At 59.6% G+C, this 230,686-nt stretch carries 192 protein-coding genes, 4 tRNA genes and 4 pseudogenes (2 of these 200 cut by a window edge); 78 read left to right on the top strand and 122 right to left on the bottom strand.

What is annotated here, in order from left to right; translation table 11 throughout:
- The 20 genes and pseudogenes from CRN80_RS15510 to CRN80_RS15420 form a co-directional block, all read right to left on the bottom strand.
- Positions 1–4,923 carry the 5' portion of a filamentous hemagglutinin N-terminal domain-containing protein gene (locus CRN80_RS15510; RefSeq protein ID WP_256588474.1) on the bottom strand. Its footprint begins 5,427 nt before the window's first position, so only the first 4,923 of its 10,350 coding nucleotides appear in the window; it begins with the start codon at positions 4,921–4,923; the stop codon falls past the left edge of the window.
- A 30-nt stretch (positions 4,924–4,953) separates the two neighbouring features.
- Positions 4,954–6,675: a ShlB/FhaC/HecB family hemolysin secretion/activation protein gene (locus tag CRN80_RS15505; RefSeq protein WP_098950506.1), complete on the bottom strand. Its 1,722-nt coding sequence runs from the start codon at positions 6,673–6,675 to the stop codon at positions 4,954–4,956.
- Between the two features lie 400 nt (positions 6,676–7,075).
- A tRNA-Lys gene (locus CRN80_RS15500) sits at positions 7,076–7,151 on the bottom strand.
- A 123-nt stretch (positions 7,152–7,274) separates the two neighbouring features.
- Positions 7,275–7,922, bottom strand: a complete 648-nt coding sequence (gene queE, locus CRN80_RS15495; protein ID WP_005790893.1) for a 7-carboxy-7-deazaguanine synthase QueE — start codon at positions 7,920–7,922, stop codon at positions 7,275–7,277.
- Positions 7,923–8,086: 164 nt separating this feature from the next.
- Positions 8,087–8,917, bottom strand: coding sequence for a tol-pal system protein YbgF (gene ybgF, locus CRN80_RS15490; RefSeq protein ID WP_032895511.1), 831 nt, complete (start codon positions 8,915–8,917; stop codon positions 8,087–8,089).
- A 6-nt stretch (positions 8,918–8,923) separates the two neighbouring features.
- On the bottom strand, positions 8,924–9,424 hold the full coding sequence (gene pal, locus CRN80_RS15485; protein ID WP_003193861.1) for a peptidoglycan-associated lipoprotein Pal: 501 nt from the start codon (positions 9,422–9,424) through the stop codon (positions 8,924–8,926).
- 55 nt (positions 9,425–9,479) lie between these two features.
- Positions 9,480–10,760 (bottom strand): Tol-Pal system beta propeller repeat protein TolB, encoded by a 1,281-nt coding sequence (tolB, locus tag CRN80_RS15480; protein ID WP_032874245.1) that lies wholly within the window; start codon positions 10,758–10,760, stop codon positions 9,480–9,482.
- A gap of 17 nt (positions 10,761–10,777) precedes the next feature.
- On the bottom strand, positions 10,778–11,851 hold the full coding sequence (gene tolA / locus CRN80_RS15475; protein ID WP_003193863.1) for a cell envelope integrity protein TolA: 1,074 nt from the start codon (positions 11,849–11,851) through the stop codon (positions 10,778–10,780).
- Positions 11,851–12,303, bottom strand: a complete 453-nt coding sequence (gene tolR / locus CRN80_RS15470; protein ID WP_161793227.1) for a protein TolR — start codon at positions 12,301–12,303, stop codon at positions 11,851–11,853. Before tolR ends, tolA begins: the two co-directional genes overlap by 1 nt.
- A 23-nt stretch (positions 12,304–12,326) precedes the next feature.
- On the bottom strand, positions 12,327–13,022 hold the full coding sequence (gene tolQ / locus CRN80_RS15465; RefSeq protein ID WP_003193865.1) for a protein TolQ: 696 nt from the start codon (positions 13,020–13,022) through the stop codon (positions 12,327–12,329).
- A 1-nt stretch (position 13,023) separates the two neighbouring features.
- Positions 13,024–13,479, bottom strand: coding sequence for a tol-pal system-associated acyl-CoA thioesterase (ybgC, locus tag CRN80_RS15460; protein WP_003193866.1), 456 nt, complete (start codon positions 13,477–13,479; stop codon positions 13,024–13,026).
- A gap of 238 nt (positions 13,480–13,717) precedes the next feature.
- A complete protein-coding gene (gene ruvB / locus CRN80_RS15455) occupies positions 13,718–14,776 on the bottom strand; it encodes a Holliday junction branch migration DNA helicase RuvB (protein WP_003193867.1) in 1,059 nt (352 codons plus the stop codon).
- The gene (gene ruvA, locus CRN80_RS15450) at positions 14,777–15,388 is read right to left on the bottom strand and encodes a Holliday junction branch migration protein RuvA (RefSeq protein WP_003193868.1); all 612 of its coding nucleotides are present in this window, start codon (positions 15,386–15,388) and stop codon (positions 14,777–14,779) included. It lies immediately after the preceding gene.
- A 70-nt stretch (positions 15,389–15,458) separates the two neighbouring features.
- Positions 15,459–15,983 carry a crossover junction endodeoxyribonuclease RuvC gene (ruvC, locus tag CRN80_RS15445; protein WP_019821257.1) on the bottom strand — a complete coding sequence of 175 codons (525 nt, stop codon included), beginning with the start codon at positions 15,981–15,983 and terminating at the stop codon, positions 15,459–15,461.
- Positions 15,984–16,029: 46 nt separating this feature from the next.
- Positions 16,030–16,146, bottom strand: a pseudogene (locus CRN80_RS31685) (outer membrane lipoprotein carrier protein LolA); the annotation flags it as partial.
- Positions 16,143–16,889: a YebC/PmpR family DNA-binding transcriptional regulator gene (locus CRN80_RS15440; RefSeq protein WP_003193870.1), complete on the bottom strand. Its 747-nt coding sequence runs from the start codon at positions 16,887–16,889 to the stop codon at positions 16,143–16,145. The gene CRN80_RS15440 and the pseudogene CRN80_RS31685, both read right to left, overlap by 4 nt.
- Before the next feature lie 305 nt (positions 16,890–17,194).
- Positions 17,195–18,970, bottom strand: coding sequence for an aspartate--tRNA ligase (gene aspS, locus CRN80_RS15435; RefSeq protein WP_032895509.1), 1,776 nt, complete (start codon positions 18,968–18,970; stop codon positions 17,195–17,197).
- 108 nt (positions 18,971–19,078) lie between these two features.
- Entirely contained in the window at positions 19,079–19,300 is a 222-nt protein-coding gene (locus CRN80_RS15430) for an FmdB family zinc ribbon protein (RefSeq protein WP_003193872.1), read from the bottom strand.
- 162 nt (positions 19,301–19,462) lie between these two features.
- On the bottom strand, positions 19,463–19,816 hold the full coding sequence (locus CRN80_RS15425; protein WP_032895508.1) for a ribbon-helix-helix domain-containing protein: 354 nt from the start codon (positions 19,814–19,816) through the stop codon (positions 19,463–19,465).
- A gap of 181 nt (positions 19,817–19,997) precedes the next feature.
- The gene (locus CRN80_RS15420; protein ID WP_003193874.1) at positions 19,998–20,471 is read right to left on the bottom strand and encodes a Dps family protein; all 474 of its coding nucleotides are present in this window, start codon (positions 20,469–20,471) and stop codon (positions 19,998–20,000) included.
- A 427-nt stretch (positions 20,472–20,898) separates the two neighbouring features.
- On the opposite strand from CRN80_RS15420, the gene CRN80_RS31980 reads away from it, so the two are divergent.
- Positions 20,899–21,501, top strand: coding sequence for a cold-shock protein (locus CRN80_RS31980; protein ID WP_003193875.1), 603 nt, complete (start codon positions 20,899–20,901; stop codon positions 21,499–21,501).
- Positions 21,502–21,573: 72 nt separating this feature from the next.
- Here CRN80_RS31980 and CRN80_RS15410 read toward each other — a convergent pair whose 3' ends face one another.
- Positions 21,574–21,780 (bottom strand): SlyX family protein, encoded by a 207-nt coding sequence (locus CRN80_RS15410; protein ID WP_003193876.1) that lies wholly within the window; start codon positions 21,778–21,780, stop codon positions 21,574–21,576.
- Between the two features lie 3 nt (positions 21,781–21,783).
- Positions 21,784–22,209: an HIT domain-containing protein gene (locus CRN80_RS15405; RefSeq protein ID WP_098950505.1), complete on the bottom strand. Its 426-nt coding sequence runs from the start codon at positions 22,207–22,209 to the stop codon at positions 21,784–21,786.
- 740 nt (positions 22,210–22,949) lie between these two features.
- On the opposite strand from CRN80_RS15405, the gene CRN80_RS15395 reads away from it, so the two are divergent.
- On the top strand, positions 22,950–24,248 hold the full coding sequence (locus tag CRN80_RS15395; RefSeq protein ID WP_044267846.1) for an OprD family porin: 1,299 nt from the start codon (positions 22,950–22,952) through the stop codon (positions 24,246–24,248).
- Between the two features lie 181 nt (positions 24,249–24,429).
- On the opposite strand, the gene CRN80_RS15390 is transcribed toward CRN80_RS15395, so the two are convergent.
- Positions 24,430–25,272, bottom strand: a complete 843-nt coding sequence (locus tag CRN80_RS15390) for a mechanosensitive ion channel family protein (RefSeq protein WP_032895503.1) — start codon at positions 25,270–25,272, stop codon at positions 24,430–24,432.
- Positions 25,273–25,408: 136 nt separating this feature from the next.
- Positions 25,409–25,894 (bottom strand): YajQ family cyclic di-GMP-binding protein, encoded by a 486-nt coding sequence (locus CRN80_RS15385; protein ID WP_003193880.1) that lies wholly within the window; start codon positions 25,892–25,894, stop codon positions 25,409–25,411.
- Between the two features lie 123 nt (positions 25,895–26,017).
- On the opposite strand from CRN80_RS15385, the gene CRN80_RS15380 reads away from it, so the two are divergent.
- The 3 genes from CRN80_RS15380 to CRN80_RS15370 are packed head-to-tail and all read left to right on the top strand — an operon-like array spanning position 26,018 to position 29,599.
- Complete coding sequence (locus CRN80_RS15380) at positions 26,018–26,935, top strand: putative 2-dehydropantoate 2-reductase (protein WP_098950503.1); 918 nt, start codon at positions 26,018–26,020, stop codon at positions 26,933–26,935.
- A gap of 46 nt (positions 26,936–26,981) precedes the next feature.
- Positions 26,982–29,018 carry an ATP-binding protein gene (locus CRN80_RS15375; RefSeq protein ID WP_032895499.1) on the top strand — a complete coding sequence of 679 codons (2,037 nt, stop codon included), beginning with the start codon at positions 26,982–26,984 and terminating at the stop codon, positions 29,016–29,018.
- A 2-nt stretch (positions 29,019–29,020) separates the two neighbouring features.
- Positions 29,021–29,599, top strand: coding sequence for a cob(I)yrinic acid a,c-diamide adenosyltransferase (locus CRN80_RS15370; RefSeq protein WP_032895497.1), 579 nt, complete (start codon positions 29,021–29,023; stop codon positions 29,597–29,599).
- A 59-nt stretch (positions 29,600–29,658) separates the two neighbouring features.
- Here the strand turns inward: CRN80_RS15370 and CRN80_RS15365 are convergent, their stop codons facing one another.
- The 3 genes from CRN80_RS15365 to secA form a co-directional block, all read right to left on the bottom strand.
- On the bottom strand, positions 29,659–30,603 hold the full coding sequence (locus tag CRN80_RS15365) for a Nudix family hydrolase (protein WP_098950502.1): 945 nt from the start codon (positions 30,601–30,603) through the stop codon (positions 29,659–29,661).
- 143 nt (positions 30,604–30,746) lie between these two features.
- The gene (gene argJ / locus CRN80_RS15360; protein WP_032895495.1) at positions 30,747–31,964 is read right to left on the bottom strand and encodes a bifunctional glutamate N-acetyltransferase/amino-acid acetyltransferase ArgJ; all 1,218 of its coding nucleotides are present in this window, start codon (positions 31,962–31,964) and stop codon (positions 30,747–30,749) included.
- 124 nt (positions 31,965–32,088) lie between these two features.
- Positions 32,089–34,824, bottom strand: coding sequence for a preprotein translocase subunit SecA (gene secA / locus CRN80_RS15355; RefSeq protein ID WP_098950501.1), 2,736 nt, complete (start codon positions 34,822–34,824; stop codon positions 32,089–32,091).
- 306 nt (positions 34,825–35,130) lie between these two features.
- On the opposite strand from secA, the gene CRN80_RS15350 reads away from it, so the two are divergent.
- Complete coding sequence (locus CRN80_RS15350; protein WP_098950500.1) at positions 35,131–35,586, top strand: DUF721 domain-containing protein; 456 nt, start codon at positions 35,131–35,133, stop codon at positions 35,584–35,586.
- Between the two features lie 4 nt (positions 35,587–35,590).
- Here CRN80_RS15350 and CRN80_RS15345 read toward each other — a convergent pair whose 3' ends face one another.
- Entirely contained in the window at positions 35,591–37,069 is a 1,479-nt protein-coding gene (locus CRN80_RS15345; protein ID WP_098950499.1) for a helicase HerA-like domain-containing protein, read from the bottom strand.
- A 205-nt stretch (positions 37,070–37,274) separates the two neighbouring features.
- Between CRN80_RS15345 and CRN80_RS32135 the strand changes: the two are divergent.
- The 5 genes and pseudogenes from CRN80_RS32135 to CRN80_RS15325 all read left to right on the top strand — a co-directional run.
- Positions 37,275–38,258 (top strand): annotated as a pseudogene (locus CRN80_RS32135) (cache and HAMP domain-containing protein); the annotation flags it as partial.
- A gap of 141 nt (positions 38,259–38,399) precedes the next feature.
- The gene (locus CRN80_RS32130; RefSeq protein ID WP_370694806.1) at positions 38,400–39,164 is read left to right on the top strand and encodes a methyl-accepting chemotaxis protein; all 765 of its coding nucleotides are present in this window, start codon (positions 38,400–38,402) and stop codon (positions 39,162–39,164) included.
- A gap of 207 nt (positions 39,165–39,371) precedes the next feature.
- A complete protein-coding gene (locus CRN80_RS15335) occupies positions 39,372–40,493 on the top strand; it encodes a glycosyltransferase family 1 protein (RefSeq protein WP_098950497.1) in 1,122 nt (373 codons plus the stop codon).
- A complete protein-coding gene (locus CRN80_RS15330) occupies positions 40,486–41,238 on the top strand; it encodes a DUF2334 domain-containing protein (RefSeq protein WP_098950496.1) in 753 nt (250 codons plus the stop codon). The genes CRN80_RS15335 and CRN80_RS15330 overlap by 8 nt, the downstream gene beginning before the upstream one ends.
- Positions 41,226–42,335 (top strand): lysylphosphatidylglycerol synthase transmembrane domain-containing protein, encoded by a 1,110-nt coding sequence (locus CRN80_RS15325; protein WP_098950495.1) that lies wholly within the window; start codon positions 41,226–41,228, stop codon positions 42,333–42,335. The genes CRN80_RS15330 and CRN80_RS15325 overlap by 13 nt, the downstream gene beginning before the upstream one ends.
- 124 nt (positions 42,336–42,459) lie before the next feature.
- On the opposite strand, the gene purU is transcribed toward CRN80_RS15325, so the two are convergent.
- Positions 42,460–43,308, bottom strand: coding sequence for a formyltetrahydrofolate deformylase (gene purU, locus CRN80_RS15320; RefSeq protein ID WP_098950494.1), 849 nt, complete (start codon positions 43,306–43,308; stop codon positions 42,460–42,462).
- A 351-nt stretch (positions 43,309–43,659) separates the two neighbouring features.
- Between purU and mvaT the strand changes: the two genes are divergently transcribed.
- Positions 43,660–44,034, top strand: a complete 375-nt coding sequence (gene mvaT, locus CRN80_RS15315; protein ID WP_019821235.1) for a histone-like nucleoid-structuring protein MvaT — start codon at positions 43,660–43,662, stop codon at positions 44,032–44,034.
- Between the two features lie 90 nt (positions 44,035–44,124).
- Here the strand turns inward: mvaT and sbcB are convergent, their stop codons facing one another.
- On the bottom strand, positions 44,125–45,552 hold the full coding sequence (sbcB, locus tag CRN80_RS15310; RefSeq protein WP_032895484.1) for an exodeoxyribonuclease I: 1,428 nt from the start codon (positions 45,550–45,552) through the stop codon (positions 44,125–44,127).
- A 166-nt stretch (positions 45,553–45,718) separates the two neighbouring features.
- Between sbcB and CRN80_RS15305 the strand changes: the two genes are divergently transcribed.
- From CRN80_RS15305 to CRN80_RS15280, 6 genes are read left to right on the top strand one after another with little or no spacing between them, the layout of a single operon-like run.
- On the top strand, positions 45,719–46,411 hold the full coding sequence (locus CRN80_RS15305) for an RDD family protein (RefSeq protein ID WP_032895482.1): 693 nt from the start codon (positions 45,719–45,721) through the stop codon (positions 46,409–46,411).
- A complete protein-coding gene (locus tag CRN80_RS15300) occupies positions 46,408–47,388 on the top strand; it encodes a stage II sporulation protein M (RefSeq protein WP_032895481.1) in 981 nt (326 codons plus the stop codon). Before CRN80_RS15305 ends, CRN80_RS15300 begins: the two co-directional genes overlap by 4 nt.
- A complete protein-coding gene (locus CRN80_RS15295) occupies positions 47,375–48,904 on the top strand; it encodes a DUF4129 domain-containing protein (RefSeq protein WP_098950493.1) in 1,530 nt (509 codons plus the stop codon). Before CRN80_RS15300 ends, CRN80_RS15295 begins: the two co-directional genes overlap by 14 nt.
- Entirely contained in the window at positions 48,901–50,058 is a 1,158-nt protein-coding gene (locus CRN80_RS15290) for a DUF4350 domain-containing protein (protein WP_098950492.1), read from the top strand. The genes CRN80_RS15295 and CRN80_RS15290 overlap by 4 nt, the downstream gene beginning before the upstream one ends.
- Positions 50,055–51,050, top strand: coding sequence for a MoxR family ATPase (locus CRN80_RS15285; protein WP_032895478.1), 996 nt, complete (start codon positions 50,055–50,057; stop codon positions 51,048–51,050). Before CRN80_RS15290 ends, CRN80_RS15285 begins: the two co-directional genes overlap by 4 nt.
- Before the next feature lie 7 nt (positions 51,051–51,057).
- The gene (locus CRN80_RS15280; protein WP_098950491.1) at positions 51,058–52,389 is read left to right on the top strand and encodes a DUF58 domain-containing protein; all 1,332 of its coding nucleotides are present in this window, start codon (positions 51,058–51,060) and stop codon (positions 52,387–52,389) included.
- 52 nt (positions 52,390–52,441) lie between these two features.
- Here the strand turns inward: CRN80_RS15280 and CRN80_RS15275 are convergent, their stop codons facing one another.
- Positions 52,442–52,801: a PilZ domain-containing protein gene (locus CRN80_RS15275; RefSeq protein WP_098950490.1), complete on the bottom strand. Its 360-nt coding sequence runs from the start codon at positions 52,799–52,801 to the stop codon at positions 52,442–52,444.
- A 222-nt stretch (positions 52,802–53,023) separates the two neighbouring features.
- A complete protein-coding gene (locus tag CRN80_RS15270; protein ID WP_098950489.1) occupies positions 53,024–53,398 on the bottom strand; it encodes a tol-pal system YbgF family protein in 375 nt (124 codons plus the stop codon).
- A gap of 173 nt (positions 53,399–53,571) precedes the next feature.
- Between CRN80_RS15270 and pyk the strand changes: the two genes are divergently transcribed.
- Positions 53,572–55,023 (top strand): pyruvate kinase, encoded by a 1,452-nt coding sequence (gene pyk, locus CRN80_RS15265; RefSeq protein WP_003193904.1) that lies wholly within the window; start codon positions 53,572–53,574, stop codon positions 55,021–55,023.
- A gap of 580 nt (positions 55,024–55,603) precedes the next feature.
- On the opposite strand, the gene CRN80_RS15255 is transcribed toward pyk, so the two are convergent.
- Positions 55,604–56,545 (bottom strand): iron-sulfur-binding ferredoxin reductase, encoded by a 942-nt coding sequence (locus CRN80_RS15255; protein ID WP_098950488.1) that lies wholly within the window; start codon positions 56,543–56,545, stop codon positions 55,604–55,606.
- A 304-nt stretch (positions 56,546–56,849) separates the two neighbouring features.
- Between CRN80_RS15255 and CRN80_RS15250 the strand changes: the two genes are divergently transcribed.
- The 4 genes from CRN80_RS15250 to CRN80_RS15235 all read left to right on the top strand — a co-directional run bounded on the left by CRN80_RS15250 (position 56,850) and on the right by CRN80_RS15235 (position 63,750).
- A complete protein-coding gene (locus tag CRN80_RS15250; protein ID WP_003193907.1) occupies positions 56,850–58,373 on the top strand; it encodes a fumarate hydratase in 1,524 nt (507 codons plus the stop codon).
- 670 nt (positions 58,374–59,043) lie between these two features.
- Entirely contained in the window at positions 59,044–60,810 is a 1,767-nt protein-coding gene (locus CRN80_RS15245) for an ATP-binding protein (protein WP_098950487.1), read from the top strand.
- Entirely contained in the window at positions 60,804–62,129 is a 1,326-nt protein-coding gene (locus tag CRN80_RS15240; protein WP_032895470.1) for a sigma-54 dependent transcriptional regulator, read from the top strand. Before CRN80_RS15245 ends, CRN80_RS15240 begins: the two co-directional genes overlap by 7 nt.
- Positions 62,130–62,430: 301 nt before the next feature.
- The gene (locus tag CRN80_RS15235; RefSeq protein ID WP_032895468.1) at positions 62,431–63,750 is read left to right on the top strand and encodes an MFS transporter; all 1,320 of its coding nucleotides are present in this window, start codon (positions 62,431–62,433) and stop codon (positions 63,748–63,750) included.
- Positions 63,751–63,851: 101 nt separating this feature from the next.
- Here the strand turns inward: CRN80_RS15235 and CRN80_RS15230 are convergent, their stop codons facing one another.
- Complete coding sequence (locus CRN80_RS15230; protein ID WP_098950486.1) at positions 63,852–64,607, bottom strand: hypothetical protein; 756 nt, start codon at positions 64,605–64,607, stop codon at positions 63,852–63,854.
- A 176-nt stretch (positions 64,608–64,783) separates the two neighbouring features.
- Here CRN80_RS15230 and CRN80_RS15225 point away from each other — a divergent pair, with 176 nt between their 5' ends.
- Complete coding sequence (locus CRN80_RS15225) at positions 64,784–65,416, top strand: flavin reductase family protein (protein WP_098950485.1); 633 nt, start codon at positions 64,784–64,786, stop codon at positions 65,414–65,416.
- A 125-nt stretch (positions 65,417–65,541) separates the two neighbouring features.
- On the opposite strand, the gene CRN80_RS15220 is transcribed toward CRN80_RS15225, so the two are convergent.
- On the bottom strand, positions 65,542–65,787 hold the full coding sequence (locus CRN80_RS15220) for a hypothetical protein (protein ID WP_098950484.1): 246 nt from the start codon (positions 65,785–65,787) through the stop codon (positions 65,542–65,544).
- A gap of 41 nt (positions 65,788–65,828) precedes the next feature.
- Positions 65,829–66,170 carry an antibiotic biosynthesis monooxygenase family protein gene (locus tag CRN80_RS15215; protein WP_032895463.1) on the bottom strand — a complete coding sequence of 114 codons (342 nt, stop codon included), beginning with the start codon at positions 66,168–66,170 and terminating at the stop codon, positions 65,829–65,831.
- A 327-nt stretch (positions 66,171–66,497) separates the two neighbouring features.
- Here CRN80_RS15215 and CRN80_RS15210 point away from each other — a divergent pair, with 327 nt between their 5' ends.
- Positions 66,498–67,427, top strand: a complete 930-nt coding sequence (locus CRN80_RS15210; RefSeq protein WP_032895462.1) for an AraC family transcriptional regulator — start codon at positions 66,498–66,500, stop codon at positions 67,425–67,427.
- 562 nt (positions 67,428–67,989) lie between these two features.
- Here CRN80_RS15210 and CRN80_RS15200 read toward each other — a convergent pair.
- From CRN80_RS15200 to edd, 4 genes are all read right to left on the bottom strand, one after another.
- Complete coding sequence (locus CRN80_RS15200) at positions 67,990–69,459, bottom strand: ATP-binding protein (RefSeq protein WP_056789187.1); 1,470 nt, start codon at positions 69,457–69,459, stop codon at positions 67,990–67,992.
- Complete coding sequence (locus CRN80_RS15195; protein WP_003193918.1) at positions 69,449–70,183, bottom strand: response regulator; 735 nt, start codon at positions 70,181–70,183, stop codon at positions 69,449–69,451. The genes CRN80_RS15200 and CRN80_RS15195 overlap by 11 nt, the downstream gene beginning before the upstream one ends.
- 138 nt (positions 70,184–70,321) lie before the next feature.
- Entirely contained in the window at positions 70,322–71,278 is a 957-nt protein-coding gene (locus tag CRN80_RS15190; RefSeq protein ID WP_098950483.1) for a glucokinase, read from the bottom strand.
- Positions 71,275–73,101, bottom strand: coding sequence for a phosphogluconate dehydratase (gene edd / locus CRN80_RS15185; RefSeq protein ID WP_014719752.1), 1,827 nt, complete (start codon positions 73,099–73,101; stop codon positions 71,275–71,277). Before edd ends, CRN80_RS15190 begins: the two co-directional genes overlap by 4 nt.
- Positions 73,102–73,322: 221 nt before the next feature.
- Between edd and gap the strand changes: the two genes are divergently transcribed.
- The 8 genes and pseudogenes from gap (at position 73,323) to CRN80_RS32120 (ending at position 82,323) form a co-directional block, all read left to right on the top strand.
- Positions 73,323–74,324 (top strand): type I glyceraldehyde-3-phosphate dehydrogenase, encoded by a 1,002-nt coding sequence (gap, locus tag CRN80_RS15180; protein ID WP_098950482.1) that lies wholly within the window; start codon positions 73,323–73,325, stop codon positions 74,322–74,324.
- Between the two features lie 223 nt (positions 74,325–74,547).
- Positions 74,548–75,066: an RNA polymerase sigma factor gene (locus CRN80_RS15170; RefSeq protein WP_003193922.1), complete on the top strand. Its 519-nt coding sequence runs from the start codon at positions 74,548–74,550 to the stop codon at positions 75,064–75,066.
- Between the two features lie 74 nt (positions 75,067–75,140).
- The gene (locus CRN80_RS15165) at positions 75,141–76,109 is read left to right on the top strand and encodes a FecR domain-containing protein (protein ID WP_098950480.1); all 969 of its coding nucleotides are present in this window, start codon (positions 75,141–75,143) and stop codon (positions 76,107–76,109) included.
- 115 nt (positions 76,110–76,224) lie between these two features.
- Positions 76,225–78,789, top strand: coding sequence for a TonB-dependent receptor (locus tag CRN80_RS15160; protein WP_098950479.1), 2,565 nt, complete (start codon positions 76,225–76,227; stop codon positions 78,787–78,789).
- Positions 78,790–78,927: 138 nt separating this feature from the next.
- On the top strand, positions 78,928–79,536 hold the full coding sequence (locus CRN80_RS15155) for a biliverdin-producing heme oxygenase (protein WP_098950478.1): 609 nt from the start codon (positions 78,928–78,930) through the stop codon (positions 79,534–79,536).
- Positions 79,537–79,644: 108 nt separating this feature from the next.
- Complete coding sequence (locus CRN80_RS15150; protein WP_098950477.1) at positions 79,645–80,046, top strand: YbaN family protein; 402 nt, start codon at positions 79,645–79,647, stop codon at positions 80,044–80,046.
- Between the two features lie 51 nt (positions 80,047–80,097).
- Positions 80,098–81,417: pseudogene (locus tag CRN80_RS32125) on the top strand (cache domain-containing protein); the annotation flags it as partial.
- Between the two features lie 150 nt (positions 81,418–81,567).
- A complete protein-coding gene (locus CRN80_RS32120; RefSeq protein WP_370706227.1) occupies positions 81,568–82,323 on the top strand; it encodes a methyl-accepting chemotaxis protein in 756 nt (251 codons plus the stop codon).
- Between the two features lie 144 nt (positions 82,324–82,467).
- Here the strand turns inward: CRN80_RS32120 and CRN80_RS15140 are convergent, their stop codons facing one another.
- A complete protein-coding gene (locus CRN80_RS15140) occupies positions 82,468–83,031 on the bottom strand; it encodes an NAD(P)H nitroreductase (RefSeq protein ID WP_003193928.1) in 564 nt (187 codons plus the stop codon).
- Positions 83,032–83,171: 140 nt separating this feature from the next.
- On the opposite strand from CRN80_RS15140, the gene CRN80_RS15135 reads away from it, so the two are divergent.
- From CRN80_RS15135 to CRN80_RS15125, 3 genes are read left to right on the top strand one after another with little or no spacing between them, the layout of a single operon-like run.
- Entirely contained in the window at positions 83,172–84,611 is a 1,440-nt protein-coding gene (locus tag CRN80_RS15135) for a di-heme oxidoredictase family protein (protein WP_098950475.1), read from the top strand.
- A 31-nt stretch (positions 84,612–84,642) separates the two neighbouring features.
- The gene (locus CRN80_RS15130; protein ID WP_003193930.1) at positions 84,643–85,707 is read left to right on the top strand and encodes an imelysin family protein; all 1,065 of its coding nucleotides are present in this window, start codon (positions 84,643–84,645) and stop codon (positions 85,705–85,707) included.
- 2 nt (positions 85,708–85,709) lie between these two features.
- Positions 85,710–86,807 (top strand): DUF1513 domain-containing protein, encoded by a 1,098-nt coding sequence (locus CRN80_RS15125; protein ID WP_032897789.1) that lies wholly within the window; start codon positions 85,710–85,712, stop codon positions 86,805–86,807.
- A 205-nt stretch (positions 86,808–87,012) separates the two neighbouring features.
- Here CRN80_RS15125 and CRN80_RS15120 read toward each other — a convergent pair whose 3' ends face one another.
- The 5 genes from CRN80_RS15120 to colR all read right to left on the bottom strand — a co-directional run bounded on the left by CRN80_RS15120 (position 87,013) and on the right by colR (position 90,783).
- Complete coding sequence (locus tag CRN80_RS15120; RefSeq protein WP_003193932.1) at positions 87,013–87,240, bottom strand: hypothetical protein; 228 nt, start codon at positions 87,238–87,240, stop codon at positions 87,013–87,015.
- Entirely contained in the window at positions 87,237–87,956 is a 720-nt protein-coding gene (locus CRN80_RS15115) for a lipopolysaccharide kinase InaA family protein (protein ID WP_003193933.1), read from the bottom strand. The genes CRN80_RS15120 and CRN80_RS15115 overlap by 4 nt, the downstream gene beginning before the upstream one ends.
- A 4-nt stretch (positions 87,957–87,960) precedes the next feature.
- The gene (locus CRN80_RS15110) at positions 87,961–88,641 is read right to left on the bottom strand and encodes a class I SAM-dependent methyltransferase (protein WP_098950474.1); all 681 of its coding nucleotides are present in this window, start codon (positions 88,639–88,641) and stop codon (positions 87,961–87,963) included.
- A 188-nt stretch (positions 88,642–88,829) separates the two neighbouring features.
- A complete protein-coding gene (locus tag CRN80_RS15105) occupies positions 88,830–90,110 on the bottom strand; it encodes a HAMP domain-containing sensor histidine kinase (RefSeq protein WP_003193935.1) in 1,281 nt (426 codons plus the stop codon).
- Entirely contained in the window at positions 90,100–90,783 is a 684-nt protein-coding gene (gene colR, locus CRN80_RS15100; RefSeq protein WP_003193936.1) for a two-component system response regulator ColR, read from the bottom strand. The genes CRN80_RS15105 and colR overlap by 11 nt, the downstream gene beginning before the upstream one ends.
- A gap of 201 nt (positions 90,784–90,984) precedes the next feature.
- On the opposite strand from colR, the gene CRN80_RS15095 reads away from it, so the two are divergent.
- The 3 genes from CRN80_RS15095 (at position 90,985) to CRN80_RS15085 (ending at position 95,538) form a co-directional block, all read left to right on the top strand.
- Positions 90,985–92,934, top strand: a complete 1,950-nt coding sequence (locus tag CRN80_RS15095) for an LTA synthase family protein (RefSeq protein WP_098950473.1) — start codon at positions 90,985–90,987, stop codon at positions 92,932–92,934.
- A 49-nt stretch (positions 92,935–92,983) separates the two neighbouring features.
- Positions 92,984–93,697 carry a phosphatase PAP2 family protein gene (locus tag CRN80_RS15090; protein WP_034134540.1) on the top strand — a complete coding sequence of 238 codons (714 nt, stop codon included), beginning with the start codon at positions 92,984–92,986 and terminating at the stop codon, positions 93,695–93,697.
- Between the two features lie 539 nt (positions 93,698–94,236).
- Positions 94,237–95,538: an IS4 family transposase gene (locus CRN80_RS15085; RefSeq protein ID WP_098952559.1), complete on the top strand. Its 1,302-nt coding sequence runs from the start codon at positions 94,237–94,239 to the stop codon at positions 95,536–95,538.
- A 268-nt stretch (positions 95,539–95,806) separates the two neighbouring features.
- Here CRN80_RS15085 and groL read toward each other — a convergent pair whose 3' ends face one another.
- From groL to CRN80_RS15060, 5 genes are all read right to left on the bottom strand, one after another.
- Positions 95,807–97,450, bottom strand: coding sequence for a chaperonin GroEL (gene groL / locus CRN80_RS15080; RefSeq protein WP_032895444.1), 1,644 nt, complete (start codon positions 97,448–97,450; stop codon positions 95,807–95,809).
- Positions 97,451–97,500: 50 nt separating this feature from the next.
- Complete coding sequence (locus tag CRN80_RS15075; RefSeq protein WP_003193940.1) at positions 97,501–97,794, bottom strand: co-chaperone GroES; 294 nt, start codon at positions 97,792–97,794, stop codon at positions 97,501–97,503.
- A gap of 247 nt (positions 97,795–98,041) precedes the next feature.
- The gene (locus tag CRN80_RS15070; protein WP_034128625.1) at positions 98,042–98,518 is read right to left on the bottom strand and encodes an FxsA family protein; all 477 of its coding nucleotides are present in this window, start codon (positions 98,516–98,518) and stop codon (positions 98,042–98,044) included.
- Between the two features lie 66 nt (positions 98,519–98,584).
- On the bottom strand, positions 98,585–99,316 hold the full coding sequence (locus CRN80_RS15065) for a HugZ family protein (protein ID WP_032895442.1): 732 nt from the start codon (positions 99,314–99,316) through the stop codon (positions 98,585–98,587).
- A gap of 102 nt (positions 99,317–99,418) precedes the next feature.
- Entirely contained in the window at positions 99,419–100,426 is a 1,008-nt protein-coding gene (locus CRN80_RS15060; RefSeq protein ID WP_098950472.1) for a DUF481 domain-containing protein, read from the bottom strand.
- Positions 100,427–100,570: 144 nt separating this feature from the next.
- Here CRN80_RS15060 and CRN80_RS15055 point away from each other — a divergent pair, with 144 nt between their 5' ends.
- From CRN80_RS15055 to CRN80_RS15040, 4 genes are all read left to right on the top strand, one after another.
- Entirely contained in the window at positions 100,571–100,933 is a 363-nt protein-coding gene (locus CRN80_RS15055) for an MGMT family protein (RefSeq protein ID WP_032895440.1), read from the top strand.
- A gap of 43 nt (positions 100,934–100,976) precedes the next feature.
- Positions 100,977–102,518: an AmpG family muropeptide MFS transporter gene (locus CRN80_RS15050; protein ID WP_032895439.1), complete on the top strand. Its 1,542-nt coding sequence runs from the start codon at positions 100,977–100,979 to the stop codon at positions 102,516–102,518.
- A gap of 214 nt (positions 102,519–102,732) precedes the next feature.
- A complete protein-coding gene (locus tag CRN80_RS15045; RefSeq protein WP_032895438.1) occupies positions 102,733–104,448 on the top strand; it encodes a proline--tRNA ligase in 1,716 nt (571 codons plus the stop codon).
- Between the two features lie 20 nt (positions 104,449–104,468).
- Positions 104,469–105,422 carry a hypothetical protein gene (locus CRN80_RS15040; protein WP_056789139.1) on the top strand — a complete coding sequence of 318 codons (954 nt, stop codon included), beginning with the start codon at positions 104,469–104,471 and terminating at the stop codon, positions 105,420–105,422.
- Between the two features lie 472 nt (positions 105,423–105,894).
- Here CRN80_RS15040 and dinB read toward each other — a convergent pair whose 3' ends face one another.
- Positions 105,895–106,953 carry a DNA polymerase IV gene (gene dinB / locus CRN80_RS15035; RefSeq protein WP_098950470.1) on the bottom strand — a complete coding sequence of 353 codons (1,059 nt, stop codon included), beginning with the start codon at positions 106,951–106,953 and terminating at the stop codon, positions 105,895–105,897.
- A gap of 278 nt (positions 106,954–107,231) precedes the next feature.
- Between dinB and CRN80_RS15030 the strand changes: the two genes are divergently transcribed.
- From CRN80_RS15030 to CRN80_RS15015, 4 genes are all read left to right on the top strand, one after another.
- Positions 107,232–107,308: transfer RNA gene (locus CRN80_RS15030), tRNA-Met, on the top strand.
- Positions 107,309–107,474: 166 nt separating this feature from the next.
- A tRNA-Met gene (locus CRN80_RS15025) sits at positions 107,475–107,551 on the top strand.
- Positions 107,552–107,831: 280 nt separating this feature from the next.
- Positions 107,832–110,474, top strand: coding sequence for a bifunctional lysylphosphatidylglycerol flippase/synthetase MprF (mprF, locus tag CRN80_RS15020; protein ID WP_098950469.1), 2,643 nt, complete (start codon positions 107,832–107,834; stop codon positions 110,472–110,474).
- Positions 110,474–111,754 carry a virulence factor family protein gene (locus CRN80_RS15015; RefSeq protein ID WP_098950468.1) on the top strand — a complete coding sequence of 427 codons (1,281 nt, stop codon included), beginning with the start codon at positions 110,474–110,476 and terminating at the stop codon, positions 111,752–111,754. The genes mprF and CRN80_RS15015 overlap by 1 nt, the downstream gene beginning before the upstream one ends.
- A gap of 135 nt (positions 111,755–111,889) precedes the next feature.
- On the opposite strand, the gene recJ is transcribed toward CRN80_RS15015, so the two are convergent.
- Both recJ and CRN80_RS15005 read right to left on the bottom strand, forming a co-directional pair.
- Entirely contained in the window at positions 111,890–113,599 is a 1,710-nt protein-coding gene (gene recJ / locus CRN80_RS15010; protein ID WP_098950467.1) for a single-stranded-DNA-specific exonuclease RecJ, read from the bottom strand.
- A gap of 146 nt (positions 113,600–113,745) precedes the next feature.
- Positions 113,746–114,288, bottom strand: coding sequence for a YaeQ family protein (locus tag CRN80_RS15005; protein WP_003193952.1), 543 nt, complete (start codon positions 114,286–114,288; stop codon positions 113,746–113,748).
- A gap of 137 nt (positions 114,289–114,425) precedes the next feature.
- Between CRN80_RS15005 and CRN80_RS15000 the strand changes: the two genes are divergently transcribed.
- Positions 114,426–115,625, top strand: a complete 1,200-nt coding sequence (locus CRN80_RS15000) for a CaiB/BaiF CoA-transferase family protein (RefSeq protein WP_032895435.1) — start codon at positions 114,426–114,428, stop codon at positions 115,623–115,625.
- A 170-nt stretch (positions 115,626–115,795) separates the two neighbouring features.
- On the opposite strand, the gene CRN80_RS14995 is transcribed toward CRN80_RS15000, so the two are convergent.
- Positions 115,796–116,080, bottom strand: a complete 285-nt coding sequence (locus tag CRN80_RS14995) for a DUF3509 domain-containing protein (protein WP_020301357.1) — start codon at positions 116,078–116,080, stop codon at positions 115,796–115,798.
- 207 nt (positions 116,081–116,287) lie between these two features.
- Here CRN80_RS14995 and CRN80_RS14990 point away from each other — a divergent pair, with 207 nt between their 5' ends.
- On the top strand, positions 116,288–116,950 hold the full coding sequence (locus tag CRN80_RS14990; protein ID WP_047711699.1) for a response regulator transcription factor: 663 nt from the start codon (positions 116,288–116,290) through the stop codon (positions 116,948–116,950).
- Here CRN80_RS14990 and CRN80_RS14985 read toward each other — a convergent pair.
- The 6 genes from CRN80_RS14985 to xerD all read right to left on the bottom strand — a co-directional run bounded on the left by CRN80_RS14985 (position 116,919) and on the right by xerD (position 127,409).
- A complete protein-coding gene (locus CRN80_RS14985; protein WP_032895433.1) occupies positions 116,919–118,163 on the bottom strand; it encodes an EAL domain-containing protein in 1,245 nt (414 codons plus the stop codon). The genes CRN80_RS14990 and CRN80_RS14985 overlap by 32 nt on opposite strands.
- A 797-nt stretch (positions 118,164–118,960) precedes the next feature.
- Entirely contained in the window at positions 118,961–122,533 is a 3,573-nt protein-coding gene (locus CRN80_RS14975) for an ATP-binding protein (protein WP_098952620.1), read from the bottom strand.
- 189 nt (positions 122,534–122,722) lie between these two features.
- Positions 122,723–124,132 (bottom strand): threonine synthase, encoded by a 1,410-nt coding sequence (gene thrC, locus CRN80_RS14970; RefSeq protein WP_098950466.1) that lies wholly within the window; start codon positions 124,130–124,132, stop codon positions 122,723–122,725.
- A gap of 67 nt (positions 124,133–124,199) precedes the next feature.
- Complete coding sequence (locus tag CRN80_RS14965) at positions 124,200–125,504, bottom strand: homoserine dehydrogenase (protein ID WP_098950465.1); 1,305 nt, start codon at positions 125,502–125,504, stop codon at positions 124,200–124,202.
- Between the two features lie 128 nt (positions 125,505–125,632).
- Positions 125,633–126,364 carry a thioredoxin fold domain-containing protein gene (locus CRN80_RS14960; RefSeq protein ID WP_003193960.1) on the bottom strand — a complete coding sequence of 244 codons (732 nt, stop codon included), beginning with the start codon at positions 126,362–126,364 and terminating at the stop codon, positions 125,633–125,635.
- A 148-nt stretch (positions 126,365–126,512) separates the two neighbouring features.
- The gene (gene xerD / locus CRN80_RS14955) at positions 126,513–127,409 is read right to left on the bottom strand and encodes a site-specific tyrosine recombinase XerD (protein WP_098950464.1); all 897 of its coding nucleotides are present in this window, start codon (positions 127,407–127,409) and stop codon (positions 126,513–126,515) included.
- Between the two features lie 107 nt (positions 127,410–127,516).
- On the opposite strand from xerD, the gene CRN80_RS14950 reads away from it, so the two are divergent.
- A complete protein-coding gene (locus tag CRN80_RS14950; RefSeq protein WP_032895429.1) occupies positions 127,517–129,325 on the top strand; it encodes a sodium:proton antiporter in 1,809 nt (602 codons plus the stop codon).
- Here the strand turns inward: CRN80_RS14950 and CRN80_RS14945 are convergent, their stop codons facing one another.
- From CRN80_RS14945 to ffh, 6 genes are all read right to left on the bottom strand, one after another.
- Positions 129,326–129,739 carry an acyl-CoA thioesterase gene (locus tag CRN80_RS14945; protein ID WP_003193963.1) on the bottom strand — a complete coding sequence of 138 codons (414 nt, stop codon included), beginning with the start codon at positions 129,737–129,739 and terminating at the stop codon, positions 129,326–129,328.
- 82 nt (positions 129,740–129,821) lie between these two features.
- Complete coding sequence (gene rplS, locus CRN80_RS14940) at positions 129,822–130,172, bottom strand: 50S ribosomal protein L19 (RefSeq protein WP_003175895.1); 351 nt, start codon at positions 130,170–130,172, stop codon at positions 129,822–129,824.
- 45 nt (positions 130,173–130,217) lie between these two features.
- The gene (trmD, locus tag CRN80_RS14935) at positions 130,218–130,991 is read right to left on the bottom strand and encodes a tRNA (guanosine(37)-N1)-methyltransferase TrmD (RefSeq protein WP_153475158.1); all 774 of its coding nucleotides are present in this window, start codon (positions 130,989–130,991) and stop codon (positions 130,218–130,220) included.
- Positions 130,973–131,509: a ribosome maturation factor RimM gene (gene rimM, locus CRN80_RS14930; protein WP_003175898.1), complete on the bottom strand. Its 537-nt coding sequence runs from the start codon at positions 131,507–131,509 to the stop codon at positions 130,973–130,975. Before rimM ends, trmD begins: the two co-directional genes overlap by 19 nt.
- A gap of 5 nt (positions 131,510–131,514) precedes the next feature.
- Positions 131,515–131,766 carry a 30S ribosomal protein S16 gene (gene rpsP / locus CRN80_RS14925; protein WP_003175899.1) on the bottom strand — a complete coding sequence of 84 codons (252 nt, stop codon included), beginning with the start codon at positions 131,764–131,766 and terminating at the stop codon, positions 131,515–131,517.
- Between the two features lie 251 nt (positions 131,767–132,017).
- Positions 132,018–133,394 carry a signal recognition particle protein gene (gene ffh, locus CRN80_RS14920; protein WP_003193965.1) on the bottom strand — a complete coding sequence of 459 codons (1,377 nt, stop codon included), beginning with the start codon at positions 133,392–133,394 and terminating at the stop codon, positions 132,018–132,020.
- 232 nt (positions 133,395–133,626) lie between these two features.
- Between ffh and CRN80_RS14915 the strand changes: the two genes are divergently transcribed.
- From CRN80_RS14915 to CRN80_RS14905, 3 genes are all read left to right on the top strand, one after another.
- Positions 133,627–134,439: an inner membrane protein YpjD gene (locus CRN80_RS14915; protein ID WP_003193966.1), complete on the top strand. Its 813-nt coding sequence runs from the start codon at positions 133,627–133,629 to the stop codon at positions 134,437–134,439.
- Positions 134,440–134,451: 12 nt separating this feature from the next.
- Positions 134,452–135,690 (top strand): transporter associated domain-containing protein, encoded by a 1,239-nt coding sequence (locus CRN80_RS14910; protein WP_098950463.1) that lies wholly within the window; start codon positions 134,452–134,454, stop codon positions 135,688–135,690.
- A 371-nt stretch (positions 135,691–136,061) separates the two neighbouring features.
- Positions 136,062–137,372: an MFS transporter gene (locus CRN80_RS14905; protein WP_032895427.1), complete on the top strand. Its 1,311-nt coding sequence runs from the start codon at positions 136,062–136,064 to the stop codon at positions 137,370–137,372.
- 121 nt (positions 137,373–137,493) lie between these two features.
- Here CRN80_RS14905 and purT read toward each other — a convergent pair whose 3' ends face one another.
- From purT to CRN80_RS14875, 5 genes are all read right to left on the bottom strand, one after another.
- On the bottom strand, positions 137,494–138,675 hold the full coding sequence (gene purT / locus CRN80_RS14900) for a formate-dependent phosphoribosylglycinamide formyltransferase (protein ID WP_017139720.1): 1,182 nt from the start codon (positions 138,673–138,675) through the stop codon (positions 137,494–137,496).
- A gap of 70 nt (positions 138,676–138,745) precedes the next feature.
- A complete protein-coding gene (locus CRN80_RS14895; protein ID WP_003193971.1) occupies positions 138,746–139,213 on the bottom strand; it encodes a preQ0 transporter in 468 nt (155 codons plus the stop codon).
- Positions 139,214–139,335: 122 nt separating this feature from the next.
- Positions 139,336–139,551 carry a DUF1289 domain-containing protein gene (locus tag CRN80_RS14885; protein WP_003193973.1) on the bottom strand — a complete coding sequence of 72 codons (216 nt, stop codon included), beginning with the start codon at positions 139,549–139,551 and terminating at the stop codon, positions 139,336–139,338.
- Entirely contained in the window at positions 139,548–140,072 is a 525-nt protein-coding gene (locus tag CRN80_RS14880) for a gamma carbonic anhydrase family protein (RefSeq protein WP_032895426.1), read from the bottom strand. The genes CRN80_RS14885 and CRN80_RS14880 overlap by 4 nt, the downstream gene beginning before the upstream one ends.
- Positions 140,073–140,108: 36 nt before the next feature.
- Positions 140,109–140,711 carry a CoA pyrophosphatase gene (locus CRN80_RS14875; RefSeq protein WP_098950462.1) on the bottom strand — a complete coding sequence of 201 codons (603 nt, stop codon included), beginning with the start codon at positions 140,709–140,711 and terminating at the stop codon, positions 140,109–140,111.
- A gap of 147 nt (positions 140,712–140,858) precedes the next feature.
- Here CRN80_RS14875 and CRN80_RS14870 point away from each other — a divergent pair, with 147 nt between their 5' ends.
- The 7 genes from CRN80_RS14870 (at position 140,859) to nagE (ending at position 149,353) form a co-directional block, all read left to right on the top strand.
- Positions 140,859–141,407 (top strand): NUDIX hydrolase, encoded by a 549-nt coding sequence (locus tag CRN80_RS14870; protein WP_003193976.1) that lies wholly within the window; start codon positions 140,859–140,861, stop codon positions 141,405–141,407.
- Between the two features lie 36 nt (positions 141,408–141,443).
- Positions 141,444–141,947 carry a murein L,D-transpeptidase family protein gene (locus tag CRN80_RS14865; RefSeq protein WP_098950461.1) on the top strand — a complete coding sequence of 168 codons (504 nt, stop codon included), beginning with the start codon at positions 141,444–141,446 and terminating at the stop codon, positions 141,945–141,947.
- Positions 141,948–142,209: 262 nt separating this feature from the next.
- The gene (locus tag CRN80_RS14860; RefSeq protein ID WP_032895423.1) at positions 142,210–142,956 is read left to right on the top strand and encodes a GntR family transcriptional regulator; all 747 of its coding nucleotides are present in this window, start codon (positions 142,210–142,212) and stop codon (positions 142,954–142,956) included.
- 22 nt (positions 142,957–142,978) lie between these two features.
- Positions 142,979–144,085, top strand: coding sequence for an N-acetylglucosamine-6-phosphate deacetylase (gene nagA / locus CRN80_RS14855; RefSeq protein WP_044272409.1), 1,107 nt, complete (start codon positions 142,979–142,981; stop codon positions 144,083–144,085).
- Positions 144,066–145,088 (top strand): SIS domain-containing protein, encoded by a 1,023-nt coding sequence (locus tag CRN80_RS14850; protein ID WP_098950460.1) that lies wholly within the window; start codon positions 144,066–144,068, stop codon positions 145,086–145,088. The genes nagA and CRN80_RS14850 overlap by 20 nt, the downstream gene beginning before the upstream one ends.
- Before the next feature lie 30 nt (positions 145,089–145,118).
- Positions 145,119–147,629, top strand: coding sequence for a phosphoenolpyruvate--protein phosphotransferase (gene ptsP, locus CRN80_RS14845; RefSeq protein WP_098950459.1), 2,511 nt, complete (start codon positions 145,119–145,121; stop codon positions 147,627–147,629).
- Between the two features lie 26 nt (positions 147,630–147,655).
- Positions 147,656–149,353, top strand: a complete 1,698-nt coding sequence (gene nagE / locus CRN80_RS14840) for an N-acetylglucosamine-specific PTS transporter subunit IIBC (RefSeq protein WP_098950458.1) — start codon at positions 147,656–147,658, stop codon at positions 149,351–149,353.
- Positions 149,354–149,425: 72 nt separating this feature from the next.
- Here the strand turns inward: nagE and CRN80_RS14835 are convergent, their stop codons facing one another.
- The 5 genes from CRN80_RS14835 to purL all read right to left on the bottom strand — a co-directional run bounded on the left by CRN80_RS14835 (position 149,426) and on the right by purL (position 156,198).
- The gene (locus CRN80_RS14835; protein ID WP_032895418.1) at positions 149,426–149,710 is read right to left on the bottom strand and encodes a hypothetical protein; all 285 of its coding nucleotides are present in this window, start codon (positions 149,708–149,710) and stop codon (positions 149,426–149,428) included.
- A gap of 277 nt (positions 149,711–149,987) precedes the next feature.
- Positions 149,988–150,251, bottom strand: coding sequence for a DUF6124 family protein (locus CRN80_RS14830; RefSeq protein ID WP_032895417.1), 264 nt, complete (start codon positions 150,249–150,251; stop codon positions 149,988–149,990).
- A 1,017-nt stretch (positions 150,252–151,268) separates the two neighbouring features.
- On the bottom strand, positions 151,269–151,715 hold the full coding sequence (locus CRN80_RS14815) for a hypothetical protein (protein ID WP_098950456.1): 447 nt from the start codon (positions 151,713–151,715) through the stop codon (positions 151,269–151,271).
- A 270-nt stretch (positions 151,716–151,985) separates the two neighbouring features.
- Complete coding sequence (locus tag CRN80_RS14810) at positions 151,986–152,297, bottom strand: NGG1p interacting factor 3 protein, NIF3 (RefSeq protein WP_044268045.1); 312 nt, start codon at positions 152,295–152,297, stop codon at positions 151,986–151,988.
- A gap of 4 nt (positions 152,298–152,301) precedes the next feature.
- Positions 152,302–156,198, bottom strand: a complete 3,897-nt coding sequence (gene purL, locus CRN80_RS14805) for a phosphoribosylformylglycinamidine synthase (protein ID WP_098950455.1) — start codon at positions 156,196–156,198, stop codon at positions 152,302–152,304.
- Between the two features lie 286 nt (positions 156,199–156,484).
- Here purL and mltF point away from each other — a divergent pair, with 286 nt between their 5' ends.
- Entirely contained in the window at positions 156,485–157,945 is a 1,461-nt protein-coding gene (gene mltF, locus CRN80_RS14800; RefSeq protein WP_098950454.1) for a membrane-bound lytic murein transglycosylase MltF, read from the top strand.
- Positions 157,946–158,081: 136 nt separating this feature from the next.
- Here the strand turns inward: mltF and CRN80_RS14795 are convergent, their stop codons facing one another.
- From CRN80_RS14795 to treP, 5 genes are all read right to left on the bottom strand, one after another.
- Positions 158,082–158,360 (bottom strand): PTS transporter subunit EIIB, encoded by a 279-nt coding sequence (locus CRN80_RS14795; RefSeq protein ID WP_098950453.1) that lies wholly within the window; start codon positions 158,358–158,360, stop codon positions 158,082–158,084.
- Between the two features lie 2 nt (positions 158,361–158,362).
- A complete protein-coding gene (gene ptsP / locus CRN80_RS14790) occupies positions 158,363–160,897 on the bottom strand; it encodes a phosphoenolpyruvate--protein phosphotransferase (RefSeq protein WP_098950452.1) in 2,535 nt (844 codons plus the stop codon).
- Positions 160,898–160,946: 49 nt separating this feature from the next.
- Positions 160,947–162,167 carry a carbohydrate porin gene (locus tag CRN80_RS14785; protein WP_098950451.1) on the bottom strand — a complete coding sequence of 407 codons (1,221 nt, stop codon included), beginning with the start codon at positions 162,165–162,167 and terminating at the stop codon, positions 160,947–160,949.
- A 166-nt stretch (positions 162,168–162,333) separates the two neighbouring features.
- Entirely contained in the window at positions 162,334–163,980 is a 1,647-nt protein-coding gene (gene treC / locus CRN80_RS14780) for an alpha,alpha-phosphotrehalase (RefSeq protein ID WP_098950450.1), read from the bottom strand.
- A gap of 122 nt (positions 163,981–164,102) precedes the next feature.
- A complete protein-coding gene (gene treP, locus CRN80_RS14775) occupies positions 164,103–165,545 on the bottom strand; it encodes a PTS system trehalose-specific EIIBC component (protein WP_014719803.1) in 1,443 nt (480 codons plus the stop codon).
- 254 nt (positions 165,546–165,799) lie between these two features.
- Here treP and treR point away from each other — a divergent pair, with 254 nt between their 5' ends.
- Positions 165,800–166,504 (top strand): trehalose operon repressor, encoded by a 705-nt coding sequence (gene treR, locus CRN80_RS14770; protein WP_098950449.1) that lies wholly within the window; start codon positions 165,800–165,802, stop codon positions 166,502–166,504.
- A gap of 39 nt (positions 166,505–166,543) precedes the next feature.
- Here the strand turns inward: treR and CRN80_RS14765 are convergent, their stop codons facing one another.
- Complete coding sequence (locus CRN80_RS14765; protein ID WP_098950448.1) at positions 166,544–166,843, bottom strand: hypothetical protein; 300 nt, start codon at positions 166,841–166,843, stop codon at positions 166,544–166,546.
- A gap of 47 nt (positions 166,844–166,890) precedes the next feature.
- On the bottom strand, positions 166,891–167,745 hold the full coding sequence (locus tag CRN80_RS14760) for a hypothetical protein (RefSeq protein WP_138183524.1): 855 nt from the start codon (positions 167,743–167,745) through the stop codon (positions 166,891–166,893).
- A gap of 15 nt (positions 167,746–167,760) precedes the next feature.
- On the opposite strand from CRN80_RS14760, the gene CRN80_RS14755 reads away from it, so the two are divergent.
- Complete coding sequence (locus tag CRN80_RS14755; protein WP_098950446.1) at positions 167,761–168,531, top strand: APH(3')-II family aminoglycoside O-phosphotransferase; 771 nt, start codon at positions 167,761–167,763, stop codon at positions 168,529–168,531.
- A 208-nt stretch (positions 168,532–168,739) separates the two neighbouring features.
- Here CRN80_RS14755 and CRN80_RS14750 read toward each other — a convergent pair whose 3' ends face one another.
- The 4 genes from CRN80_RS14750 to CRN80_RS14735 form a co-directional block, all read right to left on the bottom strand.
- Positions 168,740–169,645: a LysR family transcriptional regulator gene (locus tag CRN80_RS14750; protein WP_098950445.1), complete on the bottom strand. Its 906-nt coding sequence runs from the start codon at positions 169,643–169,645 to the stop codon at positions 168,740–168,742.
- Positions 169,646–169,796: 151 nt separating this feature from the next.
- Positions 169,797–170,570: an SDR family oxidoreductase gene (locus CRN80_RS14745; protein ID WP_098950444.1), complete on the bottom strand. Its 774-nt coding sequence runs from the start codon at positions 170,568–170,570 to the stop codon at positions 169,797–169,799.
- Between the two features lie 115 nt (positions 170,571–170,685).
- Complete coding sequence (locus tag CRN80_RS14740; protein WP_098950443.1) at positions 170,686–172,140, bottom strand: TrkH family potassium uptake protein; 1,455 nt, start codon at positions 172,138–172,140, stop codon at positions 170,686–170,688.
- 525 nt (positions 172,141–172,665) lie between these two features.
- A complete protein-coding gene (locus CRN80_RS14735) occupies positions 172,666–173,127 on the bottom strand; it encodes a hypothetical protein (RefSeq protein ID WP_098950442.1) in 462 nt (153 codons plus the stop codon).
- Positions 173,128–173,275: 148 nt separating this feature from the next.
- Between CRN80_RS14735 and CRN80_RS30645 the strand changes: the two genes are divergently transcribed.
- Genes CRN80_RS30645 through CRN80_RS14715 form a run of 3 tightly spaced genes read left to right on the top strand, consistent with a single transcriptional unit; the run spans position 173,276 to position 178,287 of the window.
- A complete protein-coding gene (locus tag CRN80_RS30645; RefSeq protein ID WP_138183523.1) occupies positions 173,276–176,611 on the top strand; it encodes a hypothetical protein in 3,336 nt (1,111 codons plus the stop codon).
- Complete coding sequence (locus tag CRN80_RS14720) at positions 176,604–177,080, top strand: response regulator (protein ID WP_098950439.1); 477 nt, start codon at positions 176,604–176,606, stop codon at positions 177,078–177,080. The genes CRN80_RS30645 and CRN80_RS14720 overlap by 8 nt, the downstream gene beginning before the upstream one ends.
- Complete coding sequence (locus tag CRN80_RS14715; RefSeq protein ID WP_098950438.1) at positions 177,070–178,287, top strand: hypothetical protein; 1,218 nt, start codon at positions 177,070–177,072, stop codon at positions 178,285–178,287. The genes CRN80_RS14720 and CRN80_RS14715 overlap by 11 nt, the downstream gene beginning before the upstream one ends.
- 518 nt (positions 178,288–178,805) lie before the next feature.
- Here CRN80_RS14715 and CRN80_RS14710 read toward each other — a convergent pair.
- The 5 genes and pseudogenes from CRN80_RS14710 to CRN80_RS14690 all read right to left on the bottom strand — a co-directional run bounded on the left by CRN80_RS14710 (position 178,806) and on the right by CRN80_RS14690 (position 184,144).
- Positions 178,806–179,176 (bottom strand): annotated as a pseudogene (locus CRN80_RS14710) (CopG family transcriptional regulator).
- Between the two features lie 168 nt (positions 179,177–179,344).
- Complete coding sequence (guaA, locus tag CRN80_RS14705; protein WP_003193997.1) at positions 179,345–180,922, bottom strand: glutamine-hydrolyzing GMP synthase; 1,578 nt, start codon at positions 180,920–180,922, stop codon at positions 179,345–179,347.
- An 80-nt stretch (positions 180,923–181,002) separates the two neighbouring features.
- Positions 181,003–182,472 carry an IMP dehydrogenase gene (gene guaB, locus CRN80_RS14700; protein WP_003193998.1) on the bottom strand — a complete coding sequence of 490 codons (1,470 nt, stop codon included), beginning with the start codon at positions 182,470–182,472 and terminating at the stop codon, positions 181,003–181,005.
- Positions 182,473–182,690: 218 nt separating this feature from the next.
- Positions 182,691–183,239 (bottom strand): hypothetical protein, encoded by a 549-nt coding sequence (locus CRN80_RS14695; protein ID WP_032895403.1) that lies wholly within the window; start codon positions 183,237–183,239, stop codon positions 182,691–182,693.
- A 137-nt stretch (positions 183,240–183,376) separates the two neighbouring features.
- Positions 183,377–184,144, bottom strand: a complete 768-nt coding sequence (locus tag CRN80_RS14690) for a sulfite exporter TauE/SafE family protein (RefSeq protein WP_098950437.1) — start codon at positions 184,142–184,144, stop codon at positions 183,377–183,379.
- 101 nt (positions 184,145–184,245) lie between these two features.
- Between CRN80_RS14690 and CRN80_RS14685 the strand changes: the two genes are divergently transcribed.
- From CRN80_RS14685 to leuA, 6 genes are all read left to right on the top strand, one after another.
- Entirely contained in the window at positions 184,246–185,136 is an 891-nt protein-coding gene (locus tag CRN80_RS14685) for a LysR family transcriptional regulator (RefSeq protein ID WP_098950436.1), read from the top strand.
- A 10-nt stretch (positions 185,137–185,146) separates the two neighbouring features.
- Complete coding sequence (gene xseA, locus CRN80_RS14680; protein ID WP_044268078.1) at positions 185,147–186,526, top strand: exodeoxyribonuclease VII large subunit; 1,380 nt, start codon at positions 185,147–185,149, stop codon at positions 186,524–186,526.
- A gap of 3 nt (positions 186,527–186,529) precedes the next feature.
- Positions 186,530–187,351: a M23 family metallopeptidase gene (locus tag CRN80_RS14675; RefSeq protein ID WP_098950435.1), complete on the top strand. Its 822-nt coding sequence runs from the start codon at positions 186,530–186,532 to the stop codon at positions 187,349–187,351.
- A gap of 141 nt (positions 187,352–187,492) precedes the next feature.
- The gene (locus tag CRN80_RS14670) at positions 187,493–191,608 is read left to right on the top strand and encodes a membrane-targeted effector domain-containing toxin (RefSeq protein ID WP_098950434.1); all 4,116 of its coding nucleotides are present in this window, start codon (positions 187,493–187,495) and stop codon (positions 191,606–191,608) included.
- A 410-nt stretch (positions 191,609–192,018) separates the two neighbouring features.
- Positions 192,019–195,993, top strand: coding sequence for a membrane-targeted effector domain-containing toxin (locus tag CRN80_RS14665; RefSeq protein ID WP_256588867.1), 3,975 nt, complete (start codon positions 192,019–192,021; stop codon positions 195,991–195,993).
- A 365-nt stretch (positions 195,994–196,358) separates the two neighbouring features.
- On the top strand, positions 196,359–198,038 hold the full coding sequence (gene leuA, locus CRN80_RS14655; protein WP_014719812.1) for a 2-isopropylmalate synthase: 1,680 nt from the start codon (positions 196,359–196,361) through the stop codon (positions 198,036–198,038).
- Positions 198,039–198,199: 161 nt separating this feature from the next.
- Here leuA and CRN80_RS14650 read toward each other — a convergent pair whose 3' ends face one another.
- From CRN80_RS14650 to trmJ, 21 genes are all read right to left on the bottom strand, one after another.
- The gene (locus tag CRN80_RS14650) at positions 198,200–198,991 is read right to left on the bottom strand and encodes an amidohydrolase (protein ID WP_098952618.1); all 792 of its coding nucleotides are present in this window, start codon (positions 198,989–198,991) and stop codon (positions 198,200–198,202) included.
- Positions 198,979–200,127: a pyridoxal phosphate-dependent aminotransferase gene (locus CRN80_RS14645; protein WP_044268085.1), complete on the bottom strand. Its 1,149-nt coding sequence runs from the start codon at positions 200,125–200,127 to the stop codon at positions 198,979–198,981. Before CRN80_RS14645 ends, CRN80_RS14650 begins: the two co-directional genes overlap by 13 nt.
- A 134-nt stretch (positions 200,128–200,261) precedes the next feature.
- Positions 200,262–201,731 carry a ribosome biogenesis GTPase Der gene (der, locus tag CRN80_RS14640; RefSeq protein ID WP_003194008.1) on the bottom strand — a complete coding sequence of 490 codons (1,470 nt, stop codon included), beginning with the start codon at positions 201,729–201,731 and terminating at the stop codon, positions 200,262–200,264.
- Positions 201,732–201,991: 260 nt separating this feature from the next.
- Complete coding sequence (gene bamB / locus CRN80_RS14630) at positions 201,992–203,143, bottom strand: outer membrane protein assembly factor BamB (RefSeq protein WP_032895394.1); 1,152 nt, start codon at positions 203,141–203,143, stop codon at positions 201,992–201,994.
- A complete protein-coding gene (locus CRN80_RS14625; protein WP_032895393.1) occupies positions 203,136–203,777 on the bottom strand; it encodes a YfgM family protein in 642 nt (213 codons plus the stop codon). Before CRN80_RS14625 ends, bamB begins: the two co-directional genes overlap by 8 nt.
- A 41-nt stretch (positions 203,778–203,818) precedes the next feature.
- Positions 203,819–205,108, bottom strand: a complete 1,290-nt coding sequence (gene hisS, locus CRN80_RS14620; protein ID WP_032895392.1) for a histidine--tRNA ligase — start codon at positions 205,106–205,108, stop codon at positions 203,819–203,821.
- 23 nt (positions 205,109–205,131) lie between these two features.
- Entirely contained in the window at positions 205,132–206,241 is a 1,110-nt protein-coding gene (gene ispG / locus CRN80_RS14615) for a flavodoxin-dependent (E)-4-hydroxy-3-methylbut-2-enyl-diphosphate synthase (RefSeq protein ID WP_003175952.1), read from the bottom strand.
- Between the two features lie 2 nt (positions 206,242–206,243).
- Complete coding sequence (locus CRN80_RS14610; RefSeq protein WP_098950432.1) at positions 206,244–207,254, bottom strand: RodZ family helix-turn-helix domain-containing protein; 1,011 nt, start codon at positions 207,252–207,254, stop codon at positions 206,244–206,246.
- On the bottom strand, positions 207,254–208,012 hold the full coding sequence (gene pilW / locus CRN80_RS14605) for a type IV pilus biogenesis/stability protein PilW (RefSeq protein ID WP_032895390.1): 759 nt from the start codon (positions 208,010–208,012) through the stop codon (positions 207,254–207,256). Before pilW ends, CRN80_RS14610 begins: the two co-directional genes overlap by 1 nt.
- Positions 208,013–208,024: 12 nt before the next feature.
- Positions 208,025–209,173 (bottom strand): 23S rRNA (adenine(2503)-C(2))-methyltransferase RlmN, encoded by a 1,149-nt coding sequence (gene rlmN / locus CRN80_RS14600; RefSeq protein ID WP_003194014.1) that lies wholly within the window; start codon positions 209,171–209,173, stop codon positions 208,025–208,027.
- Between the two features lie 29 nt (positions 209,174–209,202).
- Complete coding sequence (gene ndk / locus CRN80_RS14595) at positions 209,203–209,628, bottom strand: nucleoside-diphosphate kinase (protein WP_003175956.1); 426 nt, start codon at positions 209,626–209,628, stop codon at positions 209,203–209,205.
- A 91-nt stretch (positions 209,629–209,719) separates the two neighbouring features.
- Entirely contained in the window at positions 209,720–209,920 is a 201-nt protein-coding gene (iscX, locus tag CRN80_RS14590; protein ID WP_003194015.1) for a Fe-S cluster assembly protein IscX, read from the bottom strand.
- A gap of 14 nt (positions 209,921–209,934) precedes the next feature.
- Positions 209,935–210,276 carry an ISC system 2Fe-2S type ferredoxin gene (gene fdx, locus CRN80_RS14585; RefSeq protein ID WP_032895388.1) on the bottom strand — a complete coding sequence of 114 codons (342 nt, stop codon included), beginning with the start codon at positions 210,274–210,276 and terminating at the stop codon, positions 209,935–209,937.
- Positions 210,277–210,279: 3 nt separating this feature from the next.
- On the bottom strand, positions 210,280–212,142 hold the full coding sequence (gene hscA / locus CRN80_RS14580; protein ID WP_032895387.1) for a Fe-S protein assembly chaperone HscA: 1,863 nt from the start codon (positions 212,140–212,142) through the stop codon (positions 210,280–210,282).
- Between the two features lie 51 nt (positions 212,143–212,193).
- Positions 212,194–212,715, bottom strand: coding sequence for a co-chaperone HscB (gene hscB / locus CRN80_RS14575; protein ID WP_065892372.1), 522 nt, complete (start codon positions 212,713–212,715; stop codon positions 212,194–212,196).
- 8 nt (positions 212,716–212,723) lie between these two features.
- Positions 212,724–213,047 (bottom strand): iron-sulfur cluster assembly protein IscA, encoded by a 324-nt coding sequence (iscA, locus tag CRN80_RS14570; protein ID WP_003175963.1) that lies wholly within the window; start codon positions 213,045–213,047, stop codon positions 212,724–212,726.
- A 28-nt stretch (positions 213,048–213,075) separates the two neighbouring features.
- A complete protein-coding gene (gene iscU, locus CRN80_RS14565; protein ID WP_003175965.1) occupies positions 213,076–213,462 on the bottom strand; it encodes a Fe-S cluster assembly scaffold IscU in 387 nt (128 codons plus the stop codon).
- 99 nt (positions 213,463–213,561) lie between these two features.
- Positions 213,562–214,776, bottom strand: a complete 1,215-nt coding sequence (locus tag CRN80_RS14560; protein WP_003194019.1) for an IscS subfamily cysteine desulfurase — start codon at positions 214,774–214,776, stop codon at positions 213,562–213,564.
- Between the two features lie 50 nt (positions 214,777–214,826).
- On the bottom strand, positions 214,827–215,318 hold the full coding sequence (gene iscR, locus CRN80_RS14555) for a Fe-S cluster assembly transcriptional regulator IscR (RefSeq protein ID WP_003194020.1): 492 nt from the start codon (positions 215,316–215,318) through the stop codon (positions 214,827–214,829).
- 287 nt (positions 215,319–215,605) lie between these two features.
- A complete protein-coding gene (gene cysE / locus CRN80_RS14550; protein ID WP_032895385.1) occupies positions 215,606–216,391 on the bottom strand; it encodes a serine O-acetyltransferase in 786 nt (261 codons plus the stop codon).
- Between the two features lie 2 nt (positions 216,392–216,393).
- Positions 216,394–217,164 carry a tRNA (cytosine(32)/uridine(32)-2'-O)-methyltransferase TrmJ gene (gene trmJ, locus CRN80_RS14545; RefSeq protein ID WP_014719824.1) on the bottom strand — a complete coding sequence of 257 codons (771 nt, stop codon included), beginning with the start codon at positions 217,162–217,164 and terminating at the stop codon, positions 216,394–216,396.
- Positions 217,165–217,309: 145 nt separating this feature from the next.
- Between trmJ and suhB the strand changes: the two genes are divergently transcribed.
- Positions 217,310–218,125 (top strand): inositol-phosphate phosphatase, encoded by an 816-nt coding sequence (gene suhB / locus CRN80_RS14540; RefSeq protein WP_005791195.1) that lies wholly within the window; start codon positions 217,310–217,312, stop codon positions 218,123–218,125.
- Positions 218,126–218,332: 207 nt separating this feature from the next.
- Here the strand turns inward: suhB and CRN80_RS14535 are convergent, their stop codons facing one another.
- From CRN80_RS14535 to queA, 6 genes are all read right to left on the bottom strand, one after another.
- Positions 218,333–218,875 (bottom strand): glycine zipper 2TM domain-containing protein, encoded by a 543-nt coding sequence (locus CRN80_RS14535; RefSeq protein ID WP_003194023.1) that lies wholly within the window; start codon positions 218,873–218,875, stop codon positions 218,333–218,335.
- Positions 218,876–218,998: 123 nt separating this feature from the next.
- Positions 218,999–219,913, bottom strand: coding sequence for a protein translocase subunit SecF (gene secF / locus CRN80_RS14530; RefSeq protein ID WP_032895384.1), 915 nt, complete (start codon positions 219,911–219,913; stop codon positions 218,999–219,001).
- Between the two features lie 9 nt (positions 219,914–219,922).
- The gene (gene secD / locus CRN80_RS14525; RefSeq protein ID WP_003194025.1) at positions 219,923–221,791 is read right to left on the bottom strand and encodes a protein translocase subunit SecD; all 1,869 of its coding nucleotides are present in this window, start codon (positions 221,789–221,791) and stop codon (positions 219,923–219,925) included.
- A 62-nt stretch (positions 221,792–221,853) separates the two neighbouring features.
- Entirely contained in the window at positions 221,854–222,192 is a 339-nt protein-coding gene (yajC, locus tag CRN80_RS14520; protein WP_098950431.1) for a preprotein translocase subunit YajC, read from the bottom strand.
- 43 nt (positions 222,193–222,235) lie between these two features.
- Entirely contained in the window at positions 222,236–223,351 is a 1,116-nt protein-coding gene (gene tgt, locus CRN80_RS14515) for a tRNA guanosine(34) transglycosylase Tgt (protein WP_169918585.1), read from the bottom strand.
- Positions 223,352–223,356: 5 nt separating this feature from the next.
- Positions 223,357–224,406 carry a tRNA preQ1(34) S-adenosylmethionine ribosyltransferase-isomerase QueA gene (gene queA / locus CRN80_RS14510; RefSeq protein WP_098950429.1) on the bottom strand — a complete coding sequence of 350 codons (1,050 nt, stop codon included), beginning with the start codon at positions 224,404–224,406 and terminating at the stop codon, positions 223,357–223,359.
- Between the two features lie 108 nt (positions 224,407–224,514).
- Here queA and CRN80_RS14505 point away from each other — a divergent pair.
- The 5 genes from CRN80_RS14505 (at position 224,515) to CRN80_RS14480 (ending at position 229,273) form a co-directional block, all read left to right on the top strand.
- Positions 224,515–224,599 (top strand) — tRNA-Leu (locus CRN80_RS14505).
- 174 nt (positions 224,600–224,773) lie between these two features.
- Entirely contained in the window at positions 224,774–225,988 is a 1,215-nt protein-coding gene (locus CRN80_RS14500; RefSeq protein WP_098950428.1) for a tyrosine-type recombinase/integrase, read from the top strand.
- 4 nt (positions 225,989–225,992) lie between these two features.
- Positions 225,993–226,847 (top strand): hypothetical protein, encoded by an 855-nt coding sequence (locus tag CRN80_RS14495; RefSeq protein ID WP_098950427.1) that lies wholly within the window; start codon positions 225,993–225,995, stop codon positions 226,845–226,847.
- 98 nt (positions 226,848–226,945) lie between these two features.
- Positions 226,946–227,215: an AlpA family phage regulatory protein gene (locus CRN80_RS14490; protein WP_371861807.1), complete on the top strand. Its 270-nt coding sequence runs from the start codon at positions 226,946–226,948 to the stop codon at positions 227,213–227,215.
- Positions 227,216–227,860: 645 nt separating this feature from the next.
- Complete coding sequence (locus tag CRN80_RS14480) at positions 227,861–229,273, top strand: replication endonuclease (RefSeq protein WP_178081021.1); 1,413 nt, start codon at positions 227,861–227,863, stop codon at positions 229,271–229,273.
- A 100-nt stretch (positions 229,274–229,373) separates the two neighbouring features.
- Here CRN80_RS14480 and mobV read toward each other — a convergent pair whose 3' ends face one another.
- Positions 229,374–230,393: a MobV family relaxase gene (mobV, locus tag CRN80_RS14475; protein ID WP_098950424.1), complete on the bottom strand. Its 1,020-nt coding sequence runs from the start codon at positions 230,391–230,393 to the stop codon at positions 229,374–229,376.
- A protein-coding gene (locus CRN80_RS14470; protein WP_098950423.1) for a hypothetical protein crosses the window boundary here: on the bottom strand, positions 230,390–230,686 show its 3' portion. It continues 180 nt past the right edge of the window; the window shows 297 of its 477 coding nt (coding positions 181–477); its start codon lies off the right edge, out of view; the stop codon is at positions 230,390–230,392. Before CRN80_RS14470 ends, mobV begins: the two co-directional genes overlap by 4 nt.

The following is a 230,686-nucleotide window of genomic DNA, read 5'->3' as shown; positions in this document are numbered from 1 at the left end:
GCCAAGGGCCGACAGATGCCCCAGTTGGTTGAGCAGCCCGCCTTTGGCTTCGATGTTCAACGACTGCGCCTGGGTGATGCCGCTGCCGTTGTTGAACAGCCCAGTGACCAGCTTGATCCAGCCTTTGCTGCTGTTGAGAATGCCACCTGCGGTATTGGCGACGCTGGCCGTTTCCAGGTCCAGGTTGCCACTGAGGCTGTCGACACGGCCGCCCTGGTTATTCAGGGCACCACTGAGGCGCAGGCGGTTATCGGTCTGGCTTTGCAGCGTGCCTTGATAGTTGGTGAGGGTGCGGGCGGTAAGGTCGAGCTTGCCCTTCTGGCTGAACATCAGGCCGTCTTGCTGGTTGTGAACGTCACCGGCCAACAGCTTGATCACCAGGTCTTTCTGGCTGGCGAGTGTACCTTTGGCGCTGTTATCCAGGTCGCCCTTGGCGAGGGTCAGGTCAAGGCGGTCCTGGCTGACCAGTTGACCACCACGGTTGTCCAGGCTGGCGGCGTTCAGCAACAGGGCTGCGCCACTGGTCAGGCGGGCGTTGTTGGCGTTGATCAGCGCACCACTGAGGGTGCCTTCCAAGGTGCCCTGGCTGATCAGTTGACCGCCGCTGTTGTCCAGGCTTTCACCGAGCAGTGAGAGGCTGGCAGCGTTGATCCGACCACCACGGTTGAGCATGTGGCTCTGAGCGTTATTGAAGTCCAAGTGCTGGGCTGCGGAGATCAAGCCGTTGTTGCTGTTTTCCAAGCGGCCGGCCACGTTGAGGCTGACATCAGCCTGGCCGGAGATGATCCCTTGATCATTGTTCAGGCTGCCCGCGATGAGGGTTTGTTTGCCCTGGCTGACCAGAGCACCCGCTGCGTGGTTATCCAATACACCTGTGAGGTCGGTGTGCAGGGTGCCGCTCTTGCTCGACAACGTGCCTTCGGCGCTGTTGTCGAGGCTATTGCCGACCACCGTCAGACCGTTCCAGCCGGAGATCAAGCCCTTGTTGGCGTTGACCACAGCATCTGCTTCAAGGCGCAATTGATCGGCACTGAGGATGACTCCACGATCGCCGTTATCGATGCGTTTGGCGGCCACGGTGAACGCCGTCTGGCTGGAGATTTCGCCTTGTTCGCGGTTGGTCAGGTTGGCCAGGCGCGCGAACGTCAGTGGGCCTCTGGCGCTGATCAAGCCTGCGCTGTTATCGAGGTTCCCGCCTTGCAGGTCGAGGGTTACGGCGCGCTCGCCGATCAAGCGGCCCTGGCGCTGGATCAGCTGTTGGACGATGAGCGTCAAATCACCTTTGGCTGAGATTTCACCGTCCTGGCTTGAGTCGACTGTTTGCCCGGTCAGGGTCAGGTCCGCCTGGCTATTGATCAACCCGGCAGTGTTATCGAGGTTGGCAGTGGTCAGGTTCAGCGCCTGTTGGCTGCCGATCACACCCGTGCGGTTATCCACATTGGCGGCAGTGACTGTCTGGCTACCGTCGCTGACGATTCGTCCGCCTTGGTGGTTATCCAGCGCGCCGGTGTTGAGGGCCTGGTGCGTGCCCGCCGAGAGGCGGCCCTTGTCGCTGTTGTCCAACGAGCCTGCGTTAGTGGTCAAGGCTGTAGCAGCGGAAATCAGCCCTTGGTTATGGTTGTCCAGTGCGCCGGTGACCTTCAGGTCCAGCGCGCCCTGGCTGGCGAGTGCGCCACCGGCCTGGTTGTCCAGGCTTTCGGCTGCCACTTGCAGAACGCTCTTGGCGGACAGTACACCTTCCACGCTGTTATCCAGCGCTTTGGCAATACGTACCTGCAGGCTGTCGCCACTGATGACTTTGCCGCCGCGGTTATTCAGCGCATCGGCCATCAGCAGGAATGACTGGGTGCTGGAGATTTCACCGCCCTGGCTGTTGTCGACGCTGCCCAGGTTGTTCAGTAGCAGTTGACCCGGTGTTGCGATCAGGCCGTGGTCACGGTTGATCAGTTGCCCATGGTTCAAGTCCAGTTCGATGCCGGTATTGCTGACCAACTCACCACGGTCATGTTGGTCCAGCCCATTCAGGGTTGCCTTGACCGTGGACTTAGCGAAGATCGAGCCTTGTTGGCTGTTGTCCAGTTGCCCCGCGTTAAGGGTGATCCCGGCATCACTGCTGATGCTGCCACGCTGGCTGTTGTCCAGGCCGGCACTGCGTACATCAACCTGTTGCTTGGCGCTGATCACGCCGCCTTGACTGTTGTTCAGCGCAGCGCTCACCAACGTGGCCGTGCCATCGGCCAGCAGTTTGCCGGCCTGATTGTTCAGTAGGCCTTGCGTGGTGATCGACAACGCATTGGCTGCGGACAGAATGCCGCCCTGGCTGTTGTCCAGGGTGCCAGCCTTGACGGTCAGCCCGCCCTCGCTGAGCAGCGTGCCCTGCCCTTGGTTGAGCAAGGCGCCGGTCAGGGTGATATTCAGGTCTTTTTGGCTGGTAACGCGGCCACCTTGGCTGTTGTCCAGTTGGGCGCCGCTCAGCACGAGACTCTCACGCCCCGCCAGCAAGCCTTTGCTCTGGTTGAGCAGGCGTTGCACCGTGAGGGTCAGGCCGCTGTCGCCAATGACTTTGCCGGTGCTGTTGTTCAGTTGGTCGGCAACCACCAGCACCTTGGCCTGGCTGGAGATCTCGCCCTGCTGGTTAAGGATGGTCTGGCTGCGCAGGTCCACGCCGTGGGTGGCCGCGACAAGGCCGCCGTTGCGGTTGTCCAGCGAAGTGCCGCGCAGTGTCAGGGCACCGTCGCTGACGAGTTCGCCCGCTTGTTGATTGAGCACACCGACCGTTGCCTGCAAGTCGCCCTTGGCGCTGATACGACCGGCGCCGTTTTCGAGCCGGGTGGCGTTGAGGGTCAACGCACCATCGCTGCTCAATTTGCCGCCGTTGCTGTTGTTCAACTGATTCAGTTGCACCTGCGCAGTGGCCTTGGTGCTGATCACCCCCGCGTGGCTGTTATCCAGATCGCCGCCGGTGAGGGTCAGCGCATCGTCAGCAATCACCAAGCCGCCTTGGTTGATCAGGTTGTCGCTGCGCAGCGTCATTGTGGCTTTGCTGGATACCAGCCCGCCCTGGCTGTTGTTCAATTGCCCAGCGGTTATTTGCCGAGCGCCCTGGCTGGCCAGGTTGCCTTCATTGCGATTGTCCAGCAGCCCGGCGACGGTCAGGTTCATCAGGCCTTGGCTGGCAATGGAGCCTTTATCGCGGTTATCCAGGTTGGCCGCCTGTACCGTCAGCAGGCTGGTGGCGGAAAAAATCCCCAAGCGGTTATCGATGGCACCGCTGGCGGTCACGTTGAGGTTGCTGCCCAGCAACTTGCCGGAGCGGTTATCCAGGGTCGTGGCGGCCACGGTGGTCTGGTTGGCGGAGATTTCACCCGCTTGGTTGCTCAGTTGCCCAGCGGTTACATGGGCTTGCGCCTGGCTGGCGACCAGGCCGTTATCGTTAGTCAGTTGGCCTGCGTTGAGCGTCAGGCTTTTCAGGCCGATCACGCGACCGCTCTGGTTATCCAGCGCAGCGGTTGCCGTAACGTCGGTGCTGTTTTCGCTGTGCAGCAAACCGTTGGTGCGGTTATCCAGCCCGGTAGCCGTGACCTTGAGCGAGTCCGTACCCAGTACACGACCGCCACGGTTGTCGAGTTGGCCGGCGTTAACCACGGCGCTCATGCCGCTCAATGTGCCGCCTTGATTGTTCAAGGTTTGGCTGGCCGTGGCGGTAAGGGTTCGGCTGGCAACCACGCTGGCGCTATTGCTCAGGTTAGCGGCGGCAAGGCTGACATCGCCGCTGGCGTTGCGGCTTTCATCGGCGTTGACCCCGGCTTCGATGATGCCGCTGTTGACCAGCGCCCCACCGCTGGTCACGGTGATGCTGTCGCGGGCCGCCAGGCTTTTCTGGTTGTTCAGGCCTGCCGTAGTTTGTACATCGACTCGCGTGCCGGCATACACCGCACCCGCAGCGTCCAATTGACCGGCCTTGATCACCACCGCTTCGCTGGCTTTGGCATTGGCCAAACTCAGTCGTCCATTGGCATCGAGCTGAATATCACCCCCACTGGCCATTAACGTACCGTCGAGCTTCACGCCCACCCCGGCCTCGGTGCCCACCAGTTTGATCGCCCCGGCATACATCCCACCCAACGCCGTCGAGTCAATCGCCAGCTCCGGCTTGGCACTGCCGTCATCGGTGCGGGCAGTGGCTTGCAGGCTTTTAGCATCGACGTCATTACGACCGGCAACCACGCTCAAGTTGCGCGCATTGATCTGCGCATTGATCTTGGCCGAGCGAGTGATGATTTCGAAGCGGTCGACGTTGTCGGCATTCAAGCCCTGGCCGTCGATGGTCACGGCGCCGCCATCGACCTGGTAACGCTGCAGTTGGCCGCTTGCATCGAGTATCGGTTTACCGGTGGTCAGGGTGACATTGGGGGTGTTGATGAAGCCGCAGCCGCTGCAGGTGATGCCGTAGGGGTTGGCGACGATGACCTTGGCCGACTGGCCCGCCACTTCGGTGTAGCCGCGCAGTTGGCTGGGGCTGCCGCCGTTGACTTCGTTGAGGATGATATTGGCGGCGCGGCCTTGCAGGTTCGGGTTGCCGAGGATGATGCCGCCCAGTTGCGTCGATTGAGTGCGTTCGGTGGCGTTGTTGAGGATTACGCCGTTGGCACCGACGTTGTAGTCCTTGAACTGGTTGTGGGACAAGCCACTGCCATTGGGAGCGGCGATGTTCACCACCGGCACGCCATTGCCCGCCGCGCCCACGGTGGTGCCGGGGGCGCTGACCACGATGCCTTCGGCCTGGGCCAGCAGCGGTTGCCAGAACAGGGCGTTGGCCAGGATCAGTGCCAGGCCACGTTTGGGCAGGCCGAGGAACGCGTCACGGCTTTTCAGGGCAGCAGAAGGCTGGCGAACCAGGAAGGCAAATTGGCGAACATCCATTTCAAATTCTCGTTGCAACTGGGCGTTGAATTACAGGAAGAAATCCAGGCGGAAGTAGATCGGTGCTTCGCGCTCAAGCAGCGCGGCCGGTCGTTCCAGCGAGTGGGCAAAGGTCACGCTGGTGCTCACGTGTTGGCCGCGGGCGAACAGCTCAAGGGAGTTGCTTGAGACGCGACCGTGCACTTCGCCGTTGTAGCGGCCGTTGCGGATCACGCCCTGGTCGTAACCGACGCTGGCGCCGTATTCGCCAAACACCGGGCGCAGCCAGCCGAGGGTCACCGGGCGGCTCCAGCGCAGGTCGTTGCGCCAGTAGCCGCCGCTGTCGCCGGTCAGTTGCTGGTCCTTGTAGCCGCGTATCGACGCCGAGCCACCTAGGCTCATGCGCTGTGGGCTTAACAGCACGTCTTCACTGCGTTGGCCGGTGGCCAGGCTGGTAAAACTGAACGACTCGCCCCACAGCGTGAAGGGTTGCAGGTAGCTGACGGTGGCGGTGTATTTGCGGTAGCGGGAATTGGCCAATCGATTGCCGTTCTGATCGCGCTCATGTTGCGCCTGGGCATCGAGCAAACCGATGCCGTCCTGCATACCGAGGTCAACGTTGACAAACGCACTGCCAACTCGCCGACCGTGGTTGATGCCCCACTGCAACTCGCTGAGCCGATTGCTGCTGACGGCCAGGCGGCTGTCTTCGATGTAGTTGTTGGTGCGCAGGTGGGACAGGCCGACGTTGAGCGAGGTTTTGCTCAGGGCGTCGCGGTGGATCACCCGTTCAGCGCGCAGTTGGTGGTTTTCACTGTCGCCGGTTTGCTTGAAGTCAAAACCATCGCCTTGGGCAACCGAACGGTAGTCGCTCTGATTGTAGCTGTAGCTGAAGTTCCACCAGCCCCAGGGCACGTTGTAGTAGAGCATCGCGTTCTTGGAGGTTTTCTGGTGGTCGCTGATGGCGTCGTGGCCGCCGCGCAGAATCAGCTGATCGGCCACACCCAGCGGGCTGTCCCATTCAAAGCCGGTGCCCCACTGCTGTTCGCCGGTGCTTTTCTGGCCATCGTTGTTGCGCGACAGGCTGGCGCGCCAGGGCTTCTGCGGGTTGTTTTTGACCAGCACCGAACTGCCGCCCACGGCATCGCCTGGGTTCAGTTCCATTTGGGCTTGGTTGGATGGCAAGCGGTTGAGCTGGTCGACGGCCTGTTCGATTTCTCGCAGGTTCAATATCTCACCGCTTTTGCCGGGGAAGGCCATGGCCAGCTCGCGGTCCGACAGTTTGCTGTTGTCGGCGCCCTTCAAGCCTTCGAGTTTGCCTTCCACCACCAGCACTTGCAGATGCCCCTTGGACATATCTTGCTGGGGCAAGTAAGCGCGGCTGGTGACCAGGCCTTTGTCGATGTAGAAGTCGGTGAGGTCTTTGAGCAAGGCGTTGAGTTGTGAAACGCCCAGGCATTGATTGGTGTACGGCTTGAGCAGACGCTCGCGCTGAGTGACAGGCAGGTGCTCGGCACCTTGCAGTTCAATGGTCTGGATCGGGAAGCAACGGCTGTCCACCGGGGCCGCCGGCGCTTCGGGCCTGGCCTCTTTGCCGGGCAGCTCTTTGAGCTGTTCCAGGCGCCGCTGCTGATCTTCCAACAGGCGGTTTTGCCGCTCGCGGATCAGGTCCTGATCACCCGGGAGGGTTGCCGCCATCACGCTGTGGGAAACGAGGCAGGCAAGCAGGGCAATACTCAGTGAATACCGAGTCCGTGGCAGTTGGGAAGACATGTTCGATCCATCGAATTTACGAAGGGTGGCAAACTAACATCGTCCGCCCCTCACGCCAATAAACCGACTGCACTTTAGGAAATGTCTTATAAAATTCGTAAGCAGCTGACACATAAGAAAAAACAACCAAACAGGAAAGAATTTCGTTTGGAGTTCTGAGCTGGTTTCCGACCAGCGGTATCAGGTTTGATACACATGAGGGCGCATACGAACGACCGGACTCTTCGGTCAGCACCGGTCCGCATATGAATATTTGAATTTAAGGAATGCTTTTTGAACGGCGACAGAATCTGAGCAAGGGATGACTCAGCGTCGACTCGGACCTGCCAAATGACAGGCAAAAAAAAACCCGGAAATCCTCACTTACGTGGGCCTTCCGGATTTTCTAAACCGCCAAAAATGGTGGGTCGTGTGGGATTCGAACCTACGACCAATTGGTTAAAAGCCAACTGCTCTACCAACTGAGCTAACGACCCGCTGTGTGGTGGCGCGTATAATACTGATTTCTAAGGATTATTCAACACCTTATTTTAAATAAATCAGAAAAAACGCATTTGAACGGTAATTCGGTGGGTAGAACGCGTCTCGCAGCCGCCTGATCAGCGCCCCGGTTCGTCGTTCCACAGGTACTTGTGCAGCTGCAATTGCAGGCGCACCGGCAGGTTGTCCGCCACTACCCAGTCCGCCAGCTCCCGGGCGTTCAGGTCGTGATGGCTGGGCGAGAACAGCACCTCGCCCGCCCGACGCTCCAGGCCATACTGGATCAGCTTGGAGGTGGCCCAGTCGTAATCGTCGCGAGAACAGATGACGAACTTGACCTGATCGTTGGCCGTCAGCAAGTCGATGTTCTCGTAGCGGTTGCGGTGAGCTTCCTTGGAGTCGGGAGTCTTGAGGTCGACCACCCGGCTGACGCGCGGGTCGACTGCAGAGATGTCCAGGGCGCCACTGGTTTCCAGTGAGACCTCGTAGCCGGCGTCACACAGTTGCTTGAGCAATGGGATGGCGTTGGGTTGCGCCAAGGGCTCGCCGCCCGTCACGCAGACGTAGCGCGGCCGGTAGCCGGCAACCTGTTCCAGGATGTCGTCGAGGGTGCGCACGGTGCCGCCACTGAAGGCGTAGGCGCTGTCACAGTATTGGCAGCGCAATGGGCAGCCGGTCAACCGTACAAAGACAGTAGGCAGGCCAGCAGTGCGCGTTTCACCCTGCAACGAGTAAAAGACTTCGGTAATACGTAATGTGTCTTGCATAGTCGCCACGGGCGTAACAGCTAAACAGGCTGTCCGCCTCCGTCAGGCACTTCAAGGGATTGCGCCAACGCGTCAATCCCAGGAAGCGTGTTTCATAAAAGGGCGTGGATTCTAACGAAAAAACCCGCGACAAGCGCGGGTTTCTTCTAAACGGGCTGCATCGCTTACAAGCGTTGCAGGTCCCGTTGGGCCAACTGAGCCGCGGAGGTACCCGGGTACTGGGCAACCACCTGCTGCAGAATGCCTTTGACCTTGTCGGTATGACCCAGGCGGCGTTCTACGTCAGCGAGTTTGTACAGCGAATCCGGAACCTTGGCGTGCTTGGGGTACAGCTGGCTGACCTTGGCAAAAGCCTGGCCCGCCGCTTGCAAATCACCCTTTGCCAGGTTGACCTCACCCAACCAGTACTGGGCATTGCCAGCGTATTGGCTGTTAGGGTATTTGCGCAGGAAAGCGGTAAAAGCCTGGCTGGCTTTATCGAAGTCCTTGGCCTTGATCAGGTCGAAGGCTGCATCGTAATACAGTTTTTCCTTCGCAGGATCACCCGGCTCGCTGCTGGCAGCAGGGGCAGCAGCAGCGACCCCCGCTGCGGCGCCACCGGCAGCGGCACTGGGTGCGCCACCGGCAGAAGAATTATCAGGAGTAGCGGCAGGTGCAACACCGGCTCCAATACGACGATCAAGATCCTGGTATCGCTCCAGGCCTTCTTGCTTCAGCTGACGCACTTCATTTTGCAGAACTTCAATGGTGCCTTGTTGCTGCGCCAATTGATCCTGCATGCGTTGCAGCTGGTTGAACAGCTCGCCCTGTGCCGAGGGAGCGGACGTAGCCGCTCCCCCCGCATAGGCGCCGTTCGTGCCATAACCTGCTGGCGGATAACTGCTCCCGCTATTGTTATAGCCTGAGTTGCTATCCGTTACAGGAACCGCAGCCCACACCGCAAGCGGTGCGAAGCTGAGAGCCAATACAGTTAGAGCACGACGGCACGTTCGCATGACGAATTACTTACGCAGTTCGACGCGACGGTTCTGAGCCCACGACTGTTCGTCGTTGCCAGTTGCAACTGGACGCTCTTTACCGTAGGAAACCAGTTCCAGTTGGCCTGGAGCAACACCTTGCAGTACCAGGTAGCGCTGAACGGCTTTCGCACGACGCTCGCCCAGAGCCATGTTGTACTCACGAGTACCACGGGCGTCAGTGTTACCTTCCAGAACAACGCGAGCGCCGTTAGCTTTCAGGTCCTTGGCGTGAACGTCCAGAGCGCGCATGGCTTCTGGCTTCAGGTCCGAACTGTCGTATTCGAAGTAGAAAGTGGTGATAGCGCGCAGAGCAGCTTCTTCGCTCAGGGAGCCGTCGACCGCACCAGTGTTGGCGCCGTAACCAGCGTTTGGATCAACAGCTGCGCCTTCACCGGCATTGTCGCCGCCTTTAGAGGAGCAACCAACGGCTACGGACAGAGCCAGAGCCAGAGCAGCAAACTTACCAAACTTCAGCATTTCCATCGTGAAACTCCTAATGAACCCCAGTGTGTTAAGTACTTCTTTTTGTAGCGCCGCGTCAGTTCAGGTAAGGGGACCAGGATGGTTCTCTGACTTCGCCTTGTGCGGTAGGAAGTGGGAGCCTTACGCGTCCATTGATGGACACGAGCATCAAGACTCCCCGGCCCTGCTGGCGGGTGGCGTAGATTACCATGGTGCCGTTGGGCGCAACAGTGGCTGACTCATCAAGGTTGGTATCTGTAAGGATTTTTACGGTTCCGCGCTGCAAATCCTGGGCCGCAACCCGGAAATTAGTGAAACCATCCTGACGGTGAATCATCACCAACGTCTTTTCATCGGCCGAAAGCTTGGGGTTGGCGTTGTAGTTACCAATAAAGGTCACACGTTCCGCACCGCCGCCGTTCACATTTGCCTTGTAGACCTGAGGCTTGCCGCCACGGTCGGAGGTGAAGTAGATGGTCGAACCATCCTTACCCCAGAACGGTTCGGTGTTGATGCCCGGGCCGCTGGTTACACGCGAGAGCTGACGCGAGGCCATGTTCATCACGTAGATATCCGGGTTGCCGTCCTTGGACAGCACGAAAGCCAGGCGCGAACCGTCCGGCGACCAGGCTGGCGCACCGTTGAGGCCTTCGAAGTTGGTGATCTGCTCACGACGGCCAGTGTCGATGTGCTGCACAAAAATGCGCGGGCGACGCTGTTCGAACGATACGTAGGCAATACGCTTGCCGTCTGGCGCAAAACGCGGCGACAGGATTGGCTCACGGGACTGCAGCAAGGTCACTGCACGTGCACCGTCGTAGTCCGAACGCTGCAGGGTGTAGCGGGTGTTGTCTACAGAGAAACGCTCAGCCGTGACATACAGCAGGCGCGTCGAGAACGCCCCTTTGATACCGGTGAGTTTTTCAAACGACTGGTCCGAGATGTAGTGGGCCATGTCGCGCAATTGCTCGGCGGTACCCGATACGCTGCCGGTCAGAACCTGCTGCTCGGTGGCCACGTTGAACAACGTGTACTGGATCTGCAGGCGACCACCGGCCGGCGTGATGCTGCCGACCATCAGGTACTGGGCACCCACCGCCTTCCAGTCACGGAAGATGACTTCGCTGGCCTGGGTTGGCTGGCTGATCATGTTGCCTTTTGGAATCGGCGCGTAGTAACCGGAGTTACGCAGGTCGTCGCTGACGATCTGGGCCATGTCGTCCGGCAGCACGCTGCCGCCCTGCCAACCGAACGGCACGACTGCAATCGGGGTGGCCCGATCACTGCCGCTGGTTACCAGGATGTTCTTTTCATCCGCCGCCGCTATCCCTGCCATACAGCAAATAACGACAAGCATTCCTCGAAGAAGGTTTCTCACAAGGCTAGATCCTCAGGTGTGAATGTCATCTTGAATGAACGATAGGGAGCGAAGTCACTTGGTTTCATTCCCTGCATCTCGGTCAACCGGCCAATATTCTTGACCGCGGCAACCGCCGAACTGTCGAACGAACCGTCACCACTGGACTTGGCCACGCTGACCGAAGTCACCGTACCGTCCGGCAACATGCCGATCTGCAGCACTACTGTCATGCCTTTACGTGCCGAAGGTGGACGTGTCCAACCTTCCGCTGCCCGCGCCCGAATCAGGTCATCGAAACTGCCCGCGACTTCATCGCCACGTTCATCGGCCAAGGCTTGCTGACGCTGCGGCGTGTCGGAAAGCAAATCTGCCAGGGCCTGGGCCTTTTTCTCTTCGGCGGATTTGCGTGCTGCTTCCTGGGCCTTTTTCTTGGAGGCGTCGGCGGCAGCTTTCTTCTTCGCTTCGTCGGCGACTTTCTTCTTCGCCTCGTCTGCTTCAGCTTTTTTCTTGGCGTCTTCGGCGGCTTTCTTCTTCGCGTCTTCGACGATCTTTTTCTTGGCTTCTTCAGCGGCCTTTTTCTTGGCCTCTTCTTCGGCAGCCTTCTTGGCTTCTTCTTCCGATTTTTTCTTGGCTATATCAGCCAATTGTTTCTCTTCGGCCTTTTTCGCTTCGGCAGCTTTCTCGGCTTTCTTGGCTTCATCAGCCTTTTTCGCCTCGTCGGCCTTCTTGGCTTCGTCAGCCTTTTTCGATTCCTCGGCCTTTTGAGCCGCCTCTTCTTTCTTTTGTTCCGCAGCAGCCTTCACCGCTTCCTGCTCGACCTTCTTCTGTTCCATCTGCTCGACTTCAGTCTGGCGCGCGGCCGACTTCTGGGCCTCACCCGCAATCTTCTGATTGGTCTGGGTGGTGGCCTGGCTTTTCGATTTCAGCTGATACAGGGTCGCCTGCACGATCGGCTTGGCTGGCGGCAAATCCGGAGTCATGGCAAAGCTGACAAACAGCATGCCGAACACCAGGACGTGCAGGGCAATTGCCCACACGCCAGGCCAGAAGTAGCTTTCCGAGGCGGACGGCTCTCGCTGTTGCTGCATCAGGGCGCCTCGGTAATCAAGCCAACGTTACCGACGCCGGCCTTCTGCAGCCCGCCCATGGCACCCATGACGGAGCCGTAGTCGACCGATTTGTCGCCCCGGATAAACACCTGGGTGTGCTTGCCGCCTTCGTTGCCGGAGCGAATGATCTTGGTCACCGCATCGGTCATGGCCGGCAAGGTCAGGGCCTTGTCCTGCTGCTTTTGCGTGTCGACTTCGCTGCCAAGGTTCCAGTAATAGGTCTTGTCAGCCTTGATCGAAATGGTCAGGACCTGAGTGTTGTTGTCCTGCGGCAAGGCTTCACTGGAAACCTTGGGCAGATCAACCTTCACGCCCTGGTTGAGCATCGGCGCGGTCACCATGAAGATCACCAGCAGTACCAGCATCACGTCGATGTAGGGCACTACGTTCATCTCGGCGACCGGCTTGCGCTTTTTGCGAGCTCGAGCGATTAAAGCCATTGGGAATTACCTGCTTATTCTTCGCTGGTGTGCACTTTACGGTGCAGGATCGCCTGGAATTCATCGGCGAAGGTGTAGTAACGGCCGATCAAGGTTTCGCTGGTGGCGGCAAAACGGTTGTAGGCGATTACTGCGGGAATAGCGGCGAACAGGCCGATCGCGGTGGCGATCAGGGCTTCGGCAATACCCGGGGCCACGGTGGCCAGCGTGGCTTGCTGCGCCTGGGCCAGGCCGCGGAAGGAGTTCATGATGCCCCATACGGTACCGAACAGGCCGATGTACGGGCTGACGGAACCCACGGTGGCGAGGAACGGCAGGCCCTGTTCAAGTTTCTCTTCTTCGCGGGAGATGGCAACGCGCATGGCACGGGCCACGCCTTCCATCACCGCTTCCGGGTCTACACCAGGCTGCTGGCGCAGACGGGAGAATTCCTTGAAGCCGGCACGGAAGATCTGCTCGACGCCCGAGTCCGGGTCCGGGTTGCTGCCGGCCTGGCGGTACAGCTTGGACAGGTCGATACCCGACCAGAAGCGCTCTTCAAAGCTCTCCAGGGCACGTCGACCGGCACGCAGCATGTTGCTGCGCTGAAAAATCATGACCCAAGAGGTAACCGATGCGGCTACCAGGGTCAGCATGACCAGTTGAACCACGACACTGGCATTGCTGACCAGGCTCCACATGGAGGAATGGTCGACGACGGTAGGTTCCACGCTAAATCTCCTGCTTTGATTGTTGACCCGCGCCGCTCACGGCGGCAAAGGCCGCACGTAGAGTTTCGGGAATGGCCCGAGGTTTCAAGCTGTTGGTGCGCACACACGCCACCAGGAACTGCCCCTCACAGAGCAGCGTTGCATCCGTGGCCCGCCTGACCTGCTGTTTGAAACGCAGGCTGGCACGGTTCAATTCGATGACTTCGGCACTGACCAGCAATTCGTCGTCCAGTCGCGCCGGTGCGTGGTAACGCGCCTCGCTGGAATGCACGACGAATAACAGGTCCTCGCCTACCAGCTCGGACTGGGCAAAACCCAACTCCCGCAGCCGCTCGGTTCGAGCCCGTTCCATGAATTTCAGGTAATTGACGTAATAAACGATGCCGCCGGCATCGGTGTCCTCGTAATAAACGCGACAGCGATGTGCGAACGACTGATCCCCGTTTTGCGCGCGCATACTCTAGTGCTTACTCCTCAGGTTGCCAATTGGCTGGGCAACTGTTTTTTCATTCCTGAACGCTTTCAAATGACGACGCCAGACACTGGGACAGCACAAAGCTCGGATAAATCACCCCACATGACAAATACCCTGTAGGAGCGAGCTCGCTCGCGAAGAACCTGAGCGCGCCACGTATAACCAGACATACCGCATTATCGTTGGCGTTTTTCGCGAGCAAGCTCGCTCCTACAATTTTTTAATCGTCTACTGCATCGAGGAATTCGTCTACCACGGGCATCTCTCCCAATCGTGACGGAATGTTTAGCCCAAAGTGCAGGTAAGCATGACGCGTCACCACCCTGCCCCGCGGGGTTCGCATGATGTAGCCCTGCTGGATCAGGTAGGGCTCCAGCACATCCTCAATGGTATGGCGTTCTTCACTGATGGCTGCGGCCAGGCTGTCCACGCCGACCGGGCCACCGTCGAATTTCTCGATCATGGTCAAAAGTAGGCGCCGATCCTGGTGATCAAAACCATGCTCGTCCACGTCCAGCAGGTTCAACGCCAGGTCCGCCACCGCCTTGGTGATGTGGCCCTTGGCACGCACTTCGGCAAAATCGCGCACGCGGCGCAGCAAGCGGTTGGCGATGCGTGGCGTACCGCGGGCGCGCCGGGCGATTTCAAAGGCGCCTTCCGGGTCCAGGGGCAGGCCAAGGATACTCGCTGACCGGCTGACAATGGTCGCCAGATCGGCGGTGCTATAGAACTCTAGACGTTGAACAATGCCGAAACGGTCTCGCAGCGGGTTGGTCAACATGCCTGCGCGGGTGGTCGCGCCCACCAGGGTGAATGGCGGCAGGTCGAGCTTGATCGAGCGGGCCGCCGGGCCTTCGCCGATCATGATGTCGAGCTGAAAGTCTTCCATGGCCGGGTACAGCACTTCCTCGACAATCGGCGACAACCGATGGATTTCGTCGATAAACAGCACGTCATGGGGTTCAAGGTTGGTCAGCAGCGCCGCCAGGTCACCCGGCCGTTCCAGCACCGGGCCGGAGGTGGACTTGATCGACACGCCCATCTCCTGGGCGATGATATTGGCCAGGGTGGTCTTGCCCAACCCCGGCGGGCCGAAGATCAGGGTGTGGTCCAGGGACTCACTGCGCCCGCGCGCGGCCTGTATAAACAGCTCCATCTGCTCGCGCACGGTGGGCTGGCCGATGTATTCGGCCAGGCTCAGGGGGCGGATGGCCCGGTCCTGGACTTCTTCACGGTCACGCGGGCCGGTGGCCGCGATCAGACGATCGGCTTCAATCACTTAAATCATTCCCTTCAGGGCACGGCGAATCATGTCTTCAGCGCTCAGGTTCTTGTCCTTGATGGCCGATACGGCCTTGCTGGCTTCCTGGGGCTTGTAGCCCAGGGAGATCAGCGCATTGACCGCATCGCTTTCCGCACTGGCAACCTGGGCCGCCGGCATGTCCGGCTGGTTCGGTACCAGGGCGAACATGCTCGGTACCACCTCCCAGGCTTTGAAGCGGTCCTTGAGCTCGACCAACAAGCGCTCGGCGGTCTTCTTGCCCACCCCCGGCACCTTGGTCAGGGCCGAGGTGTCCTGGGCGGATACGGCACGCACCAATTCATCCACTTCCAGGCTCGACATCAAGGCCAGGGCCAATTTGGGCCCCACGCCATTGAGGCGAATCAGCTCGCGGAAGAAATCGCGGTCGCGCTTGCCGATAAAACCATAGAGTAGTTGCGCGTCTTCGCGCACCACTAAATGGGTGTGCAAGGTTATCGGCTCGCCGACCGACGGCAGGCGATACAGGGTGGTCATGGGCACTTCCAGCTCATAACCCAACCCATTCACATCCAGAATCAGGTGCGGCGGCTGTTTCTCAGCCAGGGTGCCGCGCAAGCGTCCAATCACGGTTCAGATCCTTAAAGCTTGGGGGTCAGTGCAAGGCCTGACCGCAAAAATAACGATTGCGCTGATGCTATCAGAGACGCAGGCGCCCGCCACGACTACGTGCTGCGCCCAAGCCATGAGGCAGCAGGCTGGAGCGGGTATGGGCATGGCAAATGGCGATGGCCAGGGCGTCCGAGGCGTCGATCTGCGGCTTGGACGTGAGCTTGAGCATATGCATGACCATCATCTGCACCTGCTCCTTGTTGGCGCCACCGGTGCCGACCACGGCCTGCTTGACCTGGGTCGCGGTGTATTCAGCGATCTCCATGCCCTCCTCGGCACCCGCCACGATGGCGGCGCCACGGGCTTGGCCGAGCTTCAGCGCCGAGTCGGCATTCTTGGCCATAAACACTTTTTCGATGCCCATGGTGACCGGGCCGTAGGTCTGGATGACTTCACGCACGCCGCGATAAACGATCTGCAGCCGCTCGGCCAGCTCGCCGGCACCGGTGCGGATGCAACCCGAGGCGACATACACACAGCCGCGTGGGGTTTGCTGCACCACGCCAAAACCGGTGATGCGCGAACCGGGGTCGATACCTAGGATTAAAGTCATAACGCCTGCGGGTTTATCAGTTGAGGCGTCAGAAGCGACGCTATTCCACTGTAGGAGCGAGCTTGCTCGCGAAAAACTCGATAGCGACGCGGGGTGTCAGATACCCAGCGTTATCGTTAACGACCTTCGCGAGCAAGCTCGCTCCTACAATGGTGGGTGTCAGGTGAGTTGTTCGGCTACCGACTCCGGGATGTCGGCATTCGAATACACATTCTGCACATCATCCAGATCTTCAAGCATGTCCAACAGCTTCAGCACCTTTTGCGCACCGTCCAGGTCCAGTTCGGCACTGGTGGTCGGCAGCATCACGATTTCCGCGTCGGTGCCGTTGAAACCAGCGGCTTCCAGGGCGTTACGCACGGCGTAGAAGCTGGCAAACGAGGTGAACACATCGATGGAGCCGTCTTCGTTGGTCACGACGTCATCGGCATCCGCTTCCATCGCGGCTTCCATCAGCGCGTCTTCATCGGTGCCGGGTGCGAAGGTGATCTGCCCCTTGCGCTCGAACAGGTAGGCTACCGAGCCATCCGTGCCGAGGTTGCCACCGCACTTGCTGAACGCATGGCGCACGGCTGCCGCGGTACGGTTGCGGTTGTCGGTCATGCACTCAACCATCACCGCCACGCCGCCCGGGCCGTAGCCTTCGTAGGTCAGCTCGACCATGTCGTCGGTATCGGCTGCGCCAGCACCACGGGCCACGGCACGGTCAATGATGTCGCGGCTCATGTTCGCGCCCAGGGCCTTGTCCAGCGCCAGGCGCAGACGCGGGTTGGAGCCCGGGTCACCGCCACCCTGGCGGGCTGCGACGGTCAGTTCGCGAATCCACTTGGTGAAGATCTTGCCTTTCTTGGCATCCTGACGCTCTTTGCGGTGCTTGATGTTCGCCCACTTGGAATGGCCAGCCATAACACAACTCCGAAATTCTCTAAAAAACTTATCAATCCCGCCCTTCCGGCGTAATGCCGTTCAGTTAAGCGCATATCGCCCTCTGTAGGAGCGAGCTTGCTCGCGAAAAACGTCAACGATAACGCGTGCTTCCTGATAGAACACGGCGCTTGTGAGTTTTTCGCGAGCAAGCTCGCTCCTACAGAAAGCCTTAACTGAACGGCATTACGCCCCAGGCGAGATTTCCCTCTTTTAAACGCAAAGGCGCATCCGAAGATGCGCCTTTTTGACTGCCTACCACTTTATCGCGCTTTCACGCAGCAGCCTTACTCAGCCTTCGGCGTCTCGCGCAGACGGATGTGCAGCTCGCGCAAGGCCTTGGCATCCACCACACCCGGCGCCTGGGTCATGACGTCCGCAGCGCTCTGGGTTTTCGGGAAGGCGATCACTTCACGGATCGACTGGGCGCCGGTCATCAGCATTACCAGACGGTCCAGGCCGAACGCCAAGCCACCGTGCGGCGGCGCGCCGTATTTCAGGGCGTCGAGCAGGAAGCCGAATTTCTCTTCCTGTTCCGCTTCGTTGATGCCCAGCAGGCGGAAGACCGCTTGTTGCATCTCTTTGCGGTGGATACGGATCGAACCGCCACCCAGTTCAGTACCGTTGAGCACCATGTCGTAGGCACGGGACAGCGCGCCGGCCGGGTTGGCTTCCAGCTCCTGCGGGGAGCACTTCGGCGCGGTGAACGGGTGGTGCAAGGCGCTGAAGCTGCCGTCGTCGTTCTCTTCGAACATCGGGAAGTCCACAACCCACATCGGTGCCCATTCGCAGGTCAGCAGGTTCAGGTCGTGACCGAGCTTGATACGCAGCGCGCCCAGGGCTTCGCTGACGATCTTGGCCTTGTCGGCGCCGAAGAACACGATGTCGCCGTCAACCGCACCGACGCGATCAAGGATCGTGTTCAGGTTGGCTTCAGGGATGTTTTTCACGATCGGCGATTGCAGGCCGTCGACACCGTTGGCGCGCTCGTTGACCTTGATGTAGGCCAGGCCCTTGGCACCGTAGATGCCGACAAACTTGGTGTAGTCGTCGATCTGCTTGCGCGGCATGCTCGCGCCGCCAGGCACGCGCAGGGCGGCGATACGGCATTTAGGGTCGTTGGCCGGGCCGCTGAACACCTTGAAGTCAACGTCCTTGAGCTGGTCGGCCACGTCCACCAGTTCCAGCGGGTTACGCAGGTCTGGCTTGTCGGAACCGTAGCGGCGCATGGCTTCTTCGAAGGTCATGTGCGGGAATTCGCCGAACTCCAGGCCCAGCACTTCCTTGAACAGGTTGCGGATCATTTGTTCGGTCAGGCCCATGATCTCTGTTTCATCGAGGAAGCTGGTCTCGATGTCGATCTGGGTGAATTCCGGCTGGCGGTCAGCGCGCAGGTCTTCGTCGCGGAAGCACTTGGCGATCTGGTAGTAACGGTCGAAGCCGGCCACCATCAGCAGTTGCTTGAACAGCTGTGGCGATTGCGGCAAGGCGAAGAAGCTGCCGGCGTGGGTGCGGCTCGGTACCAGGTAGTCACGCGCGCCTTCCGGGGTGGCCCGGGTGAGGATCGGCGTTTCGACGTCCAGGAAGCCGTTTTCGTCGAGGAAGCGGCGGATGCTGGTGGTCATGCGCGAACGCAGGCGCAGCTTCTCGGCCATTTCCGGACGACGCAGGTCCAGGAAGCGGTAGCGCAGGCGGGTTTCTTCGCCCACATCGGAGTATTCGTTGAGTGGGAACGGCGGGGTTTCCGACTCGTTCAGCACTTCCAGCTCATAGCCCAGCACTTCGATGCCGCCGGACGCCATGTTCTTGTTCACGGCACCGGCCGGACGCAGGCGTACCTTGCCGGTGATCTTCACCACGTATTCGCTGCGCACGCGGTCGGCGGCGGCGAAACTCTCGGCGCGGTCCGGGTCGAACACCACCTGGGCCAGACCATCACGGTCACGGATATCGAGGAAGATCACCCCGCCGTGGTCGCGGCGACGGTGAACCCATCCGCAAAGGGTGATTTCCTGACCTTCCAGGGTCTCGTTCAGTTGGCCGCAATAGTGGCTGCGCATCATGGTCGTGGTTTCACTTCTCGTAATTCGAAATTCGGTGGCAGGCCTGCCTCGTCACCGTACAGTTAAGCAGGGGACGGATAATGCAGGAGCCTGCGCGTAGAGTTCAACTCAGTCTGCTTTGTCGCCGCCCGCCAGGTTCTTCTTGGCGCCGGTCTTGAAATCGGTCTCGTACCAGCCGCTGCCGCTCAGGCGGAAGCCCGGCATGGACAACATCTTCTTCAACTCAGGTGCCTGGCAGGCAGGGCAATCGACCAGCGGCGCGGCGCTGATCTTCTGAATGGCTTCCAACTGATGACCACAGGAAGCGCATTGATAGTCGTACATGGGCATGGAGATGTCTCGGCGATCAGATCGTTACAGCGCCACGCCCTGCCCTGTGCATAAAGCCCGGCATGCGCAGCAAAGCGCGGGATTATATCTGGTAAATCAACACAGCGCAGCCGGCTTTGTGCCCAGGGCCCGGCCCGCCGGGATGACGGGCCGACCATCGGACTACTGCGTGAGCGTATCCCCCGTCGTGAGGGCGCCCCGGCCTTTGAGCACGTGGACCACGCACACCACCCTCACCAGCCCACTGAAGTTCTTCACGCCTCCGTAACGCAAATGCACTTCCCGATCGACATAGGACAACAATGCACTGACCGAACAGGTATTGAGCCTGGCGATTTCCGTCAGGATGTTCCAATAGATCTGTTCAAGCCGCAAACAGGTAGAAAACCCATTGAGCCTGACCGACCGGGACAGTGGCTTGGCCAGTCCCATATCAAAACCCTTCGAAAAAGGGTCAACTTTTATCTTGTGAAAACCACAGGCTTCCATCACTCCCTTACCCACTCCACGTGACATACACCTGACACTCCATTGCCAAACAGCAGCCAACAGGTTTCTCCCATTGGACGATGGGCCTATAAAACAGCAGCCAGCGCAGAGCAGCCAGAAGACGGGGAGTAGTTAGTCGTAGGACAACGCCAGGAAGCGCAGGGAAACCAGCAGGCAGCGCCCAAAAGGCGCCGCCTGGGTTTAACCGTTACTGGTTTTCGAGCAGGGAGCGCAGCATCCACGCGGTTTTCTCGTGAACCTGCATACGCTGGGTCAAGAGGTCCGCCGTCGGCTCATCACTGACTTTGTCGAGCAATGGGAAGATGCCTCGCGCGGTACGTGTGACCGCTTCCTGGCCGGCCACCAACTGCTTGATCATCTCTTCGGCGCTCGGCACACCCTCTTCTTCCTTGATGGAAGACAGGCGCGCGTAAATCGAATAGGCACCCGGCGCCGGGAAGCCCAGGGCACGGATACGCTCGGCAATGGAGTCCACTGCCAGCGCCAGCTCGTTGTACTGCTCCTCGAACATCAGGTGCAGCGTGCGAAACATGGGGCCTGTGACGTTCCAATGGAAATTGTGGGTCTTCAGATACAGAACATAGGTATCGGAAAGCAGGCGGGAAAGTCCGTCGACGATGGATTTACGGTCTTCTTCACTGATACCAATATCGATTGCCATGTGTTTCCCCTTCAATTGACGAGCATTCATTGATCAGGTGCAGCTCCACTCTAGCAAGAGAGTGCGCCATGTGCAGCCCGACACACCCGAGCGACATGCGGCAAATCGCCCCGCACCGCCTACGGGATCTGACTTGGCAAGCCTGTTTACCTGTGGGAAGAGTCTCGGCATGCCAATGAAAAATCCCGCACCTGTCTAGGACAAGCGTTTGACGCAGAAATGCCCTGGCCGTGGCAACACCCCGAAATGCTTGATTTGAGTAGGCACAGCCTTTGCTGTTAAATAGACGCGGTGTGGCTGCCGTTTATTCCTGCGGCACGTCACATAGGCTGATACCCGCGCACGTGCTCAACGCCTCCCATTGTTCAGAAGCGAACCGTGCCAGTCAGCTCTTCCTTGTGATCCGTCTTAACGTGAGTTAACCAAAATGTTGAAAATCGTCCACCTGCTAACGGGCGTTGCAGCGTTGCTGCTGTCCTTTATTCCGAGCCTGCAGCCTGAAAGCCTGCCCTATCTGGAACAACACGACGCCCTGTACCTGGCCTTGTTCGGCCTTCTTAACCTGACGCTCGCACCGGTAATCCCTTACTGGAACAAAGGCACGCGTCATCAACTGCAAAACCTGGTCAGTGCGCTGCTGGTGCTGACTGTTGTCGTACAAACCCTCACCCTCCTGGCGCCCATGCCTGAAGTCGGGGGCCATCCGGCCATCCTGCTCAGCCTGGTGATTGCTGTGGTCGCCATCGTTCTTCACCTGGCCATCAGCTTCTACCGCTCGTCTCCAGCGGCCGCGTCGCAAAACTATGACATGACCAACCGGGATACCGGGACCGTCAAGTGGTTCAACACCTCCAAGGGCTTCGGCTTCATTTCCCGCGATTCGGGCGACGATATCTTCGTCCACTTCCGAGCCATTCGTGGCGAAGGCCATCGCGTCCTGGTCGAAGGCCAGCGCGTGGAGTTCTCGGTGATGAACCGTGACAAGGGCCTGCAAGCCGAAGACGTCATCGCTGCCCTGCCGCGTCGCTGATTCCTAGCCTTCGCAGCAAAAAAAACCGCGATCCAGCCTTGGCTGGGTCGCGGTTTTTTATTGCCTGCACATTCAATAGTGGGGCGGTGGCGCTTCTTCTTCGGATGACTCGAACTGCCCGCCCATCTCTTCCTGGCGCTTGAGCAGTGCAGTCATCTGCAATTGCAGGCGTTCGACGGCCCGCTGCTGGGCAACCAGGATGTCGTTGAGGGTTTCAATGGTGTCGTCCTGGAAGGCCAGGCGGCTTTCCAGGTCGGTGACGCGTTCTTGCAGGTCCATGGTTCAGTCCTGGGTGAAAATGAAGTCGGCAGGCAATAGCTCGCGCAATCGGCTGCGAATCGCGGCGATCTGCGCTTCGGTGTAGGGCCGGGCTGGATGCTTGCCCCACACCGGGGCTGGCCAGGCGGCGTCGTCGCGCTTGCGCACAATCACATGCACATGCAACTGGCTGACCACGTTACCCAGCGCGCCGATGTTCATCTTGTCGGCCGCCAGCCCCTCGTTAAGCAACTGCGCCAGGGCCGTCGTTTCTTGCCACAAGGTTTGTTGATCTGCGACATCCAGTTGAAACACTTCGCTGATACCGTCGATGCGTGGCACCAGAATGAACCAGGGGTAATTCGCGTCATTGGACAGCAGCAGGCGACAGAGCGGGAAGTCCCCAATGGCCAAGGTATCTTGTTGCAGGCGTTGATCTAAGGCGAACACGTGGCACTCCGTTCGGCAGGTCGGTAACAGGTGCCCAGCATACCTTCGAATGCCCAAGGCTTCACGGGCAATGCTGGCGGCCTTGAGGCAGTCCGGCAAAAAAATGCACCCTTTAGAGGCAGTAACCCATAGGAGCAACGCTAGGCCGGGCCTCAACGGGATGCACCAAAATGACCCACCTGTGCCTCAAAGGGATCTGCCGATTACCCACTGATAAGGGTCAACCGGTAACGTTTTACCCAGGTACAGGATTCAGGTACCACCGAACCGGGGTAACACCCTGGTGTCAAGCCCAACCCAAATGGCGTAAAACCCCCGTGCTTATGCGGTTTTTACAGGTTCATCACACTTTTCACGAAAAAATGACATTCGGTCAGCGGTTTGAGCACGCTTGTTGCATTCACCCCCATATCGTCGGCAACGGCACCCGTTTGGACACAGGTGTTTCGCGATAAAAACAGTGGCGTTTCAATGTGTATCAGGGAAGTGTTCAAACTTTGAAAGAAGTCTGAAAACAGCATTGAAGTTGTCAGCCTGGATACATTTCAGGCTGTGAATTTGCGACATGGATCTAGCGATTTACGACAGCCTCGTAAAGAAGCTGAAAGGATAGTTGAGTAAGTATCGTCAATAGGGTCTGCGTGAGATAACTTTGCGCCGACACAAAAAGAAAGAGCCGCCCAGATAAAAATACAGGTGGGACGGCAGTACTCTTCCTAAAACCAAAGGAGCAAATCACGATGCGCGTGATGAAGTGGAGCATGATCGCCCTGGCTGTTTCAGCAGGCACCTCGCAGTTCGCAATGGCGTCCGCCCAGGACGATTCCAAGGGCTTTGTTGAAGACAGTACGTTCAGCATCAATACTCGCGCGCTGTACTTCAGCCGTGACTTCCGTAATGAGCCAGGCGGCGGTTACAGCACCGTCAACGGCAAGCGTAAGAGCCGTGCTGAAGAAACCGGCCTGGGCTTCAATGCCCTGTACGAATCGGGCTTCACCCAGGGCACCATTGGTGTCGGTGTGGACGTGATCGGCCTGATGGGCCTCAAGCTCGACAGCGGCAAGGGCCGCGCCGGCACCGGCCTGTTCCCTACCGGGTCCGATGGTCGCTCGCAAGATGACTATTCCAAAGGCGGCGGCGCGGTCAAGTTCCGCATCTCCAATACGGTGCTGAAGGTGGGTGACCAATACACCACAGCTCCAGTGTTTGCCTCCGACGACAGCCGCTTGCTGCCAGAGCTGCCACAAGGTATCTCGATCACCAGCAACGAGATCAAGGGCCTGAAGCTTGAAGGCGGTCACTTCACTTCCAGCGTCGCGCAGAACCAGACCTACCACGACAGCCTGGGCCTGACCAAAACCGACTTTGTCGGTGGCGTGTATGCCTTCACTCCGGAATTCACCGGCAGCCTGTACTACGCGAAAACCGAAGATTACTTCCGCAAGTACTACAGCAACCTGAACTGGACCCACGCCCTGAGCGATGATCAGTCGTTCGCGCTGGACTTCAACATCTACGACACCAAGAGCGACGGCGCCGGCCTGCAACGCGCAGAGAAAGACGGCGTGACCAAGCTCGACAACCGCGCCTTCAGCTTGCAGGGCGCGTACACCATCGGCGCTCACACCTTCACCCTGGCAGCCCAGAAAGTCACCGGTGACGGCGACTACGGTTACGGCGTAGACGGCGGCGGCACTGTGTTCCTGGCCAACTCCATTGCCCGTTCCGACTTCAACGCCGAAGGCGAAAAGTCCTACCAGGCGCGTTATGACATCAACATGGCGACCTTCGGCATTCCGGGCCTGAGCTTCATGACCCGTTATGTCACCGGTAGCGGCGCCAACACGGGCACCACCAGCAACGGCAAAGAGTGGGAACGCGACATCGAGGCCAAGTACGTGATTCAGAGCGGCCCGGCGAAAGACCTGAGCTTGCGTCTGCGTCAAGCGACTTACCGTTCCGGTGATGGCGTGTACTATGGTTCGCCGTCGATCGATGAACTGCGTCTGATCGCCAACTACCCGCTGAACATCTTGTAATTGCTGGTTCAATTACAACGATGACTTGAGGCTTAGGCCTTAAATAAAAAGCCGCTCCTCTGTTCAACAGGGAGCGGCTTTTTTATTGCAGTTTTATTTCAACCGATAAAACAACTAGCAAGCTAAGTAACTAGTTTGTCAAAGCTGACCTTTCGGCCAAGTTTGATAGCGTCACGTCGTGTTATTTCGGCGCACTTTCCTGCATCACCCGAATAACCCGTTGCGGAAACGGAATATCAATCCCGGCCGCTTTCAAACGGTCACGCGCCAGTTCATTGAGCATAAACACCACGTCCCAATAATCCGGGGTGTTGGTCCAGCAACGCAGGGAGACGGTGATGGAACTGTCGCCCAAGGTCGATACCACCGCGACGGCGGCAGGGTCTTTCAGTACACGCGGGTCTTCAGCCAAAGCCAGCAGCACTTCACGGGCCTTCTGCAGGTCTGCCTCATAGTCCACACCCACGTCAAACACAACCTTGCGGGTCGGTTGGCGGTTGGTGTTGGTGATAAGGCCGTTGGACAGGCTGCCGTTGGGAATGATCACCGTCTTGTTGTCGCCGGTACGCAACACCGTGTGGAAGATCTGGATGCTGTCGACGGTACCCGAGGTGCCTTGGGCTTCGATCCAGTCACCGATGCGGAACGGGCGGAACAACAGAATCAGCACGCCGCCGGCAAAGTTCGCCAGGCTGCCTTGCAAGGCCAGGCCGATAGCCAGGGTAGCGGCACCGATCGCCGCCACGAACGAGGTGGTGGCCACACCGATCATCGAGGCCACGTTGACCACCAGCATGACTTTGAGCGCGATGTTGGCAAGGCTGGTGATGAAGTGTTGCAACGCCATGTCCGCGTTACGCATGGCCAGCAGGCGGCCCACGCGTTGCGTCAAGACATTGATCAGCCACCAGCCGATGGCCAGGGTGACCAACGCCAGCAATACGCGGCTGCCGTATTCCATGATCATGGGGATCCAAGACTGGGAGGTCTTGATCAGGTGATCCATTTCAGCGTTCAAATCCATCTACTTTCTCCTGTTGTGCGGCGATAAGGCTCGACTGACTGCCTGAAAACGCAATTGAGCCCCGAAGGGCTCAATTGTAGGCAATGATGCTGGGGCGTGGGACGCCAAAAGTGCCCACAGGTTCCCCAAAGTGCCATCAGTCGCGGAAGTTATTGAACTGCAGCGGCATATCAAACGTCTTGGCGCGCAGGGCCGCGATGGCCTCTTGCAGGTCGTCACGCTTCTTGCCAGTGACGCGAACCTGCTCGCCCTGGATGGCGGCCTGGACTTTAAGCTTGGCGTCCTTGATGTGCGCGACGATTTTCTTGGCCAGCTCTTTGTCGATGCCTTCCTTGAGCACGGCTTCCTGCTTCATCAGCTTGCCGGAAGCGTAGGCATCCTTGACTTCCAGGCACTGCACGTCGATCTTGCGCTTGACCAGGGCCAGCTTGAGGATCTCGATCATCGCTTCCAGCTGGAAATCGGCCTCAGCGGTCAGGTTGACGGTCAGTTCCTTTTCCTTGAATTCGAAGCTGCCCTTGCCTTTCAAGTCGTAGCGACGGTCCAGTTCCTTGACGGCGTTCTCGACGGCGTTGGTGACTTCGTGTTTGTCCAGTTCAGATACCACGTCGAACGAAGGCATGTGATTTCTCCAATATAAGGGGCGGGCTCAGTAGAGATGGAGCGCGCCCGAGCTAAAATGCCGGGGCATTATAGCGGTTCTTTCGCGCCGTTCACCGCTGGCGAGCTTATGGAGTACACACTGATGGCAACCCCCTGGCATATTCTTGGCGCCGGCAGCCTGGGCACCCTCTGGGCCGCACGGCTGGCGCGCGCGGGCGTGCCCGTGAGGCTGATCCTGCGCAATGAGGCGCGCCTGGCCGACTATCGAGCCGGCCAGGGTCTGACACTGATCGAGCACGGTGTGGAACAGACTTACCCGGTAGTCGGCGAAACACCTGACAGCCCGGAGCCGATTCATCGCCTGCTGGTGGCGTGCAAAGCCTACGATGCCCAAAGCGCCATTGCCCAGTTGCAACCTCGACTGGCGCCCGACGCCGAACTGGTCCTGCTGCAAAACGGCCTCGGCAGCCAGGACGCAGTGGCCGCACAAGTACCGTCGGCCCGTTGCATCTATGCCTCAAGCACCGAAGGCGCGTTTCGCGAAGGCGACTGGCGGGTGGTATTTGCCGGCCATGGTTTCACCTGGCTGGGGGATGCGAGCCACCCCACGCCACCGCTGTGGCTGGACGACCTGCAAGCAGCCGGCATTCCCCATGATTGGGCCAGCGATATTCTCACGCGCCTGTGGCGCAAGCTGGCGCTCAATTGCGCCATCAATCCCCTGACCGTGCTTTACCAGTGCCGCAACGGCGGCTTGCAAGCCCACGCGTGTGAAGTGGCGACCTTGTGCGCTGAACTGGCCGAGCTACTGGAATGCTGCGGTCAACCCGCCGCCGCACAGGACCTGCACAGCGAAGTACAGCGGGTGATCCAGGCCACGGCGACCAATTACTCGTCCATGCACCAGGACGTGGCCAACGCCCGACGTACCGAGATCAGCTACCTGTTGGGCTACGCCTGCCAGGCGGCCGCCCGCCATCAATTGGTGTTGCCGCATCTGCAACAGTTGCAAGCGCGCCTGGTCGAGCATTTGCGCGCACGCGGATTGGCCAGCGACTGAGGCACGCGCTACCCTGCCTACCTGTCTATCGCCTGGGAAAACCCTGATGCCACTGCGCCAGCGTCTTGAAAATCTACCGGTAGGGCAGAAACTGCTGGCGGCCCTGCTGGTGTTGTTGACCACCGTATTGCTGGTGGCCAATCTGACGTTTATCAGCGCTGCCTACTGGATCTCCCAGGAAAGCATGGCCCCCCAGGCCTTGCAGTCCATCGGTCGACTGGTGTCCAACCCCGCGCTCGCCGCCGAGGCCCTTGAGTCTCCGACCAAGGCCGAGGCGCTGCTCAATGAGCTGACCAGCTATTCACCGTTGCGCGCCGCCGCCCTGTACGACGGCGAAGGCAACCGCCTGGCGCAGATGCAGCACGGCGACCGCCTGCACCTGCCGGACCACTACCGGCATATCGAAGCGTGGCGCCTCACCGAATTTCGCAGCAACCAGGTCATCACCCTGCCCCGCGGCAACCAGCCTTCGGGGCATTTGTTGTTGGTGGCCAGCAGTGAGCTGCCAGTGGCGTTCTATACCGGCACACTGACCGCGAGCCTGGGCATCCTGATTTTCAGTGTGTTGCTGTGGCTGGTCATCGCCCGGCAGATCAAACGCCTGATCACACGGCCGATTCATGAACTGGAAGAACTGTCTCGCCAGGTGACCCGCGAGGAAAACTACGCGTTACGCGCCGGGCGTGGCAACCGTGATGAAATTGGCAGCCTGGCCGAAGCCTTCAACACCATGCTGTCGCGTATCGAAGCCCGTGAGCAGCAACTTAAACGTGCGCGCGACGATTCCCAGGCTGCGTATGACCAGGCCCAAGGTTTGGCCGAAGAAACCCGGCATACCAACCGCAAGCTGGAACTGGAAGTCCAGGTGCGCAGCAAGATCGAGAAAAAGCTCACGGGCTTCCAGAACTACCTGAACAGCATTATCGACTCGATGCCCTCGGCGCTGATCGCCCTGGACGAACAACTCTATGTCACCCAGTGGAACCAGGAAGCCACCGCCCTATCCGGCACGCGCCTGGACGAAGCCTTGAACCAGCCGGTATTCCTGGCCTTCCAGCCGCTCAAGCCGTACCTGCCACAGATCAAGGCCACCGTGGAGCAACACACGGTGGAGCGGATCGAGCGGGTCACCTGGATCAAGGACGACGAGCCCAAGCATTATGCGCTGACGTTCTACCCATTAATGGGCGGCGCCGGGCGCGGTGTGGTGATCCGAATCGACGACATCACCCAGCGCCTGTCCCTGGAAGAAATGATGGTGCAATCGGAAAAAATGCTCTCCGTGGGCGGCCTGGCGGCGGGTATGGCCCATGAGATCAACAACCCGCTGGGCGCGATCCTGCATAACGTGCAGAACATCCGTCGGCGCCTGTCCCCCGAGCTGCCCAAGAACCTGGAACTGGCCGAACAAGTGGGCATCGAGCTGGAGACAGTCAACCGTTACCTGCAAGGCCGCGAAGTCCCGCAACTGCTCGACGGCATCCAGCAGGCCGGCGCACGTGCCGCGAAAATCGTCACCCACATGCTCAGCTTCAGCCGCCGCAGCAATCGGCAGATGGCGCCCTGCGATTTGCCGGCGCTGATCGACCAGGCTGTGGAAATCGCTGGTAACGACTTCGACCTGACCATCGGTTTCGACTTCAAGGGCCAGGCGATTATCCGCCAGTTCGATCCGCAACTGGGCCCGGTGCCAGGCACTGCCAACGAGCTGGAGCAAGTGCTGCTCAACCTGTTGAAGAACGCCGCCCAGGCCATTCACCTGCGTGAAGACGACAGCGAGCCGGGGCGGATTATCCTGCGCACGCGCCTCAACCCGCCGTGGGCAGAAATCCAGGTAGAAGACAACGGCATCGGCATGAGCGAAAACGTGCGCAAGCGCACGTTCGAACCGTTCTTTACCACCAAGGAAATCGGCCAGGGCACCGGGCTAGGCCTGTCGGTGTCGTATTTCATCATCACCAACAACCACAAGGGCCAGATGGAAGTGCATTCCACCCTGGGCCAGGGCACCTGCTTTACCTTGCGCCTGCCCCTGGCCGGCAGCCAATTGCCCCCCACTGAACTTACCCAACTGGAGCACTGACCATGGGCTTTCGCCTGTCGAAGATCTACACCCGTACCGGCGACAAAGGCGAGACCGGCCTCGGCGACGGCCGCCGCGTGCCCAAGGACCATCCACGCGTGGAAGCTATTGGCGAGGTGGATACGCTGAACAGCCAGTTAGGCCTGCTGCTGGCCAACCTTGAAGAACAAAGCGGCAAGCACCCGGCGTTGAAGGATGTGATTGAAGTGCTCACCCCTTGCCAGCACCGTCTGTTTGACTTGGGCGGTGAACTGGCGATGCCGGTGTACAAGGCACTGAATGCAGCGGAAGTGGATCGACTGGAAGCAGCGATTGATCGCTGGAATGAGGAAGTCGGGCCGCTGGAAAATTTCATCTTGCCCGGCGGCTCAGCCCTGATTGCCCAGGCCCATGTGTGTCGCAGCCTGGCGCGCAGCGCAGAGCGCCGCTGTCAGCACCTGAATGCGGTGGAGCCGTTGGAGGGTGTGGGGTTGGCGTATATCAATCGGTTGTCGGATTTGCTGTTTGTGGCGGCCAGGGTGATTGCCAAGCGCCAAGGTGTTGCGGAAGTGTTGTGGCAGGCGGCGGCCAAGCCACACTGAGCAGATCGTGACGCAGAGCGTCACAGGAGGCGTTCCCACGCAAAGCGTGGGAACGAGTATCAGAGCTGCGGCCAGAACGCCCGAATACCTGCCACACCTTGCGCACCAGCCTCCCAAGCCTGCTCCCGCTGCGCCGGCCCAACCCCGCCCAACAGAAACACCGGCTTGCTGAACCCGGCGATCAACTGCTGCGCCTGCTCCCAGCCCAACGGCTGGGCATCCGGATGAGTCTGGGTCGGCTGCACCGGCGACAGGGTGACAAAGTCCACGTCCATCATTTCTGCCAGCGCCAGCTCTTCAGCGTTATGGCACGAGGCAGCCAGCCAACGGTCTTTGGGCAGCGGGCGGCCCTTGCTCGCGTATTTGCGCAACTGCGCCGAGGTCATGTGCCAGCCGGCAGCGGGGAAATCCCCCAGCCACTCGAACGGCCCCTTGAGCATCAACTGCGCCTTGCCCGCGCACAGGCCCACCGCATCCACCGCCAGGTCGCGGTATTTGGGGTCGTAACCGTTGGGGGCACGCAGTTGAACCAGCTTGATGCCACCGGCGATAGCCTTTTGGATACCGCGCAACAGCGTCGGGGTTTCCAGCTCGCCAGGGGTGATCAGGTACTCGGCGGGCAAGCGTGCCGCTGCGACAATCGGCGCATTCGCCGCCGGGAATTCATAGTTGACCAGGTCACGCGGTGCCACCCATTCCAGCGGCTGCCCTTCGGCGCCATGGGGCTCGCCAGTAAAGGCCGAGACTTCCCAGACATCCAGCAATACCTGTTTGTCCGGGTAGTCATGTTGCACCTTGATCAGCGGCCGCGCCGTGGTGACCTGGATGCCCAGCTCTTCCTGCAATTCACGGGACAAGGCGGTGGCAACCGACTCATCGGCCTCCACCTTGCCGCCGGGGAACTCCCAGAGGCCGCCTTGATGCTGGGTATCGGCACGGCGCGCCAGCAGGATCCTGCCATCGACACCGCGGATCACCGCTGCTGCTACATGCACTCGTTTCACGCCACTGCTTCCTCTCGTTATAGCCCTTTGTAGGAGCGAGCTTGCTCGCGAAGAACGTCAACGATAACGCGTGCATCCTGGATAAACGCGGTGGCCTTGAGTTTTTCGCGAGCAAGCTCGCTCCTACAGGGGGAGGGTCATTTTCAGGTACGGTATTCCGCGTTGATCTTCACGTACTCGTGGGACAGGTCGGTGGTCCAGATGGTTTCGCTGCACTCGCCGCGACCCAGCTCGATACGGATGGTGATTTCTTCCTGCTGCATCACCGCCGAGCCCTGGGCTTCGGTGTAGGTTTCGGCGCGGGCGCCACGGCTGGCGATGCACACGTCACCCAGGAACACGTCGATCTTGCTCACGTCCAGGTCCGGCACGCCAGCACGGCCGACAGCCGCGAGGATACGCCCCCAGTTCGGGTCCGATGCAAACAGCGCGGTCTTGATCAGCGGCGAGTGCGCCACGGTGTAGCCCACATCCAGGCATTCCTGATGGTTGCCGCCGCCGTTGACTTCAACCGTGACGAACTTGGTCGCGCCCTCGCCATCACGCACGATGGCCTGGGCCACGTCCATGCACACTTCGAACACCGCCTGCTTCAACGCCGCAAACAACGGGCCTTCGGTAGAGGTGATTTCCGGCAGGTTGGCCTGGCCGGTGGCGATCAGCATGCAGCAGTCGTTGGTGGAGGTATCACCGTCGATGGTGATGCGGTTGAACGACTTGTTGGCGCCGTCCAGCATCAGGCGTTGCAGCACATCGCGGGAGACTTTGGCGTCGGTGGCGATATAGCCGAGCATGGTGGCCATGTTCGGGCGAATCATGCCTGCGCCTTTGCTGATACCGGTAACGGTAATGGTCACGCCGTCATGCACGAACTGGCGGCTCGCGCCTTTTGGCAAGGTGTCGGTGGTCATGATGCCGGTGGCCGCAGCCGCCCAGTTATCCACAGACAGGTCATCAAGCGCGGCTTGCAGGGCGCCTTCGATTTTTTCCACCGGCAGCGGCTCACCGATCACACCGGTGGAGTACGGCAGCACCTGGCTGGCATCGACACCGGTCAACTGGGCCAGCTTGGCGCAGGTGCGCGCCGCCGCGACCAGGCCTGGCTCGCCGGTGCCGGCGTTGGCATTGCCGGTGTTGGTCAGCAGGTAACGGATAGAGCCGGCCACGCGCTGCTTGGCCAGAATCACCGGTGCGGCGCAGAAGGCGTTGAGGGTGAACACACCCGCCACGGTCGAGCCTTCAGCACAACGCATCACCACCACATCCTTGCGCCCCGGGCGCTTGATGCCGGCCGAAGCGATACCGAGTTCAAAACCGGCAACCGGGTGCAACGTGGGCAAAGGACCAAGACCAACAGCCATGAATGCGCTCCTTAAAAATAGGTGATGTCTGTGCCGTCGCTATCGACGGTGGGAATTAATGGCAAAACGCCGCGACGGCAAAGGCCGGTCGCGGCGCGGGGTGTTGCAGCGTCAGGCGAAAATCTTATTCGATCTGGCCGTGGCAGTGTTTGAATTTCTTGCCCGAACCGCAGTAGCACAGCTCGTTGCGACCCAGCTTCTGGTCATTGCGAACCGGGGTCTGGGCCAGTGCCACATCGACCTCTTCACCCAAGGCTTCAGGCTCATTCAGGCCCGGCGCTTCGTCGTGCTGGAACTGCATGCGCGCCGCCAGGGCCTCGGCTTCCTGACGCAGGCGTGCTTCTTCCTCGATCGGGTCTTCGCGACGCACCTGAACGTGGGACAGCACGCGGATCGAGTCGCGCTTGATCGAATCCAGCAATTCGGAGAACAGCGTGAACGACTCGCGCTTGTACTCCTGCTTCGGGTTCTTCTGGGCGTAGCCACGCAGGTGGATACCGTGGCGCAGGTGGTCCATGGTCGACAGGTGGTCTTTCCACAGGTCATCCAGCACGCGCAATACGATCTGTTTCTCGAAGGTGCGCAGTGCTTCGGCACTCGCTTGCTCTTCTTTCTCGTTGTACGCAGCCAGCAGCTCGGCCATCAGTTTTTCGCGCAGGGTTTCTTCGTACAGGTGGTCGTCTTCGTCCAGCCATTGCTGAACCGGCAAGTCCACACCGAAGTCGCTCTTCAATGCCGCTTCCAGGCCGGCAACATCCCACTGCTCAGGCAGCGATTGTGGCGGGATATGCGCGCTGACAGTGGCGTTGAGCACGTCCTGACGGAAATCAGCGATGGTCTCGCCAATGTTGTCGGCGGCCAGCAACGTGTTACGCATGTGATAAATCACTTTACGCTGTTCGTTGTTGACGTCGTCGAACTCGAGCAGTTGCTTACGAATGTCGAAGTTACGGCCTTCTACTTTGCGCTGGGCCTTCTCGATGGCGTTGGTCACCATGCGGTGCTCGATCGCTTCACCGGACTGCATGCCCAGGGCTTTCATGAAGTTCTTCACCCGGTCCGACGCGAAGATACGCATCAGGCTGTCTTCCAGCGACAGGTAGAAACGGCTGGAACCGGCGTCACCCTGGCGACCGGCACGGCCACGCAGCTGGTTGTCGATACGACGCGATTCGTGACGCTCGGACGCGATCACCTGCAAGCCACCGGATTCCAGCACCGCCTGGTGGCGCTTCTGCCAGTCGGCTTTGATCTGGGCGATCTGCTCAGGCGTCGGGTTGTCGAGCGAGGCCACTTCCACTTCCCAGTTGCCGCCCAACAGGATGTCGGTACCACGACCGGCCATGTTGGTGGCGATGGTCAGTGCGCCTGGGCGACCGGCCTGGGCGATGATCTCGGCTTCTTTTTCGTGGAACTTGGCGTTCAGTACCTTGTGCTCGATGCCTTCCTTGTTGAGCAGGTTGGACACGTGCTCGGAAGTCTCGATGGTGGCGGTACCCACCAGGATCGGGCGGCCCTTGGCCATGCCGTCCTTGATGTCATTGATGATCGCCGCGTATTTCTCTTCGGCGGTCAGGAACACCAGGTCGTTGTAGTCTTTACGCGCCAACGGCTTGTTCGGCGGAATGACCATCACGGCCAGGTTGTAGATCTGGTGGAATTCGAACGCTTCGGTGTCGGCCGTACCGGTCATGCCGGACAGCTTGTTGTACAGACGGAAGTAGTTCTGGAAGGTGGTGGACGCCAACGTCTGGCTTTCGGCCTGGATGTTGAGGTGTTCCTTGGCTTCGATGGCCTGGTGCAGGCCTTCGGACAGGCGACGACCGGGCATGGTACGACCAGTGTGTTCGTCGACCAGTACCACCTGGCCTTCCTGCACGATGTATTCGACGTTGCGGTGAAACAGCTTGTGGGCGCGCAGGCCGGCATACACGTGGGTCAACAGGCCCAGGTTGTGCGCCGAGTACAGGCTTTCACCTTCGGCCAGCTCGCCGATCTGGGTGAGCATTTCTTCGACAAACTGGTGACCGGCTTCGTTGAGCTCGACCTGGCGGGTCTTCTCGTCGATGGTGAAGTGACCTTCTTTGGTCACCACGCCTTCCACTTCCTCGATGTGCTGCTCAAGACGCGGGATCAACTTGTTGATCTCGGTGTACAGGCGCGAGCTGTCTTCGGCCTGGCCGGAGATGATCAGCGGGGTACGGGCTTCGTCGATGAGGATGGAGTCGACTTCGTCGATCACGGCAAAGTTGAGTTCGCGCTGGAATTTTTCATCCATGCTGAACGCCATGTTGTCGCGCAGGTAGTCGAAACCGAATTCGTTGTTGGTGCCGTAGGTGATGTCGCAGGCGTACGCAGCGCGCTTCTCTTCCGGCGGCTGGAACGGCGTTACCACGCCGACGGTCAGGCCGAGGAATTCATACAGCGGGCGCATCCAGTTGGCGTCCCGGCGAGCCAGGTAGTCGTTCACCGTCACAACGTGCACGCCCTTGCCGGACAGTGCGTTGAGGTAGACGCCCAGGGTTGCCACCAGGGTCTTGCCTTCACCGGTGCGCATTTCGGCAATCATGCCTTCATGCAAGGTCATGCCGCCGATCAACTGGACGTCGAAGTGGCGCATGCCCATGACGCGCTTACCGGCTTCACGGGCGACCGCGAAGGCTTCGGGCAGCAGCTTGTCGAGGGTTTCACCTTTGGCTATGCGGGCCTTGAACTCTTGGGTCTTGGCGCGCAATTGCTCGTCCGACAGAGCAACCATCTGCTCTTCGAAGGCATTGACCAGCTGCACCGTCTTGAGCATGCGTTTGACTTCGCGCTCATTCTTGCTTCCAAAAAGTTTCTTTAACAAAGGCGCAAACATATCGGCAGGTTCTTCCACACATAGGGATGGAGGGCGCACCGTGAGTGGCCCGAGCAGCCCTCACGGCCGCATTGCGAACGCGCATTCTACCCGGAATCGTGGGTGAGGAAAGTGGCGTTGTTCCCCGAGGCAGGCACGGCGCTGTGAGAGGGCTTGTTTAAAATAAGGGCTTTTGCGCGAACTTCAACCCATGGAGTGCAGAAGTTACTTATTGATTTGATGGGCAAAGCCCACCCGACGCAGAGCCTCGGGGTGTGCAGGCGCTTTCTGCTAAGATAGCCGCTCTGTTACCTAAGGTGTCTAAACATGGCATTTCGCCCTCTTACAGCCCGCGCTCCCGGCGTGTTGCTTCGCGAAGCCAAGCCGTTGAAAGCCATCTTTGGCCATGCCAGGCGCCTGGGCCATTTACAACGCCTGCTTGAAAGCCAGCTGCAACCGGCCGCACGTGAGCACTGTCACGTGGCGTCCTGGCGTGAAGGCAATCTGCTATTAATTGTCACCGATGGTCATTGGGCCACACGCTTGCGTTATCAGCAAAAACGCTTGCAGCGCCAGTTGATGGTGTTTGAAGAGTTCGCCGGTTTGACGCGCATTCAGTTCAAGGTGCAGCCGCCCACCGTGCCGCAAGGCGCGGTGGGGCATACCCTGGACCTGTCGGAAACGGCCGCCGAAACCCTTCAGGCCACCGCCGAAGGGATCAACGACCCGGGCTTGCGCGCCGCCCTGGAACGGCTGGCCGCTCATGCCCGGCCCAAAGCCTGAAGCGCTACTTGCGTTTGCTGCCGCCCAATAACGAACCGAGCAGACCCCGCACCAACTGGCGCCCCATCTGATTGGCGGCCTGCTGCATGGCTGATTTCAACGCCTTGCCCGCCGTGGTGCCCAGGAAGGCACCGGCCTTGTCGGTGAAGCTCGGCTCTTCGGCGGCCGGAGCGGCCTGCTCGGCAGCCCCAAGTTCCTTGCGCGCCATCAGCACTTCATAGGCAGACTCCCGATCCACCGGCTTGTCATAGCGCCCCAACAGCGGCGAACTGGCGATCAACGCTTTGCGTTCGGCTTCGGTGAGCGGCCCGATCCGCGATTGCGGGGGGGCAACCAATACGCGCTGGACGACTTCCGGCGTGCCCTTTTCCTGCAAGGTTCCCACCAATGCCTCACCGGTGCCCAACTCTGTAAGCACCGACAAGGTATCGAATGTCGGGTTGGGCCGGAAACCATCCGCCACTGCCCGCAGCGATTTCTGTTCTTTGGCGGTGAACGCACGCAAACCGTGCTGGATGCGCAGGCCCAGTTGCGCCAGTACCGTATCCGGCAGGTCGCCCGGCGATTGGGTGACGAAATACACGCCGACGCCTTTGGAACGGATCAGGCGCACCACTTGCTCCAGACGCTCCTGCAAGGCTTTTGGTGTATCGGCGAACAGCAAGTGCGCCTCATCGAAAAACAACGCCAGCAACGGTTTGTCGGCATCGCCGCGTTCCGGTAATTGTTCGAACAACTCTGCCAGCAGCCACAGCAGGAAGGTCGCGTAGACCTTCGGCGCTTCATGCACCAAGCGGCTGGCGTCCAGCAGGTGGATGCGCCCACGTCCATCGCTGGCGGGCTGCAAAATATCCTCCAGTTGCAGGGCCGGTTCGCCAAACAAGGCTTCGGCGCCCTGCTGCTCCAGCACCGCCAGGCGCCGCAACAAGGCCTGGCTGGAACCGGTGGTCATCAAGGCGGCGTCTTCGCCCAGCAGTTCCGGGTGATAGCGCAGGTGATTGAGCAGTGCCTTGAGGTCCTTGAGGTCCAGCAGCAACAGGCCTTCGCGGTCGGCCACCTTGAACGCCGCATAGAGCGCCGATTGCTGGCTGTCGGTGAGTTCCAACAGGCTGCCGAGCAACAGCGGGCCCATTTCACTGATGGTGGTGCGCAGTGGGTGACCGGATTGGCCGTGGATATCCCACAGGGTGACCGGGTACGCCTGGGCGGTGTAATTAAGGAAGGGCATACCAGCGATGCGCTCGGCCACTTTGCCCTGAGGGTTGGCGGCGGCGCCCAGGCCGCAGAGGTCGCCCTTGATGTCGGCAGCGAACACCGCCACACCCGCATCACTGAAGGCTTCTGCCAGGCGCTGCAAGGTGACGGTCTTGCCGGTGCCCGTGGCGCCAGCGATCAACCCATGACGGTTGGCCAGGCGCATGGACTGGGCGATGGGCTGGCCGTCAAGGCCGGCACCGATAAGCAGTTGTGTGGAGTCAGGCATTTCGTCACCTATGGTTAATCTTTAGTGCCGCGAGGTCGATATAGACGGATGTAAGCCCGACAAAGACTAAAAAACGGTCAGATAATTCCGATACGGACCAACGGAGCTATCACCAGAAATACCACACCTTTTTTGACGCTGCCATTTTGCGCCTCCCGCATAGGATGCGCCTCGGATATTAAGACCTTAGCGGACCCTTCAAGCCATGAACAAAAATCTGCGCTTCAGCCACAAGATCCTGCTTGCAGCCTCCCTTATCGTCATCGCCGCCTTTGCGTTGTTTACCCTCTACAACGACTACCTACAGCGCAACGCGATTCGTGACGACCTCAACAACTACCTGCACGAGATGGGCGACGTCACCGCCAGCAACATCCAGACCTGGCTCACCGGGCGTATCGCCCTGGTGGAAAACGCCGCACAGAACATCGCTATCAACCCTGAAAAAAGCGTGGTCGCCAGCCTGCTGGAGCAGAAAGCGCTGACCTCGTCATTCATGGCCACCTACGTCGGTGACAGCCAGGGCACATTCACCATCCGCCCTGACACCAAGATGCCCGACGGCTTCGACCCGCGTGTTCGCCCCTGGTACAAGGGCGCCCAGGCCAGTAATGGCTCGACCCTGACCGAGCCCTATATCGACGCGGCGACCGGCCAACTGATCATTTCTGTCGCTACGCCCAGCGCCAAGGGCGGCCAGAGCATCGGCGTGGTCGGCGGCGACCTGAGCCTGCAGACCTTGGTGGATAACATCGGCGCGCTGGATTTTGGCGGCATGGGCTATGCGTTCCTGGTCAGCGCTGACGGCAAAGTGCTGGTGCACCCGGATAAAGCCCTGGTGATGAAGACCCTGGCGGACGTTTATCCAAAAGACACGCCAAAGATCAGCGGTGACTTCAGCGAAGTGCAAGCCAACGGCAAGACCAATATCGTGACGTTCACACCGATCAAGGGTCTGCCCTCGGTGAACTGGTACCTGGTCGTTTCGGTGGATAAAGACAAGTCTTTCGCCATGCTCAGTGAGTTTCGCACCTCGGCGGTGATCGCCACGATCATTGCGGTGGTGATCATCATCGCCCTGCTCGGCATGCTCATCCGCGTCTTGCTGCAACCTTTGCACCTGATGACCCGCGCCATGCAGGACATTGCCGACGGTGAAGGCGACCTGACCCGCCGCCTGACCATCCAGAACAATGATGAATTCGGCACCCTGGGCAATGCGTTCAACCGCTTCGTGGAGCGCATTCATACCTCGATTCGCGAAGTGTCTTCCGCCACCGAGCACGTCAATGAAGTGGCCCTGCGGGTGGTCAGCGCCTCCAACTCGTCGATGGTCAACTCCGACGAACAGGCCAACCGCACCAACAGCGTCGCCGCCGCCATCAACCAACTGGGGGCCGCGGCCCAGGAGATCGCACGCAACGCCGCCCAAGCCTCCAGTCAGGCCAGCGATGCACGGCACCTGGCCGAGGACGGCCAGCAGGTGGTTGAACGCAATATCAAGGCGATGACGCAGTTATCCAGCATGATCAGCACCTCAAGTACCAATATCGAAGCACTTAACAGCAAAACGGTGAATATCGGCCAGATCCTTGAGGTGATCACCAGCATTTCCCAGCAAACCAACCTGCTGGCGCTCAACGCGGCGATCGAAGCGGCGCGCGCCGGGGAAGCCGGGCGTGGCTTTGCGGTGGTCGCCGATGAAGTGCGCAACCTGGCCCATCGCACTCAAGAGTCGGCGCAACAGGTGCAGACGATGATCGAAGAGCTGCAGGTGGGCGCCCGTGACTCGGTGACGACCATGAGCGAAAGCCAACGCCACAGCCTGGACAGCGTGGAAATCGCCAACCTGGCCGGCGAGCGCCTGAACAGCGTGACCCAGCGTATTGGTGAGATCGACGGCATGAACCAGTCGGTCGCCACCGCCACTGAAGAACAGACCTCGGTGGTGGAGTCGATCAATATGGACATCACCGAGATCAACACCCTCAACCAGGAAGGGGTGGAAAACCTGCAATCGACCCTGCGCGCCTGCTCGGACCTGGAACAACAGGCCTCGCGTTTGAAGCAGTTGGTGGGCAGCTTCCGGATCTAAAATTCACCTGTAGGAGCGAGCTTGCTCGCGAAAAACGTCAACGATAACGCGAGCTGCCTGAAGAAACGCGGCGTCTGTGAGTTTTTCGCGAGCAAGCTCGCTCCTACAGCGTGGGTTTGTCCGCTCCCGCCACCGTCATGCTGCGAATCTAAACCGAACATCTATCCTTACCTCAGGTCCATCTAGGGAGAGCAATGGATCGGAGGGATGTTCATCGTGCATATCGCTGACATAACCATGTTCTACGCCCCGGCCAGCGGTGGCGTACGCACTTACCTTGACGCCAAGCACCGGCGTCTGGCGCTCAAGCCGGGCATTCGCCACAGCCTGTTGATCCCCGGCGCACATTTGAGCGAACAGGACGGCATCTTCAAAGTACCGGCGCCCGCCCTGCCCTTCGGCAAAGGTTACCGTTTCCCCGTTCGCTTGGCGCCATGGCGAAATGTCCTGCACGATTTACAGCCCGACCTGATCGAAGTGGGCGATCCTTACCTGACCGCCTGGGCAGCCCTGGACGCACGGCGTCAGTTGGATGTGCCGGTCATCGGCTTCTACCACTCCGACCTGCCACTGCTGGTGAGCAACCGCATGGGGCCTTGGTTTACTCCCAATGTTGAAGCCTACGTACGCAAACTCTATGGGAATTTTGACCGGGTGCTCGCCCCCAGCCAGGTCATGGCCGACAAGCTCACCGGGCTTGGCGTCAGAAATGTCTTCGTACAACCCCTGGGCGTAGACCTGCAAACCTTCACCCCCGAGGTACGTGACCCCGGCCTGCGCGCCGAACTGGGGATTGGCGAAGACACTCGGCTATTGATCTTCGCCGGGCGCGGCTCCAAAGAGAAAAATCTGCCGGTGCTGCTCAACTGCATGAAGCGCCTGGGGGATGGCTACCACTTGCTGCTGGTGGGCTCCGGCATGCCCGCCAGCGTGCCAGACAATGTCACCGTCATTGATGGATTCCGGCCCGCCCAGCATGTTGCGCGGCTGATGGCCAGCGCCGATGCCTTGCTGCACGGTGGCGACCAGGAGACCTTCGGGCTGGTGATCCTGGAAGCCATGGCCTGCGGTATTCCGGTGGTCGCCGTGGCGGCCGGGGCCTTTACCGAGATTGTCGACGAGCGTTGTGGCCTGCTGTGCGCGCCGAACAACCCCAAGGCCATGGCCGATGCGGTGCGCGAGCTGTTCAGTACCGACAGCCGACGCCTGGGGGCCCAGGCTCGGCACCATGTCGAGCGGCATTATGCGTGGGATACGGTAGTCGACAGCCTGCTGGGGCATTACTACGCCGTGCTGGGCAGCCATGAACCGATGCTCGCCCATGGCTGAGCGCGCGCTGATGCTGGTACTGCACGACGTGGCACCGCACACCTGGGCCGACTACCGGCCCTTCGTCGAGGCCGTCGATGCATTGGGCAACGTGCCCATTACTTGGCTGGTAGTGCCGGACTTCCACCACCATGACGACCTGGCCGCCCACCGCGATTTTCGGCGCCTGCTCGATAGCCGTGTCGCCAAGGGCGATGAGCTCACCTTGCATGGTTATTACCATTGCGACGACCAACCTCGGCCGCGTACGCCAAAAGAATGGTTTATGCGACGCATCTATACCCACGAAGGCGAGTTTTATCAGTTGTCCGAGGCCGAGGCGTTGCGGCGGCTGACCGCCGGCATTGAGGTGTTCCAGCGCAATGGTTGGCCGCTGCATGGCTTTGTTGCGCCCGCCTGGTTGATGAGCGATGGCACCCGGAAGGCATTGCGCCAGTTGCCGCTGAGCTACACCAGCGACCCGCAACATTTTTATCGCTTGCCTGACTTCACGCCCATCGACGCTCCCGGCCTGGTGTGGAGTGCCCGCAGTGCCTGGCGCCGCGGGCTGTCCAAAATCCTCAGCGACCGCCGTGAACAGCGCTGGCAGACGGCCCCGCTGATCCGACTCGGATTGCACCCGGTGGACATGCGCCACAGGTTTTCCCGCGATTATTGGCTGCACACCCTGCAACGCCTGCTCATCGCGGGGCGCGTCCCCCAAACCAAGGCCGCCTGGCTGGCGACGCAGCCATGGGGCGACTGATCTGGCTGGTGTTGGCGCTCTTGGTGGCGCTGGTGATCCCATTGTGGCTGGGCGGCGGCGAAAGCATTGTGCGCCTGCGCCAGTTTCCGTTGCCCCAGTTGCTGGGGATGTTCGCCATGATCATCGGCTGCTGGCTGATCAACAGCCTGCGCATCCGCCTGTTGCTTGGCGAGCATCGCGCTCGGCTAGGGCCGCTTAAAAGCCTTGGCGTGGTGATATCCACCGAGTTCGCCATGTGCGCCACACCCGGCGGCAGCGGCGGGCCGTTGACCCTGATGGCACTGCTGGCACGTAACGGCGTGCGCCCTGCCCACGGCAGTGCGGTGTTCGCCATGGACCAATTGAGCGACTTGGTGTTTTTTCTCTGCGCACTGGTGGGGATCTTGCTGTATGCGCTGTTTCATAGCCTCAGCCCGCGCATGGAGTGGTTGCTGGGGCTCAGCGTCGTGTCGATGGTGGGTGGGGTGATCAGTGGCTGGGCAGTGGTGCATTTTCACCGGCGGCTGATTCGCCTGGCGGGTTTGGCACTCAAGGCCATGAAGGTCGGCGCTACCACCCGCCGACGCTGGGCGCGCCGGTTGCTGCGTTTTCTTGCGGCGTTCAGCGCCACCCTGAAGCTCCCCCGGAGTACCTTGCTTGGGGTCTTTGCGCTGACCAGCCTGCATTGGCTGCTGCGTTACAGCGTGCTGTACCTGGCGCTGCGCGGGTTGGGCGGTGAGGTGCAGTGGGCCTGGAGCTTTCTGATCCAGATGCTGTCGCTGACTGCCGGGCAGTTCAGCCTCGCGCCAGGCGGGGCCGGCGCAGCGGAGCTGACGTCCGCGGCACTGCTGGCGCCCATGGTGGGCACATCCACAGCGGCGGCGGCGATTCTGATCTGGCGCGCGGTGACCTATTACTTCTATTTGCTGGCCGGTGCGCCAGTGTTTCTATTGATGGTCGGCAAACCGCTGCTCAAGCGTCTTTTTCAGGGGCGGCAGGCGGCTCGTCCTGCGCCTGTATCTGTTCCCATAAACGCGCCGCGCCTGGAAAATCAGTTCCATCCTCGGCATCCAGCGCGTCCGGGTCGTAACGACTCAAACAGCCCTCGCCCAAGGTAGCAGGCGCCCGTGAGGTGGCTTTATCGAGCGGGTCGCTCATGGGAATCTCCTGAAACAGAAATAAAAAAAGGGCCTGGAGAGTTTTACCTCCAAGCCCCGGTGTCTTTCAATCAAAACCGCTGAGTCAGAAAACCACGGTCTTGTTGCCGTGCACCAACACGCGGTCTTCCAGGTGGTAGCGCAAGCCACGGGCCAACACCATTTTCTCGACGTCACGGCCGAAGCGCACCATGTCTTCAATACTGTCGCTGTGGCTGACGCGCACCACGTCTTGCTCGATGATCGGGCCGGCGTCCAGCTCTTCGGTCACGTAGTGGCAGGTTGCACCAATCAACTTCACGCCACGCAGGGAAGCCTGGTGATACGGCTTGGCACCGACAAAGGACGGCAAAAAGCTGTGGTGAATGTTGATCACTTTGCCCGCGTATTCGCGGCACAGCTGCGGCGGCAGGATTTGCATGTAGCGCGCCAGCACCACCACATCCGCGTCGTGCTGCTTGACCAGACGCGACACCTCGGCAAATGCCGGCTCCTTGTCCTGGGGGTTGACCGGCACATGGTAATAAGGGATGCCATGCCATTCGACCATGCTGCGCAGGTCGTCGTGGTTGGAGATCACGCAAGCAATCTCGCAATCGAGTTCGTCGCTGTGCCAGCGGTGCAGCAGGTCTGCCAGGCAATGGGATTCGCGGCTGGCCATCAGCACCACGCGTTTCTTCTGCTCTGTATCAGTGATGTGCCAGCTCATCGAAAACTCTTCGGCAATCGGCGCAAACGCCTCGCGGAAGGCTTCCAGGCCAAAGGGCAGCGTATCGGCACGGATTTCGTGACGCATGAAAAACCAACCACTGAGATCGTCCGAGTGATGGCTCGCCTCGGTGATCCAGCCATTATGGGAAGCCAGAAAGTTACTGACCTTGGCAACGATGCCAACCCGGTCCGGGCAAGCAATCACCAGCCGAAAAGTGCGCATTAGGGGGAAACTCCAGAACTTCACAAAGGCGGCTATTCTAGCGATTACGCAAAAAAACTGCAGTATTCCCTTGCACCTGATCTTGAGCCCTCGCCGTGGCAACACCCCTTAATCGTGTAAGGTTTTACCACCGCTATATGACGATACAAGGGCATGCTCAGGCCAGTAGCAAAAAATTAACGCGATTATCTTTGCGCATAACGCTTACTAATTAACTCATCGGCCAGGTTTTCTCACACACATTCAATGTCATTCACCTGAATAACGTCTTAAATGTTTACTTGATGAAATTGCCTGACTATTATTAGGCCACTCACCCTGTCAATCAGCGTTCTACATAAGGTAGTCCACATGTCACTGATCAACGAATACCGCGCCACCGAAGAAGCTATCAAAGAGCTGCAAGCCCGTTTGAAGAACCTGTCCGAAGACGACAAGCTGAAAACCGAGCTGGAATTTGAAGGCAAATTGCGCACCCTGATGGGTGAATACTCCAAATCCCTGCGTGACATCATCGCGCTGCTGGATCCAGAGTCGAAAGTTAAAGCACCGCGTGGCGCTGTGAAAACTACCGGCACCAAGCGTGCTCGCAAGGTCAAGCAGTACAAAAACCCGCACAACGGCGAAGTGATTGAAACCAAAGGTGGCAACCACAAAACTCTGAAAGAGTGGAAAGCCAAGTGGGGCGGTGACGTAGTTGAAGGTTGGGCAACCCTGCTGGGCTAAGCCCGGTCGGACGTTCACCCGATACGTCACACATGAAAAACGCCAGCTTGCTGGCGTTTTTTATTGTCGGAATATTCTGTAGTTATGCGCCTACAGATTCAGGCGCGCCGCTAAGGAATCTACATAGTCCTGCCATTGCGCCAGTACCTGACACTGAAACGATGTAGCACTAACCGCTAACTCCTCACGCGCCTGCTTAAACCCCAACAGGGTATTCGGCGCCCCCCACTGCGCATCCGACAAACGTTGCTGACAGAAAAGTTTCCAGCGTTGTTGCTCCTCATTGTTCAAGGTTTCAGGAAAGTTACGCGCCCGGTAGCGAAATAATAATTCCGGCAAACGATGATCATCGAACGGCCATTGCTGACGGGCCAATTGTGCAGGCTCCGCCATGCGAACTTGCTCACATAAACGACGGTCACGGTCACCAATAAAACCATCGTAGAGCTGCTGCTCCGGGTCCGCGTTCGGCGCAAAGTCTTCCTCGGCATAAATGGCCGCTAACTTGTCCCGCCAAACTTCCTGTGCGTCAGTTAGCCGCAGCGCCCGCGCAAGGCAAGCCTCCTTATCCAATTGCAGGCGCTCCAGGTCTTGCGGACGCAGCACCTTTAACGGCGCGACCACCGGGCAACGGTTGATATGCAGCAACTTGAGCGGAACCGGCAGCTCACCTTCGGCCAACTCATCGCGGCGCGTGTAAAGACGCTGGCGCAGGGTCGCCGCATCCAGGTCCAACAGCCCTTGTGGATCGAGCCCCAGGTCACAGACGATCAAGGCATTGCGATTGCGCGGGTGCCAGGCCAGGGGCAAGACCACGCCCAAGTAATGGCGCTCGGCAGAAAAACGCCCGGAGATATGCACCATCGGTTGCAGCAACCGCACCTGATCCATGACCCGTTGTTTGCTGCGCAGTTGAAACAACCACTCATATAACTTCGGTTGTTTCTCCCGGACCAACCGCGCCAGGGCGATGGTTGCACGCACATCCGACAACGCGTCATGGGCCTGGCCATGGTCGATGCCGTTGGCCTCGGTCAAGCGTTCGAGCTTGAGGGTCACGCGCCCTTCCTGCTCGGGCCAGTTGATGCCCTCCGGCCGCAGGGCGTAGGCGGTGCGCATCACATCGATCAAGTCCCAGCGGCTGTTGCCGCCCTGCCACTCGCGCGCATACGGGTCGAAAAAATTGCGGTACAGACTGTAGCGCGTCATTTCATCGTCAAATCGCAGGGTGTTGTAGCCGGCGCCGCAGGTACCTGGCGCGGCCAGCTCGGCGTGCACCCGAGTCATGAAATCGGCTTCGGCAAGGCCCTTCTCGGCGAGGATACCCGGCGTGATACCCGTGATCGCGCACGCTGCCGGATGAGGCAGGATATCGTCGCTGGGCTGGCAATAAAGATTGATCGGCGCACCGACCTCATTGAGCTCAAGGTCGGTGCGGATACCGGCTACCTGGAGCGGACGATCGTTGCGCGGGTTGATGCCGGTGGTTTCATAGTCGTACCAGAAAATCGAGGTCACGGGCTATTCCTGTGCTGAAGACCGACAAAGTCTAGGCGCTGCAAGGCGTTCGGGGCCAGCGATACCTTACTGTATAAATATCCAGAAAAACCTCGGGTGGTTGCTTCCATCCTCGACACTGCTAGCATCCGTGTTTCTAAGTCGCCTCGCACTGCCAAGGATCGCAATGCCATCAACGCCTTTGGATACCCACTATCAGATAGAAACGCCGGAGGGCATCGACCTGCCCCTGCGCCCTGCTGGCCTGCCCTCCCGGGCATTGGCCTTTGCATTCGACCTGGGCGTGCGCGGGATCATCATGGGTATCCTGCTGGTGCCGCTGGCGTTGCTCGGCAATGTGGGGGTCGGGCTGGGTTCGCTGCTGCTGTTCCTGGTGAGCTGGTGGTACATGGTGTTGTTCGAAGTGCTCAACCAGGGCTGCTCGCCGGGCAAGCAGGTCATGGGCCTGCGCGTGGTACAGGATGACGGCACGCCCATCGGCTGGTCGGCATCGCTGATCCGCAACCTGCTGCGTTTTGTCGACATGCTGCCCTTCGGTTATTTCCTCGGCGCGATCAGCTGCCTGCAGCATCCGCACTTCAAGCGGCTCGGCGACCTGGCGGCCGGTACGCTGGTGGTGTACCGCGAACTGCCGCTGGCACGCCCAAGCATCCCTCAAGCACCCGCCCTGCGCCTGCCCTTCGCCCTGGAGTTGAGCGAACAGCGGGCCATCCTCGGTTTCGCCGAACGCCAGGCCGAGCTCTCGGCCGAACGCGTGCATGAACTGGCCGCCATCCTCGCCGAGCCCCTGCAGGTGTCTGCGCCGCGTGCCGTGGAGCAACTCAACGGTGTAGCCCGTGGTTTGTTGGGGCCAACATGAAACAGAGCCTTTTTGAAAGCCGCCACCAGCACCAATGGCAAACCTTCGCCGAGCAGTTGACGCAACTGGAGCAAGGTAAAGCCGAGGCCGCCGACGTTGCCGACTTCCCGCATCAATATCGACGCCTGTGCCAACACCTGGCCCTGGCTCAGCAGCGGGGCTATAGCAGTTACCTGGTCGACCCGCTGCAACAGCTTGCACTACGTGGCCATCAACAACTGTATCGCCATCGCAGCCACCTGACGGCAAACATACTGGCGTTTCTTCTGGCCGGCTTCCCGCGCCTGGTACGCGAACAGTGGCGCTTTGTGCTGATCGCCGGCCTGCTGTTCTTTGGCAGCCTGGTGGGGATAGCCCTGCTGGTGTACCTGTTCCCGGACCTTGTCTACAGCATCATCAGCCCCCAGCAGGTGGCCGAGATGCAGGGCATGTACAACCCCGACGCCAGCCGCTTGGGCCGCGCGGCCGAACGTGCCGCCAGCGAAGACTGGATGATGTTTGGCTATTACGTGATGCACAACATCGGCATCGCCTTCCAGACCTTTGCCGCCGGCCTGTTGTTTGGCCTTGGCAGTGTGTTCTTCCTGATTTTCAACGGTCTGGTCATAGGTGCGGTCTCCGGGCACCTTACCGACATCGGCTATGGCCAGACCTTCTGGTCGTTTGTCATGGGTCACGGCGCATTCGAGTTGACCGCCATCACACTGGCCGGTGCCGCAGGCTTGCAACTGGGCTGGTCACTGGTCGCCCCCGGGCGCTTGGCGCGCAGCGAGGCCCTGCGCCTGGCCGCGCGCAAAAGCGTACGGATGCTCTGCGGTGTCATGGTGTTTCTGTTGATCGCAGCCTTTATCGAAGCCTACTGGTCCTCAACCACTGGCATTGAGCCCTGGATCAAATACGCAGTAGGCGTCGCGCTCTGGCTGCTGGTGGCCGCTTACCTGACCCTGGCCGGGCGGAGTCGCCATGCGCCTGACTGACGCCAGCGTGGTGATTCGCCCGCGCACTTCCTGGGAAGCCATGGACCTGGGTGTGCTGATGGCCAGGGAACACCGCGCCCTGCTGATGGGCAGCTGGGCGCTGGTGAGCCTGCCGGTATTCAGCCTGTTGACAGTGCTGCTCTGGAATTACCCGTCTTTGGCCATGTTCCTGTTCTGGTGGCTCAAGCCGGCCTTCGACCGCTTGCCGCTGTACATTCTGTCCAAGGCCCTGTTTGGTGAGCGCCCCAGCCTCAAACAGGCCGTTCGCCATTGGCCGCAGTTGCTCAAGGGGCAACTGTTCGCCAGCCTGACCTGGCGGCGGCTGAGCATGAGCCGCAGCTTCACCCTGCCCATCAGCCAACTGGAAGGCCTTGACGGTGACGCACGTCAACGGCGCCTTGGGGTGTTGCTGCAACGGAACGCTGGCGCCGCACGCTGGCTGACGACGATCGGCGTGCACCTGGAAATCGGCCTGTGGTTTGGCGCCATGGCCCTGTTCTATCTCTTCATCCCGCAACAGATCGAACTGGACTGGGACTGGCAACGGCTGATATTGGCGTCAGGCTCGGACGTGCTTTGGCTGGAGCACCTGGGCAATGCCTTCTATGCCCTGATCCTGGTGTTCTGGGAACCTATCTATGTCGCCTGTGGCTTCAGCCTGTACCTGAACCGCCGCACGGTGTTGGAGGCCTGGGACCTGGAACTGGTATTCCGTCGCCTGCGCCAGCGCCTGAGCAACGTCGCACCGCTGTTGTTGCTGGTCGTCGGCTTGGCTCTGCTACACGTCAGCCCACCCGCCATGGCAGATGAAGCCACAGCCCATAAGCCCCTCAGCACCCAGGCCGCCAGCCAATCCATCCAGGCATTGCTGGAAAAGCCCCCCTTCAAGAACCCGGAAACCGTCACACGCTATCGGTTTGGTGAAGAAAAAGCGCCGGTTAAAAACAAGGCCAAGGGCGACGGAAAATTACCTGGCTGGCTCCAGGCACTGCTCGACAACTTCAACAGCGACACTTTCAAATACGTCGCCAAAACCTTGGAAATACTGCTCTGGAGCCTTGTGATTGGCGGCCTGGCCCTGGTGTGCTGGCGTTACCGTGAATGGTTGCGCACCTTCGTCAGCCGCCTTGGGCCCACTCGCACGGCCGCTCCCTCGCCCGTTCCCGCTCAGTTGTTCGGGCTGGAGCTGGGCACCGAGACATTGCCCGAAGACATCGCCAGTACCGCCGAACAGCTATGGCCCACCCAGCCCCGGGAAGCCCTTGGCCTGCTGTATCGCGGGTTGCTCAGCCGGCTGTTGCATGAGTTCGACCTGCCACTGACAAGCGCCGATACCGAGGGGCAGGTGCTGGAGCGTGTTCATCATTTGCAACAACCGCAGTTACTGGCGTTCAGCGACGAACTGACACGCCACTGGCAAAACCTGGCCTATGGTCACCGTCTCCCGCCCTCTTCAGCCCAACAGAAATTGTGCAGCGACTGGCGCGCGCTCTTCAGTGACGGAGCGAGCCAATGAACCGGGCGTTATGGTGGGTAGCGCTGCTACTGGCGTGCCTGTTGGGTGCGGGCGGCCTATATGCCTGGCACAAGGCAATTCCCTACGACGAAGTGGTAGATCGCGGCCCATCGCCAGAGGCACGCGCCAACCCTTACCTGGCCGCCGAGCACTTTTTGCGCCAGCAAGGCGTGGTGGTGGCGCATGCCAATGGCCTTGAACGACTCGCCGAGCTGCCCGCCAAAGACCATAGCCTGTTGCTGCTGGGGGAGCGCAGCAACATGACACCGCGCCAGGTCGAACAACTATTGGGCTGGGCAAAAGCCGGCGGCCACCTGCTACTGGTCGCCGAGGCGTTATGGGATGAGGAAACCGGCACCAGCGGTGACCTGCTGCTTGATCGCCTTACTGTCCGCCAAACCTTGAGCGACACCTTCGACGAACCCGCACCACCGCGTAAAAAAACCAAGCCGGACCTGACCAAGCTCTATGTCGACAACGAAACGGCACCGGCGTATTTCAGTTTTGACACCGACTTCAACCTCACCGACCCCAAGCACCTGGCGCAGTTTTCCGCCAACAGCGCCAAGTCCAGCCACCTGATGCAACTTGAGCTGGGGCAAGGCCGCGTCACGGTGATCACCGACAGCGACCTGTGGAAAACCGCGGATATCGGCAAACATGATAACGCCTGGTTGCTGTGGTATCTGAACCAGGGCACTGACGTCACCTTGCTGTTCAACAGCGACACGGACGATCTGTTTACCCTGTTGCTCCGTAATTTCCCCCAGGCCCTCGTCGCCTTGGTTGCACTGCTTGCCCTGGGGTTGTGGCACGCAGGCATGCGTCAGGGCCCGATCCAGGCGCCGGCGCCCAAGGCCCGTCGCCAGCTGCAGGAACACTTGAAGGCCAGCGCGGATTTCCTGTTGCGCCGCAGTGGCCAGGGCACGTTGTTGAAAGCCTTGCAGAACGACATTCTGCGCGCAGCCCGGCGACGCCACCCCGGTTTCGAACACCTTGATGCGCCAGGGCAACGCCAAGTGCTGGAGCACCTTACGCGACAACCCCCTCATATCATCAGCCAGGCGTTAGAGCCCGTTGCGCTGAAGCGGCTTTCCAGCGCCGACTTCAGCCGACAGGTGGCGTGCCTGCAAACCCTCAGGAATGCCTTATGAGCGACTCTCCACGGGCCACCGCCCTGACCGCCGAGAACCTTCAGCATGCCAGCCAGCAGGCCCAGGCGCTGCGCGTGGAATTGCGCAAGGCCGTGATTGGCCAGGACGCGGTGATTGACGACGTGCTCACCGCCCTGATCGCAGGCGGCCACGTACTGCTGGAAGGCGTGCCTGGCCTGGGCAAGACCTTGCTGGTACGCGCCCTGGCCCGCTGCTTTGGCGGTGATTTCGCCCGTATCCAGTTCACCCCGGACCTGATGCCCAGCGATGTCACCGGCCACGCCGTGTACGACTTGCAGACCGAACAGTTCAAACTGCGCAAGGGGCCGTTATTCACCCACCTGCTGCTGGCCGACGAGATCAACCGGGCACCGGCCAAAACCCAAGCAGCACTCCTCGAAGCCATGCAGGAACGCCAAGTGACCCTTGAGGGTGAGGCATTACCCATCGGCCAACCCTTCATGGTACTGGCGACCCAGAACCCCATCGAGCAGGAAGGCACCTACCCACTGCCCGAGGCCGAGCTGGACCGGTTCATGCTCAAGGTGCGAATGGACTACCCAGATGCTCTACAAGAGCTGGATATGGTCCGCGAAGTGACACGCTCGTCCAAGGCCGACATGCTGGAGGTACAGCCGTTGCGTACGGTGCTGCAAGCCGAGGACGTAGTAACGATGCAGCAAATTGCCAGTGACCTGCCGTTGGATGAGCAGGTGCTCGACTACGCCGTGCGCCTGGCCCGTGCCACGCGCAGTTGGCCGGGGCTGGCCATCGGTGCCGGCCCCAGGGCCTCCATTGCCCTGGTACGCGGCGCCCGTGCCCGTGCGTTATTGCGCGGTGGCGAATTTGTCACCCCCGATGACATCAAGGGCTGCGCCCTGGCGGTACTGCGTCACCGGGTACGCATCGCACCAGAACTGGACATCGACGGCCTTGAAGTCGACCAGGTGCTCCAGCAGTTACTCGACCAGATTGCAGCACCAAGGCAATGACGCGGCCATGAAACCGACTCGTCTGCTGCTGACCTGGCTGGGCGTTCTGCTTGGCTTGAACATCTTGCTGGGCACCTCGGCAGCGTTGCAGTTGAAAGTGCCCGCCACCTTGCATTCCCTGGCCTGGGGCCTGCTGCTGGCCCTGTTGCTGCTGGCGATGCTGGATGCTGCACGCTTGCGTCGCCGCCCTTCGGCCCGCGTGTACAGGGCATTGCCCGGTAGCCTGGCGCTGGGGCGCTGGGAAGAAATACGTCTGTGCCTGGAGCACGACTACCCGCAACCACTGACCGCGCAGGTGTTCGATCACGTGCCCGATGGCCTGGCGGTGGAGAACCTGCCTCAATCCATTCAACTACGCCCCGGTGAACGTGCTGAGCTGGGCTATCGCGTGCGCCCCTTGCGGCGCGGGCACTTCCATTTCAGTCGCTGCGAGCTGCTGCTGCCCAGCCCATTGGGGCTGTGGTCGGCACGACGCTGGGTCGACACCCACGATGCCACCCGTGTTTACCCGGATTTCGCGCGCTTATACGGCGCGCAGTTGCGGGGTGTGGATAACTGGCTGAGCCAACTGGGCGTGCGCCAACATCAGCGGCGAGGGCTGGGCCTGGAGTTTCACCAACTGCGCGAGTTTCGTGAAGGCGACAGCCTGCGTCAGATCGACTGGAAAGCCACCGCCCGCCAACGAACGCCCATTGCCCGGGAATATCAGGATGAGCGCGACCAGCAAATCGTGTTCATGCTCGATTGCGGCCAGCACATGCGCAGCCAGGATGATGAGCTGTCCCATTTCGACCACGCCCTCAACGCCTGCCTGTTGCTCAGTTATGTCGCCTTGCGCCAGGGCGATGCCGTAGGGCTGTGCACGTTCGCCAGCGACCAGCCGCGCTACCTGAAGCCGGTCAAGGGTAGTGGCCAATTGAACCTGTTGCTCAATGCGGTCTACGACCTGCAGACCACGCGAAAAACCGCCGACTACCAGGCTGCCGCCAGCCAATTGCTGGCACGGCAAAAACGCCGGGCACTGGTGATCATCGTCACCAACCTGCGGGATGAGGAGGATGAAGCCTTGATGGCCGCCGTCCAGCGTATCGGTAGGCATCACCGCGTACTGGTGGCCAGTCTGAGGGAAGAGGTCCTCGACCAACTACGCCAGGCCCCTGTGCAAACATTGCCCGAAGCGCTGGCTTACTGCGGCACGGTCGATTACCTCAATACCCGCAACCAACGCCATGATCGCTTGAGTGCCCATGGGCTCTCGGTGCTGGATACCTTGCCATCGGCGCTGGGTGCCGGGCTCGTCACGCGCTATCTGGAGTGGAAAAAGGCCGGGGTATTCTGAGGATGACTGCGCAGGGCCATGGCCAGGAAACAGCCACGACCCCACGCATAATTCAGACAGAGGCCTGCAAAGGATAAAAGCTGAAGTACTGCAACAGCGCGTTGATCAGATGCCGGTACTCTTCGGGCGCCTCGAGCACGCTGAACCCCGAGTCGTAATGCTGCGGGGTGACATCTTCGTGGCTCCACAAGCAGGTTGCCGTGAGGTCAATCACCTTGAACTCGCCTTGCGCCGCCGGCACTTTCAAGCGCAGCTCGAAATCCACCTCGGTCATCATGGGTAACGAACTGATCAGCATCAGCCCGTTTTCAGACACATTTCCAAGAAAGCCGATTGGCTTGTCAGTAATACGATTGAACACCTGCAAAAAATACGGCAATTGATGCCGTTCGATCCGTCGTTCGGTAAACATGGTGAAGTCGCCATCCAATAGCCAAAAATCTGGCCGTGCCAGTGATTCGGAACAAGCAACCGCTTGCTCTCCCTGGATCTCGGTGTGACAACAGGTACCGCTTGTCACCAAACAGCTGCCGAATCCGGGCCTTGCATCCGTTCGAATGGGAAACTGCACAAACAGACATTCAAAGAATAGCGCAAGACTGGCGACCGGCCAGCTATGACGCGACAAATACCCTTACAGCGACGCAGGCCGTGGTTTTGCCAGGCCTGCAGCCGGCAGATGCCCCAATTGTTGCAAGGTATCGAGCCGCGCGCGGGCTCGATAGGCGTACTCGCTCGACGGGTAGTGGCCGATGATGAACTGATAGGTCTGTGCGGCATCGACAAACAGTTTCTGGCGCTCCAGGCACTGCCCGCGCAACATCGAAACCTCCGGTTGCACGTAGCGGCGGGTACGGCTCTCGCGATCGACCTGGGACAACTCCAGGGTGACACGCTGGCAATCACCCACCCCATAGGCGCGGTAAGCGTTGTTCAAATGGTGGTCCATCGACCAGCGGGTACAGCCGACAACACTGGCGGCCAGGGCAGCAACGAGCAAAATTCGCATGGGGTTCTCCTGTCTTGTGCAGTGTATCGACCCCTGGTCGAAAATCTTCAAGGCGTTTGCCCATTCAACCGCAGCCAAAACAAGCCAATCGTCGATAAGTAGTGCAAACGAACAATGACTACAACGAAAGAGCATAGTAGCCTTCCCCAGCGCTTGAACTCAGGAGTCCGTGCATGTCCGTCCGTCGTACCAAAATCGTCGCCACCCTTGGCCCGGCCAGTAACTCGCCGGAAGTCCTCGAACAGCTGATTCTGGCTGGTTTGGACGTAGCCCGTCTGAACTTCTCCCACGGCACCCCGGACGAGCACAAGGCTCGCGCCAAGCTGGTGCGTGACCTCGCCGCCAAGCATGGCCGCTTCGTTGCACTGTTGGGCGACCTGCAAGGCCCGAAAATCCGTATCGCCAAATTCACCAACAAGCGGATCGAGCTGAAGATTGGTGACAAATTCACCTTCTCCACCAGCCACCCGCTGACCGAAGGCACCCAGGACGTGGTGGGCATCGACTACCCGGACCTGGTCAAGGACTGCGGCGTCGGTGACGAACTGCTGCTGGACGACGGTCGTGTGGTGATGCGCGTCGACACTGCCACGCCAACCGAACTGAACTGCACCGTGATCATCGGCGGCCCGCTGTCCGACCACAAAGGCATCAACCGTCGCGGTGGTGGCCTGACGGCGCCGGCCCTGACTGAAAAAGACAAGGCCGACATCAAGCTCGCCGCCGAAATGGAAGTGGACTACCTCGCCGTGTCCTTCCCGCGCGACGCCGCCGACATGGAATACGCTCGTAAGCTGCGCGACGAAGCCGGCGGTACCGCCTGGCTGGTAGCGAAGATCGAACGTGCTGAAGCCGTGGCCGACGATGAAACCCTCGACGGCCTGATCAAGGCTTCCGATGCCGTGATGGTTGCCCGTGGCGACCTGGGCGTGGAAATCGGTGACGCCGAGCTGATCGGTATCCAGAAGAAGATCATCCTGCACGCACGCCGCCACAACAAAGCGGTGATCGTGGCGACCCAGATGATGGAGTCGATGATCCAGAACCCGATGCCGACCCGTGCCGAAGTGTCCGACGTGGCCAACGCCGTGCTCGACTACACCGACGCCGTGATGCTCTCGGCTGAAAGTGCTGCTGGCCCGTACCCGCTGGAGGCCGTGCAGGCCATGGCGCGTATCTGCGTCGGTGCCGAAAAGCACCCGACCAGCAAGACCTCCAGCCACCGCATTGGCAAGGTCTTCGAAAGCTGCGACCAGAGCATCGCCCTGGCTGCCATGTACACCGCCAACCACTTCCCGGGCGTGAAAGCGATCATCGCCTTGACCGAAAGTGGCTACACGCCGTTGATCATGTCGCGCATCCGTTCCTCGGTGCCGATCTACGCGTTCACCCCACACCGCGAAGCCCAGGCCCGCGCGGCCATGTTCCGTGGCGTGTACACCATCCCGTTCGACCCGGCGTCGCTGGCGCCGAACGAAGTCAGCCAGAAGGCGATCGACGAGCTGGTTAAACGCGGCGTCGTGGAAAAAGGCGACTGGGTCATCCTGACCAAGGGCGACAGCTACCACACCACCGGTGGCACCAATGGCATGAAGATCCTGCATGTAGGCGACCCACAGGTCTGAGTGACAGGCTGAAAAACAAAAGCCCCGCCATGTGAATGGCGGGGCTTTTTGCATTTCAATGCAGGCCAATGTGTAGAACTTCAGAGCCTCATCGCAGCATAGGTATCTACACAACCCTGCAGCACTCAACGCTAACCACGATTCGAAGCGAGCAGCTCTTGCTCTTGCTCTTGCTCTTGCTCTTGCTCTGCTTGTGATCTTGATCTCAGGCGCCCCGTTAAACCACGCTGGCCGGAATTCGACAGGGATTTGGGGGGTAAACCGGCAGGGATGCCGGTTTAGCCGCCCCGCGCCATGGATGGCGCGTGGCGGCGGCCACCCAAATCACTGGCGGATTGCGGGCACACCGAGCCTAAGCGAGGTGCCGAGTGGTGGGGCAAGAGCCCTTTTGGTTACTTTTGGGGCTCTTTTCCAAAAGTGACCCGCTGTCAGAGCGGAACCCTAAGTAGCCTTTACCGCAGGAATGGATATGTACACCGTTCAACTGTGTTGACTGTTAGGCCGCCATCGCAGGCAAGCCAGCTCCCACAGTAGTCCGTGCCTGGTCAGACAACTCGGTCTACTGTAGGGAGCAGGCTACTCATAAAGTGAAAGGGCGGGACAGAAATACATCCGCCAGCAGTTGATTACGCGGCAGTCCCGCCAGGAACAAGCGCTTGGAAAAAGCCTCGACGCTGGCCGGGTGCCCGCAGAGCAAGGCCAGGGTTTGGCGGGAAACAAGCCGCAATTGCGCCAATGCCGATTGCAACTGCGCTGTAGTCCATAGCTCCACGGTCAGGTTCCCATGCTGCGCGGCAAGCGCCGCCAGAGGTTCGGCCAGATAATGAGCCTCGGCCTCATGGGCCAGGTGAATCACGCGAATCTCGCCTTGATGATCCTGGCGCAGTGCCTCGCGCAACACGCCCCACAAGGGGCCCAGGCCGGTACCGGAAGCCAGCAGCCACAATGGCCGCGATTGCCAGTCAGGATCATAGTGCAGCGCTCCACCCCGCAGCTCGCCCAGGCGTAGAGGCTCACCGACCTTGAACTGTCGCGCGGCATCGCTGAATGCACCAGGCTGGCGGCACTCGATATGAAACTCCAGGTACGGCTCTTCCTGGGGCAAGCTCGCCAGGGAATAAGGGCGCGCCACTTGCCCCGCCCACAGCACCAGATGCTGCCCGGCGCTGTACCGCAGGGCACGTTCCGGTTGCAGGCGCAGGCGCAGTACCGTCGAACTCAGCCAATCGGCGCCCACCACCTGGCTGGGCACGCCATCGCGCTGGGGGTCAAACGCTTCGACCTTCAGATCCGCACTGACCCGGCACTGGCACGCCAGGCGCCAACCTTGCTGGCGCTGCGTCGGGCTCAGGGCTTCGGGCTGCTGGTCGTCAACCTCACCCTCGCAACGCACCAGGCACGCATGGCAACTGCCGGCCCGGCAACTGAAGGGCACGGCCACGCCGGCCTGATTCAAGGCATCCAGCAGGTTGCTGCCGGAGGTGACCGACCAGTGGCGTTCGCCGACGTACAGTTCAGGCATAACGCCGTTACCTCTATTAGGTAGGAGCGAGCTTGCTCGCGAAGAGCGCCAACGATAACGCGGACCACCTGATGAAACCCACCAGATTCACGTTTTTCGCGAGCAAGCTCGCTCCTACAGATAACCGGGCCGGGCATTCGTGACCATAGTCGGGTGTATCGGCCACCGTGCCGGGTTATACTGCCGCGCCTTTTTAGCGTCGCGCCTGCACCATTCTGGCGTGCCTTGGAAAGATGGCTTCAGCCGACCGATGCAACACTGACGCCATCTTTATTGAATGTTCCCTTATAGAGGAGCGCGACTCATGACCGTGATCAAGCAAGACGACCTGATTCAGAGCGTTGCCGACGCCCTGCAATTCATTTCCTACTACCACCCCGTTGACTTCATCCAGGCCATGCACGAAGCCTACCTGCGCGAAGAATCGCCGGCAGCCCGTGACTCCATCGCCCAGATCCTGATCAACTCGCGCATGTGTGCCACCGGCCATCGCCCGATCTGCCAGGACACCGGTATCGTCACCGTGTTCGTGCGCGTGGGTATGGACGTGCGTTGGGACGGCGCCACCATGGGCCTGGACGACATGATCAACGAAGGCGTGCGTCGCGCCTACAACCTGCCGGAAAACGTCCTGCGCGCCTCGATCCTCGCCGACCCGGCTGGCGCCCGCAAGAACACCAAGGACAACACCCCAGCGGTCATCCACTACTCCATCGTCCCGGGTAACACCGTGGAAGTGGACGTGGCGGCCAAGGGTGGCGGTTCCGAGAACAAGTCGAAAATGGCCATGCTCAACCCGTCCGACTCGATCGTCGACTGGGTGCTCAAGACCGTTCCGACCATGGGCGCCGGCTGGTGCCCACCGGGCATGCTCGGCATCGGCATCGGCGGCACCGCCGAGAAAGCCGCGGTAATGGCCAAGGAAGTGTTGATGGAGTCCATCGACATCCACGAGCTGAAAAAGCGCGGCCCGCAGAACCGTATCGAAGAAATGCGCCTGGAGCTGTTCGAGAAGGTCAACCAGTTGGGCATCGGCGCCCAGGGCCTGGGTGGCCTGACCACCGTGCTCGACGTGAAGATCATGGACTACCCGACCCACGCCGCTTCCCTGCCGGTGTGCATGATCCCCAACTGCGCCGCCACCCGTCACGCGCACTTCGTGCTCGACGGCTCGGGCCCGGCGTCGCTGGAAGCGCCACCGTTGGACGCCTACCCGGAAATCGTCTGGGAAGCCGGCCCATCGGCCCGTCGCGTCAACCTCGACACCCTGACCCCGGAAGAAGTGCAGAGCTGGAAGCCGGGCGAAACCGTACTGCTCAACGGCAAGATGCTCACCGGTCGCGACGCGGCGCACAAGCGCATGGTCGAGATGCTGAACAAGGGCGAAACCTTGCCGGTGGACCTCAAGGGTCGCTTCATCTACTACGTCGGCCCGGTTGATCCGGTGCGCGAAGAAGTGGTTGGCCCAGCGGGCCCGACCACCGCGACGCGGATGGACAAGTTCACCCGCCAGATCCTCGAGCAAACCGGCCTGTTGGGCATGATCGGCAAATCCGAACGCGGCCCGACCGCCATCGAAGCGATCAAGGACCACAAGGCCGTGTACCTGATGGCCGTGGGCGGCGCCGCTTACCTGGTGGCCCAAGCCATCAAGAAGTCGCGCGTGGTTGCCTTCGCCGAACTGGGCATGGAAGCCATCTACGAGTTCGACGTGAAGGACATGCCGGTCACCGTTGCCGTGGACAGCAAAGGTGAGTCCGTCCACATCACCGGTCCTGCCATCTGGCAGAAAAAGATCAGTGACAGCCTGGCGGTAGAAGTGCAGTAAGCACTTTCTCCACAAGCATAAAGGCGACTGCGGCCCCATGGCCCAGTCGCCTTTTTTATGCCCTACCCACGATGCGAAGCGAGCCGCTCTTGATCTTGATCTGCTTGTGATCTTGATCTCAGGCGCCCCGTTAAACCACGCTGGCCGGAATTCGACAGGGATTTGGGGGGTAAACCGGCAGGGATGCCGGTTTAGCCGCCCCGCGCCATGGATGGCGCGTGGCGGCGCCCCCCCAAATCACTGGCGAATTACGGGCACATCGAGCCTAGGCGAGGTGCCGAGTGGTGGGGCAAGAGCGTTTTGCTTACTTTTGACTGGGCCGGCATTCCGGCTTTTCAAAAGTGAGCCGCCGTCAGGGCGGAACCCTAAGCGGCCGTTAACGCAGCAATGGATATACACACAATCCAACTGTGTCGCCTGCCAGGCCGCCTTCGCGAGCAAGCCCGCACACATTGCGATCGTGGGGTGTCAGGTAGATAGATGTCGGCTGGCAGGCCGTCATCGCAGGCAAGCCAGCTCCCACAGTTGGATCGCGGGGTGTCAGGTAGATAGCCGTCGGCTGGCAGGCCGTCATCGCAGGCTTGCCAGCTCCCACACAAGCGCCTTGGTCACAAGATATGAGCCGCCCATGCTATGGTGCTCGCCCCTTACCGTGCCTGTTCATCATCGTATGATCGTGATCCCTCGCCCCCTGCGCCTGACCTTCTATTCCCTGTTGATCATCGCCGGTGCGGTGCTGGCCGCCGCCTTGGCCACGCGCCATGCCGAACGCCAGGCCTTGGTGGACGACGCCGCCCGTGCCAATCAGCAGCTCGCGCTGTACGCCAACTCGCTGCACACCCTGATCGAACGCTACCGTGCCCTGCCTGCCGTGCTGGCGCTGGACTCGGAAATGATCAGCGCCTTGAAGTGCCCGCTGGACACCGCCACGCAAGACCGGCTCAACCGCAAACTGGAGCGTATCAACGGCGCCGCGCAGTCTTCGACCCTGGAACTGATGGACCGCACCGGCCTGGCCGTGGCCGCCAGCAACTGGAACCTGCCCAGCAGCTATGTCGGCCACAACTACGCGTTCAGGCCGTATTTCAGCCAGACCCTGAGCCAGGGCACCGGGCGCTTTTATGCGGTGGGGGTGACCACGGGCATTCCGGGCTACTTTCTTTCCAGCGCGGTCGTGGATGAGCACGAGCAGTTCCTCGGCGCCATGGTGGTCAAGCTGGAGTTCCCCGAGCTGGAGCGCGAATGGGCCCAAGGCAATGACTTGCTGTTGGTCAGCGATGCGCGGGGCATCGTGTTTATCGCCAACCAGCCGGGCTGGCGTTATCGCAACCTGCGGCCGTTGTCCGAAAATGACCTGGCCGAACTCAAGGCCACCCGCCAATACGACAAAAAGCAACTGCAGCCACTGGACACCCAGCCCCTGCAACGCTTTGACGAAAACAGCCACTTGATCCGCGTCAACGGCCCCGAAGGCAACGCCAATTACATCTGGGAGTCGCTGCCGCTCAAGCGCGAAGGCTGGACCCTGCACCTGTTGCGCAAACCCCAGTTTGCCTTTGAAGACCAACGCAACGCGGGCCTTGCCGCTGCGGGTTCGTGGCTGGCACTGGTGTTTCTGGTGCTATTCCTCAGCCAGCGCTGGCGCCTGGCCCGCTTGCGCCAGCGCAGCCGTGAAGAACTGGAGCAATTGGTCGAGGAACGCACCCAGGCGTTGCGCACCGCCCAGGATGGCCTGGTGCAGTCCGCCAAGCTGGCGGCATTGGGGCAAATGTCCGCCGCCCTCGCCCATGAAATCAACCAGCCACTGACCGCCCAGCGCATGCAACTGGCGACGCTGCGGCTGTTGCTCGACCATGGTCGCGTGGACGATGCCTACAAGGCTCTCACGCCATTGGATGACATGCTCACGCGCATGGCCGCGCTCACCGGCCACCTCAAGACGTTCGCGCGCAAGAGTCCCAGCGGCCTGCGCGAAAAGCTGGACCTGGCGACGGTGGTCGACCAATCCCTGCACCTGCTCGATGCGCGCCTGCGTGACGAAGCCATCGGTGTGGTGCTGGACCTCACCCGCCCGGCCTGGGTACGCGGCGACGCGATCCGCCTCGAACAGGTGCTGATCAACCTGTTGCGCAACGCCCTCGATGCCATGGCCGACAAACCGCGCAAGCGCCTGGAAATCCGCCTGCACGCCGATCAGCAGCTGTGGCAGTTGAGCGTCTGCGACAGCGGCGGCGGGATTGCCGAAGAACATTTGAGCAGCGTGTTCGACCCGTTTTTCACCACCAAACCGGTGGGCGACGGGCTCGGCTTGGGGCTGGCGGTGTCCTACGCTATCGTGCATGAACTGGGCGGCCGCCTGAGTGCCGCCAACCGTGGCGATGGCGCGATCTTCACCTTGACCCTGCCTATCGCCATGGAGACGCCAGACCTATGTTGAACGCGGTGATTGTGGTCGATGACGAAGCCAGTATTCGCACGGCCGTCGAGCAATGGCTGAGCCTGTCGGGGTTTGACGTGCAGTTGTTCAGCCGCGCCGAAGAGTGCCTGGCGCAACTGCCCAAGGACTTTGCCGGGGTGATACTGAGTGACGTGCGCATGCCGGGGCTCAGCGGCCTTGAGCTGTTGGCCGAGGTGCAGCGCCGCGATGCCGATTTGCCAGTGATTTTGCTCACCGGCCATGGCGACGTGCCAATGGCCGTCGAAGCCATGCGCGACGGGGCCTACGACTTCCTGGAAAAACCCTTCAGCCCCGACGCCTTGCTCAACAGCCTGCGCCGGGCGCTGGACAAGCGCGGCCTGATCCTGGAAAACCGCCGCCTGCATCAACAGGCCGATCATCGCGCGCAGTTGGAATCCAGCCTGCTGGGCGTGTCCAAGGGACTGCAAAGTTTGCGCCGCCAAGTGCTGGACCTGGCGAGTTTACCGGTCAATGTGCTGATTCGTGGCGAGACCGGCAGCGGCAAAGAGCTGGTCGCCCGCTGCCTGCACGACTTCGGCCCTCGCGCCAAGAAGCCCTTCGTGGCCCTCAATTGCGCGGCGATCCCCGAGCAGTTGTTCGAAGCCGAACTGTTCGGACATGAAAGCGGCGCCTTTACCGGCGCCCAGGGCAAACGTATCGGCAAGCTGGAATATGCCCACGGCGGCACCTTGTTTCTGGATGAAATCGAAAGCATGCCCCTGGCCCAACAGGTGAAATTGCTGCGCGTATTGCAGGAACAGAAGCTGGAGCGGCTGGGCTCCAACCAGAGTATCCATGTGGACCTGCGCATCATCGCCGCCACCAAGCCCGACCTGCTGGAAGAGGCCCGCGCCGGGCGCTTTCGCGAAGACCTGGCCTATCGGCTCAACGTCGCCCAACTGCGCCTGCCGCCATTGCGCGAACGTCGCGAAGATATTCCGCTACTGTACGAGCATTTTGCGCAAAGCGCCGCCGAGCGTCTGGGCCGCCAGGTCGAGCCCTTGAGTGGGCCACAGCTGGGGCGCCTGCTCAGCCATGACTGGCCGGGCAATGTGCGCGAACTGGCCAACGTCGCCGAGCGCCAGGTGCTGGGGCTGGACGAGCCGGAACCGCAAGGGATCGAAGCCGGGCAGTCGTTGGCAGCGCAGCAGGAGGCGTTCGAGGCCCACTGCCTGAAGGCAGCGTTGACGCGTCACAAGGGCGATATCAAGGCGGTGCTGGCCGAACTGCAACTGCCGCGTCGTACCTTCAATGAGAAGATGCAGCGGCATGGGTTGGTGAGGGAGATGTTTCTCTGATCCCGCTTCTGATCGTTCCCACGCTCCGCGTGGAAACGCAGCCTAAGACGCTCTGCGTCGCTTTTTAAAGGCGCGACGCGGAGCGTCACCACAGGCGTTACCACGCAGAGCGTGGGAACGATCACTGCAGTCATAAGCGGATTTCCGCTCATCACCCCAAAACCATCAGCGATTTTTCGCTCAAAAAAATCCCGCAACCCTTCTATTCCGGGCCTTCCTCTACCTGGCACAGCTCCTGCTATAGCCCCAACAGGCTGCGCACGCGCCGCTCCATAAAAACAACTAGATGAAGGATCCTTCAATGGATAACTCCAACACCGTGCCTCTGGGATCGACGGCCGCAAAAGCGCAGGAGCGCACCACCTCCAGCCGCATCAAGTCGATTTTCAGCGGATCAGTCGGCAACATGGTCGAATGGTACGACTGGTACGTCTACGCCGCCTTCTCGCTGTATTTTGCCAAAGCCTTCTTCCCCAAAGGCGACACTACTGCCCAACTGCTCAACACCGCCGCGATCTTCGCCGTGGGCTTCCTGATGCGCCCGATCGGTGGCTGGCTGATGGGCCTGTACGCCGACAAAGTCGGGCGTAAAAAAGCCTTGATGGCCTCGGTGTACCTGATGTGCTTCGGCTCGCTGCTGATTGCCCTGAGCCCAGGCTATGAGGTCATTGGTATCGGTGCGCCGATCCTGCTGGTGTTTGCCCGCCTGCTGCAGGGCCTGTCGGTCGGCGGCGAATACGGCACCTCTGCCACTTACCTCAGTGAGATGGCCACCAAGGAACGTCGCGGTTTCTACTCCAGCTTCCAGTACGTGACCCTGATCTCCGGCCAGCTCATCGCACTGGCGGTGCTGATCGTGCTGCAACAGGTGCTCACCACCGAGCAGTTGTACGCCTGGGGCTGGCGCATCCCGTTCGCCATCGGCGCGCTGTGTGCCGTGGTCGCGCTGTACCTGCGTCGTGGCATGGAAGAAACCGAGTCGTTCACCAAGAAAGAAAAAGCCAAGGAAAGCGCAATGCGCACCTTGATGCGCCACCCCAAGGAACTGCTGACCGTGGTCGGCCTGACCATGGGCGGCACCCTGGCGTTCTACACCTACACCACCTACATGCAGAAATACCTGGTGAACACCGTCGGCATGAGCATCTCCGACTCCACCACCATCTCGGCGGCGACGCTGTTTCTGTTCATGTGCCTGCAACCGATCATCGGCGGGCTGTCGGATAAAATCGGCCGCCGCCCGATCCTGATCGCTTTCGGCGTGCTTGGCACCCTGTTCACCGTGCCGATCCTCACCACCCTGCACACCATCCAAAGCTGGTGGGGCGCGTTCTTCCTGATCATGGCAGCGCTGATCATCGTCAGCGGCTACACCTCGATCAACGCCGTGGTGAAGGCCGAGCTGTTCCCGACCGAAATCCGCGCCCTGGGCGTGGGCCTGCCGTATGCCCTGACTGTGTCGATCTTCGGCGGTACCGCTGAATACATCGCGCTGTGGTTCAAGAGCATCGGTATGGAGACCGGCTACTACTGGTACGTGACCGCGTGTATCGCGGTGTCGCTGATGGTTTACGTGACCATGAAGGACACGCGTAAACACTCGCGCATCACCACGGACTAAAAAATGTGGGAGCGGGCTTGCTCGCGAATGCGGAGTGTCAGTCGATAGGTTCATTGACTGGCACACCGCATTCGCGAGCAAGCCCGCTCCCACATTTAGTCTCAGGACAACTCTGCGGCCTCACTCCGTCCATAACGCCGCTGTGCATACGACGCGCCCGCAATCATCACCAGCAGCACCGCCGCCAACACCGCCGATGAACCGACGGTGCCAAAATCCAGGCCGCCCTTTTCATGGGGTTTGGTCAGGAAGTCCCCCAAGGTCGCGCCAAACGGCCGTGTCAGTACAAACGCCACCCAGAACAACAGCACCGACGAGATGCGGGTGAAGTATTTGAGCGCCACCACCGCGGCGATGGTCGAACCGATCAGCAATGCGCCACCGGCGAAGCCCAACCCCGAATCGTCCGCGAGAAAATCGCCCAATGCGGTGCCCAGGGTGTTGGAAAACAGGATCGCCATCCAGTAAAACAGCTCGCCCCGGAAGGTCTGCACCTTGTTTACGTTCAGCGAGTCACCACTGAGGTGCCACACCGCAAAGATGATCATCAAGATCACGATCAGGATCATCGACCCCGTGGCGTAGCCCAGCCCCAGCGTGCGGTCCATAAAGTCGGACATCGTGGTACCCGCGGTGCTGGTAGACAAAATCACGATCCAGTACAGCACCGGGTTGTAGGTTTTCGACCAGAGTTGCGTCACCAGGGTCACCAGGAACACGCTGATGAGGATCATGGAGCTGATGGCGTAACCAACGTTCAAGGTCATCGACAGCAAGTCCCCAGCGGTTTCGCCCAAGGTGGTTGCGCAGATTTTCATGACCCAGAACGCCAGGGTGATCTGAGGAAGTTTGTTCATGCAGTAAATGGCTCCAAGGCTCAGTCTTATAGGGGGTATTGACCTTGGGCGCAGACTGAAGGGAAAGCTGTGAAAAATAGGTGGCCTATGTATGAAAAATCCATGGGCACCGTGGAAATTCACTGCCATGAATTGCACTATGACGGTCTCTCAAACCGCGTAGCAGGAACCCGGCCATGCCCGACGATATCCACTTTTACGAACCCGCCAACGGCCACGGCCTGCCCCATGACCCGTTCAATGCCATCGTCGGCCCACGCCCGATTGGCTGGATCTCCTCCCACGACCGCGAAGGTCGCCTGAACCTGGCGCCCTACAGCTTCTTCAACGCCTTTAACTACATTCCGCCGATCATTGGGTTTTCCAGTGTCGGGCGCAAAGACAGCCTGAACAATATCGAACAGACCGGCGAATTCGTCTGGAACCTGGCCACCCGCCCGCTGGCCGAGCAGATGAACCAGAGCTGCGCGCCGGTATCGCCCGAGGTGAATGAATTCGAACTCTCCGGCTTAACGCCAGTGGCTTCGAAAATCGTCGGCGTACCACGGGTGGGCGAGAGCCCGGTGTCGTTCGAGTGCAAGGTGACGCAGATCATCCAACTGCAACGTGCCGACCAACAGTTGGTGCCAAGCTGGCTGGTGCTGGGCGAGGTGGTTGCGGTGCACATCGCCAAGTGGTTGCTCAAGGACGGGATCTACGACACCGCTGCTGCCGAGCCGATTTTGCGTGGGGGTGGCCCGGCGGATTATTTCCAGCTGGGGCCGGAAGCACTGTTCAAAATGCACAGACCAGGCGCCACCAAACCCTGACTGAAATGCAATCAAAACTGTGGGAGCTGGCTTGCCTGCGATGGCGCCGGGTCAGTCAACTCAGTAGTGACTGATACACCGCTATCGCAGGCAAGCCAGCTCCCACATTGGTTAGGTGTGCTGCCTCAGCGTTCAGCAATTGCCCAGCTCAGTTGGCCTTCTTCATCCACATCAATCAACCGTCCAAGCTGCTCAGTGGCGGCATCGTCAGCGTCGGAGGCCGTCTTGAACGTCTGCCCATCAAGGATCTTGTGAAACCTGGGTGCGCCCATGCCATCCAGTGCCTTGACGGCGACGGCGGCGCTGTAGCCACCTTCGCCCGGTACTACGGCGGAAACGGCTTCGTGGTGGGCAAATTGTTTACGTGCCATGTTGCAGGTCCTGGCCAATGGAAAGTCGGCCATTCTAACCGTTAACCGGCCAGTTGCAGGTACTCGCCGTAGGCCTGTACGGCCGATGCGTCGGTAAAGGTCTGGAAGTCCATGCTGCGCACGACCATGTCGTTCAGCAGCTCAGTGAAGATCATCAGGGCCGGAGAGCTGAAGTAGGCGCTCATGGCTTGCTCGCTGCTCCAGAACCCGGACACCAGCCACACATCGGGGTCGACCTGGGAGTGCTGCAACGAGAATTGCAGGCAACCCTGGGCCTGGCGACCCGGTTCAATCAAACTGCTCAAGCGTGCACCGAGTTCGGTGCTGCACCCGCTACGGGCACGGATAAAGGCCATATGGCTCGCGGGAATGGGGGTGGACATATTCGACTCTCCCGTTGAGAAGTGATGCTCGGCAAGCACAATGAGGGCGTGTTGCCACAGGATCAAAGATAACGGCGCGGGGGTGGGCGCGGTTAGTCAATTCCTGCAGGCTTATTGCACAATCCTGCGAGAAGCGTAGGGAGGACGTTCGGCCTCAGGATTTATTCCAGGCCCAGGCCCCATGTTTCAGGCAGATGACAGGCTGCGCACTTGCCTGATTCACGCTATCTCGCAGGATCAGGCAAGGATGCTGCAGAATCGACGTAACACTATTTGAAAAGCCGCCGCTAAGCTGAGCCCATCAAAGCCGCGTGTAGAGGACGCCCCATGCCGTCGCCCGAATCCAAGCCCGTTCCCCTCGATGCCGAGATGGAGAAACAACGCGCCGAGCTGGCCAGTATCGTGCACCGCCATACCTGGGAGGACGGTTCCTACGGCACGGCGATCACCTCGCTGTACCTGAACCGCCACAACGCGCCCCGGGATTTCATGCCCGTGCTGGTGGAACCCGCACTGTGCATCCTCGCCAGTGGCAGCAAGGAAGTGCGCCTGGCCGACGAGATCTTTGCCTACGACCCGCTCAACTACCTGGTGTTCTCGGTGGCGATGCCGGTGGCCGGCCGCATCATCGACGCCACCGCCGAGGACCCGAACCTCTCGGTGCGCATCAACATCGACCCGGCGCAGCTCACCGCGCTGATCGCAGAGGCCGGGCCAATGGGCGTGCCCTCACGCCCGACCTCGCGAGGCATGTACGTCGACCGCATCGATCACGCACTGCTCGATGCGGTGCTGCGCCTGACCCGCTTGCTGGACACGCCTAAAGACATCGCGATGCTCGCGCCGCTGATCAACCGTGAAATTCTTTACCGTTTGCTGCGTGGCCCACAGGGTTATCGCCTGTATGAAATTGCTGTGGCTAACAGCCAGAGCCATCGGGTGAGCCAGGCGATCAAATGGCTGAACGGCAACTATGAGCAGCCACTGCGTATCGACGACCTGGCCAAGGAGGTGAACCTGAGCGTCTCGACCTTGCACCATCGGTTCAAAGCGATCACGGCCATGAGCCCGCTGCAATACCAGAAGCAACTGCGCTTACAAGAAGCCCGGCGGCTGATGATTGCCGAAGGGCTGGAGGCCTCGGCGGCGGGGTATCGGGTGGGGTATGAAAGCCCGTCGCAGTTCAGCCGGGAGTACAGCCGGTTGTTCGGTGCGCCGCCGCTGCGCGACTTGGCCAGACTGCGTCAAAGCATCTGATGCACGCGTAGCAAAATGTGGGAGCTGGCTTGCCTGCGATGGCGGCCTGGCAGCCGACACTTATCTACCTGATGCCCCACGATCCAACTGTGTGCGGGCTTGCTCGCGAAGGCGGCCTGGCGGTCAACACGGTTGGATTGTGTGCATATCCATTGCTGCGGTAACGGCCACTTAGGGTTCCGCCCAGACGGCGGCTCACTTTTGAAAAGCCGGAATGCCGGCCCAGTCAAAAGTAAGCAAAACGCTCTTGCCCCACCACTCGGCACCTCGCTTGGGCTCGGTGTGCCCGTAATCCGACAGTGATTTGGGGGGCCGCCGCCACGCGCCATCCATGGCGCGGGGCGGCTAAACCGGCATCCCTGCCGGTTTACCCCCCAAATCCCTGTCGAATTCCGGCCAGCGTGGTTTAACGGGGCGCCTAAGATCAAAAGCAGATCAAGAGCAAGATCAAGAGCGGCTCGCTTCGCATCGTGGTTACCGGTGGCTGCGGCGAACTGCACAGTTGTGTAGATACCTATGGCTATCGCAGGCAAGCCAGCTCCCACAGTAGTCCTGCGTATATTCAGTCTAATCCGCGGGGAAGTTGCAAGGTGACGCGCAGGCCGCCTTCGCGCAGGTTCTGCAAACTCACTTCGCCCCCATGGCTGTGGGCAATGTTGCGCGCAATCCCCAACCCCAACCCGTAACCCTGCTGCTGGCCGGCCAAGCGAAAGTGCGGTTCAAACACTTGCTCCAGTCGCTGCTGCGGCACGCCTGGGCCTTCATCATCCACGTGCAGGATGAACTGCACGCCATCGTCCTCGATATGCAAATGCGCGTTCTGCCCGTACTTGAGCGCGTTGTCGATCAGGTTGCCGATGCAACGCTTGAGCGCCAGCGGCTTGCCTGGGTAGGCTGACAGCGCCGCGCCATCGAGGGTCACTCGGCCATTGCCATGGGGTGCCAGGTACGGCTCCACCAGGCATTCGAGGACGTGGTTGAGGTCGACCGGCTGGATGTTTTCGTGGATGTCGGTGTCTTTCACGCATTGCAGCGCGCCCTTGACCAACAACTCCAGCTCATCCAAGTCACGGCCGAATTTGTTTTGCAGGTTCTCGTCTTCCAGTAATTCCACGCGCAGGCGCAGGCGGGTAATGGGCGTGCGCAGGTCATGGGAAATCGCACTGAACAACTGGCTGCGCTCGGTCAGGTAACGGCTGATGCGTTCACGCATGGCATTGAATGCACGACCCACTTCCACCACTTCACTGCCGCCGCCTTCAGCCACAGGCTCCACATCGGCGCCCAGGGACATGTCCCGCGCCGCTCGCGCCAGGCGCTTGAGTGGCCGGCTTTGCCAGTGCACCAGCAGGCCGATGAACAACAGCAGAAAACCGCTGGTGAGCACGATAAACCACACCTGCTGGGACGGCAGGCCTTGTTCTTCCAGGCTGGTGTAGGGCTCGGGCAACAGCGAGGCGATGTACAGCCATTCGCCGGGCGCCAATTGGATCTGGGTGACCAGCACCGGCGGGTTCACCGGTTCCAGGGTCAGTGCGTAATGGGCCCAGGAGCGTGGCAGTTCGTCGAGCTTCAGGCCGGCATTGAAGATGCGCAGGTCTTCGGCGCTGACGAACTCCACCGAGATATGCACGTCGGCGCCCAGGGTCTGGCGCAGCACTTCATCCACCGCCACCAGTACCGCTTGCTTGCGCGGGGTTTCGGGCAGTATTTGCATGTCCAGCGGGCGATCGTTGAGGGTCACCACAAAACGCGTACCGCCCATGCTGCGCAACTGGTCCAGCACCAACGGGCGATAGGCCACCGGCAGCGACCGGAAGTAACTCACGCTGGCGGTCATTGAATGCGCGAGGCTGCGGGCGCTGGTGACCAGGCCCTCAAGCTGGGTGGCGCGCAATTGCGACACCCAGATCACGCTGGACAGCGCCTGGGCGAACAGCACCGCCAGCAAGGTCAGCAGTAACATGCGCCCCAGCAGCGAGCGGGGTACCGGCAAGCGGCGGCGGCGTTCGTTCAGCGGTTCAGTGGGCATTGCCGGCAACCACGCTGGCTGCCAGTTGATAGCCGCTGCCACGCACGGTGCGGATCAGCCGCGGTGGTTTCTCGGTGTCGCGCAGGCGCTGGCGCAGGCGGCTGACGGCCATGTCGACGATCCGGTCCAAGGGCATCAGGTCGCGGCCACGGGTGGCGTTGCCGATGGTGTCGCGGTCGAGGATCTGCTGCGGGTGGTCGAGAAACAACTTGAGCAAGGCAAAGTCGGCGCCGGAGAGGATCACCTCTTCACCGTCCACATGAAACAAGCGGTGGCTGATCATATCCAGGCGCCATTCATCGAACACCCACACATCGCCGCCACTGCTGCGCTCCTGGCCAAACTGGCAGCGGCGCAGCAGTGCCTTGATGCGCGCCTGCAGCTCGCGGGGGCTGAACGGCTTGCCGATATAGTCATCGGCGCCCAGCTCCAGGCCGATCACGCGGTCGGCTTCGTCGGAACTGGCGGTGAGCATGATGATCGGCACCTGCGCCTGGCGCGGGTGCTGGCGGATCCAGCGGCACAGGCTGAAGCCGTCTTCGTCTGGCAACATCACATCGAGGATGACCAGGTCGCACGGTGCCTCGTTCATGGCCTGGCGGAACCCCGCGCCGTCGGACACGCCACGGACTTGGAAGCCGGCGCGACTGAGGTAGGTTTGCAGCAATTCGCGGATTTCCTGGTCGTCGTCGACGAGGAGAATGGATTTACTGATTACGCTCACGGGGGCCTCCTTGTTGTTATGGCCTGGCTTAAATCATCGGGTGCCCTTTAGGCCGCCATCGCAGGCAAGCCAGCTCCCACACTTGGAATGCATTCCAGACGGTGGGAGCTGGCTTGCCTGCGATGGCGCCATTATGACCTATGCAAAGGCTTGCTCAAGCGCCACACCCGCCCCAGTCAGCCCGGAATACGGCGCCGTTACCAGCCACACCGGAATACCTTTGAAGTAGTCGCTCATGCAGCCTTTATCCGCAAAGCTTTTGGCGAAACCGCTGTTGATAAAGAAGTCGGCAAACCTCGGTATCACCCCGCCCACGATGTACACGCCACCGCGCCCACCGGTGGTCAAGACGTTATTGCCCGCCACCCGGCCCAGCCAGATGCTGAACTGGTCCAAAACTTCCATGGCCACGGGGTCACCGGCCAGGCCCGCCGCCGTGATGGCTTCGGGGGTGTCCAGCACCGGCTCATGCCCATCCACCGCACAGATCGCCCGGTACAGCCGCGGCAGGCCGCCACCGCTCAGCGCGGTTTCGGCGCTGACATGCCCGATCTCGCTGTAGATGTGTTGCCACAATTGGGTTTCCCGTGGGCTGCTCAGGGGCAGGTCGACATGCCCACCCTCCCCCGGCAGCGCTGCCCAGCGGCCTGCGCCGAGGTCCAGCAAGGTGCCGACGCCAAGGCCGGTGCCCGGGCCGATCACCACGGCCGGGCGCAAGGGCTCCGGCGTGCCTTCGCAGACCACGCGAAATTCGTCGGGTTTGAGCCGGGTCATGCCCAGGGCCATGGCCGAGAAATCGTTGACCAGCAACAGTTCATCCACCTGCAGGGCCTGGCAAAACGCGGTTTTGCTCAGGCGCCAGTGGTTGTTGGTGAACTTGAATTCATCGCCGCTCACCGGCCCGGCCACCGACAGGCACACCGCACCGATGTCGCCGATTTGCAGGCCTTCTTCTTTGAGATAGACCTTGATCGCCTCTTCAGGGCTGCCGTGATCCGCCGTGGCATGCACGCGGATCGAATGCAGTTCCTGATCCCGCCATAACGCAAAACGGGCGTTAGTCCCCCCGATATCACCGACCAGCGCAAGCTTCACTTAAGCGTCTCCAAGGCAGAGGTAAAGGCGCTGGCGCCCTGCTCTGCGGAGCTTGCGGCCAAGCGCATGAATGCAAACAACTCGCGACCGGCCCCCACGTTATTGCCCAACAGGCCCGTGGCAGGCGTGCGCGCTGCAAATACTTCGGCGTCCACCTTAAGCTCCAAGGTGCCGGTAACGCCATCCACACGGATGATATCGCCATCCTGGACCCGCGCCAGCGGCCCGCCGCTCTGGGCTTCGGGGTTGACGTGGATCGCGGCAGGGATCTTACCCGACGCGCCGGACATTCGCCCGTCTGTCACCAGTGCCACTTTGAAACCACGGTCCTGCAACACGCCCAGGAACGGCGTCATCTTATGCAATTCCGGCATGCCGTTGGAGCGCGGCCCCTGGAAGCGCATCACCGCAACGAAGTCTTTTTCCAGCAGGCCGGCCTTGAAGGCATCGGCCAGGTCCTGCTGGTCCTGGAACACCACCGCCGGCGCTTCGACCACCTGATGCTCCGGGGCTACCGCCGAAACCTTCATCACGCCACGGCCGAGGTTGCCTTCCATTACGCGCAAGCCGCCTTCCGGCGAGAACGCACGGGCCACGGGGCGCAGGATGGTTTCGTCGAGGCTTTCGATCGGGCCGTCGCGCCAGACCAGTTCGCCGTCGACCAGGAAAGGTTCCTGGATATAGCGGCTCAGGCCCTTGCCGGCCACGGTGTTGACGTCTTCGTGAAGCAGGCCGGCTTCGAGCAGTTCGCGGATCAGGAACGACATACCGCCCGCCGCCTGGAAGTGGTTGATGTCAGCCTTGCCGTTTGGATACACGTGGGACAGGGTCGGTACCACCTCGGAGAGGTCGGCCATGTCCTGCCAGGTCAGGATGATGCCTGCCGACATGGCGATGGCCGGCATGTGCAGGGTGTGGTTGGTGGAACCGCCGGTGGCGTTGAGCGCAACGATGGAGTTGACGATGGACTTCTCGTCGACAATCTCGCCAATGGGCGTGAAGTTGCCATTGGCCTTGGTCAAGCGCGTGACCTGGTGCGCGGCTTCGCGGGTCAACGCATCGCGCAGCGGCGTGTACGGGTTGACGAACGAAGCGCCGGGCAAGTGCAGGCCCATGACTTCCATCAGCAACTGGTTGGTGTTGGCGGTGCCGTAGAAGGTGCAGGTGCCGGGGCTGTGGTAGGACTTCATCTCCGATTCCAGCAGCTCTTCGCGGCTGGCCTTGCCTTCGGCGTAGCGCTGGCGCACATCGGCCTTCTGCTTGTTGGAGATACCCGACGGCATCGGCCCGCCCGGCACGAAGATCATCGGCAGGTGGCCGTAGCGCAGCGCACCCATCATCAGGCCAGGGACGATCTTGTCGCAGATGCCCAGCATCAGCGCGGCGTCGAACATGTTGTGGGACAGCGCTACCGCCGTGGACATGGCAATGACTTCACGGCTGAGCAGGCTCAGTTCCATGCCCGGCTCGCCCTGGGTCACGCCGTCGCACATGGCGGGGGTGCCGCCGGCAAACTGGCCGACCGAGCCGACTTCGCGCAGGGCCTTTTTGATTTGTTCGGGGAAATGCTCGTAGGGCTGATGCGCCGAGAGCATGTCGTTATAAGAAGAAACAATTGCCACGTTGGCGGCATTCATCATGCGCAGGCTGTTTTTGTCTTCGGTGCCGCAACCGGCCACACCGTGGGCGAAGTTGGCGCATTGCAGCTTGCCGCGCATCGGACCGTCGCTGGCTGCGCCGCGAATGAGCGCAAGGTAAGCCTCGCGGGTGGCGCGGCTGCGGGCGATAAGCCGTTCGGTGACCTCAAGAACGCGGGGATGCATGTATAGAACTCCAGGCTAACGGATGTGGCGACCTGAGAGTCTATGCTGATCAAACGCCCACGGCTCATGGGATGGCAGGGGGTCGTTTGGATCATCGGACCAGTTGATTCAGGTCACTCGTTGTAGATTGAACAAAATATTGCCACTAAAAAGGCTTGTTTTCTATTTTTATGCGAATAATCTTGTAATTCTTACAACAAATCGACGACAGGCACTTTCCGATGACTCTTCGAATCGCAATCAATGGTTTTGGCCGTATCGGCCGTAATGTCCTGCGCGCACTGTATACCCAAGGCTATCGCCAGGATTTGCAGATCGTCGCCATCAACGATTTGGGCGACAGCTCGATCAATGCCCACCTGCTCAAGTACGACACCGTACACGGCACTTTCGACGCAGAGGTTGCCCACGATCAGGAAAGCCTGACCGTCAATGGTGACCGGATTGCCGTGAGTGCCATTCGCAACCCCGCCGACCTGCCGTGGGCTGCGCACAAGATTGACGTGGTGTTCGAATGCACCGGCCTGTTCACCGACCGTGACAAGGCTGCCGCCCATATTAGCGCCGGCGCGCGCAAGGTGATCATTTCTGCCCCGGCCAAAGGCGCGGACGCCACTGTGGTCTACGGGGTAAACCATGACATTTTGCGTCAATCCCACCAGATCATTTCCAACGCGTCGTGCACCACCAACTGCCTGGCGCCGGTGGCCCAGGTACTGCATCGCGAGCTGGGCATCGAAAGCGGGCTGATGACCACCATCCACGCCTACACCAACGATCAGAACCTCACCGACGTGTACCACACCGACCCGTACCGCGCGCGTTCGGCCACCCAGAACATGATCCCGAGCAAGACCGGCGCCGCTGAAGCGGTGGGCCTGGTGCTGCCGGAACTGGCAGGCAAGCTGACCGGCATGGCGGTGCGTGTACCGGTGATCAACGTGTCCCTGGTGGACCTCACCGTGCAGCTGAAGAAAGAAGCCACGGCCGATGAGGTCAACGCCCTGCTCAAACACGCCAGCCAGCACTCCAAAATCCTCGGCTACAACACCCTGCCGCTGGTTTCCAGCGACTTCAACCATAACCCGCTGTCGTCGATCTTCGACGCCAATCACACCAAGGTCAGCGGCAAATTGCTCAAAGTGCTGGCTTGGTATGACAACGAGTGGGGCTTCTCCAACCGTATGCTGGATAACTGCGTGGCGCTGTGTAACGCCGAATAAGCCCCTCTTGAGGGAGCCGGGCGCGTGTGGGAGCGGGCTTGCTCGCGAAAGCGGTGGCTCAGTTGGCCTATTCGTTGACTGACACACCGCTTTCGCGAGCAAGCCCGCTCCCACACGGGTTTAGTGCACCTCCTTGCTCCTGCGCTGGCCCAGCGAAATAGCCACTTGCCATTTCAGTTGATGATAAGCATTATCATTCACTGCAAATCGGTCTGGTATCACTGTGAGCCAATCTCGCTTCAACCACGTCTTCCTCACCCAACGGGTGATCCTGCTACGAACTCTGCAACGCATGGTGCATAACCACAGCACTGCCGAGGACCTGTTGCAGGAAACCTACCTGCGCGTGACTCGGGCCCTGAGCGAGCGGCCAATCGACCACCTTGAACCCTTTGTCTACCAGACAGCCCGCAACCTGGCGCTGGATCATTTGCGCTCGCGCAGGATTCAGGCGCGTACCCTGCAGGAGGATGTGCCGCTGGATGTCCTGCAAAGCGTCGCCGCACCGGCGAGCACGCCGGAGGAAGCCACCCAGGCCGAGCAACTGCTGGAGCACCTGAGTGTCAGCCTTGGCCAGTTGAGTGCCCGCCAGCAGCGGATCTTCATCCTCAGCCGCCTGCACGGTTGCAGCTACCAGGAGATTGCCGATCAGTTGGGTGTGTCCTTGAGCACGGTGCAAAAGGAACTCAAATTGATCATGGCCATCTGTGTGGGTGTGGCCGAACGGCTGGATCAGCCTTAAGCTTCACCCGACAGAGGTGTCGATCCAAGCTGTAGGAAAAATGAATAGAACGTGGCGAAGACCCGAGGAACACCGTGACGGACCCGAATAAACTGCGCCCCCATGCGTTGGCTCATGAGGTGTTGCAAGACGCGACCATGGACCAAGCCCTCGATTGGCTGATCGCCTTGCAGTGCCCGCAACCTGGGCAGCAGGCCGCGTTCGACGCCTGGCTGGCCCAGGACCCGGCGCATGTCCACGCCTTCAGCAAGGCCCAGGCCGCCTGGGGTGACGCGCCGGTGCACAGCGCCGCCGTGGCCCTCGCCGCACCGCGTAAGCCCAGCGGTTGGCGCCGGATCAAACCGCACTGGAAACCCTTGGCCACCGCCGCCGTGTTACTGGTCGGCCTGTTCAGTTTCAGCAACCTGCCGGTGCGCTTGCAGGCCGACCATCTGACGGTGGTCGGCGAGCGCCAGCGCCTGCAGCTGGACGATGGCTCCAAGGTGCTGCTGAACACCAACTCGGCCTTTTCCAGCACCATCAAGGACCATCAGCGCATTGCCCGCCTGTACCAAGGCGAAGCGTTCTTTGAAATAGCGCCCACCCGTGGCCTGCCCCTGGAGATCGACGCCGGCCCGGTGCGCGCCAGCGTGCGTGATACCGCCTTTGCTGTGCGCTACCTCAATGGCGAAGCCCAGGTTCAAGTGCAGCGCGGCGATGTCGACCTGAGCAACACCTTCGACGATGCCCGTGTGCGCCTGAGCGCCGGTGAAAGCATCCGCATCGGCCCCAAGGGTTTCGGCCAACCGGCCAAGCTCGATCCCAGCAAGGACCTGGCCTGGGTACAGGGCCGACTGGTGTTCGAGAACTGCCCGATGAGCGAAGTGCTGGCTGAGTTGCGCCGTTATTACCCAGGCTGGATCGTCAACAACAACGAGCAGTTGGCCAGCGTTGCCGTCACCGGCAACTACCGCCTCGACCAACCCCTGGACGTGGTGCGCTCCCTGGCGCACATCACCTCGGCCAAGCTGTCGGAATACCCCGCGCTGGTGATCCTGAACTAAATGAGAATTATTTTTACTCGATGTTAACCGGCGATACGTCTCGTTATAGCCAATGCAACTGATTCCTATTTGGTTCGGTTCGCAACTATAAGATTCGTATCCCGGAGCGCTCTCGATGTCCTCTCGTTTCAACCGCCGGTCTGCTTCGCCCGTTTTGTCCTTGCTGACCGCTGCGATCCTGCTGGCTGGTACGCCCGTCATGAGCGCCACCGCCGCCGAACCTGCCGCTCGCAGCCATGCCAATTACACCTTCAGCATTGAACAGCAGCCGCTGGTGTCGGCGCTTAATGCCTTCACCGCCGTGACTGGTTGGCAAGTCGGCCTGCCGGCCGAACTGGGCCAGGGCGTGTCGTCCCCGGGCGTGCGCGGCCCGCTGCCGGCGGAAAAAGCCCTGGAGCGGCTGTTGGTGGGGACCAACCTGAGCTATCGCAAACTGGGTAATAACAGCATCGTGCTGGAAAAACGTAGCACCGGCAGCGCCCTCGCCCTGCAACAGGTGACCATCAGCGCCACCCGTAACGAACAGGATGTGAACAGCGTACCGAGCACCGTCAGCGTGCACGACCGCCAGGAACTGGACCGCCAGAACGTCAACAACATCCGTGAACTGGTGCGCTACGAACCCGGCGTCTCTGTCGGCGGCGCTGGTAGCCGCTCGGGTAATGCCGGCTACAACATTCGTGGTATCGACGGCGACCGCGTCCTCACCCAGGTGGATGGCGTCGAAGTGCCAGACAACTTCTTCAACGGCCCCTACGCCAAGACCCGCCGCAACTACGTCGACCCGGAAATCGTCAAACGCGTGGAGATCCTGCGCGGCCCGGCCTCGGCCCTTTACGGCAGCAGTGCCATCGGCGGCGCGGTGAGTTATTTCACCCTCGACCCGGACGACATCATCAAGCCAGGCCAGGACGTCGGCGCCCGCCTGAAGACCGGCTACAGCTCCGCCGACGAGAGCTGGCTGACCTCCGGCACCTTCGCCGGGCGTGTGCAGGACTTCGACGGTTTGCTGCACCTGAGCCAGCGCAATGGCCACGAAACCGAATCCCACGACGGCAATAACGCCACCGGCCTGGCCCGTACCGGCGCCAACCCGGAAGATGCGCGCACCACCAACGTGCTGGCCAAGCTGGGCTGGAACTATGGCGATGACAACCGTTTGGGCCTGACCTACGAGAAGTTCAAGGATGACCGCGACGTCAATCTGAAAAACGCAGTGGGCGGCCCGTTCATCGGTGGCCGGGGCATGAACCTGTACCGCGACCGTCGCGGTAACGACACCATCACCCGCGAGCGCTTCGGCCTGGAAAACACCTTCGCCCTGGAGTCGCCGATTGCCGACCGTATCAAGACCAGCCTCAACTACCAGATCGCCAAGACCGACCAGACCACCGCAGAAATCTACCAGGCCGGCCGTCGCGTGCTGCGCACCCGCGACACGCTTTACGAAGAAAAACAGTGGGTCTTCGACGCACAGCTGGACAAAGCATTCAGCCTCGGTGAAACCGAGCACCAGGTGACCTACGGCACCACCCTCAAGCAGCAGAAAGTCACCGGCTCACGCGAAGGCTCGGCCTCGTGCCTGGCCATTGGCGCCGGCTGCACCGCCATCGGCGGGCCCAGCCCGTCAGCCGGCGACAGCGTGAAGAAGGCCAGCGACTTCCCCGACCCGACCATCAACACCTACTCGCTGTTCGCCCAGGACCAGATCACCTGGGACAAATGGACCTTCCTGCCCGCCGTGCGTTATGACTACACCCGGCTCAAGCCCAAGCTGACCCAGGAGTTCCTCAACACCGTCAACCCGACCGGCGAGTATGCCGTCGACGGCAAGGACAAGACCTGGAACCGCGTCACACCCAAGTTCGGCCTCACCTACGCGCTGACCGACAACTACACCTGGTTCGGCCAATACGCTGAAGGTTTCCGCACGCCGTCTGCCAAAGCCCTGTACGGTCGGTTCGAAAACCTCAACATCGGCTACACCGTCGAACCCAACCCCGACCTCAAGCCGGAAACCAGCAAAGGCATCGAAACCGGGATTCGCGGCAAGTTCGACGAAGGCTCCTTCGATATTGCGGTGTACTACAACAAGTACCGTGACTTTATCGACGAAGACAACGCCGTGGTCGGCGGCACCGTGGAGCAGTTCCAGGCGGTCAACATCAAGCGTGCCACCATCAAGGGCGTGGAAGCCAAGGGCCGCCTGAACCTGGATACCTTCGGCGCGCCGAAGGGCCTGTATACCCAAGGCTCGGTTGCCTACACCTACGGTCGCAACGACGACAATGGCGAACCGCTGAACAGCGTCAACCCACTCAAGGGCGTGTTTGGCCTGGGCTACGACCAGGACACCTACGGTGGCCTGCTGAGCTGGACCTTGGTGAAAAAACAGGACCGCGTCGACAGCACGACCTTCCATGCGCCCGACGGCGGCACCGACGGCCCGTTCAAGACCCCGGGCTTCGGCATCCTCGACCTGACCGCCTACTACAAGGTGAGCAAAGACGTGACCGTCAACGGTGGCCTCTACAACCTCACCGACAAGAAGTACTGGAACTGGGATGACGTGCGCAGCTACGACAGCGTCGGCGAGGCCGGTGTGACCGGCCCGGCCAACCTTGACCGCCTGACCCAGCCCGGTCGCAACTTTGCGATCAACGTGATCTGGGACATCTGACCCATGCGCCTCACCTCGCCGCCCATGCATCTGCGGCGAGGTGAGGATTTTTTACTGTGCCGCGTCTTCTTGTTCGTCTAGTTGATAACAGCTCTCTTTAAGGGCACCCAGGCGCTTCTCTTCTCAAGGACTTTTTTCATGACCGCTTCTTCCACCGCAGAACGCCCAAGCCTGCGCTCCCAACGCCTGAACCAGATCACCAACGAGCCGCACACCAAGCTCGACGCATTGGTGAAGGCTCACGCGCCGTTCGAAACCCAGGCCAACTTCGCCCGCTTCGTGGTGGCCCAATACCTGTTCCAATCGGAACTGGTGGCCCTGTACAACGATGCCGAGCTGAACCAGATCATCCCTGACCTGGCCGCCCGCTGCCGCGCCGAAGCGGCCAAGCTCGACCTGGCAGACCTGGACACCGAAATCCCGGCCCCGGTTGCCGGCGCGGTGAACACCCCCAGCAAAGCCGAAGCTTTGGGCTGGCTGTTCGTCTCCGAAGGCTCCAAGCTGGGCGCTGCGTTCCTGATCAAGCGCGCCGTGGGCTTGGGCCTGAGTGAAACCTTCGGTGCGCGCCACCTGGGCGAGCCAGCCGGTGGTCGCGCCGAGGGCTGGAAGAGTTTCACCCGCACCCTCGACGGCCTGGAGTTCAGTGCCGAAGAAGAAGCTGCCGTGGAAAAAGGCGCGATTGATGCGTTTGTGCGCTTCACCGTGTTGCTGGAACAGGCGTACGCTAGCGCCCCGGAACTAGCATAAGTATTCCGGTAGACAGCGGTTCAATGTGGGAGCTGGCTTGCCTGCTCCCACAGTTGAGTGCATTTCATGGCTAACAATGTGTAAACCTTCCCACCAGAAAACTGCAGCATGACCGGCAAACCCCAATCCTCCTCGAAAATCGCCCAAGTCCTCTTTGGCCTGCTGGCCTACGTCAGCCTGGGGATCGGCTTGGTGGCGATTGTGATACCGGGGTTGCCCACCACCGAATTCATCCTGCTCGCCGCCTGGGCCGCCACCAAAAGCTCGCCGCGCCTCAGCGCGTGGCTGGAAAACCATCGCCTGTTCGGCCCGATCCTGTCCAACTGGCGCAATGGCAAGATTATCGCCCGCCGCGCCAAAGTCAGCGCCACCGTGAGCATGTTGCTGTGCGCCGTGTTGATGCTGGTGATGCTCGATCACGGCTGGCCGGTGTACCTGGCGATTGTCGGGATGAGCCTGGGCAACCTGTGGATCTGGTCCCGCCCCGAACAGCTGGCACGGCCCGTCTGAAGCTGCGCGTAGGCGTTTTCCTACCGCTCATCGCCTATTTCTCATGAATTGATGTGTGACGCCGATGTTTCAGGCATGACGCCGAAGGGACTTGGCGCGTTTGCGTGCATTCCAACAAGTCCATTCGTGAGTGAACCTATGTTCGACACCCTCTCCATCCGCTTGAAAATCGTGTTGCTGTCCGGCCTGTGTCTGCTGGGTGTGATTGCACTGGTGGTCGGCATCAATATCTACAACACCAACCAGAACGATCGACTGGTCAGTGATTCAAGCTCACGAATGCTCACCGCCAGCGTGGAGCAACTGCTGCAATCCAAAGCGGCCGAACAGGCCACGCAACTGCAGAAGACCTTCGGCGAAAACCTGCTGGTAATCACCGCCCTTGCCGACCAGATCAAAGACTTGCGTCAGTTGGGCACCCAGCGTTCCCTGGAAGCTGGAGCCCTGCGTGAAGAACTCAACCGCAGCGTCAAAACCGCGTTCGAGCGCAACACCAAGGTGCTGGGCATCTGGTTGTCGTTCGAACCCAACGGGCTGGATGGCAAGGACAGCGAATTCATCGACGACAAGGCGCGCGTCTCCAATGAAAAAGGCCGGTTTTCCAGCTATTGGAGCCGGGCTGGCGGCGAAGGCCAGAACACCATCATGGTCGAAGATGACCTGACCAAGACCACCCTCAACCTCAGCGGTACGCCCTACAACATCTGGTACACCTGCCCACGAGACACGCGCAGCACTTGCCTGCTGGACCCGTACGAAGACACGGTGGCCGGCAAACCGGTACTGATGACCACCATTTCCTTGCCGCTGATCGGCGACGGCAAAGTCATCGGTGTGATCGGCGTGGATATCGCCCTCACCGCCCTGCAAGCGACCACCGATGCGGCGCAAAAAGACCTGTTCAACGGTGCCGCCCACCTGGAGATTCTGTCCAGCACCGGCCTGATCGCCGCCTACAGCGGTGAACCAGGCAAAGTCGGCAAGAACCTGATCGACAGCATCGGCGCCGAAGGCAAGGAGATCGTGCAACTGCTGGCCAATGACCGGCCGGTTATCCGCGAACAGGAAGACACCATTCGTGCCGTGTACCCGCTCAAGCCGATTGCCGGTGCCAAATCCTGGGGCGTGGTGATCAAGCTGCCCAAAGCGGTGATGTTGGCCGACAACGAAAAACTCCAAGCCGTGCTCGACGAGGCCCAGGCCACGGGCACGCTCAAAGCCCTGCTGGTGGCCGCCGCCGCTGGCCTGCTGGGCTTGCTGCTGATCTGGCTGACCGCTACAGGCGTGACCCGCCCTATCAATAGCGTGGCCGCCATGCTCAAGGACATCGCCAGCGGTGACGGCGACCTCACCCAGCGCCTGGCCTATGCCAAGAAAGACGAACTGGGCGAGTTGGTGAATTGGTTCAACCGCTTCCTCGACAAGCTGCAGCCGACCATTGCGCAGATCAAGCAAAGCATCACCGAAGCCCGCGGGACGGCCGATCAGTCGTCCGCCATTGCGCGCCAGACCAGCGAAGGCATGCAAGTGCAGTTCCGTGAAATCGACCAGGTCGCCACCGCGTCGAACGAAATGAGCGCCACCGCCCACGACGTGGCCAACAGCGCCTCCAATGCCGCCAGCGCGGCACGCGGCGCCGACCAGTCGGCACGCGAGGGCATGTCGATCATCGAGCAGAGCACCCGCGATATCACCACCCTCGCCGACGAAGTCAGCAAAGCCGTGGGCGAAGTCGAAGCCCTGGCAGTCAACAGTGAGCAAATCGGTTCAGTGTTGGAGGTGATCCGCAGCATTGCCGAACAGACCAACCTGCTGGCGTTGAATGCGGCGATTGAAGCGGCACGCGCCGGGGAAAGCGGGCGTGGTTTTGCGGTGGTGGCCGACGAAGTCCGCAACCTGGCCAAACGCACCCAGGACTCGGTGGAAGAAATCCGCCTGGTGATCGAACGTATCCAGAGCGGCACCCGTGGCGTAGTGGCGACCATGCACTCCAGCCAGCATCAGGCCCAGAGCAATGCCGGGCAGATCCATCAAGCCGTGCAAGCCCTGGGCAAGATCAGCGACGCGGTCACGGTGATCAGCGACATGAACCTGCAAATCGCCAGCGCGGCCGAACAGCAGAGCGCGGTGGCCGAAGAGGTCAACCGCAACGTCTCGGCGATTCGTACCGTGACTGAAACCCTCACCGGCCAGGCTACCGAGTCAGCGGCGATCAGCAGCCAGCTCAATGCGCTGGCCAGCCAGCAAATGAAGTTGATGGATCAGTTCAGGGTCTGATTCGGTCCTGAAAACATTGCCCCCTGTAGGAGCGAGCTTGCTCGCGAAAAACGTCAACGATAACGCGTGCTTCCTGAATAAACGCGGCGTCTGTGAGTTCTTCGCGAGCAAGCTCGCTCCTACATAGAGCAGGACAGTGGTGAATTACCGGCCGGGCCAGGCCTGGACGAACGGCGTCAGGTCTTCCTTCGGCGCCGTACGCGGTGGGTTCTGCGGCGTGCCCAGGTACAGAAAGCCAATCACTTCTTCATTCGCCGCCAGCCCCAGGCCTTTGGCAACGTGAGCCGAGTAGGACAATTCGCCGGTACGCCACACCGCGCCAATACCCTGAGCATACGCCGCCAGCAGAATGCCGTGGGCCGCACAGGCGGCGGCCAGCAATTGCTCGGACTTGGGCACTTTGAAATGCTCTTGCAAGCGTGCAATCACCACCACCACCAGCGGCGCACGCAGCGGGCCGTTCTGGGCTTTGTCGATGGCGGCTTGCGGTGCGTCGGCGTCCTGCAGGCGGGCGGCTTCGGCCAACAGCGTGCCCATCTGCTCACGCGCTGCACCTTCCACGGTAAGGAAACGCCACGGGCGCAGTTGGCCGTGATCGGGCGCGCGCATGGCGGCGGCGAACAGCAGGTCGCGCTGCTCCTGGGTCGGTGCCGGGTCGAGCAAACGCGGCACGGAAACACGGTTGAGCAAAGCGTCGAGAGCCTGCATTGGCCACCTCCATAAAAAAATGTGCGGTCATTCTAACGGGAAAGAATCGGGATGCCACCAAACGATAATTGCTCTTATTCAATCTGCCCTGCCCTGTTAGACTTTGCGCCTTAATTTTCTGCCCTCGTCCAGGAATCTCGATGTTCCGTGCGCTTTTGTACCTGCCTGCAGCGTTGATGGCTTTAAGCCTGACTGCTTGCGATGACGCCCCTCGCTTCACGAAAGCAGAGCCGGGTGAATCGCGGGCCGGTGGCGCGGCGACGGTAAACAAGCGCGACCAGAACGCCTTTTCCCTGCCCTCGGCCAACCTGGCGCCCACGCGGCGCCTGGACTTCAGCGTCGGCAACAGTTTCTTTCGCAACCCGTGGGTGATTGCGCCGTCTACCACCACGGCGCGCGATGGCCTGGGCCCACTGTTCAATACCAACGCCTGCCAGAACTGCCATATCAAGGATGGCCGTGGCCACCCGCCACTGCCTGACGCGCCCAATGCCGTCTCGATGCTGGTGCGCCTGTCCATCCATCCCTCTATTGCAGAGCAGTCAGCCTACGCCAAGCTCATCGAACAGATTGGCGTAGTGCCCGAGCCGGTCTACGGCGGGCAACTCCAGGACATGGCCGTGCCCGGCGTCGCGCCGGAAGGCAAGGTGAGGGTCGACTACACACCGGTCAACGTCAGGTTCAAGGACGGCACGCTGGTCGAGTTGCGCAAGCCCGACCTGCAGATCACCCAACTCGGCTACGGCCCGATGCACCCCGACACGCGCTTCTCGGCGCGTATCGCCCCGCCGATGATTGGCCTGGGCCTGCTCGAAGCGATCAGCGATGCCGATATCCTGCGCAATACCAACCCCAAGACCGCCGACAAAGAGGCCATCGTCGGCCGTGCCAATTGGGTCTGGGATGACGCCCAGAACAAAACTGTCCTCGGGCGTTTTGGCTGGAAAGCCGGGCAGCCCAACCTCAATCAACAAAACGTTCACGCGTTTTCTGGTGATATGGGCCTCACCACGTCCCTGAGACCCTTCGATGACTGCACCGACGCCCAAGTGGCCTGCAAACAGGCGCCCAACGGCAATGGCCCCGAGGGTGAGCCGGAAGTCAGCGATAACATCCTGCGCCTGGTGCTGTTCTACACCCGCAACCTTGCTGTGCCCGCACGCCGAGACGTCAACACGCCGCAGGTACTGGCCGGCAAGAGCCTGTTCTATCAGGCCGGTTGCCAGGGCTGTCACAAGCCCAGCTTCACCACGGCCGCCAACGCCGCCGAACCTGAACTGGCCAACCAGGTGATCCGCCCTTACAGCGACCTGCTGCTGCACGATATGGGCGAAGGCCTGGCCGACAACCGTAGCGAATTCAAAGCCACCGGCCGCGACTGGCGCACCCCGCCGCTGTGGGGCATCGGCCTGACGCAAACCGTGAGTGGCCACACCCAGTTCCTGCATGACGGCCGCGCCCGCAACCTGCTTGAGGCCGTGCTGTGGCATGGCGGTGAAGCCCAAGCGGCGCAGCAACATGTGTTGTCGTTCAATGCCGAGCAGCGTGCCGCGTTGCTGGCGTTCCTGAATTCTTTATAAGCTTTGCCCCACTTACAGAAGGGAGCTCGACATGTTTCGTCCCAAGTTGTTGTTCACCAGCCTCGCCGCCCTGGCCTTGGGCGCCTGCTCGCCCCAAGATCCGCAAGCCGTGACCTCGGCAGCCATCGCCAAGCAAGTGATCCTGCCAACCTACAGCCGCTGGGTTGAGGCCGACCGTCAACTGGCCGTCAGCGCCCTGGCCTATTGCCAAGGCAAGGAAAGCCTGGACACCGCCCGCGCCGACTTCCTGCACGCGCAAAAAGCCTGGGCCGAGCTGCAACCGCTGCTGATCGGCCCGCTGGCCGAAGGCAACCGGGCGTGGCAGGTGCAGTTCTGGCCAGACAAGAAGAACCTGGTAGGCCGTCAGGTCGAGCAACTGGTCAGCGCCCAGCCGCAGATCGACGCCGCCGCCCTGGCGAAATCCAGCGTGGTGGTACAGGGCCTGTCGGCGTACGAATACATCCTTTACGACGCCAAGCCTGACGTCGCCGACGACGCCCAGAAAGCGCGCTATTGCCCGCTGCTGATGGCGATCGGTGAACGCCAGAAAGTCCTGGCCGAAGAGATCCTGGCCAGTTGGAACAGCACCGACGGCATGCTCGCGCAGATGACCAAGTTTCCGAACCAGCGCTACGCTGATTCCCACGAAGCCATCGCCGACCTGCTGCGCGTGCAAGTGACCGCCCTGGACACCCTGAAGAAAAAGCTCGGCACCCCGATGGGCCGCCAGACCAAGGGTATCCCGCAACCGTTCCAGGCTGATGCCTGGCGCAGCCAGTCGTCCCTGCAAAGCCTGGAAGCCAGCCTTGCCGCCGCTCAAACCGTATGGGTGGGCGTCGATAACAAAGGCCTGCGTGGCCTGCTGCCGGCGGACCAGAAGCCACTGGCCGAGAAAATCGACGCCGCCTACGCAGCGTCCCTGAAACTGTTCGCCAGCAACCAGCGCACCCTCAACGAACTGTTGAATGACGACGCCGGGCGCCAGCAACTCAACGACATCTACGACAGCCTCAACGTGGTCCACCGCCTGCACGAAGGCGAACTGGCCAAGGCGCTGGGCGTACAACTGGGCTTTAACGCCAACGACGGTGACTGATGATGCTCAGGCGACAGGCTTTGGCGGTGGGCAGCGTGCTGCTCAGCGCTATCACCTTGGGTGGCTGGACGCTGTTCAAGCACAAAGACAAAGGCCCGCTGCTGCTGTCGGCGCGCGATGATGCCGACGGCAAGCACTACGCTGTCGGCTATCGCCTGGACGGCAAGCCGGTATTTGCCACCCAGGTCGGCCAGCGCTGCCATGACATTATCAACCACCCGACCTTGCCGATTGCGCTGTTCGTCGCCCGTCGCCCAGGCACCGAGAGCTACCTGATCGACCTGCGCGATGGCGCGCTGCTGCAAACCATCACCTCGAACGCCAACCGCCATTTCTATGGCCATGCGGTGATCCACAAGAGCGGCGACTGGCTGTACGCCACCGAGAACGACACCTCCGACCCTGGCCGTGGCCTGTTGGGTGTGTATAAGTTCGAAGGTGAGCGGCTGGTGCACAGCGGCGAGATATCCACCCACGGCATCGGCCCGCATCAAGTCTCGTGGATGCCCGACGGCGAGACGCTGATCGTGGCCAACGGTGGCATTCGCACCGAAGCCGAAAGCCGGGTGGAGATGAACCTCAATGCCATGGAGCCGAGCCTGGTGCTGATGCGCCGCGACGGCAGCCTGATCAGCAAGGAAACCCTGGCCCAGCAGATGAACAGCGTGCGGCACATGGGCATAGCCAGCGATGGCACCATCCTCACCGGGCAGCAGTTCATGGGCCCGTCCCAAGAGCGTTCCGAGTTGCTTGCGATCAAGCGCCCGGGGCAGCCGTTCGTGGCGTTCCCGGTGGCCGATGAGCAGTTGCAGGCGATGGGGCATTACACCGCCAGCGTGGCGGTGCACAGCGAACTGCGCCTGGTGGCGTTGACGGCACCGCGGGGCAACCGCTTTTTTATCTGGGACATGGACACCGCCGAACTGCGCCTGGATGGGCCCTTGCCGGACTGTGCGGGGGTGGGCGCGGTGGCGGATGGGTTTGTGGTGACATCGGGTCAGGGGCGTTGCCGCTTCTATGACTGCCGCCAGGAAAAGTTACTGGCAACCCCCCTGGAGTTACCGGCGGGGTTCTGGGATAACCACCTGCACCTGGTCTGAAACTACCCTTTTGTGGCTGATCGGACGAGACGCAGAGCGTCTCAAGAGGCATTCCCACGCAGAGCGTGGGAACGATGACGCGCCCATCCTGAATGAACGTGTCGTCTGTGGGTTTTTCGCGAGCAAGCTCGCTCCTACAACAGTTGAGGTGTCAGGCACAAAAAAAGGGCCTTGCATCGCAAGGCCCTTTTGGGGGTCAATCGTTTCAACTTTGCGGCCTCATCGCTTGAGACATGCCGAACATGAATAACAGCAATTCATGGTCGGGCTTGGCCGCCACACTCGTCTTGGCAATGCGTGGCAGCAGGCATTGCCCGCCACCGTCTACCGCACTCAACACTTGTGTACGAGGTTGTTCCCATACCGCCAGGGCCAGGGCTGCAACACCCAATGCCCCGACCAGAAACAAACCTCGTGCTATTTCTAGCTTCATCTGGTTAAACCCTTGATAGCGCTGCCAAACGCCGTCTCGTAAAAGTAGCTGAGTTTTTTCCAGTCGGTGTCATTCCACGACGAATGGCGACGCAATTGCAGCATGTCGTGGGACGCGGCCCGATAAGCGGTCAGGCGCTGGCGGCATTTCTCAAAGTCCAGCAGGGCCACTTCCACTGTCGCCGCATCAGGCTCACCGGTCACCCGCACGAATATGTGCTTGATATACAGGCAACCGTGTTGCCAGCGGCCTTTGTGCATACGGGCCAAGGTGCCAGCCAACTCTTGCAGCAGGCGCTCATGGACCGCCTCGCCATACTGTTGGCGACCACCGGCGGCGTACCAGTTTTCGATCTCGTCGAAACCGTCCAGTGACGCGGTCACCAACAGGGCTTTCCACTGGTGCTCGGGGTCGCGACGCGCTTCGCAAAACACCAGTTCCGGCACACGCACATCCAGCAAACGCAGGCCTTTGAGGGCATCACGCTCACGCAGCACGGTCGGACGCCCGAAGGGGTGCAGCCAACTGCGGTAAATGTGGCCGGTCTGGCGCTTGCAATAGAGCAAGCGACCGTTAGGGCTGATCACCCGCTGCACGCCACTTTCACCACCACGGCGACGGTTGGGTTCTTCCACCCATTCACCTTGCTGACGCCAGAAAAAATCAAATCGTTCTTCGGGAGCTACATGACTGCCTACTACGCACTCAACTGCCATCCTGTTACCTCTTGCGCAATACATACACTCGCCACATGGCGTAGAGCGGTATGAAGTCCAGGGATTCCTGAACACGGAAACCGGCCTGCTCGAATTCTGCCTCGACAGTAGCAGCCGGTAACACAAACCGGTTTTGGTAACCTTCCTGCTCACCTTTTTTGCGACGACGCACTTCGCTGCGCTTGCGCTTCCAGGCTTTGAAATTGCCGTCTACCCACAGCGAAATAATCACGCTGTCGCGGGTAACACGTTGAAACTCGCGCAGTATTGTCAGCCTGTGCTCCGGTTCACCAATGTGGTGCATCAAGCGCATGCAGAAAATACTGTCGACGGAATTATCTGGCAAATCGATATCAAAGGCCGACGTCTGCAAAGGGCGTACCCGTTTCACCACATCTGCCGGTTGGGCAGCGGTGGCGATCTTCAACATCGACGCCGAATTGTCAGCTCCGATAATCACACGGTTGGGTTTTTCGGCCAGTAACGGCCAGAAGCGTCCAGCGCCACACGGCAGGTCCAACACCAGGCCCGGCTCACCGGCCATGGCCAATGCGCCGCGCGCCAACTGCTCGTCGCGTTTGTGGGACAACCGGCGAGCCAGATTGTCCTGATGCTTGAGCAAATATTTCTGCGCGTGTTGATCGTCGTACTTGTCAGAAAATTCCAGCTTGATCGGGGAAGGCATCTTACGTCTCCAGTAACTGATGCCTACGACCTTAAGCAGCGAACTGTGATCAACAGGTCAACTCGTTGTGAAAATCTTGTCCTGTCCAACTGCATACATTTCAAGACTTTACAGAAACATTCAGTAGCACCGGGCCATCTTCGCCGAAAAGCAGGCAGTCTGCATCAGCAAAGCGACAGACTGAAGGGTCAGGTTTTGACTGGGTTGAGCTCCACATGAAAACGGCAGCCATTGGGCTCCATGGTGCTCAGGCTTACGCTCCAGCCCTGGCTTTCGCAGATCCGTTGCACCAGCGACAGGCCGAGGCCAAGGCCCTCGCCACGCTTCTCGCTACCGCGCACGAACGGCTCGAACATCGCTTCGCGCTTCTCTTCGGGGATGCCGACACCGGAGTCCTCCACCACGAAGCCACTGGGCTCCAGCGTCAGGCGGATAAACCCGTGTTCGGTGTAATGCAGGGCATTGCGCAGCAGGTTACCCATCACCGCATGCAAGAAGGTGGTGTTGTAGCGGGTGTCCAGGGGGTTGCCTGGCAGGTAGATCAACGCCAAGCCTTTTTTCTCGATGGGCTCGCGCCAGATACCGAGCAGGTCTTCGGCCACCTGGGTGAGGTTGCCCTGGGGTGAACTGGCAGCGTCGTCGTGTTTGGCGCGGGCCAGCATCAGGAAGGTCTGCACCAGCTCGCGCATTTCTTCACAGGCACGGGCAATGCGCTCGACCTGGTTGCGACCTCGTTGATCGATGGCTGGGTTTTCGCGCAGCAGTTCGCAGGAACTGGCCAGGACCATCAAGGGCGTGCGCAACTCATGGCTCACATCGCTGGTAAACAGCTGCTCGCGCGACAACGCCTGGCGCAAACGGCCGAGGGTGGCGTCGAACGCCACCGCCAGCTCGCCCACTTCATCGGCGGCGTAATCCGGCGCCAGGGGCGGAGCCAGGCCTAACAGTTGGTCACGATGACGGACCTGGCGAGCCAGGCGTACCACCGGCGCCATCACCTTGCGGGCCAGCACCCAGCCGAGGAACGCCGCCAGCGCCAGGCTGAGCACGAAGCCCACCAGCACCACCGCAAACAGCACGCGCTCACGCTCTTCGAAATCGCTCTGGTCTTGCAGCAACACATAACGCCGACCATCAACCACTTCAACCATGGCGTGGTACGACAGCGCCTCGCGAAACACCTCATGAAACCCTGGGTCCAGATGGCGCAGATCCTTGGGCAGTTCAAAATCGCCACGCCCGCCGCTGAAATAAAACAGCTGGTCCGGCTCTGGCCGGTGGCTCCAGTCTTCGACGCTGTCCATCAGCAACAGGCGTTGCAGGTCACCGCCCAGGCCCGCCGAGATCAACTTCTCCTCCACCAGGTGCACCGTCGCAATGATGCCCACGGCGAAGGCCCCCGCCACCAACGCACTCATCAAGGCGAAAGCGATGATGATCCGCTGGGCAAGGCTTTGCTTAAACTCCATCACGACCCTCGGCCAGGCGATAACCCACACCGTGCACCGTTTGCAGCAACGGTTTGGCGAAAGGCTTGTCGATCACTTGGCGCAGTTGATGAACGTGGCTGCGCAGGCTGTCGCTGTCCGGGCAGTCGTCGCCCCACAGGGCTTCTTCGAGAACTTCACGGCGCAAAACATGCGGGCTTTTCTGCATCAGCACGGCGAGCAGTTTCAGGCCCACCGGGTTGAGCTTGAGCAGGCGCCCTTCGCGGGTAACTTCCAGCGTATCGAGGTCGTAGTTCAGGTCACCCACTTGCAGCGCACGACGCCCGCCGCCCTGAGCACGGCGCAACACCGCTTCGATACGCGCGGCCAGTTCCGACAAGGCGAACGGCTTGAGCAGGTAATCATCGGCGCCAGACTTGAAGCCCTGCAGCCGGTCGTCTAATTGGTCGCGAGCGGTGAGCATGATCACCGGTGTGTCGCGGCGCGCGTCTTCGCGCAGGCGCTTGCACAGGGTGTAACCATCGATGCCGGGCAGCATGATATCGAGCACGATCAGGTCGTAATGCTCGGTGGCCGCCAGGTGCAGGCCCGACAAACCGTCCTGCGCACAGTCCACTGTGTAGCCTTTGAGCCCCAGGTAATCGGCCAGGTTGGCGAGGATATCGCGGTTGTCTTCAACCAATAGAATTCGCATGGGCAGTGTCTCCGTACGCGGTAACGGCCGTGTTGGCTCGCGCAGCTTAAGGCCAAGCGGGGCTCAGGGATAGAGGTGAGAGCCCCGTCGATAAAGGTTTTCAACTGTTTGTAAAGCCAAACAAGTTTTTCACTATAGCTTCACAAACTAACTACAGTGCCAGGACGAAGATCGCCCCCCATTGATATAAGGAACTTAGACATGGGTTTTTTCAAAACAGCGCCAATGCGCTATTTGCTGTTGATCACCGGTGCCTGGTTAGTGGTTTTCCTGCTCACCCGCAGCGTGCTGCTCATTACCCACCTGGATGAAGTCAGCGGCAACCTGTTGCCGGTGTTTGGTGTCGGTTTGCTCTACGACTTGGGTTTCCTGGCCTATGCAGCCTTGCCGCTTGGCCTGTATCTGCTGCTCTGCCCGCCTGCCTTGTGGCGCCGCCGTGGCCATCGCTGGTTCCTGCAAGCGGTGCTGACCGTCAGCCTGTTCGCCATGCTGTTCACCTCGGTGGCCGAATGGCTGTTCTGGGATGAGTTTGGCGTGCGCTTCAACTTTATCGCCGTCGATTACCTGGTGTATTCCGATGAGGTACTGAACAACCTGCTGGAGTCTTACCCGATCGGTAAGCTGCTGAGCCTGCTGGCGATGCTGGCGCTGATTCTGAGCGTGGCTCTGCGCAAGCCCTTCAATGCCGCGCTGGCAGCGCCCTTGCCTGCGCTGCGTGGCCGTTTGGTCAACGCCCTGGGCCTGCTGGTGCTCGCCGGCCTCAGCCTGCAACTGGTCAGCCAGGACAGCCCGCGCACCCAAGGCGGCAACGCGTACAACAACGAATTGGCCAGCAACGGCCCCTATCAGTTCTTTGCCGCGTTCCGTAACAACGAATTGGACTACACCCAGTTCTACAAAAGCCTGCCGACCGATGTCGTCGCCAAGCAGTTGCGCGCCGAACTCAGTGAGCCCAACGCCCGCTTTATCGACCAGGACCCGCTGGATATTCGCCGTGCCATCACCAACCCCGGCACACTGCGCAAGCCCAACATCGTGCTGGTGACCATCGAGAGCTTCAGCGCCAAGTACATGGGCAGCAATGGCGATGCGCGCAACCTCACACCTAATCTGGATGCGTTGCGCCAACAGAGCCTGTACTTCAATAACTTCTATGCCACCGGTACGCGCACCGACCGCGGCCTGGAAGCTATTACCCTGGCAATTCCACCGACACCAGGGCGTTCGATCGTCAAGCGCATCGGCCGCGAAAGCGGGTTCGCCAGCCTGGGTCAACAGCTCTCGGCCATCGGTTATGACAGCGTGTTTGTCTACGGCGGGCGCGGTTACTTCGACAACATGAACGCGTTCTTCAGCGGCAACGGTTATCGGGTGGTGGACCAGAGCAGCGTGCCCGAAGCAGAAATCTCATTCAAAAACGCCTGGGGCATGGCCGACGAAGACCTGTTCAAACAGACCTTGAAACTGGCCGACGCTGATTACGCCAAGCAACAGCCGTTCTTGCTGCAACTGATGACCACCTCCAACCATCGCCCCTACACCTACCCGGACGGGCGTATCGACATCAAGTCCGGCAAGGGCCGCGACGGCGCAGTGAAATACACCGACTACGCCATCGGCCAGTTCCTTGAGGCGGCCCGCCAGAAGCCCTGGTTCGATAACACGATCTTCGTGTTCGTCGCCGACCACACGGCTGGCAGCGCCGGCAAGGAAGACCTGCCGATCACCAACTACCAGATTCCGCTGTTTATCTACGCGCCCAAGCTGATCGACGCACGAGAATCCGCCCAACTGTCCAGCCAAATCGACCTGGCGCCGACCTTGCTGGGCCTGCTCAACCTGAGCTACGAATCGACATTCTTTGGCCGCAACCTGCTGCAAGACAACCCATTGCCTCCACGGGTGGTGGTGGGCAATTACCAGCACCTGGGTTTGTTTGATGGCAAGGACCTGGCGATCCTCAGCCCGCGACAAGGTTTGCGTCGCCACGACCAGGCCCTGGGCGAGAGCCAGGAGCTGCGCGTCGGTAGCGATGACCCCTTGATCCAACGGGCGATCACCTACTACCAGGCCGCCAGTTATGGCTACAAACAGCAACTGCTGAGCTGGAAAGCGCCCAAGGAAGAGGCTCCCGTCTTAAGCAAACGCTAATCAAAAAGCCCCGTGCAGGTAGCACGGGGCTTTTTCACCAAGGTTCGAGATGAAATCCCCCTCCTCTTTACCGGTTTCCAAACCGCTTAATTTTTGGCTGTGCCTGGGCCTGCCTGCCAGCGCTGCAGTGGCCTTGCTGTTGCTGGAACTGACGTCACTGGACATGGACCTGGCCAGGCATTTCTACAGCGCAGAGGCTGGCGGCTTCATTGGCCGCTATAGCTTCTTCCTTGAAGACATCCTGCATGACCGTGCCAAGCAACTGGTGATCCTGTTTTCGGTACTGGCGATTCTGGGGCTGGTCGGCAGCTTTATCCTGCAGCGGCTCAAACCGTACCGCCGTGAACTGGTGTGCCTGGTGCTGTCGCTGGGCATGGCGACGGCGTTCGTGTCGCCATTGAAAACCATCACCGCCGTGCAATGCCCCTGGAGCCTCAAGGAATTCGGCGGCCAGGAAACCTACAGCGAACTGCTCAGCCCGCGCCCGCCGACCGATAAACCCGGCCGCTGCTGGCCCGGCGGGCATGCCGCCACCGGGTTTGCCTTGTTCGCCTGGTTCTTCGCCCTGCGGGATCGACGGCCACGACTGGCGCGCTACGCGTTCATCTTTGCTGTCAGCCTGGGCAGCGTGTTTTCAGTCAGCCGCATGCTGCAAGGGGCGCACTTTTTTTCCCACAATGTTTGGACAGCGATTTTTTGCTGGCTGATCTGCCTGGGGTTGTACTGCTTGTTGCTGTACCGGCCTGCACGGCAACGGTCATAGCTTTCTGTAAGAGCGAGCTTGCTCGCGAAAAGCTTCAACGATAACGCGTGCTTGCTGAATGAACGCGGCGCCTTTGAGTTTTTCGCGAGCAAGCTCGCTCCTACAAAAAAGCCATTAGGGCTGCCTGCGAAAGCCAACGGTAACCACGATGCGAAGCGAGTCGCTCTTGATCTGCTCTTGATCTGCTTTTGATTTTGATCTTAAGCGCCCCGTCAAACCACGCTGGCCGGAATTCGACAGGGATTTGGGGGGTAAACCGGCAGGGATGCCGGTTTAGCCGCCCCGCGCCATGGATGGCGCGTGGCGGCGGCCCCCCAAATCACTGGCGGATTACGGGCACACCGAGCCTAGGCGAGGTGCCGAGTGGTGGGGCAAGAGCCCTTTTGGTTACTTTTGGGGCTCTTTTCCAAAAGTGACCCGCTGTCAGAGCCATCCCTTTCAAGGTCTTCGGTAAAATCCCCTGAAATTTCATTCAGGGATCCCAAACGATGTGGGCCGATGTTCTAGCGCGTTTCGAGAAAAAAGCACCTGCCAGCGTCATGGCCAAATTGGCGCTGGAACAAGCTATTGCCCCTGAGTGGGTCGATCAGGTCTTCGAAGAACATCGGCAACGGCAGTATTCTCGTGAACTACTGTTCTCGACCATAATCAAGCTGATGTCCCTTGTTTCATTGGGCTTGAAGCCATCCCTGCACGCCGCCGCGCGGCAACTGGAAGATCTCCCTGTCAGCTTGGCGGCGCTCTACGACAAAATCAGTCGTACTGAACCCGCGCTATTGCGCGCTCTGGTCACCGGTAGTGCGCAACGACTGACTCCAACAATCAAAGAACTGGGTTGCACGACGATGCTGCCGGACTGGCAGGTTCGCGTGGTAGATGGCAATCACCTGGCATCCACTGAGAAGCGTCTGGGGGCTTTACGCCAGGAGCGAGGTGCGGCTCGTCCCGGTTTTTCGGTAGTGGTCTACGATCCTGATCTCGATCAGGTCATCGACCTTCAGGCATGTGAGGATGCCTACGCCAGCGAGCGCGTTTGCGTGTTGCCTCTGTTGGCTAATGCTGAACCGGGCCAGGTGTGGCTGGCTGACCGACTCTACTGCACGCTTCCGGTAATGGAAGCTTGTGAGCAGGTCCAGACGTCCTTTGTCATTCGCCAGCAAGCCAAACATCCACGCCTGATTCAAGAGGGTGAGTGGCAAGAACCCGTGCCTGTGGAAACAGGCTCTGTGCGTGAGCAGATCATCCAGGTCAGAGGCGGTTACCAATGTCGGCGCGTCGAACTGACGCTTCATTCGCCAACAGACTCGGGTGACAGCAGCTTGATGTTCTGGAGCAACCTGCCTGAAAGCGTCAGCGCTGAGCAGATCGCGCAACTCTATCGCCGCCGCTGGAGCATTGAAGGTATGTTCCAGCGACTGGAAGCGATCCTGGAAAGTGAAATCGAAACTCTCGGCAGCCCAAAGGCCGCCTTGCTCGGGTTCACTACGGCAGTGTTGGCCTACAACGTCCTGGCCGTACTCAAGCGAAGCGTGGAGCAAGCCCATCGGGAGACCCAGCCTGATGGCTGGGAAGCCTCGATCTATCACTTGGCGGTCCAGGTCAGGAGTGGTTATGAGGGAATGCAGATTGCACTTCCCTCGGAATATCTTCCCGCCATCCCTGTGGAAAAGTTGGCCCAGCGTTTGTTGGAGCTGGCCAGAAACATCCAACCCAAACAAGTTGCGAAAAGTCCCCGCGGCCCCAAGGTGCCTAAACCCAAGACATGGGTGCAAGGCAAGGCGGTGAATGCGCATGTTTCAACGGACAGGGTAATCAAGGCTGCCAAAACGAAAAGACCTTGAAAGGGCTGGCTGTCAGAGCGGAACCCTAAGTGGCCGTTACCGCAGAAATGGATATGTACACAATCCAACTGTGTTGACTGTCAGGCCGCCATCGCAGGCAAGCCAGCTCCCACATTTGGATCGCGGTGCATCAGCTAGATCAGCGTCGACTGTCAGGCCATCACGGGAGCAAGCTCCCTCGCCACAGGTCCAGCACACAGCCGTGCATAAAAAAGCCCCGCCTGCATCACTGCAGGCGGGGCTTTTTATAGCGCCGGGTAAGGCTGGCTTACATCATGCCGCCCATGCCACCCATGCCGCCCATGTCTGGCATACCGCCGCCAGCGCCTTCAGCCTTAGGCTTGTCGGCAATCGCAACTTCGGTGGTCAGCAACAGACCAGCGATCGAAGCGGCTGCCTGCAGAGCCGAACGAGTCACCTTGGTTGGATCCAGGATGCCCATTTCGACCATGTCGCCGTATTCGCTGGTAGCAGCGTTGTAACCGTAGTTACCTTTGCCGTTCTTCACTTCGTTGACCACAACACTTGGCTCGTCGCCGCTGTTGGAAGCGATCTGGCGCAGCGGTGCTTCAACGGCACGACGCAGTACAGCGATACCGACGTTCTGATCAGCGTTGTCGCCGGTCAGGCCAGTCAGGGCTTCCAGAGCACGGATCAGCGCAACGCCACCGCCAGGTACCACGCCTTCTTCAACGGCTGCACGGGTTGCGTGCAGGGCGTCTTCAACGCGGGCCTTCTTCTCTTTCATTTCAACTTCGGAGCCAGCGCCAACCTTGATCACTGCAACGCCGCCAGACAGCTTGGCCAGACGCTCTTGCAGTTTTTCACGGTCGTAGTCCGAGGAAGTCTCGGCAACTTGGGCACGGATCTGAGCGATACGGGACTCGATGTCGCCTTCAACGCCAGCACCGTCAACGATGATGGTGGCTTCCTTGGACAGGGTCACGCGCTTGGCGCTACCCAGGTTTTCCAGGGTGGCGCTTTCCAGGCTCAGGCCGATCTCTTCGGAGATAACGGTACCGCCGGTCAGAACGGCGATGTCCTGCAGCATGGCCTTGCGACGGTCGCCGAAGCCTGGAGCCTTGACGGCTGCAACCTTGACGATGCCACGCATGTTGTTCACAACCAGAGTCGCCAGGGCTTCGCCTTCAACGTCTTCAGCCACGATCAGCAGTGGGCGGCCGGCTTTGGCAACGGCTTCCAGTACTGGCAGCATTTCGCGGATGTTGGAGATCTTTTTGTCGACCAGCAGGATCAGCGGGCTGTCCAGCTCGGCAACCATGGTGTCCGGCTTGTTGACGAAGTACGGGGACAGGTAGCCACGGTCGAACTGCATGCCTTCTACAACCGACAGTTCGTTTTCCAGGCCCGAGCCTTCTTCAACGGTGATCACGCCTTCTTTACCGACTTTTTCCATGGCTTCGGCAATGATGTCGCCGATGGAGCTGTCGGAGTTGGCAGAGATGGTACCTACCTGAGCGATGGCCTTGGTGTCGGCGCATGGCTTGGACAGGTTCTTCAGCTCTTTGACGATGGCGATGGTCGCCTTGTCGATGCCGCGCTTGAGGTCCATCGGGTTCATGCCGGCAGCAACGGACTTCAGGCCTTCATTGACGATCGACTGAGCCAGTACGGTCGCGGTGGTAGTACCGTCACCTGCGTCATCGTTGGCACGGGAGGCAACGTCTTTGACCAGCTGCGCGCCCATGTTTTCGAAACGGTCTTCCAGTTCGATTTCTTTGGCTACGGAAACGCCGTCCTTGGTGATGGTCGGAGCGCCGAAGCTCTTCTCGATGATCACGTTACGGCCTTTCGGGCCCAAGGTCGCTTTTACTGCGTCAGCCAGTACGTTGACGCCAGTGAGCATTTTCTTGCGGGCGGAGTCGCCGAATTTAACTTCTTTAGCAGCCATGATCGATATTCCTTAAATACTTTGTAGTAACGGGAAAATGAGCGAGGAAATCAGTCTTCCAGAACGGCGAGAATTTCGTTCTCAGCCATTACCAGCAGGTCTTCGCCGTCTACTTTCACAGTGTTGCTGCCGGAGTAAGGGCCGAAAACAACCTTGTCACCCACTTTCACGGCCAGTGCGCGTACATCACCGTTCTCCAGGGTTTTGCCTGGGCCAGCAGCGACGATGACACCGTGGTTGGCTTTTTCAGCAGCCGAACCTGGCAGAACGATCCCGCCAGCGGTTTTCTTTTCTTCTTCGCTGCGACGGATTACGACGCGGTCGTGCAGAGGACGAAGCTTCATTGTCGATCTCTCCTAATTGTGTTTTTCATCGGCCGGTATCAATTCCGGCGGGTTAAATTCCGGCGGTGCCGGTCGCGGCTCGCTGGGCGAGACGCGGAAGTCTGTCTGATGTCACCACCAGAAACCTTGCGGTGACCGTTACATAAGGGCGCCCAGGCTTATTACAAGGGGCCGGGGATGAAATTTTTTGTGTCGGTTCAAGGGCAAATGCAACACGGCACCCGAAGGTGCCGTGCCGGTGAAGCGGTTATTTGTTGTCGCGGTGTTCGAATTCGCCTTCGATCACATCACCTTCACGCCCCAGGGGTTGGCGCGGAGCCGGGCCGCCACGGGGTTGCAGGTCGTCGGCGAACGCACGCTGGCGCATCGCGGCCTCTTCGGCGCGCTGGCGCATCTTGCCGGCCAGCAGCTTGCGGGTGAACGGCAGCAACAGCACCAGGCCGAGCACATCGCTTATAAAGCCTGGCAGGATCAGCAGGCCACCGGCCAGGGCCATCATCAGGCCCTCAAGCATGGTCTGGGCCGGCAGTTCGCCGCGGTTCAGGCTTTCACGGGCACGCAGGGCGGTCGCCAGGCCGGCGACACGCAGCACCAGGACGCCAAGCATGGAGCCTACGATGATCAGCAGCAGCGCCGGGAAGAAACCGATCGCACCGCTGACTTTAACGAATACGAACAGCTCCAACACCGGAAACAGCAGAAAGAGCAATAAAAAAGGGCGCATCAAATGGTTCCTCAACGCAAGAATGCCTTGCCAGTTCACCTTAGATGACGTCGCCATTGCGTGAATTCAAGCAGTAACCGCGGTTTTTTTCGGCCAGACCTCGGCATGCGCCAATGAAACCAGGGCTTCGCGCACTTGTGTCGGCGTGTTGCAGGGCTCGGCAAACCCTAGCCAATGTAACGACTGACCAATGCGCAGGTGCATGCCTTCGCTGTCGATACCGGCCAGTTGCGCAGGCTCGGTGGTGGGCAAGCCGCCCAGCTCGACGTAATGGGCGATGGCCTTGGTGTGATCGCTGTTCATGTGCTCGATCATGCTGCGCTCGGCCTTGCCCGCAAACGGGTTGGCCAAGGTCAACTGGTCGACCCAATGGATCGCGCCGAACCCACCGATATAACGGTGGCGCACTGGCTTGAGTACCCAGAAATCGAAATCATGGGCCTTGTGGTAGTTGGCCGAATCAGGAAAGTAGCGGTAGTAGCGCTCGGCAGCGGCTTCGATGGCGGCGGCGTCTTCCAGCTTCTCGGCTTCGGCCAGGTAGGTCAGGCGCCCGACGGCTTGCACATCATCGGCCTCACGCTCCCCCACCAGCAGCGAACACTTGGGGTCTTTTTGCAGGTTATGGGTGTGCTGGGCAATGCGGCTGATCAGGATCAGCGGGCGGCCCTGCTCGTCCAGGCAGTAGGGCACCACCGAGCCGAAGGGAAAGCCGGGCATGGCTTTGGACTGTGTGGCGAGCGCCCCACGGTATTCCTTGAGCAACAGCTCTCGGGCGTTCTTGGCAACCTGCGTGCTCAATATAGGATTCCTCGGATGTTCCGCCGCCCATGGCATATGGGAATGGATCTCAACACAAGGTAATCAATATCTGCGCAGGTTGCCAGAGGGGCCGACGCCGGTTTACCAGGCCACGCCAAAGCCTGCGGTGTAGCGGGTCTTGCTCAAGCTGCTGTCGGAGTCGCCGCTGATGATGTCACGCTCGGCCTTGAGGTTGAGCGATGCCCATTCGGTGACTTTGTAGCGCAGGCCCATCTCGGCATCCAGGGAGTAATCGGCCGGGCCGTCCAGAGGCTTGCCCAATTCGCCGTTGGTGAAGAACTCCACGGTCTTGCCCACCAGGTAGCGGTTGTAGTTCCACTTCATGGCCAGGGAATAGAAGTTGTCCTTGCCGCCGTCGGCATATTCGTAATCGGTGCGGTTGACCAGCGAACCAAGGGAGAACGCGCCCAACTCATCGTCCCAGAACTGGTAGCCCGGGCCGGTACCCACGGTGCGCTGGCGCGCCAGGTCTTCGACCTTGTCGCGCTTGTAGGTCAGGCGACCCTGCCAGAACCAGTGTTCTGTAATGAAGCGGTCCAGGTCGTATTCCAGGGCCCAGTTGTCGGTGGTGGTGACGTCGTCCTGGAACTCGCGGTTGTATTCGCCCTTGCCCGTATGACGCCACTGGCCGTGACGGGCCGAGGTCTTGAAGTCGATGTCGTAGTCGTTGGTGTCTTTGTCGGCGCGCTTGTAGTCCAGCGCCAGGTCGACGTTGCCCTTCCACACCAGGTCTTCGATCACCGGCTTGGGCTTCATGATCTGTTGGATACTTGCCAGTTCCACCGTCTTGGGCGCCTCGCCATTGGCCAGCACCACCTTGCCGTCATCCGCTGCCTGCAAGGACTTGGCCTTTTCACCGGTGTAGGCGTCCTGCTTGACCAGCAGTTCCTGGTCACTTTCCAGGGTTTTAACCTGCTTCCAGTCCACCGGGATGGAGCCTGCGTAGGAGGTTTGGATCAGCAACTTGCCACCGTCGAAGACTTTGATCTTGCCGGTGAGCCGGTCACCGTTTTTCAACCAGACGGTATCGGCGAGCAAGGGCGTGGAAGCACTGAAAACAGCAAGGCACAACAGGGTTCTGGACAACATAAGCAAGTACGGGGCTCAGGGTAGGCAAAAAAGGGGCGTTATAGTGTTACATGGCTAGAACTGACTCAAGGATTTATATTGAGTTCAATACTCATCGCCATGTTTACAGACGTTTCTGACAAAACAACGACGATCTCAACGGATATGCCCACAGTGATCTCACCCGCCGATACGCCACAAAGCCCCGCCGAGATGCGCCGCACTGCCCTGTACCTGACGCTGTCGCAGGTGCCCGAAGGCTGCGTGGTGAGTTACGGCGAGCTGGCACACCTGGCGGGTTTGGGGCGTGCTGCCCGCTGGGTCGGGCGTACCCTGAGCCAGCTGCCGCAGGACACGCGATTGCCCTGGCATCGAGTGCTGGGTGCCGGTGGTCGGATAAGTCTGCCGGTGGGCAGTGCCTCGGGTGACGAACAACGTGCGCGTTTACGTAGCGAAGGCGTCACTATCCTGAACAATCGTGTTGATATTCAGCGTCATGGCTGGCGCCCGGTAGAGCACAGCGGTTAGAGTGCGCGCTTTGTTTCCGCAAATCTGAGGCAGACTCCAGCCCATGCCCCGTAAAACCTGGCGCGCCGCGCTCGCCGCCTATGCCAGCCCTTCGACGTTAGTGCTGTTGTTGCTCGGTTTCGCCGCCGGCATGCCTTACATGTTGGTGTTTTCGACGCTTTCAGTGTGGCTGCGTGAAGCTGGTGTGGCCCGCGAGACCATTGGCTATGCGAGCCTGATCGGTCTGGCCTACGCCTTCAAATGGGTCTGGTCGCCGCTGCTCGACCAATGGCGCCTGCCGTTGCTGGGCAAACTGGGGCGCCGTCGCTCGTGGCTGGTGCTGGCCCAATCGCTGGTGATCCTCGGATTGATCGGCATGGGTTTTTGTGACCCGCAAAAACACTTGTCCTGGTTGATCGCCATTGCGGTGATAGTCGCCTTCGCGTCGGCCACCCAAGACATCGCCGTGGATGCCTACCGCCTGGAAATCGCCGACGACAGCCGTCAGGCCGCCCTGGCAGCAAGCTACATGTCCGGTTATCGCATCGCCGCCCTGCTGGCCACGGCCGGTGCGCTGTTTTTTGCCGAAGGCTTCGGCTCCACCGGTTTCAACTATAAACACTCGGCCTGGACCGGCACCTATGTGCTGTTTGGCGTGTTGATGGTGCCGGCGTTGCTCACCACGTTGTTTATGCGTGAACCCGATGTGCCACTGCGCACCCAACTGCAGGCCGGGCGCTACAGTTTCATGCACCAGTTGGTGTCGGTGTTTGTCCTGATCGTGCTGTTGGTCTCGGTGCCGGCGATGTTCACCCAGCTGTACAACACCGACTTTGCCAGCGTGCTGTTCCAGGGCGTGAGCCTGTGGGAACTGCTGATGGAAGACCGCGCCTTCCTGCGTGCCATCCTCTATATAACGCTCACTGCCCTGTGCCTTTCGGCCATGGGTCGCCGGGGCCTGGCGCCCGTGCTCACGCCGGTCAACGACTTTATCCTGCGCTACCGCTGGCAGGCGCTGCTGCTGCTCGGGCTGATTGCCACCTATCGCATGTCCGACACAGTGATGGGCGTCATGGCCAACGTGTTTTATATCGACCAGGGTTTCACCAAGGACCAGATCGCCGGGGTGAGCAAGATCTTCGGCCTGATCATGACCCTGCTCGGTGCCGGCATGGGCGGGCTGTTGATTGTGCGGTTCGGGATATTGCCGATCCTGCTCATCGGCGGCATAGCCTCGGCCGGCACCAACCTGCTGTTCGTGATGCTCGCCGACATGGGCCCCGACCTGCAGATGCTGATTGTCACCATCTCCCTGGACAACTTCAGTTCGGGCATGGCCACTTCAGCGTTCGTGGCTTACCTGTCGAGCCTCACCAACCTCAAGTTCTCTGCCACCCAATATGCGTTGCTCAGCTCGATCATGCTGTTGCTGCCACGCTTGATCGGCGGCTATTCAGGGGTGATGGTGGAGAAGTTCGGTTACCACAACTTCTTTATGATCACTTGCCTGATGGGTGTGCCGACGCTGTTCCTGATTGCGCTGCATTGGTTCCAGGAGAACCGCCGCGCCCGGCTGAATCCCCCTGAAGAAACGGACCCCTTGTAGGAGCGAGCTTGCTCGCGAAAAACGTCAACGATAAAGCGGGCTTCCTGAATGAACGCGGAGCCTGTGAGTTTTTCGCGAGCAAGCTCGCTCCTACAGGCATCAGGGCCAGTCACGCTACAGTCAGATCCCCCGCAACGTCACGCCTGTACTCCGGCGACAAGCGCCCGTACAATCCCAAGTCATTTCAAGTCCAAGCAACCGACAACGGCCTACCATGCGTACCAGTCAATATTTGCTCGCCACACAGAAAGAAACGCCTTCCGACGCGGTTGTGATCAGCCATCAGCTGATGCTGCGCGCCGGTATGATCCGCAAACTGGCCTCGGGCCTGTACACCTGGTTGCCCATGGGCTTGAAGGTGATGCGCAAGGTCGAAGCCATCGTTCGTGAAGAAATGAACGCTGCCGGCTCTCTGGAAGTGTTGATGCCGAGCACCCAACCGGCTGAGTTGTGGCAGGAATCCGGGCGCTGGGAAGAGTACGGCCCTGAGTTGCTGCGTTTTAAAGACCGTCATGGCCGCGATTTCTGCGCCGGCCCGACCCACGAAGAAGTCATCACCGACCTGATGCGCAACGAGTTGAGCAGCTATAAACAGTTGCCGCTGAACCTGTATCAGATCCAGACCAAGTTCCGTGATGAAATCCGCCCACGCTTCGGCTTGATGCGTGGCCGCGAATTCATCATGAAGGATGCCTATTCGTTCCACGCCGACCAGGCTTCCCTGCAAGCGACCTACGACCGCATGCACCAGGCCTACTGCAACGTGTTCACGCGCCTGGGCCTGAAGTTCCGCCCGGTTGAAGCGGACAACGGCTCCATCGGCGGTGCCGGCTCCCACGAATTCCACGTGCTGGCCGAGTCCGGCGAAGACGATATCGTGTTCAGCAACGGTTCCGACTACGCGGCGAACATCGAGAAGGCCGAAGCCATACCACGTGAAACCTCGCGCCCTGCTCCCACCGAGGAGCTGCGCCTGGTCGACACGCCAGACACCAAGACCATCGCGGCCCTGGTGGAGAAATTCAATCTGCCGATTGAAAAGACCATCAAGACCCTGATCGTGCGCGCCGAAGAAGAAGGCAAGCTGATCGCCCTGGTGATCCGTGGCGACCACGAACTCAACGAAATCAAGGCCGCCAACCAGCCTGGCGTGGCCAGCCCGCTGGTCATGGCCACCGATGCCGAACTGCGCGACGCCATTGGCGCCGGTGCCGGCTCCCTGGGCCCGCTGAACCTGCCGCTGCCGATCATCATCGACCGCTCGGTGGAGCTGATGAGCGACTTCGGTATCGGCGCCAACATCGACGACAAGCACTACTTCGGCGTGAACTGGGAGCGCGACCTGCCGGTTCCGACCGTGGCCGACCTGCGCAACGTCGTGGCCGGCGACCCGAGCCCGGATGGCAAGGGCACCCTGGAGATCAAGCGCGGCATCGAAGTCGGGCACATCTTCCAGCTGGGCAACAAGTACAGCAAGGCGATGAAGTGCGAAGTACTGGGTGAGAACGGCAAGCCGATCACCCTGGACATGGGCTGCTACGGCATCGGCGTATCCCGCGTGGTTGCCGCTGCCATCGAGCAGAACAACGACGAGAAAGGCATCATCTGGAGTGACACCCTGGCGCCGTTCCAGGTGGCCCTGGTGCCGTTGCGCTATGAAACCGAGCAAGTACGCGAAGCCACCGACAAACTGTACGCGGAACTCACCGCTGCCGGTTTTGAAGTGCTGCTCGATGACCGGGACAAGAAAACCAGCCCGGGCATCAAGTTCGCCGACATGGAACTGATTGGCATCCCGCACCGGATCGTGGTCAGTGACCGCGGCCTGGCTGATGGCAATCTGGAATACAAGAGCCGGACCGAAGCCGAAGCCCAACCGTTGCCGGTGGCTGACGTGCTGTCTTTCCTCCAGGCGCGTATTCGTCGCTGAAAACCAGATCAAGAGAAGTCATGTTCAAGCGAAACACCAGAGCCCTGGGGGGCGCCGCCTTGTGCGGCGCCCTGCTGGTCAGCGGCTGCGCCAATCAGATGTCGCAACGCAGCGAGCACGAGGAGCGGGTCGAGCGTAAGTTGCTCGACCACAGCCTGCAGATCGATGTAGGCGAGCCTAAAGTGCTGGAGCTGCCGCAACGCCGGGTTCGCATTCATGAGCAGAAGACCTTCGAGGTCACCGAATTCGAAGTCACCCGTCGTTATGACCGCTACACGCCCTACCAGCCCTGGCGCAAACTCTATGAGATGCCGCTGGGTGCCGTGGCGCTGGTGGCGGGCGTGGGTGCCAACGTGGTGAATATCTTCGCCCTCGGCAACCTGCCCACAAGCGTGACCCGTGACTGGCTGAGCTACGGCGTGGACGGCATCAACCCGTTCATGAACGTGCAATCCCACGGCCGTGCGCAACAGAACCTGGCGGCTATCGATGAAGTCCAGCGTGACAAACGCCTGGAGTATTCGAGCCTGCCCTGGAGCGAGCGCCCGGTACAAGTCACCGCTGGCAAGCAGACCCACGAACTGACCACCGACCGCAACGGCATCCTGCGCCTGAACCTGTTGGACAGCCCCTTTGCCGAGCAAGACCTGAACCGCGTCACCACCTTGAAGATCAGTGTGCAAGATGGTCAGGACGACGTGCATACGGATTCGACCCTGGCGGTCAGCAACACACTGCGCAGCAAGCTGCTCGAAGCCCATGCCCTGATCTACGACGACCTGGAAGATGACGAAGTGAACCAGTGGGTGCACCGAGTCAAACGCCTGTCGGAGTTGGGGCTGGAAGAAGAAGCCAGCGAGCTGGAACAAAGCCTGATTGAACTGACGCGCAATGATCCGGAGTTGCAGCAGGAGTTTGTGCAGGCGCTGACCAAGGATGCGGGGCGGTTGGTGGCGGATCCTGGCGCACGCTGATCGCTCAATGCTTGTGAAGATCAAACGGTTGGAGCTGGCTTGCCTGCGATAGCCATAGGTATCTACACAAATCTGTAGCGCTCAACGGTAACCACGATGCGAAGCGAGCCGCTCTTGATCTGCTTTTGATCTTGATCTGAGGCGCCCCGTTAAACCACGCTGGCCGGAATTCGACAGGGATTTGGGGGGTAAACCGGCAGGGATGCCGGTTTAGCCGCCCCGCGCCATGGATGGCGCGTGGCGGCGGCCCCCCAAATCACTGGCGAATTACGGGCACACCGAGCCTAAGCGAGGTGCCGAGTGGTGGGGCAAGAGCGTTTTGCTTACTTTTGCGCTTTTCAAAAGTGAGCCGCCGTCAGGGCGGAACCCTAAGTGGCCGTTACCTAAATAATGGATATGTACCCGGTCCAACTGTGTTGACTGTTAGGCCGCCATCGCAGGCAAGCCAGCTCCCACATTTGTTTCGTGGTTTTTACCAGGAAAACTCGAGCTGTTCGTTACCGCCGCTCAGGTCCAGCAACCGCACCCCTATCCCCAGCAACCGCACCGGCTTGCCCCCGCGATTGAACGCCTGGGTCATCAACTGCTCATAACTCTCCAGATCCCGCCCTGCCCCGGCCTGTTCCAGCGTCGTCTGGGTAAAGTCATGAAACTTCACTTTGACGAACGGCTTGCCCGCCCGGTAGCTGCTGTCGATACGCGCCATGCGCCCGGCCAGGGTTTCCATCAGTTCCGGCAGTTTCGCCAGGCAACTCGGAAGGTCGGGCAGGTCCACGTCGAAGGTATTTTCCACACTGATGGATTGCCGCCGGCTGTCGTTTTGCACCACGCGGTCATCAATCCCACGCGCCAAGCTCCACAGGCGTTCGCCAAAACTGCCGAATTCGCGCACCAGCGCCAGTTTGTTCCAGTCGCGCAATTGCAGGCAGTCCTCGATGCCCAGGCGCGCCAGCTTGTCGGCGGTGACCTTGCCCACGCCATGCAGCTTGCTGACACGCAACTGCGAAACAAAGTCTTCGACCTGATCCGGCGTGATCACAAACAACCCATTGGGCTTCTTCCAGTCGCTGGCGATCTTAGCCAAAAACTTGTTGGGCGCTACGCCGGCAGACACGGTGATATGCAACTGGTTGGAAACACGGCGCCGAATGTCCTGGGCAATACGCGTGGCGCTGCCGCCAAAATGCGGGCTGTCGGACACGTCAAGGTAAGCCTCATCCAGCGACAACGGCTCGATCAAGTCGGTGTAGTCGCGAAAAATCAGCTGGATTTCTTTCGATGCTTCTTTATAGGCATCCATGCGCGGCTTGACGATGGTCAAGTCCGGGCACAGCTTCAAGGCATGACGTGACGACATCGCCGAACGCACCCCATACGCCCGCGCCTCGTAGTTGCAGGTGGCGATCACGCCGCGCCGATCTGCCGAGCCACCGACGGCCAAGGGCTTTTGCGCCAGGCTCGGGTCGTCGCGCATCTCGATGGCGGCGTAGAAGCAATCACAGTCGACGTGGATGATTTTGCGCTGCGTCATATAAACGGGGTGTTAACCAACGGGTGGCCAGTATCGCACTCACCCCTGTATATAGCACCAGTAGTTTGAATCTTCCGCCTCAGCGGTAGGAAATTTCGTAGATGAATATATTTTCTCAATCGAATCCAGCATCCCAATAGAGCTGAAAGCCTTGCCCTGCCTGGCTTCAAGCCCTCAAGAAGCTCCTCATCAAGCGCTAACCGATTGAAGCACAAGCGCTTTTCTTTAGTTTACGGGTTGACACACTCGCGTTCCTCTGTAGAATGCCGACACACAGACGCGGGATGGAGCAGTCTGGTAGCTCGTCGGGCTCATAACCCGAAGGTCGTCGGTTCAAATCCGGCTCCCGCAACCAAACATCGAAAAAGGCTACTCGAAAGAGTGGCCTTTTTTGTGCGCGCTTGTTTTCCCTTGCACAAAGCGCCCAACACCTTGATTTCAGAATAATTAGCGCTTATTTCAGCGATTGGCTCATTAACGGTTGACACCCTGCCGTTGGGCTGTAGAATGCCGCCCACAGACGCGGGATGGAGCAGTCTGGTAGCTCGTCGGGCTCATAACCCGAAGGTCGTCGGTTCAAATCCGGCTCCCGCAACCAAACATCAAAAAAGGCTACTCGAAAGAGTGGCCTTTTTTGTATCTGCCGAAAAAGTTCTTCTGAAACAATGGCATGGCATCTTTCATGAAACCGTAGACGGTTTGCAGAGTCCATCTCATTGAACGCTAGGCTCAATGCTCAAGCGCTACCCCTCTACGACCAATGGCCGCAGTCGCCGCGCCCGGTGATCCGCGTTAATATTTGTAATTATTTTGTCCATAGGGATTGGTAACTTGGCTGGATACCTCCATCCTGTCGCGCACAATCCACGAGGTGATTGATGCGCGCCAACTCGTCTGAACCACAAGACACCGTCACAGCAGAACAACCGATCACTCCCACCCGTTTGCGGTGGCTGGACCTGTTGAGCAAGTATCGCCAGCCCATCGGTCTGGCCGTGACGCTCCTGCTGTTTGCAATCGCCCTGATCGCCTGCCGACACCTGTTGCTGGAGCTGGACCTCTACGCCCTGCACGATTCGATCCTGGAAGTGCCCAAGCCCGCCCTGTTGGGTGCCTTTGCGGCAGCGGTTGCCGGCTTCATTATCCTGCTCGGCTATGAGTTCTCCGGCGCGCGGTATGCCGGCGTGCAATTGCCCGCCAAAACCCTGGTCCTGGGTGGCTTCACCGCCTTTGCCATCGGCAACGCCATTGGTTTGTCGATGCTCTCCGGCGGTTCGGTGCGCTACCGTTTATATGCACGCCATGGCATCGGCGCCTCGGAAGTGGCGCACATGACCGTATTCGCCAGCCTGGCCCTGGGCTGTGCCCTGCCGCCGCTGGCCGCGCTGGCCACGTTGAGCAACTTGCCGGCCGCTTCCACTTACCTGCATTTATCGCAAAGCCTGCTCGGTGGCATTGCCGGCGCCGTGCTGCTGTTGTCGGTGCTGCTGTGCATCGGCATCTATCGCCGCCGCCTGCCGGAGCAGCCCTACCCCGACAACCTGCTGGTCAAGGCCGGGCGCCGTACCCTGCGCCTGCCAGGCCGACGCCTGACGTTCCTGCAACTGATCATCACCGCACTGGACGTCGCCGCAGCCGCCACCGTGCTGTATCTGCTGTTGCCGGAAGCACCGCCCTTCGGCCCGTTCCTGTTGGTGTACCTGCTGGCCCTCGCCGCCGGTGTGCTCAGCCATGTGCCGGGCGGCGTCGGCGTATTCGAAGCGATCCTGCTGGCGGCCTTTGCCGACAAACTCGGTGCCGCCCCCCTGGCTGCGGCCTTGTTGCTGTACCGCATGATCTACGTGGTGCTGCCGCTGCTGATCGCCTGTGTATTCCTGCTGGTCAACGAGGCCCAGCGCCTGTTCCAGACCCAGCAAAGCCTGCGGGTGGCATCAGGGCTGGCAGCGCCAGTATTGGCCGTCCTGGTTTTTTTGTCCGGCGTGGTCCTGCTGTTTTCCGGCGCCACGCCAGAGATCGACTCACGCCTGGAAAACATCGGCTTCCTGATCCCCCATCGTCTGATTGACGCGTCGCACTTCGGTGCCAGCCTGATCGGCGTGTTGTGCCTGTTGCTCGCTCAGGGCCTGCGTCGGCGGTTGTCGGCGGCCTGGATGCTGACCATGGTGCTGCTGCTGGTCGGCGCCCTGCTCTCGCTGCTTAAAGGTTTCGACTGGGAAGAAGCCAGCCTGATGACCATGACCGCAGTGCTGCTGGCCATCTTCCGCCGCTCGTTCTACCGCGCCAGTCGCCTGACCGAGTTGCCGTTTTCGCCGCTGTACCTGGTGGCCAGTGTGTGTGTGCTCGGTGCCTCGATCTGGCTGCTGCTGTTTGCCTATCAGGACGTGCCCTACAGCCATCAACTCTGGTGGCAGTTCACCCTCGATGCCAACGCCCCGCGTGGCTTGCGTTCGCTGCTCGGCGCCGCCGTGTTGCTGGTGATCGTGTCGCTGACCTGGCTGCTGCGCACGGCACGCCCGGTCATCCACCTGCCGACCCCGGAAGAACTGGAGCGCGCCAGCAAGATCCTGATGGCCTCGTCCCAACCCGACGGCGGCCTGGCGCTCACTGGCGACAAGGCGCTGCTGTTTCACCCTAACGATGAAGCTTTCCTGATGTATGCCCGTCGCGGGCGTAGCCTGGTGGCGCTGTATGACCCCATCGGCCCAACCCAACCGCGCGCCGAGATGATCTGGCAGTTCCGCGACCTGTGCGACATCCACCACGCCCGCCCGGTGTTCTACCAGGTACGCGCCGAGAACCTGCCGTACTACATGGATATCGGCCTCACCGCGATCAAGCTGGGTGAAGAAGCCCGCGTCGACCTGAAACGCTTTGACCTGGAAGCCAAGGGCAAAGAAATGAAGGATTTGCGCTACACCTGGAACCGTGGCACCCGGGACGGCCTGTCCCTGGAGATCTGCGAACCAGGCAAGGCGCCGATGGATGAATTAAAAGTCATCTCCGATGCCTGGCTTACAGGTAAGAATGTGCGGGAAAAGGGCTTCTCCCTGGGCCGTTTCAGCGATGACTACCTCAAGCACTTTCGTATCGCGATCATTCGCTTCGAAGGGCGCCCGGTGGCCTTCGCCAATTTGCTCGAAACCTACAACCATGACCTGGCCAGCCTCGACCTGATGCGTGCCCACCCGGACGCGCCCAAATTGACCATGGAATTTATGATGGTGGGCCTGATTCAACATTATAAGAGCCACGACTACGCGCGCTTCAGCCTCGGCATGGTGCCGTTGTCGGGCTTGCAACCGCGCCGTGGTGCACCGCTGACCCAGCGCCTGGGCTCGATGGTGTTCCGCCGTGGCGAGCAACTGTATAACTTCCAAGGTTTGCGCCGCTTCAAAGACAAGTTCCAGCCCGACTGGGAACCCCGTTACATGGCCGTGCCCGCAGGACTGGATCCGCTGGTGGCATTGGCCGATACCGCCGCCCTGATCGCGGGCGGCTTGACTGGATTGGTGAAACGCTGATGATTCGACGCTCCTGGCGGTATGTATTGGCTTTAGTGGTGCTGCTTGCGCTGATCGCGGCGGGTGGCTTCTGGTACTGGAACCGCCCTGCCCCGCAGCCGACCCTGGAGCATTTGCCCCAGGCCGACGGTTCGGTAATGACCCGCGTGACCCCGGCCAGCAACGCAAAAGCCCGCGTGGCCGTGGCGGTGATGGCCGACGAAACCTTGACCGACAGCCAACTGATGGCCCTGAGCCAGGGCGGTGCTGCGCAACTGGTTCAGGTGGTGCTGCCCAAAGATGACTGCGCATTGCAGGAACAAGCCCTGCAAGGCGCCCTGGCCCAGCTCAAAGGCCCGGCGACCCTGGTCAGCGGCATCGGCCCTGGCGCCGCACTCGCCTGGCGCTGGCTGGCCACCCAGAACGACGACAAGGCCAACGCCATCTCTGTGGGCTTTGCCCTGAAACAGGAAGGCTGCAACGACCCGCTGCCGAAAACCGCCGCCCATGGCAGTTGGCTGGTGGCGTGGAACGATAACCCCGACGATGAAAGCGCCAGTTTCGTACGTGACACACCGCGCGCCACCACCAGTATCAGCGACTACGACATTCATTACCCACAGGTGCTGAACAACGAACTGCGCAAGCAACTGGTCGGTTCGGACAACGGCGGCCTGGCGATTCCGGTGGTGGAAGTACCTGCCGGCCAAGCCAAGGACACCGTGACCCTGTTCCTCTCCGGTGACGGCGGCTGGCGCGACCTGGACCGCGACGTGGCGGGCGAGATGGCGAAGATCGGCTACCCGGTGGTGGGCATCGACACCCTGCGCTACTACTGGCAGCACAAGACGCCTGAGCAAAGCGCCAAGGACCTCACCGAGCTGATGCAACACTACCGGCAAAAGTGGGGCACCAAGCGCTTCGTGTTGACCGGTTACTCGTTCGGCGCCGACGTATTGCCGGCGATCTACAACCGTATGCCAGAGAACGAACAGCAACGGGTAGACGCGATCATCCTGCTGGCCTTCGCCCGCACCGGCAGCTTTGAGATCGAAGTGGAAGGTTGGCTGGGCAACGCCGGCAAAGAAGCCGCCACCGGCCCGGAAATGGCCAAGCTGCCGCCAGAGAAAGTCGTGTGCATCTACGGTGCCGAAGAAGTCGACGAGAGCGGCTGCACCGACAAGACCGCCGTGGGCGAAGCCATGAAGCTGCCGGGCGGGCATCACTTCGATGAGAACTACCCGGCGCTGGCCAAGCGTTTGGTGGAGATTATCGTCAAGCATCAGGCCAAAGCCGAGTAACTCAGGCTTAACCGAAGACCCAATGTGGGAGCGGGCTTGCCCGCGATAGCGCTGGCTCAGTCACAGTAGCGTTGACTGACACTCCGCCATCGCGGGCAAGCCCGCTCCCACATTGATCTGTAGTATTGGTGAAAACTAACGCGGTTCGATGTGCGCAATCATCAACTGCACCGTCTCATTGCCACGAAACTCATTCACATCCAGCTTGTAGGCCAATTCCACCCACCGCACGGTCGGGTTTGGCCATATTTCGCGGTCCACGCCAAAGGCAATGCCATCGAGCTTCACCGACCCGCATTCGCTCTTGAGCACCACTTTCAAATGCCGCTCGCCCACCACCCGCTGCTCCACCAACTGGAATACCCCGTGAAACAACGGCTCGGGAAAATGCTGCCCCCACGGGCCGGCATGGCGCAGGGCGCGGGCCAGTTCCAGGTGGAACTCTTCCACCGCCAGGGTACCGTCTGAAAGCAGGCGGCCAGTGAGGTCTTCTTCGCGCAGTTGACGACGCACTTCGGCATCAAAGGCTTCGGCGAACAACGGGAAGTTGGCTTCAGGCAAGGTCAGCCCCGCCGCCATGGCGTGGCCGCCGTATTTGGTGATCAGGTTGGGGTGCTGGCTGGCGACGACCGCCAGCGCATCGCGGATATGAAAGCCCTGCACCGAGCGTCCAGAGCCCTTGAGCAGGCCATCGCCGGCATCGGCGAAGGCGATGGTCGGGCGAAAGTACCGTTCCTTCATACGCGACGCCAGGATACCGATCACCCCTTGGTGCCACTCCGGGTCGAACAGGCATAAGCCGTACGGCATCGACTCCACCGGCAAGTCCTTGAGCTGGGCCAGGGCCTCGCGCTGCATGCCTTGCTCGATGGATTTACGGTCCTGGTTCATGCCGTCCAGTTGCGCGGCCATTTCCCGTGCGGCGGCGAAGTCGGTGGTGAGCAGGCATTCGATGCCCAGGCTCATATCGTCCAGGCGCCCGGCGGCATTCAGGCGCGGGCCGAGGATAAAACCCAGGTCGGTGGAGGTGATACGCGCATGATCACGCTTGGCCACTTCCAGAATCGCCTTGATCCCCGGCCGCCCCCGGCCGGCCCGAATACGCTCCAGGCCCTGGTGCACGAGGATGCGGTTGTTGGCGTCCAGCGGCACCACGTCAGCGACGCTGCCCAGGGCCACGAGGTCGAGCAGTTCACCGATATTCGGCTGGGGCTTGTTGTCGTACCAACCCAGGCTGCGCAACCGCGCACGCAGGGCCATCAACACGTAGAAGATCACGCCAACGCCAGCCAGGGCCTTGCTGGGGAACCCGCAGCCCGGCTGGTTCGGATTGACGATGGCGTCGGCGGCCGGCAGTTCATCGCCGGGCAAGTGGTGGTCGGTGACCAGCACCTGCAACCCCGCCGCCTTCGCCGCCGCCACGCCTTCGACACTGGAGATGCCGTTGTCCACGGTGATCAGCAACTGCGGCTCGCGTTGCAGGGCCACCGCAACGATTTCCGGGGTCAGACCATAGCCGTATTCGAAGCGGTTGGGCACCAGGTAGTCGACGTGGGCCGCGCCGAGCAAACGCAGGCCCAGGGTGCCCACGGTGCTCGCCGTGGCGCCATCGGCGTCGAAGTCACCCACGATCAGGATGCGCTGGCGCTGCTCCAGGGCCGTCACCAGCAAGTCCACCGCCGCGTCGATGCCCTTGAGCTGCTGATAGGGAATCAACCGCGCCAGGCTCTTGTCCAGCTCGGCTTCCGATTGCACCCCGCGTGCGGCGTAAAGGCGGGTCAACAACGGCGGCAGTTCACCGAGAAAAGGCAGGACGGCGGGCAATGGGCGGGGATCGATACGCATACGGTGGTGATAACTTCTCTTTAATTGTAGGAGCGAGCTTGCTCGCGAAAATGGTTAACGATGACACATGTGCCTGGGTGATCGCGGTGCCCTGGAGTTTTTCGCGAGCAAGCTCGCTCCTACAGGGAGCCGGGCTCAGCCAAGGTTCAACCGCGTTCGCCGACCAGCCATTGCAGTTGCACTTCATGCTGGCCACGGTCGTCGGTCACAAAGATCGTGCCTTCGCTGATCATCACGTCCCACTTGATCACCCGAGGCATGTCCTTGGCCAGGGTCTCCAAGACTTCCTGGGGCACGGCAGCGATATGTACGTTTTTCAGGTTGTTGGCCACCGGCACTACCTTGCCTTCCCACACGCGCAGGCTGCCATAGGCCAGCAGGCTAGTGCGTTCGGTGCGGCGCGAGCACCATGTCAGGCGGTCGGCATCCGGCTGGCCGACTTCGATCCAGTGCAAAACCCGATCATCCAGGCTTTTTTCCCACAGGGCCGGTTCGTCCACATCCGACAGGCCACGCCCGAACGCCAATTGCTCGTTGTACCAGAGGGCGTAGGCCAGCAGGCGCACGGTCATGCGCTCCTCGGTTTCCGAAGGGTGGCGGGCGATGGTCTGTTTGACGCTCTCGTACACCGAGCGGTCGAGGTCGGTGAGGTTGAGTTCGAATTTGTAGGTCGTGGACGGCTGGGCCATGAACGGGCTTCTAAAGACAAGGAAAGGCGGCCAGTCTAACCGATGGCGAGGGCATTGAACGAATACTGCGCTGCATCCGCGCGGCTCGCCTATGTTAAAAAGCAGTACATCATCGTCCCGCGCTTGTAAGGATCCCCATGTCGCTCACTGCCAAACCACTTGCCGGCCTGAAAGTCATCGAACTGGGCACTCTGATCGCCGGCCCGTTTGCCTCACGCATCTGCGCCGAATTCGGCGCCGAGGTGATCAAGGTCGAATCCCCGGACGGCGGCGACCCACTGCGCAAATGGCGCAAGCTGTATGAAGGCACTTCGCTGTGGTGGTTCGTACAGGCCCGCAACAAGCAGTCGCTGACACTCAACCTCAAGCACCCTGAGGGGCTGGCGATCCTCAAGCAACTGTTGGCCGACGCCGACATCCTCATCGAAAACTTCCGCCCAGGCGTGCTGGAGAAACTCGGCCTGAGCTGGGAAACCCTGCACGCCCTCAACCCCAAGCTGGTGATGGTGCGCCTCTCGGGCTTCGGCCAGACCGGGCCGATGAAGGACCAGCCGGGGTTTGGCGCGGTGGGCGAGTCCATGGGCGGCTTGCGCTATATCACCGGCTTCGAAGACCGCCCGCCAGTGCGCACCGGCATTTCCATCGGCGACTCGATCGCCGCGTTGTGGGCGGTGATCGGCGCGCTGATGGCGCTGCGCCATCGCGAGGTCAACGGCGGCCTCGGCCAAGTGGTGGATGTGGCGCTGTATGAAGCCATCTTCGCCATGATGGAAAGCATGATCCCCGAGTTCGATGTGTTCGGGTTTATCCGTGAGCGCACCGGCAACATCATGCCCGGTATCACCCCGTCCTCGATCCACACCACCGCAGACGGCAAGCATGTGCAGATCGGCGCCAATGGCGATGCGATCTTCAAGCGCTTCATGCAGGTGATCGGCCGTGACGACTTGGCGAACGACCCGGCACTGGCCAGCAATGACGGGCGTGACACTCGCCGCGACGAGCTCTACGGCGTGATTGATCGCTGGGTCAATTCGCTGTCGCTCGACCAGGTGATTGAGCAACTGAATAAAGCCGAGGTGCCCGCCAGCCGTATCTACAGCGCCGAAGACATGCTGGGCGACCCGCAATTCCTGGCCCGGGAAATGTTCCTCAAGGCGCAGTTGCCAGGCGGCAAAGACTTCAAGATGCCCGGCATCGTGCCCAAGCTGTCGGACACACCGGGCAGTTGCGAATGGGTTGGGCCGCAATTGGGTGAACACAACGGCGTGGTGCTCAATGCCCTGGGCTACGACGCGGCGGCTATCACTCGCCTGCGCGAGGATGGCGCGATCTGACAAATTGCAGGCAAAAAGAAACCCCGAGCAGTGGGGAGACAACTCGGGGTTAAACGTGGCCTACAAAGACCAGTACAGCAAGCTACAGACACCGGAGCACAATGCCTGCTCTTGCTGTTACAAACTCTGACTGAACACCTTGTAGGAAGGTTCCGAAGAAAAATAATGTTTCATGCCAGTGCGCCGCCACGGGTCTGGGAGGCGTTGCGCAAGGCAGCGATGACTGAAGGTTCCAGGCGCCCTTCGGCGATTTTCAGGTCGCGAAGCAGGCAATCCACCACATCCACCAGCGCGCGCTTGTCGCTCAATTGCGCACGATCGACTTCACGTTCAACCACGATGGCGCCACCGGGGTTCTTCACGGTTACCAGGCAGTCGTCGCGCATACCGGCAGAGGTCAGCGTAACCTGATAAGGGCTCAGTGCTTGGCTGAGCAATAGGTTGATACTTTCCATCTCGATCACCACTCAATCATTCGAAAAAGGTTCGAAAAACAAAAATGTCACGAAGAGGCTGACATTCAAGTGACCCGTGCTCAAAGCAGAAAGTTCTACCTTTTGTGTAATCCACTGCTTGAGGAAAACGAGCATGCACGGAAAAGATGACAGAGAAAAAACAACGGCGCACAGGCTAGAATCCCTGGATTATCCTGGGAGCCTGACTTGAGAGCTGCGTCTGAACCGCCTTTGCGTATCGTGATTGCCGACGATCACCCGATTTTCCTGATCGGCCTGCGCGCCGTGCTCGAACGGGACCCGCAGATCAGCATCGTCGGTGAGGCCAATTCCCCTCAGGCCCTCAGTGCAGTGTTGCAACACTGTGCCTGCGATGTGGTGGTGACCGACTTCATGATGCCCGTCGAGCCCCAGGCCGACGGGCTGCGCTTGATCGAGCAACTGCGCCGGCACTATCCGCACCTGCCCATTGTGGTGGTGACCATGCTCAACAATGCCGGCTTGTTTCATTCCATCCTGGCATTGGGTGTGATGGGTTTGCTGAGCAAGGCCAGCCTCGCCGATGAGCTGCCCCAGGCGATCCGCCAGGTGCGCCAGCAACGCACCTACGTGGCCCAGACCATCCGCCAGGCGCTGAGCCTGGCCGGGGAAGTCGGCGCTGATCGCCTGCATTCCCAGGAACACCTGTCACCCCGGGAGCTGGAGGTGATTCGCCTGTTGGCCAGTGGCATGACGGTGGGCGAGATCGCCGCGCACCTGCACCGTAGCAAGCAGACCGTCAGCGCGCAAAAAGTCAGCGCCATGCGCAAGCTCGGGCTGGTCAACGATGCCGCCCTGTTTATTTACGTGCAGGAACACGGGCTGGCCTAGCCTGGAACGCGATCCATTGCTTGAGCGCCTCGGCCTCCATCGGCCGGGCGATAAAGCAGCCTTGCAGCCACGCCGCGCCCAGTTCGCCCACGGCGTGATAGTCGGCGGCGGTTTCCACACCGGTGACCACCACGGCGACGTCCAGACGCGCCGCCATGCTCATGGCGCCCGCCACCACCGCGGCCTTGCGGTCATCATTGGCCATCCCACAGGCAAACGCCGGGGGGATTTTCAGTTCGGTAAAAGGTAGCTCCAGCAAATGCTGCAGGCTGGTGCCGCCCATGCCGAAGTCGCCGATGGACAACTGGCAACCCAACATGCGCAAGCGCAGCAACCCGGTGACATGGGCGCTGTCGGTTTTCAGCGTCGAGGTTTCCACCAGTTCCAGGGTCAGGCTATGGGCGGGCACGCCGTGCAGTTGCAGCAAACCTTGCAGTACTTGGGGGAAGTGCTCGCGCTCCAGCATGCGCCCGGGGATGTTCACCGCTACCGGCAGCACCTGGCCGCTTTCGCCCATCACCTGGTTCGCCAGGCCAAGCGCCTGCTCCAGCACATGCCAGGTAAACGCCTCTTCCATGCCGGCAAACTCCAGCACCGGCAGGAACTCGTCAGGCAGCAACAGCTCACCGTCCTGCAACTGCCAACGCGCCAGCGCCTCCACCCCTTGCAACACCCCGGCCTGACTGACGATGGGCTGGTACCAGACCCTGCCACACGCCGCGATAGTGGCCTGGCTGACATCCGCCGAGGGCGGCAGTTGTTCCTGCTCGCTCAAGCCCAACAGTTGGCGCACGCGCTCCCAGGACAGCACCGGTGGCCCCGGGCGCAAGTGCTCCTGACAGTCGCTCAGCACCTGCCCGATCAGCTTGGCCGAGGCCGGCTTGGGCAAGCACGCCAAGACCTTGAGCCCCAATTGCCGAGCCATGTTCGCCACGCCTTCCAGCACGTCGGGCTCGGCGTTGCTGAGCAGGATCAACACCTGGGCCAGACGGCGCTCGGCCAACTCACGGATCAACGCCAGGCCATCGCCCTGCTCCAGGTACAGATCGCAGATGGCGATGTCCACCGGGCCTTTGCTGTCCAGGGACTGGCGGGCGGTTTCGACCGTTTCCGCGGCGCGTACATTGAACACGCCGTTAGCATTGAGCATCTGGTGCAGGGCCATCAGTTGAAACGGGTTGTCTTCGAGGATCAGGACGTTCAGGGATCGCATGGCTAAGGGTGTCGATACAGGGAAAGTCCTGCACAGTAGTCATATGCTGCGGTGTGCCCCATAGGACGTGTCCTAAAAGCGTCCTTAAATGTGGGAGGGGCAGATCCCCTGTGGGAGCTGGCTTGCCTGCGAAGGCGGTGTGTGAGTCGCTACATCTGTTACTGCACTACCGCTATCGCAGCATAGGTATCTACACAACTTTGTGGGCTGTAGCAGCAGACGGTAACCACGATGCGAAGCGAGCCGCTCTTGATCTGCTCTTGATCTGCTTTTGATCTTGATCTTAAGCGCCCCGTTAAACCACGCTGGCCGGAATTCGACAGGGATTTGGGGGGTAAACCGGCAGGGATGCCGGTTTAGCCGCCCCGCGCCATGGATGGCGCGTGGCGGCGGCCCCCCAAATCACTGGCGGATTACGGGCACACCGAGCCTAAGCGAGGTGCCGAGTGGTGGGGCAAGAGCGTTTTGCTTACTTTTGCGCTTTTCAAAAGTGAGCCGCCGTCAGGGCGGAACCCTAAGTGGCCGTTACCTAAATAACGGATATATACCCGGTCCAACTGTGTTGACTGTCAGGCCGCCTTCGCGAGCAAGCCCGCTCCCACAGGTTGATCGCGGGGTGCCAGGTAGATGGATGTCAGCTATCCGGTCGTCATCGCAGGCAAGCCAGCTCCCACATTCAGATCTCGGCGCGTCAGTTAGATCAGCGTCGGCTGCAGGGCCGTCACGGGAGCCAGCTCCCACAGGGAATCTTCGTTGCCTTGAGCATCGCGCTCGCTTAGCTGACCGGCATTAGGGTGTCAGGCATCCAGATAGGGTTGCAGGTCTCGACGAAACGCCTTGAGCACCTCGGACAAGCGCAACCAGGGTGCTTCAAGCTCGGCGCCGCGCTGCTCACGGGCGCACTGCTCAAGGGCGACGCAGGCCTTGGCGAGTGGCAGTGCATCCACCAGCGAGCAAATGCCCTTGAGCCGGTGCAGCGACGCATTCAAGCGCGCCATGTCACGCTCGGCCAGGGCGCCCGCCAATACCTCGTGTTCGTGGTCCAGGCTTTTGGCCAGTTCCTGCAACATGCTCTGCAGCACCGGCCCGTCGGCCTGGGTCATGGTACGCAGGGCCTGGATATCGAACGAACGCTGGGGCGCCACGCGGGCCAGCACTTGGGTCCAGTGTTCCAAGGTCACGGGCTTGACCAGCAGTTCGTCCATACCAGCGTCCTCGCAGCGGCGTTGTTCATCTTTCATGGCGTTGGCGGTGCAACCCACCAGCGCACTCCGGGGCCGTTGCTCCTCTGCTTCCAGGCGCCGGATCGCCGCACTCAGGGCATAACCGGACATGCCGGGCATCTGGCAATCGGTGACCAACACGTCAAAACGCTGCTCACGCCAGCGTTGCAGCGCGGCCTCGGCTGACTCCAGGGCGACCACCTGGTGACCGAGGAACTGCAACTGCTGCGCCAGCACCAGGCGGTTGGCCGCCAAATCGTCCACCACCAGCACCGACAGGCTACGCCCCGTCGATGACAACGTCGCGGCAGGCGTTGCCGGCACATCGTCGGTGCTGATCCGATCCAGGCGCAGGTCAATGCACACCACCGTCCCCTCGCCCACCACACTGTCGAGGTGAATGCTCCCGCCCATCAATTCCACCAGTTGCTTGCAGATACTCAGGCCCAGCCCGGTGCCGCCGTGTTGCGCGGCGGTCAAGGCGCTTACCTGGGTAAACGGCTTGAATACCCGCGGCTGTTGCTCGGCGCTGATGCCCGGGCCGCTGTCCTTGACGCACAGGTGCAGGTATTCGGTATCGCGCTCATCCCGCTGGCAGGTCACGCTGAGGTGAACCCCGCCCCGCTCGGTGAATTTGAGCGCATTGCCCAACAGGTTGTGCATCACCTGGCGTAACCGCAGCGGGTCGAACCAGTAATAGCCCTGAGCAGCCGGATCAAACGCCAGGGTCAGATGCAGGCCCTTCTGTTGCGCGGTGGCTTCGAACAGGCTCTGGATACCCTCGAAAAAACTCTTGAGCTCAGTGGTCTGTGGCGCCAGTTGCAGGTGACCGGCCTCGATCTTGGCCAAGTCCAGGCTGTCGCCCATCAGCGCAATCAGCTCGCGCGCCGAACGATGGGCCACTTGCAGCGCCTCGGAAACCGGTTGGCCGCTTGCCAGGCAACGCTCTTGCTCCAGTTCGAGCAAGCCAATGATGGCGGTCATGGGGGTGCGAATCTCATGGCTCAAGGCGGAGAGAAATGCACTTTTGGCGTAGTTCGCTTCATCGGCGGCCTGGCGGGCGTCCATCAACTGGCGCTCCAGGTCTTTGCGTTCGTTAATATCGATCCAGCCGCCCAACAACCCCTGCAAGCGGCCCTCGGCGTCGAAAAAGGGCACGGTCCACTGATAGACGTGATAAGTGCCGCCATTGAGCTCCAATTGCCGGTCGACAAACAACGGCTGCTGCGTGGCCAATTGCTCCATGTGGCCTTCGTGCAGGCGCGCCGCTGTGGCGTCGGGCACCACCTTGCTTTCCATCAGCGTCAGGCCCTGGATAAGTTCCAGCCGGGTCGCCAGTTGCTGTTCATAACTTTTGTTGCAGGTTACCAGGCGCCCGTCCAGGTCGCGGACGAACAGCGGGTTTGGCATACCGTCGAGCAACGCGCGCTTGAACGCCAGCTGGTCATTGAGCCGTTGCTCGGCCTCCAGCCGTTGGCGAATCTGGCGCTTGAGCCGGCTGTTCCACACAAACGACACCAACACAAACAGCAGCGCCGTGGCCATCGTCCAATAGGCCCAGGGCGGTACACGCTGCCAGACGGGCGGCGGGATCACCACGGCACCGATCCAACGCAGGCGCAGGGCACTCAACTCAGCCACCGGCAACGCCTCCAGGGCTTTGTTCAGAATGTTCAGCAATTCAGGCTGGTCCTTGCGCACCGACAGGCAGTTGGACGACCACTGGCCGTCGACACTGCGGCCCATACGCAAGCCTTCCTGCGCGTAACTCTGCACTTCCACTTCAGTCTGTAGGGTGGCGGCGGCCTCGCCCCGTCTTACCAGCTCACGGGCCTGGGTGTAATTGTCTACCAGGCGCAACTTGATGCGCGGATGGTCATGGCGAATCTGGCTCTCCATGACGTGGCGCGCCGGCAACGCCAGCACCTTGCCGTCCAACTGATTCAAGCCCATCAGGGGCGCGGCATCGGCACGTTCGATAAACACCCAGCCGGACCCGCCAAAATCATGGCTGAAGTTGAGCAGCGCACTGCGCTCCTGATTCACTGCCAGGGTGGTGTTCATCTGCGCCCGGCCGGTTTCCAGCCATTCCAGGGTTTGTGCGGTAGAACCCACCTCTTCATAGATAAACTGCAAACCGGTCATGCGCGAGATGCGATTCAACAGGTCGACATTCAAGCCAACCCAGTGGCCGTCCTTGTCCCTGAAGATATAAGGCGACATTTGCTGGGCCACCACCACGACATGGGGATGCTCGCGCACCCAGGCCTGCTCAGACGCCGACAACGCAATGCGCTCACCACTGATACCGACGCCCAGACCGGTGGTCCAGCGTGCGAGGATTTCGCGCTGCACCGACTCGTCGAGGCTTGCCAGCGCGCGGTTCATCATGGCCCCCAGCAACGGATCGGCCTGGCGGGTGGCAAAGGCAAAACCGATGGGCGCCAGCCGGCTTTGCTCCTTGATCTGCAACCCCAGGTAAGGCCGCAGCGATTTATAGGCGCGCACAATCACTTCATTGCCGATAAACGCATCGACGTCGCCCTGCTTCAAGGCTTCGAGGCCGCTGTAGAGGTTGGGCGCGAGCATGATGTGGCTGTCGGGGTAGGCGGCGTGAACCTTCTGCACGTTGGCGTAGCCGTCGAGTAACACCAGCTTCTTGCCGGCCAGGTCGTCGCCTTGGGTATCATCGCGGCGCAGCACCACCACTGAACGGTCGGGCATGTAGTCCGGGGTGAACTGCAGGCCGGGCACATCTCGCTCGTAGCCATTGGCACTGGTGAGAATATCGATGGTGCCGTTGCGCAGCGCTTCAACCGCCTGGGCGCGCTCGGAGAAGCCCAGCACTTGCATGGGCACGCCCAGCCGCGCGCCGACCAGGCTCAAGTAATCGGCGCTGATGCCCTGGTAGCGATTGCGGTCGCGGGTGATGTCGATCGGCTGGTAGTCATCTATCGAAATGCCCACCTTCAACGTCCGATGCGCCGCCAACCACTGCTGCTCGGTCGGCGCCAGGGGCATAGGTTCAAGCGCGATAAACGCCGGCACCAGTTTGAACGGCAGGCTGACGGCGGCCAGGCTCATGGGTACCTGGGTGAGCCACAACAGGCACACCAGCTTCAACGTCCATTGGATCAACACCTGCACCGGTTGGGTTTCCTTGATTGGGCGAATGGGCAAGTATGGCTCGCCAGAATGAAAAAGCCCGTCACGAGGACGGGCTTGGCCGACTGCAAAAAAAGCTGACTGTTGCCCCACCATGTCTTGGGTGGATGAAATCAGCTTGAATGTGGGGCAGCACAAAGATGCCCCTCGGCCGTCAGGCAGCCCTGTCGATCAGAGCGGCTTGCCCCGATTGCCATGCTGGCTGACGAACGCCTGCACCGCCTTCAGGTCGTTGGCCAACACGGTGCAGCGTTCTTCACGCTCGAACAGGTCGGTCAAATGTTCCGGCAGTTCCAGCGCCTTGCCAATGCCGGCCTTCTCCACCGCTTCCGGGAACTTGACCGGGTGCGCGGTACCGAGGATCACCATTGGAATATCCAGGCTGCGGCGGCACTCGCGGGCGGCTTTCACGCCGATGGCCGTGTGCGGGTCAAGCACTTCGCCGGTCTCGGCATAGACTTGCGCGATGGTTTCGCAGGTCTGCGCGTCGTCCACGGCCAGGGAATCGAACAGCTTGCGGGTTTCGGTCCAGCGCTCTTGTTCGACGCTGAAGCCGCCACCTCGCTTGAAGCTGTTCATCAACTCGGCCAAGGCTGCGCCGTTGCGACCGTGCATGTCGAACAGCAGGCGTTCGAAGTTCGACGACACCATGATGTCCATGGACGGCGACAGCGTGGCGTGCAGGGTTTCCTTCACGTACTGGTTGCCGCTCATGAAGCGATGCAGGATGTCGTTGCGGTTGGTGGCGACGATCAACTGGTTGATCGGCAGGCCCATGTTGCGCGCCAGGTAACCGGCAAAAATGTCGCCGAAGTTGCCGGTCGGCACCGAGAACGACACCGAACGCGCCGGGCCCCCCAACTGCAGCGAGGCGTGGAAGTAGTAGACGATCTGGGCCATGATCCGCGCCCAGTTGATCGAGTTCACCGCCACCAGGCGCGTGCCCTTGAGGAAGCTCTGGTCAGCGAAGCTGTTCTTGACCATTTCCTGGCAGTCATCGAAGTTGCCTTCGATGGCGATGTTGTGGATGTTCTCGCCGAAGATGGTGGTCATCTGGCGACGCTGCACTTCGGAAACACGCTTGTGCGGGTGCAGGATGAAGATGTCGACGTTTTCGCAGTGCTTGCACCCTTCGATGGCCGCCGAGCCGGTATCGCCGGAGGTGGCGCCGATGATCACCACGCGCTCGCCGCGTTTTTCCAGCACGTAGTCGAGCAGGCGACCCAGCAGTTGCAGGGCGAAGTCCTTGAACGCCAGGGTCGGGCCGTGGAACAGCTCCAGCACCCACTCATTGCCGTTCAGTTGGCGCAGGGGCGCGATGGCGTTGTGGGAAAACACGCCATAGGTTTCTTCCAGAATCTTTTTGAAGTCCGCATCCGGAATGCTGCCGGTCACGAACGGGCGCATCACTCGGAAGGCCAGCTCGTGATACGGCAGGCCGGCCCAGGAGGCGATTTCTTCCTGGGTGAAGCGTGGCAGGTTTTCCGGCACATACAGGCCGCCGTCGGTGGCAAGGCCTGCCAGCAGAACGTCTTCGAAATTCAGGGCCGGTGCCTGGCCGCGGGTGCTGATATAACGCATGACTGGCTCCTCTAAAACATTCTCGAACAGGGGCCGCCGAATGGACGGGGCCCCTGGAACAAATCGGTTAGTTCAAGTGTTCGACGCGAATCCGCACCACCGGACCCACTACGCCTTGCAAGGCTTCCAGGGCATGGATGGCATCGTTGATGTGCTGTTCGAGCACGCGGTGGGTCAGCAGGATCATCGGCACCTGGCCGTTTTGCTCCTCGACTTCCTTCTGCATGATCGACTCGATGTTGATACCGCGCTCCGACAGGATGCTGGCCACCTGGGCCAACACGCCTGGATGGTCCTGGGCCTGGATGCGCAGGTAGTAGGCACTTTCACAGGCTTCGATCGGCAGGATCGGGTGGGCCGACAGCGAATCCGGCTGGAAGGCCAGGTGCGGCACGCGGTTTTCCGGGTCGCTGGTCATGGCGCGAACCACGTCCACCAGGTCTGCGATCACCGACGAAGCCGTCGGCTCCATGCCGGCACCGGCGCCGTAGAACAGGGTGGAACCGGCGGCGTCGCCGTTGACCATCACCGCGTTCATCACGCCATTGACGTTGGCGATCAGGCGGTCGGCCGGGATCAGCGTCGGGTGCACACGCAATTCGATGCCCGACGCGGTGCTGCGCGCCACGCCCAGGTGCTTGATACGGTAGCCCAGGGCTTCGGCGTAGTTGACGTCGGCGGTGGTCAGCTTGGTGATGCCTTCGGTGTAGGCCTTGTCGAACTGCAGCGGGATACCAAAGGCGATGGAGGCCAGGATGGTCAGCTTGTGGGCCGCGTCGATGCCTTCCACGTCGAAGGTCGGGTCGGCTTCTGCGTAACCCAGGGCCTGGGCTTCGGCCAGCACGTCTTCGAAGGTACGGCCCTTCTCGCGCATTTCGGTGAGGATGAAGTTACCGGTGCCGTTGATGATGCCGGCCACCCAGTTGATGCGGTTGGCGGACAGGCCTTCACGGATCGCCTTGATCACCGGGATACCACCGGCCACCGCGGCTTCGAACGCCACGATCACGCCCTTCTCGCGAGCCTTGGCGAAAATCTCGTTGCCGTGCACGGCGATCAGCGCCTTGTTGGCGGTGACCACGTGCTTACCGTTCTCGATGGCCTTGAGCACCAGCTCGCGGGCCACGGTGTAGCCGCCTACCAGCTCGATAACGATATCGATCTCAGGGTTGGTGGCCACGGCGAACACATCGTTGGTAATCGCAATACCGGTCGTTTCGAACTGAGGCTTTGGCGAACGCGTGGCAATCTGCGCCACTTCAATCCCGCGACCTGCGCGGCGGGAAATTTCTTCAGCGTTACGCTGAAGTACGTTGAAGGTACCGCCACCGACGGTCCCTAACCCACAGATGCCTACTTTGACCGGTTTCACTGAAGAACTCCCCATGAAACGGCCGACGCTAGGTCGGCCGTGAAAACAGCCGCACAACTGCGGCTCTCAATTAATGACCCGCCGACGGTTCGGCGGGCCATGATCGTCAAAGGCTCAACGATAAATGCTTACTTGGCACCCAGTGCCAGTTTGGCAACTTGCGGCGCCGGCTGGTAGCCCGGAATCACCTGGCCGTCGGCCAAAACGATGGCCGGTGTACCGTTTACACCAATGGACTGGCCCAGGGCGAACTGCTTGGAAACCGGGTTGGCGCATTTGGCCGACTTGATTTCCTTGCCATCGACCATCTTGTCCATGGCCGCTTTCTTGTCGGCCGAGCACCACACTGCCTGCAACTGCTCGTCACCCGGCGAACCCAGGCCCTGGCGCGGGAAGGCAACGTAGCGCACTTCCACGCCCAGCTTGTTCAGCGCCGGGATTTCAGCGTGCAGCTTGTGGCAGTACGGGCACGTGGTGTCGGTGAACACGGTGATGTGGGTCTTGGTTTCGCCAATGGCGGGGTAAACCACGGTTTCAGCCACCGGAATGCCGTTGATCAGCTTGGACACGCCCAGGCGCTCGGCCTTCTCGGTCAGGTTGACCGGCTTGCCGTCCTTGAGCTGGAACAGGTAGCCCTGGACGATGTACTGGCCATCGGCACTGGCGTACAGCACACGGCTGCCCTTGAGCTTGACTTCATACAGGCCGGCCATGGGGCTGGCGCTGATGCTTTCGATAGGCGTGTCGAGCGCCAGATTGGCCAGGCTCTTGCGGATGGTCTGCTCGGCCGCATCATCGGCGAGCGCAAAGGTGGAAACCAACGCAATGGCTGCGGCGGCAATAATCTGGGTCAAGCGCATGGGAACTCCTGAAGGCAGAGGCAGGGACGGGAGCAGAATACTGATCTGGACCACAATGGATGCCGTCCCCTTTGCGAACCGGCAAAGCCTACCACAGTTGGGCGGGAGGGCAGCCCGCGACAGGTAAAATGGGCCATTTCTGACGGTTTTATCCGCGAGGGTGATGCTTGGCGTGCATGTCCTGCAAACGTGCGCGTGCCACATGGGTGTAGATCTGGGTTGTGGATAAGTCGCTGTGCCCCAGCAGCATTTGCACCACGCGCAAATCCGCGCCGTGGTTGAGCAAGTGGGTGGCGAACGCATGGCGCAGGGTGTGGGGCGACAGCGCCTTGCCGATCCCGGCCACTTTGGCCTGGTGCTTGATGCGGTGCCAGAAGGTCTGGCGGGTCATCTGCTCGCCGCGCAGGCTGGGAAACAGCACGTCGCTGGGGCGCCCACCGAGCAGTTCGTGGCGCGCATCGCGCATGTACCGCTCGACCCACACAATCGCCTCCTCGCCCATGGGCACCAGCCGCTCCTTGCTGCCCTTGCCCATCACGCGCAATACGCCCTGGCGCAGGTTGACCTGCTCCAGGGTCAGGCTGATCAGTTCGGTGACGCGCAAGCCGCAGGCGTAGAGCACTTCCAGCATGGCGCGGTCGCGTTGGCCGATGGCTTCACTGAGATCCGGCGCGGCCAACAGGGCCTCCACATCGGTTTCCGACAAAGACTTAGGAAGAGGCCTACCTAATTGCGGCATATCGACTTGTAGAGTTGGATCGGTCGCGATGAGTTTTTCCCGCAACAGATAGCGATAAAAGCCACGCACACCGGAGAGGAATCGCGCAGTAGAGCGCGGTTTGTAGTTCTGTTCCAGGCGCCAGGCCAGGTGATCGAGGATCAGCTCGCGCCCGGCATTGATCAGTTCAAGGTTTTTTTCCTGCAGCCAGCCGTTGAACAGCGCCAGGTCGCTGCGGTACGCCTGGCGTGTGTTGTCCGACAGGCCTTTTTCTAACCAGAGGGCGTCGAGGAAGCGGTCGATCAGGGGATGGTCAATGGCAGGCATGGGCACTCAAGCAACGCAGCACAAGGCAATACGCGAATTATTTAGTGAACTGTGGCAAGAGCCATTAGTCTTTCATAGCCCGCTAATTCAAGGAACAGGAAGCTTTAATGAACGAACAACAGATTTTGTTGGCTTTTGGCGGTATTGGCGTGGCCGCACTCGGCTGCCAGTGGCTGGCCTGGCGCCTGAAACTGCCAGCGATTCTGTTTCTTCTGCTGAGCGGGATTCTGGCAGGGCCGATACTCGGATGGCTCGACCCGCAGGAAATGTTCGGCCCTCTGTTGATGCCATTGGTGTCGTTGGCCGTGGCGCTGATCCTGTTTGAGGGCAGCCTGACCCTGCACCTGTCGGAATGGAAGGAAATCGGCAGCGTCGTCCACCGGCTGGTCACCGTCGGGGCACTCTCGACCTGGGCAGTGATCACCCTGGCCACCCACTGGCTGCTGGGTTTTGACTGGATGCTGGCGCTGCTGTTCGGCACGCTGACACTGGTCACCGGCCCGACGGTGATTGTGCCCATGCTGCGCGTGGTGCGCCCTAAAGCCTCCATCGCCAATATCCTGCGTTGGGAAGGCATCGTCATCGACCCTATTGGCGCGCTGCTGGCGGTAGTGGTGTATAGCTTCATCATCGCCAGCGCATCAGGCGACGGCTTGAGCCACAGCCTGCTGACCTTCGGCGGCGTTATCCTTTGCGGCAGCCTGTTCGGCATCGCCGGTGGCTGGGTACTGGGGCAGATCATGCGCCGCCAGTGGTTGCCGGAATACCTGCATAACCTGGCGACACTGGCGGGCGTGCTGGGCATCTTCATCGCCTCCAACCAGGTGATGCATGAGTCCGGCCTGCTGGCGGTCACGCTGATGGGCATGTGGATGGCGAACATGAAAGGCGTGGATGTACGGCACATCCTGCACTTCAAGGAAAACCTCAGTGTGTTGCTGATTTCCGGGCTATTTATCCTGCTGGCGGCACGCCTGGACCTGAACGCCATGATCGCCCTGGGGCCGTTCGTGTTGATCCTGCTGTTGATCATCCAATTTATTGCACGCCCGCTGAACGTGGCGCTTTCGACCTTTGGCTCCGGGCTGAACTGGCGCGAGCGTGCGCTGCTGGCCTGGATCGCCCCACGGGGGATCGTGGCGGCGGCGGTGTCAGCGATCTTTGCGATCCGCCTGGATGAGGCCGGCCACGAAGGTGCGTTGTTGCTGGTGCCGCTGACCTTCGCGGTGATCATCGGCACCGTGGTGCTGCAAAGCGCCACGGCGCGCCCCTTGGCCCGCCTGCTGAAAGTCGCTGAGCCGGCGCCCAGCGGCTTCCTGATCGTAGGTGCGAACGGCCCAGCGCGGGCACTCGGCAAGGCGTTGCAGCAGTTGGGCAGCCGCGTACTGCTGACCGACTCAAGCTGGGAAAACATCCGCGCCAGTCGTATGGAAGGCTTGCCTACGTACTTCGGCAACCCGGCCTCCCAGCATGCCGAGTCCCATCTGGACCTGGTCGGCCTGGGGCATCTGCTTGCGCTCTCGCCTTCTGGCGAACTAAATGCCTTGGCCACCATGCGTTTTCGCCATGACTTCGGCCATCGCCTGTTCGCCCTGGCCAGCAGCCAAGAAAGCCGCCGCACCGACAAGCACAAGGCCAGCCATGAACACCGTGGCCACTTGCTGGGCAGCCAACCCTTGAGCTACACCAAATTGGCCAGCCTGCTGGGCCAAGGCGCCGAGTTGTACAGCACTAGCCTCACCGACGGCTTTGGCTGGGAGCAATACCAGGCGTTGCACGGGGAGCGCGCCACCTTGCTGTTTGCCCGGGACACCAGCGGCTGGGTGCACGTGGTCTCGCCCGAGAGTAACTTGAAGCCTGTAGCGGGCTGGACCTTGCTGGCGGTGATTCAACCGCAGGCCAGCACCGCCGAGTAATCAGTCAACAAAGCCAGGCAGTACCGGGACAGGGCGTTTATCTGCGTCAATCGCGACGAAGCTGAACACGCCCTGGATCGCCTTTTCACGGCCATCAGCGCTCATGCTCTCAACGAACACCTCCACTTCGACCTTGAGGCTGGTGTTGCCGACTTTGATCACCCGACCGATCAGCTCAACGATAGAGCCGGCCGGGATCGCGTGGTTGAAGTCGATACGGTCGGTGGAGACCGTCACCAGGGGCAAGCGGCAGAAACGCGTGGCAGTGATGAATGACACTTCGTCCATCCATGCCAAGGCGGTGCCGCCGAACAGGGTGTTGTGGTGGTTGGTGGTGGGCGGGAACACGGCCTTGGTCACGTGGGTAACGGACAGGTCGGTGCGACGCTGGATTTCTTCGAGGCGGGTGGTCATGGGTCAATACCAACAGATAGGCAAATTTCAGGCACAAAAAAGCAGCCCGTAGGCTGCTTTTTTCTGCATCGGGAAGCTGGACTTAAGCCAGTTTTTCCTTGATGCGAGCTGCTTTACCGGACAGGTCACGCAGGTAGTACAGCTTGGCTTTACGTACGTCACCGCGACGCTTAACGGCCATGCTGTCGATTTGCGGGCTGTAGGTCTGGAAAGTACGCTCTACGCCAACACCGTTGGAGATTTTACGAACAGTGAAAGCACTGTTCACACCACGGTTACGCTTGGCGATTACCACGCCTTCGAACGCTTGCAGACGCGAACGGTCGCCTTCCTTCACTTTCACCTGAACGACAATAGTGTCGCCCGGGGCAAAGGTAGGGATCTCTTTGGTCATCTGCTCTGCTTCGAGTGCAAGGATGATTTTGTTAGTCATGCTGTGCTCCTAAGGTAAGTCAATGGACCTACCATCGATACGTTGTTAACTATCGTCCCGCGCGAGGATGTATTCCTCGAGCAGCTTCTTCTCTTCTCCAGAAAGCGAGCGGCTTTCCAGAAGATCGGCGCGTCGTTCATAGGTCCGACCAAGGGACTGCTGTAAACGCCAACGCCGGATGTGTGCGTGATTGCCACTTAGCAATACGTCGGGAACACGCTGATCCACATACACCTCCGGACGGGTGTAGTGCGGGCAATCCAGCAAACCATCCGTGAAGGAATCTTCCTCCGCGGAGTCCGCATGCCCTAAAGCTCCGGGCAGCAGTCGTGTAACCGCATCTATCAGGACCATCGCCGGCAGCTCGCCGCCAGACAGGACATAGTCCCCAATCGACCACTCTTCATCGACATGAGCTTCAATAAAACGCTCGTCAATGCCTTCATAGCGACCGGCAATCAGGATCAAACTTTCCTCATTCGCCAGTTCGCGTACCGCCGCCTGTTTCAGCTGACGGCCTTGAGGGGACAGGTAAATTACCTTCGCCTTCTCCCCGGCGGCTGCCTTGGCCTGAACCAACGCATCTTCCAGGGGCTTGATCTTCATCACCATGCCCGGGCCACCGCCAAATGGGCGATCGTCCACAGTGTGATGTCGATCCGTCGTGTAGTCTCGCGGGTTCCAACAGGTGAGCTGCAACAGCCCCTGTTTCACCGCCCGACTGGTGATGCCGTACTCGCTGATGGCGGAAAACATCTCGGGAAACAAACTGATCACTTCAATGCGCAAATTAGCCACGCTTAGAAGTCCGCGTCCCATTCCACCTTCATCTCGCCCGCTGCCAGGTCGACGGCCAACACGCATTGCTCGGTATAGGGCAACAGGCGTTCACGGTCATCCAGGCTGCCAGCGCAAGGCTTGACCACCATTACATCATTGGCGCCGGTTTCCAGAAGATGATCGATTTTCCCCAGCAATTGCCCGAGTTGATCAATAACCTTCAGACCTTCCAGCTGGTACCAGTAGTACTCGCCGTCGGTCAATTCAGGGAACAGGTTGCGCGGCACGCAGATCTCATAACCGGCCAGAAGACGAGCTTCTTCACGGTCATCAAGACCCTTGAGCTTTGCGACCAGGAACTTGTCGCTCCCGCGTCCACTGACCAGCTCAACCTGCTTCACACTACCCTCGCGCTTGAGCGTCCAGGTCTTGTACTGCAACAGGTTTTCAGTCGGATCAGTAAAGGAATACACCTTCACTTCGCCGCGAACGCCATGAACAGAGTAAATCTTGCCGATAACGATCAAATCATCAGCAACAGCTGGCGTCGCGTTCATATTGCTCAGGCTGCGGCCTTAGCCGAGTCCTTCAACAGTTTTGCAACGCGCTCGGATGGCTGTGCGCCAACGCTCAGCCAGTAGGCTACGCGCTCTTGGTTCACGGACAGACGAACTTCTTGACCACGAGCAACAGGGTTGAAGAAACCAACCTGTTCCTTGTGCGAACCGTCACGCGGGTTGCGGCTGTCGGTTACGGTCAAGTGGTAAAACGGGCGCTTTTTGGAGCCGCCAAGGGCAAGACGGATTGTTAGCATGTGAACATCGTTCCTGTAGTCGGTGCTGCAAATCTAAATGCACAGCGGGCATAGGTGCCCGAAAGGCCGCATATTCTAAGGAATATCCGGACTTTTGCAAATGTCTTTTTCTGGCGCCTATCAACGTGCCATTCAGATCTGCTATAGAGCCGTCGGTTAAAACGGCGAGTCAGCGCCCGCCAACGGCGGGTTTGCTGGAGATCCCACATCCTTGTGGGGCGGAGCGCAAGCAAGGCTTGCGCTCGAATACTTTACATTTTAGGCATGCCGCCGCCGGGCAACATACCGCCCATGCCGCGCATCATCTTGGCCATACCGCCCTTGGCGGAGAATTTCTTCATCATCTTCTGCATCTGCTTGTGCTGCTTGATCAAGCGACCGATGTCCTGCACCTGGGTGCCGGAACCCATGGCGATCCGGCGCTTGCGCGAACCGCTGATCAGCTCAGGGTCGCGGCGCTCGGCCGGGGTCATGGAGTTGATGATGGCTTCCATCTGCTTGAACTGCTTCTCTGCCGCGCCCTGGGCGTTGCCCATTTGCGCCAGGTTCACACCGCCGATGTTGGGCAGCTTGTCCATCAGGCCTCCGAGGCCGCCCATGTTCTTCATCTGTTGCAGCTGGTCGCGGAAGTCTTCGAGGTCGAAGCCCTTGCCCTTCTTCAGCTTCTTGGCCAGTTTGTCGGCCTTGTCCTTGTCGAGCGTGGCTTCGGCCTGCTCGATCAGGCTGAGTACGTCACCCATGCCGAGGATGCGCGAGGCGATACGCTCAGGGTGGAACGGCTCGAGCGCTTCGCTCTTCTCGCCCATACCGATGAACTTGATCGGCTTGCCAGTGATGGCACGTACCGACAGCGCAGCACCGCCACGGGCGTCGCCGTCGACCTTGGTGAGGATCACGCCGGTCAGCGGCAGTGCGTCACCAAAGGCCTTGGCGGTGTTGGCCGCATCCTGGCCGGTCATGGCGTCGACCACGAACAGGGTCTCGACCGGGTTGATCGCGGCATGCAGCGCCTTGATCTCGCCCATCATCTCTTCGTCGATGTGCAGGCGACCCGCGGTATCGACGATGACCACGTCAATGAACTTGAGTTTGGCTTCTTTAATAGCGGCGTTGGCGATGTCGACCGGCTTCTGGCTCAGGTCGGACGGGAAGAAGGTCACGCCCACTTCGCCCGCGAGCATTTCCAACTGCTTGATGGCCGCCGGACGGTATACGTCGGCCGACACCACCATCACGGATTTCTTCTTGCGCTCTTTAAGGAAGCGCGCCAGTTTGCCTGCGGTGGTGGTTTTACCCGCACCTTGCAGGCCCGCCATCAGCACGACGGCTGGCGGCACGGCGCTGAGGTTCAGGTCTTCGTTGGCCGCGCCCATCAGGCTTTCGAGCTCAGCCTGGACGATCTTCACAAAGGCCTGGCCCGGAGTCAGGCTGCGGGACACTTCGGTGCCGACCGCACGTTCCTTGACCGAGTTGACGAAGTCCTTCACCACCGGCAAAGCCACGTCGGCTTCCAGCAACGCCATGCGCACTTCACGCAGGGTGTCTTTAATATTGTCCTCGGTCAGCTTGGCCTTGCCGGTAACGTGGCGCAGCGTCTGCGAGAGACGGTCAGTCAAGTTTTCAAACATGCGCGATCCTTTCAGGCCCTACTCATCGAAATGCAGGTAGACCGAGGTAATGGCGGCCCAGGCTGGGGGAAATCGCTATTGAAAACAGCGTTCGCCGAGCCTGCGGCGTGGGCAGGTCGCGGATTATAGCGAAGACTGCGCCCATGCACACCCGCTGTCTGGCCCGGGAGTCTTTCGTGCAACGCAGGTGTGTGCCAAACTCAACGCCTTTCGGGCTTGCCTACCAGGATTTATGCTCCCTTTGTCACCCAGTTTGCTACCCAGCCTCGCCGCCGCCATTTTGTATGCCGCTGCGACCCTCTACCAGGGCACTCGTCTGGCCCAAGGCGCCAAAGCGGACAAACGTCTGCTCGTCGGCCTTGGCGTGCTGGCCCTGCTGGCCCATGCCGCCAGCCTGTTCACCCACCTGATGACCCCGGTCGGCCTGGGCCTGGACTTTTTCAGCGCCGCCAGCCTGATCGCCGCGGCCGTCATCGCGCTGACGCTGCTGGCCTGCTACCGGATCCCAGTGGAGAACCTGCTGGTGCTGTTATTCCCCTTGGGAATGCTGACGGTGCTGCTGGCGCAGTTCACCCCCACCGGCACCGTACAGGTGATCGACGAGGAGCCGGGCATCCTCGCCCACATCCTGTTGTCGATTCTCGCCTACGGCATGTTCACCATCGCGGTGTTCCAGGCCCTGCTCCTGCTGCTGCAGGATCACCAGCTCAAGCACAAGCACCCGTCCGGGCTGATCAAGAACTTCCCGCCCCTGCAAACCATGGAAAGCCTGCTGTTCGGGTTCCTGTGGGCCGGCTGGACCCTGCTGTCGCTGTCGCTGATCTCCGGCTGGCTGTTCGTCGAAAACCTGTTTGCCCAGCACCTGGTGCATAAAACCTTGCTGGCGTGCCTGGCGTGGGTGGTGTTCAGCGTGCTGCTGTGGGGGCGCAACCGCCTCGGCTGGCGTGGGCACAAAGCCATTCGCTGGACCCTGGCCGGTTTCTGCCTGTTGATGCTGGCCTATTTCGGCAGCAAGCTGGTTCGCGAATACATCCTGCATATCTGACGGGCAGTGATCATGGACAACTTGCCCTTAGGGCCGATGCTCGCCGTAATTGCCCTGCTGATTTTATGGGCGGCGCTGTTTACCGCCATCGAAGCTGCACAACAACACCTGCTGGCCCTGCGCCCAGGCACACGCCAGGGCGACAAGGCGGCTGCGCGCCTGAGCTTCCCGCGCCATAGCCTGATCCTGTGCAACAGCCTGTGCCGCGCCGCCGTGGTGATTCTTTGCACCCTGCTGGCGATCTATGCCTGGGCAGAGAACGGGCCCTGGCTGGGCTGGCTGATTTCCTGTGCAGCGCTGCTGGTGCTGGCCGACTACTTGCCCCGTACCCTGGCCACCCGTCACCCGCAAGCAGTGCTGGGCTTTGGCAATACATTGCTGGGCGTGCCGCTGAAAATCCTCTACCCCCTGGCCTGGCTGCTCAATGGCGTCAGCCTGCTGTTATTGCGCCCGTTTGCACGCAAATCCGGCGTGGTCAAAAACAGCGACGCCCCCCTGCCCGACCATGACGACGACCCAGAGCCCGACAACGACGCCGACCGCACGCCCGGCCTGCCCGGCATCCATGCCCTGGACAACATCACGGTCAATGACATCCTGGTGCCGCGCAGTGAAGTGGACGGTATCAACCTGGATGAGCCGATAGAGGACATCATCGAACAGTTGCGCACCTCGCCACGCACCCGCTTGCCGGTGTTCCACAGCGACATCAACCAGGTGCAGGCCGTGCTCAATACCCGGCAGGTCCAACACCTGCTGCCCGACGCCAGCCTGACCAAAGAGGCCCTGCTCGCCGCCTGCCACGAACCTTACTTCGTGCCGGAAAGCACGCCGTTGCAGCTGCAACTGCTGAACTTCCACAAACAGCAGCGGCGCCTGGGCATGGTGGTGGACGAGTACGGTGAAGTGCTGGGCATTGTCACCCTGGAAGATATTCTGGAAGAGATCGTCGGCGAGTTCGAAAGCGACCAGGCTGTGGATAACCCGCATATCGAAGCCCAGCCCGATGGTCGCTACATCATCGACGGCGCCGCCTCGATCCGTGAATTGAACAAAAGCCTGGGCTGGCACTTGCCCAGCGACGGTCCCAAGACCCTCAACGGCCTGGTCACCGAGGCGCTGGAGACCATTCCCGATTGCGCGGTGTGCCTGAAAGTCGGCCGCTATCGCCTGGAAATCCTCGAGACCGAGGACAACCGGGTGAGCAAGGTGTTGATCTGGCATACCAGCTACGTGCCAGTCGCTGCATAAGCATCTGGACACACACATCCCCATGTGGGGCTTGCCCCAATGCCCTCTGTGGGAGCGAGCTTGCTCGCGAGAAATCTGTAGGCGCCGCGTTTATTCAGAAAGTACGCGTTATCGTTGACGTTTTCGCGAGCAAGCTCGCTCCTACAGAAGTCACTTGTTGTCTCTCCAAACCCCTTCCTATAATCCCTGCGGCTTACCCAAGCCCCGCCCGACCGCGTGCTACCCGCACCCAGCGTGTCCTGGCACCGCCTTACCATGTCCGACCGGTGTTTGCTCCCATCCCGAGCCGCCCCGCGCACAGCCCTGATCCATGGGTGTTCGACCAATAATAATCCGCGTCCAAACGCGCAATAACCGTCAGGGATAACGTCATGAGCACCACCTACCAAGAGGCCGCGAGCGCCGCCCCAGCCAACTCGACCGCCCGCGTCGCCACGGCGAGCATCGTCGGCACCGCCATTGAGTTCTACGATTTCTACATCTACGCCACGGCTGCCGCCTTGGTGATCGGCCCGGTGTTCTTCCCCCAGACCTCCGGCACCGCGCAGATGCTGGCGTCGTTCCTGACCTTCGGCATCGCCTTTATCGCCCGCCCGTTGGGGTCGGCGTTGTTCGGCCACTTCGGCGACCGTATCGGCCGTAAATCCACCCTGGTGGCTTCTCTGCTATTGATGGGTGTATGTACCACCTTGATCGGCTTGCTGCCGGGCTACGACAGCATCGGCGCCTGGGCGCCGATTCTCTTGTGTGTTTTGCGCTTCGGCCAAGGCTTGGGCCTGGGCGGGGAATGGGGCGGTGCGGCCTTACTGGCAACCGAGAACGCGCCCAAGGGCAAGCGCGCCTGGTTCGGCATGTTCCCGCAACTGGGCCCGTCGATTGGCTTCCTGGCGGCCAACGGCTTGTTCCTGATCTTGGCCATGAGCCTGAATGACGAACAATTCCGCAGCTGGGGCTGGCGCATTCCGTTCATTCTCAGTGCCGCGCTGGTGATGGTGGGCCTGTATGCGCGCCTCAAGCTGCATGAGACGCCGGTATTCGCCAATGCCGTGGCCAAGGAAAAACCGGTGAAAGTGCCGCTGGTGGAGCTGTTCAGCCAGCATTGGCTGCCGGTACTGCTGGGCGCCGCGTCGATGGTGGTGTGCTATGCGCTGTTCTATATCACCACGGCGTTTTCGTTGAGCTACGGTGTTTCCACCTTGGGCTACAGCCGTGAAACCTTCCTCGCCCTGCTGTGTTTCGCGGTGTTGTTCATGGGGCTGGCAACGCCATTGGCCGCCCTGGCCAGTGATCGCTACGGGCGCAAGCCGGTGTTGATCGTCGGTGCGGTCCTGGCGATTCTGTCGGGCTTTACCATGGAGCCGCTGCTGACCCATGGCTCGACCTGGGCTGTGGCGCTGTTTCTGGCGCTGGAGCTGTTTTTGATGGGCGTGACCTTCGCACCGATGGGTGCCCTGCTGCCGGAATTGTTCCCGACGCGTGTGCGTTATACCGGCGCTTCGGCAGCGTATAACCTGGGTGGGATCGTGGGGGCATCGGCGGCACCCTTCTTCGCGACCAAGCTGGTGGCGATGGGTGGTTTGAGTTATGTCGGGGGGTATGTGTCGGCGGCAGCGTTGCTGAGTTTGATTGCGGTGCTGTGCCTGAAAGAGACGCGGGATAATGACTTGAACAAGGTCACCTGACCCCATGCTCGTTCCCACGCTCTGCGTGGGAACGCCTCTTGTGACGCTCTGCGTCACGCTTGGGGACGCAGAGCGTCCTTAACTGCATTCCCACGCAGAGCGTGGGAACGAGCGTGGCGGCTTAGAGTTCTACAACGACAGCCTTGGAAGCACGGGTCGCTTTAGCCCGAGCCGCTTCAATCGACTCATCCCGCGCCAGTGCCACGCCCATGCGGCGCTGGCCGTTCACTTCAGGTTTGCCAAACAGACGCAACGCTGTATCCGGCTCGCTCAGCGCGGCGCCGAGGTTAGCGAATGCGGTCTGGGTGGACTGCCCTTCCACCAGAATCACCGCCGACGCCGAAGGCCCAAACTGACGGATCAACGGGATCGGCAGGCCGAGGATGGCGCGAGCGTGCAAGGCGAACTGCGACAGGTCCTGGGAAATCAGGGTCACCAGGCCAGTGTCATGGGGGCGCGGCGACACTTCGCTGAACCACACCTGATCGCCCTTGATGAACAATTCCACACCAAACAGACCACGACCGCCCAAGGCTTCGGTTACCGCCTTGGCAACGCGCTCGGATTCCGCCAAGGCAATGGGGCTCATGGCCTGCGGCTGCCAGGATTCCTGATAATCGCCCTTCTCCTGGCGATGCCCCACCGGCGCGCAGAAGGTGGTGCCGCCGATGTGGCGCACGGTCAGCAGGGTGATTTCGTAGTCGAAGTCGATAAAACCTTCGATGATCACCCGACCCTTGCCGGCACGCCCGCCCTCTTGGGCGTAATCCCAGGCTTTCTGCACGTCGTCGGCGCTGCGCAACAGGCTCTGGCCCTTGCCCGACGAACTCATCACCGGCTTGACCACGCACGGGAAGCCCAGGTCCTGGACGGCCTTGCTGTAGTCTTCGAAGGTGTCGGCGAAGTGATATGGCGAGGTCGGCAGGTCCAGCTCTTCGGCGGCCAGGCGACGGATGCCTTCACGGTTCATGGTCAGCGACGTGGCGCGGGCGGTGGGGATCACGGTGAAACCTTCGGCCTCCAGCTCAACCAATGTCGCGGTGGCAATGGCTTCGATTTCCGGCACGATGAAGTGCGGCTTTTCCGCCTCGATCACAGCGCGCAAAGCGGCACCGTCGAGCATGTTGATCACATGGCTACGGTGCGCCACCTGCATGGCCGGCGCGTTGGCGTAGCGATCCACGGCAATCACTTCAACGCCCAGGCGCTGCAGTTCGATTACCACTTCCTTGCCCAGCTCACCGCAGCCACACAGCAAAACGCGGGTCGCGGTTGGCGACAATGGAGTTCCGATTCGGGTCATCTCAGGTCCTCAGGGGAGCGGATCATGGGGGAGAAAGGCCGGCATTTTACATGAACTGTAAAAATTGGCCTCAGTTGGCGACGGCCCGCCGGCGGATGCGCCAGGCCATGATCAGCCAGACCACGGTGACCCCGGCGAATTTGGACACCAACGCCGTGCCCGCCACCGCCGGGGTCAGTGCGCCGATCAGGCCGAAAAAGATAAAGGTATCGAGGGGAATGCTCAGCGCCGAACTTATCCACAGGCGGTCATGCAGCGGGCGCTTGGTGATGCTGAACACCAGCCAGTCGATGCACTCGGACACTGCAAACGCCGTGGCACTGGCCAGGGCGATGGACGGGTCGGAGGTGATATAGGACAGCACCAGCGCCGCCAACATGGCGATGATTGCGCCATGGCCGAAGCGGGTTTGCACCATGTCGCGCAGGATAAATACCAGGCCGCCCCAGGCAGACCAGATAACGTCCAGGTGTGGGGCGGTGGAGAAGGCGAAGTTGATCAGCACGACGCTGCTGATGTAGGCGATCAGGAAAAACATGGGGCAGAAAACCTGTAGGAGCGAGCTCGCTCGCGAAAAACGTTAACGATGACGCTGGGCACCTGACTATACGCGGTGTTTTTGGGTTTTTCGCGAGCAAGCTCGCTCCTACAGGGCGGCTGTCAGGCGCCGGATTTCCCAGGGGTCATCCACATCATCCCACTCGCCACCGCCCGCTCATGGCACAACCCCAGCACCACCCGGCGCTCGGCGTTGTCCATGCGGCTCCAGCGCGTGATCTCATCCACATTGCGCTGGCAGCCGGTGCAGATATCGTCATCATCCAGCGCGCAAATGCTCACGCAGGGCGAGGCGACCGGTCGTTCAATTGTGCTCATTCCTGCTGCTCAGCCAGGTCACGGGCATAACGCTGCGAGTTGTGCACATAGTGCGCGGCGCTGGCTTCGAGCATGCGCTTTTGCGCCTCGGTCAGCTCACGCACCACTTTGCCTGGCGAGCCCATGACGAGCGAGCCGTCGGGGATTTCCTTGCCCTCACCGATCAGCGAATTGGCGCCGATGATGCAGTGCTTGCCGATCTTGGCGCCGTTGAGGATCACTGCGTTGATGCCGATCAGGCTGTAGTCGTCGACGGTGCAACCGTGCAGCATGGCGTTATGACCAATGGTCACGCCGGTGCCGAGGGTCAGCGGGTAGCCCATGTCGGTGTGCATCACGCTGCCGTCCTGCACATTGCTGTTCTTGCCGATCAGGATCAGTTCGTTATCGCCACGCAATACCGCGTTGAACCAGACGTTGGCGCCCTCCTCCAGCTTGACCTTGCCCACCAAAGTGGCATTAGGCGCCACCCAACTGTGGGGGTGCGTCTCGACGCGGGCGTCGCCCAGGCGGTATTTCATGGTTTTTTCCTCACGGCTTGCCATTTGAACGATGGCTTATAGATTGATGAAGCTCTTGGGCGGCTGGTGCAGGCTGATCTGGGCATCGTCATAGAGCAGGTTGATCAGCTCGACGATCATGATTGCTGTCAGCCCCCAGATTTTGTATTCGCCGAACCGGTAGCTGGGCACATACCAACTGCGGCCCTGGTAATCAATGCGGTGGGTATGTTCGCGTGGGTCCTGTCGGAAAAAGTCCAAAGGCACGCTGAAAACGGCGGCAATCTCGGCGTCGTTGGCCAGGTATTCGACGTAATCGGGGATCACGCCCACATAGGGGGTTACGCGGATGCCGTGCAGGGAAATCAGCGGGCTCAACGGGCCGATGACTTCAACCAGCCCCGGCGGCAGGCCGATTTCTTCTTCGGCTTCGCGCAAGGCGGTAAAGATCAGGTCCGGGTCTTCAGGGTCGCGGCGCCCGCCGGGAAAGGCCACTTCGCCACCGTGGGTCGACAGGCCGCTGGCGCGCAGGGTCAGGATCAGCTCGGGTTCGTCACTGCGGGTAATCGGCACCAGCACCGCCGCCTCGGGGAAACGCCCGTCGGTTTCCAGGGTGTGGGGGGTGTGATTGCTTACCCGGCGAAGTAGCTCGTCCAGCATGAGTCATCTCGGTCTGTTGGCTACCTTGCATCATGCACCAAAGCGTGCGAGCGCCCAACCCCAAAACCGCAGGGCTGTCGCGAAACGACAACTTGCAGGAACGCCCGGCACCGAGCCAAGATGTGCCCATTGTCCAGGAACCCCAGCATGAATTTCTGCAGCCAGTGCGGCAAACCGGTGACCCAACGCATTCCCGAAGGCGACGCACGCCTGCGTTATGTATGCGACCACTGCTCGACCATTCATTACCAGAACCCCAATATCGTCGCCGGTACCGTGCCGGTATGGGGCGACCAAGTGCTGCTGTGCCGCCGCGCCATCGAGCCACGCCTGGGTTACTGGACCCTGCCCGCAGGCTTTATGGAAAATGGCGAGACCGTCGAACAGGCCGCCATGCGCGAAACCCTGGAAGAGGCCTGCGCCCGGGTGCGTAACCTGAGCATCTACACCCTGATCAATGTGCCGCACATCAGCCAGGTGCATATCTTCTACCGCGCCGAACTGATCGACCTGGATTTCGCCGCAGGCCAGGAAAGCCTGGAGGTGAGGCTGTTCGACGAAGCCGACATCCCTTGGTCCGAGCTGGCTTTCCGCACGGTCGGGCGTACCTTAGAATGCTTCTTCGCCGACCGTCGCCAACAGGCCTACCCGGTGCGCAGCGAGTCCGTGCCACCGCTGTCCAAGCCCGCCCAATAACAAGCCGGCCAATGTCGCCAAAGGGATACCGTTTCAATGCGTTGGTTGCTTGCTCTGATCTGCCTGTCGTTCGCCACGCTGTCCCCGGCCTCCACGGTGCAAACCCTTGACGGTAAAACGGTCGAGAAAGTCCTGGTCCTCAAGTCCGCCCACCAGCTGCAGCTGATCAACGACGGCAAGCCGCTCAAGACCTATCGCATTTCCCTGGGCAAGAACCCCAAGGGCCACAAGCTGATCGAAGGCGACCGCCGCACCCCCGAAGGCCTCTACTGGATCGACTGGCGCAAGACCAGCGACCGCTTCAACCTGGCCATGCACATTTCCTACCCCAACATCAGCGACGCCGCCCGCGCCCGCCGCGAAGGCGTGAAGCCGGGCAGCATGATCATGATCCACGGCACCCCCGACACCGAAGACTACCCGGAACAGTGGTTTCACACCCTGGACTGGACCGACGGCTGCATCGGCATGCGCAACGTGGATATGCGCGAAGTGTGGAACCTGGTCAAAGACGGCACCCTCATCGAGATTCGGCCGTAATCCCACGCCGTTCGTAAAATAATTCGAAAATAATTCCTGCCCCAGGCAGCGCCTGCCGGTGAATACCAGTTCACCGCGCGGGACCCTGCACTTGTGCGCGCCACAAAGACCTCTCTAATACCACTTGATACCAAGCCCCATTAAAGCGCCCTGAAACCGGGATTCGCACCGTTTTGGTAGCATTGACATGGTATTTAAGTGGTATTAGTTTTCGGCCATTACCGGGCGACAACACTCCAATAACGCATCGGAAACCTGACAGATGAACCCCATCCTGGCCCTGCGCCCCGACGACAAGCAATCCACGCCGCTGTACCTGCAATTGGCCCGCAGCCTTGAAGCCGCGATCCATGCCGGCCAGTGGAAATCCGAACAGGCCCTGCCTTCGGAACGCGCCCTCAGCGAGCAGTTGAGCATCTCGCGGGTCACCGCCCGTAAAGCGCTGGAAGTGTTGCTGGCTCAAGGCCTGATCCGTCGCAGCCAAGGCTCCGGCACTTTCATTACGCCGCGCCTGGAACAACCCTTGTCGCGCCTGTCGGGGTTCAGCGAAATGCTGCGGCTCAAGGGGTTTGTGCCCACGTCCCAGTGGCTGGAACGCGACATCACCCCGCCGACCCACGAAGAACTGATCCGCCTGGGCCTGTCGCCCACCGACAAAGTGGCGCGCCTCAAGCGCCTGCGCAAAGCCGATGACACGGTGATGGCGATCGAAATGACCGCCATGCCGGCGTCGGTGTTGCCCCATCCCCAGGCCATCGGCAATTCGTTGTACGAATACCTGGAAAGCATCGGCAAGCCCATCGTGCGCGCCTTGCAGCATATCCAGGCGATCAATGCCTCGGACGAATTCGCCGCGCTGGTGGGCATCGCCCCCGGCACCGCCATGCTGCTGATGACCCGCGTGGGCTACACCGCCGACAACACGCCGATTGAAATCACCGACACCTACTGCCGCAACGACTACTACGACTTTGTCGCAGAGCTGCGCCGCCATGACTACTCCGCCTGAAGGCGAACTTAGAGAACTGCCCATGACTGAAGACAATATCCTCACGCCCAGCGGCTGGATGCGCGGTCGCCTGGTGCATGAACACGGCAAGGTGGTCGCCATTGACGGCACGCCGTGCGACCCGGCCGACAACGACCTGCCGTACCTGCTGCCGGGCTTTATCGACCTGCATGTGCATGGCGGTGGCGGCGCCGACATCATGGAAGGTGCGGGTGCCTTCGAGACCATTACCCGTACCCACGTGCGCTTTGGCACTACCTCGCTGCTGGCCACCACCATGACGGCGCCGGTGGAAGAAATCTCCCGCGTACTCGGTGAGCTGGGCACGTTCTGCGAACAGCGCCCAGCCGGCAGCGCCCGCGTACTCGGCGTGCACCTGGAGGGCCCCTACATCAATCCGGGAAAACTCGGCGCCCAACCCAACTTCGCCCACACCGCATTGATGCAGGAAGTGGAAGCCTACCTGCGCCTGGCGCCGATCCGGGTGATCACCATCGCCCCGGAAATCGCCGGCCACGACGGCCTGATCCGCGCCCTCAGCGAACGCGGCGTGCGCATGCAGATCGGCCACACCCTGGGCAGCTATGAAGAAGGCGTTGCGGCCCTGGCCGCCGGCGCCACCAGCTTCACTCATTTGTACAACGCCATGAGCCCGCTGCATCACCGCGAACCCGGCATCGTCGGCGCCGCGCTGGCCCACGCCCAGTACGCCGAGCTGATCCCGGACTTGCTGCATGTGCACCCCGGCGCCATGCGCGTGGCGTTGCGCTCGATCCCCTGTTTGTACTGCGTCACCGACTCCACCGCCGCCGCCGGCATGCCCGACGGCGAATATAAGCTGGGCAGCCACACCGTGACCAAATGCCTGGGTGGCGTGCGCCTGGCCGACGGCACCCTGGCCGGCAGCACCCTGACCATGGATCAGGCGCTGCGCAACCTGGTGAAAATCGGCCTGCCTATCAGTGAAGCCTCACAACGCCTGTCGCAATTTCCTGCGGACTACCTGGGCCTGGAAGAACGCGGCCGCCTGCAACCCGGCAGCTTTGCCGACTGCGTGCGCCTGGACCGCTCCCTGACACTCACCGACGTAATGGTCGAAGGAGACACCATTGACTTCAAAAATGCTTGAAGAGGCCCTGGCCTCCTGCGACGCCGTCGCGGCCCAACTGCAACGCCTGGACCCGATGCTGGAAGAAATCGCCGGCCGCCTGCGCCGCCAGCCACCGCAAGTGGCGATGACCATCGCCCGTGGCAGTTCCGACCATGCCGCCAGCTACTTCGCCTACCTGGCCATGCAGCATGTGGGCATTCCGGTGGCGTCGTTGCCGATGTCGGTGGTGACCCTGTTGCAGGCGCCGATGAAAGTCAGCGGCCAAGTGGCGTTTGGTTTCTCCCAATCGGGGCAGAGCCCGGACCTGGTCAACAGCCTGCGCCTGTTGCGCAAGCGTGGTGCCCTGAGCATCTCACTGGTCAACGCCGAAGACTCGCCGCTGGAAGCCGCCTGTGAATTCCACGTGCCGCTGTGCGCCGGGCCGGAACTCAGCGTGGCCGCCACCAAGAGCTTTATCGCCACCCTCAGCGCCAGCGCGCAGCTGATCGGCCACTGGAATCAGGAAGCCGACTTGCTGCAAGCCTGCCAGGCATTGCCGGAGGGCCTGCGTGACGCCGCCACACAGGATTGGCACACGGCCATCGACGCGCTTAAAGGTAGCCAGCGCTTGATGGTAATCGGCCGAGGCGCCGGGTTTGCCATCGCCCAGGAAGCCGCGCTCAAACTCAAGGAAACCTCGGCGATCCAGGCCGAAGCCTTCAGCAGCGCCGAAGTGCGCCACGGGCCGATGGCGCTGATCGACGAGAACTACCCCCTGCTGGTGTTCGCCCCACGCGGTGCCGAGCAGGCCGGCCTGTTGAGCCTGGCCGCCGATATGCGCCAACGCGGTGCCCGCGTGCTGCTGGCCGCACCGGACGACATCGCCGAACGCGACCTGACCCTGAGCCGCGCCGAACACCCGAGCCTGGACCCGATCCTGGCGATCCAGAGCTTCTACGTGATGGCCGCAGGCCTTGCTGAGGCACGGGGCATGGACCCGGACCAGCCGCGCCACCTGAGCAAAGTCACCCGCACGCACTAAAGCGGCGTTTTCCTGATGAGTACCGTGCCCATGCCCAACAACAATAATCCATTGACCCTTAGCGCCCCCTTGAGTGGGCCGGTGCTGGCCCTGAACCGCGTCCCCGACGAAGTGTTCGCCAGCGGCGCCATGGGCGACGGTATCGCTATCGACCCGCTGAACGATTGCCTGCAGGCGCCCTGTGACGGCGTGATCATCCATGTCGCCCGCACCGGGCACGCCCTGACCCTGAGCGCCGACAACGGTGCCGAAGTGTTGATGCATATCGGCATCGACACCGTTGAACTCAATGGTGAAGGCTTTGCCTTGCTGGTGAAGGAAGGCGCACGGGTGAGCCAGGGCCAGGCGCTGGTGCAGTTTGACCTGGACCGCGTTGCGCGCCAGTGCAAGAGCCTGGTGAGCCTGATCATCCTCACCAACAGCGACCGTTTTGCGCTGATGCCTCTGGCAGTGAAAAGCGTCAAGGCCGGTGAGCCGCTGATGCAACTGGCCCCCCGCTCGGGCACTGCCGTGCAGGCGGCTGTGGATAACTCCAGCGCCGAAGCCAGTGCCAGCGTGCGCATCACTCACCGTGGCGGCTTGCATGCGCGCCCTGCCGCGCTGGTGCGCAAGACGGCGCAAGGTTTCAGCAGCCAATCGCAGTTGCACAGCGGTGATAAATCGGCGCCATGCGACAGCCTGATCGGCCTGATGGGGCTGGGCATTGGCGAAGGCGACGAGGTGCGGGTGACCTGCCGTGGCACCGATTGCGAAGCCGCGTTGCAGGCATTGGTCGCCGCGCTGTCTGTGGTGGTGCACGAAGAACATCAGGCGCCGGTCGTGGCCACGCCCCGCCGCGTGAATACCGAAGCCAATGTACTGCAAGGCGTGTGCGCGGCACCGGGCCTGGTGTGTGGGCCGTTGTTCCGCCTCACGGGCATCGAGCTGCCGCAAGACACCGGCAGCCATAATGTCGGCGAGCAACGGCAACAGCTGGATGCGGCCCTTGAGCAAGTGCGCGGCGAAATCCGCAGCACCCTGGACCACGCTCGCCAACGCAAGAACGTCGAGGAAGAAGACATCTTTGCCGCCCACCTCGCCCTGCTGGAAGACCCTGCATTGCTCGACGCGGCCACCGCCGCCATCGCACAGGGCAGCGCCGCCACCCACGCCTGGCGCGATGCGATCCAGGCCCAATGCGCCGTGCTGCTGGCCTTGGGCAAGCCGCTGTTCGCCGAGCGCGCCAACGACCTGCGCGACCTGCAACAACGGGTATTGCGTGCCCTGCTGGGCGAAGCCTGGCATTTCGAATTACCGGCCGGTGCGATTGTCAGCGCCCATGAACTGACACCCTCGGACCTGCTGCAACTGAGCACGCAACAGGCCGCAGGCATCTGCATGGCCGAAGGCGGCGCGACGTCCCATGTGGCCATTTTGGCCCGCGGCAAAGGCTTGCCCTGTGTGGTGGCGTTGGGCGAAGAAGTGCTCGATGTGCCCCAAGGCCAACGGGTGGTGCTTGATGCCGCCAACGGCCGCCTGGAACTGGCCCCCAGCGAAGCGCGCCATGCCGAAGTGCACCAGATTCGCGAAACACAAAAACTGCGACGTAAAGAGCAGCAGGCCCAAGCCCTGCAAGCGGCGAGTACCCGCGATGGCGTGACCATCGAAGTTGCCGCCAATGTCGCCTCCAGCAGCGAAGCCCAACTGGCGTTTGCAAACGGCGCCGACGGCGTCGGCCTGCTGCGCACCGAATTCCTGTTTGTCGACCGTCGCACCGCGCCGGACGAGCAGGAACAACGCCAGGCTTATCAGGCCGTGCTGGATGCCATGGGCGACAAGTCGGTGATCATCCGCACCATCGATGTGGGCGGCGACAAGCAGCTGGACTACCTGCCGCTGCCCGTCGAAGCCAACCCGGTGCTGGGCCTGCGCGGCATTCGCATGGCCCAGGTACGCCCGGAACTGCTCGACCAGCAACTGCGTGCCTTGCTGCAAGTCTCGCCGCTGGGGCGTTGCCGCATCCTGCTGCCGATGGTCAGCGAGGTGGATGAACTGCTGCAGATTCGTCAGCGCCTGGATGAGTTGTGCGTGGAGCTGGCACTGACCGAGCGCCCCGAACTGGGGGTGATGATCGAAGTGCCCGCCGCCGCGCTGATGGCCGAAAAGCTCGCCGAGCATGCGGACTTTTTGTCCATCGGCACCAATGACCTGTCCCAGTACACCCTGGCCATGGACCGCGACCACGCAGGCCTGGCCGCCCGTGTCGACGCGCTGCACCCGGCATTGTTGCGACTGATCGCCCAAACCTGTGCCGGCGCAGCCAAGCATGGCCGTTGGGTTGGTGTGTGTGGCGCCTTGGCCTCTGACCCGCTGGCCACGCCGGTACTGGTCGGCCTGGGCGTCACCGAGCTGTCGGTAAGCCCGCCGCAGATCGGAGAGATCAAGGACCGCGTTCGCCACCTGGACGCGGCGCAATGCCGGCAACTGAGCCAGGAGCTGCTCAACCTGAGCAGCGCCAAGGCCGTTCGCCAAGCCTGTCAACACCACTGGCCGCTGAGCTGAAAACAACAAGAATAGGGAGACACGCCATGTACCAACACTTTATCGAAGGCCTGCAACGCCTGGGCCGTGCCTTGATGCTGCCGATCGCGATCCTGCCGATTGCCGGCCTGTTGCTGCGCCTGGGCGACACCGACTTGCTCAACATTGCGGTGATGCACGATGCCGGGCAGGCAATCTTCGCCAACCTGGCGCTGATCTTCGCCATCGGCATTGCCGTGGGGTTTGCCCGCGACAACAACGGCACCGCAGGCCTGGCCGGGGCGATTGGTTACCTGGTGATGATCTCCACGCTCAAGGTGATGGACACCACCATCAACATGGGCATGCTCGCCGGTATCGCCAGCGGCCTGATGGCCGGTGGGCTGTACAACCGCTTCAAGGACATCAAGTTGCCGGAATACCTGGCGTTCTTTGGCGGGCGACGGTTTGTGCCGATTGTCACCGGCTTCAGCGCGGTGGGCCTGGGCGTGATTTTCGGCCTGATCTGGCCGCCGATCCAGCACGGCATCAACAGCTTCGGGGTGCTGCTGATGGAAAGCGGCAGCCTGGGCGCGTTCGTGTTTGGCGTGTTCAACCGCCTGCTGATCGTCACCGGCTTGCACCACATCCTAAACAACATGGCCTGGTTCGTGTTCGGCAGCTTTACCGATCCAGTCACCGGCGCGGTGGTCACCGGTGACTTGACCCGCTACTTTGCCGGCGACCCCAAAGGCGGCCAGTTCATGACCGGCATGTTCCCGGTGATGCTGTTCGGCCTGCCCGCCGCGTGCCTGGCGATGTACCGCAATGCGTTGCCTGAGCGGCGCAAAGTGATGGGCGGGATCTTCCTGTCGATGGCGCTGACCTCGTTCCTCACCGGGGTGACCGAGCCGATTGAATTTGCCTTTATGTTCCTGGCGCCATTTCTGTACCTGATCCACGCGCTGCTCACCGGCCTGTCGATGGCGGTCACCGACCTGCTGAATATCCACCTGGGCTTTACCTTCTCCGGTGGGTTTATCGACATGGTGCTGGGCTGGGGCAAGTCCACCAATGGCTGGCTGGTGGTGCCGGTGGGCCTGGCCTACGCGGTGATCTACTACACGGTGTTCAGCTACTGCATCCGCCGTTTCAACCTGAAGACACCGGGACGTGAAGACATCCAGGTGGTGCAGGCTGAAGCGATGAGCGATAACCAGCGTGCGACGGCTTATATCCAGGCGTTGGGTGGGGCTGAGAATTTGCTGAGTGTGGGTGCCTGCACCACGCGGCTGCGCTTGGACATGGTGGATCGCAACAAGGCGGTGGATGCGCAGCTCAAAGCGCTGGGCGCCATGGCTGTGGTGCGGCCGGGCAATGGCGGGAGCTTGCAGGTGGTGGTCGGGCCGATGGCCGATAGCATTGCCGATGAAATTCGTTTGGCGATGCCGGGGTTTGTCGCCGTAACGCCTGTAGCGGTTGCACCTGTGGATAAGCCGGTGACGGTGAGCGTGCAGGAGGCTGAGAAGTGGCTGAGTGCCTTGGGTGGCCGGGGGAATGTGCGCCATCTGGAAGCGGTAGCAATGACCCGGTTGCGGGTGGAGTTGGGGGATGATTCGCGGCTGTCTGAGGCTCAGCTCACTGCGCTGGGCTGCCAGGGTGTGAGTCAGCTTGAGAGCGGTGTTTGGCACCTGTTGATGGGTGACAAGGCGTCCGGGTTGGGTGAGGCGTTGGAGCGGTTGGTGACTCGCCCGATCAATGCCTGACGGCGCTAGGGTGACGCAGAGCGTCACGGGATGCGTTCCCACGCAGAGCGTGGGAACGATCAACCAAGCGTCTTAAGTAACCGTGATCACCCATGGTTCCGAGCTATCTTGTGTATCTCTATTAACGGCCACGAACTCGTATTTCTTGGCATCCAAATTGTCCACAGTAACTTCGAAGGGGGTACCAGCCGTGGCTTGCGCACTCTCTAAGACCTGCCCTTGCGGGCCATCTTTGATATCAACAAGCCCAGAAACAGAGACACGACCGGTAAAGGTCAAAGTTCTACGAGGCGTACTGCCGCCGCTTGGAATCTCTTCGTCACCTGCCGTTTTAACGCTGGTAATAGAAACAACCATGGTCATTCTCCATCTGCGTAAGTGAGGAGCCAGTGAGCCATTATTGGCGAACAGGGGTAACTGTTAGAAATAACAGTTTCGACGAGCGTTTCGGGCCACTTTAGTGGTTGGGCGAGGCGTTGGAGCGGTTGGTCATTGGCGTTGAGGTCGGTGCCAGGCTCTAGAGATGTTGTGGCTATTCTGGCCTATTCGCGAGCAAGCCCGCTCCCACATTTGACCGCGTTGCCAAGTCAGGCACCGATCAAAATGTGGGAGCGGGCTTGCTCGCGAATGGGTTTTAACTGGCGCCGGAAGGTTTAAGCTCGGGCACTTCGTTCAAGTCCAACACCCGATCCACCATGAGCTGAATACCCTCCAGCATCCGGCAAATCGCCAAGACAACATCACGCTGCGCGCCAGCGACTTCAAACGCCAGCTGGCTGGTTAGCGCCTGCAGCGAAGCGATGTCCTGCGAGGTATTGGCGAGCAAGGTTTCGCTATCGATACTGCGTCGTACGCTGAATAACTGATCGGAAGGGGGATTGGGACTGTCTTTGATCATGGTAATGCTCCTCAAAAAATGGGAACTACCAACATCACTTGCAGATGATGGGTGGCAGCTGTGTGCGGGCCTGCAAGACCAAGGAAGGAGCATCCCGGGTAGACCCAAAGGTCTCCCGCACACAGCCACCATAAAGCGATGACCATGAAAAGCGCCACGATTATAGCGGCGCTTATGAGCTCCAACATAATTTCGGCGGGCTTGCAGTCCCGGTCGCTGAATTGGCAGCGACTGACGAAGGTTAGTGGTACCCGTTCCGAGGGACAACCTGAAAGGTTTGTCGGAAAGTTCTGAGGCGCCTGCACAGGCGCCATCGCAGGCAAGCCAGCTCCCACAGTGGGGTGATGCATGACAGAACAACACGTTCAAACTGTGGGAGCCGGGCTTGCCCGCGATGAGCATAGGTATCTACACAACTCTGTAGCGCCCCAACGGTAACCACGATGCGAAGCGAGCCGCTCTTGATCTTGATCTGCTTGTGATCTTGATCTCAGGCGCCCCGTTAAACCACGCTGGCCGAACGCAGGCTTGAATTCGTGGGTAACCCGGCAGGACGCCGGGTTAGCCGCCCCGCGCCATGGATGGCGCGTGGCGGCGGCCCACGGATTCAAGCCTGTGTTCGGGCACACCGAGCCTAAGCGAGGTGCCGAGTGGTGGGGCAAGAGCGTTTTGCTTACTTTTGCGCTTTTCAAAAGTGAGCCGCTGTCAGAGCGGAACCCTAGGTGGCCGTTACCTAAATAACGGATATGTACTCAATCTAATCCCACATCCCTGTCGGCTGTCAGGCCGCCTTCGCGAGCAAGCCCGCTCCCACAGTTTGATCGCGGGGCGTCAGGTAGATAAGCATCGGCTGTCCGGTCGCCACGGGAGCAAGCTCCCTCGCCACAGGTTCGGCGCAATACCCGAAGTTGTGTAGATACCTATGCCGCGATGAGGCCCTTGCAGACAACAAAAAACCCGCCGGCCAAACTGGCCCAGCGGGTTTCTTGTTTCACACACTTGTCATTTGACGTCCGCCTAGGCAGACGCTGCGCGTTGCTGCGCTTCGTAATGGCGGGTCTGAAAAGGCATCAAGGCCTGAACCTTCAAACCCAGTCCCTCACTCAACCCCCAAGACATTGCCAGCTCGTCACGGCGACTGCGCAACGCAACAGCGCCTTGTGGTTTCACGTATTGCCTGGAAGCTGAAAACAGTTCAAGCGCCTTCAACGCTTCCTTTACCCGATTATCTGTCGCGCACGAAAAGCGCGTGAATCGCTCAAGCAAATAACCCGCGCGACGAAGCTCCAACTCACTGGAGTGTTCCTCCATGAACGCCCTCACCTCGCCCACAAGATTCGTATCCGAATACCACACAGCCTTCGCTGCACTGACCAGGGCAGCATCATCAGCCTGGTTCAAAGGGCTTTTGACCAGTGTGTCCAAGGCGGACGAGAGGACTGGAACGTTAAAAGGCTTCGCCATCCGCAGCCTCCAAATAATGAACTGACAGCGACCGAAGAAGGCTATTGAGACAGGTTCCGAGGGACAACCTGAAAGGCTTGTCAGAAAAGTCTGAGGTGCCTGCACCACCGCCATCGCAGGCAAGCCAGCTCCCACAGTGGGTTGATGCATGACAGGACAACACGTTCAAACTGTGGGAGCCGGGCTTGCCCGCGATGAGGCCCTCACAGACAACAAAAAACCCGCTGACCAAACTGGCCCAGCGGGTTTCTTGTTTATGCAGCCAGCCGATCAAAAATCCGCCAACTGCCACACCTCATACGCCGGTGTCTCATACGGGTGACTGAGTTTCAAAGCAGCCACGACAGCCGCAATCAACTCATCCGCCACCACCAGCTCAACCTTCCACTCTTCAACCACTTCAACCTGGCCCACCTGCCCGATAAACGGCTGGCTGCCGTCCAACGCGCGGAATTGGCCTTGGCCCAGCACTTGCCAGGCGCAGCTGTCGTAGTCGCCGATGCGCCCGCCGCCAGCGGTGAAGACGGCGGTTTTCACCGTCTCTACATGGCTGTCGGGCACGAAGAAGGCGAGCTTGTACACGGCCTTAGTTCACCCACACGCGGGCGTTGCGGAACATGCGCATCCAGGCGCCGTCTTCGTTCCACTCTTCCGGGCGCCACGAGTTTTGCACGGCGCGGAATACGCGCTCCGGGTGCGGCATCATGATGGTCACGCGGCCGTCGCGGCTGGTAAGGCCGGTGATCCCGCGTGGCGAGCCGTTCGGGTTGGCCGGGTAGCTTTCGGTGACCTTGCCGTGGTTATCGACAAAGCGCAGGGCAATGGTGCCGGACAGGTCGGCTTCAAGCAGCGCTTCTTCGCTGCTGAATTCGGCGTGGCCTTCACCGTGGGCGATGGCGATTGGCATGCGCGAACCGGCCATGCCCTGCAGGAAGATCGAGTTGGATTCCTGCACCTGCACCATAGCGACACGGGCTTCGAACTGCTCGGAACGGTTACGCACAAAGTGCGGCCAGAACTCGCTGCCCGGGATCAGTTCGCTGAGGTTGGACATCATCTGGCAACCGTTGCACACACCCAGGGTGAAGCTGTCGTTGCGTTCGAAGAAGCCCTGGAACGCATCGCGAGCACGGCTGTTGAACAGGGCCGACTTGGCCCAGCCTTCACCGGCACCCAGCACGTCGCCGTAGGAGAAACCACCGCAGGCCACCAGGCCCTTGAACTCGTTGAGGTCAACGCGACCGGCGAGGATATCGCTCATGTGCACGTCGATCGCATTGAAGCCGGCACGGTCGAACGCGGCCGCCATTTCCACCTGGCCGTTGACGCCCTGCTCACGCAGTACGGCAACCTGTGGGCGGATGCCCTTCTTGATGTAAGGCGCGGCGATGTCCTGGTTGACGTCGAAGCTGAGCATGGTGCTCAGGCCCGGGTTGTCTTCTTCCAGGATTACGTCGAATTCCTGCTCGGCGCAGTCGGCGTTGTCGCGCAGACGTTGGATCTGGTAGCTGGTCTCGGCCCACTGGCGTTGCAGCAAGCGGCGCTGACCGGTAAAGACCGTGTCGCCGTTGAACGAGATATTGACTTCGCCGTTGTTGATCGGCTGGCCAATCACCGCCACGCACTCGGCCAGGCCAGCGGCGCTGAACTGGGCGAGTACGTCTGGGGTAGCGTCCTGGCGCACCTGGATCACCGCACCCAACTCTTCGTTGAACAGGATGCCGTTGATTTCGGCAGCATCCTCGGCAACGCTGTCGAGCACGATGTTCAGGCCGCAGTGACCGGCGAAGGCCATTTCGACAACGCTGGTCAGCAAACCACCGTCGGAACGGTCGTGATAAGCCAGCAGGTGGCCGTCGGCGTTGAGACCCTGGATCACGGCGAAGAAGGCTTTGAGGTCTTCGGCGTCATCGACGTCCGGGGCCTGCTTGCCGAGCTTGCCATGGGTTTGCGCCAGGATCGAGGCGCCCATGCGGTTCTGGCCACGGCCCAGGTCGATCAGGATCAGGTCGGTGGTGCCCTTGTCCATGCGCAGTTGCGGGGTGAGGGTCTGGCGGATGTCGGTGACCGGCGCAAAGCCGGTGACGATCAGCGACAGCGGCGAGGTGACGCTCTTGTCGGTGCCGTCTTCGTTCCAACGGGTGGCCATGGACATGGAGTCCTTGCCCACGGGAATGGTGATACCCAGCTCCGGGCACAGCTCCATGCCCACGGCTTTGACCGTGTCGTACAGGCGCGCATCTTCACCCGGATGGCCGGCAGCGGACATCCAGTTGGCCGACAGTTTGATGTCGGACAGCTTGCCGATGCGCGAGGCCGCGATGTTGGTGAGGGTTTCACCAATGGCCATGCGGCCCGACGCCGGAGCGTCCAGCAGGGCCAGCGGTGTGCGCTCGCCCATGGCCATGGCTTCACCGGTGTATACGTCGAAGCTGGTGGCGGTGACGGCAACGTCGGCCACCGGCACTTGCCATGGGCCGACCATCTGGTCACGGGCAACCAGGCCGGTGATGGTGCGGTCGCCGATGGTGATCAAAAAGCTTTTGCTCGCCACGGCCGGGTGGTGCAGCACGCGTTCGATGCTGTTGGCCAGGTCCAGCGTGCTTGGGTCGAAGTCATCGCCCAGTTCGCTTTCACGTACCGCCGAACGGTGCATGCGCGGAGCCTTGCCCAGCAGCACTTCGAGCGGCATGTCCACCGGGCTATTGCCGAAGTGGCTGTCGGTGACGGTCAGCTGCGGCTCGGCAGTGGCTTCGCCGACCACGGCAAACGGGCAACGCTCGCGTTCGCAGATGGCCTGGAAGCGCGCGAAGTCTTCAGGACCGACGGCCAGTACGTAGCGTTCCTGGGATTCGTTGCTCCAAATTTCGTGCGGGGCCATGCCCGGCTCGTCGTTTGGAATGTTGCGCAGTTCGAAACGGCCACCACGCTCGCCATCGTTGACCAGTTCCGGGAAGGCGTTGGACAAACCACCGGCGCCGACGTCATGGATGAAGCTGATCGGGTTCTTGTCACCCAACTGCCAGCAACGGTCGATGACTTCCTGGCAGCGGCGCTCCATCTCAGGGTTTTCGCGCTGTACGGAAGCAAAATCCAGGTCTGCCGAGCTGGTGCCGGTGGCCATGGAAGAGGCCGCACCGCCGCCCAGGCCGATCAGCATCGCCGGGCCGCCGAGCACGATCAGCTTGGAGCCGACCAGAATCTCGCCTTTCTTGACGTGTTCTTCACGGATGTTGCCCATGCCGCCGGCCAACATGATCGGCTTGTGGTAACCGCGCACTTCATCGCCACGTGGGGTGGTGATGGACTGCTCGAAGGTCCGGAAGTAGCCGGTGAGCGCCGGGCGCCCGAATTCGTTGTTGAACGCGGCGCCGCCCAGCGGGCCTTCGATCATGATGTCCAGCGCGGTGACGATGCGCTCAGGCTTGCCGTACGGCACTTCCCATGGCTGTTCGAAGCCCGGGATCTGCAGGTTGGACACGGTGAAACCGGTGAGGCCCGCCTTGGGCTTGGCGCCACGACCGGTGGCACCTTCATCGCGGATTTCGCCACCGGAACCGGTGGCTGCGCCCGGGAATGGGGCAATCGCGGTCGGGTGGTTGTGGGTTTCAACCTTCATCAGGATGTGCACCGGCTCCTGCACCGCGCCGTACTGGCGGGTTTCAGGGTCGGGGAAGAAACGGCCGGCGACGGAGCCGACGATCACCGAGGCGTTGTCCTTATAAGCCGACAGAACGCCTTCGCTGTGCATCACGTAGGTGTTCTTGATCATGCCGAACAGGCTTTTTTCCTGGCTTTGGCCGTCGATGTCCCAACTGGCGTTGAAGATCTTGTGGCGGCAGTGCTCGGAGTTGGCCTGGGCGAACATCATCAGTTCGATGTCGTGGGGGTTGCGCTTCAAGCCGTTGAAGGCGTTGACCAGGTAGTCGATCTCGTCTTCGGCCAGGGCCAGGCCCAGCTCGGTGTTGGCCTTCTCGAGGGCGGCGCGGCCACCGCCGAGTACGTCAATGGCGGTGAGCGGCTTGGGTTCGGCGTGGCTGAACAGGCCGGCAGCCTGTTCCAGCTGGCTGACGATGATCTGGGTCATGCGGTCGTGCAGGCTGCTGGCGATCAGTTCGGCCTCGGCGTCGCTGAACTGGCCAGCCACGTAGAAGGCGATCCCACGTTCCAGGCGCTGGATTTTATCCAGGCCGCAGTTGCGGGCGATGTCGCTGGCCTTGCTCGACCAGGGCGAGATGGTGCCGAACCGCGGCAGAACCAGGAACAAGCGGCCAGTCGGCTCTTGAACGGGAACGCTTGGGCCGTACTTCAGAAGGCGTGCCAGCACTTGCTGTTCGTCGGCGGTCAAGACGCCGGTTACGTCGGCGAAGTGAGCAAATTCAGCGTACAGGCCTGTAACAGCTGGAACCTTCTGGCTCAGTTGCTCAAGGAGTTTGCTGTGGCGAAAGGCAGAAAGGGCAGGAGCGCCGCGCAGGATCAACATCTTCGGGACAGCCTCGGGAAGGGGTGTGCTTTGAGGCCGTGCATTCTAGCGTAAACCTTCGCCAACGGCACCCGAAACGCTACCGGTGGCCGCCGCCGAACGTCAGTTGGCACGCTTTGCCTGCGATCACGGCGTTATCCAGGGCATTGGGCGCAGTTATTTTAACCGTCACAAACCCTCGCCAAGCCCCGTTTCTGCGGGCTGCAGCACAGTTTTGCGCTGGCTAGCAGACAAGTGCGCCGCTGTCGAGATATGGCGCCGTGAGCCGTTTGCGTATACTGCGCAGATGTTCTTCCCAACTGTTTCGCGCCTGCGATGCGTCAAATGGCTCATCGCCACCTTGCTCTTCCTGATGCTCAGTGCCTGTGTTGATAAACCCAGCACACTGGAGCGAATCAAGGAGGATGGCGTATTGCGGGTGGTCACTCGCAACAGTCCCGCCACGTATTTCCAGGATCGCAACGGTGAAACCGGCTTCGAATACGAACTGGTCAAACGCTTTGCCGACGACCTGGGTGTGAAGCTGGAAATCGAGACGGCCGACAACCTCGACGACCTGTTCAGCCAGTTGGGCAAACCCAACGGCCCGGTACTCGCCGCCGCCGGCCTGGTGAGCAGCGAGCAGCGCCAGCAGCAGGTGCGCTTCTCCCACCCGTACCTTGAAGTCACCCCGCAGATTATCTACCGCAACGGCCAGTCGCGCCCGACCAACGCCGCCGACCTGGTGGGCAAGAAGATCATGGTACTCAAGGGCAGCACCCACGCCGAACAACTGGCGGCGCTGAAAAAACAGAACCCGGCGATTGAATACGAAGAATCCGACGCGGTTGAAGTGGTGGATCTGCTGCGCATGGTCGACGAAGGGCAAATCGACCTGACCCTGGTGGACTCCAACGAAGTGGCCATGAATCAGGTGTACTTCCCCAACGTGCGCGTAGCCTTCGATCTCGGCAATGCCAGCAACCAGAGCTGGGCGGTGGCGGCCGGTGAAGACAACAGCCTGCTCAACGAGATCAACAGTTACCTGGACAAGGTCGAGAAGAACGGCACCCTGCAGCGTCTGAAGGACCGCTACTACGGGCATGTCGATGTCCTTGGCTATGTCGGCGCCTACACCTTTGCCCAGCACCTGCAACAACGCCTGCCCAAGTACGAAAAGCACTTTCGCGCCTATGCCAAGGCCGAGAAAGTCGATTGGCGGTTATTGGCAGCCATTGGTTATCAGGAATCGCTGTGGCAACCCACGGTCACGTCCAAGACCGGCGTGCGCGGCCTGATGATGCTGACCCAGAACACCGCCCAAGCCATGGGCGTGTCCAACCGCCTGGACCCCAAGCAGAGCATCATGGGCGGCGCCAAGTACCTGGCCAGGATCAAGGATGAGCTGGACGACAAGATCGCCGAACCCGACCGCACCTGGTTCGCCCTCGCCGCCTATAACGTGGGCACCGGCCACCTGGACGACGCGCGCATCCTGGCGAAAAAAGAAGGCCTGAACCCCAACAAGTGGCTGGACGTGAAGAAGATGCTGCCACGCCTGTCGCAGAAGCAGTGGTACAGCAAGACCCGCTACGGCTACGCCCGCGGCGGCGAGCCGGTGCATTTTGTGGCGAACATCCGGCGTTACTACGACATCCTCACCTGGGTAACCCAGCCGCAGCTGGAGGGTAACCAGGTGGTGGAAGGCAACCTGCATGTGCCGGGTGTGGACAAGACCAAGCCTGCGCAAGACACTCCGCAACTCTGATCACGACAGCCCGAACACTGCAAATCCCTGTGGGAGCCGGGCTTGCCCGCGATGGCGGCCTGACAGTCAAGGTATTTAGCGCCTGACACACCGCTATCGCGGGCAAGCCCGGCTCCCACATTTGATCATCGTCGCCTTATAGGCCGGTGAGCAGGTGGGCCACGCCGCCCGGCAGTACCATCACGGCGGGTATACCCGCGGCCTTCAACGCCGACTCATCCACACGCCCCGCCTCCCGCAACTGCACCCGCACCCGCGTGAGTGCCACGCGCTGCTGTGACGTGACGTTGCCCTCCCCGCCCAATGCACTCAGCACCTCGGCCGACAACAGGCTGGGTGTCGGCGTGGTAACCGTCTCGGCCACCAGATCAGGCGTCAGGGCTTTCCAGAACGCCCGCTGCAATTTCTCGAACATGCTCAGTGCTCCACGACAGGTGAGGTTTCAACGGTGGCCGCGTGGTACAGGCGCAGGGCCTCGCGCACTTGGTCGGCTTCTTCAAGGCCCAATACCTGGCGGGCGATGATCTGGCAGTCGTGCAGGTCCAGCTCGCGCACGGTGGCCTTGATGGTGGGGATCAGCGGCACACTGACCGACAGCTCATCCACGCCCAGGCCGATCAACACCGGCACCGCCATGGTTTCGGACGCCAACGCACCACACACGCCGACCCACTTGCCGTGGGCATGGGCCGCCTTGACGGTAATGTCGATCAGGCGCAGGACGGCCGGGTGAAAACTGTCGGCCTGGCTGGCCAGCCGTGGGTGGTCGCGGTCCATGGCCAGGGTGTACTGGGTGAGGTCGTTGGTGCCGATGGAGAAGAAATCCACATGGGGCGCAAACACATCCGCCATCAGCGCCGCGCTCGGCACTTCGATCATGATGCCCAGCTTGGGCAGTTCGCTCAGGCCAAGGGCTTGTGCTTCCTCTTCGAGCATTTTGCGCGCCAGGTGCAGCTCCGACAGCAGGCTGACCATCGGCAACATGATATGCAGCCGCGCCAAGCCGGCGCTGGCAAGAATCGCACGCAACTGCTCACGCAGCAGTTCGGGGCGTTCCAGGCATAGGCGGATGCCGCGCAGGCCTAGGAACGGGTTGGTCTCGCTGTCCATCGGCACATAGGCCAAGGGTTTATCGCCGCCCACATCCAGGGTACGTACCACCAGATTTCGTTCGGTGCCGAGGGCGCGGGCGATGGCGCTGTAGGTGTCGGCCTGCTCCTCTGCGCTCGGCGCACGGTTGCGTTCCAGGTAGAGAAACTCTGAACGCAGCAGGCCCACGCCTTCACCGCCCAGGGTCAGGGACTGCTCCACTTCCTGCAACGAGGCGACGTTGGCCGTGACCTCGACGTGGTGACCGTCGCGGGTGACCGCCGCCCTTGAGGCCTGTGCCACTTCACGCTGCAGCCGCAGCTTTTGCTGTTGGCGCACCGCCTGCAGTTGTTCGATTTCGGCCAGGTTCGGCTCCAACTGCAGCTCGCCTTTGTCGGCATTGAGCAGTACCCGCTTGCCGTTGGCCAAGGCCAGTACTTGACTGGGTACACCGCAAAGGGATGGCAGGCCAAGGGCCCGGGCGAGGATGGCCACGTGACTGGTAGCGCCCCCGGCGACCGTGACAAAGCCCAGCACTTTACTGGTATCCAGGCCGGCGGTTTGCGAGGGTGTCAGTTGTTCAGCGACCAGGATGGCGCACTCCGGCAGCTCCATGGACCGCTCTGGCACGCCCAGGATCAACTTGAGTACGCGCTGGCCGACGTCGGCCAAATCCGCCGCACGCTCAGCCAGCAGCGTTTTACCCAAGCCTTCGAAGAGTCTGGCGGTCGCCACTGTGGCCGTGTTCCAGGCAAAGGCCGCGCTCTTGCCTTCGGCCAGCAGGCTATGGGCTTGCTCAAGCAGGGTCGGGTCTTCGAGCAACTCCTGATGGGCGCGAAAGATCTCGGCCTGGGCGCTGCCGGCCGCCTTGGCCTGCAACGCTTGCAACGCCTCGTTTGCCGCCCGCAGGCCACGCGCCAATGCGGTACGTTCGAAGGTTTCTCCCGCACCGGCTTCGGGAATCTCAAGCGCCGGTTCAGCCACTTGGACCACCTGGCCGAACGCCGAGCCAGGCGAGGCACAGATGCCTCGCAACACGGACGCCGAAGAAGCAGGCGCAGCGGGTTTGTTGATCGTCTCGACCGCTACCGGCAGCGTCTCGCCACAGCCCTCGAGCAACAACGCCACCAGCGCCTGAATCGCCGCCTCGGCGTCTTCCCCCGCCGCGCTCACTTGCACACTGTCGCCCTGGGAGGTCTGCAGCGCCATGATCGCTACAAGCGACTTGGCATTCGCGCTCAAGGTTTGCTTGTGCAGGAAAATGCTGGAACTGAACCCCTTTGCCGCCTGGGCAAATACCGCCGCAGGGCGGGCGTGCAAGCCGCTGGCATTGGGCAGGGTCACTGGCTTGGAAAACAGCGCATTGCCCTCCTCCTCGTCCACCTCAGCTTTCATCGGCCCCGGTGAGACCTGCAACAGTGGCTGGCCGGACTCGACCAGCGCCTGACCGGCCACCAACGGCACAAACGGCTCGCCGCTCACAATGAGCATCAAGGTCAGCAGGCTGCGCGCATTGAGCGCCACATAATCGGCATCGAACTCGATCAGCGGCTGCCCGGCCTCCACCCGCTGGCCCTCCTCGACCAGCCGGGTGAAGCCCTGGCCCGCCAGGTTCACGGTATCCAGGCCAATATGCAGCAGCACCTGCACACCGTTATCGGCGGTGACACTGACCGCATGGCCGCTGTCCTGAATGTTGCTGATCACCCCAGCCAACGGCGCGCAGAGGGTTTGCGAGGTGGGGTCGATGCACAGGCCATCGCCAATCACGCGGCCGGAAAATACCGGGTCGGGCACCTGGTCCAGCGCCAGCAAAACCCCGGACAAGGGTGCCAGCAGTTCCAGGGGTTGAGATGTGGTCATGACTTCACCTGTTTGTGTTGTTCTTTAAAAATCATTGGGGACTACCGGATTACTTCCACCAATATTCGACCTGCACACCGACGTTCGACCCATGCCGCGCCGTGCCATAGGCGCCGGTGTCGGACAACGCCGAGCCCGCCGCCAGCTCATTGGCCGCACGCTTGGCCGCTTTGTTCCAGGACGCATAGGTGTAATACAACCGCACTTCCGGCCGCGCCCAGAATTCAGGGCCTTTGGGCGACCAGGTCGGGGCGAAGGTAAATTTGCTCAATTTGCGCGTACCTCCGGTGGCATCGACCTGATCGTGCCCCAGCTCAGCGACCAGTTTGAATTGTTCGCTGAGCGCATACGCCGGGCGCACACCGAGCGACATCCAGTTCTGATCCTGACGCCCTGGGCGCACATCTTTCTGGTACACCGCCTCGACTTGCCCGCCGAAACGCGGAGTCAGTTGCCAATCAAAGAACTCCACCGCGCGGTAACTTTTGCTGCTCTTGTCCAGCGCGGTATTGCCGGTGTAGCCCAGGCCGGTGCCGGGGCCTTCGCCGTACTGCAGGGCAAACTTGTTCTTGCCGCCCAGGAAGGCCGCTTGCACATGCTGCGCCGTCAGCGCCCAGCCGCTGTTAGTGTCACGCCCACCGGCCTTGGCGATGTAGCTCAAGCCCAGTTCCAGCTCGCCACCGGGGTTGGTCTTGAAACCTGCGACGTTGAAGTCGTGACGGGTGGCGTATTCCTTCTGGTACAGGTTGTCCTTGCGCGACAGCGCATAGCTGTATTTCAAGCCGCCAATCAGCACGTCCTCGATCCCGCCACCGGTGGCGCTCTGGTTCCAGTAGTAAAAGTCGGAGATATGGATATCGTTACGCTTGTAGTAACGCCGCCCGGCCCACAGCGAACCACCATTGAGGCTGGGCAGGTTGGACCACTGCGCATACATCTGCGGCATGCGCGCCGAGCCGTTGTTTTCACCCTGGAACTTCAGGGCGCGGTCGTACTGGTTGTAGAGGGAAGCCATGGCATCGACGCTGAGCACCGAACCGTCGTCGAGGGTCAGCAAATCCTGACGCAGTTCCAGCTCGGCGTACTGCTCGCATTCGTTACCCAGGCGGTATTTGGTTTGCGCACCCGGCAATTGGAAACATTGCTGCTTGCCACTTCCGGTTGACGTGCCCACACCGCTGCGCAAATACCCGGCAAACTCCAGGGCTTGGGCGCCGAAAGGCACCGTGAGGCAGGACGCTATAAGGCCCAGCTTGATTGTTGTTTTCATGAAGCGCTCCTTTTATTTTTATTGTTTTTTCTTACGGTCGTGCGTGACGCGATTCCCTGTAGGAGCGAGCTTGCTCGCGAAGAACTTGCAGCCTCCACGCAACACCTGGAGGGGCGCGTTTTCGTTGGCGATCTTCGCGAGCGAGCTCGCTCCTACAGGGGGTGTTTCAACCTGTCAGGTGCAGCACGAAGGATTCATAAGGGCGTAGCACCAGCGTGCTCGTGCGCGGTGGGCAATCGGGGTAGTTGCTGATCAGCAAGCGTTGCTCGTTCGCGGCATTGATCACGCCTTCGGGCAGTTGGATCTCGCACGGCGATCCATAGAAGTTGTTGAGTACCAACAGGCGCTCGCCGTGACCTTCACGCAGGTACGCCCAGACCTGGAGATGGTCTTGCAGCAACGGGCGGTAAACGCCTTGCTGTATCAGCGGTTCGCGGCGGCGCAAGTCGATCAGCCTGCGGTAGTGATGCAGCACTGAATCGGGGTCATCCATCTGGCTTGCGACGTTGATCTGCACGGCATTGGCGGGGATGCCGATCCAGGGTTCACCGCGGCTGAACCCCGCGTTCGCTTCGGTGCTCCACTGCATGGGCGTGCGCCCGTTGTCGCGGGACTTCTGCATGATCGCCGCCATGCTCGAGGCTTCGGACTCGCCCGCATCGCGCTTGAGCCGAAAGATGTTCAGGGTTTCCACATCACGGTACTGCGAGATGCTGTCGAAGCCGGGGTTGGTCATGCCCAGCTCTTCGCCCTGATACACATACGGCGTGCCCTGCAAAAAGTGCAGCGCCGTGGCGAGCATCTTGGCCGAGACCACGCGGTGTTCGCCGTCGTCACCAAAACGCGAGACCACCCGTGGCTGGTCGTGGTTGCACCAGAACAACGCATTCCAGCCGCCACCGGCCTGCATGCCCATCTGCCAGTCGGAGAAAATCTGCTTGAGTTGCAAGAAATCGAAATCGGCCTTCACCCACTTCTGCAGGTTGGGGTAATCGACTTTCAGGTGGTGGAAGTTAAACGTCATCGACAGCTCTTTCGACGCTGGATTCGAGTAGCGAATGCAGTGTTCCAGGCGGGTGGATGACATCTCACCCACGTTGATCAGGTCATGGCCTTCAAAGACTTCACGGTGCATTTGCTGCAAGTATTCATGCACGTTCGGGCCGTCGGTGTAGAAGCGGCGGCCGTCACTGTTGTCCTCGGGGAAATCGGCGGGCTTGGAGATCAGGTTGATCACATCCAGGCGGAACCCACCCACGCCTTTGTCGCGCCAGAAACGCATCATTTTGAACACTTCGGCGCGCACCTGGGGGTTGTCCCAGTTGAGGTCGGCCTGGGTATGGTCGAACAGGTGCAGGTAGTACTGGCCGGTCTGCGCTTCGTATTCCCAGGCCGAGCCGCCGAACTTGGACTCCCAGTTGTTCGGCTGGTCGCGCCAGATGTAGAAGTCGCGATAGGGGTTGTCGAGGCTGCTGCGCGCCTGCTGGAACCATTCGTGTTCGATGGAGGTGTGGTTGACCACGATGTCGAGCATCAGCTTGATGCCACGCTTGGCGGCTTCGCTGATCAGCAGCTCGCAATCGGCCATGGTGCCGTAGCTGGGGTCGATGGCGTAGTAGTCGCTGATGTCGTAGCCGTTGTCGCGCTGGGGCGAGCGCAGGAACGGGGTGACCCACAGGCAATCCACGCCCAGCCACTTGAGGTAGTCGAGTTTGTCCACGATGCCCAACAGGTCACCGGTGGCGTTACCCGCGTGGCTGTGGAAGCTTTTGGGGTAGATCTGGTAGATCACCGAGTGTTGCCAGGTTTGCATGGTGGGTTCCTTCAGTAGAGTTGGGTGCTGGCCCTTCTGGCCTCATCGCAGGCAAGCCAGCTCCCACACTTGAATGTGTTCACAAATCACTGTGGGAGCTGGCTTGCCTGCGATAGCGATCTTCAGGCGACCCGGTAACCAGGCCGAACGATCTTCATGCTCAACATGCACGTCAGCGCAAAAGGCACGACCATCGCCACGACCATGCCAATCACGAACATCGGAATGGCGCTCGGCACGATCGAGATAAACCCGGGCAGCCCACCGACGCCGATGGCCGAGGCCTGCACCTTGTTCAACGACAGGAAAATGCTGCCCAGCGCCGAGCCCAGCAGCGCGGCATAGAACGGAAACTTGAAGCGCAGGTTCACCCCGAACATCGCAGGCTCAGTGATGCCGAAGTAAGCGGAAATCGCCGAGGTCGAGGCCATGCTTTTGTCCCGCGCGTTGCGGGTCATGTAGAACACTCCGAGGGCGGCGCTGCCCTGGGCCAGGTTGGACATGACGATCATCGGCCAGATAAAAGTGCCGCCCTGGGTAGAGATAAGCTGCAGGTCGACGGCCAGGAACATGTGGTGCATGCCGGTGATCACCAGCGGCGCATAAAGCAGGCCGAAAATCGCGCCGCCGATCATCGGGGCGATCTCGAACAGCGTCACCAAACCTTCGGTGATCAGGATGCCAAGGTGACGGGTCACCGGGCCGATGATCGCCAAGGCCAGCACGCCGGTGACGACGATAGTGGTGATCGGCACGACCAGCAGTTGAATGGCATTCGGCACCCGCGCCCGCAGCCACTTTTCGATCACGCTCATGACAAAGGCCGCCATCAGGATCGGCAGGATCTGCCCCTGGTAACCCACCTTCTCGATCTGGAACCAGCCGAAGATATCGAAGTACGGCAGGCTCTGGCCGTCGAGGCCAGCGACCGCCTTGCCGTAGTTCCAGGCGTTGAGCAGGTCGGGGTGCACCAGCATCAGGCCCAGCACGATGCCGAGGATTTCACTGCCGCCGAACCGCTTGGCCGCCGACCAGCCCACCAGCGCCGGCAGGAACACGAAGGAGGTGTTGGCCATCAGGTTGATCAGGCTCCACAGGCCATCCAGGTTCGGGTAGGCCTCCAGCAGCGTCTTGCCTTCGATGAACATGCCCTTGGCGCCCATCAGGTTGTTCACGCCCATCAACAGGCCGGCGATGATCAACGCTGGCAGGATCGGCATGAACACATCGGAGAACACCCGCACCAGGCGCTGCATGGGGTTGGTCTTGTCGCCGCCGGCCTTCTTGACGTCGGCGATGGTGGAGGCGGCCAGGCCGGTCAGTTCGCGCAGGGCGGCGTAGACCTTTTCCACTTCGCCGGGGCCGATCACTACCTGGAACAGGCCACCGGTAAAGAACGACCCTTTGACCAGGTCGACCTGGTTCAGCGCACTGCTGTTGACCAGGCTGGGGTCCTTGAGTGCCAGGCGCAGGCGGGTCACGCAATGGGCGGCTTGCTCAAGGTTTTCGCGGCCCCCGAGGTTGTCGAGAATCTCGCGGGCAATCGTTGAATAGTCGTGGCTCATGCTCGTTTTCCACTGTGATTGTTTTTATGGGTGGCAGTCGTTGGCAGCACGCCGAGAAGGGAAAAGTACTCGTCTGTACGAGTTAAATCAACAACTCGTCTGTACGAGTTACACTTTTGTTTATGCCTGCGAGCTTTCTGTCAGATTTTTCCCAAGCTCGCACCGCTGTCCAATGGACAAACCCCACCTCTGCCACTATGGTTCCTGCCTTGAACGCGCCGTCCACCTTCATAACGCCGGGCAAGAGCCATCCCATGAGCAAATACAACCAGATCTATACGGATCTGCTTGCCAGCATCACCACCGAACGCCTGCAACGCGGTACGCGCCTTCCCTCCGAAACCGAACTGATGGACGCCTACCAGGCCAGCCGTGGCACCGTGCGGCGCGCCATCGAACAGTTGCAGGAACGTGGCTTTGCACAAAAAATCCACGGCAAGGGCACCTTTGTGTTGTCGCCCAACCCGATTGAGTTCCAACTGGGCGGCATCGTCAGCTTCCACGAGACCCACGCCGACCTCGGCGATGACGTACGCACCGACGTAGTCGAATTCACCCAGATCCCGTTAGAAGGCTCACTGCTGCAACACATCGAGGCCGAGCCCGGCACCCTGATTACGCGCATCAAGCGGGTACGCCGCATCGGTGGAAAACGGGTGATCCTGGACATCAACCACTTCATCAGCGACCTGATTCCCGGCCTGGACCGCAACATCGCCGAGCAGTCGATCTACGCGTTTATCGAGCAAACGCTGCAGTTGCAGATCAGCTACGCGCAACGCACCATCGAAGCCTTGCCGCGCAGCAAGGACGACCAGGCGCATCTGGATTTGGATGGGCAAAGCCATGTGATTGTGGTGAGCAACCAGACGTTTTTGCAGGATGGAAGGCAGTTCGAGTACACCGAGTCGCGGCATACGTTGGATAAGTTTTACTTTTCGGATGTGGCGCGGCGGTGATATCTACCCAAAGGATTGGGGCTTCGTACCCGTCCCCCCTTAATCGATGGTGTAACCCCGCCGCTGATCAAACTCTTGATATTTGCGGGAGATCGCAGGATCGTCCGAACGCCCCTCGATCGTATCCGTAGTCACCAAGCCATTCAGGCCCCGGACGGAGTGAATAGCGGCCTCCCATGCGTCGGGCCCAACGGGCGGCTCAATAAAGTCTTTTAAATACGCATCCAGAATGCCCTTATCAGGCGTCTCGATTTCTTGACTCAAGGCAGACAGATAGGCCGACTTATCCGTGCGGCCCCAATTGATCGAGTTGCTTGACGATATTGAGGTCTTTTTCACCCACAACGTTTCTAAGATAGCCCTTCGCGTCAAAGTCCTTGAATGGGTCAAACACGCTGCTTTTCCCTTAAATAGTTGGTAAGCAGGTGAACCGCCTCCAGACCGGTGACTTTTTTCTCTTTCTTAAGTGCGATGACCAAGTTCTCTATGACGTCAGTCTGAACATCGTCTCCCGCCAACCGAGAAACATTTTCTGCCCACTCATCTGCGTAAGTCCGAATGTAAGCGACCTGGCATGCGTCCGCCAGATCCATCACGTAACGCCGTAGGCCAGACTTAGGAATGATCAAGGCACCCGTTTTCGGATGACGCCGGACCGAACTTTTCGGTTTACGGGGAGAGGCGAGTTCATTGACATAAACCACTGACCGTCCACCAAGCGATAACTTGCGTCGAATTCGGCGGCTACCCTTTATGCAAATCCGTGCATCCTTTGACGCGACCAAATGCCCGGCGCCGGATTTGGCGACCTGCACCGAAGCACTCACGCCCAGCCGTTGCAATACCTCAACGGCGAGCGTTTCAAGGTCAGCGACGGGAGTCACAACGCCTGTAACAGGGTGACGAGAAGCTTTGGCGTAGATGCCAATGCCCATGCGGACGATCACGCCTTTGCGCATTAGCTCATCCAACGCGACAGAAACCTGTGAATGCCCACCAAGCGTTGCGATATCCATACGCAGGATCACGTTTCCCAGCATGCCATCAATGGCACTCTGCATACGCTCTTCCAGCTTCATGAACAGACCTCCATGATCGCGACCGCTCACAGTGAGCAATGGCATCAGCGTGTTAATTCGATCAGAAACAATAAGGTAGCTTTGCTTCATTTCGATTATGGTCAAGCTCAGGAAATTCTCCAACCCTTCCCGGCTTGAAGTAGAGTTTGTACGGGTCTCCATTGGAAAGAAAGCACCGTGAATATTCCCCAAAAATGGCGTGAACAATTCCCCCATGCGCTGATTGAACAACAGGCCATTGGTGAATCGCGCGCTGACGTCTTTCGCCTGCGCCAGGACGGCGGCACGGATCTGTTCGTGAAGTCCGAGCCCCTCGAGGAACTCGGTGAGTTGGCAGACGAAATTGATCGGCTTAGATGGCTGCAGCACATGGGTCTACCGGCGCCTGAGGTTTTGGATGATGTTAAGGAGTTTCATCGCCATTGGTTGTTGATGACCGCCGTACCGGGACGAGACCTGGCCAGCACCAACGAGCTTCCTGCCGGGCAAATCATTCACATCCTGGCGACCGCGCTACGTGCTTTACACCAGTTACCCGTGGCCCTCTGCCCCTTCGATCACTCCCTTGAGCTGCGCATTGCTCGCGCGCAGCAACACGTCATTGCCGGCCTCGTGGACGAGACAGACTTCGACGACGAGCGACTGGGGCAAAGCGCTGAGGATGTGTTTGCCGAACTGGTGGCGACTCAGCCAAAGACTCATGACCTGGTAGTGACCCATGGCGACGCGTGCCTGCCGAACTTCATGGCGGCAGAGGGTTGCTTCAGCGGCTTCATCGACTGTGGACGCCTGGGGGTCAGCGATCGGTTCCAAGACCTTGCCCTGGCAGCACGAAGTATTGAAAGCAACCTGGGGCAGGAATGGGTGAAGCCATTTTTCGAGGTTTATGGCGTTGAGCCCGATGAGCAGCGTATGAAGTTCTATTGTCTGCTGGATGAATTTTTCTGACGCTGAGCGTACCGCCGTCTCCCTGTTCAAGCCTGTAATGCCGCCACCTGAGGACACAAAGTAACCCTGTGGCGAGGGAGCTTGCTCCCGCTGGGGCGCGAAGCGGCCCCCTCTTTTGTTACCCCAGCTGGCACAGACGGTGTTTGCGCCTGATCAAGGGACAACACCGTTCGATACGGATTTGATTCGATCACTACTTCCCTAATAATCAGCGGTCCAGGTGAGGTTGCACCAAGGCCTGGAACCACTCGAGGAATGCGTTAAGACGACGCGAACGTTGCCTGCGGTTCGGATAGACAAGCGATACCTGCATCGGCGCGGCACGAAAGTCGGGCATAACCTCAACCAGTTCGCCTGCGTCGAGCAGGTGCTGAACGTCAAATCTGGGAATCTGGATCAATCCCACCCCCGAGACGCAACAGGCGATGTAGCTTTCAGCGTTGTTGACGATCACCCGACTGGGTACGACAAGCTGCCGCTCCTCACCCGACACATAGCAGTCCCAGGGAAGCTCCCGCCCTGTGGAAGGCGAGGCATACCCCACGCAAAAGTGTCCTTGCAGCAGATCATCCGGCTTGGCCGGCACACCATGCTCGTGCAGGTAGCCTGGGCTGGCGCAGTTGATCAATGCGATATGACCCAAGGGAAGCGCGACCAGACTGCTGTCGTGCAGCGCTCCAATCCGCACGGCACAGTCAACACCCTCCTGCACCAGATCAATCGCGCGATCGGTCGAACCCAACGCCAACTGGAGGCGAGGATAGCGGCGCAAAAAGCCTGGCAACGCAGGGGCAATCAGCCGACGAGCAATACGGCTAGGCACGTCCACATTCAGACGCCCCGAAATCTTGCGTTGGCTGGCATGAAATAACTGATCAATGTCTTCCGCGTCGCAAAGGAACAGACGCACCCGTTCCAACAATTGCACACCATCAGCGGTCAGCCGCACATGTCGCGTCGTTCGGTGCAGCAAGCGCGTGCCCATGGTCGATTCGAGTTGCTGCACAGCAGCCGACACCGACGCCCGCGGCACTTGCAGCGCATGGGCAGCGTTGATGAAACTGCCCATCTCGGCAACCTGAACAAAGATGCGGTACTGATCGAGCCTATCCATTCATCCCTTTCCATAGCGCCCGCTCTAACTGAAGAGGCGCAACACCCCCTCACCCAGCAAAACCACGGCATTCATCGTACTCGCACCCCGCCACCGGGGTGCTGTCCGTTGGTGATTTTTCCTTATATCGGCAAAACGGTGCCGCCGCTGCTTATTTGGTGGTGTACCCACCATTAATGAGGATGGTCTGTCCAGTAATCCACCATCCGTCGCTTACCAAGTGCCGAATAAAGGGCACTACATCCTGGATGTCGGTCAGGCCAGTTTTGCTGGATGTTGAAAGCGCCGCAGCCGTCTTGTGATACGCCACTGCATCGGCACCCTCGGCCGGATAGAAAAATGGCGTGTCCATCGGGCCTGGGCCGACCGCCGTCACCGAAATACCGCGCTCACCGAACTCCTTGGAGGCGGCGCGAGTGAAATGCTCCACGGGCGCTTTTGTGCCTGCATAGGCGGCATAGAACGGCGTATAAGCGCCCAGCAGCGAGGTTACTACGGTGCAGATCTTGCCGTTGTCGTTGAGGTGCTTGCCGGCTTCCTTGAGAAAAAAGAAAGCGGTCTTCGAATTGACTGCCGTCATCTCGTCGTACTCCGCCTCGCTGATTTCGGCCATTGGCTTCTTGAGCACCTTACCGACGGTATTGATGGCGATGTCGGGCTTGCCGACAGCAGCGACAGCATCGGCGAACAGCTTTTCGACGGCGCCGGCCGTTGTCAGGTCGCCCTGCAACGCCACAGCCTGCGCACCGCTGGCTTGCACTGCGGCGACAGTTGCATCGGCATCGACCTTGGAAGCCGCGCTGTTGTAGTGGATCGCGACAGCCTTGGCGCCCTGAGCGGCCAGGTCGCGCGCGATCAACCCCCCAAGATTCTTGGCGCCGCCGGCGATTAGAACGACTTTGCCTCGGATGGAATGGTCTGTCATGGGGGATCTCCTTCTTCACGATTCGATGGAGAGTTCAGCTTAGGCGGCTTCACCCAGCGCGATAAACCACCGCTGGCTGGATGAATAATCCAGAAAAACAACCTAATCCAGAATTTCAGTACCTTCTGAAAACCGGAGTTACGAGTACCAGCACCGTCAGGATTTCCAACCTTCCCAGAAGCATTCCGACGGTAAGCAACCATTTGGCCGCATCCGGCAATGATGAGAAATTGCCGGCCGGCCCAATGATGGTGCCCAGGCCTGGCCCGACGTTACACACCGCCGTGGCGGCGCCGCTCAACGCGGTTATCCAATCAAGCCCAATGAGAGCAAGGCCCAAAGCGATAACGGCAATCGTGATGGTGAAGAAAAACGAGAAGGTCAAAAGCGAGCGCACAATCTCCTCGTCGATGGGATGGCCGTTGTATTTTTTCTGAATCACGGCTCGAGGATGGATCAACTGCTTCAAGCTGCTGACCAGTAAAGCGGCAGCCACTTGAAATCGAAAGATTTTAAGACCGCCTGCCGTTGAGCCGGAACAGCCTCCGACAAAGGTTAAATAGAAAAACAGCAAGACCGCGAAGCTGCCCCACAAGGTGTAGTCGCCCACCGCAACGCCGGTGGTCGTGACCACCGAGGTCACATTGACGGCCACGATACGAAACGCATCCCACCATCCATGATCGCTGTGAACGTGCAGCCAGGTACCCACAAGCAGCGATGTGACCAGCAAGAATCCAATAAATCCGCGTACCTGGTGATCCCTGATCAACGCACGCCGATTACCTCGCAATGTTGCAACGTACAAGGTGAATGGCAGGCTGCCCAGAACCATGATGGCTACTGCCACCCAGTGAATCGCTGGTTGCGTCCAATGCCCAAGAGAGGCATCCGACGTTGAGAATCCTCCGGTAGAGATCAGCGACATCGCATGGTTGACCGCTTCAAATGGCGTCATTCCAGCGAGCCAGAGCGACAGGGTTCCGAGGCCCGTCAGCCCCAGATAGAGCAAAAGAATGTACTTGGCTGCCACATGGGAGCGAGGTGTCACTTTCTCAGACCAATCGGAGGATTCTGTCTGGAACAGACGCATCCCGCCGATGCGCAAAAGCGGAAGAATCGCCACAGCCATGCCGATAAAACCGATGCCGCCCAACCAATGGAGCATGGAACGCCAGATCAGCAATCCGGGAGATGCACTATCCAGACCGCTGAGTACGGTCGAGCCAGTGGTTGTGATGCCAGACATTGTTTCAAAGAAGGCGTCGGTGTAGCTGATATGACTGATGAACACCATGGGTAACGCGGCGAACGTGCACACAACTACCCAGCTTGCGGTAGTCAGCAAGTACATGTCCCTTGGGCGAAGATGGCCAGTATCGGGGCGCCCTCGCACGATCAACAGAAGACCGCAAATAAGCGTAATCAAACTCGCCCAGAGGAAGGCCGAGAGATCGTCGCTGCGCTCATAGACCACCAGCGTAATCATGGGAATAGCCATGCTGACGGCCAGCGTGATCAAAAAAATACCTAAGATGAAGCCGATAAGCCGAATTGCTGCGAGTGACATCACAGTAGCGTTCCGAAATGAGCACCGCGCAGTATCGAATGCCCCCTAAACAGGCTGCGTAAATTCTCCGTAAAATTTTTACGCGCGATTAGTCAGGCGACGTGTGTCGAAGGAGTAGCCACCCATACCTGGCGATGCACAAAGCGGCTGGTGCCAACCCCAAAAAGCTAAAAGCCCGCAATTAAGCGGGCTCCAGGGCATTTTTTGCTAGATCGTGCCCGGCTATGCCGGACGTCCAATCATTCCCACTCTATTATAAACTACCAGCAAAAGCCGCTATGACAGGCAGCTAAAATTCATAACTGCACGGAATACCATGAAGAATGCCATAACTAAGACTTCACAGCTATGCGGGTGAGAGCATCCAGCGAAAGCCCTAACTACGCGCCCGCGACTGACCAACTGAAACGAAGCCCGTACGGTATTCGACTCAATGCTTCATCCGCACGGGCGCAAGAAAGTCGCTCCACCAGCTCGCTACAAGCTTAGCCTGTGGACAAGAACATAAATAGATCAATTACTATTTTAAGGTTTACAAGCAAAGCTAACAAAGTAAGGAGTTACTACAAAGGCAACACCAATCAAACCCACCGCTAAAAAGGATAGCCTGAAGCACTTTCCGTAAGTCCACGCCGATTCGCTTCCAAGACCAGCAGCGTTGTTTCTTTCCTTAGTGAATATAGATACCTCTGAGGAAAGCCCGACACCCTCCAAATAGCACAACGTCGCTTCCGCATGCTTTATTATAAAAGACACTCGTTGGTCGAGCTTCCAGAATATAAATGCCACTAAACTTAAGAAACAACCTAAAAGTGAAACCAGAGCTGAAAATTTTCCGCCCTGCTGCAAGCCAACCCCTATTCCGGCAGCAACAAGACCAGAGATCGCTAAAAAGAAATTGAACACTGTCATTCGCTGTTGCGCATGCAGTTCGAAGTACTTCCAAGCGTGTTCCATCGAACGCTCAAACTTTATAACATCATCCATATCCACCTCGACAATTAAAATTACTTTAACTCAAGTACAAGCACACAACACTTGATACCCAGAAGCAAATCAAAAACAGTTTGCAATAGTAATATCATTTTGGCATTATGACAAGAAAATCCGCTTTTGTGCCAAAAAGGACCACAGCATGAAAATGAGAAAAACGACAAACATAAACTTAGTTGATGTCCAAAATCTTGTTCGAGGAGCTCTCGCAAAGCTCAAAGAACCAAGCACACCAGAACGAGCGCGTGATGCAGGAAAACAGGCTCAGTATTGTCAAAAGCAAATCAACAAAGCAATATCAATGGCCAAAGCTAAACTCAGTCAAACGTTGCTCAACGAGTTTTTTGAATGGCTGGCTCTACAATTGGGCGCCACGGGAGCAGTTCAATCGTCTCTCGGAGTCGAGCTTAGTTCAATAGGTATATTCCCTGCTGAGATCGACTCCCTCGATCTTGCTTCAGAAATAGACACTGCGCTGTCTAAAACAGCACGTTTTTCGGGAAAATTAGAAGCATTCGCTGATGTAGCCTGTAAAATTTCATCTGCAATACGGGACTCAGACTGGGGAACTGCTGCTACCTACCTGAAAGACTTTGAGAGCGTGGAAGGAGTGTCTTACTGGTCGCTGGAGACAAGCCTTGCTTTGCTCCAAAAGACAGATGGCCTAGAGCCTATGAAAACTCGAAGCGCGGAGCTCTCAGTATCAGCGTATGGTTTGACTAGATTTTATCTGTATTTTTTTGGTGTGCGAAATGAACCCGCTCAAAACTCAGCTCGCTATCGATCCAACACAACTAGAAGAGTTGATGATGCAGACCTGAGCGAAGCAATGAGAGTGTATTCCAAGTATAGACTGCACGGAAATCTGGGATCATCTGACCAAGACTTGAGACTTATTCTTGCCGCTGAGCAATTTACCACTCCTATTGATCTCTTATTTACGCTTATCAAAGCATGTAAAAAAATACTGTGCAATCAGAACAATTATACGGTAGCAGTACGCAGCAGGGCCAGCAGAGCAATAGATGTGCTAAGTCCAATATTGAGCAGACTTAACCTTCTACCTATAGGCGACAGCACCTCAGAAACCATTAGCTACAACGCTAAAACTGCTAGCTACGCAAAATCCGCAATACAAATTTCTTTTGGTTCCGAGCCAGCAAAACCTCTTTCTTTATTTGATGAGATATTTGCACGCGGACTAGCATCACAAATATCATCGCAGAACAGTGATCTACACGCCGAGGAACTAGCAAAATTCTGTCTGAATTTCAGTTGGATATCTGAATGTATCGAAGTAGGAGACTTGGTGTCGCTCCCGACACTGCCAAAAATATTTGAAAGCTGTATCTCACCTATATCCTCGCCTCCCTCCACAATGTCGTTCGCACTTCAGAACGAAGCCAAGTACTTGATGCAGGATCACGATAAACTGGGAGCGGAACTCCAACAAATTTATGATGCACTGTACACAAATATCAAACCTGAAATCTCAAGAATTCATAATCGTCTTACACAGGATTGTGTCGGCGTTATAGCAAGCAACCGCTACTTTACTAGTGGAGATCATGCTACAGCCGTTGAAATTTGCGCCAAGTCGGGTATATATAACGCCAAGATAATTGCCGCGCTCCCAATAGTGGATATGTATTACGGCTATAAATGGTCAACCGTTAGAAGGAGTGGCGAACTCCTACACGTTGCGATTACACTCGATCACTTGTTAAAAATCGTAGACGAGCGCACATATAGAACTTACAAAAGATATGCAATTGAAGATTTGATGAAAGTTTATAGCTGTAAATCAATCGTTGATCTACCACAACGCCTGCTGGAATCTGATCACTCTATCGAACTAATTGCTCATTTGTGTGCAAACACCTGCAATCTGGTAACAATTGAACTATTACCTGGCATGACGAGTTCTAAGAAGTCAAGACAGACTAGGAGCGATCTACTCAAAGCATTGGCAAAGCTGAAGCCGCCAATGGAAGAGCTATACATCCAAGAAGCTATTCATATCGAAGATAGTCTTCATGTCGATGATGGATTAGAAGTCCTTGATGACAGCAAGGTGTATGTAGACGAGCAGTCAATTATGAATGCGCTTAGCGCTGAAGTCTCCGCAGACTTTCAACGCTATAAAAAATTAGTTGAGAGCGGGGTCGGTGAATCCGAAGACCTTCAAGAGGTGATAAAAAGTTTTCGTTCGCCATCTGCTAAGAATTTTCAAGTTCCAAAAAACGAGGCGGATGATCTTTTAGGGGAACTAGTAGGCTCTATAAGAGAGAAATTCCTGTGGGATCCAGTTTCCGGATTAGATATATTAATTGGAAGGCGCATAAGGCACGGTACAATTGCAAGTGAACTACGCGGTGTACTTGAGCCTGTGGAATTAATATGCCAAAGACCAAAACCAGGAGCAGACTATCAGCTTTCTGCTAGACTGGACGCGTTAGCGGCAAAGCTTGATCCTAAAAGAAGAAAGATCCTGAAAGCAGCTTTTTCGCGTTTTTCGGAATCGATCGACTCGATAATTGGCGTACTGCGCGATGAGTATTTTTATGTAAAATCTAAAAACAAGCCTCGCGGGGTATTTGATTTAGTTATTCCCACCTCATTTTTAATGCTACTCCGCGCTGTTGCACAAGCATGCAACTCTGCCGACCAGTTCCTTAAAGAATGCATCGGAATGTTTTGGTATGATATAACCGGGAGATGCGAGATAGCCCGTCCCGCCATCGATCATGAAATCAAAAAAAATCTTCAATCTGCCTTTTCAAAACTAACCAATGAGCTCCGAAGCAATGGCATTGACGATGTAGAACTATTATCCAGTATTGTCCACCAGTCGGAGGAGTTACATCGCAGGGCCTCAGTTATTGCAAGCTGGATCAGAGTCCCCAACATAGAACTAGATGAAAGTTACACACTAAAATACATAGTGGACGTAGCAGTAGCCTTTGTCAGTGGTCAACATACGAAATTCAATCCAGAAATTGAAGCAAGCGTACCAGAGGACCTATTTTTAGATCTTCATGGATTCTCTATTATACAAGACGCACTCTACCTGGCGTTAGTTAATATATACGAGCACTCAGGCGTAAAAACCAGAAACCAAGTATCAATAAAAGTCGACCTTGATGCTGCAACCTCACTTCTTCACTTTACCATTACTAATGACATTGCCGAAAACACAATCACACCAGAAAAAGAGACTAAACTAAACTCACTAAGGCAAGATATTAAAAAGCGCGCTTACGGCGAAAGAGCTAAGCAAAACCGAGACTCTGGGATTAGTAAGCTTGCGACGATAGTAATGCAGTACAAAGACACCAACATATCTTTTGGCTTCGAGGGAAAAGATTTATTTCGCTTGGAGTTTCAGCTTCTATACTTAGGTAGTCCACCATCTCGGGCCGAAGATCCTCCATCCCGTGAAGCTTCGAAAATTATCGAGGTAGAATATAATGCCTAATTTCAAGATTTTGATTGTAGAGGATAGCGAATCAAAACTTACTAGCATACAGGGTGTCGTGGAGCGAGTAATTCCATATGTGACACTTTGCAAAGCATATTCGGTTAGATCTGCGATAGATGCACTAGAAGAATATGTACCCGATTTCATAATTGCTGATATGTCTTTACCTACGTATGACATCGAATCGAGAGAACGTGGTGGTACTCCTAGACCTTTTGGAGGCATTGAGGTCTTCGAAACCCTTGAACGCTATGAAATGGAGATTCCTACTCTAGTAGTGACATCGTATCCAGTATTCAGCGAGGGATCGAAAAGCTTGGGGCTAACAGAGCTATCAAAACAGCTGAAAAAGGACTTCCCTAACACCTTTTTAGATACCGTATATTTTGATTCAGCATTCTCTGACTGGGAGCTTCGCATCGAATCTAATCTTAGATCAATTTTAGAGAAAAAAAATGCCTCTTGACATACTTTTGCTAGAAGACGACCCGGCAAAAAAAGGGAAACTCCTTGCCCTGCTCAAAGATAAAGGTCTATTTGGGCGTCTGGACGTTGCTATCTGCACGAGCCAAGCACTAGAGCTAATTGAAGATCGCCCACGCTATGACTTGTTAATAGCCGACGTGGTCGTGCCTGGCGAATTAGGTAGTGAAAAGGACGAAAGAAATTGTATAGATTTTTTCAACAGCATTGACGACATTATACCAGCGGAAAAAAGACCGCTTTATTCTTTACCTATAAGTGCTGCTACGGACCTGACCGATGCAGCTTATGATTTTTTCAGCTGTCGGCCTTGGGGCATCCTCCCCTATTCGGAAAACGATGAAGACTGCCTCAATGCATTACACCGTATAGCCGTTTGGATTCTTAACGACAAAACGCAACGCGAGCAGCGTAACACCTGCGACGTTTTTATAATAACTGCACTTCCTCATCCCGAGTACAGCGCCATTGAAAATCTTAAATTAGATTGGGGCCCCTTTGAACCGCTGGATCGTACACACCTAATACGCTATGCATCCCTGAGCGTTGCTGGGAGTACTATAAAAATCGGGGCAGCTTTTTGCGCGAGAATGGGGGCCGTTGCAGCTTCAACATTGACTACTAAAGCATCATTGATTCTTAATCCGAAGATTGTGATTATGGCTGGTATCTGCGCCGGAATTGCAAGTAAAGCCGGGATAGGAGATGTGGTTGCGGCAGAACTTTCTTGGGACTGGCAGAGCGGTAAATATATAGACAAGAATGGCGAAGAAGCATTTGAATCTTCCCCCCACCACATCAACATCGATGATGAATTAAGAAACAAACTATTTCTGCTGAAGAGGGACGAGCCCTTTTGGAAATCTTTTTCCGACTATGCTAGAGAGCATAAATTGCAGCTTCCAAAGCTCGTATTAGGACCTATGGCTACAGGCTCATCCGTACTCGCTGATGTCCGAGTATCAGAGCGGATACGTACGATCCAACATCGTAATGTTACAGGCCTAGACATGGAAACTTATGGGGTTTATGCCGCAGTATCATCAACTCTTACAGGTGCAGACTTTATTTCATTGAAATCGGTTTGCGATAATGGCGACAAGAAAAAAGATGATCAGCATCAACAATACGCAGCGACAATCTCTGCGAACGCTGTAGAGCAATTTATCCGCCACTACTTTCGGGAATAAATCAGCTCAAAGTCCGCCGATGAGAGATTTCTAAAGTCATAGTTCATGCCGCAGTATCGTCCATTAAAAATTTCGCTCCTATCAACTGCTGTCAGCACACACACGATGCGGCGGCTAAGCGAGCAGATCCTCAAGTACAGAATCAGATCTGGGGGAAAACTGGATGCAACGATTCGCCGACATTAGGCGTGCTGGTTCTACTTGTGCGTTCCAAACGCGAGGGTTAGCTGTTGTAACAAAATAGCCAGTTCTGCTGGGCTGCCTTCGCGTAACACGTCGGCAAGTAGTTCAGCCGCATATGCTGGGTCAGCACGAAGCTGCTCGGACATTGCTTCACTGTGCGGTCGATCTTTCATCTGGTCCTCCCCTATCGCCTAGTGACCTGCGAGCGCAAGCCAACCAATAGCATACGTTGAGCAATTGAGCGACGGCATCGTTCTCAAAACAGTCCGAGGGGCAGCCAACCGGCTATCAGTCTTTGTGGATTGCACAATCCAAAAGCGGTTCAGAGCTAAGACTTACCTGTGAGCTTTGACAATCGCTCCCATCTTCATTCCTACGGCCACCTGCAACCTCCGAAACTCCATCATCACACTTTCCACTTCAATGACGTTCGCGCCTTCTCCACGCTTCTCTGCAGCCAGAGTTTTAACAGACCAGCAACCCGCCCGAGGTCGCCACTCACCTTGGCCAAATCACCCACGGCGATCAGGTCAACGACCGACCGAATGGGCGTGTTCATGCCTATGGCGCGAAGGTAGCCAGATCGGGACATGCCAGCTTCTTTGGCCTTATTCGTGATCACCGCCTTTTCCTCGTCAGTGACCCAAACCTCGATTGGCTTGCCGCGTCGGCGAGCCGTTGTTTTTTCTTTGGTGCCACCTGTCATGGGTGGCATGTGGCTCAGTCAGTGCCCCGTACCATGCCATACAAACACGGTGCTTGGCGATGCACAAAGCGGCCAGAATTTGTCAACCCCAAAAAGCCAAAAGCCCGCAATTACGCGGGCTTCAGGGCATTTTTTGCTAGTGGGTGCCGGACAATGCCGGACGCCCCATCATTCCCACTCAATCGTCGCCGGCGGCTTGCTCGACACGTCATAAGTCACGCGGGAAATACCTTCGATCTCATTGATAATCCGGCCGCTGACCGTCTCCAGCAGTTCGTAAGGCAGGTGTGCCCAACGCGCTGTCATGAAGTCGATCGTCTCTACGGCACGCAGTGCAACAACCCACGCGTAACGACGGCCATCGCCTACAACGCCAACCGATTTCACCGGCTGGAACACCACGAACGCCTGGCTCACCTTGTGGTACCAATCGGCCTTGCGCAGTTCTTCGATGAAGATGTGGTCGGCGCGACGCAGCAGGTCGGCGTATTCCTTTTTCACTTCACCGAGGATACGCACGCCCAGGCCCGGGCCTGGGAATGGGTGGCGGTAGACCATGTCGTACGGCAGGCCCAGTTCCAGGCCCAGACGGCGGACTTCGTCCTTGAACAGTTCGCGCAGCGGTTCTACCAGCTTGAGGTTCATTTCCTCAGGCAGGCCGCCCACGTTGTGGTGGGACTTGATCACGTGGGCCTTGCCGCTCTTGGCGCCGGCCGACTCGATCACGTCGGGGTAGATGGTGCCCTGGGCGAGGTACTTGATGTTGTCCAGTTTGGTGGACTCGGCATCGAATACGTCGATGAAGGTGCGGCCGATGATCTTGCGCTTCTTCTCAGGGTCGGACTCGCCTGCCAGGTTGTTGAGGAACTGGTCCTCAGCGTTGGCGCGGATCACCTTGACGCCCATGTTCTCGGCGAACATGGCCATCACTTGCTCACCTTCGTGCAGGCGCAGCAGGCCGTTGTCGACAAATACGCACGTCAGCTGATCGCCGATGGCCTTGTGCAGCAAGGCCGCCACAACCGAGGAGTCAACGCCGCCGGACAGGCCGAGCAGCACGTTGTCGGTGCCGACCTGGGCGCGCACTTGGGCGATGGCGTCTTCAGCGATTTTCGACGGGGTCCACAGGGCTTCACACTCGCAGATGTCGAGGATGAAACGCGACAGGATGCGCCCGCCTTGCTTGGTGTGGGTCACTTCCGGGTGGAACTGCACGCCGTAGTAGCGACGCTCGTCGCTGAACATGCCAGCGATCGGGCAGCTCGGGGTGCTGGCCAGGATGTGGAAGTCTTCCGGCATCTTGGTGACCTTGTCACCGTGGCTCATCCACACGTCGAGGCCGAACAGGCCGTCGGCGTCGATGTGGTCTTCGATGCCGTCCAGCAGGCGGCTCTTGCCGACCACGTCCACACGGGCATAACCGAATTCACGCAGCTCGGAACCTTCAACCTTGCCGCCCAGTTGCTCGGCCATGGTCTGCATGCCGTAGCAGATGCCGAACACCGGCACGCCCAGGTCGAATACCGCCTGCGGGCAGCGCGGGCTGTTGGCTTCGTGAACGGACTCGGGGCCACCGGCGAGAATGACGCCTTTAGGTGCGAATTCGCGGATCGCTTCATCGTCCATGTCGAACGGGTGCAGTTCGCAGTACACGCCGATTTCACGCACGCGGCGGGCGATCAGCTGGGTGTACTGGGAACCGAAGTCGAGGATCAGGATGCGGTGGGCGTGAATGTCGAGGGCCATGAAGTCAGTCTCGTCTAATGAATCAGAAACAACTCGGGGCTGAAGAACAGCCCCGGTTACTTAACATTTTGCTGGAAGGCTCAACCTACACGGTAGTTTGGCGCTTCCTTGGTGATCTGCACGTCGTGGACATGGGATTCAGCCATGCCGGCGCCGGTGATCCGCACGAACTCTGGCTTGGTGCGCATTTCTTCGATGTTGGCGCTGCCGGTGTAGCCCATCGAGGAGCGCAGGCCGCCCATCAGTTGGTGGATGATCGCGCTCAGGGTGCCTTTGTACGGCACACGGCCTTCGATGCCTTCCGGTACGAGCTTCTCGGCGCCTGCCGAAGAGTCCTGGAAGTAACGGTCGGAAGAGCCTTGCGCCTGGGACATGGCGCCCAGCGAACCCATGCCACGGTAAGCCTTGTACGAACGGCCCTGGAACAGTTCGATCTCGCCTGGCGCTTCTTCGGTACCGGCAAACATCGAGCCCATCATCACGCAGGAGGCACCGGCAACGATGGCCTTGGACAGGTCACCGGAGAAACGGATGCCGCCGTCGGCGATCAACGGTACGCCTGTGCCTTCAAGGGCAGCGGCAACGTTGGCGATGGCGCTGATCTGCGGCACGCCGACACCGGCAACGATGCGCGTGGTGCAGATGGAGCCTGGGCCGATACCGACCTTGACTGCATCGGCGCCCGCTTCGGCCAGGGCCTTGGCGGCAGCGCCGGTGGCGATGTTGCCGCCGATCACCTGCACGTCAGGGAAGTTCTGCTTGACCCAACGCACGCGGTCGATCACGCCTTTGGAGTGGCCGTGGGCGGTGTCGACCACTACCACGTCAACGCCAGCAGCGACCAGCGCCGAGACGCGATCACCGGTGTCTTTACCGGTGCCGACTGCAGCGCCAACACGCAGACGACCTTGGTCATCCTTGCTGGCCAGCGGGTAAGCCTTGGCTTTTTCGATGTCGTTGACGGTCATCATGCCTTTGAGGGCGAATTTGTCGTCGACGATCAGCACGCGCTCGATGCGGTGCTTGTGCAGCAGTTCGCGCACATCGTTCTTGTCGGCGCCTTCCTTGACGGTGACGAGGCGCTCTTTAGGCGTCATCACTTCGCGGACGGTGACTTCAAGACGGTTCTCGAAACGCACGTCACGGGAAGTGACGATGCCGACCAGGTCGCCATCGTGCAGTACCGGGACGCCGGAGATGTTGTGCATGCGAGTGAGTTCGAACAGGTCACGCACGGTGGCGTCAGCTTCGATGGTGATCGGATCTTTCACCACACCGGCTTCGTAACGCTTGACCTTGCGCACTTCGGCAGCTTGCTGCTCGATGGTCATGTTCTTGTGGATGATGCCGATGCCGCCTTCCTGAGCCATGGCGATTGCCAAACGGGCTTCGGTGACGGTGTCCATGGCAGCAGAAACCAGGGGAATATTCAGCTCGATGCCACGGGTTAGGCGGGTCTTGAGACTGACTTCGTTAGGAAGCACCTCGGAATAACCGGGCACTAGGAGAATGTCGTCGAATGTCAGAGCTTCTTGGCTGATACGCAGCATCGCGGGGGCTCCCGAGCGGGAAAATGGAAGCGCGCCATTATATACATGCACCCTGCCGGGCTCAATGTAAAACTCTGACAAACTTGGTAATACTGATAGATGGAGAAAACGCGCCGCTTTTTCTGTAGGAGCGAGCTTGCTCGCGAAGGAGGCAAAGGCACCGCGTTAAATCAGACTCACCCCGTTATCGTTGACGATTTTCGCGAGCAAGCTCGCTCCTACAGCTCAACTTTGACCCAGGCAATCTTCTGGTCCAACCAGTCGGCAAACTCGTCGATAAAGCTCTGCTTGAAGCCCGCCTCCGCCCAGTTGTTGAAGATGAAGCCCAGGTTGGAAAACCCGCATTCCTGCAGGAATAGAAAGCCGTTGATGTCGTCTTCATGCCCACACAGCGGGCAAGTGAAGTTATCGGTGTGACCGGGCATCCAGTCTTCCAGGCTTTCAAACAGCGCCTCGCCGACTTCCTTGAGGCACTCCGGGCAGCCGGCTTCTTCGAGAAAACCCTTGGCCGGGGTATAGATGCAACGCTTGTAGATGATCTCCAAACCGTTGACCGGCTCGTTGAATGGCAGCGCCTCGGGGTGCAGCACCACGGCGCGGGCACCATCGGCCAGGGCATAGCCCATGCGGTTGCCGGTGCGGCCGCAGGTGGTGAGCTCTTCCTTGATGATGTTCTTGCGCACCAGCCAGCGCACGATTGCCCGGGCGCGGGGTTCGTGGACGGGTAAGGTGGAGATTTTCGGGACAAGGATGCTTTGGGAGTTCATGGGAGTCCTGCGGTGTGGCTATTGGCGCCATCGCGGGCAAGCCCGGCTCCCACAGTTGATCGCATTCCAATGTGGGAGCCGGGCTTGCCCGCGATGACGCCCGGGAGGACGGCAGCTTAATCCCTGAAAAAATGAGGTCAAGTACTCAAATACCGCCCGATCAACGCAATACCACTGGCCAATACCAGCCAGGTCACCAACCGCACGAACGCCTCACGGGACAGCCGCATCGTCAGCCTGCGCCCACACCACAGCCCCAGGGCCATCGCTGGCAACAGGCAAACCGCCAATATCAATAACGGCCAATCGGCATACACCCCGGCAATCAGGAACAGACTCAAACGCACTACCGTGCTGCAACTGATCAGCGCGCTTTGCGTGGCACGCGCAGCGTCCTTGGGCAAACGGCTATTGAGATAGATCGCATATAAAAAGCCGCCACTGCCAAATAGCGCACCAAACAGGCCCCCCACAGTGCCCATGGGAATCGACCACCACGCCGCCAGCTGAGTCGGCCGTGCTTTCACCGCCAGGCTGTAAATCGCGTAGGCGCTGATAAACAGCCCCATCAACAACAGCAACAGGTCCGAATGCAGGTTGAGCAAAAACACCACCCCCAGGGTGCAGCCGATGGCCATGCAGGGCAGCAACCGCAACAGTTCCGGCTTGTTCACATCGCGCCGGGTTTGCAACAAGCCGCCAAACGCCGCGACAAAGTCCAGAAGCACCAGCAACGGGATGATCTTCGACAGCGGCATGAATAAAATCAGGATCGGCCCCGCCACCAGCGCGGTGCCGAACCCGGCAATGCCGAACACGATGTAAGCCACCGTCACGCCCAGGCCGATCACCAGCCAATCAACACCGCCGAACGACCACTGGCTCATCAGCTCCACCGGGCTCATGACTTATTCCTTCTATTTCAGATGCCACTCACTTTAGCCATCGACGAGCGTTGCGACTAATATCTTCAAAGCTCGCTACCCATCTCAAAAAGGCATGACTTGTGATCTCCACTCGCCAACTGCGTTATTTCGTCGAAATCGCCGACAGCGGCAGCTTCAGTGCCGCGGCCGAACGTCTGTTCGTGGCGCAATCGGCGTTGAGTCGGCAGATCAAGGCGCTGGAATCCCACCTGCAAACCCCGCTGTTCGAACGCACTGCACGCCAGCCACGGCTGACGGCCGCCGGCGAAGCCTTCTACCCACGAGCGCGCAACCTGCTGAGTGAGTTGCTCAAGGCCAGCGACCTGGCGACGCAAGTGGGCCAGGGCCAGCTCGGCACCTTGGGCCTGAGCCACTCGAGCACCGTGCCGATGAGCGGCGCGTTACTGCAAGGCATCAGCACGTGGCTGGAGCGCTGCCCGGGTGTGTCGATGGATATCGTCAAGCTCTCCTCCGAAGCCCAACTGGAGGAAATCGCCGAGGGGCGCCTGGACGTCGGCCTGCTGCGGTTGCCGGTGTTGCGCCAGCGCGAAGGCGTGCGCGTGGTGCCTTTGTACACCGAGCCGTTGGCGCTGGCAGTGCCGACGGGTCACCCGTTGGCACGTGGCAACGCAGCGGTCGAATTAATGCAACTCAAGGACGAGGCGTTTATTTCGATCCCCCACCCTCAGCGCGGCGGGCTGAGTTATCTGTCAGCCGAATTGTGCATGCGTGCAGGGTTTTTCCCCAAGGCGGCGCGGGTGATGTCGCGCAAGACCACGCAGTTGCAATTGATCCAGGCCGGTTTCGGTATTGCCTTGTTACCAAAATCCATGCAGGACATTGCCCCACCCCATGTGCACTTTTTGCCCTTGGCCGACCCGGACTGCCACAGCACCGTAGCGCTGGCCTGCGCGCAAGCGCCGAACGCGTTGGTGGAGCAATTCTGTCAAACCCTGCACGAATGCCTATAAACTGCCGCCCATGATTAAAGATCCTTTTGCCCGTTTGGGCCTGGACCGCGAAGTCCTGACTGTCAGCCAGCTCAACGGCCGTGCGCGGGTGTTGCTGGAAGACGTATTCACCAATATCTGGGTGGAAGGCGAGATCTCCAACCTCGCCCGCCCGGCTTCCGGCCATGTGTATTTCACGCTCAAGGACAGTGGCGCCCAGGTGCGTTGCGCGCTGTTTCGCAATAACGCGGCGCGGGTACGCCAGGCGTTGAAGGACGGCCTGGCGGTGAAGGTGCGTGGCAAGGTCTCGTTGTTCGAGGGCCGTGGCGATTACCAACTGATCCTCGACACCGTGGAGCCGGCCGGGGATGGTGCACTGCGCCTGGCCTTTGATGCTTTGAAGGAAAAACTCAGCGCCGAAGGCCTGTTCAGTGCCGAACGCAAAGTGGCGCTGCCGGTGCATCCTCGGCGCATTGGCATTATCAGCTCGCCCACCGGTGCGGTGATTCGCGACATCATCAGCGTGTTCAGCCGGCGTGCGCCGAACATTGAACTGACCCTGATTCCCACAGCTGTGCAAGGCCGCGAAGCGATCGCGCAGATTGTGCGGGCGCTGAAACTCGCCGACGCACGCGGTTTCGACGCGCTGATCCTGGCCCGTGGCGGCGGTTCCCTGGAAGACCTCTGGTGTTTCAACGAAGAGGCCGTGGCCCGCGCAATCGATGCCTGCGTTACCCCTATCGTCAGTGCCGTCGGCCATGAAACCGATGTGTCCATCAGCGACTTCGTGGCGGACGTCCGCGCCCCTACGCCCTCCGCCGCCGCTGAGTTGCTCGCCCCCGACGCCAGCCATCTGGTGCGCCAAGTAGAGAACCTGCAGCGCCGCCTGGTGATGCTGATGCGCAACCGCCTGAGCCACAGCCGCCTGCGCCTGGAAGGCATGGCCCGCCGCTTGCGTCACCCTGGTGAGCGCTTGCGCCAACAGGCCCAGCGCCTGGATGACCTGGACATGCGCTTGCGCCGTGCGTTTGAGCGCAGCCTCAATACCCGTCGCGAGCGCTTGATCCGCCTGGAGACCCGCCTCGCCGGCCAGCACCCGGGCCGTCAACTGGCCCTCTTGCGCCAACGCCTGGACAGCCTCGCTGAACGCCTGCCCCGCGCCATGCGCGAAGGTCTCAAGGCCCGGCGCCTGCAACTGCAGAGCCAGGTGCAGACATTGCAGGTGGTCAGCCCGCTGGCAACCCTGGGCCGTGGCTACAGCATCCTGTTGGACGAGCGCGGCCAGGCGATTCGCAACGCCGCACAAACCCACACCGGCCAGCGCCTCACCGCGCGCCTGGGTGAAGGCCAATTGCAAGTGCGGGTGGAAGACAACCACCTGACACCCGTCACCCTTTCATTATTGGATTGATCGATGCCACGCCTACTGAGCCTGTTGATGCTGTTGTGCCTCACGTTTAACGCCCACGCCGACAGCTACATCACGCGAACCCTGAACAAACCCGTGCCTGGCGGCGTGGCCGTCGTCGAACTAGGCCCTTCGGCCACAGCGCCGAAAGCCACCTACCAGGGCAAGCCGGTGCTGGTGGTCAAGGAGCAGGACAACTGGCTGGCGATTGTCGGCATCCCGTTGACGGTCAAGCCCGGTAACGAACGCATCAGCAGCGGTGGGCGCAACCTGCCGTTTATCGTCGGCTACAAGAAGTACCCGGAACAGCGCATCACCTTGAAAAACAAAAGCCAGGTCAACCCCGACCCGGCCCAGCTCAAGCGCATCGAAAATGAGCTGGCCGTGCAGATCAAGGCTTACCGCAGTTTCAGCCCGAACCTGCCGAGCAACCTGGTGCTGGATAAACCGGTGAGCGGGCCGCTGTCGAGCAAGTTTGGTGTGCGGCGCTTCTTCAACGGTGAAGAGCGCAACCCGCACTCGGGCCTGGACTTCGCGGTACCGGCCGGTACGCCGATCAAGACGCCTGCGAACGGCAAGGTGATCCTGGTGGGCAATTACTTCTTCAACGGCAACACGGTGTTCGTCGACCACGGCCAGGGCTTTATCAGCATGTTCTGCCATATGTCCAAAATCGACGTGAAGGTGGGCCAGCAACTGGTACGCGGCGCAGTGGTGGGCAAGGTTGGCTCGACAGGCCGTGCGACCGGGCCGCATATGCACTGGAACGTCAGCCTCAACGATGCCCGGGTAGACCCGGCGATATTCATCGGTGCGTTTCAGCCCTGATTTTTATCCAATGCCCTGACACCGGGCATACCTCTTTCCTTACATTTGCAACCGGAACCAACCGACCATACCCCATCACTTACCTGGCGACTTACAAGGACCGTAACGACACCATTTCCATTAAGTGATGAGGTTGTTTCTATGCTTGCGCCAGCCAGTTCTACAGTCCAAAAACCTTTGGATCAGCATCAATCCTTTCCCCAACCTGCCGGAACACCGACACCCCAGCTAGAAAAAAGCCAGGCCGCCCCGGTCGTAGCGTCTTCGACCTACGCACCAGACGACTTGCCTGTACCCGATTCGCCAAGTACGCCACCTGCCACCGTCACACCTCCACGCAATAGCAGTCTCATAGAGCAACACAATGAAGCCGCCCATGCGATACAGCAGCTCTACACAGAGCAACCGAACTTCAAGACTTTCCTGCAGCAACAACTGGCCACCCTGTTTCCCGACCAGCCCCACCTCAATGTTGCAGACCTCACCTTCAAGCGTTGGCGCAAGCAAAACGATGGCAGTATAAAAACGCTGTCTGTAGAACCCTTTCTCGACGCACTGCATAAAGAAATCCAGGAACAGCTGCGTAACCCAGGGAAAAAAGCAGGCGAAGGCAACAACCTATACGGGGATTTTTTCACCCGAGGCAGCACCGGTGCGCCGCCCACCCTGGTTACCCCTGCGCACTCACTGCACACGATTGCCCAGCGCATCGTCCAATACGCGACCACGCAACAGAAGTTCTGGACCACGCCTCGCCAAAGCCCGCACAACCCGCACGTGCGAACCACACCACAGAACGAACTGTTGGCCTTGTACAAGCAGCAACTGGCAACCGTGGCCGCAGCGCGCGCCAACGATGGCACCTTGAGCCCGGCGAGCAAACAACTGATCGACACGGCGCTGCAATACCCCACCTTGGCCGCGCGGGAAAATGCCTTTGCTGACGGTGCCCGCCCTGGGGTGTACCCACTCACCGTGGATGACGGTACTGAACGGGGTGCACTGCTGGCGGGGGCCTTCCTCATCACCCAGACCGACGGCTCCTTCGCGACCGAGCCCGCATGGCCTAAAGGTCGGTCCTTGGCGCTCGACGACAGCCACGGCCCGGTGGTTCTGTATACCCCCAGTAAAGGGTTCGAGGAGTTCGCCACACCCGCCCAAGCCCGCGAAGCATTGGCCAAGCGCCTTGATGACGGTGGAGTAGAGGCCGAACTGTTGTTGCAAACGCTGCCGTTGGCGCTGCAAAACCGAACAGAACAGCCCTCGGGAGATGACCTGACATGGCGCGTTGAGCCTGTGGCTGCGGAGGTACTGGCAGAGGGCATTCCGTGGATGCTCAAACGCCAGCAAGAGGAAATCAATAAGCAGCTTACCCAGACACTGACAGCCAATACGCCAGCCAACCCACTGACGGACCCTACGTCAGCCCAAGCCATAGATGACGCCGCCGACTGGTCGTACCAGCTCGACAGCACCAATGCCCTGTTGGCTTACAACGCCAAGTTGATCGAAAAACAACAACCGCAGTGGTTGAAAAACCTGACCCCGGCTCAAGAAGCCATCTTCCTGAAACTGGAGCAGTGGGAGAAAAAGAGCACTGACGCGTTACTGCCCCTGCTTGAAAAAATCCCGTCCCTGTCGGACTTCGCTCGCAACAGGATGAACGAGGCTATCAGGAAGCTATACCCCACTGCGCAGATTGATGCCGATAAATTAACGGTGAAAATAGACCAAACCACAACCCGGGACAATTCGACCAACTTCGTCCTAGCGGACGTGGCCATGTCAATAATGGGTAACCGCGTAACGACCTCGTCAGAACAAAAACAGCTTTCACTGACGGATCTGGCGCTGAAAAACCCCACCGGTTTTCTTCCAAGAAGTATTCAGAAAAAAACCACTATCACGCTGACACTGCCGTTGATTGACACCCAGGGCAACCCGATTCGCGATAGCCGTGGCAAGCCGATCATACTCAATGATGAACAGCTAAAAGCCTTGATCAAGGCTGCAGATGTGGGAGGCGAATACGACAAGCTGCTTAAAAAAGAACTGGCACCTGATGCCCCTTCACCTCTACGGGAGGCGTGGAAAACCAACCTGAGCGATGCCATGGAGAAAGACGCCTTTCTCGCAGAGCGAGACCCTACGGCCTATACAGAGCAGGCCGCCGAAGACAAGAACAGCAAACGCGCAGCGCAATGGGTTACGGCAATCCTGGACCACCCCAACCCCGCCAACCGCCCCAAAGTCGATGGCCAGAACATTATCGCCAATGCCCTGTACGACTACGGACAGCCGGTTCATGGAGTGATGGTGATTGGCAACAAGGTCGATTCTTCATTGGTGCTCTACACGCCCAAGGCGCCCGACGGCATCGCGTTTCGCGAAGTTGCGGACCAGAAGGCAATGGACGCCTTATTGAAAAAAGACGCGTGGAAAGCCTATGTCGCGGACAGAAAATCACCGGTCAAGAAAGATGATGTAGCTGAATTCGACGAGGTCGTCAGGGATATCCCCAACAATCCATTCACCGCCCTGGCGCCCGATAAAGTTCTGGACATTGCCGACAAAAGTACAAAGGTCATGCTCGGTGGCTCGGCACTCAAACCAATAAGGGGCAATGTCCAGGATCACCTGTACCAGCAAAACGTTCAGATGATCATCGACAAGGCAGACCATCAATCCGTCAGCAGTGCGGAAGTGGCCAAGCAATCGTTCATCAATAAGGCCACGTTTGGCGTCGAAGTGGGAATGGTATTCCTGGATTTTTTGCCAGGTGCCGGCAAGGTCGCAAGCACCACTACTCATCTGAGCAAAGCCGCTTTAATCGCTTTGCGCGCCAACAGAAAACTGTTGCCCAAGCTCATGAAAAATCCCGGCCTGGCGCAGACGCTTTATATTGATTTCCTACTGGCTACAACCGGTATCAAGGGTGTGCGTGCAGGGCCACTACGGCCTGTCTTCAGACAGTCGACAACGGCACGCGCGCCTGCGCCACGTCAAGTGACCGGCACCTCGACGGGAACCCCGCCCAGCACACCGCCAGCCACCGCCTCTACCAGCAGTGGCTTGACCACCGTCGCCACCCCGGTCGCCCGGCCAACCCGCGACCTGAGCGCCTACACGGTGCCGAATGAGGTCATCACCGGTCGCCCGTTAAGGCCCGACGGCACGTACAACGTGGGGGACAACTGGTACGTGCGCTTTACCGACAGTACCGGAGAAAACCGGGTTTACCAGATCGACTCGGCATTCCACGCTCGCAGCGGGCAAGTCAATATCATTGATCCGAATGCCCCTGCGACGGCGTCCAGAAGCAGCAGGACGGTGGCCTCCCTGCAATCGGCGGGCAATGGCGAATGGCGCATCAATCAACTGCCTGGTGGCAGGCGGCATAGGAAAAATCACATTCAACAACACTGGAATATAAATTTCGTCGATTACCTGATCGTAGGCCTACCTGATTCAAGCACCCAACCATGCTACAGGCGCATGGCGATACGCTGGTTCAGAGAAGGGATGACTGAATCTTATGCCAATCATGCCGTCGCACCGATACCTCGCCCGAACATGCAGGCTCTGACGCCTGACGCCTCTCCCGGCGAAATGACACGTGAACTGCTGCGCGTCTCGGACGGTATCGTATTTGGAGAGAAGCACGATCAGATTTCCACCAACGTCATGCTGATAAAGAACATGCAGGGTTACGCAGATTCAGGCGTCACGACCCTGTACCTGGAGGGGGCCTACTGGAATAGCGCCAGCGGGGTGGGTGGGGTATGGCAGACGCCCGCTGATGCGAAAAAGTATAAACGCGGTACGCCTACACGCGATGACGTGCTCGCTGCCGCGCAACAACATGGTATTAAAATCGTAGGTCTCGAACATGAACATATGACGATGCACATAACCCGAACGCCCATAGGTGAAGCAGGTAACGCGGCGCACACCACTGACCGGCTGCGTGAGTTCAATTACTTTGCCAGCAAGATTATTCAACAGACCCCCCCTGGAGAAAAGTGGATCGCCGTAGTGGGAAGAAGGCACATGAACACCACCCAAGGCGTCCCCGGCATCGCTGAGCAAACCGGGGCCGTCAGCGTAGGCGTGTATGACGCACCGCAAGGCGCCAGCAGTAATGCCGTCAAAAACACCGGCTCGCGTCCGGCACCTGAAGAAAAGTTCGCCGCCGATGCAACGGTGGGGGACTACCAAGTCCACCAGAACGTCGACCCCTACCTCAAAACGCCTTGATCAACCTGACGACGGTGCGCTGACTGAATCAGCGCGCCACGCCACACACCTGCCCGCCTTTACCACCGCCCCCTCAAAAGCGGTGACTTCGAAGCAAGCTGTTGCACACCTCTTACAGTTGCGACAGGAACCATCCGACATCCACCACCCACCTATTCCACAACTTACACGGAGCGTAATGAGCATGACCTGACCAATGGAAATCCGAAACTTGTGAGACTCGCTCTATGTACTCTCTGACCCAAGCCTTGGCAGCACGACACGCACACCAAATCCTGACCGATTCTGCGGTTCCCGCATCCCCCGCTCTTCCCACGCCTTCTAGTACGACACAAGCGCTTGCTCGCGCTTCAACCTACGCCCCCGACACTCCCCCCGTCCCCACTTCGCCCGGCATAGCCAGCGCGCAAATGCGTTACCCCCACTTGGAGAAACATTTCAAACCCAGCAAACAATTAGCCTACACCGTTGAACACGCCCTCCTGACGGAGGACATGCAGCGCCTGCACAACCAACAGCCAAGCTTCAAAGCCTTCATACAGGCGCAACTCGAGGAAGCATTCCCCGCCGTCCGGCCTCTGGACGCCGAGACAATGAGCATCAATCGTTACCGCATTAACGGCAATGAAGTGTCACAGGAGTCATCCGAACCGCTAATGACCGCCCTGGCCAGAAGGGTCCAAGACATCCTGGCTAATCCCGACAAACTGATCAGCCCTGAGCGCGACATACACACCCAATTTACTCATCGCACCAGCCTGGACGACGATCTGGCACTGCCCGCCGCCACCACAAGCACCTTGCAAACCATCGCGCGCAACATCGCCACGCAGTACCCACAAGCAATTGAACGCTATTGGAACACCGCCAGCCCGGTGCATGAAGACCCGAGCAAGCACGAGTCGCCACTGAATCAGCTGTTGACCCTGCACAAACGCCAATTGTCGATCCTGGCAGCCTTGCGTGTCAGCGATCAAACCCTCAGTCCAGAAAGCAAAGCACTGATCGACGACGCGCTGCGATACCCCACGTTGGATGCCCGCGAGAAAAACTTCGCCGATGGTGATCGACTGGGTGTGTACCCCATCACGGTCGATGACAAAACCGAACGCGGCGCGATGCTGGCGGGCGCGTTTCTTATCACCAAAAACGACGGCTCACAGGCCCTGCCGCCTACCTGGCCGAATGGGCGCACCCTTGAACTCAACGACACCCATGGCCCCGTCGTGCTGTACACACCCGGCGAAGGATTCGAAGAGTTTGCAACGCCCGCCCAGGCACGTCAGGCACTCGCCGAGCGACTGGATCAAGGCGGCACCGCGGCCCAGCTATTGCTACAAACCCTGCCACCGGCCCTGCAAAACCGGGCTGACGGTTTCTCCGGCGATGACTTGATGCGCAGCGCCTCGCCATCGTCCGGGGATGTGTTGGCAGAAGCCGTGGCTTGGATGGTCAGGCGCCAGCAAGCAGAAACCAAGGCAGGTTTGGACAACGCATTGGCGCCAGGCAGCACCACCAGCCCTTTGCTCGACAACGCCTCAGCCCAAGGCATCGATCACGCGGCTGACTGGTCGTATCTGCTCGATGGCAGCAATGCAATGCTGGCCCGGGATGCGAGACTGACTGACAAAAACCAACCGCAATGGTTGAAGAACCTGTCTGCGGCTCAAGAAGCGGTGTTTTTGCATTTGGAGCGTGTGCAAGAGAAAAGCCTGGAGACACTGGCGCCACTGCTCGCAAAAATCCCGTCCCTGGCAGACTTCTCACGGGACAGACTGAATGCGGCCATCAAGAAGCAGTACCCGTACGCTGCGGTCGATGCTGACCAATTAAAGGTACAGATACGCACCCGCACCGGCATTCAGGGTGGGCGTGGGACTGGTCAGCCGCTTTATGACAAACAGCACTCCGTCTCGCTGACCGACCTGGCGCTGGACAATCCCAGTGGTTTTCCAGCCATCGAGAGGGGCACGTTTACCGATGTAAAAATGACCTTGGCATTGCTCGACACGCAAGGCAGGCCCGTCCTGGACGTGGCTGGCAAGCCGGTGATCCTGGACACCGACGCGCTTAAAAAGCTGGTCAATACCGTCGATGTCGGCGGCGAATACACCAAGCTGCTCAAACAGGAGATGGCCACTGACACCGAGGTTGGCAGCGCCGCGCAATTGCGTACCGCCTGGAAAGCCAACTTGGAAGACGCGATGATCAAGGAGGCGTTTTTATCAGAACTCAATCCCGACGCTTACACGGAAAAAGCCCAGCAAGACACTAGCACCAAGCGTGCGGTGCAGTGGGTTGATGCGGTAGTGGACCACCCCAATCCCGTCACGCGCCCCCACGTGGATGGAAAAAACATCGTGGCCAACAGCCTTGTCCACCGTGGGCTGGCGGTGCAAGGCGTGATGGTGATCGGCAATCAGACGGACTCGGCATTGGTGCTTTACACCCCCAAGGCTCCCGACGGTATCACCTTTCGCGAAGTGGCGGACCACAAAGCCCTGGATGCCCTTCTGGCTAAAGGTGAGTGGGCGTCCTATATCGCAAAAAGAAAATCACCCGTCAGTAAAGATGACATCGCGCAATTCAAGGAAGCCCTTAAAGAAAAGGCATACAACCCTCTGACGCTGATCTCCCCTGAACTGATCATTTCATCGGTCAAGCTACTGGGCAGTGCGATCAGCCTGAAGCCGATCGAAGGCGATGTTCAGGAACACCTGTACACACAACACGTACAGATGGTGCTCGACCGAGCGGATCATCAGTCGGTAAGCAGCGAGGAAGTGGCGAAGCAATCCGCCCTCAACAAAATCGAGTTCGGCCTCGAAGTGGCCTTGATCTTCGCGGACCTGATACCCGTGATCGGTAAAGGGGTGTCCTCAGGTGTTCGATTGGGTAAAGCCGCTGTGACTGCGCTGCGCGCCAATAGCAAGATCTTGCCGCACTTGATCAGAAAACCTGGCTTGGCGCGCACGATCTACAGTGACTTCAGCCTGGCTGCCACCGGCATCTCCAATCTTCGTGCGGCCCCCATGCGACCGGTATTCAGAGCCACCGGCCAAGCCGGCCCGCTTGTGGCACGCTCGGGCCCCAGAGCGCTGCCGGCGCCCGCCATCCCTCCCACGGCAGTCGCCTCCACCAGCAGCGGCGTCACCACCGTCGCCACGCGCCCCTCGACCACCGTCGCCGTGCCAAACCGCGACCTGAGTGCTTACGCCGTAGCCGACGACGTCATCCGTGGGGCGCACCTAGGGTCCAACGGCACCTATAACGTCGGTGGTAATTGGTATATACGGTACACCGACGTTACCGGAGAAAACCGGGTTTATCAGATCCACTCAGCGTTCCACGCCTCCAGCGGGCGGGTCGATATCATCAACCCCAATGCCCCGGCGACGGCTTCCAGAAGCGAGAGGACAGTGGCGTTTCTGCAATCGGCAGGAAATGGTGAATGGCGGCTCAATCAGATGACGGGTGGCGTTCAACCAGGCAATGCTCTGCCCCAAGCCCCTGAACGATATATGGATAGAGTGCTCTCGGGGGCAGCTGCCGATGACTTTGTAAACCCAACGGATGCGACAGTCAGAACTATCCGCAGATGGCACAGGCGCGATATGAAGGCCCACTACAAAAAACTCCGAAAAGCAGGAGCGACTCAACGGCCTTCCGTACCTGCACTGACGTCCAAGAGCACCTCACCGAAAACGGCCATTGAGAATATTCTTTCTCAACCGGGAGTACGCGGCATCGTAATCGGTGAATCACACAATGACCCTGCACCTTTTCAACTGCTGATTGATCAGATGCAAACTTTCGCCAATAGCGGTGTGACCACCATTTACCTTGAAGGCGCCCCGTTTATTGAAGGCTCTTCGAGATTAAATGCTTCGGCGTTAACAGAGGCTCATGCTCAATACCTGTCACCTCGCCACTATGACCCCGAATATACGGGCGGCCCCACGATGCTGGACGTCATCATCGAAGCCGGAAAACACGACATTAACGTCATAGGGCTCGAGCACTACGAATTGACCCTGCACTCCGGGAAGGCCGCCGCATGGAGAGCCCACCCCGGTTACCTGAACGAACGCCTTCCAGAGTTCAACTATTACGCGTCACAAATCATCCAGAAAACCCCACCTTGGGAAAGATTCGTGAGCGTTGTGGGTAGCGCGCATATGAATAATTTTGTGGGTGTGCCGGGCATCGCGGAACAGACCGGAGCGGTCGGGATATCCGTATCATCCGCCTTGAAAGGTACCTCAAGCCGAGTTCGTCAGCCTCCCCATACCAAGCCTGCCCCGATCAAACTCACGCGGGGCGGCAACTTTCGACCCGTGGGAGACGTGAACATCGAATACAACATAGATGGCCTGCTCGTCTGAGGGCTCCTTGCAAACACCACCACGCAGCCTTTGGGCTGCGTGGACCACTATTGCTTACAAAAAACCAAATAGAGAATAAATATTAGAAAACCTGCAAATACCAACAATAAAAAACCAACAAAACAGGAAAAAATAGAAGTTATACCAATTTTTTTTCGATGCTTGCCATCCCTCAGTCTCGCGGTTAGGGTTGACTGCATGAAAACCTCTCACACCCTCATTCAGCTCCGCCAGCACCGCAGCCTGTGCCTCGTCAGCGCACGACTGCCAGGCTGAATCGATCTGCCTCGTCTTCACGTTTTATCCCCAATAACAGTGCTACGGCAGGCCGCCTTTTCTCGGCCCCTACAACCAAGGATTTCCCGATGAGCATGCTCAAAGACCCGTCTTCGAAATACCGCGCGTTCCCGACCATCGACATCCCGGACCGTACCTGGCCGTCGAAAACCATTACCCAAGCGCCGATCTGGTGCAGCTCCGACCTGCGTGATGGCAACCAGTCGCTGATCGAGCCAATGGACGCGGTGAAAAAGCTGCGCTTCTGGAAGACCCTGGTGGCCGTTGGCGTGAAGGAAATCGAAGCCTCGTTCCCGGCCGCTTCGCAAACCGACTTCGACTTTGTGCGCACTCTGATCGAAGACAACCACATCCCCGAGGACACCACCATCCAGGTGCTGACCCAGGGCCGTGAAGACTTGATCGCACGCACCTTCGAATCCCTGCGCGGTGCCAAGAAAGCCATTGTGCATTTGTACAATGCCACTTCGCCGTCGTTCCGCCGCATCGTGTTCAACCAGGACAAGGACGGCATCAAGGCCATCGCAGTCAACGCGGCCAAGCTGTTCGTCAAGTACGCTGCCCAGCAGCCGGAAACCCAGTGGACCTTTGAATACTCCCCAGAGACGTTCAGCGCCACTGAGCTGGAGTTCGCCAAGGAAGTCTGCGACGCGGTGATCGAGGTGTGGAACCCGACGCCTGAGCACAAGATGATCCTCAACCTGCCCGCCACGGTTGAATGCGCCACCCCTAACATCTACGCCGACCAGATCGAGTGGTTCGGTCGCCATATCAACCGTCGTGACAGCGTGATCATCAGCCTGCACACCCACAATGACCGCGGCACTGGCGTGGCGGCCACCGAGTTGGGCCTGATGGCCGGCGCCGACCGTGTGGAAGGCTGCCTGTTTGGCAACGGCGAGCGTACCGGTAACGTCGATCTGGTCACCGTGGCGCTGAACATGTACACCCAGGGCCTGGACCCGCAGTTGGACTTCTCCGACATTGACGGCGTGCGCAAAGTGGTTGAGGAGTGCAACCAGATCCAGGTGCATCCACGTCACCCGTATGTCGGCGACCTGGTGCATACCGCGTTCTCCGGCTCGCACCAGGACGCGATCCGTAAAGGCTTCTCCCAGCAGAAAGACGATGCCTTGTGGGAAGTGCCGTACTTGCCGATCGACCCGGCGGATATTGGCCGCAGCTACGAGGCGGTGATCCGCGTGAACAGCCAGTCGGGCAAGGGCGGCATCGCCTACCTGCTGGAGCAGGAATACGACATCAGCTTGCCGCGTCGCATGCAGATCGAGTTCAGCCAGGTGGTGCAGGCCGAAACCGACCGCGTGGGCCTGGAGATGACCGCGCCACAGATCTACGCCTTGCTGCAGCGTGAATACCTGCAAGCCAACACGCCGTATGCGTTGGTCAGCCACCGCCTGCAGGAAGAGAACGGCAACAGTTTTGTCGAGGTTGAAGTCTCGGGCAAAGGCCAGGGCGAAACCAATCTGCACTGGAAAGGCAAAGGCAACGGAGCGTTGGAAGCCTTGGTGGCCGGCTTGCCGATTGGCGTGGAGATCATGGACTACAACGAGCATGCGATTGGTGCGGGTACCAATGCCAAGGCGGCGGCTTACATTGAGCTGCGCGTGAACGGCGAACGCCCGGTGCATGGTGTGGGGATCGATGAAAACATCACTACCGCCAGCTTCAAGGCGCTGTTCAGTGCGCTGAACCGTTCGCTGAGCCAGTTGGAAGCCAAAGCGGCGTAGAGCTTAGCGCTGCAATGCAAAAGGCCCCTGGGTGTGAATCCAGGGGCCTTCTCGTTTCAATACCTTGTAGGAGCGAGCTTGCTCGCGAAAAACCCAAAGGCACCGCTGGCAACCTGATAACGCTGCGTTATCGTTGGCGCTTTTCGCGAGCAAGCTCGCTCCTACAGGAACTGAAAGCTATCGGCATCCAGGTTCGCCGGGAACCGTGTGCGGTAAGCCGCCAGCTCCGCCGCATCCAGGATCACCTGGAACACCCCATCCGCCTCCCCTGCACTCAGCAACGTCTCACCCTGGAAATCCAGCACCTGGCTATCGCCGGTGTAGGCAAAGCCCTTGCCGTCGGTGCCTACACGATTCACCGCCGCCACATAGCACAGGTTTTCAATCGCCCGTGCCGGCAACAGCCGATTCCAATGCTGACGCCGAGCACCCGGCCAGTTGGCGGTGTACAGCAGCAGGTCCGTATCCTGGGCGTCGCGGCTCCACACCGGGAAGCGCAGGTCATAGCAGATCAACGGGCGAATGCGCCAACCCTTCAATTCGAACTGTACCTGGCGTTCACCTGGGGTGTAGTGGTCATGCTCACCGGCCATGCGGAACAGGTGGCGCTTGTCGTAATGCAACACCTCGCCATCCGGCCGCGCCCACAGCAGGCGGTTGCGGTGGCTGCCATCGGCGGCCTGGATGATCACACTGCCCGTTATCACGGCCTGATACTTTGCCGCTTGGGCCTGGAGCCAATGATGGGTGGGGCCGTTTTCCGGCTCGGCAAGGGCTTCTGATTCCATGGAAAACCCTGTGGTGAACATCTCCGGCAGCACGATCAAGTCGGCGCCTTTGGCCTGCTCCAGCAGCAACTCAAAGTGTTCGAAATTGGCCTGGCGGTCATGCCAGGCCAGGCTCGTCTGCACCAGGGCAATGTTCAGATTCGGCAATGTACTCAGATCACGCATAGTTTTTGCGCCGCATGTCGCAGCGTCTCCTCGCGTTTGGCAAAGCACAGGCGCACCAGGCGCTGGCCTTGGGGTGGGTGCTGGTAGAACACCGAAACCGGAATGGTCGCCACGCCATGTTCGCGGGTCATCCACAGGGACATGGCCACGTCATCCAGGTCTGGGCGAATCTGCGAGTAATCCACCAGTTGGAAGTAAGTGCCGGTCACCCGGGTGAAGCTCAAGCGCGATGGCGCCAACAGGTCGCAGAACAAGTCCCGCTTGGCCTGATAGAAGGCCGGCAGTTCTTCGACATGTTCCGGGTGTTCGGCCATGAAGTCCGCCAAAGCGTACTGCAAAGGGGTGACGCCGCAGAAGTTGACATATTGATGCACCTTGCGCAGTTCGGCGCTAAGGGCCGGTGGCGCGACCACGTAGCCGGTCTTCCAGCCTGTGACGTGATAGGTCTTGCCGAATGAGCTGACCACGAACGCGCGCTGATACAGCTCCTCATGGGCCAATACACTGACATGGGGTACACCGTCGAACACCAGGTGCTCGTAGACCTCATCGCTGACCAGGTAGATATCGCGGTCGCGGATCAGTTCGGCCAACTGGTCCAGCTCGGCACGGCTGATCAAGGCGCCGGTGGGGTTGTGCGGGCTATTGAGGATGATCATGCGCGTACGCGGTGAAAGCGCAGCCTTGAGTTTCTCGAAGTCCAGGGCGAAGCCTTGCAGGCTCAGTTGCACATGCACGCAACGACCACCGGCCAGTTCAACCGAAGGCTCGTAGCTGTCGTAGCTGGGGTCGAACACGATGACTTCATCGCCGCTGCGAATCACCGCCTGGATCGCGCAGAAGATCGCTTCGGTGGCGCCAGGCGTGATGGTCACTTCAGTGTCCGCATTCACGGTGGCGCCATAGCTGCGGGCAATCTTGGCCGCCACTTGCTGGCGCAGTACCGGCAGGCCAGTCATGGGGGCGTACTGGTTATGGCCGAGGGCGATGTGCTTGCCCACCGCATCGAGCAAACCCTGCGGGCCATTGAAATCGGGAAAACCCTGGGACAGGTTGAGCGCGCCGGTTTCGGCGGCGAGTTGCGACATGGTGGTGAAAATGGTCGTGCCGACGTTTGGCAGCTTACTGGTGATCATCAAAAGCCCCTGCAGGTGAGCCCCAAGTTTTAAGCTGCCTATTGCATCGGGTCAAGGCACAAACGGTCGCGCACAAAAAAGGGCTCCAAAGGAGCCCTTTTTTGCAGCGTGCCGCTTACCACTCAAAGCTGCCGTTATTTCTTGTCACGGCGCTTCTTGTCGGCCTTCTTGTGGTGAGTCATCAAACGACGCTTCTTGTTCACCTGACGGTCGGTCAGTGTGTTCTTGTTGCCTTCGTATGGGTTATCGCCACCTTTGAACTCGATACGGATCGGCGTACCGACCAGCTTCAAGACACGGCGGTAGGTGTTTTCCAGGTAACGCACGTAGGACTTGGGCACCTTCTCGATCTGGTTACCGTGAATCACGATAATCGGCGGGTTGGCACCACCCAAGTGGGCGTAACGCAGTTTGATTCGGCGGTTGTTGACCATCGGCGGTGCGTGCTCGCCCACCGCGTCTTCCAGGATCTGGGTGAGGCGGTTGGTCGGCCAGCGGGTGACCGCAGACTTGAACGAGTTCTGTACGGACGCGTAGAGGTTGCCCACGCCAGTGCCGTGCAGTGCCGAGATAAAGTGGATATCGGCGAACTCGACGAAGAACAAGCGGCGTTGCAGCTCGATCTTGACGAAATCACGCTCGCTCGGCGTCATGCCGTCCCACTTGTTGATCGCGATCACCAGCGCGCGACCGGCTTCCAGGGCAAAGCCCAGCAAGTTGAGGTCGTGGTCCACCACGCCTTCGCGGGCGTCCATCACGAAGATCACCACGTTGGCGTCTTTGATGGCTTGCAGGGTTTTGACCACGGAGAACTTTTCAACTTCTTCGTGGATCTTGCCGCGCTTGCGCACACCGGCGGTGTCGATCAGCGTGTACTTTTCCTCGTTGCGTTCGAACGGGATGTAGATGCTGTCGCGGGTGGTACCGGGCTGGTCGTAGACGATAACGCGGTCTTCACCGAGCATACGGTTGACCAGGGTCGACTTGCCGACGTTCGGACGGCCAATGATGGCGATCTTGATACCGTCTTTTTCGCTCGGGCCCGGAATGCGCTTGGCTTCCTCGCCCTCTGCAACGATCTCTTCTTCGCCTTCTTCTTCCTCGACGTCATCCTTGGGGAAGTCGCGCAGGGCGATTTCCAGCATCTGGGTGATGCCACGACCGTGAGCACCGGCGACCGGGATCGCGTCGCCCAGGCCCATCGGGCTGAATTCGGCACGGGCCGCCTCAGGATCGATGTTGTCGATCTTGTTGGCGACCAGATAGGAACGCTTGTTGCGCTTGCGCAGGTGCTCGCCAATCATCTGGTCGGCAGCGGTGTAGCCCGCACGGGCGTCCACCAGGAACAGCACCACATCGGCTTCTTCGATAGCGAGCAGCGACTGCTCGGCCATCTTTTCGTCCATGCCATGCTCGTCACCGGAGATACCACCGGTGTCGACAATAATATAGGAGCGCCCTTGCCACTTTGCCTCACCGTATTGGCGATCACGGGTCAGACCGGACAAGTCGCCGACAATGGCGTCGCGAGTCCTGGTCAGGCGGTTGAACAAGGTGGACTTGCCGACGTTAGGTCGGCCCACCAGGGCGATTACGGGAACCATGCGGCTCTCCACTTCGTTATTTCAGAAAATACAAAAGCCGCTGCAGGGCAGCGGCTGGTGCTCGGGGCGGCATTTGAAATGCCACATGCCCTGCTCTGGCACTACTACTGTAGGAGCGAGCTTGCTCGCGAAAAACCCGAGAACGACGCGTTTATCCAGAAAACCCGCGTTATCGTTGACGTCCTTCGCGAGCAAGCTCGCTCCTACACAGAGCATTGAAGCAGGGCCGCCTGGGGGTTACCCCAAGCATAGTCAAACCTTTACTTGATGGTCAGGGCTTCCAGCTTGCCGCCGTTGCCATACACATAAAGCATGTTACCCACCACCAGCGGACGCGCACGCAGGCCGTCGCTGTCGATACGCTGGCGACCGACAAAACGACCGTCTACCTGGCTCAGCAGGTGCAGGTAGCCTTCGAAGTCACCCACCGCCACGTAGCTGGAGAAGACTTCCGGTGCCGACAGTTGACGGCGAGCCAGGGAGTCATTGCTCCAAAGTGCAGTGGTGGAACGCTCATCGACACTTTCAACGGTGCCGGATGCCAGGCTCACATAGACGCTGCCAAACCCTTGGGCGACACCCGCATAGCTGGAAGCATCACGCTGCCAGTTGATGCGACCGCTTTGCAGGTCCAACGCGGCAACACGGCCCTGGTAGGTGGCGACGTAGATCGTTTCACCCGACAGCAGCAAGCCGCCGTCGATGTCTACAACGCGATCCAGCTCGGAACGACCTTGCGGGATGGCCACACGAGTTTCCCAAGCCGGCACGCCGTTCTGGGTATTCAAGGCAACCACTTTACCGGTCGACAGGCCTGCAACGGCCAGGTTGTTGGTCACAATCGGACCACTGGTACCGCGCAGGGTCAACACCGCAGGGGTGCTGTCGTACAACCAGCGTTGGTCACCGGTGGAGGCATCCAGGCCGATCACGCGGTCGTCCTGGGTTTGCACCACGACGATATCGCCGTTGGTCGCCGGTGCCGAGAGCACTTCACTGGTCACGCGAGCGCGCCATTTCTCTTCACCGGTGCTGGAGTCCAGCGCGACCACGTCACCCTTGAGCGTACCGATCAGCACCATGCCGTAGCCGACGCCCACACCGCCGGAAACCGGCAGTTCGAGGTCTTTCTTCCACTTGACGTCGCCGTTCATGCGATCCATGGCAACTACTACGCCAGTGGAATCAGTGGCCACGATGTTGTCGCCGTCAATCGCCGGCTGCAACAGGTTATAGAGGTCGCCCTGCCCATCACCAATGGATTGGCTCCATTGTTTTTGCAGGACCACTTCTTCCTTGAAGCTGGTCAGCTCGGCAGGCGGCAGTTCTTTTTTGCTGTTGCTGCTGCAACCCGCGGCCAAAATGGCCAGAGCCAGCAATGCTGCATGTTTCCAACGGATCACGTCACGCATCCCCTTTGGCCAAGTCGTCGAGCTTGATTTGTAAGCCACCGACCGCCGCTTCATCAGACAGCGCCGCCTTGGCTTTTTGGTACGCAGCATAGGCTTCGTCGGTACGACCCAATTGGACCAACAGGTCGCCCTTGAGCTCTTCGCGAGTGGCCACGAATGCCTTGTCAGCATCGCCGTCGAGCAGTTTGAGTGCTTCGTCAGCCTTGTTCTGTGCCGCCAATACCTGTGCCAGGCGCTGACGTGCGATTTCACCCAGGGTCGGGTTGGTCGGCTTGTCGGCGATGGCCTTCAGCTCGGTGGCCGCGTCATCCAGCTTGCCGGTGTCGACCGCGACTTTCGCGACGAACAGGCTGCCGTACTGGGCGTAAGTGCTACCGCCGAATTCGTTCTTCAGCTTGCCGGCCAGGTCTGCTACCTGCGCAGGGTCAGGCTTGCCGTCCGGGGTCAGGGTAGTTTCCAGCAATTGCTGATAAACGATCGAGGCACCTTGGGACTGGTTGGCCTGATACTTGGTCCAGGCTTGCCAGCCGAACACCACCACTAGCGCCAGCAGGCCGCCTGTGACCAGGGGCTTGCCGTTACGCTGCCACCAGTCCTTGAAGTCGGCCAGTTGCTCATCATCAGTACTCGACACCCCAATACTCCTTAATCGCTAAATTCGGCTGTTCGACAGCTTCAACCCTGCACAACGCAGGTGGCCAAGTGCGCAGCGAGCGCATCAAAGGCAATGTTCTGTTGTTCGCCCTGGCCACGCAGGGGTTTGAAACCTATCACTTGCTGGGCCAGCTCGTCATCGCCGAGGATCAGTGCGTACAGCGCACCGCTCTTGTCGGCCTTCTTGAACTGGCTCTTGAAGCTACCAGCGCCGGCATTGACCTGCAGGCGCAGGCTCGGCAGTTGGTCACGTACTTTTTCGCTCAAGGCCAGGGCCGCCAGTTCGGCAGCCTCGCCGAAGGCGCACAGGTACACGTCTACCTGGCGGGAAATCTCTTGCGGGACCTGCTCCAGGGTTTCCAGCAGCAGGATCAGCCGCTCGATGCCCATGGCAAAGCCCACGCCCGTGGTCGGCTTGCCGCCCATTTGCTCGACCAGGCCGTCGTAGCGACCACCGGCACACACGGTACCCTGGGCGCCAAGCTTGTCGGTGACCCACTCGAACACGGTCTTGCTGTAGTAGTCGAGGCCACGCACCAGCTTGGGGTTGATCACGTAGGGAATACCGGCTGCATCCAGGCGAGCCTTGAGGCCCTCGAAGTGCACACGGGACTCGTCGTCCAGGTAATCGGCCATTTTCGGCGCATCGACCAGCACGGCCTGGGTGTCGGCGTTCTTGGTATCCAGGACGCGCAACGGGTTGGTCTTCAGACGGCGTTGGCTGTCTTCGTCCAGTTTGTCCAGGTGGGCCGACAGGTACTCGACCAGGGCTTCGCGATAACGCCCGCGGGACTCGCTGGTGCCCAGGCTGTTGAGTTCAAGCTTGACCGCGTCACGAATGCCCAACTGGCCCCATAGGCGCCAGGTCAGCACGATCAGCTCGGCGTCGATGTCCGGGCCGTCCAGGTTGAACACTTCGCAACCGATCTGGTGGAACTGGCGGTAACGGCCTTTCTGCGGGCGCTCGTGGCGGAACATCGGGCCGATGTACCACAGCTTCTGGGTCTGGCCACCACCGGTGATGCCATGTTCCAGTACGGCGCGCACGCACGCGGCAGTGCCTTCCGGACGCAGGGTCAGGGAGTCGCCGTTGCGGTCTTCAAAGGTGTACATCTCTTTTTCGACGATGTCGGTCACTTCACCGATGGAGCGCTTGAACAGTTCGGTGAACTCGACGATCGGCATGCGGATCTGCTTGTAACCGTAGTTATCCAGCAGGCGCGCGACCGTGCTTTCGAAGTAGCGCCACAGTGGCGTCTGCTCGGGCAGGATGTCGTTCATGCCACGAATGGCTTGCAGAGACTTGCTCACATCAGATCCTTAAATTCGGTCAATCAGCCGCGAGCGATCAGCGCTGCGTCAGCGGCGACCTTCTCGGCCGCTTTCTCGCGGATCAGCTTTTCCAGCTCATCCACCAGATTGTCATTCGTTAGCTTCTGCGACGGCTTGCCGTCGATGTAAATCAGGTTCGGTGTACCACCGGTCAGGCCCACGTGGGCCTCTTTGGCCTCACCCGGCCCGTTGACCACACAACCGATCACTGCGACATCCAGCGGCACCAGCAGGTCTTCGAGGCGCAACTCCAGGTCGTTCATGGTTTTCACCACGTCGAAGTTCTGCCGCGAGCAGCTCGGGCAGGCGATGAAGTTGATACCACGGGAACGCAAACGCAGGGATTTGAGAATGTCGTAACCGACTTTCACTTCCTCTACGGGGTCTGCCGCCAGGGAGATGCGAATAGTATCGCCAATCCCTTCGGCGAGCAGCATACCGAGACCCACCGCAGATTTCACCGTGCCTGAGCGCAAACCGCCCGCTTCGGTGATACCCAGGTGCAGCGGTTGCACGATTTCCTTGGCCAGCAGGCGATAGGCTTCTACGGCCATGAACACATCGGAGGCCTTTACGCTGACCTTGAAGTCCTGGAAATTCAGGCGTTCCAGGTGTTCAACATGGCGCAGTGCAGACTCAACCAGGGCTGCCGGCGTGGGCTCGCCGTATTTTTTTTGCAGGTCTTTTTCCAGGGAGCCGGCGTTGACGCCAATGCGGATCGGGATACCACGATCCCGGGCAGCGTCCACCACGGCACGCACGCGATCTTCACGCCCGATGTTGCCGGGGTTGATACGCAGGCAGTCCACACCCAACTCGGCCACGCGCAAGGCGATCTTGTAGTCGAAGTGAATATCGGCAACCAGTGGCACCTTGACCAACTGCTTGATACGACCAAAGGCCTCGGCTGCGTCCATGTCCGGAACGGACACCCGCACGATGTCCACGCCGGCAGCTTCCAGACGGTTGATCTGGGCCACGGTGGCGGCCACATCGTTGGTGTCGCTGTTGGTCATGCTCTGCACTGCGATGGGGGCGTCGCCACCCACCGGCACCGAGCCGACCCAGATCTTGCGCGATACGCGACGTTTGATTGGAGATTCGCCGTGCATGACTATTGTCCCAACTTGAGGCGAGCAGTCTCGCCACTGGTGAACGGCGCCACGTCTACAGGCTGGCCGTTGTAGGCCACTTGCGCGCCACGGGCGAAGCCCAGACGCAGCGTCAAAGGAGGCTTGCCGCCCTGGTCAAGCGTATCTCCCTTACGCTTCAAACCACTGAACAGCACTTTGCCGTTGCCATCGGTGACCTGCGTCCAGCAGTCAGCGATGAAGGTAATTTGTACGCGCCCGTCACCGGCGATCAATGCCGGGGTGGTGGGAGGCGACATCGCCGGCGCTGCGGGTGCGGCTGGCGCAGGGGTCGCAGGTGCTGGTGTCGGAACCACCGGAGCCTGGGCAACGGGTGCTGCCGGAGTGGTCGGAGTGGTCGGAGCAGCCGGGGCGGGTACCGCAGCCGTCGCAGCCGGGGCCGGGGCCGTGCCAGCGTCTGGCGCGGGTTGCTCGGCAGTGGCAGGCGCTTGCGGCGCGGCTTGCCCTTCTACCACGGCCTGGTCTTCCGGCTCGTCCAGGGGGTGAATCTGGGTGGTGCCGTCGGCGCTTTCGACTTCGACATGTTCCATGGCGTTGCTGGTCAGGTCTTTGTTGCGCTGGGAGGTCTGGTCTTGCCACCAGACAAAACCGCCGCCGACCACGGCAATCAGCAACAACAGGCTGACAATCCGCAAAATGGTGTGGGAAACCCGCGTTGGCTCTTCGATACGCCCCAACCCATGGACATTACTGCCCTGGGCGTCGGTACCGGTGAACTGGTCGAACTCCTGGACCAGCACGGCCTGGTCGATACCCAGCAATTTGGCATAGGCGCGGATATAGCCGCGGGCAAAGGTGTGCCCAGGCAGCTTGTCGAACGCGCCAGCTTCCAGGTTGGCCAGGGAGGTGCTGGTCAAATTGAGCTTGAGGGCCACTTCCGCCAGCGACCAACCATTGCTTTCGCGGGCCTGGCGCAAGGTTTCGCCTGGGTTGACGCGATTAGCTGCTACATCTTCCGGGTGCGCGGCTTTCATCATTGCTCCGACAGGTATTGCTGATATTCCGGCGTACCGGGATAGAGTCGTTCGAGTTGCTGGCCAAAACGTGCGGCCGTGTCGTGTTCTTCATGAACCGTCGCCAGGCGCACACCGAGCAATAGACTACGTGCATTTTGCCCGCTGAGCAGGCTAAAACGCTCGTAATAGTCACGTGCCGGCACATAATGCCTGTCTTCGTAAGACAACTCAGCCATTTCGAGCAATGCCCGTGGCTGGCGACTATTCAAATGCAGGGCTTTTTCCAGTTGCTGGCGGGCGCTGTCGCGTTGGCCGAGGCGCATCGAGGTCACACCGAGGTTCTCGAACACCCGCGAACGCTGCGGGTAGAGGGTATCGGTGGAAGCTTGCTGGAAATAACGTGACGCCAGGTCATACCGCTTCTGCTCGAACAGGAAACTGCCGTAGTTGTTCAGCAGCCGCGGGTCGGCAGGACGGGAGGCCAGGGCCTTGTGAAAATAGCGGTCGGCCAGCTCGGGCTCGGCCTGGGCCTGAAACACCAGGGCCAGCGCGGCATTGGCATCGGCATCATCGGCGTCCAGCTCCAGGGCCTTTTTCAACGGCACCTTGGCCTGCTCGCTCATGCCTTGGCGCAGATACCCCAAGCCCAGTTGCACATAGGCAACTCGCGCCTCATCACGGCCTTTATCAGTGCGCAACGGGCTGTCATGGCCCGATGAAACGCAACCGGCCACCAGGCCGGTAAAGAGTAAAAGCAGCGCAAGGCGCAAGGGCATAGAGATCCTCTCTCAGATTCGATTCACAGCGATTTGCGGTAAATCTTCAGCGGCGTTAAGTTCGCGCACGGCGATATAACGTTCACTGCGGCGGGTGCGGTCCATCACCTGCCCTACCAATTGGCCACACGCGGCATCGATGTCTTCACCACGGGTGGTTCGCACAGTGACGTTATAGCCGGCCTGGTGCAGTTGATCCTGGAAACGACGGATGGCGTTGTTGCTCGGCCGCTCGTAGCCAGAATGGGGAAACGGGTTGAACGGGATCAAGTTGATCTTGCACGGGGTGTCCTTGAGCAATTCGATCATCTCGACCGCGTGCTCCAGCTTGTCGTTGACGTCCTTGAGCATGGTGTACTCAATGGTCAACACTCGCTTCTCACCCAGGGTCGCCATATAACGCTGGCACGACTCGAGCAACATCTTAAGCGGATACTTCTTGTTGATCGGCACCAATTGGTTACGCAATGCGTCATTAGGTGCGTGCAGCGACAACGCAAGGGAGACGTCGATGTGCTTGGCCAGCTCATCGATCATCGGTACCACGCCGGAGGTCGACAGGGTCACACGGCGCTTGGAGATGCCGTAGCCCAGGTCGTCCATCATCAGGTGCATGGCCGCAATCACGTTGTCGAAGTTCAGCAGCGGCTCACCCATGCCCATCATCACCACGTTGGTGATGGCACGGTCGACGGTCGCCGGGACGCTGCCAAAGGATTTGTTGGCAATCCACACCTGGCCGATAACTTCAGCGGCGGTGAGGTTGCTATTGAAGCCTTGCTTGCCGGTGGAGCAGAAACTGCAGTCCAGGGCACAGCCTGCCTGGGACGAAACGCACAAAGTGCCGCGTTTGCCCTGGGGAATGTACACGGTCTCGACACAGCTGCCAGACGCCACGCGCACGACCCACTTACGGGTACCGTCGCTGGAGATGTCCTCGCTGACCACTTCGGGACCACGCACCTCGGCAATGGCCTTGAGCTTGTCGCGCAGGGCCTTGCTGACGTTCGTCATGGCGTCGAAATCGTCGACGCCAAAGTGGTGAATCCACTTCATTACCTGACCGGCACGGAAACGCTTCTCCCCGATTGAGTCGAAGAATTTCTCCATTTCCGGCTGAGTCAGACCCAGCAGGTTGGTTTTAACAGTCGATGTAGTCATGGATTCACCCTCACTCTTTAAGCCGATGCTTAGCGAGCGGTTACTTCAGTAGCAGCGAAAAAGTACGAGATTTCGCGAGCAGCAGCAGCTTCGGAGTCCGAGCCGTGAACAGCGTTGGCGTCGATGGATTCAGCGAAGTCAGCACGGATGGTGCCGGCAGCCGCTTCTTTAGGGTTGGTAGCGCCCATCAGCTCACGGTTCAGAGCGATGGCGTTTTCGCCTTCCAGAACCTGAACAACAACAGGACCGGAGATCATGAAGGCAACCAGGTCGCCGAAGAAGCCACGAGCGCTGTGCTCAGCGTAGAAGCCTTCAGCTTCAGCCTTGGACAGTTGCTTGAGTTTCGAAGCTACAACCTTCAGGCCGGCTTTTTCGAAACGAGTGGTGATCTCGCCGATGACGTTTTTTGCAACAGCGTCAGGCTTGATGATGGAGAAAGTACGTTGAACAGCCATGGTGTAACTCCAGAAACGGTAATTTACGAAAAATTAAACCCGCGAATTATACGCGGGTTATTGGGTATTGCCTAACTGCGTGAGGGAGGCGTCAGTCCTGTTCTTCTTTCCAGGCAGTCTGGATAGCTTCCAAGACCTTTTCACCGCCACGATCACGCTCATCTTCGAACCCGGGCAATGCCATGACCATGTCACGCAAAGCTACAAAGTTCAGGGAGTAAGGATCCAAATCCGGGTTGCCATCAGCCAACAGGATAGCGATCTCTTGTACATCAACCCATTTAAGACTCATGACACTTCCTTGAATCAATGCGGCGCTTCGGCCGCATGGTTAAGCGAATATTTCGGGATTTCGACGGTGAGGTCTTCAGTCCCCACTTTTGCCTGGCAACTCAGGCGCGACGTCGGCTCCAGGCCCCACGCCCGATCAAGATAGTCTTCTTCCAGGTCGTCAGCCTCATTGAGGCTGTCGAAACCTTTACGAATGATGCAGTGACAGGTGGTGCAGGCATTGACGCCGCCACAGGCACTTTCGATCTCGATATGGTTGTCATGCGCGACGTCGAGCAGGGACTTGCCGGTCTCAGCCTCCACGACCATGCCCTCAGGGCAATGCTCGGCGTGCGGTAGAAAAGTGACCTGCGGCATCAGTTATTCCTCAATTTCATTCAGGTTGCGGCCCGCCAGCGCGGCTTTAACCGTCTGATCCATACGGCGGGCGGCAAAGGCATCAGTCACTTGCGACAGGCGCTTGGTCTGTTGCTCGATGGCGTAGCCATCGTTGCCTTTCATCAGTTCGGCCAGTTCTTGCATCTGCAGGTCAATGACCATGCGCTCTTCGGCATCCAGCAGGCGTTCGCCATCGGCTTCAAGGGCACCCTGCACCGCTTCGAGCAGGCGCTGGGCATCCACTTGTTGCTCGCGCAATACGCGGGCGACTTTGTCGTCACCGGCATACTGGAACGAATCCTTGAGCATCTTGGCGATTTCGCCATCGGTGAGACCGTAGGACGGCTTCACCTGGATGCTGGCTTCAACGCCCGAGGCCAGTTCGCGCGCTGCGACACTGAGTAAGCCATCGGCATCGACCTGGAAGGTCACGCGAATCTTGGCGGCACCGGCAACCATCGCTGGAATGCCACGCAACTCAAAGCGCGCCAGGGAGCGGCAGTCGCTGATCAGCTCGCGCTCACCTTGCAGCACATGAATCATCATGGCTGTCTGGCCGTCTTTGTAGGTGGTGAAGTCCTGGGCACGTGCGACGGGGATGGTGGTGTTACGCGGAATCACCTTCTCCATCAGGCCGCCCATGGTTTCCAGGCCCAGGGACAACGGGATCACGTCGAGCAACAGCAATTCGCCGCCATCGCGCTTGTTACCCGCCAGGGTATCGGCCTGGATGGCAGCGCCGATGGCGACGACTTGATCCGGGTCGATTTCGGTCAATGGTTGACGCCCAAAGGCCTCGGCGACCGCTTCACGCACGCGCGGCACGCGGGTGGAACCGCCGACCATGACCACTGCACCGACGTCTTCCAACTCGATACCGGAATCACGCACAGCACGACGGCAGGCCTTGAGGCTGCGGGCGACCATCGGCTCGATCAGCGCATCAAAGGCTTCGCGGGTCAGCTGTGCCGACCAGTCACCGTAGGACACTTCAACAGAAGCAGCGTCAGTCAACGCCTCTTTGGCCGCGCAGGCCGTTTGCAGCAGGTTGCGCTGCGCGCCTGGGTCCAGGTCGGCCGACAAGCCGGCACTGCTGATGATCCAGCCAGCAATGGCGTGATCGAAATCATCACCACCCAGGGCGCTGTCGCCGCCGGTCGCGAGCACTTCAAACACACCGCCGGTTAGGCGCAGGATCGAAATATCGAAGGTGCCGCCGCCCAGGTCATAAATAGCGACCAGGCCTTCAGCGTGCTGATCGAGGCCGTAGGCCACCGCCGCCGCAGTCGGCTCGTTGAGCAGGCGCAGCACGTTGAGGCCAGCAAGCTTCGCTGCATCCTTGGTGGCTTGGCGCTGGGCGTCGTCGAAATACGCCGGAACAGTGATCACCGCCCCTACCAGCTCACCGCCCAGGGTGCTTTCTGCACGCTGGCGCAGCACCTTGAGGATATCGGCCGACACTTCCACCGGGCTCTTGGGCCCCTGGACGGTGTCGATGAACGGCATATGGGATTCACCGCCGACAAAGCGGTACGGCAGTTGGTCGCCCAATTGCTTGACGTCGGACAACCCACGACCCATCAAGCGCTTGACCGACAACACCGTGTTCAAGGGGTCTGCGGACGCGGCCAGCTTGGCCGATTCGCCCACTTCGATGCGGTCGGCGTGATAACGCACGGCGGACGGCAGGATCACCTGACCATCGGCATCGGGCAGTGGCTCGGACAGGCCGCTGCGCAAGGCAGCAACCAGGGAATTGGTGGTGCCCAGGTCAATCCCGACCGCCAGGCGACGCTGGTGCGGTTGAGGGCTTTGGCCGGGTTCGGCGATTTGCAGTAGAGCCATGGTAATCAGGTCTTATCTGTCTATCAGGCGTGCATCACGGGCAGCACTGGGTTAATCGTCGAGGCGCTCTTCTAGCTGGCGCACTTCGTAGGTGAGCTTGTCGAGAAACTGCATGCGCCGCATCAGGCGTTCGGCCTGTTCGCGTTGCGCCGCATCATCCCAACAGGCTGCGAAGCTTTCGTTGAGCTCATCCTGGGCCGCCTTCAGACGGCGCTTGAAGACCGCGACGCCAGCCACATCGGCTTCGTCCTGCAAGTCTTCGAGCTCTTCGCGCCACTGCATCTGCTGCATCAGGAAGTCCGGGTCATGCACGGTGACTTCCATCGGCAACTCACCACCCTTCATCGCCAGTAAATAACGGGCGCGTTTCGGGGGGCTTTTGAGCGTCTGATAGGCTTCGTTGAGGCTGGCCGATTGCTCCAGCGCCAAGCGTTGCTCACGCTCGGAAGCGTCGGCGAAGCGGTCCGGATGCACGCCACGCGCCAACTCACGGTAGCGCGTAGCAAGCTGCTCAAGGTCCAGCCGAAAGCTCGGCTGCAGCTCGAATAAAGCGAAATGACAAGGAGTACCCACGAGTAGCCTCAGATGTTGAAGCTTTCGCCGCAGCCACATTCACCGCGCACGTTAGGGTTGTTGAACTTGAAGCCTTCGTTCAACCCTTCCTTGACGAAATCGAGTTCGGTGCCGTCCAGGTAGGTCAGGCTTTTCGGGTCGATAATCACCTTTTCGCCGTGACTTTCGAACACCTGATCCTCTGCAACCACCTCGTCGACAAACTCCAGCACGTAGGCAAGGCCGGAACAGCCCGTGGTGCGTACACCCAGACGAATCCCCTCACCTTTACCGCGCCCATTCAGGGAGCGGCGAATGTGCTGCGCAGCCGCTTCTGTCATGCTGATAGCCATCGTTGACTCCTTACTCGTCGCCAAATGCTTAGATCAAGCCTTTCTTCTGCTTGTAGTCGCGAACCGCCGCCTTGATGGCGTCTTCAGCGAGTACCGAGCAGTGGATTTTCACTGGCGGCAGCGCCAGTTCTTCGGCCAGCTGGGTGTTGCTGATGGTGACAGCCTCATCCAGGGTCTTGCCTTTCATCCATTCGGTCGCCAGGGAGCTGGAGGCGATGGCCGAACCGCAGCCGTAAGTCTTGAATTTGGCGTCTTCGATAACGCCAGCATCGTTGACCTTGATCTGCAGGCGCATCACATCGCCGCACGCCGGAGCGCCGACCATGCCGGTGCCGACATCAGGATCTTCCGCGTTCATCTTGCCGACGTTGCGCGGGTTTTCGTAGTGGTCGATGACCTTTTCGCTGTAAGCCATGGTACTGAATCCTCACTCATCAGGGCCGCTCTGGAACCCTGTAGAAACGCCTGCGTTTTCCGCCACGTTCCTACAGAGCTTGGGTGGCGGCTTCTATAGTTAGTGTGCCGCCCACTCGATCTTGGAAATATCGACACCGTCTTTGTACATGTCCCACAGCGGGGACAGAACGCGCAGCTTGTTGACGGCTTCGCAGACCTTCTGCGCGGCGTAATCAACTTGCTCTTCGGTGGTGAAGCGGCCGAACGTAAAGCGGATCGAGCTGTGTGCCAGTTCGTCGTTGCGGCCCAGGGCGCGCAGTACGTACGAAGGCTCAAGGGACGCCGAGGTGCAGGCCGAACCGGACGATACCGCCAGGTCCTTGAGCGCCATGATCAGCGACTCGCCTTCGACGTAGTTGAAGCTCAAATTCAGGTTGTGCGGTACACGAGCGGTCATGCTGCCGTTGATGTACAGCTCTTCAAGGTTTTCGACCTGCTTGTAGAAGCGATCGCTCAGGGCCTTGATGCGCACGTTTTCGGCAGCCATGTCTTCCTTGGCTACACGGAAGGCTTCGCCCATGCCGACGATCTGGTGGGTCGCCAGGGTGCCCGAACGCATGCCGCGCTCGTGACCGCCGCCGTGCATGGTCGCCTCGATACGTACGCGCGGCTTGCGGCTTACGTAGAGAGCACCGATGCCTTTAGGGCCGTAAGTCTTGTGGGCCGAGAACGACATCAGGTCGACTTTCAGCTTGGACAGGTCGATATCGACCTTGCCGGTGGACTGAGCAGCGTCGACGTGCAGCAACACACCCTTGGAGCGGGTGAGCTCGCCGATGGCGGCGATGTCGTTGATGGTGCCGATTTCGTTGTTCACGTGGATCACGGAAACCAGGATGGTGTCTTCACGCATCGCGGCTTCGATCATGGCCGGGGTGACGATACCGTCGGTGGTCGGCTCGAGGTAGGTGACCTCGAAACCTTCACGCTCCAGTTGGCGCATGGTGTCCAGGACAGCCTTGTGCTCAATCTTGGTGGTGATCAGGTGTTTGCCTTTGGTCGCGTAGAAATGCGCCGCGCCCTTGATAGCCAGGTTGTCGGACTCGGTGGCACCGGAGGTCCAGACGATTTCGCGCGGGTCGGCATTGACCAGGTCAGCGACTTGGCGACGAGCGTTCTCGACCGCTTCCTCGGCTTTCCAGCCGAATACGTGGGAACGGGAGGCCGGGTTGCCGAAGTTTCCGTCGACCAGCAGGCATTCGCTCATTTTTTGCGCGACACGCGGATCAACCGGGGTGGTCGCTGAGTAATCAAGGTAAATCGGCAATTTCATGGACTTTCTCCTAAATCAGGCTGGCTGGCGTGCCGTTAGCTCTTCGGCTGTCACTCGACGGCGGACGCTTCAATCTTGTCCAGACGCGGCGCCTTGGTGTTGCAACGGCGCTGGTCCTGACGCTGGGCTACTTCTTGCACCTCACGGCGAGTCACAAGATCAGCCAAGCTGATACCACTCAAAAACTCATGGATCTGCAGGCTCAAGTCACACCACAAGTGGTGCGTCAGGCAGGTGTCGCCGGCATGGCAGTCACCCAAACCCTGGCATTTGGTGGCATCGACGGATTCGTTGACCGCGTCGATCACCTGGGCCACCTGAATGCCCTGCATGTCGCGGGACAACTGATAGCCACCACCCGGACCGCGAACGCTGGAAACCAGATTGCTACGGCGCAATTTGGCGAACAACTGCTCGAGATAGGACAGGGAAATGCCTTGGCGCTCGGAGATATCGGCCAGGGACACCGGCCCAGTTTGCGCGTGCAAGGCCAAGTCGAGCATGGCGGTCACCGCGTATCGGCCTTTTGTAGTCAGTCTCATGGACAAGTACCAAGGTGTTTCAGAATGGGAGCAAGTATGCGATTCCCGAGTATTTAAGTCAACTATAAGACCTAGTACTTTAGTCAGGATTACCCGTAAAAAGGGCGCGCGAATCATAGCAGGGTGGGGTGGGATCGAACAGCGCAACCAGGCCTGCTGCAAGACCACTGAGCCAATAGAGATCAAATGTGGGAGCTGGCTTGCCTGCGATAGCGGCCCATCAGCTTGCTTATAGGTTGCTGGCCCACCGCGATCGCAGGCAAGCCAGCTCCCACAAGGGACCGCGTTCAGCCTGCCTTGGTGGTAGCGGTTTCGTCCTTGATCTCAGCAAAATCTTCTTCGCGCAGTTCAGGCAGGTCTTTGGCACAGTACGGGCTGCCCAACTCCTTCAGCGCACCGCACATGCCCTCCAGCTTGCCATCCACCGCCTGCAGATGATCGAGCAATTGACCAATCGCACGAGCCACCGGGTCGGGCATGTCTTCACTGACGCCATAGGCATCGAAGCCAATCTTCTCGGCCATGGCCTTGCGCTTGGCCTCTTGCTCATCACCAACTTGCGGCTTGGCGATGATGCGGCCTGGAATACCCACAACCGTGGCACCCGGCGGCACAGCCTTGGTCACTACCGCGTTGGAGCCAACCTTGGCGCCGGCACCCACGGTAAACGGCCCGAGCACCTTGGCGCCCGCCCCTACCACCACGCCATCGCCCAGCGTCGGGTGGCGCTTACCCTTGTTCCAGGTGGTGCCGCCCAGGGTCACGCCTTGATAGAGGGTAACGTCATCGCCGATCTCGGCCGTCTCGCCGATCACGATGCCCATACCGTGGTCGATAAAGAACCGACGGCCCACCTTGGCACCCGGGTGGATCTCGATACCGGTCAACCAGCGCCCGAAGTTCGATACCAGCCGCGCCAACCATTTCCAGCCCATGCCCCACAGGGCGCCGGACAGGCGGTGGATCCAGATCGCGTGCATGCCCGGGTAGCAGGTCAGCACTTCAAAGGCGTTGCGCGCCGCCGGGTCACGGTGGAAAACACTTTGGATATCTTCTCGCAAACGCTCGAACATTTTTAATCCTTCCGCTTAAGAAGCTCACCACGGGCCGCTTTCTGGGTTTCCGTGAGGATGCCACGCAATATGTTCATTTCAGCTCGGCTCACCGAGCTGCGCCCATACAAGCGACGCAGGCGCGCCATCAAGTGCCGTGGCTTTTCAGGGTCGAGGAATTCGATGGCGACCAGGGTTTGCTCCAGGTGCTCATAGAACCGTTCCAGCTCGTCCATGGTGGCCAACTCGCCACTTTTGGTCGAGGCAACCTCTTCCTTTTCCACTTTGCTCGGCTGGCCGGCAGCAGCCAGCCAGGCCATGCGCACTTCATAAGTCAGCACCTGCACCGCGGCCCCGAGGTTCAGCGAGCTGAACTCAGGGTCTGAGGGGATATGCACGTGGTAATGACATCGCTGCAGTTCTTCGTTGGTCAGGCCGGAGTCTTCACGACCAAAGACCAAGGCGATTTCAGCGCCGCCAGCTGCCTCTTCCACCACTTTGGTGCCGCATTCACGGGGGTCCAGCAGCGGCCAAGGGATACGACGGTCACGGGCGCTGGTGCCGAGCACCAGATTGCAGCCGACCAGGGCGTCCTCCAAGGTGGCGACCACCTGGGCATTTTCAAGCAAGTCATTGGCGCCGGACGCACGGGCATCCGCCTCGTGGTGCGGGAATACCCGCGGTTCGACCAGCACTAGGCGCGTCAGCCCCATGTTTTTCATGGCTCGCGCCACCCCGCCGATGTTGCCAGGATGACTGGTATTGACCAAGACGACACGAATGTTTTGCAGCAAGGGAGGCGCTCTCGGACACAGGAAAGGGGAGCAAATCTTACAGAACCGCCTAAGGTTATGCCATGAAAGCGAACGTCGTCCTTCACCTGAAGAAAGTTTCTGCTAGAATGCTCGGCTTTCTTTAACAACCTTAGGTGACCTATCCATGCAGCCCATGCTGAATATCGCGCTGCGCGCCGCCCGCAGCGCCAGTGAATTGATTTTCCGCTCCATCGAGCGCCTGGATACCATCAAGGTCGACGAAAAAGACGCCAAGGATTATGTATCCGAGGTGGATCGCGCCGCCGAACAGAAAATCATCGACGCCCTGCGCAAGGCCTACCCTACCCACGGCATCCTCGGCGAAGAAACCGGCCTGCATAAAGGCAGCGGCGAAGGCGAAGATTACCTGTGGATCATCGACCCACTGGATGGCACCACCAACTTCCTGCGCGGCATCCCGCACTTTGCCGTGAGCATCGCCTGCAAATACCGTGGCCGCCTGGAACACGCCGTTGTGCTGGACCCGGTTCGCCAGGAAGAATTCACCGCCAGCCGTGGCCGTGGCGCCCAGTTGAACGGCCGCCGCCTGCGTGTCAGCGGCCGTACCAGCCTGGAAGGCGCTCTGCTGGGTACCGGCTTCCCATTCCGCGACGACCAGATGGACAACCTGGAAAACTACCTGGGCATGTTCCGCGCCCTGGTTGGCCAGACCGCCGGCATCCGCCGCGCCGGTGCTGCCAGCCTGGACCTGGCGTATGTAGCCGCCGGTCGTTTTGATGCGTTCTGGGAGTCGGGCCTGTCCGAGTGGGACATGGCTGCTGGCGCCCTGCTGATTCAAGAAGCTGGCGGCCTGGTGAGCGACTTCACCGGTGGTCACGACTTCCTGGAGAAAGGCCACGTCGTGGCTGGCAACACCAAATGCTTCAAGGCAGTACTGACGGCGATCCAGCCGCACCTGCCGGCTTCGCTGAAGCGTTAAGCGAGCGAGCACAAAAAAAGCACCCCTCGGGGTGCTTTTTTATGCTTGGCATTTGGGTAATGCTGCGTTTTTTCTGCCACAGCACATACCCAATGTGGGAGCGGGCTTGCTCGCGAATGCAGTAGGTCAGTCAATACATCTGCCGACTGACAGTACGCCTTCGCGAGCAAGCCCGCTCCCACATTTTGAACGGTGACTGCCCAGCAATTATTGCTGGTTCTGCCCCAGGATCAGACGGCCTTCCTTGTCCACCGGGATCTGGCTGCCAGGGTCGCGCTCCATACGCACGGTACCTTCCTTGCCATCCAGGTTGTAACGCACGTCATAACCGACCACCTTGTCACTGATGTCGTTAACGGTGTTACAGCGAGTTTGCGTGGTGGTGTAGGTATCGCGGTTCTGCATGCCTTCCTGAACCTTGTTACCGGCGTAGCCACCACCGACCGCACCGGCCACGGTGGCCAGCTTCTTACCGTTACCGCCACCAATCTGGTTGCCTAGCAGGCCACCCGCAAGGGCACCCACCACAGTACCGGCGATTTGATGTTGGTCCTGCACCGGACGCTGCCGGGTCACAGTGACGTCCTTGCAGACCTCACGAGGGGTTTTGATCTGGGTTTTCACCGGCTGTACCGCCAGTACTTGCGCATACTCAGGGCCGCTTTTTACCAGGCTGTAGGTGGCAACAGCGCCTCCGGCAGTCACACCGACAGCACCCAATACCGCACCAACCAGCAACGACTTGTTCACATGAACCTCCTGACCATCACAAGCGGACCGAAAGATCCGCGCTATACCCAGCCTTGGAGCAAAAAAAAAGGCGCGAGTTCAATACTCGCGCCTTTCTTGTAACAGCGGATCAACAAGCGCCCATCAAGGACGGTCGTCGACCTCCTTATCGGTAGCGGCAGGAGGGATCAAGTCTTCGCTGTTGAGGTTCAGCCAGATCAGCACCACGTTGGCGATGTAGATCGACGAGTAGGTACCCGCCAGAACACCGATAAACAGCGCCAGGGAGAAGCCCCACAGGTTGTCGCCGCCGAAGATCATCAGCGCAGCAATCGCCAGCAAGGTGGAGATCGACGTCGCCATGGTCCGCAGCAGGGTCTGGGTGGTGGAGATGTTGATGTTCTCGATCAACGTCGCCTTGCGCAGTACACGGAAGTTCTCACGAACCCGGTCGAATACCACGATGGTGTCGTTGAGCGAGTAACCAATGATCGCCAGCACGGCCGCCAACACGGTCAGGTCGAAGGTGATCTGGAAATAGGCCAGGATGCCCACGGTGACGACCACGTCGTGGATCAGCGACACAATGGCGCCGACACCGAACTTCCACTGAAAGCGGAACGCCAGGTAGATCATGATGCCGACCAGCGCCATCAGCATGCCGAGGCCGCCCTGGTCGCGCAGTTCTTCACCCACTTGCGGGCCGACGAACTCGACGCGCTTGACCGACGCCGGGTTGTCGCCACCCACCTTCTGCAAGGCCTCGGCGACCTGGTGACCCAGTTGCGGGTCTTCGCCAGGCATACGCACCAGCAGGTCGGTGGTGGCACCAAAGCTCTGTACCACGGCTTCGTGATAGCCGGCCTTGACCAACTCGTTGCGCACCAGGGTAACGTCGGCCGGCTTCTCGTAGGTCAGCTCGATGAGCGTACCGCCGGTGAAGTCCAGGCCGTAGTTCAGGCCCTTATGGAACCAGCTGAACAACGCCAGAACGGTAAGGAGCACGGTGACGCCGAACGCAACGTTGCGAACGCCCATGAAGTTGATTGTACGTAACATGGCAGCCCCTTAAATCCACAACTTCTTGAAGTCACGCCCGCCAAAGATCAGGTTGACCATTGCGCGGGTCACCATGATGGCCGTGAACATCGAGGTAAAGATCCCGAGGGACATGGTCACCGCAAAGCCTTTCACCGGGCCGGTGCCCATGGCGAAGAGAATCCCGCCGACCAACAGTGTGGTCAGGTTGGAGTCGAGGATCGCGGTAAATGCCCGGCCGAAGCCTTCGTTGATTGCACGCTGTACGGTCATGCCGGCGGCGATCTCTTCACGAATCCGCGAGAAGATCAGCACGTTGGCATCCACCGCCATACCCATGGTGAGTACGATACCGGCAATACCTGGCAGGGTCAGTGTGGCACCCAGCAACGACATCAGAGCCAGCAACATCACCATGTTGCCCGCCAGGGCAACGGTGGCGATCACACCAAAGAAGCGGTAGATGGCGATGATGAACAGCGACACGAACAACATGCCCCACAGCGCCGCATCGACACCCTTGGTGATGTTGTCGGCACCCAGGCTCGGGCCGATGGTACGTTCTTCAGCGAAGTACATCGGTGCAGCCAGGCCACCGGCACGCAGCAGCAACGCCAGTTCGGACGACTCGCCCTGGCCGTTCAGGCCAGTGATACGGAACTGAGCACCCAGCGGCGACTGGATGGTCGCCAGGCTGATGATCTTCTTCTCTTCCTTGAAGGTCTGCACCGGCACGTCTTTCTCGACGCCGTTGACCATCTGCTTGGTGTAGGTGGTCACCGGGCGCTGCTCGATGAAGATCACCGCCATGCTGCGACCGACGTTGCTGCGCGTGGCGCGGCTCATCAGTTCACCGCCATGGCCATCCAGACGGATGTTCACTTCAGGCGTGCCGTGCTCGCCGAAACCGGCCTTGGCGTCGGTCACCTGGTCACCGGTGATGATCAAACCACGCTCGATCAACGCAGGAGGACGGTTGCCTTCACGGAATTCGAATTCTTCGGAAGTGGCACGCGTAGCGCCTGGGTCTGCCGCGAGACGGAACTCCAGGTTGGCGGTCTTGCCGAGGATACGCTTGGCTTCAGCGGTGTCCTGTACGCCTGGCAGCTCAACCACAATGCGGTTGGCGCCCTGGCGCTGCACGATCGGCTCGGCCACACCCAGCTCGTTGACGCGGTTACGCACCGTGGTCAAGTTCTGCTTGATGGAGTATTCGCGGATTTCAGCGATCTTGGCCGGGCTCATCGCCAGGCGCAGTACCGCTTGACCATTGAGGTCGGCAGGCACGATGTCGAAATCATTGAAGTTCTTGCGGATCAGCGCACGGGCCTGTTCGCGGGAAGCTTCGTCAGCAAAGCCCAGCTGAATGGCACCGTTGAGCTGCGGCAGGCTGCGATAGCGCAGCTTCTCTTTGCGCAGCAGGCTCTTCACGTCGCCTTCGTAGACTTTCAGACGTGCGTCCAGGGCCTTGTCCATGTCGACTTCCAGCAGGAAGTGCACACCACCGGACAAGTCCAGACCCAGCTTCATCGGGTGCGCGCCAATGCTGCGCAGCCATTGTGGCGTGGTCTGGGCCAGGTTGAGCGCGACAACGTAGTCGTCACCCATGGCCTTGCGTACGACATCTTTGGCCGGCAATTGGTCTTCTTGCTTGGTCAGGCGCAACAAGCCGCCTTTGGATCCAGCCGCCAAGGTTGCCGCTTTAACCTGGATACCCGCGTCATTGAGCGCTTTGCTCGCACGGTCCAGGTCTGCCTGATTGACTTGCAGCGAAGTGCTGGCGCCAGAGATCTGGATAGCCGGGTCATCAGGATAGAGATTGGGAGCGGAATAAATAAAACCGATCGCCAGCACCGCCAGGATCAGTACGTATTTCCACAGAGGGTATTTGTTCAGCATCACGCCGCCCGCTTATAACGCGGGGCGCCTTGCGCGCCCCGTCGATTGGTAAAGGTTGTTACTCAGATCGCTTTGAGCGTGCCTTTAGGCAGCGTGGCGGCGATGGCGCCCTTCTGGAACTTCATTTCCACGGTGTCGGAGACTTCCAGTACCACGAAAGCATCGGAAACCTTGGTGATCTTGCCGGCGACGCCGCCAGTGGTCACGACTTCGTCGCCTTTTTGCAGGCTGCCCAGCAGGTTTTTCTGCTCTTTGGCGCGCTTGGCCTGTGGACGCCAGATCATCAGGTAGAAGATGACCAGGAAGCCGACCAGGAAAATCCACTCGAAACCACCGCCCATAGGGCCGGCAGCAGCAGGCGCAGCGGCGTCAGCCATGGCGTTAGAGATAAAAAAGCTCATTTAGCACTCCAGTTGCAAATAGTGAATCTTAGGGTCGGAAAACTCAGTCCAAGGGCGGCACAGGGAGGCCACGCTTGGCATAGAAGGCATCGACGAAGGCGGCCAATGTACCCTGTTGAATAGCCTCGCGCAAACCAGCCATCAGGACTTGGTAGTGACGCAAATTGTGGATGGTATTCAACATGCTACCCAGCATTTCTCCGCACTTGTCCAGATGGTGCAGATAAGCACGGGAGAAGTTCTGGCAGGTGTAGCAATCACAGGTAGGATCCAGCGGCGAATCATCATGGCGATGGAACGCGTTACGGATCTTCAGCACGCCTGTATCGATGAACAGATGCCCATTGCGGGCATTACGGGTTGGCATCACGCAATCGAACATGTCCACACCGCGGCGCACACCCTCTACGAGATCTTCCGGTTTGCCAACGCCCATAAGGTAACGAGGTTTGTCTGCGGGCATCAGGCCCGGCAGGTAATCCAGCACCTTGATCATTTCGTGCTTGGGCTCGCCCACCGACAAACCGCCGATGGCCAGGCCGTCGAAGCCGATCTTGTCGAGGCCTTCCAGCGAGCGTTTGCGCAGGCTTTCATGCATGCCGCCCTGGACAATACCGAGCAGCGCCGCCGTGTTATCGCCATGGGCGTTCTTCGAACGCTGGGCCCAACGCAGCGACAACTCCATGGAGATACGCGCCACGTCTTCATCGGCCGGGTACGGTGTGCACTCGTCAAAAATCATCACGATGTCCGAACCCAAGTCGCGCTGTACCTGCATCGACTCTTCCGGGCCCATGAACACCTTGGCGCCGTCGACCGGCGAGGCGAAGGTCACGCCCTCCTCCTTGATCTTGCGCATGGCGCCCAGGCTGAACACCTGGAAACCACCGGAGTCGGTGAGAATCGGGCCCTGCCACTTCATGAAGTCATGCAGGTCGCCATGCTTCTTGATCACTTCCGTGCCCGGGCGCAGCCACAGGTGGAAGGTGTTGCCCAGAATGATTTCGGCGCCAGTGGCGACGATGTCACGGGGCAACATGCCTTTGACGGTGCCATAGGTGCCGACCGGCATGAACGCCGGGGTCTCCACAGTGCCACGCGGGAAGGTCAGCCGACCGCGACGGGCTTTGCCGTCCGTAGCGAGCAATTCAAACGACATACGACTCATAAGTGGTCCTCAGGGCCGCGCGGCGCCGGGTTACGGGTGATAAACATCGCATCACCGTAGCTGAAAAAACGGTACTCGTTAGCGATGGCGGCTTGATAAGCGGCCATGGTTTCCGGGTAACCGGCAAATGCCGACACCAGCATCAACAGCGTGGATTCGGGCAAATGGAAGTTGGTGACCAGGCAATCGACCACATGGAATGGCCGCCCTGGGAAAATGAAGATATCGGTGTCGCCACTGAACGGCTTGAGCACGCCATCACGCGCTGCGCTCTCCAGCGAACGCACGCTGGTGGTACCCACGGCAACCACTCGACCGCCACGCGCCTTGCACGCATTAACCGCGTCCACGACGTCCTGGCTGACTTCCAGCCATTCGCTGTGCATATGGTGGTCTTCGATGTTCTCTACACGCACCGGCTGAAACGTGCCGGCCCCCACGTGCAGGGTCACATAGGCCGTCTCGACGCCCTTGGCGGCAATCGCATCCAGCAGCGGCTGGTCGAAATGCAGCCCGGCAGTCGGTGCGGCGACGGCGCCGAGGCGCTGTGAGTACACGGTCTGATAGCGCTCGCGGTCCGCGTCTTCGTCGGGGCGGTCTATATAAGGAGGCAACGGCATGTGGCCGACACGCTCCAACAGCGGCAACACTTCTTCAGCAAACTTGAGTTCGAACAAGGCATCGTGGCGCGCGACCATCTCGGCTTCGCCACCGCCCTCGATCAAGATGCTCGACCCCGGTTTGGGCGACTTGCTGGAGCGCACATGGGCCAGCACACGATGGCTGTCCAGCACCCGTTCCACCAGGATTTCCAGCTTGCCGCCGGAAGCCTTCTGGCCAAACAGCCGCGCCGGAATCACCCGGGTATTGTTGAAAACCATCAGATCGCCTGGGCGCAAATGCTCAAGCAAATCAGTGAATTGACGGTGTGCGAGGGCACCGCTGGGCCCGTCAAGGGTCAGCAGTCGACTGGCGCGACGCTCGGCCAAAGGGTGGCGAGCGATCAGCGAATCAGGGAGCTCAAAAGTAAAGTCAGCAACGCGCATGATGGGGTTCGTCTAGCAGGGCCGGGAAGTCTAGCGGAAATAGTGAAAATAGACCATGAAACGTGATTGACCAACGGTAATCTCATCTCTATACTTCGCCGCCATTGAGCCCTGATGGCGGAATTGGTAGACGCGGCGGATTCAAAATCCGTTTTCGAAAGGAGTGGGAGTTCGAGTCTCCCTCGGGGCACCATCTACGTGTCTTTATCTGTCTCTGGCAGTGTAAAGAACTATGTGAACAACTTGAAAAGCCCGCCCTGTGCGGGCTTTCTTGTTTTCTGCTGTCTCTATCAGTCTCTCCCCATACCTTTCCTTCCTGTATCCCCGCATGTATCCTCCAAAAAATCTATAACTTTGGGATACACAAATGAAGCGCTCGCAGATCAAGCGCCGCCCTCTCGCTGATACAGTCCTGGCTAGCTTGGAGCCGGAAACCCAGGAGTATCGAGAGCTCTACGGGGATGGTCTTTACTTCCGCGTTAAGCCGAATGGCGGGAAATCCTGGCAATTACGGTACAAGAAGCCAGGCGGTAGTTGGGCCTGGCTCGGTCTTGGTGGCTACCCAGAAGTCAGTGCAGCACTGGCGAAAAGCAAGGCCGCTGAACATCGAAAAGTAGTGAGCAATGGCATCGATCCGCTAGAGCAAAAGCGCGCCAGTAAAGCGGCGCTGGAGGTCTCTAGGACACGAACCTTCCGCTCAGCCGCCGCTGGGTGGTTCCAATCCAAGGCTGACCAAGGCCTTGCTGAATCGACGCTAAAAAAAATGCGAACCTACCTGGACAAGGACATTCTGCCAGCTCTTGGTGACAAGCTCCTCGACGAGATAACTCGCAACGACTGCGCGAAGCTACAAGCATCAATCGAAGCCCGCGATGCTCACAACGTCGCAGAGAAGTGCCGTGCTTGGCTTAATCAGATTTTCGGCCGAGCCATTGGCCTAGGACTTACGGAGAACGATCCCGCGAGTAGATTGCGGGACATCGCAGCTGCGGCTCCGGCGACAAAGCAGCACCCTCACCTGCTAGAGGAGGAGCTACCCGCTTTTATTCAAGCCCTCAAAAATACCACCAGCCGGCTTCCCGCCCGAACCGCTGCCTGGCTGTGTATTTGGACAGCTTCAAGGCCAAGCATGGTTCGTTTTGCCGAATGGTCTGAGTTCGACCTAGGTGCTGGGATCTGGATGATACCTGACGAAAAAATGAAGATGGGTCGCGATCACGTCAGCCCCCTCCCTACTCAAGCAATAGAGGCGCTGGAAGACCTTCACAGGGTAACGGGGCGCAGCCGGTGGCTTTTCCCTGGGGTGGGGCCAAAAAATCCAACGATCAGCGAAAACACCATAAACAAGGTATTCACCGGTATCGGCTACAAGGGCCGACTCGTCGGGCATGGTACCCGCCATACCGCTAGCACCTTGTTGCGCGAGCATGGATGGCCCAAGGATCACATTGAAGCTCAACTCGCTCATAAAGAAGGGGGTGTCTCTGGCGTTTACAACAAGGCTCAGTACCTGGAAAAACGTACCACTATGATGCAGTGGTACGCTAATTACCTAGAGAAGCTTGCGGCTACAGGAAACTGAAATAATGGAAGACGGTTGGTTAAACGCAACGCGCGCCGTTGAGGTTCTAAACGAAGCGACTCAACATAGCTTTACTTTAATTGATTTGAAAAGAATTTGCGCCACGGGACATTGCCCTGCATACATAAATTGCGATGATGCAGAAGGAGTTGAACTCGAAACGAATAAAGAAGTACATGCTGTCGGCTCACAATTGTTAATCAACCCGGAGCGACTACAAGTTGTTACCTTCGAGTATATCGACCAACCAATTACGAAAATTTTGACTATTAGTAAAAACATCGTAGTGAAAGGCCGGGTACATTTCCATGAAGATGAGACAAGAGCCGCAAATTCAAACGAAAAACCCACCTGGAAACTAAAAACCGAAAAAACAAGATATAACGCGATTTTTAGATCTTCCGATATTGAGGCCGTGACTGCAAACAAAGCTTTGCTTTATAAGTTGACCAAGGGCGTCCTGGACGAACACCTGCAACAACCATTAGCCACGCCAACGAGTATTTCACACACCTACCTGGAAACAGTGAAAGAGCTCGAGCAGCAGCTGGAAAGCGAGCGTAAGGCGCGTATAGCGGCTGAAAAGGAGCTGCAATCGACTACCAGTCCCTTGAAGAACTCGCATTTACTCACGGTCGCTGGCTTGCTGGAGCTATTGCTCATGGAGCATAACAAGCCTCGTTATGATCAAGGCAGAATCGCAACTGCAATAGAAGAAAAGGGGTGGCGAGGCGCAAGCGCCAGTACAGTCACCAAACTATTTGCTGAAGCCAAAGTAGCAGCCAATGAAGCAGAGAAGATTACCCAAGCCAAAGCCGAGGCCAGAGATAACGCAGCAAAGCTGAGACCCAAACGCTAAGCACCTTTGCAACTGCAAAAATCGGTTTTGCAGTTGCAATTACTAACTGCCTTCACTCCGTCAATCTGTGCCCGTCATCACCTACAACGGGCTTAGACATGACCACACCTCCCTATACTCATCCAACCAGCTCATCCCCGGCAGCAGAAATCATTACCCCTCGGTCTGTGATTATCCGTATGCACGATGTCGAAGCTATCACTGGATTGAGGCGAAATTCGATTTACAAACTCTTGAAAAAAGATCCGAGATTTCCGCGATCTGTTTCACTCAGTGATAGCAAGTCTCGCGGCGCGCCAGTTGGTTGGGTGTTAGCCGAAGTTCAAGAATGGGTACAAGGACGAATGGCATTGCGAGGGCGCCCATAATGGATCACTCGAATTCCCGTAAACCAGGGGTTTATCTTCAAGAGAAGCCTACAGATTCAGTGAATATTGCCCGTAGGCAGGAAGCTTGGAGTCGCCAGTTGATGGAGAACGAACAACAACGTGCAGCCTCTGAAGCAGCTGGCTTGCCCGCACTGTGTAGATTAGTAGAAGTTGCCAGGCGCGATACAGGACAAAGCCAGATATGCGGACGTTTTCTGCTGGCAATATACAATAGCAACGCTTTCCCCTTTAACCTCAGCGACCTCCGTAGCCTTGAGCGAACTATTTGGGAAGATTGCATTGCTGTCTTAGGACTCGACCAACGCCCGAGAAAAGAAATTCACCTTCTGATCAAAGATGGCCCTGCTATCTGGGAAGAATTGAAATCAACCTGGGCCCCGAATAGGCGAACCTAAGACCAAATATAAATGCTCTAGATCTGAACCGAGAGAGAGGCTGGATGATTCGATCAACCAGCGTCTCTTAAACAAGGAAATTGTGCGCCTTAATTTCTGCAATTAACAACTACGAAACAACTTATGAGCGTGAAGTTCGGCACCTCGCTTAAACCCATGCTTAGTGCCACGACGGCTTAAATAGGACACTACAACTCAGGGAAGAAAAATATAAATAAAGGAACCCACAGTGCCAACCGAAAGCCAACCACAGTCGGACGACGCCATTTATTCTTCTATTGGGTTGCAGATTACCGCTGCCTCCCTGCCTGCGCTCCACTATCTATCGCCAAGGCAGATATCCTACTTGGCAACCAGAATAGCCGGACAGCTTTCGACCACCCAGAACCATGATTTTAAAATATCTTCCGTCAGGGTGGAATTGAGAACAGACTTCTACGGAATTACGATTTCGGGGAGAACGGTATCAGCAGTATTGGCCAGATCGCAATCTCGAAAATATTGGAGGCGTAGAATCCAATATGAAGCAGATATTGCGAGACTCAATTTTGAAGCAACTCTTAAGACAGTAGGTGGTGCCTCACCAGACGCACAGCTTTACTCCTCAGATATCACTCTTCAGAAAGCAAGGAGCAAAAAATCTGAAACGCAAGCGTTCTTGTCCAGCAAAGTAATAGTTAACAAGCAAACCGGAAATAAAATCTTGTTATCTGAATTGGCATCCCAGGCAGCCGTCAATCGGTTCAACGAGCTCTATTGGATTTCTAAAAATTTCGAAGCCATTGCGGACGATAATAATATGGGCTGGCTATTTGTGACATATACAGCTCCGCCCAAGTACCATCCAAACCCCTTGAAAGGCAAATGTAGTTACGATCCAAAATTAGGAGTAAAGGCAAGCCACACGTACATTTCGTCGGCCTGGGCAAGAATCAGATCGCTTTTGAATAAATGGGGGATCAAGAGTGGAGTCGATACCTACTTTGGTTTCAGGATCGCAGAAACGCATAAAGATGGCTCTGTGCACTGGCACCTCTTAGTGTTCACTACATTCGATGCCACCCAACCATTCATCGACGCTAGTAAAGAACATTTTCCTCACTATGGACAACTGAAGATAGAGATCGGAGACCCTAAGATCGGTAGTGCCTCCAGCTACATCTTCAAATATCTCGCAAAAGGATTCGAGCCGTCTGTTTCAAATTTTGACACCAATGCCAATGCTAAAGATACAAAGGCCGATGAGAAGCGGGAGCAGTCAGACTTAGCGTCAATCAGGAACGGAGAGCGAGTCCGTGCAGCCCTTCAGACCATGCGGGTAAGACAATATCAGCCATTTGGAGTTAAAAATGTCCTCACCTTGGTACGCTTGATTAATAAGCTCCAAGAAGTAGAAATTCATGCTCTACCAGGAGAGGTAGCGGAAATTGTAAAAACAAAAATTTGGCGCAATACCAATGGTCTCAAGCATCTACTCGAGCGCCCTGACCTTTTTACGAAGCAGAATGGCACTGCGCCACTTATGCTTACGAAAGAAGAGTTCACGACAATTTACGGGGAAAAATCGTTCAGGGTAACTGGGCTGAAGATTGGAGATAATCACGTCTATACTAAGGGACGCTTCAAAATCGAAGAAGCATAACCCTGTGGTTACAGTTATTAATATTGATCCAAGAGAAGACATGCCACATGATCTCTCTTCTATCCCGGTATGTAGATAACAGCACAAGCCCTACATGACGTCAGTAAGAAAAACCAGCCTCATCATTGAGATCCAGGCCCCGCCTCGGGGCCACACCCCTAGGATCGATAAGCGACTCAAGCATACCTAAACGCCGCAATAAGGTATCCCTCTCCGCTTCTAAAGTCAGGATTCGACCTGCATCGGCAAGACTCTCTCTCTCACGCGACACAACGCTTTCTAATCGCTGATCAAGTTCATACATTTTCGATGAGTAGACAATTTCCCGGTGTGCCGCTACTTGCTGCCGTTCATCTAAGCGCCTGGCCAGCTCTTCAAGTCGCTCATGTCTCGAACGATTTGCCTTTCTGGTGCGTGCCGCTAGCGCAGCACGCTGCGCGTTAGCCTTAGCCACTGCCTCGGCCTGTCTCCAGCGGTCTGTCTTTCTACCGAAAGCAGCCCCCGCGTAATCCTTGAAACTCAGCTGCGGCGCATCGCCAACCGCCGTCATAGTCGAGTAAAACGCTGACACCACCTCGTGCTTAGCCTTCGACCCTCTAACGCCACGTTCAAGGCCACGTTTAGCACCGCATGAAGCATGGAAACTGTCTTGCATTTCACGTAGTTTCGCAGGCCCTCCAAGGAAATCACGGCACGAAAGCCGCCCGTCCTTGGTACGCGGTACAACATATGCGACTAAATGCGGCGTGGACTCATCCAAGTGCAGGGTTGAGCTAAGAACATTTTCCGCACCGTGACGTTTCTTCAACCATGACAAGGCATCACTAAAGTACCCTCCCCCCAGGTCATCCAAGCGACCCCCATTGCGTTTAAAAGACTCAGGTGAAGCCGTTATCAAATATTCGATGCAAAGCACGGCATCACTTCTCCGCTTCTCCGGAAGGCGCTCCCTTAGCTTTTGTAAAATATGTTTTGCGCCACTAGCACCTACCGTGCGATTTCGCCCCAGTAGATTCGGATCAGCGTTTGGTGTCGGCTGCTCTCTGAATGTATGACGAGCCGAACGGGCCACAGCACCGAAGCTTTTGAGCTTTTTTACCCGGAGAATCGCAAAACTCAAAAGCCCGGCCCCTCATAGCCAACAAGCTGAGGCTCACGTTTCCACTTTGGCATATAAGCCTTAGGTTTGGGCATCGCTTGATAGCTAGTATTCACGTTAGCGGGCGGCATCCCCCCGTCGCCAACCACCGGGGCAAGAATCCCACTTATAACATCCAGCAGCAGCGCCAATAAGAGCAAAACGGCATCAAGCAGAGTTACTTCAACCCTAAGAACCTCACGAAATTCTTTTTCATCAGTTTCAATATATCTTTGAGCCGATCCAGTATTTTGTAACTTGAGCAGAGCATCGAA

Source organism: Pseudomonas sp. FDAARGOS_380, from assembly GCF_002591235.1.
In the GTDB taxonomy this organism is placed as follows: Bacteria; Pseudomonadota; Gammaproteobacteria; order Pseudomonadales; family Pseudomonadaceae; genus Aquipseudomonas; species Aquipseudomonas salmasensis.
The sequence above is the reverse complement of the archived record's forward strand: the minus strand, read 5'-3'. Positions and strand labels throughout refer to the sequence as shown.

Coding starts and splice junctions, on each gene's coding strand:
- CRN80_RS15505 (WP_098950506.1), bottom strand. CDS start 6,675: ATGTCTTCCCAACTGCCACGGACTCGGTATTCACTGAGTATTGCCCTG.
- queE (WP_005790893.1), bottom strand. CDS start 7,922: ATGCAAGACACATTACGTATTACCGAAGTCTTTTACTCGTTGCAGGGT.
- ybgF (WP_032895511.1), bottom strand. CDS start 8,917: ATGCGAACGTGCCGTCGTGCTCTAACTGTATTGGCTCTCAGCTTCGCA.
- pal (WP_003193861.1), bottom strand. CDS start 9,424: ATGGAAATGCTGAAGTTTGGTAAGTTTGCTGCTCTGGCTCTGGCTCTG.
- tolB (WP_032874245.1), bottom strand. CDS start 10,760: ATGCTTGTCGTTATTTGCTGTATGGCAGGGATAGCGGCGGCGGATGAA.
- tolA (WP_003193863.1), bottom strand. CDS start 11,851: ATGCAGCAACAGCGAGAGCCGTCCGCCTCGGAAAGCTACTTCTGGCCT.
- ybgC (WP_003193866.1), bottom strand. CDS start 13,479: ATGCGCGCGCAAAACGGGGATCAGTCGTTCGCACATCGCTGTCGCGTT.
- ruvC (WP_019821257.1), bottom strand. CDS start 15,983: ATGACTTTAATCCTAGGTATCGACCCCGGTTCGCGCATCACCGGTTTT.
- CRN80_RS15440 (WP_003193870.1), bottom strand. CDS start 16,889: ATGGCTGGCCATTCCAAGTGGGCGAACATCAAGCACCGCAAAGAGCGT.
- aspS (WP_032895509.1), bottom strand. CDS start 18,970: ATGATGCGCAGCCACTATTGCGGCCAACTGAACGAGACCCTGGAAGGT.
- CRN80_RS15430 (WP_003193872.1), bottom strand. CDS start 19,300: ATGCCCATGTACGACTATCAATGCGCTTCCTGTGGTCATCAGTTGGAA.
- CRN80_RS15425 (WP_032895508.1), bottom strand. CDS start 19,816: ATGTCACGTGGAGTGGGTAAGGGAGTGATGGAAGCCTGTGGTTTTCAC.
- CRN80_RS15420 (WP_003193874.1), bottom strand. CDS start 20,471: ATGGCAATCGATATTGGTATCAGTGAAGAAGACCGTAAATCCATCGTC.
- CRN80_RS31980 (WP_003193875.1), top strand. CDS start 20,899: ATGTTGAAAATCGTCCACCTGCTAACGGGCGTTGCAGCGTTGCTGCTG.
- CRN80_RS15410 (WP_003193876.1), bottom strand. CDS start 21,780: ATGGACCTGCAAGAACGCGTCACCGACCTGGAAAGCCGCCTGGCCTTC.
- CRN80_RS15395 (WP_044267846.1), top strand. CDS start 22,950: ATGCGCGTGATGAAGTGGAGCATGATCGCCCTGGCTGTTTCAGCAGGC.
- CRN80_RS15390 (WP_032895503.1), bottom strand. CDS start 25,272: ATGGATTTGAACGCTGAAATGGATCACCTGATCAAGACCTCCCAGTCT.
- CRN80_RS15385 (WP_003193880.1), bottom strand. CDS start 25,894: ATGCCTTCGTTCGACGTGGTATCTGAACTGGACAAACACGAAGTCACC.
- CRN80_RS15380 (WP_098950503.1), top strand. CDS start 26,018: ATGGCAACCCCCTGGCATATTCTTGGCGCCGGCAGCCTGGGCACCCTC.
- CRN80_RS15375 (WP_032895499.1), top strand. CDS start 26,982: ATGCCACTGCGCCAGCGTCTTGAAAATCTACCGGTAGGGCAGAAACTG.
- CRN80_RS15370 (WP_032895497.1), top strand. CDS start 29,021: ATGGGCTTTCGCCTGTCGAAGATCTACACCCGTACCGGCGACAAAGGC.
- argJ (WP_032895495.1), bottom strand. CDS start 31,964: ATGGCTGTTGGTCTTGGTCCTTTGCCCACGTTGCACCCGGTTGCCGGT.
- secA (WP_098950501.1), bottom strand. CDS start 34,824: ATGTTTGCGCCTTTGTTAAAGAAACTTTTTGGAAGCAAGAATGAGCGC.
- CRN80_RS15350 (WP_098950500.1), top strand. CDS start 35,131: ATGGCATTTCGCCCTCTTACAGCCCGCGCTCCCGGCGTGTTGCTTCGC.
- CRN80_RS15345 (WP_098950499.1), bottom strand. CDS start 37,069: ATGCCTGACTCCACACAACTGCTTATCGGTGCCGGCCTTGACGGCCAG.
- CRN80_RS32130 (WP_370694806.1), top strand. CDS start 38,400: ATGGTCAACTCCGACGAACAGGCCAACCGCACCAACAGCGTCGCCGCC.
- CRN80_RS15335 (WP_098950497.1), top strand. CDS start 39,372: ATGTTCATCGTGCATATCGCTGACATAACCATGTTCTACGCCCCGGCC.
- CRN80_RS15330 (WP_098950496.1), top strand. CDS start 40,486: ATGGCTGAGCGCGCGCTGATGCTGGTACTGCACGACGTGGCACCGCAC.
- CRN80_RS15325 (WP_098950495.1), top strand. CDS start 41,226: ATGGGGCGACTGATCTGGCTGGTGTTGGCGCTCTTGGTGGCGCTGGTG.
- purU (WP_098950494.1), bottom strand. CDS start 43,308: ATGCGCACTTTTCGGCTGGTGATTGCTTGCCCGGACCGGGTTGGCATC.
- mvaT (WP_019821235.1), top strand. CDS start 43,660: ATGTCACTGATCAACGAATACCGCGCCACCGAAGAAGCTATCAAAGAG.
- CRN80_RS15305 (WP_032895482.1), top strand. CDS start 45,719: ATGCCATCAACGCCTTTGGATACCCACTATCAGATAGAAACGCCGGAG.
- CRN80_RS15300 (WP_032895481.1), top strand. CDS start 46,408: ATGAAACAGAGCCTTTTTGAAAGCCGCCACCAGCACCAATGGCAAACC.
- CRN80_RS15295 (WP_098950493.1), top strand. CDS start 47,375: ATGCGCCTGACTGACGCCAGCGTGGTGATTCGCCCGCGCACTTCCTGG.
- CRN80_RS15290 (WP_098950492.1), top strand. CDS start 48,901: ATGAACCGGGCGTTATGGTGGGTAGCGCTGCTACTGGCGTGCCTGTTG.
- CRN80_RS15285 (WP_032895478.1), top strand. CDS start 50,055: ATGAGCGACTCTCCACGGGCCACCGCCCTGACCGCCGAGAACCTTCAG.
- CRN80_RS15280 (WP_098950491.1), top strand. CDS start 51,058: ATGAAACCGACTCGTCTGCTGCTGACCTGGCTGGGCGTTCTGCTTGGC.
- CRN80_RS15275 (WP_098950490.1), bottom strand. CDS start 52,801: ATGTTTACCGAACGACGGATCGAACGGCATCAATTGCCGTATTTTTTG.
- CRN80_RS15270 (WP_098950489.1), bottom strand. CDS start 53,398: ATGCGAATTTTGCTCGTTGCTGCCCTGGCCGCCAGTGTTGTCGGCTGT.
- pyk (WP_003193904.1), top strand. CDS start 53,572: ATGTCCGTCCGTCGTACCAAAATCGTCGCCACCCTTGGCCCGGCCAGT.
- CRN80_RS15255 (WP_098950488.1), bottom strand. CDS start 56,545: ATGCCTGAACTGTACGTCGGCGAACGCCACTGGTCGGTCACCTCCGGC.
- CRN80_RS15250 (WP_003193907.1), top strand. CDS start 56,850: ATGACCGTGATCAAGCAAGACGACCTGATTCAGAGCGTTGCCGACGCC.
- CRN80_RS15245 (WP_098950487.1), top strand. CDS start 59,044: ATGATCGTGATCCCTCGCCCCCTGCGCCTGACCTTCTATTCCCTGTTG.
- CRN80_RS15240 (WP_032895470.1), top strand. CDS start 60,804: ATGTTGAACGCGGTGATTGTGGTCGATGACGAAGCCAGTATTCGCACG.
- CRN80_RS15235 (WP_032895468.1), top strand. CDS start 62,431: ATGGATAACTCCAACACCGTGCCTCTGGGATCGACGGCCGCAAAAGCG.
- CRN80_RS15230 (WP_098950486.1), bottom strand. CDS start 64,607: ATGAACAAACTTCCTCAGATCACCCTGGCGTTCTGGGTCATGAAAATC.
- CRN80_RS15225 (WP_098950485.1), top strand. CDS start 64,784: ATGCCCGACGATATCCACTTTTACGAACCCGCCAACGGCCACGGCCTG.
- CRN80_RS15220 (WP_098950484.1), bottom strand. CDS start 65,787: ATGGCACGTAAACAATTTGCCCACCACGAAGCCGTTTCCGCCGTAGTA.
- CRN80_RS15215 (WP_032895463.1), bottom strand. CDS start 66,170: ATGTCCACCCCCATTCCCGCGAGCCATATGGCCTTTATCCGTGCCCGT.
- CRN80_RS15210 (WP_032895462.1), top strand. CDS start 66,498: ATGCCGTCGCCCGAATCCAAGCCCGTTCCCCTCGATGCCGAGATGGAG.
- CRN80_RS15200 (WP_056789187.1), bottom strand. CDS start 69,459: ATGCCCACTGAACCGCTGAACGAACGCCGCCGCCGCTTGCCGGTACCC.
- edd (WP_014719752.1), bottom strand. CDS start 73,101: ATGCATCCCCGCGTTCTTGAGGTCACCGAACGGCTTATCGCCCGCAGC.
- gap (WP_098950482.1), top strand. CDS start 73,323: ATGACTCTTCGAATCGCAATCAATGGTTTTGGCCGTATCGGCCGTAAT.
- CRN80_RS15160 (WP_098950479.1), top strand. CDS start 76,225: ATGTCCTCTCGTTTCAACCGCCGGTCTGCTTCGCCCGTTTTGTCCTTG.
- CRN80_RS15155 (WP_098950478.1), top strand. CDS start 78,928: ATGACCGCTTCTTCCACCGCAGAACGCCCAAGCCTGCGCTCCCAACGC.
- CRN80_RS15150 (WP_098950477.1), top strand. CDS start 79,645: ATGACCGGCAAACCCCAATCCTCCTCGAAAATCGCCCAAGTCCTCTTT.
- CRN80_RS32120 (WP_370706227.1), top strand. CDS start 81,568: ATGCAAGTGCAGTTCCGTGAAATCGACCAGGTCGCCACCGCGTCGAAC.
- CRN80_RS15140 (WP_003193928.1), bottom strand. CDS start 83,031: ATGCAGGCTCTCGACGCTTTGCTCAACCGTGTTTCCGTGCCGCGTTTG.
- CRN80_RS15135 (WP_098950475.1), top strand. CDS start 83,172: ATGTTCCGTGCGCTTTTGTACCTGCCTGCAGCGTTGATGGCTTTAAGC.
- CRN80_RS15130 (WP_003193930.1), top strand. CDS start 84,643: ATGTTTCGTCCCAAGTTGTTGTTCACCAGCCTCGCCGCCCTGGCCTTG.
- CRN80_RS15125 (WP_032897789.1), top strand. CDS start 85,710: ATGCTCAGGCGACAGGCTTTGGCGGTGGGCAGCGTGCTGCTCAGCGCT.
- CRN80_RS15120 (WP_003193932.1), bottom strand. CDS start 87,240: ATGAAGCTAGAAATAGCACGAGGTTTGTTTCTGGTCGGGGCATTGGGT.
- CRN80_RS15115 (WP_003193933.1), bottom strand. CDS start 87,956: ATGGCAGTTGAGTGCGTAGTAGGCAGTCATGTAGCTCCCGAAGAACGA.
- CRN80_RS15110 (WP_098950474.1), bottom strand. CDS start 88,641: ATGCCTTCCCCGATCAAGCTGGAATTTTCTGACAAGTACGACGATCAA.
- CRN80_RS15105 (WP_003193935.1), bottom strand. CDS start 90,110: ATGGAGTTTAAGCAAAGCCTTGCCCAGCGGATCATCATCGCTTTCGCC.
- colR (WP_003193936.1), bottom strand. CDS start 90,783: ATGCGAATTCTATTGGTTGAAGACAACCGCGATATCCTCGCCAACCTG.
- CRN80_RS15095 (WP_098950473.1), top strand. CDS start 90,985: ATGGGTTTTTTCAAAACAGCGCCAATGCGCTATTTGCTGTTGATCACC.
- CRN80_RS15090 (WP_034134540.1), top strand. CDS start 92,984: ATGAAATCCCCCTCCTCTTTACCGGTTTCCAAACCGCTTAATTTTTGG.
- CRN80_RS15085 (WP_098952559.1), top strand. CDS start 94,237: ATGGCCAAATTGGCGCTGGAACAAGCTATTGCCCCTGAGTGGGTCGAT.
- groL (WP_032895444.1), bottom strand. CDS start 97,450: ATGGCTGCTAAAGAAGTTAAATTCGGCGACTCCGCCCGCAAGAAAATG.
- CRN80_RS15075 (WP_003193940.1), bottom strand. CDS start 97,794: ATGAAGCTTCGTCCTCTGCACGACCGCGTCGTAATCCGTCGCAGCGAA.
- CRN80_RS15070 (WP_034128625.1), bottom strand. CDS start 98,518: ATGCGCCCTTTTTTATTGCTCTTTCTGCTGTTTCCGGTGTTGGAGCTG.
- CRN80_RS15060 (WP_098950472.1), bottom strand. CDS start 100,426: ATGTTGTCCAGAACCCTGTTGTGCCTTGCTGTTTTCAGTGCTTCCACG.
- CRN80_RS15055 (WP_032895440.1), top strand. CDS start 100,571: ATGCCCACAGTGATCTCACCCGCCGATACGCCACAAAGCCCCGCCGAG.
- CRN80_RS15050 (WP_032895439.1), top strand. CDS start 100,977: ATGCCCCGTAAAACCTGGCGCGCCGCGCTCGCCGCCTATGCCAGCCCT.
- CRN80_RS15045 (WP_032895438.1), top strand. CDS start 102,733: ATGCGTACCAGTCAATATTTGCTCGCCACACAGAAAGAAACGCCTTCC.
- CRN80_RS15040 (WP_056789139.1), top strand. CDS start 104,469: ATGTTCAAGCGAAACACCAGAGCCCTGGGGGGCGCCGCCTTGTGCGGC.
- dinB (WP_098950470.1), bottom strand. CDS start 106,953: ATGACGCAGCGCAAAATCATCCACGTCGACTGTGATTGCTTCTACGCC.
- mprF (WP_098950469.1), top strand. CDS start 107,832: ATGCGCGCCAACTCGTCTGAACCACAAGACACCGTCACAGCAGAACAA.
- CRN80_RS15015 (WP_098950468.1), top strand. CDS start 110,474: ATGATTCGACGCTCCTGGCGGTATGTATTGGCTTTAGTGGTGCTGCTT.
- recJ (WP_098950467.1), bottom strand. CDS start 113,599: ATGCGTATCGATCCCCGCCCATTGCCCGCCGTCCTGCCTTTTCTCGGT.
- CRN80_RS15005 (WP_003193952.1), bottom strand. CDS start 114,288: ATGGCCCAGCCGTCCACGACCTACAAATTCGAACTCAACCTCACCGAC.
- CRN80_RS15000 (WP_032895435.1), top strand. CDS start 114,426: ATGTCGCTCACTGCCAAACCACTTGCCGGCCTGAAAGTCATCGAACTG.
- CRN80_RS14995 (WP_020301357.1), bottom strand. CDS start 116,080: ATGGAAAGTATCAACCTATTGCTCAGCCAAGCACTGAGCCCTTATCAG.
- CRN80_RS14985 (WP_032895433.1), bottom strand. CDS start 118,163: ATGCGATCCCTGAACGTCCTGATCCTCGAAGACAACCCGTTTCAACTG.
- thrC (WP_098950466.1), bottom strand. CDS start 124,132: ATGCGTTATATCAGCACCCGCGGCCAGGCACCGGCCCTGAATTTCGAA.
- CRN80_RS14960 (WP_003193960.1), bottom strand. CDS start 126,364: ATGCGCTTGACCCAGATTATTGCCGCCGCAGCCATTGCGTTGGTTTCC.
- xerD (WP_098950464.1), bottom strand. CDS start 127,409: ATGCCTGCCATTGACCATCCCCTGATCGACCGCTTCCTCGACGCCCTC.
- CRN80_RS14950 (WP_032895429.1), top strand. CDS start 127,517: ATGAACGAACAACAGATTTTGTTGGCTTTTGGCGGTATTGGCGTGGCC.
- CRN80_RS14945 (WP_003193963.1), bottom strand. CDS start 129,739: ATGACCACCCGCCTCGAAGAAATCCAGCGTCGCACCGACCTGTCCGTT.
- rplS (WP_003175895.1), bottom strand. CDS start 130,172: ATGACTAACAAAATCATCCTTGCACTCGAAGCAGAGCAGATGACCAAA.
- trmD (WP_153475158.1), bottom strand. CDS start 130,991: ATGGGACGCGGACTTCTAAGCGTGGCTAATTTGCGCATTGAAGTGATC.
- rimM (WP_003175898.1), bottom strand. CDS start 131,509: ATGAACGCGACGCCAGCTGTTGCTGATGATTTGATCGTTATCGGCAAG.
- rpsP (WP_003175899.1), bottom strand. CDS start 131,766: ATGCTAACAATCCGTCTTGCCCTTGGCGGCTCCAAAAAGCGCCCGTTT.
- ffh (WP_003193965.1), bottom strand. CDS start 133,394: ATGTTTGAAAACTTGACTGACCGTCTCTCGCAGACGCTGCGCCACGTT.
- CRN80_RS14915 (WP_003193966.1), top strand. CDS start 133,627: ATGCTCCCTTTGTCACCCAGTTTGCTACCCAGCCTCGCCGCCGCCATT.
- CRN80_RS14910 (WP_098950463.1), top strand. CDS start 134,452: ATGGACAACTTGCCCTTAGGGCCGATGCTCGCCGTAATTGCCCTGCTG.
- CRN80_RS14905 (WP_032895427.1), top strand. CDS start 136,062: ATGAGCACCACCTACCAAGAGGCCGCGAGCGCCGCCCCAGCCAACTCG.
- purT (WP_017139720.1), bottom strand. CDS start 138,675: ATGACCCGAATCGGAACTCCATTGTCGCCAACCGCGACCCGCGTTTTG.
- CRN80_RS14895 (WP_003193971.1), bottom strand. CDS start 139,213: ATGTTTTTCCTGATCGCCTACATCAGCAGCGTCGTGCTGATCAACTTC.
- CRN80_RS14885 (WP_003193973.1), bottom strand. CDS start 139,551: ATGAGCACAATTGAACGACCGGTCGCCTCGCCCTGCGTGAGCATTTGC.
- CRN80_RS14880 (WP_032895426.1), bottom strand. CDS start 140,072: ATGAAATACCGCCTGGGCGACGCCCGCGTCGAGACGCACCCCCACAGT.
- CRN80_RS14875 (WP_098950462.1), bottom strand. CDS start 140,711: ATGCTGGACGAGCTACTTCGCCGGGTAAGCAATCACACCCCCCACACC.
- CRN80_RS14870 (WP_003193976.1), top strand. CDS start 140,859: ATGAATTTCTGCAGCCAGTGCGGCAAACCGGTGACCCAACGCATTCCC.
- CRN80_RS14865 (WP_098950461.1), top strand. CDS start 141,444: ATGCGTTGGTTGCTTGCTCTGATCTGCCTGTCGTTCGCCACGCTGTCC.
- CRN80_RS14860 (WP_032895423.1), top strand. CDS start 142,210: ATGAACCCCATCCTGGCCCTGCGCCCCGACGACAAGCAATCCACGCCG.
- nagA (WP_044272409.1), top strand. CDS start 142,979: ATGACTGAAGACAATATCCTCACGCCCAGCGGCTGGATGCGCGGTCGC.
- ptsP (WP_098950459.1), top strand. CDS start 145,119: ATGCCCAACAACAATAATCCATTGACCCTTAGCGCCCCCTTGAGTGGG.
- nagE (WP_098950458.1), top strand. CDS start 147,656: ATGTACCAACACTTTATCGAAGGCCTGCAACGCCTGGGCCGTGCCTTG.
- CRN80_RS14835 (WP_032895418.1), bottom strand. CDS start 149,710: ATGGTTGTTTCTATTACCAGCGTTAAAACGGCAGGTGACGAAGAGATT.
- CRN80_RS14830 (WP_032895417.1), bottom strand. CDS start 150,251: ATGATCAAAGACAGTCCCAATCCCCCTTCCGATCAGTTATTCAGCGTA.
- CRN80_RS14815 (WP_098950456.1), bottom strand. CDS start 151,715: ATGGCGAAGCCTTTTAACGTTCCAGTCCTCTCGTCCGCCTTGGACACA.
- purL (WP_098950455.1), bottom strand. CDS start 156,198: ATGTTGATCCTGCGCGGCGCTCCTGCCCTTTCTGCCTTTCGCCACAGC.
- mltF (WP_098950454.1), top strand. CDS start 156,485: ATGTTCTTCCCAACTGTTTCGCGCCTGCGATGCGTCAAATGGCTCATC.
- CRN80_RS14795 (WP_098950453.1), bottom strand. CDS start 158,360: ATGTTCGAGAAATTGCAGCGGGCGTTCTGGAAAGCCCTGACGCCTGAT.
- ptsP (WP_098950452.1), bottom strand. CDS start 160,897: ATGACCACATCTCAACCCCTGGAACTGCTGGCACCCTTGTCCGGGGTT.
- CRN80_RS14785 (WP_098950451.1), bottom strand. CDS start 162,167: ATGAAAACAACAATCAAGCTGGGCCTTATAGCGTCCTGCCTCACGGTG.
- treC (WP_098950450.1), bottom strand. CDS start 163,980: ATGCAAACCTGGCAACACTCGGTGATCTACCAGATCTACCCCAAAAGC.
- treP (WP_014719803.1), bottom strand. CDS start 165,545: ATGAGCCACGACTATTCAACGATTGCCCGCGAGATTCTCGACAACCTC.
- treR (WP_098950449.1), top strand. CDS start 165,800: ATGAGCAAATACAACCAGATCTATACGGATCTGCTTGCCAGCATCACC.
- CRN80_RS14760 (WP_138183524.1), bottom strand. CDS start 167,745: ATGGAGACCCGTACAAACTCTACTTCAAGCCGGGAAGGGTTGGAGAAT.
- CRN80_RS14750 (WP_098950445.1), bottom strand. CDS start 169,645: ATGGATAGGCTCGATCAGTACCGCATCTTTGTTCAGGTTGCCGAGATG.
- CRN80_RS14745 (WP_098950444.1), bottom strand. CDS start 170,570: ATGACAGACCATTCCATCCGAGGCAAAGTCGTTCTAATCGCCGGCGGC.
- CRN80_RS14740 (WP_098950443.1), bottom strand. CDS start 172,140: ATGTCACTCGCAGCAATTCGGCTTATCGGCTTCATCTTAGGTATTTTT.
- CRN80_RS14735 (WP_098950442.1), bottom strand. CDS start 173,127: ATGGATGATGTTATAAAGTTTGAGCGTTCGATGGAACACGCTTGGAAG.
- CRN80_RS30645 (WP_138183523.1), top strand. CDS start 173,276: ATGAAAATGAGAAAAACGACAAACATAAACTTAGTTGATGTCCAAAAT.
- CRN80_RS14720 (WP_098950439.1), top strand. CDS start 176,604: ATGCCTAATTTCAAGATTTTGATTGTAGAGGATAGCGAATCAAAACTT.
- CRN80_RS14715 (WP_098950438.1), top strand. CDS start 177,070: ATGCCTCTTGACATACTTTTGCTAGAAGACGACCCGGCAAAAAAAGGG.
- guaA (WP_003193997.1), bottom strand. CDS start 180,922: ATGGCCCTCGACATTCACGCCCACCGCATCCTGATCCTCGACTTCGGT.
- guaB (WP_003193998.1), bottom strand. CDS start 182,472: ATGCTGCGTATCAGCCAAGAAGCTCTGACATTCGACGACATTCTCCTA.
- CRN80_RS14695 (WP_032895403.1), bottom strand. CDS start 183,239: ATGAACTCCCAAAGCATCCTTGTCCCGAAAATCTCCACCTTACCCGTC.
- CRN80_RS14690 (WP_098950437.1), bottom strand. CDS start 184,144: ATGAGCCCGGTGGAGCTGATGAGCCAGTGGTCGTTCGGCGGTGTTGAT.
- xseA (WP_044268078.1), top strand. CDS start 185,147: ATGATTAAAGATCCTTTTGCCCGTTTGGGCCTGGACCGCGAAGTCCTG.
- CRN80_RS14675 (WP_098950435.1), top strand. CDS start 186,530: ATGCCACGCCTACTGAGCCTGTTGATGCTGTTGTGCCTCACGTTTAAC.
- CRN80_RS14670 (WP_098950434.1), top strand. CDS start 187,493: ATGCTTGCGCCAGCCAGTTCTACAGTCCAAAAACCTTTGGATCAGCAT.
- CRN80_RS14665 (WP_256588867.1), top strand. CDS start 192,019: ATGCGTTACCCCCACTTGGAGAAACATTTCAAACCCAGCAAACAATTA.
- leuA (WP_014719812.1), top strand. CDS start 196,359: ATGAGCATGCTCAAAGACCCGTCTTCGAAATACCGCGCGTTCCCGACC.
- CRN80_RS14650 (WP_098952618.1), bottom strand. CDS start 198,991: ATGCGTGATCTGAGTACATTGCCGAATCTGAACATTGCCCTGGTGCAG.
- CRN80_RS14645 (WP_044268085.1), bottom strand. CDS start 200,127: ATGATCACCAGTAAGCTGCCAAACGTCGGCACGACCATTTTCACCACC.
- der (WP_003194008.1), bottom strand. CDS start 201,731: ATGGTTCCCGTAATCGCCCTGGTGGGCCGACCTAACGTCGGCAAGTCC.
- bamB (WP_032895394.1), bottom strand. CDS start 203,143: ATGCGTGACGTGATCCGTTGGAAACATGCAGCATTGCTGGCTCTGGCC.
- ispG (WP_003175952.1), bottom strand. CDS start 206,241: ATGCACGGCGAATCTCCAATCAAACGTCGCGTATCGCGCAAGATCTGG.
- CRN80_RS14610 (WP_098950432.1), bottom strand. CDS start 207,254: ATGAAAGCCGCGCACCCGGAAGATGTAGCAGCTAATCGCGTCAACCCA.
- pilW (WP_032895390.1), bottom strand. CDS start 208,012: ATGCCCTTGCGCCTTGCGCTGCTTTTACTCTTTACCGGCCTGGTGGCC.
- rlmN (WP_003194014.1), bottom strand. CDS start 209,173: ATGACTACATCGACTGTTAAAACCAACCTGCTGGGTCTGACTCAGCCG.
- ndk (WP_003175956.1), bottom strand. CDS start 209,628: ATGGCTGTTCAACGTACTTTCTCCATCATCAAGCCTGACGCTGTTGCA.
- iscX (WP_003194015.1), bottom strand. CDS start 209,920: ATGAGTCTTAAATGGGTTGATGTACAAGAGATCGCTATCCTGTTGGCT.
- fdx (WP_032895388.1), bottom strand. CDS start 210,276: ATGCCGCAGGTCACTTTTCTACCGCACGCCGAGCATTGCCCTGAGGGC.
- hscA (WP_032895387.1), bottom strand. CDS start 212,142: ATGGCTCTACTGCAAATCGCCGAACCCGGCCAAAGCCCTCAACCGCAC.
- iscA (WP_003175963.1), bottom strand. CDS start 213,047: ATGGCTATCAGCATGACAGAAGCGGCTGCGCAGCACATTCGCCGCTCC.
- iscU (WP_003175965.1), bottom strand. CDS start 213,462: ATGGCTTACAGCGAAAAGGTCATCGACCACTACGAAAACCCGCGCAAC.
- CRN80_RS14560 (WP_003194019.1), bottom strand. CDS start 214,776: ATGAAATTGCCGATTTACCTTGATTACTCAGCGACCACCCCGGTTGAT.
- iscR (WP_003194020.1), bottom strand. CDS start 215,318: ATGAGACTGACTACAAAAGGCCGATACGCGGTGACCGCCATGCTCGAC.
- cysE (WP_032895385.1), bottom strand. CDS start 216,391: ATGTTCGAGCGTTTGCGAGAAGATATCCAAAGTGTTTTCCACCGTGAC.
- suhB (WP_005791195.1), top strand. CDS start 217,310: ATGCAGCCCATGCTGAATATCGCGCTGCGCGCCGCCCGCAGCGCCAGT.
- secF (WP_032895384.1), bottom strand. CDS start 219,913: ATGTTACGTACAATCAACTTCATGGGCGTTCGCAACGTTGCGTTCGGC.
- secD (WP_003194025.1), bottom strand. CDS start 221,791: ATGCTGAACAAATACCCTCTGTGGAAATACGTACTGATCCTGGCGGTG.
- yajC (WP_098950431.1), bottom strand. CDS start 222,192: ATGAGCTTTTTTATCTCTAACGCCATGGCTGACGCCGCTGCGCCTGCT.
- tgt (WP_169918585.1), bottom strand. CDS start 223,351: ATGTCGTTTGAATTGCTCGCTACGGACGGCAAAGCCCGTCGCGGTCGG.
- queA (WP_098950429.1), bottom strand. CDS start 224,406: ATGCGCGTTGCTGACTTTACTTTTGAGCTCCCTGATTCGCTGATCGCT.
- CRN80_RS14500 (WP_098950428.1), top strand. CDS start 224,774: ATGAAGCGCTCGCAGATCAAGCGCCGCCCTCTCGCTGATACAGTCCTG.
- CRN80_RS14495 (WP_098950427.1), top strand. CDS start 225,993: ATGGAAGACGGTTGGTTAAACGCAACGCGCGCCGTTGAGGTTCTAAAC.
- CRN80_RS14490 (WP_371861807.1), top strand. CDS start 226,946: ATGACCACACCTCCCTATACTCATCCAACCAGCTCATCCCCGGCAGCA.